General features: G+C 69.0%; 225 protein-coding genes and 4 pseudogenes (3 of these 229 only partly in view). 118 read left to right on the top strand and 111 right to left on the bottom strand.

Going from position 1 to position 227391, the window contains the following annotated elements; all coding sequences use genetic code 11:
- Positions 1–256: the end of an acyl-CoA thioesterase domain-containing protein gene (locus EL493_RS24520; RefSeq protein ID WP_019047808.1), read on the top strand. Its footprint begins 560 nt before the window's first position; the window shows 256 of its 816 coding nt (coding positions 561–816); the start codon falls outside the window, past its left edge; the stop codon is at positions 254–256.
- A gap of 90 nt (positions 257–346) precedes the next feature.
- Complete coding sequence (locus tag EL493_RS24515) at positions 347–982, top strand: maleylpyruvate isomerase family mycothiol-dependent enzyme (RefSeq protein WP_019047807.1); 636 nt, start codon at positions 347–349, stop codon at positions 980–982.
- Between the two features lie 15 nt (positions 983–997).
- On the opposite strand, the gene EL493_RS24510 is transcribed toward EL493_RS24515, so the two are convergent.
- Complete coding sequence (locus tag EL493_RS24510; protein ID WP_019047806.1) at positions 998–1843, bottom strand: SDR family oxidoreductase; 846 nt, start codon at positions 1841–1843, stop codon at positions 998–1000.
- A 74-nt stretch (positions 1844–1917) separates the two neighbouring features.
- Here EL493_RS24510 and EL493_RS24505 point away from each other — a divergent pair, with 74 nt between their 5' ends.
- Positions 1918–2508 (top strand): TetR/AcrR family transcriptional regulator, encoded by a 591-nt coding sequence (locus EL493_RS24505; protein ID WP_030203536.1) that lies wholly within the window; start codon positions 1918–1920, stop codon positions 2506–2508.
- On the opposite strand, the gene EL493_RS24500 is transcribed toward EL493_RS24505, so the two are convergent.
- Together EL493_RS24500 and EL493_RS24495 are read right to left on the bottom strand one after the other, a co-directional pair.
- A complete protein-coding gene (locus EL493_RS24500; RefSeq protein ID WP_019047804.1) occupies positions 2509–2910 on the bottom strand; it encodes a nuclear transport factor 2 family protein in 402 nt (133 codons plus the stop codon).
- Positions 2911–2952: 42 nt separating this feature from the next.
- Positions 2953–4527: an HD domain-containing phosphohydrolase gene (locus EL493_RS24495; protein ID WP_019047803.1), complete on the bottom strand. Its 1575-nt coding sequence runs from the start codon at positions 4525–4527 to the stop codon at positions 2953–2955.
- Positions 4528–4616: 89 nt separating this feature from the next.
- Between EL493_RS24495 and EL493_RS24490 the strand changes: the two genes are divergently transcribed.
- The 6 genes from EL493_RS24490 (at position 4617) to EL493_RS24465 (ending at position 10567) form a co-directional block, all read left to right on the top strand.
- Entirely contained in the window at positions 4617–5294 is a 678-nt protein-coding gene (locus EL493_RS24490; protein ID WP_019047802.1) for a PadR family transcriptional regulator, read from the top strand.
- A 193-nt stretch (positions 5295–5487) separates the two neighbouring features.
- Positions 5488–6471, top strand: coding sequence for an esterase/lipase family protein (locus tag EL493_RS24485; RefSeq protein ID WP_022566293.1), 984 nt, complete (start codon positions 5488–5490; stop codon positions 6469–6471).
- Positions 6472–6548: 77 nt separating this feature from the next.
- A complete protein-coding gene (gene def, locus EL493_RS24480) occupies positions 6549–7088 on the top strand; it encodes a peptide deformylase (protein ID WP_019047800.1) in 540 nt (179 codons plus the stop codon).
- Positions 7088–8011: a methionyl-tRNA formyltransferase gene (gene fmt / locus EL493_RS24475; protein ID WP_019047799.1), complete on the top strand. Its 924-nt coding sequence runs from the start codon at positions 7088–7090 to the stop codon at positions 8009–8011. Before def ends, fmt begins: the two co-directional genes overlap by 1 nt.
- A 722-nt stretch (positions 8012–8733) precedes the next feature.
- Positions 8734–10098, top strand: coding sequence for an RsmB/NOP family class I SAM-dependent RNA methyltransferase (locus EL493_RS24470; RefSeq protein ID WP_232017352.1), 1365 nt, complete (start codon positions 8734–8736; stop codon positions 10096–10098).
- 124 nt (positions 10099–10222) lie between these two features.
- Positions 10223–10567, top strand: a complete 345-nt coding sequence (locus EL493_RS24465) for an MmcQ/YjbR family DNA-binding protein (RefSeq protein WP_019047797.1) — start codon at positions 10223–10225, stop codon at positions 10565–10567.
- A gap of 29 nt (positions 10568–10596) precedes the next feature.
- Here EL493_RS24465 and EL493_RS24460 read toward each other — a convergent pair whose 3' ends face one another.
- Positions 10597–11481 (bottom strand): RNA polymerase sigma factor SigF, encoded by an 885-nt coding sequence (locus EL493_RS24460; RefSeq protein WP_019047796.1) that lies wholly within the window; start codon positions 11479–11481, stop codon positions 10597–10599.
- Positions 11481–11903 carry an ATP-binding protein gene (locus EL493_RS24455; RefSeq protein ID WP_022566294.1) on the bottom strand — a complete coding sequence of 141 codons (423 nt, stop codon included), beginning with the start codon at positions 11901–11903 and terminating at the stop codon, positions 11481–11483. Before EL493_RS24455 ends, EL493_RS24460 begins: the two co-directional genes overlap by 1 nt.
- Positions 11904–12001: 98 nt before the next feature.
- On the opposite strand from EL493_RS24455, the gene rpe reads away from it, so the two are divergent.
- Positions 12002–12658 (top strand): ribulose-phosphate 3-epimerase, encoded by a 657-nt coding sequence (rpe, locus tag EL493_RS24450; RefSeq protein ID WP_019047794.1) that lies wholly within the window; start codon positions 12002–12004, stop codon positions 12656–12658.
- A gap of 13 nt (positions 12659–12671) precedes the next feature.
- On the opposite strand, the gene EL493_RS24445 is transcribed toward rpe, so the two are convergent.
- Complete coding sequence (locus tag EL493_RS24445) at positions 12672–13133, bottom strand: hypothetical protein (RefSeq protein ID WP_019047793.1); 462 nt, start codon at positions 13131–13133, stop codon at positions 12672–12674.
- Between the two features lie 546 nt (positions 13134–13679).
- Between EL493_RS24445 and EL493_RS24440 the strand changes: the two genes are divergently transcribed.
- The 5 genes from EL493_RS24440 (at position 13680) to EL493_RS24420 (ending at position 17249) form a co-directional block, all read left to right on the top strand.
- Entirely contained in the window at positions 13680–14303 is a 624-nt protein-coding gene (locus tag EL493_RS24440) for a riboflavin synthase (RefSeq protein ID WP_019047792.1), read from the top strand.
- Positions 14304–14443: 140 nt separating this feature from the next.
- On the top strand, positions 14444–15688 hold the full coding sequence (locus EL493_RS24435; protein WP_022566296.1) for a bifunctional 3,4-dihydroxy-2-butanone-4-phosphate synthase/GTP cyclohydrolase II: 1245 nt from the start codon (positions 14444–14446) through the stop codon (positions 15686–15688).
- A 31-nt stretch (positions 15689–15719) separates the two neighbouring features.
- The gene (gene ribH, locus EL493_RS24430; protein ID WP_019047790.1) at positions 15720–16196 is read left to right on the top strand and encodes a 6,7-dimethyl-8-ribityllumazine synthase; all 477 of its coding nucleotides are present in this window, start codon (positions 15720–15722) and stop codon (positions 16194–16196) included.
- Positions 16197–16198: 2 nt separating this feature from the next.
- Positions 16199–16693 carry a PH domain-containing protein gene (locus EL493_RS24425; RefSeq protein ID WP_126406485.1) on the top strand — a complete coding sequence of 165 codons (495 nt, stop codon included), beginning with the start codon at positions 16199–16201 and terminating at the stop codon, positions 16691–16693.
- A gap of 22 nt (positions 16694–16715) precedes the next feature.
- Positions 16716–17249: a GNAT family N-acetyltransferase gene (locus EL493_RS24420; protein WP_019047788.1), complete on the top strand. Its 534-nt coding sequence runs from the start codon at positions 16716–16718 to the stop codon at positions 17247–17249.
- Here the strand turns inward: EL493_RS24420 and ggt are convergent.
- Entirely contained in the window at positions 17246–19192 is a 1947-nt protein-coding gene (ggt, locus tag EL493_RS24415; RefSeq protein WP_022566297.1) for a gamma-glutamyltransferase, read from the bottom strand. The genes EL493_RS24420 and ggt overlap by 4 nt on opposite strands.
- A 76-nt stretch (positions 19193–19268) precedes the next feature.
- On the opposite strand from ggt, the gene EL493_RS24410 reads away from it, so the two are divergent.
- Complete coding sequence (locus tag EL493_RS24410) at positions 19269–19958, top strand: HAD family hydrolase (RefSeq protein ID WP_019047786.1); 690 nt, start codon at positions 19269–19271, stop codon at positions 19956–19958.
- 6 nt (positions 19959–19964) lie between these two features.
- On the opposite strand, the gene EL493_RS24405 is transcribed toward EL493_RS24410, so the two are convergent.
- A complete protein-coding gene (locus EL493_RS24405) occupies positions 19965–20639 on the bottom strand; it encodes a hypothetical protein (RefSeq protein ID WP_126405878.1) in 675 nt (224 codons plus the stop codon).
- 113 nt (positions 20640–20752) lie between these two features.
- Positions 20753–21166 (bottom strand): hypothetical protein, encoded by a 414-nt coding sequence (locus tag EL493_RS24400; protein WP_019047784.1) that lies wholly within the window; start codon positions 21164–21166, stop codon positions 20753–20755.
- A 119-nt stretch (positions 21167–21285) separates the two neighbouring features.
- Here EL493_RS24400 and uvrC point away from each other — a divergent pair, with 119 nt between their 5' ends.
- The 7 genes from uvrC (at position 21286) to tpiA (ending at position 29596) form a co-directional block, all read left to right on the top strand.
- Positions 21286–23274, top strand: coding sequence for an excinuclease ABC subunit UvrC (uvrC, locus tag EL493_RS24395; protein WP_019047783.1), 1989 nt, complete (start codon positions 21286–21288; stop codon positions 23272–23274).
- 119 nt (positions 23275–23393) lie between these two features.
- The gene (gene rapZ / locus EL493_RS24390) at positions 23394–24350 is read left to right on the top strand and encodes an RNase adapter RapZ (RefSeq protein ID WP_022566298.1); all 957 of its coding nucleotides are present in this window, start codon (positions 23394–23396) and stop codon (positions 24348–24350) included.
- Positions 24347–25393, top strand: a complete 1047-nt coding sequence (locus EL493_RS24385) for a gluconeogenesis factor YvcK family protein (protein WP_019047781.1) — start codon at positions 24347–24349, stop codon at positions 25391–25393. The genes rapZ and EL493_RS24385 overlap by 4 nt, the downstream gene beginning before the upstream one ends.
- The gene (whiA, locus tag EL493_RS24380) at positions 25384–26367 is read left to right on the top strand and encodes a DNA-binding protein WhiA (protein ID WP_019047780.1); all 984 of its coding nucleotides are present in this window, start codon (positions 25384–25386) and stop codon (positions 26365–26367) included. The genes EL493_RS24385 and whiA overlap by 10 nt, the downstream gene beginning before the upstream one ends.
- A gap of 203 nt (positions 26368–26570) precedes the next feature.
- Positions 26571–27587, top strand: coding sequence for a type I glyceraldehyde-3-phosphate dehydrogenase (gap, locus tag EL493_RS24375; protein ID WP_022566299.1), 1017 nt, complete (start codon positions 26571–26573; stop codon positions 27585–27587).
- 5 nt (positions 27588–27592) lie between these two features.
- Positions 27593–28807 (top strand): phosphoglycerate kinase, encoded by a 1215-nt coding sequence (locus EL493_RS24370; protein WP_019047778.1) that lies wholly within the window; start codon positions 27593–27595, stop codon positions 28805–28807.
- 3 nt (positions 28808–28810) lie between these two features.
- Entirely contained in the window at positions 28811–29596 is a 786-nt protein-coding gene (gene tpiA / locus EL493_RS24365; RefSeq protein ID WP_019047777.1) for a triose-phosphate isomerase, read from the top strand.
- Between the two features lie 63 nt (positions 29597–29659).
- On the opposite strand, the gene EL493_RS24360 is transcribed toward tpiA, so the two are convergent.
- Complete coding sequence (locus tag EL493_RS24360) at positions 29660–30448, bottom strand: META domain-containing protein (protein ID WP_030203554.1); 789 nt, start codon at positions 30446–30448, stop codon at positions 29660–29662.
- Between the two features lie 228 nt (positions 30449–30676).
- Between EL493_RS24360 and EL493_RS24355 the strand changes: the two genes are divergently transcribed.
- From EL493_RS24355 to EL493_RS24345, 3 genes are all read left to right on the top strand, one after another.
- Complete coding sequence (locus EL493_RS24355; RefSeq protein WP_030203557.1) at positions 30677–32263, top strand: MFS transporter; 1587 nt, start codon at positions 30677–30679, stop codon at positions 32261–32263.
- Between the two features lie 34 nt (positions 32264–32297).
- Entirely contained in the window at positions 32298–32531 is a 234-nt protein-coding gene (gene secG, locus EL493_RS24350) for a preprotein translocase subunit SecG (RefSeq protein WP_022566301.1), read from the top strand.
- Between the two features lie 62 nt (positions 32532–32593).
- On the top strand, positions 32594–33166 hold the full coding sequence (locus EL493_RS24345) for a hypothetical protein (protein WP_022566302.1): 573 nt from the start codon (positions 32594–32596) through the stop codon (positions 33164–33166).
- A gap of 4 nt (positions 33167–33170) precedes the next feature.
- Here EL493_RS24345 and EL493_RS24340 read toward each other — a convergent pair whose 3' ends face one another.
- From EL493_RS24340 to tkt, 7 genes are all read right to left on the bottom strand, one after another.
- Complete coding sequence (locus EL493_RS24340; RefSeq protein ID WP_019047772.1) at positions 33171–35336, bottom strand: thiamine pyrophosphate-dependent enzyme; 2166 nt, start codon at positions 35334–35336, stop codon at positions 33171–33173.
- A 65-nt stretch (positions 35337–35401) separates the two neighbouring features.
- Positions 35402–36199, bottom strand: a complete 798-nt coding sequence (locus EL493_RS24335) for a PaaI family thioesterase (protein ID WP_019047771.1) — start codon at positions 36197–36199, stop codon at positions 35402–35404.
- Positions 36200–36341: 142 nt separating this feature from the next.
- The gene (gene pgl, locus EL493_RS24330; RefSeq protein WP_019047770.1) at positions 36342–37127 is read right to left on the bottom strand and encodes a 6-phosphogluconolactonase; all 786 of its coding nucleotides are present in this window, start codon (positions 37125–37127) and stop codon (positions 36342–36344) included.
- Entirely contained in the window at positions 37120–38028 is a 909-nt protein-coding gene (gene opcA / locus EL493_RS24325) for a glucose-6-phosphate dehydrogenase assembly protein OpcA (protein ID WP_022566303.1), read from the bottom strand. Before opcA ends, pgl begins: the two co-directional genes overlap by 8 nt.
- Entirely contained in the window at positions 38025–39599 is a 1575-nt protein-coding gene (gene zwf / locus EL493_RS24320) for a glucose-6-phosphate dehydrogenase (RefSeq protein WP_022566304.1), read from the bottom strand. The genes opcA and zwf overlap by 4 nt, the downstream gene beginning before the upstream one ends.
- A gap of 4 nt (positions 39600–39603) precedes the next feature.
- The gene (tal, locus tag EL493_RS24315) at positions 39604–40743 is read right to left on the bottom strand and encodes a transaldolase (protein ID WP_019047767.1); all 1140 of its coding nucleotides are present in this window, start codon (positions 40741–40743) and stop codon (positions 39604–39606) included.
- Between the two features lie 4 nt (positions 40744–40747).
- The gene (tkt, locus tag EL493_RS24310) at positions 40748–42889 is read right to left on the bottom strand and encodes a transketolase (RefSeq protein ID WP_019047766.1); all 2142 of its coding nucleotides are present in this window, start codon (positions 42887–42889) and stop codon (positions 40748–40750) included.
- Between the two features lie 430 nt (positions 42890–43319).
- Here tkt and EL493_RS24305 point away from each other — a divergent pair, with 430 nt between their 5' ends.
- Positions 43320–44309 carry a heme o synthase gene (locus EL493_RS24305; protein ID WP_019047764.1) on the top strand — a complete coding sequence of 330 codons (990 nt, stop codon included), beginning with the start codon at positions 43320–43322 and terminating at the stop codon, positions 44307–44309.
- Positions 44310–44422: 113 nt separating this feature from the next.
- On the opposite strand, the gene EL493_RS32505 is transcribed toward EL493_RS24305, so the two are convergent.
- Both EL493_RS32505 and EL493_RS24300 read right to left on the bottom strand, forming a co-directional pair.
- Positions 44423–44572, bottom strand: coding sequence for a hypothetical protein (locus EL493_RS32505; RefSeq protein WP_019047763.1), 150 nt, complete (start codon positions 44570–44572; stop codon positions 44423–44425).
- Complete coding sequence (locus EL493_RS24300; protein WP_019047762.1) at positions 44560–45912, bottom strand: FAD-dependent monooxygenase; 1353 nt, start codon at positions 45910–45912, stop codon at positions 44560–44562. Before EL493_RS24300 ends, EL493_RS32505 begins: the two co-directional genes overlap by 13 nt.
- A 95-nt stretch (positions 45913–46007) precedes the next feature.
- On the opposite strand from EL493_RS24300, the gene EL493_RS24295 reads away from it, so the two are divergent.
- A complete protein-coding gene (locus EL493_RS24295) occupies positions 46008–46610 on the top strand; it encodes a TetR/AcrR family transcriptional regulator (protein WP_019047761.1) in 603 nt (200 codons plus the stop codon).
- Between the two features lie 7 nt (positions 46611–46617).
- Here EL493_RS24295 and EL493_RS24290 read toward each other — a convergent pair whose 3' ends face one another.
- Positions 46618–47583 carry a quinone oxidoreductase family protein gene (locus EL493_RS24290; protein ID WP_019047760.1) on the bottom strand — a complete coding sequence of 322 codons (966 nt, stop codon included), beginning with the start codon at positions 47581–47583 and terminating at the stop codon, positions 46618–46620.
- A gap of 76 nt (positions 47584–47659) precedes the next feature.
- Here EL493_RS24290 and EL493_RS24285 point away from each other — a divergent pair, with 76 nt between their 5' ends.
- Positions 47660–48028, top strand: a complete 369-nt coding sequence (locus EL493_RS24285; RefSeq protein WP_019047759.1) for a hypothetical protein — start codon at positions 47660–47662, stop codon at positions 48026–48028.
- Between the two features lie 59 nt (positions 48029–48087).
- Here the strand turns inward: EL493_RS24285 and EL493_RS24280 are convergent, their stop codons facing one another.
- The 5 genes from EL493_RS24280 to EL493_RS24260 form a co-directional block, all read right to left on the bottom strand.
- On the bottom strand, positions 48088–49062 hold the full coding sequence (locus EL493_RS24280; RefSeq protein ID WP_019047758.1) for a COX15/CtaA family protein: 975 nt from the start codon (positions 49060–49062) through the stop codon (positions 48088–48090).
- A 66-nt stretch (positions 49063–49128) separates the two neighbouring features.
- Positions 49129–49911: an ABC transporter permease gene (locus EL493_RS24275; RefSeq protein ID WP_019047757.1), complete on the bottom strand. Its 783-nt coding sequence runs from the start codon at positions 49909–49911 to the stop codon at positions 49129–49131.
- Complete coding sequence (locus EL493_RS24270; RefSeq protein ID WP_036836588.1) at positions 49908–50840, bottom strand: ABC transporter ATP-binding protein; 933 nt, start codon at positions 50838–50840, stop codon at positions 49908–49910. Before EL493_RS24270 ends, EL493_RS24275 begins: the two co-directional genes overlap by 4 nt.
- Positions 50837–52555 (bottom strand): polyprenol phosphomannose-dependent alpha 1,6 mannosyltransferase MptB, encoded by a 1719-nt coding sequence (mptB, locus tag EL493_RS24265; RefSeq protein WP_019047755.1) that lies wholly within the window; start codon positions 52553–52555, stop codon positions 50837–50839. The genes EL493_RS24270 and mptB overlap by 4 nt, the downstream gene beginning before the upstream one ends.
- A gap of 70 nt (positions 52556–52625) precedes the next feature.
- Positions 52626–53423 carry a rhomboid family intramembrane serine protease gene (locus tag EL493_RS24260; protein WP_019047754.1) on the bottom strand — a complete coding sequence of 266 codons (798 nt, stop codon included), beginning with the start codon at positions 53421–53423 and terminating at the stop codon, positions 52626–52628.
- Between the two features lie 209 nt (positions 53424–53632).
- On the opposite strand from EL493_RS24260, the gene EL493_RS24255 reads away from it, so the two are divergent.
- The 10 genes from EL493_RS24255 (at position 53633) to EL493_RS24210 (ending at position 62684) form a co-directional block, all read left to right on the top strand.
- Positions 53633–55114, top strand: coding sequence for an FAD-dependent oxidoreductase (locus tag EL493_RS24255; protein WP_019047753.1), 1482 nt, complete (start codon positions 53633–53635; stop codon positions 55112–55114).
- A 203-nt stretch (positions 55115–55317) separates the two neighbouring features.
- A complete protein-coding gene (locus tag EL493_RS24250; protein WP_019047752.1) occupies positions 55318–56085 on the top strand; it encodes a helix-turn-helix transcriptional regulator in 768 nt (255 codons plus the stop codon).
- Complete coding sequence (sufB, locus tag EL493_RS24245) at positions 56082–57518, top strand: Fe-S cluster assembly protein SufB (RefSeq protein ID WP_019047751.1); 1437 nt, start codon at positions 56082–56084, stop codon at positions 57516–57518. The genes EL493_RS24250 and sufB overlap by 4 nt, the downstream gene beginning before the upstream one ends.
- Positions 57518–58696, top strand: coding sequence for a Fe-S cluster assembly protein SufD (sufD, locus tag EL493_RS24240; protein WP_019047750.1), 1179 nt, complete (start codon positions 57518–57520; stop codon positions 58694–58696). Before sufB ends, sufD begins: the two co-directional genes overlap by 1 nt.
- Positions 58697–58732: 36 nt before the next feature.
- On the top strand, positions 58733–59527 hold the full coding sequence (sufC, locus tag EL493_RS24235) for a Fe-S cluster assembly ATPase SufC (RefSeq protein WP_019047749.1): 795 nt from the start codon (positions 58733–58735) through the stop codon (positions 59525–59527).
- Position 59528: 1 nt separating this feature from the next.
- The gene (locus EL493_RS24230) at positions 59529–60782 is read left to right on the top strand and encodes a cysteine desulfurase (protein WP_019047748.1); all 1254 of its coding nucleotides are present in this window, start codon (positions 59529–59531) and stop codon (positions 60780–60782) included.
- Positions 60783–60785: 3 nt separating this feature from the next.
- Positions 60786–61262, top strand: coding sequence for a Fe-S cluster assembly sulfur transfer protein SufU (gene sufU, locus EL493_RS24225; protein ID WP_019047747.1), 477 nt, complete (start codon positions 60786–60788; stop codon positions 61260–61262).
- Positions 61262–61639, top strand: a complete 378-nt coding sequence (locus tag EL493_RS24220; RefSeq protein ID WP_022566307.1) for a metal-sulfur cluster assembly factor — start codon at positions 61262–61264, stop codon at positions 61637–61639. The genes sufU and EL493_RS24220 overlap by 1 nt, the downstream gene beginning before the upstream one ends.
- Before the next feature lie 176 nt (positions 61640–61815).
- Positions 61816–62244, top strand: coding sequence for a DUF4189 domain-containing protein (locus EL493_RS24215; protein ID WP_019047745.1), 429 nt, complete (start codon positions 61816–61818; stop codon positions 62242–62244).
- 14 nt (positions 62245–62258) lie between these two features.
- Positions 62259–62684: a DUF4189 domain-containing protein gene (locus EL493_RS24210; protein WP_019047744.1), complete on the top strand. Its 426-nt coding sequence runs from the start codon at positions 62259–62261 to the stop codon at positions 62682–62684.
- A 54-nt stretch (positions 62685–62738) separates the two neighbouring features.
- Here EL493_RS24210 and EL493_RS24205 read toward each other — a convergent pair whose 3' ends face one another.
- Positions 62739–63290: a TetR/AcrR family transcriptional regulator gene (locus EL493_RS24205; RefSeq protein ID WP_198041120.1), complete on the bottom strand. Its 552-nt coding sequence runs from the start codon at positions 63288–63290 to the stop codon at positions 62739–62741.
- A gap of 233 nt (positions 63291–63523) precedes the next feature.
- Between EL493_RS24205 and EL493_RS24200 the strand changes: the two genes are divergently transcribed.
- The 3 genes from EL493_RS24200 (at position 63524) to EL493_RS24190 (ending at position 66004) form a co-directional block, all read left to right on the top strand.
- Positions 63524–64747 carry a PucR family transcriptional regulator gene (locus tag EL493_RS24200; RefSeq protein WP_019047742.1) on the top strand — a complete coding sequence of 408 codons (1224 nt, stop codon included), beginning with the start codon at positions 63524–63526 and terminating at the stop codon, positions 64745–64747.
- A 78-nt stretch (positions 64748–64825) separates the two neighbouring features.
- Positions 64826–65383 carry an NADAR family protein gene (locus tag EL493_RS24195; RefSeq protein ID WP_019047741.1) on the top strand — a complete coding sequence of 186 codons (558 nt, stop codon included), beginning with the start codon at positions 64826–64828 and terminating at the stop codon, positions 65381–65383.
- Between the two features lie 120 nt (positions 65384–65503).
- Entirely contained in the window at positions 65504–66004 is a 501-nt protein-coding gene (locus EL493_RS24190) for a DUF4189 domain-containing protein (protein WP_022566308.1), read from the top strand.
- A 63-nt stretch (positions 66005–66067) separates the two neighbouring features.
- Here the strand turns inward: EL493_RS24190 and EL493_RS24185 are convergent, their stop codons facing one another.
- The 5 genes from EL493_RS24185 to ku form a co-directional block, all read right to left on the bottom strand.
- Positions 66068–66730, bottom strand: coding sequence for a methionine ABC transporter permease (locus EL493_RS24185; RefSeq protein ID WP_019047739.1), 663 nt, complete (start codon positions 66728–66730; stop codon positions 66068–66070).
- The gene (locus EL493_RS24180) at positions 66730–67743 is read right to left on the bottom strand and encodes a methionine ABC transporter ATP-binding protein (RefSeq protein ID WP_019047738.1); all 1014 of its coding nucleotides are present in this window, start codon (positions 67741–67743) and stop codon (positions 66730–66732) included. The genes EL493_RS24185 and EL493_RS24180 overlap by 1 nt, the downstream gene beginning before the upstream one ends.
- Positions 67740–68612 (bottom strand): MetQ/NlpA family ABC transporter substrate-binding protein, encoded by an 873-nt coding sequence (locus EL493_RS24175; RefSeq protein WP_019047737.1) that lies wholly within the window; start codon positions 68610–68612, stop codon positions 67740–67742. Before EL493_RS24175 ends, EL493_RS24180 begins: the two co-directional genes overlap by 4 nt.
- Before the next feature lie 207 nt (positions 68613–68819).
- Complete coding sequence (locus tag EL493_RS24170) at positions 68820–69368, bottom strand: GNAT family N-acetyltransferase (protein WP_019047736.1); 549 nt, start codon at positions 69366–69368, stop codon at positions 68820–68822.
- A 15-nt stretch (positions 69369–69383) separates the two neighbouring features.
- A complete protein-coding gene (gene ku, locus EL493_RS24165) occupies positions 69384–70295 on the bottom strand; it encodes a non-homologous end joining protein Ku (RefSeq protein ID WP_019047735.1) in 912 nt (303 codons plus the stop codon).
- A 110-nt stretch (positions 70296–70405) separates the two neighbouring features.
- Here ku and EL493_RS24160 point away from each other — a divergent pair, with 110 nt between their 5' ends.
- Together EL493_RS24160 and EL493_RS24155 are read left to right on the top strand one after the other, a co-directional pair.
- Positions 70406–71491, top strand: a complete 1086-nt coding sequence (locus EL493_RS24160; RefSeq protein ID WP_022566310.1) for a lycopene cyclase family protein — start codon at positions 70406–70408, stop codon at positions 71489–71491.
- A gap of 179 nt (positions 71492–71670) precedes the next feature.
- Positions 71671–74016: an MMPL family transporter gene (locus tag EL493_RS24155; protein ID WP_019047733.1), complete on the top strand. Its 2346-nt coding sequence runs from the start codon at positions 71671–71673 to the stop codon at positions 74014–74016.
- 59 nt (positions 74017–74075) lie between these two features.
- On the opposite strand, the gene EL493_RS24150 is transcribed toward EL493_RS24155, so the two are convergent.
- Entirely contained in the window at positions 74076–74840 is a 765-nt protein-coding gene (locus EL493_RS24150) for an SDR family oxidoreductase (protein ID WP_019047732.1), read from the bottom strand.
- Between the two features lie 147 nt (positions 74841–74987).
- On the opposite strand from EL493_RS24150, the gene EL493_RS24145 reads away from it, so the two are divergent.
- On the top strand, positions 74988–76619 hold the full coding sequence (locus EL493_RS24145; protein WP_019047731.1) for an ABC-F family ATP-binding cassette domain-containing protein: 1632 nt from the start codon (positions 74988–74990) through the stop codon (positions 76617–76619).
- 165 nt (positions 76620–76784) lie between these two features.
- Positions 76785–77057: a helix-turn-helix domain-containing protein gene (locus EL493_RS24140; RefSeq protein WP_019047730.1), complete on the top strand. Its 273-nt coding sequence runs from the start codon at positions 76785–76787 to the stop codon at positions 77055–77057.
- A 6-nt stretch (positions 77058–77063) separates the two neighbouring features.
- On the opposite strand, the gene EL493_RS24135 is transcribed toward EL493_RS24140, so the two are convergent.
- A complete protein-coding gene (locus EL493_RS24135; protein ID WP_019047729.1) occupies positions 77064–78023 on the bottom strand; it encodes a hypothetical protein in 960 nt (319 codons plus the stop codon).
- 13 nt (positions 78024–78036) lie between these two features.
- The gene (locus tag EL493_RS24130) at positions 78037–78456 is read right to left on the bottom strand and encodes a hypothetical protein (protein ID WP_019047728.1); all 420 of its coding nucleotides are present in this window, start codon (positions 78454–78456) and stop codon (positions 78037–78039) included.
- 709 nt (positions 78457–79165) lie between these two features.
- Between EL493_RS24130 and EL493_RS24125 the strand changes: the two genes are divergently transcribed.
- Together EL493_RS24125 and EL493_RS24120 are read left to right on the top strand one after the other, a co-directional pair.
- Positions 79166–81067: a thiamine pyrophosphate-binding protein gene (locus tag EL493_RS24125; protein WP_019047727.1), complete on the top strand. Its 1902-nt coding sequence runs from the start codon at positions 79166–79168 to the stop codon at positions 81065–81067.
- A gap of 139 nt (positions 81068–81206) precedes the next feature.
- Positions 81207–82028, top strand: a complete 822-nt coding sequence (locus EL493_RS24120; RefSeq protein WP_019047726.1) for an alpha/beta hydrolase — start codon at positions 81207–81209, stop codon at positions 82026–82028.
- A 68-nt stretch (positions 82029–82096) separates the two neighbouring features.
- On the opposite strand, the gene EL493_RS24115 is transcribed toward EL493_RS24120, so the two are convergent.
- Genes EL493_RS24115 through EL493_RS24105 form a run of 3 tightly spaced genes read right to left on the bottom strand, consistent with a single transcriptional unit; the run spans position 82097 to position 84934 of the window.
- The gene (locus EL493_RS24115; RefSeq protein ID WP_019047725.1) at positions 82097–82702 is read right to left on the bottom strand and encodes a response regulator transcription factor; all 606 of its coding nucleotides are present in this window, start codon (positions 82700–82702) and stop codon (positions 82097–82099) included.
- Positions 82699–83844, bottom strand: a complete 1146-nt coding sequence (locus EL493_RS24110) for a sensor histidine kinase (protein WP_019047724.1) — start codon at positions 83842–83844, stop codon at positions 82699–82701. Before EL493_RS24110 ends, EL493_RS24115 begins: the two co-directional genes overlap by 4 nt.
- Entirely contained in the window at positions 83837–84934 is a 1098-nt protein-coding gene (locus tag EL493_RS24105) for a hypothetical protein (RefSeq protein WP_126405876.1), read from the bottom strand. Before EL493_RS24105 ends, EL493_RS24110 begins: the two co-directional genes overlap by 8 nt.
- A 409-nt stretch (positions 84935–85343) precedes the next feature.
- Between EL493_RS24105 and dpgA the strand changes: the two genes are divergently transcribed.
- The 6 genes from dpgA to EL493_RS24075 are packed head-to-tail and all read left to right on the top strand — an operon-like array spanning position 85344 to position 94284.
- Positions 85344–86474 carry a 3,5-dihydroxyphenylacetyl-CoA synthase DpgA gene (dpgA, locus tag EL493_RS24100; protein WP_019047722.1) on the top strand — a complete coding sequence of 377 codons (1131 nt, stop codon included), beginning with the start codon at positions 85344–85346 and terminating at the stop codon, positions 86472–86474.
- A 35-nt stretch (positions 86475–86509) separates the two neighbouring features.
- Positions 86510–87214 carry an enoyl-CoA-hydratase DpgB gene (gene dpgB / locus EL493_RS24095; protein WP_019047721.1) on the top strand — a complete coding sequence of 235 codons (705 nt, stop codon included), beginning with the start codon at positions 86510–86512 and terminating at the stop codon, positions 87212–87214.
- A complete protein-coding gene (gene dpgC / locus EL493_RS24090) occupies positions 87211–88527 on the top strand; it encodes a (3,5-dihydroxyphenyl)acetyl-CoA 1,2-dioxygenase DpgC (RefSeq protein ID WP_019047720.1) in 1317 nt (438 codons plus the stop codon). Before dpgB ends, dpgC begins: the two co-directional genes overlap by 4 nt.
- The gene (gene dpgD / locus EL493_RS24085; protein WP_019047719.1) at positions 88524–89336 is read left to right on the top strand and encodes an enoyl-CoA-hydratase DpgD; all 813 of its coding nucleotides are present in this window, start codon (positions 88524–88526) and stop codon (positions 89334–89336) included. The genes dpgC and dpgD overlap by 4 nt, the downstream gene beginning before the upstream one ends.
- A 29-nt stretch (positions 89337–89365) precedes the next feature.
- Positions 89366–90412 (top strand): ketoacyl-ACP synthase III family protein, encoded by a 1047-nt coding sequence (locus tag EL493_RS24080; protein ID WP_019047718.1) that lies wholly within the window; start codon positions 89366–89368, stop codon positions 90410–90412.
- 47 nt (positions 90413–90459) lie between these two features.
- Positions 90460–94284 carry a type I polyketide synthase gene (locus tag EL493_RS24075; protein ID WP_019047717.1) on the top strand — a complete coding sequence of 1275 codons (3825 nt, stop codon included), beginning with the start codon at positions 90460–90462 and terminating at the stop codon, positions 94282–94284.
- Between the two features lie 54 nt (positions 94285–94338).
- On the opposite strand, the gene EL493_RS24070 is transcribed toward EL493_RS24075, so the two are convergent.
- Positions 94339–94755, bottom strand: a complete 417-nt coding sequence (locus EL493_RS24070) for an acyl-CoA thioesterase (protein ID WP_019047716.1) — start codon at positions 94753–94755, stop codon at positions 94339–94341.
- 83 nt (positions 94756–94838) lie between these two features.
- Positions 94839–95333, bottom strand: coding sequence for a cupin domain-containing protein (locus EL493_RS24065; protein WP_019047715.1), 495 nt, complete (start codon positions 95331–95333; stop codon positions 94839–94841).
- Between the two features lie 65 nt (positions 95334–95398).
- Here EL493_RS24065 and EL493_RS24060 point away from each other — a divergent pair, with 65 nt between their 5' ends.
- Entirely contained in the window at positions 95399–95893 is a 495-nt protein-coding gene (locus EL493_RS24060) for a MarR family winged helix-turn-helix transcriptional regulator (RefSeq protein WP_019047714.1), read from the top strand.
- 126 nt (positions 95894–96019) lie between these two features.
- Here the strand turns inward: EL493_RS24060 and EL493_RS24055 are convergent, their stop codons facing one another.
- Positions 96020–96586, bottom strand: a complete 567-nt coding sequence (locus tag EL493_RS24055; RefSeq protein ID WP_019047713.1) for a TetR/AcrR family transcriptional regulator — start codon at positions 96584–96586, stop codon at positions 96020–96022.
- A gap of 69 nt (positions 96587–96655) precedes the next feature.
- Complete coding sequence (gene acnA / locus EL493_RS24050; RefSeq protein ID WP_030203598.1) at positions 96656–99469, bottom strand: aconitate hydratase AcnA; 2814 nt, start codon at positions 99467–99469, stop codon at positions 96656–96658.
- Positions 99470–99750: 281 nt separating this feature from the next.
- Between acnA and EL493_RS24045 the strand changes: the two genes are divergently transcribed.
- Both EL493_RS24045 and EL493_RS24040 read left to right on the top strand, forming a co-directional pair.
- The gene (locus EL493_RS24045; protein WP_019047711.1) at positions 99751–100311 is read left to right on the top strand and encodes an Rv1476 family membrane protein; all 561 of its coding nucleotides are present in this window, start codon (positions 99751–99753) and stop codon (positions 100309–100311) included.
- Between the two features lie 318 nt (positions 100312–100629).
- Positions 100630–102000, top strand: a complete 1371-nt coding sequence (locus EL493_RS24040) for an NlpC/P60 family protein (protein ID WP_019047710.1) — start codon at positions 100630–100632, stop codon at positions 101998–102000.
- 23 nt (positions 102001–102023) lie between these two features.
- On the opposite strand, the gene EL493_RS24035 is transcribed toward EL493_RS24040, so the two are convergent.
- Both EL493_RS24035 and EL493_RS24030 read right to left on the bottom strand, forming a co-directional pair.
- Positions 102024–102653, bottom strand: coding sequence for a class F sortase (locus tag EL493_RS24035; protein WP_022566316.1), 630 nt, complete (start codon positions 102651–102653; stop codon positions 102024–102026).
- A 394-nt stretch (positions 102654–103047) separates the two neighbouring features.
- Positions 103048–105132 carry a beta strand repeat-containing protein gene (locus EL493_RS24030; RefSeq protein ID WP_126405874.1) on the bottom strand — a complete coding sequence of 695 codons (2085 nt, stop codon included), beginning with the start codon at positions 105130–105132 and terminating at the stop codon, positions 103048–103050.
- Positions 105133–105575: 443 nt separating this feature from the next.
- Between EL493_RS24030 and moxR1 the strand changes: the two genes are divergently transcribed.
- The 10 genes from moxR1 to EL493_RS32500 all read left to right on the top strand — a co-directional run bounded on the left by moxR1 (position 105576) and on the right by EL493_RS32500 (position 115189).
- On the top strand, positions 105576–106742 hold the full coding sequence (moxR1, locus tag EL493_RS24025) for a chaperone MoxR1 (protein ID WP_022566030.1): 1167 nt from the start codon (positions 105576–105578) through the stop codon (positions 106740–106742).
- A 23-nt stretch (positions 106743–106765) separates the two neighbouring features.
- Positions 106766–107722, top strand: coding sequence for a DUF58 domain-containing protein (locus EL493_RS24020; RefSeq protein ID WP_019050354.1), 957 nt, complete (start codon positions 106766–106768; stop codon positions 107720–107722).
- Positions 107719–108723 carry a VWA domain-containing protein gene (locus EL493_RS24015; RefSeq protein ID WP_019050353.1) on the top strand — a complete coding sequence of 335 codons (1005 nt, stop codon included), beginning with the start codon at positions 107719–107721 and terminating at the stop codon, positions 108721–108723. Before EL493_RS24020 ends, EL493_RS24015 begins: the two co-directional genes overlap by 4 nt.
- Before the next feature lie 83 nt (positions 108724–108806).
- Entirely contained in the window at positions 108807–109523 is a 717-nt protein-coding gene (gene fabG1 / locus EL493_RS24010) for a 3-oxoacyl-ACP reductase FabG1 (protein WP_019050352.1), read from the top strand.
- Between the two features lie 81 nt (positions 109524–109604).
- Entirely contained in the window at positions 109605–110438 is an 834-nt protein-coding gene (gene inhA, locus EL493_RS24005; RefSeq protein ID WP_019050351.1) for an NADH-dependent enoyl-ACP reductase InhA, read from the top strand.
- 25 nt (positions 110439–110463) lie between these two features.
- Entirely contained in the window at positions 110464–111522 is a 1059-nt protein-coding gene (locus EL493_RS24000; protein ID WP_019050350.1) for a ferrochelatase, read from the top strand.
- Between the two features lie 86 nt (positions 111523–111608).
- Positions 111609–112007, top strand: a complete 399-nt coding sequence (locus EL493_RS23995; RefSeq protein WP_022566031.1) for a hypothetical protein — start codon at positions 111609–111611, stop codon at positions 112005–112007.
- 259 nt (positions 112008–112266) lie between these two features.
- Complete coding sequence (locus EL493_RS32785; RefSeq protein WP_030203611.1) at positions 112267–113334, top strand: hypothetical protein; 1068 nt, start codon at positions 112267–112269, stop codon at positions 113332–113334.
- A 318-nt stretch (positions 113335–113652) separates the two neighbouring features.
- A complete protein-coding gene (locus tag EL493_RS23985; RefSeq protein ID WP_022566033.1) occupies positions 113653–114657 on the top strand; it encodes a hypothetical protein in 1005 nt (334 codons plus the stop codon).
- 103 nt (positions 114658–114760) lie between these two features.
- Positions 114761–115189, top strand: a complete 429-nt coding sequence (locus EL493_RS32500) for a hypothetical protein (RefSeq protein WP_019050347.1) — start codon at positions 114761–114763, stop codon at positions 115187–115189.
- Positions 115190–115193: 4 nt separating this feature from the next.
- On the opposite strand, the gene EL493_RS23975 is transcribed toward EL493_RS32500, so the two are convergent.
- Both EL493_RS23975 and EL493_RS23970 read right to left on the bottom strand, forming a co-directional pair.
- On the bottom strand, positions 115194–116009 hold the full coding sequence (locus EL493_RS23975; protein ID WP_019050346.1) for a hypothetical protein: 816 nt from the start codon (positions 116007–116009) through the stop codon (positions 115194–115196).
- A gap of 70 nt (positions 116010–116079) precedes the next feature.
- A pseudogene (locus EL493_RS23970) lies at positions 116080–116891 on the bottom strand (DUF3097 domain-containing protein).
- A gap of 142 nt (positions 116892–117033) precedes the next feature.
- Between EL493_RS23970 and EL493_RS23965 the strand changes: the two are divergent.
- The 4 genes from EL493_RS23965 to EL493_RS23950 all read left to right on the top strand — a co-directional run bounded on the left by EL493_RS23965 (position 117034) and on the right by EL493_RS23950 (position 122121).
- Positions 117034–117465: an NfeD family protein gene (locus tag EL493_RS23965; RefSeq protein WP_019050344.1), complete on the top strand. Its 432-nt coding sequence runs from the start codon at positions 117034–117036 to the stop codon at positions 117463–117465.
- A gap of 3 nt (positions 117466–117468) precedes the next feature.
- A complete protein-coding gene (locus EL493_RS23960) occupies positions 117469–118701 on the top strand; it encodes an SPFH domain-containing protein (RefSeq protein WP_022566034.1) in 1233 nt (410 codons plus the stop codon).
- Positions 118702–118816: 115 nt separating this feature from the next.
- A complete protein-coding gene (locus EL493_RS23955; RefSeq protein WP_051719578.1) occupies positions 118817–121066 on the top strand; it encodes an ATP-binding protein in 2250 nt (749 codons plus the stop codon).
- A gap of 242 nt (positions 121067–121308) precedes the next feature.
- Entirely contained in the window at positions 121309–122121 is an 813-nt protein-coding gene (locus tag EL493_RS23950) for an IclR family transcriptional regulator (protein ID WP_019050341.1), read from the top strand.
- A 5-nt stretch (positions 122122–122126) separates the two neighbouring features.
- Here the strand turns inward: EL493_RS23950 and EL493_RS23945 are convergent, their stop codons facing one another.
- The 3 genes from EL493_RS23945 to EL493_RS23935 all read right to left on the bottom strand — a co-directional run bounded on the left by EL493_RS23945 (position 122127) and on the right by EL493_RS23935 (position 125676).
- A complete protein-coding gene (locus EL493_RS23945) occupies positions 122127–123335 on the bottom strand; it encodes a molybdopterin-binding protein (protein WP_198041122.1) in 1209 nt (402 codons plus the stop codon).
- A 149-nt stretch (positions 123336–123484) separates the two neighbouring features.
- Complete coding sequence (locus tag EL493_RS23940) at positions 123485–124099, bottom strand: DUF305 domain-containing protein (RefSeq protein WP_019050339.1); 615 nt, start codon at positions 124097–124099, stop codon at positions 123485–123487.
- Between the two features lie 2 nt (positions 124100–124101).
- Complete coding sequence (locus EL493_RS23935) at positions 124102–125676, bottom strand: LVIVD repeat-containing protein (RefSeq protein WP_022566037.1); 1575 nt, start codon at positions 125674–125676, stop codon at positions 124102–124104.
- A 223-nt stretch (positions 125677–125899) separates the two neighbouring features.
- Here EL493_RS23935 and EL493_RS23930 point away from each other — a divergent pair, with 223 nt between their 5' ends.
- Positions 125900–127621 (top strand): BCCT family transporter, encoded by a 1722-nt coding sequence (locus EL493_RS23930; protein ID WP_019050337.1) that lies wholly within the window; start codon positions 125900–125902, stop codon positions 127619–127621.
- On the opposite strand, the gene EL493_RS23925 is transcribed toward EL493_RS23930, so the two are convergent.
- The 3 genes from EL493_RS23925 to EL493_RS33775 form a co-directional block, all read right to left on the bottom strand.
- On the bottom strand, positions 127618–128496 hold the full coding sequence (locus tag EL493_RS23925) for a hypothetical protein (protein WP_036836615.1): 879 nt from the start codon (positions 128494–128496) through the stop codon (positions 127618–127620). The two genes, EL493_RS23930 and EL493_RS23925, sit on opposite strands and share 4 nt — an antisense overlap.
- 158 nt (positions 128497–128654) lie before the next feature.
- Positions 128655–129926 carry a tyrosine-type recombinase/integrase gene (locus tag EL493_RS23920; protein ID WP_081723052.1) on the bottom strand — a complete coding sequence of 424 codons (1272 nt, stop codon included), beginning with the start codon at positions 129924–129926 and terminating at the stop codon, positions 128655–128657.
- Positions 129927–130176: 250 nt separating this feature from the next.
- Positions 130177–130437: a helix-turn-helix domain-containing protein gene (locus EL493_RS33775; protein ID WP_324615691.1), complete on the bottom strand. Its 261-nt coding sequence runs from the start codon at positions 130435–130437 to the stop codon at positions 130177–130179.
- A 1024-nt stretch (positions 130438–131461) separates the two neighbouring features.
- Between EL493_RS33775 and EL493_RS23910 the strand changes: the two genes are divergently transcribed.
- The 5 genes from EL493_RS23910 (at position 131462) to EL493_RS33290 (ending at position 137249) form a co-directional block, all read left to right on the top strand.
- Entirely contained in the window at positions 131462–133648 is a 2187-nt protein-coding gene (locus EL493_RS23910; RefSeq protein ID WP_019050334.1) for an MMPL family transporter, read from the top strand.
- 85 nt (positions 133649–133733) lie between these two features.
- Complete coding sequence (locus EL493_RS23905; protein ID WP_019050333.1) at positions 133734–134003, top strand: metal-sensitive transcriptional regulator; 270 nt, start codon at positions 133734–133736, stop codon at positions 134001–134003.
- An 81-nt stretch (positions 134004–134084) separates the two neighbouring features.
- Positions 134085–134285, top strand: coding sequence for a YgaP family membrane protein (locus EL493_RS23900; protein ID WP_051719579.1), 201 nt, complete (start codon positions 134085–134087; stop codon positions 134283–134285).
- Positions 134286–134318: 33 nt separating this feature from the next.
- The gene (locus EL493_RS23895; protein WP_019050331.1) at positions 134319–134723 is read left to right on the top strand and encodes a DUF302 domain-containing protein; all 405 of its coding nucleotides are present in this window, start codon (positions 134319–134321) and stop codon (positions 134721–134723) included.
- Between the two features lie 582 nt (positions 134724–135305).
- The gene (locus EL493_RS33290; protein WP_036836617.1) at positions 135306–137249 is read left to right on the top strand and encodes an N-acetylmuramoyl-L-alanine amidase; all 1944 of its coding nucleotides are present in this window, start codon (positions 135306–135308) and stop codon (positions 137247–137249) included.
- A gap of 137 nt (positions 137250–137386) precedes the next feature.
- On the opposite strand, the gene EL493_RS23885 is transcribed toward EL493_RS33290, so the two are convergent.
- Genes EL493_RS23885 through EL493_RS23870 form a run of 4 tightly spaced genes read right to left on the bottom strand, consistent with a single transcriptional unit; the run spans position 137387 to position 141783 of the window.
- Entirely contained in the window at positions 137387–138949 is a 1563-nt protein-coding gene (locus EL493_RS23885) for an MFS transporter (protein WP_022566042.1), read from the bottom strand.
- Positions 138918–139430, bottom strand: a complete 513-nt coding sequence (locus tag EL493_RS23880; protein ID WP_019050328.1) for a signal peptidase II — start codon at positions 139428–139430, stop codon at positions 138918–138920. Before EL493_RS23880 ends, EL493_RS23885 begins: the two co-directional genes overlap by 32 nt.
- Positions 139427–141388, bottom strand: a complete 1962-nt coding sequence (locus EL493_RS23875; protein ID WP_019050327.1) for a heavy metal translocating P-type ATPase — start codon at positions 141386–141388, stop codon at positions 139427–139429. The genes EL493_RS23880 and EL493_RS23875 overlap by 4 nt, the downstream gene beginning before the upstream one ends.
- Positions 141385–141783 carry an ArsR/SmtB family transcription factor gene (locus EL493_RS23870; RefSeq protein WP_019050326.1) on the bottom strand — a complete coding sequence of 133 codons (399 nt, stop codon included), beginning with the start codon at positions 141781–141783 and terminating at the stop codon, positions 141385–141387. The genes EL493_RS23875 and EL493_RS23870 overlap by 4 nt, the downstream gene beginning before the upstream one ends.
- An 82-nt stretch (positions 141784–141865) precedes the next feature.
- Here EL493_RS23870 and EL493_RS33640 point away from each other — a divergent pair, with 82 nt between their 5' ends.
- The 3 genes from EL493_RS33640 to EL493_RS23860 all read left to right on the top strand — a co-directional run bounded on the left by EL493_RS33640 (position 141866) and on the right by EL493_RS23860 (position 144841).
- On the top strand, positions 141866–142465 hold the full coding sequence (locus EL493_RS33640) for an MMPL family transporter (RefSeq protein ID WP_022566044.1): 600 nt from the start codon (positions 141866–141868) through the stop codon (positions 142463–142465).
- Positions 142466–142479: 14 nt separating this feature from the next.
- Complete coding sequence (locus EL493_RS33635) at positions 142480–144153, top strand: MMPL family transporter (RefSeq protein WP_022566045.1); 1674 nt, start codon at positions 142480–142482, stop codon at positions 144151–144153.
- 88 nt (positions 144154–144241) lie between these two features.
- Positions 144242–144841, top strand: a complete 600-nt coding sequence (locus tag EL493_RS23860) for a cadmium resistance transporter (RefSeq protein ID WP_019050325.1) — start codon at positions 144242–144244, stop codon at positions 144839–144841.
- 213 nt (positions 144842–145054) lie between these two features.
- Here the strand turns inward: EL493_RS23860 and EL493_RS23855 are convergent, their stop codons facing one another.
- The 14 genes from EL493_RS23855 to EL493_RS23790 all read right to left on the bottom strand — a co-directional run bounded on the left by EL493_RS23855 (position 145055) and on the right by EL493_RS23790 (position 156024).
- Positions 145055–145612, bottom strand: coding sequence for a DinB family protein (locus EL493_RS23855; RefSeq protein WP_019050324.1), 558 nt, complete (start codon positions 145610–145612; stop codon positions 145055–145057).
- Between the two features lie 395 nt (positions 145613–146007).
- On the bottom strand, positions 146008–146220 hold the full coding sequence (locus EL493_RS23850; RefSeq protein ID WP_019050322.1) for a heavy-metal-associated domain-containing protein: 213 nt from the start codon (positions 146218–146220) through the stop codon (positions 146008–146010).
- A gap of 19 nt (positions 146221–146239) precedes the next feature.
- On the bottom strand, positions 146240–147301 hold the full coding sequence (locus tag EL493_RS23845; protein WP_022566046.1) for an urease accessory protein UreH domain-containing protein: 1062 nt from the start codon (positions 147299–147301) through the stop codon (positions 146240–146242).
- A gap of 119 nt (positions 147302–147420) precedes the next feature.
- Positions 147421–147888, bottom strand: coding sequence for a hypothetical protein (locus EL493_RS23840; protein ID WP_126405868.1), 468 nt, complete (start codon positions 147886–147888; stop codon positions 147421–147423).
- A gap of 147 nt (positions 147889–148035) precedes the next feature.
- Positions 148036–148356: a DUF2752 domain-containing protein gene (locus EL493_RS32495; RefSeq protein ID WP_162178108.1), complete on the bottom strand. Its 321-nt coding sequence runs from the start codon at positions 148354–148356 to the stop codon at positions 148036–148038.
- Between the two features lie 134 nt (positions 148357–148490).
- Positions 148491–149495 (bottom strand): organomercurial lyase, encoded by a 1005-nt coding sequence (gene merB, locus EL493_RS23830; protein ID WP_022566049.1) that lies wholly within the window; start codon positions 149493–149495, stop codon positions 148491–148493.
- The gene (locus EL493_RS23825; RefSeq protein ID WP_019050318.1) at positions 149492–149893 is read right to left on the bottom strand and encodes a MerR family transcriptional regulator; all 402 of its coding nucleotides are present in this window, start codon (positions 149891–149893) and stop codon (positions 149492–149494) included. The genes merB and EL493_RS23825 overlap by 4 nt, the downstream gene beginning before the upstream one ends.
- Before the next feature lie 304 nt (positions 149894–150197).
- The gene (gene arsA / locus EL493_RS23820; protein WP_019050316.1) at positions 150198–151997 is read right to left on the bottom strand and encodes an arsenical pump-driving ATPase; all 1800 of its coding nucleotides are present in this window, start codon (positions 151995–151997) and stop codon (positions 150198–150200) included.
- On the bottom strand, positions 151973–152353 hold the full coding sequence (gene arsD, locus EL493_RS23815; RefSeq protein WP_022566050.1) for an arsenite efflux transporter metallochaperone ArsD: 381 nt from the start codon (positions 152351–152353) through the stop codon (positions 151973–151975). The genes arsA and arsD overlap by 25 nt, the downstream gene beginning before the upstream one ends.
- Before the next feature lie 29 nt (positions 152354–152382).
- A complete protein-coding gene (locus tag EL493_RS23810) occupies positions 152383–152793 on the bottom strand; it encodes an arsenate reductase ArsC (RefSeq protein WP_019050314.1) in 411 nt (136 codons plus the stop codon).
- Positions 152794–152825: 32 nt separating this feature from the next.
- Positions 152826–153497, bottom strand: a complete 672-nt coding sequence (locus tag EL493_RS23805; protein ID WP_019050313.1) for an arsenate reductase ArsC — start codon at positions 153495–153497, stop codon at positions 152826–152828.
- Between the two features lie 96 nt (positions 153498–153593).
- The gene (gene arsB / locus EL493_RS23800) at positions 153594–154706 is read right to left on the bottom strand and encodes an ACR3 family arsenite efflux transporter (protein WP_019050312.1); all 1113 of its coding nucleotides are present in this window, start codon (positions 154704–154706) and stop codon (positions 153594–153596) included.
- A complete protein-coding gene (locus EL493_RS23795; protein WP_019050311.1) occupies positions 154703–155071 on the bottom strand; it encodes an ArsR/SmtB family transcription factor in 369 nt (122 codons plus the stop codon). Before EL493_RS23795 ends, arsB begins: the two co-directional genes overlap by 4 nt.
- An 83-nt stretch (positions 155072–155154) precedes the next feature.
- A complete protein-coding gene (locus EL493_RS23790) occupies positions 155155–156024 on the bottom strand; it encodes a helix-turn-helix domain-containing GNAT family N-acetyltransferase (RefSeq protein WP_030203632.1) in 870 nt (289 codons plus the stop codon).
- A gap of 101 nt (positions 156025–156125) precedes the next feature.
- Between EL493_RS23790 and EL493_RS23785 the strand changes: the two genes are divergently transcribed.
- The 3 genes from EL493_RS23785 to EL493_RS23775 are packed head-to-tail and all read left to right on the top strand — an operon-like array spanning position 156126 to position 159773.
- A complete protein-coding gene (locus tag EL493_RS23785; RefSeq protein WP_019050309.1) occupies positions 156126–157454 on the top strand; it encodes an NAD(P)-binding domain-containing protein in 1329 nt (442 codons plus the stop codon).
- A gap of 3 nt (positions 157455–157457) precedes the next feature.
- Complete coding sequence (locus EL493_RS23780; RefSeq protein WP_019050308.1) at positions 157458–158681, top strand: MFS transporter; 1224 nt, start codon at positions 157458–157460, stop codon at positions 158679–158681.
- A 9-nt stretch (positions 158682–158690) separates the two neighbouring features.
- Positions 158691–159773 carry a flavin-containing monooxygenase gene (locus EL493_RS23775; protein WP_019050307.1) on the top strand — a complete coding sequence of 361 codons (1083 nt, stop codon included), beginning with the start codon at positions 158691–158693 and terminating at the stop codon, positions 159771–159773.
- A 34-nt stretch (positions 159774–159807) separates the two neighbouring features.
- Here the strand turns inward: EL493_RS23775 and EL493_RS23770 are convergent, their stop codons facing one another.
- Positions 159808–160485: an arsenate reductase/protein-tyrosine-phosphatase family protein gene (locus tag EL493_RS23770; RefSeq protein ID WP_030203634.1), complete on the bottom strand. Its 678-nt coding sequence runs from the start codon at positions 160483–160485 to the stop codon at positions 159808–159810.
- A gap of 188 nt (positions 160486–160673) precedes the next feature.
- On the opposite strand from EL493_RS23770, the pseudogene trxB reads away from it, so the two are divergent.
- The 3 genes and pseudogenes from trxB to EL493_RS33630 all read left to right on the top strand — a co-directional run.
- Positions 160674–161624, top strand: a pseudogene (gene trxB / locus EL493_RS33270) (thioredoxin-disulfide reductase); the annotation flags it as partial.
- A 51-nt stretch (positions 161625–161675) separates the two neighbouring features.
- The gene (locus tag EL493_RS33265; protein WP_331252055.1) at positions 161676–162047 is read left to right on the top strand and encodes an arsenate-mycothiol transferase ArsC; all 372 of its coding nucleotides are present in this window, start codon (positions 161676–161678) and stop codon (positions 162045–162047) included.
- A 531-nt stretch (positions 162048–162578) separates the two neighbouring features.
- Entirely contained in the window at positions 162579–162701 is a 123-nt protein-coding gene (locus tag EL493_RS33630) for a hypothetical protein (protein WP_019050302.1), read from the top strand.
- Between the two features lie 696 nt (positions 162702–163397).
- Here EL493_RS33630 and EL493_RS23750 read toward each other — a convergent pair.
- The 4 genes from EL493_RS23750 to EL493_RS23735 form a co-directional block, all read right to left on the bottom strand.
- Positions 163398–165575, bottom strand: a complete 2178-nt coding sequence (locus tag EL493_RS23750) for a heavy metal translocating P-type ATPase (RefSeq protein ID WP_022566053.1) — start codon at positions 165573–165575, stop codon at positions 163398–163400.
- A 76-nt stretch (positions 165576–165651) separates the two neighbouring features.
- Positions 165652–165987, bottom strand: a complete 336-nt coding sequence (locus EL493_RS23745; protein ID WP_051719585.1) for a BlaI/MecI/CopY family transcriptional regulator — start codon at positions 165985–165987, stop codon at positions 165652–165654.
- A gap of 179 nt (positions 165988–166166) precedes the next feature.
- On the bottom strand, positions 166167–166439 hold the full coding sequence (locus EL493_RS23740; RefSeq protein ID WP_019050298.1) for a hypothetical protein: 273 nt from the start codon (positions 166437–166439) through the stop codon (positions 166167–166169).
- Positions 166440–166747: 308 nt separating this feature from the next.
- Positions 166748–168310: a multicopper oxidase family protein gene (locus tag EL493_RS23735; protein ID WP_019050297.1), complete on the bottom strand. Its 1563-nt coding sequence runs from the start codon at positions 168308–168310 to the stop codon at positions 166748–166750.
- A gap of 264 nt (positions 168311–168574) precedes the next feature.
- Here EL493_RS23735 and EL493_RS33255 point away from each other — a divergent pair, with 264 nt between their 5' ends.
- Positions 168575–168964, top strand: a complete 390-nt coding sequence (locus tag EL493_RS33255) for a BlaI/MecI/CopY family transcriptional regulator (RefSeq protein WP_019050296.1) — start codon at positions 168575–168577, stop codon at positions 168962–168964.
- On the opposite strand, the gene EL493_RS23725 is transcribed toward EL493_RS33255, so the two are convergent.
- Positions 168961–169275, bottom strand: a complete 315-nt coding sequence (locus EL493_RS23725) for a hypothetical protein (protein ID WP_019050295.1) — start codon at positions 169273–169275, stop codon at positions 168961–168963. The two genes, EL493_RS33255 and EL493_RS23725, sit on opposite strands and share 4 nt — an antisense overlap.
- A gap of 299 nt (positions 169276–169574) precedes the next feature.
- Here EL493_RS23725 and lpqS point away from each other — a divergent pair, with 299 nt between their 5' ends.
- The 7 genes and pseudogenes from lpqS (at position 169575) to EL493_RS23690 (ending at position 175924) form a co-directional block, all read left to right on the top strand.
- Positions 169575–170165: a putative copper homeostasis (lipo)protein LpqS gene (gene lpqS, locus EL493_RS23720; RefSeq protein WP_022566055.1), complete on the top strand. Its 591-nt coding sequence runs from the start codon at positions 169575–169577 to the stop codon at positions 170163–170165.
- Between the two features lie 147 nt (positions 170166–170312).
- Complete coding sequence (locus EL493_RS23715; RefSeq protein WP_019050293.1) at positions 170313–171392, top strand: PLP-dependent cysteine synthase family protein; 1080 nt, start codon at positions 170313–170315, stop codon at positions 171390–171392.
- A pseudogene (locus tag EL493_RS23710) lies at positions 171389–172630 on the top strand (MFS transporter); the annotation flags it as partial. The gene EL493_RS23715 and the pseudogene EL493_RS23710, both read left to right, overlap by 4 nt.
- 496 nt (positions 172631–173126) lie before the next feature.
- Positions 173127–173795 carry a YcnI family copper-binding membrane protein gene (locus EL493_RS23705; RefSeq protein ID WP_019050291.1) on the top strand — a complete coding sequence of 223 codons (669 nt, stop codon included), beginning with the start codon at positions 173127–173129 and terminating at the stop codon, positions 173793–173795.
- Positions 173796–174029: 234 nt separating this feature from the next.
- Positions 174030–174497 (top strand): hypothetical protein, encoded by a 468-nt coding sequence (locus EL493_RS23700; RefSeq protein ID WP_022566057.1) that lies wholly within the window; start codon positions 174030–174032, stop codon positions 174495–174497.
- Between the two features lie 78 nt (positions 174498–174575).
- Positions 174576–175694, top strand: coding sequence for an urease accessory protein UreH domain-containing protein (locus tag EL493_RS23695; protein WP_022566058.1), 1119 nt, complete (start codon positions 174576–174578; stop codon positions 175692–175694).
- A gap of 14 nt (positions 175695–175708) precedes the next feature.
- A complete protein-coding gene (locus EL493_RS23690) occupies positions 175709–175924 on the top strand; it encodes a heavy-metal-associated domain-containing protein (RefSeq protein WP_022566059.1) in 216 nt (71 codons plus the stop codon).
- On the opposite strand, the gene EL493_RS32490 is transcribed toward EL493_RS23690, so the two are convergent.
- Together EL493_RS32490 and EL493_RS23680 are read right to left on the bottom strand one after the other, a co-directional pair.
- Entirely contained in the window at positions 175925–176209 is a 285-nt protein-coding gene (locus EL493_RS32490; RefSeq protein ID WP_019050287.1) for a DUF2752 domain-containing protein, read from the bottom strand. It abuts the gene before it with no gap.
- Between the two features lie 283 nt (positions 176210–176492).
- The gene (locus EL493_RS23680) at positions 176493–177440 is read right to left on the bottom strand and encodes a M56 family metallopeptidase (protein ID WP_019050286.1); all 948 of its coding nucleotides are present in this window, start codon (positions 177438–177440) and stop codon (positions 176493–176495) included.
- Between the two features lie 521 nt (positions 177441–177961).
- Between EL493_RS23680 and EL493_RS23675 the strand changes: the two genes are divergently transcribed.
- Both EL493_RS23675 and EL493_RS23670 read left to right on the top strand, forming a co-directional pair.
- Positions 177962–178168: a heavy-metal-associated domain-containing protein gene (locus EL493_RS23675; protein WP_022566061.1), complete on the top strand. Its 207-nt coding sequence runs from the start codon at positions 177962–177964 to the stop codon at positions 178166–178168.
- 112 nt (positions 178169–178280) lie between these two features.
- Positions 178281–180485, top strand: coding sequence for a heavy metal translocating P-type ATPase (locus EL493_RS23670; protein ID WP_126406466.1), 2205 nt, complete (start codon positions 178281–178283; stop codon positions 180483–180485).
- Positions 180486–180597: 112 nt separating this feature from the next.
- Here the strand turns inward: EL493_RS23670 and EL493_RS23665 are convergent, their stop codons facing one another.
- Together EL493_RS23665 and serA are read right to left on the bottom strand one after the other, a co-directional pair.
- Positions 180598–181077 (bottom strand): hypothetical protein, encoded by a 480-nt coding sequence (locus EL493_RS23665; protein ID WP_022566062.1) that lies wholly within the window; start codon positions 181075–181077, stop codon positions 180598–180600.
- A gap of 249 nt (positions 181078–181326) precedes the next feature.
- Entirely contained in the window at positions 181327–182925 is a 1599-nt protein-coding gene (serA, locus tag EL493_RS23660; RefSeq protein WP_019050282.1) for a phosphoglycerate dehydrogenase, read from the bottom strand.
- 304 nt (positions 182926–183229) lie between these two features.
- On the opposite strand from serA, the gene EL493_RS23655 reads away from it, so the two are divergent.
- The 4 genes from EL493_RS23655 to EL493_RS23640 all read left to right on the top strand — a co-directional run bounded on the left by EL493_RS23655 (position 183230) and on the right by EL493_RS23640 (position 186711).
- On the top strand, positions 183230–183634 hold the full coding sequence (locus EL493_RS23655) for a four-helix bundle copper-binding protein (RefSeq protein ID WP_022566063.1): 405 nt from the start codon (positions 183230–183232) through the stop codon (positions 183632–183634).
- 651 nt (positions 183635–184285) lie between these two features.
- A complete protein-coding gene (locus EL493_RS23650) occupies positions 184286–184654 on the top strand; it encodes a hypothetical protein (protein WP_022566064.1) in 369 nt (122 codons plus the stop codon).
- Positions 184655–184981: 327 nt separating this feature from the next.
- Positions 184982–185203: a heavy-metal-associated domain-containing protein gene (locus EL493_RS23645; RefSeq protein WP_019050281.1), complete on the top strand. Its 222-nt coding sequence runs from the start codon at positions 184982–184984 to the stop codon at positions 185201–185203.
- Between the two features lie 140 nt (positions 185204–185343).
- A complete protein-coding gene (locus EL493_RS23640; RefSeq protein WP_019050280.1) occupies positions 185344–186711 on the top strand; it encodes an MFS transporter in 1368 nt (455 codons plus the stop codon).
- A 320-nt stretch (positions 186712–187031) separates the two neighbouring features.
- Here EL493_RS23640 and EL493_RS23635 read toward each other — a convergent pair whose 3' ends face one another.
- The gene (locus EL493_RS23635) at positions 187032–187655 is read right to left on the bottom strand and encodes a DUF305 domain-containing protein (protein ID WP_232017251.1); all 624 of its coding nucleotides are present in this window, start codon (positions 187653–187655) and stop codon (positions 187032–187034) included.
- Positions 187656–187970: 315 nt separating this feature from the next.
- The gene (locus EL493_RS23630) at positions 187971–188549 is read right to left on the bottom strand and encodes a TetR/AcrR family transcriptional regulator (protein WP_019050277.1); all 579 of its coding nucleotides are present in this window, start codon (positions 188547–188549) and stop codon (positions 187971–187973) included.
- A gap of 97 nt (positions 188550–188646) precedes the next feature.
- Here EL493_RS23630 and EL493_RS23625 point away from each other — a divergent pair, with 97 nt between their 5' ends.
- A complete protein-coding gene (locus tag EL493_RS23625) occupies positions 188647–188835 on the top strand; it encodes a hypothetical protein (protein ID WP_019050276.1) in 189 nt (62 codons plus the stop codon).
- Positions 188835–189353, top strand: coding sequence for a hypothetical protein (locus tag EL493_RS23620; RefSeq protein ID WP_022566066.1), 519 nt, complete (start codon positions 188835–188837; stop codon positions 189351–189353). The genes EL493_RS23625 and EL493_RS23620 overlap by 1 nt, the downstream gene beginning before the upstream one ends.
- A 395-nt stretch (positions 189354–189748) precedes the next feature.
- Here the strand turns inward: EL493_RS23620 and EL493_RS33920 are convergent, their stop codons facing one another.
- The 7 genes and pseudogenes from EL493_RS33920 to EL493_RS23580 form a co-directional block, all read right to left on the bottom strand.
- Positions 189749–189940 (bottom strand): hypothetical protein, encoded by a 192-nt coding sequence (locus EL493_RS33920; protein ID WP_022566068.1) that lies wholly within the window; start codon positions 189938–189940, stop codon positions 189749–189751.
- 139 nt (positions 189941–190079) lie between these two features.
- Positions 190080–190994, bottom strand: a pseudogene (locus EL493_RS23610) (MFS transporter); the annotation flags it as partial.
- Positions 190995–191865: 871 nt separating this feature from the next.
- Positions 191866–192687 carry a helix-turn-helix domain-containing protein gene (locus EL493_RS23600; protein WP_022566072.1) on the bottom strand — a complete coding sequence of 274 codons (822 nt, stop codon included), beginning with the start codon at positions 192685–192687 and terminating at the stop codon, positions 191866–191868.
- A gap of 426 nt (positions 192688–193113) precedes the next feature.
- Positions 193114–193860, bottom strand: a complete 747-nt coding sequence (locus EL493_RS23595) for a pentapeptide repeat-containing protein (protein WP_022566073.1) — start codon at positions 193858–193860, stop codon at positions 193114–193116.
- 486 nt (positions 193861–194346) lie between these two features.
- A complete protein-coding gene (locus EL493_RS23590) occupies positions 194347–195912 on the bottom strand; it encodes a hypothetical protein (RefSeq protein WP_022566074.1) in 1566 nt (521 codons plus the stop codon).
- A 458-nt stretch (positions 195913–196370) separates the two neighbouring features.
- Complete coding sequence (locus EL493_RS23585; protein WP_019050268.1) at positions 196371–196934, bottom strand: single-stranded DNA-binding protein; 564 nt, start codon at positions 196932–196934, stop codon at positions 196371–196373.
- Positions 196935–197008: 74 nt separating this feature from the next.
- Positions 197009–197557 (bottom strand): hypothetical protein, encoded by a 549-nt coding sequence (locus EL493_RS23580; protein ID WP_019050267.1) that lies wholly within the window; start codon positions 197555–197557, stop codon positions 197009–197011.
- A gap of 178 nt (positions 197558–197735) precedes the next feature.
- Between EL493_RS23580 and EL493_RS23575 the strand changes: the two genes are divergently transcribed.
- On the top strand, positions 197736–198434 hold the full coding sequence (locus tag EL493_RS23575; protein WP_019050266.1) for a cysteine hydrolase family protein: 699 nt from the start codon (positions 197736–197738) through the stop codon (positions 198432–198434).
- Positions 198435–198542: 108 nt separating this feature from the next.
- Here the strand turns inward: EL493_RS23575 and EL493_RS23570 are convergent, their stop codons facing one another.
- The 6 genes from EL493_RS23570 to EL493_RS23545 form a co-directional block, all read right to left on the bottom strand.
- Positions 198543–199679 carry a hypothetical protein gene (locus EL493_RS23570; RefSeq protein WP_019050265.1) on the bottom strand — a complete coding sequence of 379 codons (1137 nt, stop codon included), beginning with the start codon at positions 199677–199679 and terminating at the stop codon, positions 198543–198545.
- A gap of 142 nt (positions 199680–199821) precedes the next feature.
- Positions 199822–200901, bottom strand: a complete 1080-nt coding sequence (locus tag EL493_RS23565) for a DUF4192 domain-containing protein (protein WP_162178109.1) — start codon at positions 200899–200901, stop codon at positions 199822–199824.
- A gap of 172 nt (positions 200902–201073) precedes the next feature.
- Positions 201074–202879: a ParB/Srx family N-terminal domain-containing protein gene (locus EL493_RS32485; protein ID WP_019050263.1), complete on the bottom strand. Its 1806-nt coding sequence runs from the start codon at positions 202877–202879 to the stop codon at positions 201074–201076.
- Between the two features lie 170 nt (positions 202880–203049).
- Positions 203050–203229: a hypothetical protein gene (locus tag EL493_RS23555; protein ID WP_019050262.1), complete on the bottom strand. Its 180-nt coding sequence runs from the start codon at positions 203227–203229 to the stop codon at positions 203050–203052.
- A 797-nt stretch (positions 203230–204026) separates the two neighbouring features.
- On the bottom strand, positions 204027–204497 hold the full coding sequence (locus EL493_RS23550) for an NUDIX hydrolase (RefSeq protein ID WP_019050259.1): 471 nt from the start codon (positions 204495–204497) through the stop codon (positions 204027–204029).
- The gene (locus tag EL493_RS23545; protein ID WP_019050258.1) at positions 204475–205242 is read right to left on the bottom strand and encodes a helix-turn-helix domain-containing protein; all 768 of its coding nucleotides are present in this window, start codon (positions 205240–205242) and stop codon (positions 204475–204477) included. The genes EL493_RS23550 and EL493_RS23545 overlap by 23 nt, the downstream gene beginning before the upstream one ends.
- A 151-nt stretch (positions 205243–205393) precedes the next feature.
- Between EL493_RS23545 and EL493_RS32100 the strand changes: the two genes are divergently transcribed.
- From EL493_RS32100 to EL493_RS23530, 4 genes are all read left to right on the top strand, one after another.
- The gene (locus tag EL493_RS32100) at positions 205394–205684 is read left to right on the top strand and encodes a hypothetical protein (RefSeq protein ID WP_019050257.1); all 291 of its coding nucleotides are present in this window, start codon (positions 205394–205396) and stop codon (positions 205682–205684) included.
- Complete coding sequence (locus EL493_RS23540; protein WP_019050256.1) at positions 205671–206078, top strand: hypothetical protein; 408 nt, start codon at positions 205671–205673, stop codon at positions 206076–206078. The genes EL493_RS32100 and EL493_RS23540 overlap by 14 nt, the downstream gene beginning before the upstream one ends.
- Positions 206079–206273: 195 nt before the next feature.
- On the top strand, positions 206274–206705 hold the full coding sequence (locus tag EL493_RS23535; RefSeq protein ID WP_022566079.1) for a hypothetical protein: 432 nt from the start codon (positions 206274–206276) through the stop codon (positions 206703–206705).
- Between the two features lie 13 nt (positions 206706–206718).
- Positions 206719–206970 carry a hypothetical protein gene (locus tag EL493_RS23530; RefSeq protein ID WP_022566080.1) on the top strand — a complete coding sequence of 84 codons (252 nt, stop codon included), beginning with the start codon at positions 206719–206721 and terminating at the stop codon, positions 206968–206970.
- A 51-nt stretch (positions 206971–207021) separates the two neighbouring features.
- Here EL493_RS23530 and EL493_RS33625 read toward each other — a convergent pair whose 3' ends face one another.
- Together EL493_RS33625 and EL493_RS23525 are read right to left on the bottom strand one after the other, a co-directional pair.
- Positions 207022–207153 (bottom strand): hypothetical protein, encoded by a 132-nt coding sequence (locus tag EL493_RS33625; RefSeq protein ID WP_019050253.1) that lies wholly within the window; start codon positions 207151–207153, stop codon positions 207022–207024.
- A gap of 346 nt (positions 207154–207499) precedes the next feature.
- Positions 207500–208219, bottom strand: a complete 720-nt coding sequence (locus tag EL493_RS23525; RefSeq protein ID WP_019050251.1) for a TRADD-N-associated membrane domain-containing protein — start codon at positions 208217–208219, stop codon at positions 207500–207502.
- Positions 208220–208388: 169 nt separating this feature from the next.
- On the opposite strand from EL493_RS23525, the gene EL493_RS23520 reads away from it, so the two are divergent.
- From EL493_RS23520 to EL493_RS32480, 3 genes are all read left to right on the top strand, one after another.
- Positions 208389–208805 (top strand): hypothetical protein, encoded by a 417-nt coding sequence (locus EL493_RS23520; RefSeq protein ID WP_022566081.1) that lies wholly within the window; start codon positions 208389–208391, stop codon positions 208803–208805.
- Positions 208806–208982: 177 nt separating this feature from the next.
- Positions 208983–209117: a hypothetical protein gene (locus tag EL493_RS33620; protein ID WP_019050249.1), complete on the top strand. Its 135-nt coding sequence runs from the start codon at positions 208983–208985 to the stop codon at positions 209115–209117.
- An 86-nt stretch (positions 209118–209203) separates the two neighbouring features.
- Positions 209204–209371 carry a hypothetical protein gene (locus tag EL493_RS32480; RefSeq protein ID WP_022566082.1) on the top strand — a complete coding sequence of 56 codons (168 nt, stop codon included), beginning with the start codon at positions 209204–209206 and terminating at the stop codon, positions 209369–209371.
- On the opposite strand, the gene EL493_RS23515 is transcribed toward EL493_RS32480, so the two are convergent.
- Positions 209353–209670, bottom strand: a complete 318-nt coding sequence (locus EL493_RS23515) for a hypothetical protein (RefSeq protein WP_022566083.1) — start codon at positions 209668–209670, stop codon at positions 209353–209355. The two genes, EL493_RS32480 and EL493_RS23515, sit on opposite strands and share 19 nt — an antisense overlap.
- A gap of 170 nt (positions 209671–209840) precedes the next feature.
- Here EL493_RS23515 and EL493_RS23510 point away from each other — a divergent pair, with 170 nt between their 5' ends.
- On the top strand, positions 209841–210254 hold the full coding sequence (locus EL493_RS23510) for an Imm10 family immunity protein (protein WP_019050246.1): 414 nt from the start codon (positions 209841–209843) through the stop codon (positions 210252–210254).
- 234 nt (positions 210255–210488) lie between these two features.
- Here the strand turns inward: EL493_RS23510 and EL493_RS23505 are convergent, their stop codons facing one another.
- Entirely contained in the window at positions 210489–210605 is a 117-nt protein-coding gene (locus tag EL493_RS23505; RefSeq protein WP_019050245.1) for an ATP dependent DNA ligase, read from the bottom strand.
- A gap of 302 nt (positions 210606–210907) precedes the next feature.
- On the opposite strand from EL493_RS23505, the gene EL493_RS23500 reads away from it, so the two are divergent.
- From EL493_RS23500 to EL493_RS23485, 4 genes are all read left to right on the top strand, one after another.
- Entirely contained in the window at positions 210908–211159 is a 252-nt protein-coding gene (locus tag EL493_RS23500; RefSeq protein ID WP_019050244.1) for a hypothetical protein, read from the top strand.
- Between the two features lie 71 nt (positions 211160–211230).
- Positions 211231–211824 carry a hypothetical protein gene (locus EL493_RS23495; RefSeq protein ID WP_022566085.1) on the top strand — a complete coding sequence of 198 codons (594 nt, stop codon included), beginning with the start codon at positions 211231–211233 and terminating at the stop codon, positions 211822–211824.
- Between the two features lie 203 nt (positions 211825–212027).
- Positions 212028–212318 (top strand): hypothetical protein, encoded by a 291-nt coding sequence (locus tag EL493_RS23490; protein WP_126405866.1) that lies wholly within the window; start codon positions 212028–212030, stop codon positions 212316–212318.
- Between the two features lie 1322 nt (positions 212319–213640).
- On the top strand, positions 213641–214081 hold the full coding sequence (locus tag EL493_RS23485; protein ID WP_022566088.1) for a pentapeptide repeat-containing protein: 441 nt from the start codon (positions 213641–213643) through the stop codon (positions 214079–214081).
- Positions 214082–214160: 79 nt separating this feature from the next.
- Here the strand turns inward: EL493_RS23485 and EL493_RS23480 are convergent, their stop codons facing one another.
- Positions 214161–214523, bottom strand: coding sequence for a VOC family protein (locus EL493_RS23480; protein ID WP_022566089.1), 363 nt, complete (start codon positions 214521–214523; stop codon positions 214161–214163).
- Positions 214524–214714: 191 nt separating this feature from the next.
- Positions 214715–214987 carry a DUF6374 family protein gene (locus EL493_RS23475; protein WP_019050240.1) on the bottom strand — a complete coding sequence of 91 codons (273 nt, stop codon included), beginning with the start codon at positions 214985–214987 and terminating at the stop codon, positions 214715–214717.
- A gap of 73 nt (positions 214988–215060) precedes the next feature.
- Here EL493_RS23475 and EL493_RS23470 point away from each other — a divergent pair, with 73 nt between their 5' ends.
- Together EL493_RS23470 and EL493_RS23465 are read left to right on the top strand one after the other, a co-directional pair.
- Positions 215061–215363 carry a hypothetical protein gene (locus EL493_RS23470; RefSeq protein WP_198041200.1) on the top strand — a complete coding sequence of 101 codons (303 nt, stop codon included), beginning with the start codon at positions 215061–215063 and terminating at the stop codon, positions 215361–215363.
- 78 nt (positions 215364–215441) lie between these two features.
- Entirely contained in the window at positions 215442–215867 is a 426-nt protein-coding gene (locus tag EL493_RS23465; RefSeq protein ID WP_126405864.1) for a GNAT family protein, read from the top strand.
- A 222-nt stretch (positions 215868–216089) separates the two neighbouring features.
- Here EL493_RS23465 and EL493_RS23460 read toward each other — a convergent pair whose 3' ends face one another.
- The 3 genes from EL493_RS23460 to EL493_RS23450 form a co-directional block, all read right to left on the bottom strand.
- Entirely contained in the window at positions 216090–216548 is a 459-nt protein-coding gene (locus tag EL493_RS23460; protein WP_022566091.1) for a DUF3085 domain-containing protein, read from the bottom strand.
- Positions 216549–216577: 29 nt separating this feature from the next.
- Entirely contained in the window at positions 216578–217225 is a 648-nt protein-coding gene (locus EL493_RS23455) for a DNA-processing protein DprA (RefSeq protein ID WP_019050236.1), read from the bottom strand.
- Positions 217226–217656: 431 nt separating this feature from the next.
- Positions 217657–218280, bottom strand: a complete 624-nt coding sequence (locus EL493_RS23450; RefSeq protein ID WP_022566093.1) for a hypothetical protein — start codon at positions 218278–218280, stop codon at positions 217657–217659.
- A gap of 433 nt (positions 218281–218713) precedes the next feature.
- Between EL493_RS23450 and EL493_RS23445 the strand changes: the two genes are divergently transcribed.
- The gene (locus tag EL493_RS23445; RefSeq protein WP_022566094.1) at positions 218714–221506 is read left to right on the top strand and encodes a DUF4365 domain-containing protein; all 2793 of its coding nucleotides are present in this window, start codon (positions 218714–218716) and stop codon (positions 221504–221506) included.
- Between the two features lie 83 nt (positions 221507–221589).
- Here the strand turns inward: EL493_RS23445 and EL493_RS23440 are convergent, their stop codons facing one another.
- Positions 221590–222831: an IS110 family RNA-guided transposase gene (locus EL493_RS23440; protein WP_019050233.1), complete on the bottom strand. Its 1242-nt coding sequence runs from the start codon at positions 222829–222831 to the stop codon at positions 221590–221592.
- Between the two features lie 492 nt (positions 222832–223323).
- A complete protein-coding gene (locus tag EL493_RS23435; RefSeq protein WP_019050232.1) occupies positions 223324–223659 on the bottom strand; it encodes a hypothetical protein in 336 nt (111 codons plus the stop codon).
- Positions 223656–224135 carry a hypothetical protein gene (locus EL493_RS23430; RefSeq protein WP_019050231.1) on the bottom strand — a complete coding sequence of 160 codons (480 nt, stop codon included), beginning with the start codon at positions 224133–224135 and terminating at the stop codon, positions 223656–223658. Before EL493_RS23430 ends, EL493_RS23435 begins: the two co-directional genes overlap by 4 nt.
- Positions 224132–224464, bottom strand: coding sequence for a hypothetical protein (locus EL493_RS23425; RefSeq protein ID WP_019050230.1), 333 nt, complete (start codon positions 224462–224464; stop codon positions 224132–224134). Before EL493_RS23425 ends, EL493_RS23430 begins: the two co-directional genes overlap by 4 nt.
- A 52-nt stretch (positions 224465–224516) precedes the next feature.
- Positions 224517–225275 carry a class II glutamine amidotransferase gene (locus tag EL493_RS23420; protein WP_019050229.1) on the bottom strand — a complete coding sequence of 253 codons (759 nt, stop codon included), beginning with the start codon at positions 225273–225275 and terminating at the stop codon, positions 224517–224519.
- Positions 225263–226297, bottom strand: coding sequence for an amidoligase family protein (locus EL493_RS23415; RefSeq protein WP_019050228.1), 1035 nt, complete (start codon positions 226295–226297; stop codon positions 225263–225265). Before EL493_RS23415 ends, EL493_RS23420 begins: the two co-directional genes overlap by 13 nt.
- 305 nt (positions 226298–226602) lie before the next feature.
- Positions 226603–227391 carry the 3' portion of a class II glutamine amidotransferase gene (locus tag EL493_RS23410; RefSeq protein ID WP_022566096.1) on the bottom strand. It continues 3 nt past the right edge of the window, so only the last 789 of its 792 coding nucleotides appear in the window; the start codon falls outside the window, past its right edge — the gene reads right to left on this strand; its stop codon occupies positions 226603–226605.
- Positions 227382–227391, bottom strand: the 3' end of a protein-coding gene (locus EL493_RS23405; protein WP_232017250.1) for a hypothetical protein. Its footprint extends 1082 nt past the window's final position; the window shows 10 of its 1092 coding nt (coding positions 1083–1092); its start codon lies off the right edge, out of view — the gene reads right to left on this strand; its stop codon occupies positions 227382–227384. The genes EL493_RS23410 and EL493_RS23405 overlap by 13 nt, the downstream gene beginning before the upstream one ends.

Below are 227391 nucleotides of genomic sequence, written 5' to 3'. Positions count from 1 at the left end.
CCACTGGGGTTCGCGGGGCGTCGGCTACATCAACGCCGATATGACGCTCACGCTGTCGCGGCTGCCGGTGGGCCCGGAACTGGGCTTGCAGGCCCTCGGCCACGTGCCGCACGCGGGAGTCGCGGTGAGTACCGCCACCATGTACGACCGGCAGGGCCCGCTCGGTACCTGCGTGATCACCGCGCTCGCCAACGACCGTCGCCGCTCGATCCCCGCGCACCGCGGCGAGCCGGTGCCCGCGACCGCCGACCGCTGACCGCGGTTCGGCGATGATTTCGCGGACCGGCCGTCGTCATCAATAGCGACGACCGCGCGCGGCGAATCGCGCGCCGACCGAGAGGGAGCCATGGCCGACCGCGACACACTCTGGGCGCTGGCACATGCCGAACGGGCCGCACTGGCCGAGGACCTGGCCGGCCTGGACGCCGGCGACTGGGCCACGCCCTCGCTGTGCGGGGACTGGACGGTCGAGGATGTCGTCGCCCACCTCACCGCCGCGGCCAGTACCGGCAGGCTGCGCTGGATCGCCAGCGTCCTCGGCGCCCGTTTCGACTTCGACCGGCACAACGCGCGACGCCTGGCCGAGCATCGCGGCGCCACCCCGGCCGAGACCCTCGATCGCTTCCGGGCCGTCGTCACCAGCACCACCGGCGCGTCCGGCCACACGGCGGCGTGGCTGGGCGAAGTGGTGGTGCACAGCCAGGACATCCGTCGCCCACTCGGCCTGACCGCCACGCCCTCGCCCGCGGCGGCCACCGCCGTCGCCGAGTTCTACGCGAGCCGTGACTTCGCCGTCGCGAGCAAGACCATGATCGAGGGCCTGCGCGTCCAGGCCACCGACGGCACCTTCGCCGCCGGTGCGGGCCCGGTGGTGAGCGGGCCGACGATCGCCCTCGTCATGGTGATGGCGGGCAGGCCCACGTTCTGCGACGACCTCACCGGCCCCGGCCTCACCACTTTGCGGACCCGCCTCGGATCCTGAATCCGGCAACGGCGCTCAGCGGAACAGCGCGCTGTTGGCCGTGGCCCACTCCGCGTACGCGGTCGCCGGGCGCCCGAGCACCGTCGCGATGTCGCCGGAGACCTCCTGTTCCGCCGCCGTGGGTGTGCCGAGGATGGTCAACGTGTGGTCGGCGACCGCCTCCGGCATGAACCGCAGCAGATTCGCCTTCGCCTGCGCGGGCGTGAGCTCGACGAAGCTGATCGGCTCGCCGACCGCGGCGGCCAGCGCGGCCGCCTGCTCCCGCGGTGTCACCAGGGCGGGACCGGTCAGGGTGTAGGCCCGCCCGGCGTGCTCGTCCGTTCGCAGCGCGACCGCGGCGACCGCGGCGATGTCAGCGGGATCGACCGCGGGCAGGCCGACGCCGCCGAACGGCGCGGCGACGGTCCGCGCCGAGCGCACCGACTCGATCCAGGCGTAGGTGTTGGAGAAGAACCCGCCGGGCCGCAACACCGTCCAGGCGAGATCGGAATCCGCCAGCGCCCGCTCGAACTCCAGGGACCGCGCGTAGCCGTCGGAATCGGGCCGGGTCACCGCGCCCTGCGAGGACACGAACACCACCCGGCGAACCCCGGCGGCCGCCGCGGCCTTCAGCAGTCGCTGCGGCTCGGGACCGGTCATCAGCTGCGCGCCGGTGATCAGCAGGAACAGCGCGTCGGCACCCTCGAACGCGGGGGCGAGGCTGTCGATGTCGCCCAGATCGGCGACCACATGCTCCACCTTCGCGGGCAGATCCACCGGTGTGGTGCCCCGGGACACGGCGCGCACCGGCTCGCCCGCCGCGGCGAGCAGGCCGACCAGGTGGCGGCCGATGTTTCCGGTGGCTCCGGTGACGACGATCATGAGAACTCCTTGAGTTAGTTGGCTGACTAACTCACCGTAGCCGCTCGACGCCCCGCTTGTCTATAGTTAGTTGTGTGACTGACTCAGCGACGCGGGTGCCACCGAGGGCGGGGAAGCGGGAACGCCTGGTCGAGGCGGCCGCGCGGGTGTTCTACGAGCAGGGCGTCGAGAAGACGACCATCGCCGACATCGCCGCCGCGGCCGACGTCCCGGTCGGCAATGTGTACTACTACTTCAAGACCAAGGACCAGTTCGTCCAGGCCGTGATCGACACGCACGCGGGCGTGCTGGCCGAGATCGTCGCCCGCCTCGCGGAACTGCCCGGCCCCGCCGAACGGTTGAAGGGCATGGTCCGGGGCTGGGTCGCGGACCGGGAGCTGATGGCGCGCTACGGCTGCCCGTCCGGCTCGCTGGCCGCCGAACTCGACAAGCGCGAGGACGCCTTCGACGGCGAGCCGGCCCGGCTGCTGCGCTTGCTCGTCGACTGGGCGCGCACCCAGTTCACCGAACTGGGCAGGCCCGACGCCGACGAACTCGCCATCGCGTTCGTCGCCGCCTACCAGGGAATCTCGTTGCTCACCAACACCTTCCGCGACCCCGACCTGATGGTGGCCGAGGGCGCGCGGCTGGAGCGCTGGATCGACACCCTCACCGGACCCGCCTGATCAGACGGCCGGCTGCCAACCCGAGCACAGCAGGTCGATGCTGGTGATCCGGTCGTGGTCGACGGTGAGGAACACCCGCTGCTCGGCGATCCTGGCGGCGCCGGGATCGTGCGCGGGCACCATCCGGACGAGCCAGTGCAGGGCCAGCTTGCCGCCGCGGTGCTCGCGCCCGGAATCGACGACGGCGAAGGTGTCGGGTCCGCCGAACCAGCCGCGGAACCGGTCGATCACCGGTTCGGCGCCGGTCGCGTCGAACGGGCCGGGCGGGATGAGGCCACGCAGGCGCACGTCGGGGGACAGGCAGGCGGTCATCGCGGGGAAGTCGCGCCGGGTCAGCGCGGCCAGAAAAGCCTGGTCGACCGGAGAGTCGGTCGTCTGCTGGGGGAGTGTGGAAGTGGTCATAGGGGAAGTGTCGGCCGCCGCGACCGGCACGGCATCGGGTGATCACCCGATCTTCGCGGGCTGATCCTCGTCCGGCAGCAGACCGTGCCGCATCGCGAACACCGCGGCCGAGCCGCGGCTGTGCACCCCGATCTTGGTGTAGATGTGCTCGACATGGCTGCCCGCGGTGCGCGGACTGATGCCGAGGGTCTGCGCGATCGCCCTGGTCGACCGGCCGCGTACCAGCAGGGCCAGCACGTCGAGTTCGCGGGCGGTGAGCCCGGCGACCTGCGCGCGGCGGCGCGGCCTCCGCCCCTCGGCGGCGGCCAGCACCGCGGCCACCGCGTCACCGTCGAGGCGGCCCGCGGTCACCTCCGCGCGCAGGATCCGGGCACGCTCGTCCGGATCGAAGGCCGGCCGGTGGGGGCGGTCCTCGCCGAGCGCGCGCGACAGCTGCGCGGCCGCCAGGATCCGCGCCTGCGGCGGCAGCATCGAGCCCGTGAGCCCGCGCGGATAGCCGGAGCCGTCCATCCGCTCGTACACCATCGAGGCGGGTCCGGCGAGCGCGGCCAGCCGCGGGCTGCGTGCCAGCACCCGTTCGGTGAGGTAGGGGACCATCCGCACCCGCTCGCGTTCGGCCGCGGTCAACGGTCCCGGCTTGTTCCAGATGCCGGTGGACACACCGATGGTGCCGAGCCGGCACACCAGCGCGGCCCGGCGCACCGCCGTCGCCTGCTCGGCGGGCAGTCCGTATTCGCGCGCGGCCGCGGCCGCGAGCTCGGCCACCGCCCGCGAATGACCGAGGAACCAGGTGGCTTTCGCGTCCGCGTAGTCGGCGAACACCGCCAGCACGTCGGTCAGCGCTGCTTCGGGAATCGGCCGGTCCAGCGTGGCGCAGCCGTCGACGACGTGGTGCCAGGCGTCGACCCGGTCGAGGCCGTCGAGCAGCGCGCCATCGTCGCGCACGCACAATGCGACCAGTGCGGGATCGAACTCGGTGCCGCTGCGCGAGCGCAACATCGCCACGGCGGCGGCCACTCCGCCCACCCGCGCGTGCACCTCCGCGTCGTCGGCGATGTGGACCACCCGCATCACCGGCAGGATCGCGTCGCCGCGCAGTCCGGCCGGCACGCCGTGACCGTCCCAGCGTTCGAAGGCCTGCGGGAGCGCGGCCCGCACCGCGACGGGGAGATCGAGGCGCTCGGCGATATCGGCCGCGGTGCGGCAGTGGGTGAGGAAGGAATCCATGGTGTCGCGTACGCCGCCGGCCAGGAACCGGCCGGTCACGGTCAGCCGCCGCAGGGGTGAGCCACCGGTGGCGAGATGGCCGAGCAGGAAACTCATCATCGGCAGGCCGGTCTTGTCGACGTCGTAGCTGTCGGCCCGGATCCGCAGGTCGTCGCCGTACCAGTGCGCCATCTCGGGGGAATCGGCGACGCAACCCACCCAGGCCAGCAGCGAAATGTAGTACACCGCAGCGCGATCGGCGTCGGACAGGCCCACGGCCGCGGCGAGCCGGGTGGCCAGCACGGTCTGGCGCAGGACGTGCTCCTGCGGCTGGCCCAGGCCGAGGTCGGTGGCCAGCGACAGGGAGGCGACCAGCTCGGCGAGCCGCATCGGCCGGGACGGGTCCGTCATGGTGCATTCAGAATACCCCTTGCATTCGATGCATTGCCGATATATCGTCGATAGTGTCAAGAACAACGACAGAGCCTGAGGAGGCTGTTATGCGCAACGCAGAGAATCGAGAATTCGGACACTTCGGCCGCGGTCACGGACCCGGCCACGCGGAATTCGGTCCCGATCGGCGGCAGTTCCGCCGGGGTGGACGGCACGGGCACGGCCCCGATTTCGGACCGGGCTTCGGCCCCGGGTTCGGACCGGGTTTCGGTCCCGGCTTCGGTCGCGGACGCGGCCGCGGCGGCCGGGGCAGGCGCGGTGACGTGCGTGCCGCGGTGCTGCTGCTGCTCGTCGAGCGACCCATGCACGGCTATGAGCTGATCCAGCAGATCCGGGAACGCAGCGACGACGTCTGGCGCCCGAGCCCGGGGTCGATCTACCCCGCGCTGGCCCAGCTCGAGGACGAGGGTCTGGTGCTCATCGAGAAGGTGGCGGGCCGCAAGACCGCCCAGCTCACCGACGAGGGCAAGGCCTACGTCGAGGCGAATCGCGAGGAACTCGGGGACCCGTGGGCCGAGGTCAAACAGGACATCGGCGCCCAGGCGCTGGACCTGCGCGGCCTGGTCGGACAGGTGATGGGCGCGGTCGGGCAGGTCGCCCAGGTCGGCACGCCCGAGCAGGCGGCCAAGGCGGCCGAGGTGCTCGCCGAGACCCGCCGGGCCCTGTACCGCATCCTCGCCGAGGACGACATCGCGCCCGGGGGCGACACCGCCACCGAGAAGTGAGCGCTCGGTCCGGGGGACAGCGGCGAGCGTGCCCTGCCGCGCCACGGCAGGGCACGCTCAGCGCCGAAAATGGGACATCTCGGACCCCCGGGAACTTGGGGCATCTCTACCCCCTCCGTGGGGGTGCGAAACCTGCGCCGACGGTGTATTTCTTTGGGATATGGGACAGCTGCGGCGCAGGTGGGTTTGGGGAATGGCACAACAGCGACGGGCGGGCGCGATCGCGTTGGCCGTCACAGCGATGATCGGGGCCGCGGTGACATCGCCCGCCGCCGCCGAACCTGCCGGCTACCGGCCCGCGGTCGTGCCGAGCGCGACCGGTCCGCGGCAGAGCGACCACCTCGCCGCCGCCCGCTACCTGGACACCCATGCCGACTCGGTTCCGGTGGGAGTCAACAACTTCGGCTGTCGGCCGACCGCCGACCATCCGCGTCCGGTGGTGCTCGTCCACGGTACCGACTCCAGTGCCTACTCCGATTGGGCGGGCATCGGTCCGCAACTGGTGGACGCGGGCATGTGCGTGTTCGCCCTCAACTACGGCGGCGCGCCGGGCGCCGACACCTACGGCACCGAGGACATGCGGGTCAGCTTCGCCCAGCTGGCCGCCTTCGTCGACGACGTGCTCGCCGCGACGGGGGCGGCGAAGGTCGACCTGGTCGGCTTCTCGCAAGGCGCCAACGTGAGCCGCTTCTATGTGAACAAGCTGGGCGGCGCCCCGAAGGTCGGCACCTGGGTCGGGCTCGCCTCGCCCAGCTACGGCGGGGTCATGTACGGCCTCGTCCCGGTGGGGCAGGCGATTCCCGGCATGATGGACGTGTACGCCAAGGTCACCTCGACCGCGGCGGTGCAGCAGGCACAGGGCGAACCGATCATGGTCGAACTCAACGCCGGTGGCGACACCGTGCCGGGCGTCCGCTACGTCACCGTCGGCAGCCGGGTCGACGAGATGATCCAGCCCTTCGAGAACATCGCCCTGCACGGGGCGGGCGCGGAGAACCTCGTCCTGCAGGACCTGTGCGCCGACGATCTGACCGGCCACTTCCACCTGGTGTACGACCCGTTCGTGCAACAGTTGCTGCTGCGGGTGCTCGACCCGGCGCACGCGCCCGCTCCGGTGTGTCAGCCGGTCGCGTTCGGCACCGGCATCCCCCAGGTGATCATCGCGGGCAACTCCTGACGGCCGGGGCGGGCGGAGGCACCCGCGGCGGTCACTAGAATGGGACGACCGCACTTCGTCCAGCCGGGAGCCGCCGCGTGACCATTCAGCCCGTTCGCCTCTTCGGCGATCCGATTCTGCGTTCCCGTGCGGATGCGGTCACCGAGTTCGGGGCCGAGCTCGCTCAGCTCGTCGCCGATCTCACCGAGACCATGCACGACGACGGCGGGGTCGGGATGGCCGCGCCGCAGATCGGTGTCGGGCTGCGGGTGTTCGTCTACGACACCGGCGATGCCGCGGGCCACGTGGTGAACCCGGAATGGTCGGCGATCGGGGAGGACGAGCAGGTCGGGCCGGAAGGCTGCCTGTCGATCCCCGGCGTGCGCTACGACGTGCGCCGGGCGCTGCGCGTGCGGGTCACCGGTGTCGACAGTGCCGGTGCGCCGGTCGACTTCGAGGCCGAGGGACTGCTGGCGCGCTGCGTGCAGCACGAGAGCGACCACCTCGACGGCGTGCTGTTCGTGAGCAAGCTCGAGCCCGACGATCGCAAGGCCGCGATGCGCACCATTCGCGAATCCGACTGGTTCCGTGCGGGTGTCACCGTGCGCGAGTCCAGCGGTGTCGGCGGTGGCCGCTGATGCGCCTCGTCTTCGCCGGCACCCCCGACCCGGCCGTCCCCTCGCTGCGCAGGCTGATCGAGAGCGAACGGCACGAGGTGGTCGCCGTGGTCACCCGGCCCGACGCCGTCGCCGGGCGTGGCCGCAAACTGCTGCGTTCGCCGGTGGGTCAGCTCGCCGACGAGCACGGCATCCCGGTGTTCACCCCGGGCAAGCCGTCGGAGCCGGAGTTCGTCGACGCGCTGACCGAGCTGGCGCCGGACTGCTGCCCGGTCGTCGCCTACGGCGCGCTGCTGCCCCAGCGGGTGCTCGACATCCCCGCGCACGGATGGATCAACCTGCACTTCTCGCTGCTGCCCGCCTGGCGTGGCGCGGCGCCGGTGCAGGCCGCCATCGACGCGGGCGACGACATGACCGGCGCGTCGACCTTCCTCATCGAGGCCGGGCTCGACACCGGCCCGGTCTACGGCGTGATGACCGAGCCGGTCGGCGTCACCGACACCGCCGGTGAGCTGCTCGCGCGGCTCGCCGAGGCGGGCGCGGTGCTGCTGGAGAAGACCATGGACGGCGTGGAAGACGGGACGCTGCAGGCGATTCCGCAGTCCACCGACGGCGTGTCCTACGCGCCCAAGGTCACCGTGGAAGCCGGCCGGATCCGCTTCGACGACACCGCACTGGCCATCCACCGCCGCATCAGGGCCGTCACCCCGGCACCCGGCGCGTGGACCGAGATGAACGGGCTGCGTCTCAAACTCGGCCCGGTGGAGATGGTGGAGGAAACCTTGCCCGAAGGCGAGATCGAGGTGCGCAAGTCCGGCGTCTTCGTCGGCACGTCGACCACGGCGATCCGGCTCGGCCAGGTCCAGCCACCCGGCAAGAAGATGATGAACGCCCTCGACTGGGCCCGCGGTGCCCGCCTGGCTCCCGGCACGGTGATCGGATGAGCGCCTCCGACCGCAGGCGCCGCCGCGAAGCCGACCAGCGCAGCGGCGCGGCCCCGCGTGACGACCGCAAGGTCACCGGCAAGAACGTCGACGGCGGCTGGGCCGCCCGCGCCGCCAAGAGCGGTGGCACCGTCCGCGCCGGCTCCGACCGCGACACAGCCGACCGCCGTCGCACCGACGAGGGTCGCGGCACCGGCGACCGGCGCCGCACCACCGACCGCGGAACCGACGCCACCGGCCGGAACGAGCGCCCACGCGGCGATGACCGTGCCCGCGGCCGGGCACCTGCGGGTGGCTCGCAGCGTGGCGACGGCCGGGACTGGCGTGGCGGCGGCCGGGCACCGGCGGGTGAACAGCGGCGAGGCGAGGACCACGCGAGTTCCCGTCGTGGCGACGACCGCGGTGGCGACCGTCGCGCGGACGCGGTCGGCCGGCGCACCGGTGACGACCGCGGGCGTGGTGCGGGCGAGCGCAGTGCGGTCGGCGATGGCCGGGGTCGCCGGGACGATGGTGGCAACCGTGCGTCCGGTGGCGGGCGTGGTGTGGATGAGCGGTCCGGGCGTGGATCTCAGCGTGATCGTGTCGGTCGGGCCGGGGGTGGTTCGGCCGCAGGCCGGGGCGGATCGGGACGTGGTGTGCGCGACGGTGATTCGGCCGGGCGTGGGGGACGGGACCGGGGGGCGGGGGAGACCGCCCGGCGTTCGGACCGGCCGGATCCGAGTGTGCCGAGTCCGCGGAAGCGGCGGGGTGAGCCCGTCGACGCCGCGCGGGAAGTGGCGCTCGATGTGCTGCGGGCGGTGCGGGAGCGCGACGCCTACGCGAACCTGGTGCTGCCGAAGCTGTTGCGGGAGCGCAAGATCAGCGGGCGCGACGCGGCGTTCGCCACCGAGCTCACCTATGGTGCGAGCCGCTCGCAGGGACAGCTCGACGCGGTGATCGCCGCGTGCGCGGGCAGGCCGGTCGAGGAGATCGACGGCCCGATCCTCGACATCCTGCGGCTCGGCGTCTACCAGCTGCTGCGCACCCGCACCGGCGCCCACGCCGCGGTCGACACCTCGGTGGACCTGGCGCGCGCCGAATTCGGCCAGGGCCGTGCCGGTTTCGTCAACGCGGTGCTGCGCCGCGCGGGAGAGAAGACGGCCGAGCAGTGGGTGGCCGAGCTGGCGCCCGCCGACCCGATCGGCGGCCTCGCCTTCGAATACGCCCACCCCACCTGGATCGCGCAGTCCTTCGCCGATGCCCTCGGCGCGCAGGCCGGTGAACTGGCCGCCCTGCTGGCCGCCGACGACGAACGCCCGGTCGTGCACCTGGTGGCGCGACCCGGCGAGATCACCGCCGAGGAACTCGCGCTGGTCACCGGTGGTGAGGAAGGCCGCTGGTCGCCGTACGCGGTGTACCTCGACGGCGGCGACCCGGGCCAGCTCGAACCCGTTCGCGAGGGCATCGCCGCGGTGCAGGACGAAGGCAGCCAGCTGGTCGCCCTCGCTCTCACCCGGGCGCCGCTGGCAGGCCCCGACCAGGGCCGCTGGCTGGACCTGTGCGCGGGCCCGGGCGGCAAGGCGGCCCTGCTGGGCGCGCTCGCGGCGATCGACCTGTTCACCGTGGACGCGGTGGAACCGGCCGAACACCGCGCCGAACTGGTCCGCACCTCGACCCGCGGCCTGCCGGTCACCGTGCACGTCGCCGACGGCCGCGACACCGGCCTGACGCCGGGCTACGACCGCGTCCTCGTGGACGCGCCGTGCACCGGTCTCGGCGCGCTGCGCCGCCGCCCCGAGGCGCGCTGGCGCCGCACCCCGGCCGACGTCCCGGAACTGGTCACCCTGCAGCGCGAACTGCTGGCCGCCGCCTGGGATCTGCTGCGCCCCGGCGGTGTCGTCGTGTACTCGACCTGCTCTCCGCACCTGGCCGAAACCGTCGGCGTCGTCGGCGATTTCGTCCGCCGCTCCGGTGCCGAACAGCTCGACACCCGCGACTACCTGCCGGGCGTCACCGACCTCGGCGACGGCCCGTCGGCCCAGTTGTGGCCGCACCGCCACGGCACCGACGCCATGTTCCTGGCGGCCCTGCGCAAGCCGCTCGACTGACCGGCCGCGGTGGTGCGAGGTCGGCCGCGACCGGCTTCGCACCACCGGTAGAGCCGAGGGGTGAGCCGTCGGCACGCGACATTCGTCCAATCGGCGCGTGCGTCCGGGGGAGCAGAATCGGTGCATGGCGATGACGTGGGAACAGGTGGTGGCGGTGGCCACGAGACTGCCCGGGGTGGAAGAAGGCACCTGGTGGCGGACGCCCGGGCTGAAAGTGGGTGGGAAGGGGTTCGCGCGGTTGCGGGTCGAGGCCGAAGGCGGCCTGGCCCTGCTGTGCGAACCGGCCGAGAAACAAGCCCTGCTGGCCTCCGGCGACGCGGCGTTCTACACGACACCGCACTACGACGGGCATCCGTTCATCCTGATCGACCTCGCGGCCGTCGACCCGGACCAGCTCGCCGAACTCGTCGACAGCGCGTGGTGGCTGCGGGCGCCCGCCCGGATGCGGCGCGAGCGGCAGGGCGCGTAGCGGGACGTCGTTGTCCCGGCGCCGGGAGATCAGTCCCGTTCGGACAATTCGCGCAGGCGCGCAAGGGTTTTGGCGAGGATGCGGGAGACGTGCATCTGCGAGATCCCCAGCTGGGCGGCGATCTGCGTCTGGGTCATCGACTCGAAGAAACGCATCGTGAGGATCCGGCGCTCGCGTTCGGGCAGACCCGCCAGCAGCGGCCGCACCGCGATGTACTCCTCCACCCGGTCGAACTGGGCTTCCTCCTCACCGAGCGTGTCGAGCAGGGACGCGTCGCTGTCCCGGCCGACCGAGGCCGCGTCGATGGAGGTGGGCTGATAGGCATTGCCCGCGATGACCGCCTGGGTCACCTCGTCGGGGTCGACGTCGAGTTCGGCCGCGATCTCCTTGGCGGTGGGGGAGCGCCCCAGCCGCTGGGACAGCTGGTCGACCGCGGCGCCGATTCGTAGGTGAGTCTCCTTGACCCGCCGCGGAACCCGCATCGCCCAGGTGTTGTCCCGGAAATAGCGCCGCACCTCGCCCATGATCGTGGGCACCGCGAACGACAGGAAGTTCGAGCCACGGCTCAGATCGAACCGGTCCACCGCGTGCACGAGGCCGACGCGGGCCACCTGCGACAGATCGTCGAACGGCTCACCGCGCCCGCTGAACTTCCTGGCGATGTGGTCGGCCAGCGGGATGCACCGGTTGATCAGCGCATCACGGGCGATGACGTGCTCGACACTGCCGGGCACCGTCGCGGCCAGGCGCTCGAACAGCGCGCTGACGTCGTCGTAGCCCGAGACCGAGGCGGTGGCCTCGGTGTCGTCGTCGGAGTCGGTGTCCTCGGGCTGGTCGGGCTCGGTGGCGTGCGCGTCCGGCTGAGCGGTGTCCTGGTCGGGCTTGTGGTCTTCGGTGGTGTCCTCGCCGTGCACTACGCCTTCCCCCGGACCCGGCGGAATCGGACCGACGTGGGGTATCCGGACACGGCCGCGTCGAAGCCCTGTTGGTCGGCGCTCACCTCGTCGCTGAGCGTGCGCAGCACATGCCAGCCGAAGCTACGCTGATCGGGCAGTCCCTCGGTGCCCGCGACACCGTCCACGCGCACCTGCAGCTCGGTGTCACCGACGACGAACTCGCAGGTGAGCGCGGATTCCGGGGCCGCGATGGCGATGAGCGTCGAGCACACCTCGTCCACGGCCAGCCGCACGTCGGCGACCTCGTCGAGGGTGAAATCGCTGAGCAGGACCAGGGTTTCGGCCAGCCCGCGCAGGATGGGCAGCTGGGTCAGCGAGGCTGCTACGCGAATCTCCACCGGGGCACTGAACAGCCCTTGTTCCGCCGAAAAATTGGTCACCCTATGCAGGCTACCCACATCCCGGCAGGGCAATCACCATTTGGTCGCTACACTTGCGCGCTGTGTCCACACCGACGTTCACCCGCCCGGCCGTACCGATGATCGCCCCGTCCATCCTGTCTGCGGACTTCGCGAACCTGGCCGCCGAGGCGGCCGCTGTCGAAGGATCCGACTGGCTCCACGTCGATGTGATGGACGGCCATTTCGTGCCGAACCTCACACTCGGCCTGCCGGTCGTGCAGAGCCTGCTGAAGGCCACCGACATCCCGTTCGACTGCCACCTGATGATCGACGACCCGGGCCGCTGGGCGCCGGGCTACGCCGAGGCCGGCGCCTACAACGTCACCTTCCACGCCGAGGCGACCGACGACCCGATCGCGGTGGCCCGCGACATCCGCGCCGCGGGCGCGAAGGCGGGTCTGTCGGTGAAGCCGAACACCCCGATCGAGCCGTACCTGGAGATCCTGAAGGAATTCGACACGCTGCTGGTGATGAGCGTGGAACCCGGATTCGGCGGGCAGTCGTTCATCGCGTCCGTGCTGGAGAAGGCGCGGATCGTGCGCAATCTGGTCGACGCGGGCGAACTGCGCCTGGTCGTGGAAATCGACGGCGGCATCAATACCGACACCATCGAACAGGCCGCCGCGGCGGGCATCGATTGTTTCGTGGCCGGATCGGCGGTCTACAACACCGCCGATCCGGGTGCCGCGGTGCAGACATTGCGCAACATGGCGACCGCGGCCTGGCTGTCGTAAACGCCGAATTCGGTTACAGGGAGCGGAGTTTGCGGGTGCCCAGCGCCCGCGCCGCCTCGATCACCGCGTGCAGCGGCGGCCGGTTGTCCGCGGCGTCGGGTGCCTGCACCCACGTGCGGTACCCGGTGCGCTCGTCGTCGGGCGAGGGCAGCACGATCTGGCTGCCCGCGCAGGCGACGGTGGCGTAGAGCCGGAACAGTTCGGCCGCCGCGGTGGGCGTCAGCGTCTCGGGGCGGCACGGACCGGTGAGGAACGTCCAGCGCCGCGCCCGCGGGTGATCGACCACCGGGCCCGCGATGGCGGCGCCGCGCAACCGGGCCTGGACCCGCTCGCCGAGATCACCCGGCATGGTGACCGCGCCGTAGTGGGCGCCGATCTGCAGCAGAATGCGACGGGAATCGGGATCGATGGTCGCGGGCAGATGCAGTTCCCGCCGATAACGCACGCACCGGATTTCCAGCGTGGAATCGACCATTGTGCTCACGCGGCACCCCCACATGTTCCGAACTTGTTGTGACCCACGATGTTGTCTGACTTCCTGGAGTGGTGGACTATCTCTGGGTCGAACACCCGGTGGCTCTGTGCACCGGGGCGAATGCGCCGCCGACCTGCCGAAAAGTTGAACAACAAGAATCGGTGACGTAACAATATTGCGTCAGTGGCGCGGCCGGCGCAAGCATTCGAATCACCGTGTTTCGAGTTCGCAATTCTCGGGTAATGCCAGGGTAGAGCCGTCGGCTGAATGTCCGCGGGCGGTTCGCCGAAAATTCGATTGAACGATTACCACCGGAATGACTAACGGTGGGGTTGCGTCATGTCGATCTCCGTTCGCCGCCGGTTCGATGCGGCGGCGTCTGTTTCCCGTCCGGCAGCGGGGCCCGGGTCCGATTCGACCCCGGCCCGGCGGGCCTCACCCTGCTCGCCACTAGGCTGTGCGGCGAAGCGGGTACCGCCGGGAATAGCGGCCACGCACTCGCTGTTGGGCCCAACGGGTACGGACGACGCGACAAGGGAGTCAGGCATGTTCACAGGGATCGTCGAAGAGCTGGGCGAGATCGTCGCCACCGAACAGCTGGCCGACGCCGCCCGGCTGACGATCCGCGGCAAGCTGGTGACTTCCGATGCAGGCCATGGCGATTCGATCGCCGTCAACGGCGTCTGCCTGACCGTCGTCGACGTGATCGACGGCGACAGCTTCACCGTGGACGTGATGGCCGAGACGCTGAACCGGTCGAGCATCGGCGGCCTCGTCGCCGGCTCCCGGGTCAACCTGGAGCGCGCGGCCGCGCTGAACAGCCGCCTGGGCGGGCACCTCGTGCAGGGCCACGTCGACGGCACCGGCACCGTGCTGTCGCGGACCCCGTCGGAGAACTGGGAGGTCGTGCGGATCTCGCTGCCCGACGCCATCGCGCGCTATGTCGTGGAGAAGGGCTCCATCACCGTCGACGGCGTCTCGCTCACGGTCTCGGGTCTCGGCATCGCCGACGAACCCGCCGTCGACGGCAACCGCGACTGGTTCGAGGTGTCGCTGATCCCGACCACGCTGGCGCTGACCGTGCTGGGCACCGCCCCGGTCGGCACCACCGTGAATCTCGAGGTCGATGTGATCGCCAAGTACGTGGAGCGACTCGCGCAACGCGGGTGACCACCAGGCGGGCAGGGGTCGGCGGAACCCCCGATCGCACGCCGTAATGTAGGAGACACTGCCGCCCCCACGGCAGTAGTCGAGGCCTCACGGCCGAGAACACGCGGCCCCGGCCGCCGAAAATGACGGAGCAAGCAGACGTGACCAGGTTGGACAGCATCGAGCGCGCGGTCGCCGACATCGCGGCCGGTAAGGCTGTCGTCGTCGTCGACGACGAGGACCGTGAGAACGAAGGCGATCTCATCTTCGCGGCCGAGAAGGCCACCCCGGAGCTGGTCGCGTTCATGATCCGCTACACCTCCGGCTACATCTGCGTGCCGTTGACCGGCGACGACTGCGACCGGCTCGGCCTGCCGCCCGCCTACGCGATGAACCAGGACAAGCACGGCACCGCCTACACCGTCTCGGTCGACGCGCGCGAGGGCATCACCACCGGCATCTCCGGCGCCGACCGGGCCGTCACCATGCGGTTGCTGGCCAGCGCCGAGGCCAAGGCCGACGAATTCACCCGGCCGGGTCACGTGGTGCCGCTGCGCGCCAAGGACGGCGGCGTGCTGCGCCGCCCCGGCCACACCGAGGCCGCGGTCGACCTGGCCCGGATGGCGGGTTTGCGCCCGGCGGGCGTGATCTGCGAGATCGTCAGCCAGAAGGACGACGGCCACATGGCCCGCACCGACGAGCTGCGGGTCTTCGCCGACGAGCACGACCTGGCGATGATCTCGATCGCCGACATGATCGCCTGGCGGCGCAAGCACGAGAAGCACGTCGTCCGGGTGGCCGAGGCCCGCATCCCCACCGCGCACGGCGACTTCAAGGCCGTCGGCTACCAGAGCATCTTCGACGAGGCCGAGCACGTGGCGCTGGTGCGCGGCGACATCGGCGACGGTGAGGACGTGCTGGTGCGCGTCCACTCCGAATGCCTGACCGGCGACGTCTTCGGCTCACTGCGCTGCGACTGCGGTCCGCAGCTGGACGCGGCGCTGGAGATGGTCGACCAGGAGGGCCGCGGTGTCGTGCTCTACATGCGTGGCCACGAGGGCCGCGGCATCGGCCTGATGCACAAGCTGCAGGCCTATCAGCTGCAGGACACCGGCCGCGACACCGTCGACGCCAACCTCGACCTCGGCCTGCCCGCCGACGCCCGCGACTACGGCACCGGCGCGCAGATCCTGGTCGACCTGGGCATCCGGTCGATGCGGCTGCTCACCAACAACCCGGCCAAGCGGGTCGGCCTCGACGGCTACGGTCTGCGGATCACCGACCGGGTGCCGATGCCGCTGCGCGCCAACGCCGAGAACCTGCACTACCTGCGCACCAAGCGGGACCGGATGGGCCACGACCTGATCGGCCTCGACGACCTGGACCTGGGCGAAACCGCGCAGTGACCACCGCACACCTTCCCGAAAGGCGGCAACGATGAGCGGCACGGGTGTCCCGTCCTTCGCGCTGACCCAGGCCAAAGACGTCAAGCTCGGCATCGTCGCCTCGCGCTGGCACACCGAGATCTGCGACACCCTCGTCGCCAACGCCCAGCGGGTGGCGAAGGAGGCCGGCGTCGAGCAGGTCACCGTGGTGCGCTGCGCCGGTGCGATGGAGCTGCCCGTCGTCGCCCAGGAGCTGGCCCGCACGCACGACGCGGTCGTCGCGCTGGGCGTCGTGATCCGGGGTGGCACACCGCATTTCGAGTACGTGTGCGACGCGGTCACCGCGGGCCTGACCCGGGTGTCGCTGGACGCGGCCACCCCGGTCACCAACGGCGTGCTGACCACCAACGACGAGCAGCAGGCGCGCGACCGCGCGGGGCTGCCCGGCTCGTCCGAGGACAAGGGCGAGCAGGCCTGCGCCGCCGCCCTGGACGCCGCGCTCACCCTGCGCGCGCTGCGATCGGCGTGACCGTGCCGGTGGTGCGCACCTGGCGGCGGGGCCCGCAGTCCTCCGATCCCGGATCGACCTGGGAGTTCGAGGTGCGCCCGCGCCGGGCGATCCGCACCGCCGTCGTGGTGGCCGTGCTCATCCTGGTCTTCTTCACCGCGGGCGGCGTCCTGCTGCGCACGGGCTCGACCGGGGTCAACTTCCGGGTGGCCGATCAGGTCGCGATGATCCTGATCGGCGTCCTCGGCGCCGCCGCGGTGCTGCTGCTCACCCGGCCCCGGGTGCGCGCGGGCGCCGCGGGCGTCGCGGTCCGCAACATCCTCGGCGAACACGAGTATCCGTGGGCCTACATCCGCGGCGCCTCCTTCCCCGACCGCAAGTCCTGGGCCCGGCTCGAGCTGGCCGACGACGACTACGTCCCCATGCTCGCCATCCGCTCCAACGACAAGGCCCACGCCGCCGACGCCATCGAACGCCTCCGCGACCTCGGCGCCCGCTACGCCCCCACCGACACCTGACCGACTCGGTAACCTCACGGCCATGACACCCGCGCAGGTTCTGGCCGCGGCCTTCGCCGACGATCCCTTGATGAGCTACGTCTGGCCCGAGCCTGCGCGGCGCCGAAAAGCCTTGCCGCTGCTGTGGGAATCGCGCATCGCTTCCCGGCAGCGCCACGGCACGGTCGACCTCGCCTACGCCGAGGACGGCACCGTCGCCGCGGTCGCGATGTGGGAGGTGCCCGGTGTCGAAGCCGGACTGGCCAAGCGGCTCACCCTGCTACGCGCGCTCGGCCGCAGCCTGCCGAAGGCGCTGCCTGCGATCCGCGGCATCGAGGCCACCCGGCCATCCGAACCGCACCTGTACCTTGCGACCATCGGCACCCGGCCGGATCTCCAAGGGCGTGGATACGCGGCGGAACTGATCCGGCGCAGGCTTGCCGACGGCGCCGAGCCCGGATTCCTGGTGGCGACCAGGGCGTCGAATGTGGCTTTCTACGAGCGGTTCGGCTTTCGGGTGACGGCGCCGGTGCGGGTGGCCGAAGTGGCACTGTATCCGATGGCGCTCACGCGCTAGCGGGTGTCGCCCAGGACCGCGCCTTCGCGGCGTGGGTCGGCGCCGCCGATCCAGCCGTCCTTGCCGTCGCGTTGCAGCGCGCTCAGGCCGCTGGACTGCGGGGCCACCGAGACCTGGTGGCCCATCGCGCGCAGGCGCTGCACGAGGGGATCGTGGTCGCCGTTGTCGGTCGCGTCGATAGCCGGGTGCTCGCCGCCGACGCCGGTGACCGGGGTGTTGCCGGCGCCGAAGGAGACACCGGAGACCGCCTGCTGCGGATCGACGCCCCAGTCCAGGACGTTGACCAGGGTCTTCACCACGAACTGGATGATCACCGAGCCGCCGGGCGAACCCGTCACCAACGCCAGCTCGCCGCGGTTGCCCGCGTCGTCGCGGTCGAACACCAGGGTCGGCGCCATCGAGCTGCGCGGGCGCTTACCGGGCTGCAGCCGGTTGGCGACCGGGGTGCCGTCCGGGTCCAGCGGGTCGGCGGCGAAGTCGGTGAGCTGGTTGTTGAGCACGAAACCGTCGACGAAGTGGAACGACCCGAACGCCGACTCGACCGTGGTGGTCATCGCCGCGGCATTGCCGTACTTGTCGACCACGGAGATGTGGCTGGTGCCGTGTTCGGGCGGCTGCGGGCCGTTGCCCAGCGGGACCGGGCCGAGGTCGCCCGGCTTGGCGGTGCCCATGCTGCGCTGCGGGTCGATGAGGGTGGAGCGCTGCTTCAGGTACTGCGGGTGCACCAGCGAGAGCACCGAATTGCCCGGCAGCGGAACGAAATCCGGATCGGCCACGTACTTGTTGCGGTCGGCGTAGGCCAGCCGCTCGGCCTCGGAGATGAGGTGCACGGCCTGCGCGTCGGGCCGTCCGCCGTTCTTGTCGAGTTCCTGCGGGCGCAGTGCCGGGAGGTCGAAATTGGCCAGGATGCCCAGCGTCGCGGCAACCGTGCTGCCACCCGAGGACGGCGCGGGCATGCCGCACAGCTCGAACTTGCGGTAGCCGGTGCACAGCGCGGTGCGCTTCTTGGCCTGGTAGTCGGCCAGATCGGTGGTGGTGAGCAGGCTCGGCGTGCGGCCACCCGCGGTGCTGCCTGCGGCCTCCACGATGTCCTGGGCGATGGCGCCGCTGTAGAAGGCCTGCGCGCCGTCACCGGCGATCGCGGCGAGCGTCTTGGACAGGGCCGGGTTGGTGAGGACGGTCCCGGACTTCTTCGGGGAGCCGTCGGCCTCGAGGAAGTAGCCGCGGGCGCCCTCGTCGGCGGCCAGATCCTTGGCCGACTCCGCGATCTGGCCCGCCAGCCGCGGACTGATCTCGAAACCGCTGTCGGCCAGTTCGATCGCGGGATCGAACAGTTCCTTCCACGCGGTCATCCCGTGCTCGCGGTGCGCCAGCTCGAGCATCCGCAGGACACCGGGCACCCCGATCGAGCGCCCGCTGGCGCGGGTGTTCGGGGCAGGCTCGGTGCGCTCGGTGTCGCTGACCCAGCGCAGGTAGTTCTCGGTGGCCGCCGCGGGCGCCGTCTCGCGGCCGTCGTAGGCCTCGACGGAACGCGACTTGGCGTCGTAGTGCACCAGGAACGCGCCGCCGCCGATGCCCGAGGCCTGCGGCTCGACCAGCCCGAGCACCGCCTGCGCGGTGACCAGCGCGTCGGCCGCGGTGCCGCCGGCACGCAGCACCCGGCACGCGGCCTCGGTGGCGAGCGGGTTGGCGGTGGAGACCGCGTAGGTGCTGGTGCGCACCGCGGTCATGTCCGCGCGATAGCCCGACGCGATCTCCGGGTTGGTGCTGAGATTCTGCGAGGTCGGGGCGTTCGTCGCCGGAGCGGCCGAGACGGGCGTACCGTTCGGCGTGCTCGTGCACTCGGCCACCGCGGCGTCGTCGGACGTGCAGCCCGTCAGCAGACCCACCGTGAGGACTCCGGCCGCCGCGGCCCCGATCCACGTCTGTCGCCTTGGCGTCATCCTGGCAGCGTAACCCCGCGCGCCCCGGCCCGGCCGACTTTTCTTGCCGGGGCCGCGTTCTCGCTACCCTGGCGACATGGATATCGACGCGGTGCTGTTCGACTTCTCCGGCACGGTCTTCCGGCTCGAGGACGACCGGACCTGGGCCGACGAACTGATCGACGACGACGGCGCCCCGTTCGACGTCGCCGCGAAAGCCGAAGTGCTGCGCCGGATGACGGCCCCGGTCGAACAGTTCATGACCTTCGACGCGGCGGGCCAGCACGCCTGGGACCACCGCGACCTCGACCCGGCGCTGCACCGCCATGCCTACCTCGAGGTCCTGCGTGGTTCCGGCGTCCCCGATGCCCAGGCCGCGCGGCTCTACGAGCGCCTGATCGACCCGCTGGCCTGGACGCCGTACCCCGACACCGGCACGGTGCTGGAAGCACTGTCCGCACAGGGCATTCCGATCGGCATCGTCAGCAATATCGCCTTCGACATCCGGCCCGCCTTCGTCAAGCATCGCTGGGACGGCCTGCTCGGATCGATGACCCTGTCCTACGAGATCGGCGCCGTCAAACCCAGCGCGGAGATCTTCCGCGACGCCATCGACCGCCTCGGCGTGGACCCCACCCGGGTGCTGATGGTCGGTGACAGCGCCGAGGCCGACGGCGGCGCGACCGCCCTCGGCGCCCACTTCGCGCTGGTCGAGGCGCTGCCGACCGCCGCGCGTCCCCGTGCCCTGATCGACGCCGTCGCCGCGCACGGGATCGTCATCGGCTGAGCGCGGCTACCGGCCGCCGGGCAGTCGTGGCCGATGGAACCAGGCCTGGGCGGCCCGCTGCGCGAGCAGGATGACCACCGCGCCGCCGATCAGCATCCCGAGCAGGCTCGGCGGGAGTCCGCTCGCCGCCGAACCCAGGCCGCACAGCGCGGTCAGCGCGCCGAGGACGATGGCCGCCGTCCGGACGCCGGGACCGCCGGTGGGGAAGGAGAAGGCGAAGCCGCCCAGGATCAGGAACAGCAGCGAACCGGCCGTGGCCCGCCCCGCCGCCTCCGCGCCCGCCACCACACCGGTCGCCACGATCAACACCACGCCGAGTCCCGCCGCGACGAACGAGAGCACCTGCGCCGCCCGGACGCTGCCGGGCATCCGGATCGGGGCCTGCGGGTATCCGGCGAATCCCGGCTGGCCCGGGTACCCGGTGTACCCGGGTGGTGGAGCCGCCGGGTAGCCGGGGTGCGGGGCCGCCGGGTGTTCCATGCCGCCCAGTGGAGGTGCCGCTGCCTCACCGGCGCCGGTCGGGTAGCCCGGGTCACCGGGATAGGTGACGTAGCTGCCGTCGTATCGGCGGGTCGGGCCGGTCGGTGCCGGGAAATGCGGCGGGTGCTGCGGAGGCGGCGCCGCGGCGGACGGGATGGCGGAATCGCCCGGTGCGGCGGGGTGGTGTTCGGGGCCGGTCAACGGCTGTCCTTCCGAGTGGAGCATCGGGGGACGGCCATCGGCCGAAACTCTGTGCCCCCCGGGATCATTGAAGATCACCGGGACGCACTTGTCACCGCGAGCGCGGCGCTCGCTCAGTGTTCGCGCGTGAACCAGGCGCGGGCGGAGGGGCGCAGCAGCAGCGCGACGACGGCGCCGTTGGCGACGATGCCGACCGCGCCCGGCGGCAGCCCGGTGAGGATCCCGGTGCACGACACCAGACCCGCGACGGCGGCGACGCCGATCGCGGCCCGGCGGACCAGCTCGCCACCGCGCCCGAACAGCAGGGTGACCGGGGCCAGCGCGAAGGTCGGCAGATAGTTGGCCAGCAGCGCGCCCAGGGAGCCGTCGGTGCCGAGCGCGATCGTGATCACCAGCAGCACGAGGCCGACCGCCGTCGCGACGCAGGCGATCAGGCGGGCCCCGCGCACGGTGCCCGGCATCATCCCGGCCGGGGTCGCCTCGTCGTCGAACAGGTCGGCGGCGGGGGCGGTGGGCGCGTTGGTCATCGAAGGTCCTTTCCGGCACGGAGTCCGGCCACCCACGCTACACAGCCGGGTTCACCCGCCCGGTCCGCCGCCCGCCTCGGCGGTGCGGAGCTGTCGGGGGCGCTCGCTAGGCTGAATGGGTGGCAGATCCCGCGACGTACCGGCCGGCGCCGGGCACCATTCCCGTCGAACCCGGTGTGTACAAGTTCCGGGACACGCACGGGCGGGTCGTGTACGTCGGCAAGGCCAAGAGCCTGCGCAGCCGGCTGAACTCCTACTTCGCCGACGTGTACTCGCTGCATCCGCGCACCAAGCAGATGGTCACCACGGCGGCCAGCGTGGAGTGGACCGTGGTGTCCACCGAGGTGGAGGCGCTGCAGCTCGAATACAACTGGATCAAGGAATTCGATCCGCGGTTCAACGTCCGCTACCGCGACGACAAGACCTACCCCGTCCTGGCGGTGACGCTGAACGAGGAATACCCGCGGCTGTTCGTCTATCGCGGCGCCCGCAAGAAGGGCGTGCGCTACTTCGGCCCCTACGCCCACGCCTGGGCGATCCGCGAGACCCTGGACCTGCTGCTGCGGGTGTTCCCCGCGCGCACCTGCTCCAACGGAGTCTTCAAGCGGCACAGCCAGATCGGGCGCCCCTGCCTGCTCGGCTACATCGACAAGTGCTCGGCGCCGTGCGTCGGCCGGGTCACCGCGGGCGAGCACCGCCAGATCGTCGACGACTTCTGCGACTTCCTCTCCGGCCGGACCGACAAGATGGTGCGCGCCCTGGAACGTCGGATGCACGAGGCCGCCGACGACCTCGACTTCGAGACCGCCGCCCGCCTGCGCGACGACGTGCAGGCGCTGCGGCGCGCGCTGGAGAAGCAGGCCGTGGTCCTCGGCAGCGGCACCGACGCCGACGTCATCGCCTTCGCCACCGACGAGCTCGAGGCCGCGGTGCAGATCTTCCACGTCCGCGACGGCCGGGTGCGCGGCCAGCGCGGCTGGGTGGTCGACAAGTCCGGCGACGCGCTCGACGTCGCCGAATCCGGCAGCGAACTGGCGGCGCTGGTCGAACAGTTCCTCACCCAGTTCTACGGCGAGCAGGCCGCCCAGGCCGAGCAGAACGCCGACCGCGACGTGATCGTGGTCCCGCGCGAGGTGCTGGTCCCCGAACTGCCCGCCGACGCCGCCGAGATCCAGGACTGGCTGAGCGAGCTGCGCGGTTCCGCGGTCTCGCTGCGGGTGCCGCAACGCGGCGACAAGAAGGCGCTGGCCGAGACCGTGCAGCGCAACGCGGGCGAGGCGCTGGCCCAGCACAAGCTCAAGCGCGCGGGCGACCTCACCTCCAGATCCCAAGCGCTACAGGATATCCAGGACTTCCTCGACCTGGACAGCGCGCCGCTGCGGATCGAATGCGTCGACATCAGCCATGTGCAGGGCACCGACGTGGTCGCCTCGCTGGTGGTGTTCGAGGACGGGCTCGCGCGCAAATCCGACTACCGCCACTACGCGATCAAGGAGGCCGCCGGCGACGGCCGCTCCGACGACGTCGGCAGCATCGCCGAGGTGACCCGGCGACGCTTCGCCCGGCTGGCACGGGACCGGCAGCAGGTCGCCGACGTCGAGGTCGACGAGACCGACGAGCCCACCTCGCGGCCCGGCGTCGACCCCACCACCGGCAAGCCGCGCCGCTTCGCGTACCCGCCGAACCTCTACGTCGTCGACGGCGGCGCGCCCCAGGTCGCCGCGGCGGCCGAGGTGCTCGACGAACTCGGCATCACCGACGTCGCCGTGATCGGCCTGGCCAAGCGCCTGGAGGAGGTGTGGGTGCCCGGCGAGGCCGACCCGGTGATCCTGCCGCGCAACAGCGAGGCGCTCTATCTGCTGCAGCGCGTGCGCGACGAGGCGCACCGCTTCGCCATCACCTTCCACCGCAGCAAGCGCTCCCGCCGGATGACGGCATCGGCGCTGGACTCGGTGCGCGGGCTCGGCGAGGCGCGGCGCACGGCGCTGGTCCTGCATTTCGGCTCGGTCGCCCGGATAAAGGACGCGACTGTCGAAGAGATCACATCGGTGCCCGGTATCGGTGTCTCCACGGCGAAAGCAGTGCTGGAAGCGCTCAACAGCCCGTAGCGGGGGACGGGTGGATCGCAGGACGCAACATTGCGAGTGCCGTACGTTGTGTGTCTGCGCCCGATACCCGAACCGGTGCGGGATGATCGAAAGGCACCCAGAAACGGATCCGGTAGGACATGACACGCGTCGAATCGAACAACAATGCGGGGGCGGCACCCGGACAGACCGGGTCGGCCACCGATACACAGCAACCAGTAGAAGTGGTCATCGTGACCGGCTTGTCCGGCGCGGGCCGCGGCACCGCCGCGCGCGTGCTGGAGGACCTCGGCTGGTACGTCACCGACAACCTGCCGCCCGAGCTGATCGGGCGGATGATCGAGCTCGGCGCCGCGGCCGACCCGCCGATCCGGCGGCTCGCGCTGGTGATGGACGTGCGCAGCCGGTTCTTCACCGGTGACCTCTCGGGCGTGACCGAGCAGCTGCGCGCGGCGGGCATCCGCACGCGGGTGCTGTTCCTCGAGGCCTCCGACGACGTGCTGATCCGGCGCTTCGGCTTCGCCCGGCGCAGGCACCCGCTGCAGAGCGACAGCCCCGACGGCACCCTGTCGGCCGGCCTGACCGCCGAGCGGGTGCGGCTGGCCGCGGTGAAGGCGGCCGCCGATGTCGTCATCGACACCACCGAGCTGTCCATCCACCAGCTGCACCGCAAGCTGGAGGAGGTCTACGGTGCTGGCGCGCCCGCCGCACTGCAACTGACCGTGCAATCGTTCGGGTTCAAGTACGGTGTTCCCCTCGACGCCGACATGGTGTTGGACGTGCGATTTCTGCCCAACCCGCATTGGATTCCCGAACTGCGGGAACACACCGGGCAGGAATCGGTGGTCAGCGAGTACGTGTTGTCGAGGGCGGGTGCGCAGGACTACCTGCAGACCTGCCACCATCTCGTCGACCTGACCACGACCGGATACCGCCAAGAGGGGAAGCGATACATGACGGTGGCAGTGGGGTGCACCGGCGGCAAACATCGCAGCGTCGCCATCGCCGAGGCGCTCGGTGAGCGCATCGGCGGCGACACCGGACACGCCGCGGTGGACGTCGTCCGCGTCGTGCACCGGGATCTGGGGCGCGAATGAGTGGATGGGAGGCCGATCCAGCCGTCGTCGCGCTGGGTGGCGGCCACGGGCTCTACGCGACCCTGACCGCGGTCCGCAGGCTGACCAGGCGGATCACCGCCGTGGTCACCGTCGCCGACGACGGCGGGTCGTCGGGGAGATTGCGCGCCGAGCTCGGCATGCTGCCGCCCGGTGATCTGCGGATGGCGCTGGCCGCGCTGTCCGAGGACGCCGACGGGGTGTGGACGACGACGGTGCAGCACCGGTTCGGCGGCAGCGGCGCGCTGGCCGGTCACTCGGTGGGCAACCTGCTGCTGGCCGGGCTCACCGACATCCTCGGCGACCCGGTGGCCGCGCTCGACGAGGTGGGCAGGCTGCTGCGGATCACCGGCCGGGTGCTGCCGATGGCGCCGATCCCGCTCGACATCGAGGCCGAAGTGTCGGGCCTGGAATCGGATCCGCGGATCGGCCGCTGTGTGCGCGGTCAGGTTGCGGTGGCGACCACGCCGGGTAAGGTCCGGCGGGTGCGGCTGATTCCGTCCGATCCGCCCGCCAGTCCCGAGGCCACCGCGGCCATCGAACACGCGGATGTCGTTGTGCTCGGGCCCGGTTCGTGGTTCACCAGCGTCATTCCGCACGTCCTGGTGCCGCAGCTGCACGACGCGCTGGTACACACCAGGGCGCGCAAGGTGCTGGTCTTGAACCTGGCCGCCGAGCCGGGCGAGACGGCCGGCTTTTCCGCGGAACGTCATCTGCATGTATTGTCCCAGCACGCACCGGATTTCGCGGTCGACGACGTGGTCGTCGATTCGGCGTCGGTGCCCGAGGGCCGGCAACGGGAACATGTGGCAAGAGCCGCCGAACAGTTGCGCGCACGGGTAACGTTCTGCGATGTGGCCGAACCGGGAACGGATCGGCATCATCCCGGAAAACTTGCCGCCGCACTGGATCAGCTGATCCGGGCGCCGCGGCCGCAACTGGCAGGGCTTCGAGTCGAGGGACGGCACACGGGATCGGATGTGCGTTCCGGGTCGGTGGGAAAGGAGCGCGTCTCGTGGCGATGACAGCCGAGGTGAAGGACGAGCTGAGCAGGCTCGTGGTGTCGCAGGTCAGCTCGCGCAAGGCGGAATTGTCGGCCCTGCTGCGGTTCGCGGGCGGTCTGCACATCGTCGGGGGCCGGGTGATCGTCGAGGCCGAGGTGGACATGGGTTCCATCGCGCGGCGGTTGCGCCGGGAGATCTTCGAGCTCTACGGATACGGCTCCGACGTGCATGTGCTCGGCGCCGGTGGGTTGCGCAAGACCTCCCGCTATGTGGTGCGGGTGTCCAAGGAAGGCGAGGCGCTGGCGCGCCAGACCGGTTTGCTCGACGTGCGCGGCCGTCCGGTTCGCGGGCTGCCCGCGCAGGTCGTCGGCGGCAGCATCGGTGACGCCGAAGCGGCCTGGCGTGGCGCGTTTCTCGCGCACGGCTCGCTGACCGAGCCGGGCCGGTCCTCGGCGCTCGAGGTGAGCTGCCCCGGGCCGGAGGCCGCGCTGGCGCTGGTCGGCGCGGCGCGGCGGCTCGGCATCACCGCCAAGGCGCGCGAGGTGCGCGGCACCGACCGGGTCGTCGTCCGCGACGGCGAGGCGATCGGCGCGCTGCTCACCAGGATGGGTGCCCAGGACACCCGGCTGACCTGGGAGGAACGCCGGATGCGCCGCGAGGTGCGGGCCACCGCGAACCGGCTGGCCAACTTCGACGACGCCAACCTGCGCCGCTCGGCGCGCGCGGCCGTCGCGGCCGCGGCCAGGGTGGAGCGCGCGCTGGAGATCCTCGCCGACGACGTGCCCGACCATCTCGCCGCGGCGGGCAGGCTGCGGGTCCAGCACCGGCAGGCCTCGCTGGAGGAACTGGGTCAGCTGGCCGAGCCGCCGATGACCAAGGACGCGGTGGCGGGCCGCATCCGCCGGTTGCTGTCGATGGCCGATCGGCGGGCCAAGGACCTCGGCATTCCCGACACCGAGTCGGCGGTGACGGCGGAGCTGCTCGACGACGCGTAAACCCGGTATTCGCCGAGGTTGTGGCGAATCCGACGTTTAGGGCAGAGCGGTCATGCATGATCGCTCTGCCCTTTATTCTGTGGTTCCCGCAGGCAGGGGAATCGGGAACCTCACAAATCGCAGGTGACTGTCGTGAAGCAGGTGACGGCTACTACTGTGGTTCCCGTCGGAATGAATCCGCTTGAAAGCTGAGGAGCGATAACGTGACTGTCCGGGTAGGTATCAACGGCTTCGGTCGTATCGGACGTAACTTCTTCCGTGCGGTGGAGGCGCTGAAGGCTGTCGGCAAGACCGATATCGAGATCGTCGCGGTCAACGACCTCACCGACATCAACACCCTGGCGACCCTGCTGAAGTACGACTCGATCCTGGGTCGGCTGCCGCAGGAGGTCTCCGTCGACGGTGACACCATCGTCGTGGGTGAGCAGCGCATCAAGGCGCTGGCCATCAAGGAGGGCCCGTCGGCGCTGCCGTGGGGCGAGCTGGGTGTCGACATCGTCGTGGAGTCCACCGGCATCTTCACCGACGCCGCCAAGGCCAAGGGCCACCTGTCCGCCGGCGCCAAGAAGGTCATCATCTCCGCCCCCGCCTCCGGCGAGGACATCACCATCGTGATGGGTGTCAACGACGACAAGTACGACGGCAGCCAGAACATCATCTCCAACGCTTCCTGCACCACCAACTGCCTCGGCCCGATCGCCAAGGTCCTCAACGACGAGTTCGGCATCGTCCAGGGTCTGATGACCACCATCCACGCCTACACCCAGGACCAGAACCTGCAGGACGCGCCGCACAAGGACCTGCGCCGCGCCCGCGCCGCCGCCCTCAACATCGTGCCCACCGGCACCGGCGCCGCCAAGGCCATCGGCCTGGTGCTCCCCGAGCTGCAGGGCAAGCTGGACGGTTACGCGCTGCGCGTTCCGGTTCCGACCGGCTCGGTCACCGACCTGACCGCCACCTTGGCCAAGCCCGCCACCATCGACGAGATCAACGCCGCGATGAAGGCCGCCGCCGAGGGCCCGCTGCAGGGCATCCTCAAGTACAACGTGGACCCGATCGTGTCCAGCGACATCGTCACCGACCCGCACTCCTCGATCTACGACGCCCCGCTGACCAAGGTCATCGGCAACGAGGTCAAGGTCGTGTCGTGGTACGACAACGAGTGGGGCTACTCCAACCGCCTCGCCGACCTCATCGGTCTCGTCGGCAAGTCGCTGTAATCGCCATGACAGTCAAGACTCTTCAGGATCTGCTGGCCGACGGTGTCGAAGGCCGGGGCGTGCTCGTGCGCTCCGACCTCAACGTCCCCCTGGACGACAACGGCCAGATCACCGACCCGGGCCGCATCATCGCCTCGGTCCCGACCATCTCCGCGCTGGTCGAGGCCGGCGCCAAGGTCGTCGTCATGGCCCACCTCGGCCGCCCCAAGGGCGAGCCGGACGCCAAGTACTCGCTGGCCCCGGTGGCCGTGAAGCTGGCCGAACTGCTGGGCCGCAACGTCCAGCTGGCCGGTGACGTGGTCGGCTACGACGCGCTCTCGCGCTCGGAGGGCCTCACCGACGGCGACGTGCTGCTGCTCGAGAACGTGCGCTTCGATCCGCGCGAGACCAGCAAGGACGACGGCGAGCGGGCCAAGCTGGCCGCCGCCTACGTCGAGCTGGTGGGCGACGACGGCGCGTTCGTCTCCGACGGTTTCGGTGTGGTGCACCGCAAGCAGGCCTCGGTCTACGACGTCGCCGAGCAGCTGCCGCACTACGCGGGCACGCTGGTGGCGGCCGAGGTCGAGGTGCTGCAGAAGCTCACCCAGGACCCGGCCCGCCCGTACGCGGTGGTGCTCGGCGGCTCCAAGGTCTCCGACAAGCTCGCCGTCATCGAGGCGCTGGCCCCCAAGGTCGACACCCTGGTGATCGGCGGCGGCATGTGCTTCACCTTCCTTGCCGCCCAGGGCCTTTCGGTGGGCTCCTCGCTGCTGCAGGAGGAGATGATCGACACCTGCAAGTCGCTGCTCGAGCGCTTCGGTGACGTGCTGCACCTGCCGGTCGACATCGTGGCCGCCGACAAGTTCGCGGCCGACGCCGAATCGAAGACCGTCGCGTCGACCGAGATCCCCGAGGGCTGGATGGGTCTGGACATCGGCCCCGAGTCGGTGTCGCGCTTCGCCGCGCTGCTGACCGAGGCCAAGACGGTGTTCTGGAACGGCCCGATGGGCGTGTTCGAATTCGAGAAGTTCGCCGCGGGCACCCGTGGCGTCGCCGAGGCCATCGTGACCGCCACCGGCAAGGGTGCGTTCACGGTCGTCGGTGGTGGTGACTCGGCCGCGGCCGTGCGCACCCTCGGCTTGCCCGACGACGGTTTCTCGCACATCTCCACCGGTGGTGGTGCGTCCCTGGAATACCTGGAAGGCAAAGAGTTGCCCGGTATTTCGGTGCTGGAGGGCTGAGGCATGGCACGGAAGCCGCTCATCGCGGGCAACTGGAAGATGAACCTCAACCACCTCGAATCCATCGCGCTGGTGCAGAAGGTGGCCTACGCGCTGCCGGAGAAGTACTTCGCCAAGGTCGACGTGTCGGTGATCCCGCCGTTCACCGACCTGCGCAGCGTGCAGTCGGTGGTGGAGGGCGACAAGCTCCTGCTCACCTACGGCGCGCAGGACGTGTCGGTGCACGACTCGGGCGCCTACACCGGCGAGGTCAGCGGGTCCATGCTGGCCAAGCTGGGCTGCACCTTCGCGGTGGTCGGGCACTCGGAGCGTCGTCAGTACCACAACGAGGACGACGCCACCGTGCTGGCCAAGGCCAAGCAGGCGCTGAAGAACGAGATCACCCCGATCGTCTGCATCGGTGAGGGTCTGGGCATCCGCGAGGCGGGCACGCACGTCGAGTACAACCTCGAGCAGCTGCGTGGTTCGCTCAAAGGCCTGACGGCCGAGCAGATCTCGCAGGTCGTCATCGCCTACGAGCCGGTCTGGGCCATCGGCACCGGCAAGGTCGCCTCGGCGGCCGACGCGCAGGAAGTCTGCGGCGCGATCCGGGCCGAGCTGGCCGAGCTGGCCTCGCCGGAGGTCGCCGCGGGTGTCCGCGTGCTCTACGGCGGGTCGGTCAACGCGAAGAACGTCGGTGAGCTGGTCGGTCGGCCCGACATCGACGGCGCGCTGGTCGGCGGTGCCTCGCTGAAGGCGGACGAGTTCGCCACCCTCTCGGCGATCGCCGCGGGTGGTCCGCTGCCCTGATCGGGTACAGCTACCGCACAGGGCCGGACACCGTCGAGGTGTCCGGCCCTGTGTCGTTCACGGCTACTGCGCGTGCAGGACCAGGCCGTTGCCGTTGTCGTTCTTCAGCGTCAGGGTGTCGCCGTCGACGGTGGCGGTGGTGCGGCCGTCGAGGGCGGTCAGCACGGCGTTCTCCACCTCCATGACGTCGGGGCCGCACATCATCTTGGTGGTGGCGACGGCGAAGGTCACCGCGTCGCCGGGGCCGACGCCGGCGGTGCCGGTCATCCGGTTGCAGCCCGCCATGCCGTTGACGGTGCCGCCCGCGCCGATCGTGAGGTTCGGGCTCACCTCGTCGAGGGTGGTCGAGCGGACCTGGCCCTCCGGGGTGAGCAGCGTGGTGACGATCCAGGTGGTGCCGGTGAGCGGCTTGTCGGGGGTGACGATCTTCTTGTCGGTGAGGTGGACGGTGACGGTCTCGCCGGTCAGCGTGAGCTTGTCGCCGTCGAGCCGCCAGGTGGGGTCGGATTCGAGGAAGGCGCTCTGCCAGGCGTCGGCGCGACCGCGATCACCCGCGCAGGCCATCAGGGTGCCGGCCAGGGGAGAGGTGTGCAGGATGTGGTTGCTCAGGTCGACGGTGCCACCGGCGGTGTTGCAGCCGGAGTTGGCCGAGATGCGGCCGTCGGCGAAGGTGAGGGTCATCGGGCCGCCGCCGGGAATGGCGTCGCCGTCGACCTCGGTGGAGATGTAGGTGTGACCCATCGGGGTCGCCGTGTCGTCCGGCGCCTCCCCGGAATCGGAGGACGAGCAGGCCGTGGCCGCGGCGGTGGCGAGGACACAGAGCGCGGCGAGACGGAGCAGGGTTGCCGACATGTAGCCCATCGTACGTGCCGATCGGCCCGATTCCGGTGATCGCCGAACCGGGGCCGCGATCTCGGAAAACCGCTTGCCGTCCAAGGTGATTCGCGCGGGCGGCGGGTGGCGGGCGCCATCGATTCCGCTCGCGCCGCGCCGAATCCGTCGGGCGTGCACCGCGGGGCGCCCGCCGTTGCGCAGCCGGGGGCGGCCGGTCGCCGGGGATATGCTCAGCGGGTGAACAGCGTGGCGGCCGCACCGGTATCGACGTGGGCGCCGTTGCGGTCGCCGGTGTACCGGGCCCTGTGGATCGCGCAGCTGGTGTCGAATCTGGGCACGTGGATGCAGACGGTCGGCGCGCAGTGGATCCTGGTCGACCAGCCCAACGCGGCGGCGCTGGTGTCGTTCGTGCAGACCTCGCTGGCGTTGCCGGTGATGTTGCTGTCCATCCCGTCCGGGGTGCTCGCCGACCTGGTCGACCGGCGCAGGCTGCTGATCGGCGCGCAGACCGGCATGGCGGTGGCCTCGCTCACCCTCACCGTGTTCACCGCCACCGGGCACACCACGCCCGCGGTGCTGCTGACCCTGCTGTTCCTGCTCGGCTGCGGGCAGGCGCTCACCGCCCCGGCCTGGCAGGCCATCCAGCCGGAACTGGTGCCGCGCGACCAGATCACCTCGGCGGCGGCGCTGGGCAGCATGAGCATCAATATCGGCCGGGCGGTGGGGCCCGCGGTGGCGGGCGTGATCGTCTCGATCGCCGGGCCGACGGTGGTGTTCGGATTCAACACGCTCTCGTTCGTCGGGATCGTCGCGGTGCTGGTGGTGTCGCGCTGGCAGACCCGGCCGCGCACGCTGCCCAGCGAACGGCCGCTCGCGGCGCTCCAGGCCGGGACCCGGTTCATTCGCGCCGCGCCCGCGATCCGGCGAGTACTGTTCCGCGCCATCCTGTTCATCGCGCCCGCCAGCGCGGAGTGGTCGCTGCTGCCGGTGATCGCGCACGACCGGCTCGGGCTGGCGTCCGACGGGTACGGCCTGTTGCTCGGCGCGCTCGGGGTCGGCGCGGTGCTCGGCGCCCTGGGGTTGTCGCGGTTGCGCGTGCTGTTCACCCCGACGCAGCGGCTCGCCCTGGCCGCGGTGCTGTTCGGGCTGGGCGCGGTGGCGACCGCGCTGGTACCGAGCGTGCCGGTGGTGCTGATCCTGCTGGTCGGGGCCGGGCTGGCGTGGCTGCTGGCCATGTCGACGCTGAACTCGACCATGCAGCTGCTGCTGCCCGCCTGGGTGCGGGCCCGCGGGCTGTCGGTGTACATGCTGGTCTTCATGGGCGGGCAGGCCATCGGCTCGCTGCTGTGGGGCCTGGTCGCCGGGGCCTACGGGGCGCAGACGGCATTGCTGGTCGCGGCGGGCATGCTCGCGATCTGCGCGGTGAGCACACTGTGGTGGCCGATCCGGCACAACGTCGAGGACATCGACCTCTCACCCGCGGCGTTCTGGCCGGAGCCGCAGCTCGTCGTGGAACCCGACCCGGAGGACGGGCCGGTGCTGGTGATGCGTGGCTACGACGTGCCCGCCGCCGACGTGGCGGTGTTCACCGAGTCGATGGCGCTGGTCGGGCGGTCGCGGCAGCGGACCGGGGCGATGGAATGGCGGCTGTATCGCGATGTCGGGGTGGTCGACCGGTTCGTCGAGGCGTTCGTCGTGCGGTCCTGGGCCGAGCACATGCATCAGCACCAGGTGCGGTTGACCGCGCGCGACCAGGAGATCGAGCAGACCGTGGCGCAATGGTCGGCGGGTCCGGAGACCGTCTCCCATCTGGTCGCGGTCGAGCCTGGTTAGACCCGCCGCCCGCCGACCCCATAGGATGGTCGCCATGTCGCTGTTCCTCGATATCCTCCTTGTGATCACCAGCGTGCTGTTGGTGCTGCTGGTGCTGCTGCACCGCGCCAAGGGTGGCGGCCTCTCCAGCCTGTTCGGCGGCGGCGTCCAGTCGAGCCTGTCCGGCTCCACCGTGGTGGAGAAGAACCTCGACCGCATCACCATCTTCGTCGGCCTGGTCTGGCTGATCTCGATCCTGGGCATCGGCCTGGAGATCAAGTTCAACTGAGTTCGGCCGAACTCCGCCGCTCGACCCTGCCACCGCACCCGGTGCGGCGGTAGGGTTTTCGCATGAGCACAGGGGGGACGGTGGCCGAGGCGCGGGTGGATCGCGTGCCGCCGCGCTGGTGGACGATGACGGCACGCTGGATCGTCGGCGTCGCCACGCTGTGCTGCCTGGGGCTGCTCTGGTCGAGCATGGCCAGGGAAGACCTCGCGGTGCCGCTGCTGCTGACGCTCGCGCTGGCGGTGACCGGTGTCGTCTGGCTGGTGTGGGCGCTGCTCGGTGCGTTCGTGCACCGGTCGGGCTGGATCAGCCTGGCGGCGCCCGGCGTGGTGCTGGTGACCGCGGCACTGCTGTGGAGCGAGGCGCCGCGCGCGCTGGGCTGGTGGCTGTCGGAATCGGCCATGGAACGGGCCGCGCTGGCCTGCGACAGCGCCGACGAAGGCCGGATCGGGGTCTACCCCGTGACCAACCTGCGCCGCGCCGACAACGGCTGCCTGCTCACCGTGCCGGGCATGGACCTGCTCGGTCCCGCCGGGTACGCGTACCTGCCGCAGGGGGCGCCGCCCGCCCAGGGCGACTACGACGAGGAATACGAGCACGTCGAGGGCCACTGGTACACGTTCACGGTCCGCTTCTGACCGGTCAGCGCACCAGGCGCAGCGCCGCCGCCTCGATCGCCTGCTCGCTCAGCAGGACCGTGTCGGCGGCCGGGCCGAGCGGGACGAAACTGTCCGCGCTGGTGACTCGGGCCAGCGGACCGCGGTAGCCCGCGTCGACCAGCGCCGCGAACACCGACTCCGACACCCCGCCGCCGCGGCGGGTCTCGTCGGCGACCAGGACCCGGCCGGTCGCCTCGGCGTGCCCGAGCAGACCGGCCACCGGCAGCGGATTCAGCCATCGCAGATCGAGCACCCGGGCCCGGATGCCCCGGGCCGCCAGCCGATCCGCGACCCGCAGGCTCATCGGCACACCGTTGCCGAAGGTGACCACGGTGAGATCGGTGCCGTCGCCGTGGCAGCGGGCCGCGCCGATCGGCACATGCGCCGAAGCCGGTGCGGCGAGCCAGGATTCGTCGCCCGGATGCAGATCCCTGGTGTGGTACAGGGCGATCGGTTCCACGAACAGGCAGACCCGGCCGTCCACCCTGGCCGCGGCGACACAGGTGCGCAGCATGGCCGCCGCGTCGTCGGCGCGGGCCGGGACCGCCACCACGACACCGGGGATGTCGCGCAGCGCGGCCACGGAATCGTCGTTGTGGAAGTGGCCGCCGAAACCCTTCTGGTAGGCCAGCCCGGCGATCCGCACCACCATCGGATTGCGGTACTGCCCGGCCGAGAAGAACGACAGCGTCGCCGCCTCACCCCGGATCTGGTCGGCGGCATTGTGGACATAGGCGAGGTACTGGATCTCCGGGATCGGCACGAAACCCGCGAGCGCCGTGCCGAGCGCCGTGCCGAGGACGGTCTGCTCGTCGAGCAGCGTGTCGAACACCCGCCGGGCGCCGAACCGCTTGCGCAGTCCCTTCGTGACGCCGTAGACGCCACCCTTGCGGCCGACGTCCTCCCCGAAGACGAGGACGTCCGGGTCGCGGGCCAGCAGCTCGCCGAGGGTGTGGTTGATCGCCTGCGCGAGTGTCATCCGCCGGTCGGCGCCCAGCGCGGCGGGCTCCGCCGCGCGCAGGACATCCGCGCGGACCGCGTCGGGACGCGCGGGCGCGAGGGTGGCGGTCACCGCGGCCGCGGAATCGAGGCGGGCCTCGGTGACGACCTGCTCCGCCGTCTCGGCGACCCGGGCGCCGATGCGCTCGTACCGGTCGAGCAGGTCGACCGCGTCGGCGATGCCGGTGCCGACGAGATAGCGGGCGGTGCCGAGGACCGGATCGCGGGCCAGACCCGCGGCGAGCTCGGCCGGGCCGCGGTAGGCGGCCTCTACGTCGGAACCCGCGTGCCCACCCAGGCGCACCGTGCGCAGGTGCAGGAACACCGGCGCCCGCCACGCGCGGGCCAGCGAGACCGCGTCCTCGGCGGTGGCGAGCGCGTCGGGCAGATCGCTGCCGTCGGCGGCGAGGTAGGTGAGGCCGGGGCGTGGGCCGTAGGCGCGTTCGATCCAGTCCGGCGGGGTCGGCACACTGATGCCGATCCCGTTGTCCTCGCAGACGAACACGATCGGCATCGGCACACCCTGATGGGAGGCGTGCACCGCCGCGTTGATCGCGCCCGCCGCCGTGGAGTGATTGGCCGAGGCGTCGCCGAAACTGCACACCACCACCGCGTCGGCGGGCCACGGGCACGCCACGCCCTGCCGGGCGGCCCGGTCCAGCGCGAACGCCACGCCGACCGCGCGCGGTAGCTGCGAGGCGATGGTCGAGGTCTGCGGGATGATCGCGGCGGCCTTGCTGCCGAACACCTTGTGCCTGCCGCCCGAGATCGGGTCGGCCGCCGCCGCGACCACGCCGAGCAGGACGTCCCGGATCGGGTCGGCGCCGGGAATCCGGCGGCACCGCTGCACGAAGAACGCGCCCGACCGGTAGTGCAGCAGGGCCGGATCGTCGACCCGGGTCGCGGCCGCCAGCACGGCGTTGCCCTCGTGCCCGGACGAGCCGATGCTGTAGAACCCCTGCCCGGCCGCGCCGAGCCGGCGCGCCGCCAGGTCGAGATGCCTACTGGTGACCTGGGATTCGAACAGCTCCAGTGCCTCGGCGGCGTCGATCTCCGGGACGCTGTCGGAACGGGCGAAGACGGCGAGCCCGGTCAGCGCGGTGCGGAAGGCCGAGTCCAGATCGAGCGAGCTCCTGCGCACTTCGGCCACCGCACTCACTCCTCGCGCCTGTCGAGTCGACGGCCGATGCCGCCGGCATGCCCTGGAGTCCGATGCTAGGCGGTGCCGCTCCGCGATCCGACGATATCGGCCGCCGGATGCCGGCGCGGAGTCTCCGACGGCGCCGCGGCCGCGTCGCGGGGGACCACCCACAGCGCCTCCGCGAGCGCGCACAGCTCACCGCCGCGGGTGGAAATCGCCACGCCGACGGTGTGTTTGCGGCCCTCGCCGCGAATCGCCCACCCGTGCACCACATGTTCGGCGCCCGCGGTGACCGGCCGGCGCTGACGCGCGGTGAGCGCCGCGGTCACCGCGCCCAGGGCCATGTCCTGGAACATCCAGGCGGCGAACCCGCCGGGGCAGTCCAGGGCCGACCAGACGATCTCCGGCGGCAGGTCCCCGTCGTCACCGGCCAGACCCGCGTCGGGGATCCAGGCGCCCGCGACGACGGGCCGGTTCGGCACCGGCCAGGTGAACAGGCGCAGACCGTGGCCGGGCGCGCACTCGACACCGCACCCGTAGCAGTCGGTGACCTGCCGCTTGGGGCTCGCCAGGGCGGCGGCGGTGGCCCGCTCGGCCGCCGACCAGGACGGCGCGGGTGGCGCGGTGAGCTCGAGGGTGGCGGGCAGGGCCCGCGCGAGCAGGGTCTCGTCCGCGTCGGTCAGCGTCGCGTGGCCCGGCTCGGCGGCGGGCAGCAGCAGCGGCGTGGCGACCGGAACGGCACGGCGGAAATCGACGCGCACCGTCTCGGCACCGGAACGCCGGGCCAGCAGGCCCGCCACATAGCCGCCGAAGGCCACCTGCGGATAGCCGTGCACGGGGTCCGGGATCGTCACGGTCTCGGTCTGGATCATGCTGGTGGTTCACCCTTTCGCCCGTCGAACACCCTCGACGATATCGGCGTGCCGCCCGCACCCGGGGCACGGGGCACGGGCCGGGGCCCCTCGGCAACGCGGAAGGGCCGGACCCGTGCGGTCCGGCCCTGTCCGTATCGGGCTATTCCTCGTCGGTGAGCAGATCCGAGGCGGCGGCCTCGTCGACCACCCAGGTGGTGGATTCGATGCCGACCGCGCCGGCCGACGGGACGTCGTCGGGGGAGGCGCCGTTGACGGCGGCCGCCACCGCGGCGGCCTTGCCCACCCCGCTGACCACCAGCATCACATGCCGGGAGCGATGCACCGCGGGCAGCGTGAGCGAGACCCGGGTGGGCGGCGGCTTCGGGCAGTCGTGCACGGCGACAACGTAATCCGTGGTCTCCCTGATCGCCGGAGAGTGCGGGAACAGCGAATTGACGTGCCCCTCCGGGCCCATGCCGAGCACGGTCAGGTCGAACTCGCCGCGCTCGTCCAGTTCGGTGTGCACGAGCTGGGCGTACGCGGCCGCCGCGGCCTCCGGCGAACCGTAGGTGCCGTCGGACGCCGCGATCGGGAACACGTGCGCCGGGTTCAGCGGGACGAAGTCCAGCAGCGCCTGCCTGGCCTGCAGTTCATTGCGATCGGGGTCGCCGTCGGGGACGAAACGCTCGTCGCCCCAGTAGACGTACAGGTTCGGCCAGTCGATCGCGCCCGGGTTCTGCCGCACCCGCTCCAGCAGCCGGATGCCGTCGCTGCCGCCGGTCAGCGACACCGAGGCGTGGCCGCGTTCGGCCTGGGCGGCGACGATCACCGCGACGAAGCGCTCGGCGGCCGCGTCGGCGAGCAGGTCGGGGTCGTCGTGCACCTCGATCGTGTCGGCGGGGAACTCGGCGCCCAGCTCGTCGGGCACATCGATGTGCTCACTCATAGGTCACCTTCTCGATTCCGGCGAGTGCCTCGGCGTAGATCTCGTCGGCGTCGAGCCGGCGCAGTTCCTCGGCGAGGCAGTCGCGAGTTTCCCGGCGCGCCAGCGCGATGCGCTGGTCGGGTTCACCGGTGCGGGTCAGCGTCGCTGTCCTTCCTAGTTGGGGCCGGCTGATGGCGATCGAATCCGTGCCGCGGCGCACTTCCACCCGCAGCTCACCCGTCTTGCGGACCACGGGACAGGTCAGGCGCGAGGCCAGCCAGCCCGCCAGGGTGTCGAGCGCGGGTTCGCTCGCCAGGCCCGACACGGTCACCGAGGTGACCGGCTCGAACGGCGGCTCGTCCAGCGCCGCGGCCAGCAGCGCGCGCCAGTAGGTGATCCGGCTCCACGCCAGATCGGTGTCGCCGGCCGCGTAGGAGTAGCGGCGCTTCTTGATCGCGGACTGCGGATCGCGCGCGAAGGTGGCGTCGGTGATCCGGCGCTTGGCCAGTCTGCCCACCGAGTCCAGCGACGGGAACTCCGGCGCGCCCCGCGGCCACCACGCCACCACGGGGGTGTCGGGCAGCAGGAACGGGGTGACCACGCTGCTCTCGTGGTTCACCAGCGGACCCTGCAACCGCAGCACGATCACCTCGGCCGCCCCGGCGTCGCCGCCGACGCGGATCTGGGCGTCGAGGCGGGTGTCGGCGTCGCGGTCGCCGCGGGCCAGCACGATCACCCGGCAGGGGTGTTCGCGGCTGGCGTCGTTGGCCGCGTCGATCGCGTCCTCGGCCTCGGAGGAGTCCAGCGTGCACACCACCAGGGTGAGCACCCGGCCCTGGGTGATCACGCCGTTGGTCTCGCGCAGCTGGACCATGCGTTTCGCGACGTCGGCGGTGGTGGTGTCCGGCATGTCGACGATCACGGGCGCCGCCATTCCCGCCCGCTGCGCGCGAGCATCTCGTCGGCCGAGCTCGGGCCCCAGGTGCCCGCCTCGTACGGTTCGGGCTTGCCCTCGGCGGCCCAGTGCGCGAGCACGGGATCGAGGATGCGCCAGGACAATTCGACCTCCGCGTTCACCGGGAACAGGGACGGCACGCCCAGCAGCACGTCCAGGATCAGTCGCTCGTAGGCCTCGGGGGAGGACTCGGTGAACGCCTCGCCGTAGCTGAAGTCCATGTTCACATCGCGCACCTCCATCCCCGAGCCGGGCACCTTGGAGCCGAAGCGCAGCGTGATGCCCTCGTCCGGCTGCACCCGGATGACCAGCGCGTTCTGGCCGAGTTCCTCGGTCATGGTCTGGTCGAACGGCAGGTGCGGCGCGCGTTTGAAGATCACCGCGATCTCGGTGACCCTGCGGCCCAGGCGTTTTCCGGTGCGCAGATAGAACGGGACACCGGCCCAGCGGCGGTTCTCCACGTGCACGGTGATCGCGGCGTAGGTCTCGGTCCGCGACTGCGGGTCGAAACCCTCCTCCTCGTGCAGGCCGACGACGTGCTCGCTGCCCTGCCAGCCCTCGGTGTACTGGCCGCGCGCGGTGGTCTCGTCCAGCGGCTCGACCAGCTTGGTGGCCGAGAGCGCCTTGATCTTCTCGGTGGTCAGCTGCACCGGCTCGAAGGAGGTGGGCTCCTCCATCGCGGTCAGCGCCAGCAGCTGCAGCAGATGGTTCTGGATGACGTCGCGGGCCGCGCCGATGCCGTCGTAGTAGCCGGCCCGGCCACCCAGGCCGATGTCCTCGGCCATGGTGATCTGCACGCTGTCGACGTAGTTGGCGTTCCAGATCGGCTCGTACAGCTCGTTGGCGAAGCGCAGTGCCAGGATGTTCTGCACCGTCTCCTTGCCGAGGTAGTGGTCGATCCGGAAGACCTGCTCCTCCGGGAAGACCCGGTTGACCAGCGCGTTGAGTTCCTTGGCGCTGGCCAGGTCGTGCCCGAAGGGCTTCTCGATGACCACCCGCCGCCACGGCAGGTAGCCGTCGGCGTCGGTGTCGGTGGGCTGGGCCAGCTTGTGTTCGGAGAGCTGGTCGAGCACCACCGGGAACATGTTCGGCGGGATCGACAGGTAGAAGGCGTAGTTCCCGCGGGTGCCGCGGTTCGCGTCGAGATCCCGCAGCGTGTCGGCCAGGGTCGCGAAGGCGGCGTCGTCGTCGAAACTGCCCTGCACGAACCGCAGCCCCTCCGCCAGGTGGTCCCAGACCTCCTGGCGGAAGGGGGTGCGCGCGTGCTGTTTCACCGCGTCGAGCACGACGGCGGCGAAGTCCTCGTCGGCGTAGTTGCGCCGGGCGAACCCGACCAGGGCGAACCCGGGCGGCAACAGCCCCTGGTTCGCCAGGTCGTAGATGGCCGGCATCAGCTTCTTACGGGACAGATCTCCGGTGACACCGAAGATCACCATGCAGCAGGGACCCGCGATGAAGGGGACCCGTTTGTCTCGTTCGTCGCGGAGCGGGTTATGCCACAGCCCCGTCGCCCGATCGGTCGATGCTGTGCCGGCCATCGGGTCAGTTGCCTCCCGCCGCCGCGGCGTTGCCCAGCTCGGCGGTGGTGGCGTCGAGCAGCTCGTTCCACGCCTGCTCGAACTTGTCGACGCCCTCGCGCTCGAGCAGCGCGAACACGTCGTCGAGGTCGATGCCCACCGCGGCCAGGTCGGCGAAGACCTGCCCGGCCTCGACGGCCTGCCCGCCGAGGGTGTCGCCACGCACCTCGCCGTGATCGGCGAAGGCCTGCAAGGTCTTCTCCGGCAACGTGTTCACGGTGTTCGGGCCGACCAGCTCGGTGACGTAGAGGGTGTCGGAGTAGTCCGGGTTCTTCACCCCGGTCGACGCCCACAGCGGCCGCTGCCGGTTGGCGCCCTGCGCGGCCAGGTGGTTGTAGGTGGAGGTGTGCGCCCCACCGTCGAACACGTCCTGGTACTCCGCGTAGGCCAGGCGGGCGTTGGCCACGCCGGCCTTGCCGCGCAGCGCGAGCGCCTCCGGGGTGCCGATCGCCTCCAGCCGCTTGTCGATCTCGGTGTCCACGCGGGAGACGAAGAACGAGGCGACCGAATGGATCCGGGCCAGGTCGTGGCCGCCGATCTGGGCGTTGCGCAGGCCGTCGAGGTAGGCGCCCATCACCGCGCGGTAGCGCGGCACCGAGAAGATCAGCGTCACGTTGACGCTGATGCCCTCGCCGATCACCGAGGTGATGGCGGGCAGGCCCGCCTCGGTGGCCGGGATCTTGATGAACAGGTTCTTGCGGTCGACGATCTTCCACAGCTCGATCGCCTGGGCGACCGTCTTGTCGGCGTCGAAGGCGAACCGCGGGTCGACCTCGATCGAGACGCGGCCGTCGACGCCGTTGCTGGCCTCGAACACCGGCGCGAGCACGTCGCAGGCGGCGCGCACGTCGTCGGTGGTCATGGTGCGGATCGCGGCGTCGGCGTCGGCGCCCTGCGCGGCCAGCTCTTTCAGCTGCCCGTCGTAGTCGTGGCCCTTGCTCAGCGCGGCCTGGAAGATGCTCGGGTTGGTGGTGACACCGACGACGCTGCGGGTGGCGATCAGGTCGGCGAGGTTGCCGGACTCGATCCGCTCACGGGACAGGTCGTCGAGCCACACCGAGACGCCCGCGGCCGAGAGCGCGGCGAGATTCTCGTTCTGTGCCATGGTTTTACCCCTTCACCTTGTCGGTCGACCGCAGCGCGGCGGCGACGACGGCATCGGCGGTGATACCGAACTCGGAGTACAGCTTCTTGAAGTTGGCCGAGGCACCGAAGTGCTCGATCCCGACGACCTCGCCGGCGTCACCGACGAAGCGGTGCCACGGCATCGCGATGCCGGCTTCCACGGCGACCCTGGCGCGCACCGACGGCGGCAGCACCTCGTCGCGGTAACCCTGCTCCTGCGCGTCGAACCACTCCACACACGGCATCGAGACCACGCGGGTCGGGATGCCCTGCTCCTCCAGGGTAGTGCGCGCGGCCACCGCGAGCTGCAGCTCGGAACCGGTGCCGATGAGGATCACCTGCGGCGTCCCGGTGGACGCCTCGGCGAGGACGTAGCCGCCCTTCTTGACACCCTCGTAGCTGGTGCCCGCCAGGGTCGGGATGTCCTGCCGGGTCAGCGCCAGCGCGGACGGGCCGTCCTGGTGCGGGGCGTCGTAGGTGTGGAAGTGCGAGGTGTGCTCGTCGGAGTCGCGCTCGAGGATGGTGCGCCAGGCGTGCACGGTCTCGTTGGCGTCGCCGGGGCGCACCACGTTCAGGCCCGGGATCGCGCGCAGCGCGGCCAGGTGCTCGATCGGCTGGTGGGTCGGGCCGTCCTCGCCCAGACCGATGGAGTCGTGGGTCCAGACGTAGATGGCGGGCACCCGCATCAGCGCGGCCAAGCGCACGGCCGGGCGCATGTAGTCGGAGAACACCAGGAAGGTGCCGCCGTACGGGCGGGTCGGGCCGTGCAGCGCGATGCCGTTGAGGATGGAGCCCATCGCGTGCTCACGGATACCGAAGTGCAGGGTGCGGCCGTAGGGCTGCGCCTTCCACATGCCGGTGGAGATCGTCTCCGGGCCGAAGCTCGGCTGGTTCGGCATGGTGGTGTTGTTGGACTCGGCCAGGTCGGCCGAACCGCCCCACAGCTCCGGCAGTTCGTCGGCGACGGCGGCCAGGAACTTGCCGGAGGCCTTGCGGGTGGCCATGCCCTTCGGATCGGTCTCGAAGGTGGGCAGCGACTCGGTCCAGCCCTGCGGCAGCGAGCGGGCCTGCAGGCGGTCGAACAGCGCCTTGTTCGACGGGTTGGCCTCGGCCCACGCGTCGAAGCCCTGCTGCCACTTGGCCTTGGCCTCCGCGCCGCGGCCCAGCGCGCCCCGGGTGTGCTCGATGACGGCCGGGTCCACGTCGAAGGACTTCTCCGGGTCGAAGCCCAGCGCCTGCTTCACCGCGGCGACCTCGTCGGCGCCCAGCGCCGCGCCGTGCACGCCGCCGGTGTTCATCTTGTTCGGGGCCGGGAAGCCGATGATGGTGCGCAGGATGATGATCGAGGGCTTGTCGGTCTCGGCCTTGGCCGCGGCGATGGCGTTCTCGATCGCCACCACGTCCTCGCCGCCCTCGACGATCTGCACGTGCCAGCCGTAGGCCTCGTAGCGCTGGGCGACGTCCTCGGTGAAGGCGATGTCGGTGTCGTCCTCGATGGAGATCTCGTTGTCGTCGTAGATCACCACGAGGTTGCCCAGCTGCTGGGTGCCCGCGATCGAGGAGGCCTCGGCGGTGACGCCCTCCTGCAGGTCGCCGTCGGAGGCGATGGTGAAGACGAAGTGGTCGAACGGGCTGGTGCCCGGGGCGGCGTCCGGATCGAACAGGCCGCGCTCACGACGGGCTGCCATCGCCATGCCGACCGCGGAGGCCAGGCCCTGGCCCAGCGGGCCGGTGGTGATCTCGACACCGTCGGTGTGCCGGAACTCGGGGTGGCCCGGGGTGAGCGAACCCCACTGGCGCAGGTCCTCGAGGTCGGTCAGCTCCAGGCCGAAACCGGCCAGGTACAGCTGGACGTAGAGGGTGAGGCTGGAGTGTCCACAGGAGAGCACGAAGCGGTCGCGGCCGACCCAGCGCGGCTCCGCCGGGTCGTGGCGCATCGTGCGCTGGAATAGGGTGTAGGCGACCGGCGCGAGGCTCATCGCGGTGCCGGGGTGCCCGTTGCCCGCCTTCTGCACCGCGTCGGCGGCGAGGACGCGGGCGGTATCGACGGCCTTGGTGTCGAGGTCCGTCCAGTCGCTGGGGTAGTTCCGCTGAGTGAGGGCGCGAATGTCGTCTGTGACTGACACGACCGTGGTTCTCCTGACCTAGGTTTCGTCGACGGCGATACATGGCAGCGGCGATGGTGGCGGATGCGGATCGCACGCGGCCGGGGGTGCGTACCGATGTACAGCCATACCCTAGTGGTGGTGCTACACCGGATCGGCGCGAACCCTGGTTGTGAGTGTAGTGCCGATCACGGCGCGGTTCGCGGGTGTGCGCCGCCGTGACCGCCGGGCCCGGCGGCGATACGGTCGCGATGCCGTTCACCTGCATGTCGATGCCGGTTCACCGGACGACCGGCGGACGGACGGCGCGGTGACGGTCCCCACGGTGGGTGGGGCCTGGCGTGGAGCGGCACCGGCGTGGGTCTACCATCGTCTGTAGTAGTGGCCGCGCCGCAGCCGCGCGCTGCTCGTTCCAATGCCGGATGCGAAGCACAGCGTGCGAGGAGAAACAGTGCGGATCGATCCCCAGCCGGGTAGTAGCGGTGCGCACAATTCCTCCACCGCGCTCGCCGACCGGCTAGCCGGTGACGGCCTGGTCTCCAGGGTACTGCGCAAGCCGCTGGCCTACATCGCGCTCACCAAGCCGCGGGTCATCGAGCTGCTGCTCGTCGCCACCATCCCCACGATGTTGCTGGCCGACCGCGGCACGATCGACATCCGGCTGATCCTGGTGACCCTGTTCGGCGGCTGGATGGGCGCGGCCAGCGCCAACACCCTCAACTGTGTCGCCGACGCCGACATCGACAAGGTGATGAAGCGGACCGCGCGCCGCCCGCTGGCCCGCGACGCGGTGCCCACCCGGCACGCGCTGATCTTCGGCGTCACCCTCGGCGCGATCTCGTTCGCGTGGCTGTGGTGGCAGGCGAACCTGCTCAGCGGCGCGCTGGTGGTCGCGACGATCCTGTTCTACGTCTTCGTCTACACCAAGGGCCTCAAGCGCCGCACCTCGCAGAACGTGGTCTGGGGCGGCGCCGCGGGCTGCATGCCCGCCCTGGTCGGCTGGTCCGCGGTCACCGGGACCATCGGCTGGCCCGCGATCGTGCTGTTCCTGGTGATCTTCTTCTGGACGCCGCCGCACACCTGGGCGCTGGCCATGCGCTACAAGGAGGACTACCGCGCGGCCGGCGTGCCGATGCTGCCGGTGGTGGCCACCGAGCGGGCCGTCACCAAGCAGATCGTCATCTACACCTGGCTGACCGTGCTGGCCACGCTCGCCCTGGTCCCGGCGACCGGTGTCATCTACGCGGCCGTCGCCCTGGTGGCGGGTGCCTGGTTCCTGCTGATGGCGCACCAGCTCTACGCCGGTGTCCGGCGTGGTGAGTCGGTGAAGCCGCTGCGCCTGTTCCTGCAGTCGAACAACTACCTGGCCGTGGTGTTCTGCGGTCTGGCGGTCGACTCGGTGCTGGGCTGGGACACCGTGGGTAGTTTCCTCGGACTCTGATTCCTCGCGAACGACAGCGGCCGGGTGCGTAGGCACCCGGCCGCTGTCGTGTTCCGGCGGTCGTGCTGATCTGGCCCGATCCGTCGCGGTATTCCGCTGCCGGCGCGCGGGTCTCAGCGGCTCGCCGGTGCGTCGTCCCAGCGGCGTGCCAGGTGGCCGTCGGGACGGATCAGGATATGGGTGCCGGGGGTGGCGGCGTAGGCGGTGAAGGCGTGTCCGTGGGTGTCGACGGCGTGGACATCGTCGTTCGCTACCGCGAGCACGGGGCCTGCGCGGCATGGATGTCGACGGTGCGCAGACCGGACCGGTCGACTCCCGCATGGTGGGTCGGCGCGATGCCCGACGTCGCGGGCGCGAAACGCAACAGGGTCGCGTGCGGGCCGCGGAAGAAGTCGAAGAGCCGGACCGGCTCGCCCGTGGCGTCGGTGAGCGGTGCGTCGGGCGCGCGGTCACCGGCGACGAGTACACCCCGCGCACCGGGGGAGCGGTAGCTGATGTCGAGCTGACGGGTCTCGGGCCCGCGCCGCATCGCGTCCTCGTCGCCGTCGACGAGTTTGTCCAGGAGCTCGGTGCTCAGCCCGAGAACCCGGGCCGCGACGGTGCGGCGTTCGGGCTCGTAGGTGTCCAGCGGCGCCGGGTCGCCGTCGAGTGCGGCGGCGAGCTTCCAGCCGAGGTTGTAGGCGTCCTGGACGCCGGTATTGAGGCCCTGGCCGCCGGTCGGCGGGTGGACGTGGGCGGCGTCGCCCGCGAGCAGTACCCGGCCGTCCCGGAACCGGTCGGCGAGGCGGATGTTGGGGCGCCACACCGTGACCCAGGACAGTGCGCTCAGCGTCAGGCCGAGTCGCGGGGCATGCCGGTCGGCCAGTTCCTGGAGGGTGGCCAAGTCGGGCGACTGGTCCGCGGACAGCGGCGCGGCGAACTGGAAGCGGCGCCCGCCGGGCAGCGGTGACAGGGCGAAACCGGTCATCGGCTGATCGGCCGCGGCGGCGAACCAGTACCCGTACGCGTGGTCGAGCGCGTCGACGCGGACGTCACCGAGCAGCATCCGGATCGACTCGTCGGTGCGGCCGGTGAACGCGATCCCGAGCCGTTTGCGCACCGTGCTCGCGCCGCCGTCGGCGCCGACGAGATAGCGCGCGCGGACCGTCTCGGCGACCCCGTCGCGCACCAGGGACACGGTGACGCCGTCGGTGTCCTGCGTGAAATCGGCCACCGCCGTACCGAATTCGACCCGGCCGCCCAGTGCGCTGAGCCGGTCCCGCAGGATCGCCTCGGTCTCGGACTGGCCGAGCACCCAGCCGTTCGGGTACGGCACATCCGGCGTCGGGTCGACCGGCTCCGCCATCCGCCGCTCGCCCACGAACTCGCCGCCGAACCAGGCCCGCATGACGGGCAGGTCGCGGCCGGCGGCCAGCACCGCGTCGAGCACGCCGAGATCGTCGAACACCTCCAGCGTGCGCGGCTGGATGCCGTCGCCGCGTGACCCCTGGAAGGGCGAGTCGGCCCGGTCCACCACCCGCACCGCGATGCCGCGGCGGGCGAGGTCGACGGCCAGGGTGAGGCCGGTCGGACCGGCGCCTGCGACGAGTACCTGTTCGGACATGAGAACTGCCTCCTGACAAAGACTGAATTCAGATTCAGCGAATCTGAATTCAGTTTCAGTGTTGGTACCGTGTCCTGTCAAGGAGGTGCGGCGCGATGGCGGGCAGCAGACGCGAGAAATCCGCGGAGACCGAGCAGGCGCTCAAGGACGCCGCGCGGCAGGTCTTCGCCGAATACGGCTATCTGAACGCGAAGATCACCGACATCACCGCGGCCGCGGGCCGGGCGGCGGGCTCGTTCTACAACCACTTCGCCAGCAAGGAGGAACTGCTGCAGGCGCTGCTGGCCGATATCGCCGTGGCGAGCGACGAGCGCGCGGCCGACCCCGAACACAGCGGCGATTTCACCGACCCGGCGGCCATCCGCTATCACGTACGCGGCTACTGGACCTTCGCGCGCGAGCACGCCGCGGTCCTACGCGCGATCGGGCAGGCGGCCCAGGTCAACCCCGAATTCGCCCGCATCGTCGCGGAATTCGGATCGGCGCAGCGCGCGGACATCGCCGACCACGTGGCGGAATTCCCGGAGCGCGGATTACGGCTGCCGGGCACCGTCGACGCCAGCCTGGCGATGATGTTCGCGGCCGCCGACGGAATGCTGCGCATGGTCGAGGACGGGTCGGTGACCATCGCCGACGACGAGGCGATCGAGTCGATCACCCGCTTCGTCTACCGCGGAATCACCGGCCGCGACTACTGACCGCGCGCTAGGGCAGCAGGACGAGGGATCCGGTGGTCTCGCGGGCGGCGAGATCCCGGTGGGCCTCGGCGGCGTCGGCGAGCGGGTAGGTGGCGCCGATCCGCAGGGTCAGCGTGCCCGCCGCGATCGCGTCGAAGACATCCGCCGCGCGCCACAGGAACTCGGTGCGGGTGCGGGTGTAGGCGCCCAGGGAGGGACGGGTCAGCCACAGCGAACCGGCCGGGTTGAGCCGCTGCGGATCGAAGGGCGGCACCGGGCCGCTGGCGGCGCCGAACAGGGCCAGGGTGCCGCGCACGCGCAGCGCCGCCAGGCTCGCCTCGAAGGTGCTCGCGCCGACGCCGTCGTACACCGCGGCGACCCCCTCGCCGTCGGTGAGGTCGCGGACCCGGGCGGCCAGGTCGTCGCCGTAACGCAGGACCTCGGCGGCGCCCGCCTCGCGCGACAGCGTCTCCTTGTCGTCGGTGGACACCGTGGTGATCACCCGCGCGCCCTTGGCAGCGGCCATCTGGGTGAGCAGCAGGCCCACACCGCCCGCGCCCGCGTGGATCAGTACCGGGTCGCCCGGTTCGGGCCGGAACACCGATTCGATCAGATAGTGCGCGGTCATGCCCTGCAGCAGCGCGGCCGCCGCGACGGTCTGGTCCACGCCGTCGGGCACCTTGACGGCCACCTCCGCGTCGACGGCGACACGGTCGGCGTAGCTGCCCGGCGCCGCGGCCCAGGCCACCCGGTCGCCGACGGCGAACTCGGTGACCTCCGCGCCCACCGCCGCCACCACGCCGGTGCCCTCGGAACCCGGAATGTAGGGCGTGGCCTGCGGATACTGTCCGGTGCGGAAGTAGATGTCGATGTAGTTCACGCCGACGGCCCTGGTGTCGACCAGCAGCTGACCGGGCCCGATCCGCGGATCCGGCACCTCGACGTACCGCAGAACCTCGGGACCACCGTGCTCGGAAACCTGAATCGCGCGCATGAGTCTCCTTTGTACACCCCGTGTTCGACGCCACTCGACGGTGGACTCGCGAGTACCGGCCGGTAAACTCTGGCCCATGAGTGCAACCACCGTCGCCCCCGCCGCCGTGAAGGTGCCTGCCGAGGTCGAGAAGTCCGTCGTGAAGTTCGTCGCCGAGCACGGTGGTTCGGGCACGGCCGTCCTGCAGTACCTCGGTAAGCAGGGCGTGCGCATCACCCTGGTCGGCGCCGACGGCATCCTCGGCGACCGCGTGGTGGCCGACCTGGCGACCGCCAAGGCCCTGGTCGAGCGCGTCCACGGCCTCACCGAGGCCGACGAGTGGAACCGCGAGCTGGTTTCCGTGGTCACCCCGACCGCGTCGCACTGGAAGAAGATGGCGGGGTGGGTCGCCAACCAGACCCGCTTCCCGAAGGCGCGCAACTGGAAGCTCTTCGCCGGCGCCTGAGCCCGGTACACCGACACAGCCCGCGATCAGCGTGATCGCGGGCTGTCGTCGTTCGTGGGTCAGTGCGCGGCGGGCGCGGCGACCGGTGCGGGGGCGTCCACGGTTTCGCGGATCCGCAGGGAGGCCCACAGCGCGGCGGTGGCCGCCGTGGACGCCGCGGCGCCACCGACATGGATGGCGACCAGCGCGGCGGGGACGTCGGTGAAGTACTGGATCACTCCGACCAGCGACTGCGACACCACCACGCCCAGCAGGACGAACAGGCGGGTCCGGATGGCCGGGGTGATCCCGACGGCGAACAGGCCGAAGGCCAGGCCGATCAGCAGCGCGAGATAGCCGACCAGCAGCTGCGAATGCAGGTGCACCAGCGTCACGATCTCGACTTCGAGCCGCGCGACCGGCCGTTCGATGCTCTTGTCACCGGCATGCGGTCCGGCCGCGGTGACCAGCGTGCCCGCGATCAGCACGCCGGCGAGGGCGACCCCGCTCAGCGCGGTCAGCCAGCGCAGGGGAGCGGGCACCTGCACGGTGTCGATGCCGTCGTCGGGTTCGCCGATCTTGGCGAACAGCACCACCGCGAGCCACACCATCACCATCGAGGCCAGCAGGTGCACGGCCACCGTCCACCACAGCAGGCCGGTCCGCACGGTGATGCCGCCGATGATCGCCTGCACGACTGTGCCGCCGGGCATCAGCCACGCGTAGACCAGCACCTCGCGCCGCCGCCGCGCGCGCACCACGGCGAGCACGATCAGCGCCGCGCACAGCGTCACCGCGAAGGTGAGCAGGCGGTTGCCGAACTCGACGGTCTGATGGATGACCGGCACCTCCGAGACCCCCACGGGGGTGAAGCTGCCGGGGAAGCACTGCGGCCAGGTGGGGCAGCCCAGGCCCGACGCGGTGACGCGCACGACGGCACCGGTCACCGAAATACCGGCCTGGCTGAGGATCACCGCGAACGCGATGATCCGCTGCACCCGCAGCGAGGGGAGCGGCAGCCGGTCGACGAGTCCCAAGAAGGCGCGATACAGCACGTCACGATGGTACTGGCCGGAAATTCTCGGCCGATACCAGGGCTACTACATTGCGTCGTTGATCACTCAGGCGAAGCGGAACAGCCGGGTCGCGAGCCAGCCGCAGACCAGGCCCCAGACCGCGAGCACGGCCACCGCGAACCAGTCGACCGTGCCCGACAGCGCCGATTCCAGCCCGAACGCCAGCGCGCCGGACGGGATCAACCGGACCAGCACGGTGAGCGCGGTGTGCAGCGAATCGCCCACGAGCACCAGGCTGGCGATGCCGAGCATGACGAACCACAGGATGTTGGCCAGCGCCAGCACCACCTCGGCCTTGAGCGTGCCGCCCAGCAGCAGGCCCATCGCGGCGAAGGTCGCCGTGCCCAGTGCGATCATCAGCGCGCCCAGCGCGAGCCCGGTGACTCCGGGACGCCAGCCCAGCGCCAGCCCGATCGCGCCGAGCAGGATCGCCTGCAACACCACGACGATCAGGACCGCGGCGCACTTGCCCGCGATCACGCCCCACCGCGGCAGCGGCGTGGCGCCGAGCCGTTTGAGCGCGCCGTAGCGGCGGTCGAAACCGACCGCGATGGCCTGGCCGGTGAACGCCGTCGACATCACCGCGGTCATCATCACCATGGGGACCACCTTGTCCACCCGGTGCTCGCCCAGCTCGCCGAACGGCAGCAGGGTGAGCCCGATCAGCAGGGTGATCGGGATAAACATGGTGAGCAGCAGCTGTTCGCCGTTGCGCAGCAGCAGTTTGAGCTCGAGCGCGGTCTGCGCCAGCAGCATCGCGTGCCGGGCGGCCGGGCGCGGGGCCGGGGCGAAGGTGCCGGGCAGGAACCGGCTGGTGGTCTCGGTCATCCGCGCAGGTCCCGTCCGGTCAGTTCGAGGAAGACGTCTTCGAGGCGGCGCTGGTCGATGCGGATGTCGGTGGCGAGCACGTCCATCCTGGCGCACCAGGCGGTGACCGTCGCCAGCACCTGCGGGGTGATCTCGCCCTCGACGAGATAGGTTCCCGGCGCGGTCTCGCGGGGTGAGAACCCTTCCGGCAGTGCCGATCTCAGCAGCGCGATATCGAGTTTGGCCGGCGCGCAGAAGCGCAGCTGGCCCGCGGCGCCGTGCGCGGTGACCTCGGCCGGGGTGCCCTGCGCGACGATCTGTCCGTGATCGATGATCACCAGCTGGTCGGCGAGCTGTTCGGCCTCGTCCATCATGTGGGTGGTGAGCACGACGCTCACGCCGTCGCGGCGCAGCGCGTCGATGAGTTCCCACACGATCAGCCGGGCCTGGGCGTCCAGGCCCGCGGTCGGCTCGTCGAGGAACACGATCTCCGGCCTGCCGACCAGGGCGCAGGCCAGCGCGAGCCGCTGCTGCTGGCCGCCGGACAGGCGCCGGTACGGGGTGCGGCGGTTGTCCTGCAGGCCGAGGGTCGACAGCAGCCAGTCGGGGTCGATCGGATCGGCCGAATAGGCCGCGACCAGGTCGAGCATCTCCCCGGCCCGCGCGCCCGGATAGGCGCCGCCGCCCTGCAGCATGACGCCGATGCGCGGGCGCAGCTGTTCGGAATCGGCGATCGGGTCCAGACCCAGCACCCGGACCGTGCCCGCGTCGGGCTTCACGAAGCCCTCGCACATCTCGACCGTGGTGGTCTTGCCCGCGCCGTTGGGGCCGAGCAGCGCGAACACCTGGGCCTGCTCGACCTCGAAGATCAAGCCGTCCACCGCGGTGGTCTCGCCGTAGCGCTTGACCACACCGTCGATGCTGACGGCGGGTCCAGGGCGTTTCGTCACGATGTCACACGGTAAGCCGTGCCCTCGTGTGACGGAGCCGACACCCCCGGCTGGGCCCGCCAGGGCAGGCTGTGCCGGGTCAGCGCGAAGAACAGGGCGAAGCAGACCGCGGCCGCCAGTGCGGCGCCGATGATCTGGAAGACCTGGAACTCCGCACCGCGCGGCATCACCAGCATCGAGACCACCGCCGAGAACGCGACGGCGGGCACGCGGAACACCGGCTGGGTCGCCCACGCGGCCAGCGGCACGATGGCCCACAGCAGGTACCAGGGCTGGACCACCGGGAACAGCAGCACGATCGCGCCGAGCGAGACACCGAGGGCGCCGACCGGATGCAGGCGCCCGGTCCCGGTCGCCACCAGCATCCGCACGGTGATGAAGGCCGCGACCGCCGCCGCGATGGGCCGGGTGATCGACAGCAGCGCGGTGGTGTGGTCGCCGAGGCCGAGCAGCACCCCGCCGAATCCGGTGATGATGCCGATGACCGTCGGCAGCGACATCCAGCTGCGCACCGCGTTCGCCACGCTCAGGGTGAAGACCCAGCCGAATCCGAGCCCGCTCGCCGCGCTCACGAAAAGGGTTGTCGCCCCGGCGATCGCGCCGAGCAGCACGGCGGCCTTGACCACCGCCTTCAGGCTGCCGCCCCAGCGCCGGGCCAGCGCCATGCCGACGAAGCCGAGCGCGATGATCGAGGTGAGCTTCACCGACGACGACAGCGTGATCACCACCGCGCCGCCGATCAGCAAGGCGTAGGCGCGCGCGTCGAAGGGCGTGAGGTCGGTGCCGATGAGCCGGTCGGGCTTTCCGCCGTTGCCGTAGATCGCCCGCAGCATCAGTTCCGTGCCCGCGAGCATCAGCCCGAGCATCAGCGCGTCGTTGTGCACGCCGCCGACCAGGTGGAACAGCACCAGCGGGTTGGCCGCGCCCAGCCACAGCGCGCTCACCGGGGCCACTCCGCAACGCACCGACAGCCGCGGCAGCGCCCACACGATGAGCGCGACACCGGCCAGCGCCAGCAGCCGGTGCACCCAGACCCCGGCGATGATGTTGTCGCCGGTCAGCCCCGCGATGCCGCGCCCGATCCACAGGAACAGCGGACCGTAGGGCGCCGGGGTGTCGCGCCAGATGGTGGGCACGTTGTTGGTGAGGACGTTGTCGATGCCCAGGCCCGCGACCGGACCCTCCGCGTACGGGTCGATGCCGCGCGCGGCGATCTCGCTCTGCGCCAGATAGGAATAGACGTCGTTGCTGAACATCGGCGGGGCCACGCTGAGCGGGATGATCCACAGCAGCAGCGTCCGGTCCAGCTGCGAGCGGGTCAGCCGGTGCACGGGCGAGCCGGCCAGCCCGCCGATGGCGAACCGGCCCAGCAGCAGCCAGGCGCCGATCACCAGGACGGTGCCGAACATGCACATGGCCAGCGAGCCGGTGTGCGCCCGCGCGAAGATGCCGAGCACCCGCACGCCCGACACCGGGTTCTGGTGGACCGGCTGGGCGCCGATGCCCAGGGCCGCGATCGCCATCAGGACCGCGCCGGTGGCGCCCATCAGCCGGATCCGGTCCAGTTGCGCGCGTTCGCGCCGATCCAGACCGGGCACTTCGCTCTCGTCGCGGTGCAGCACCGCGACGGTGTGATCGGGCGTCGGCACGTCGAACCCGAGGGCCCGTCGCCCGAACGCCAGTGTCTTGCGCGCCGCGCCCTCCAGTACCGCCACGAAGAGGGAGCCTAGTGCGATCGGTCACCGCGGGTGGCCGGGCCCGCTCGACCGGCGCGGATCGGCGCCGCTACCGGGGCAGGGGCGCCTCGCTGACGGTGGGCGCGGGCCCGAACGTCACCATGGGCCGGTTGCCGTCCAGCACCAGCGCCGCCGCCACCGCGACACCGAGGCAGACCGCCGCGATCACCCCGAGCGAGGCCCAGCCGAGGGTGCGCGCCGCCTCCGGGGTGCGCGCGTGCAGCCAGGTGGGCACGAACAGGATGCCGAGCGCGGCGAGGGTGCCCGCGGCCAGACCGCCCAGGTGACCCCACAGCGAGATCCCGGGTAGCGAGAAGCTGATCAGCACGTTCACGCCGATGACGACCAGCATCGGCGTCGGGCTCTGCCGCAGCCGGATCAGCGTCACGGTGACCGCGCCGAACAGGCCGTACACCGCGCCGGACGCGCCCGCGGTCGCGCTCAGCGAGTCGGCCAGCGCCATCACCGCCGCCGAACCGCCGAGCAGCGAGACGAAATACACCGCGGCGAACCGCACCCGGCCCAGCACCCGTTCGAGGTCGCGTCCCACGACGTAGAGCGCGAACATGTTGACCAGCAGGTGGATCGCGCCGTAGTGCAGGAAGCCGGAACCGAGCAACCGCCACCATTCGCCGTCGGCCACCAGCAGCGGCACCAGCACGAACTCCCGGAAGAGCGCCGAGCCGCGATAGTTGTCCATCGGGCTGCCCGCCTGCGCGGCGGTGACGAGATAGACGAGCACGTTGATCGCGATGAGCGCGTAGGTGACATACGGCACCGCGGCAGCGCCGGCGGGCGCGCCGCCGACGGTGCGGACCTGCCGCACGTCGCGCTGCCCCTGCCGCATGCAGTCGACACAGTGCTGGCCCACCGACGCGGGCCGCAGGCAGTCGGGGCAGGCGGGCCTGCCACACCGCGTGCACGCGAGTCCGGTGGGTCGATCGGGATGGCGGACACAGGTGGCTGCGGGCGGGGTGGACACCCTGCCATCGTGCCACGGTCGGCCCGGCCCCCGCGCGGCCGTTTCGGTTGCCGCAACGGGGCTATGACCGGGGCATGACGTCCTTCTGGTTGCACGACGCCGAGGTCCCCGCCCGATTGCGGCTGACCCCCGGCTCCCGGTACGAGACCGTCGTCCTCGGCGGCGGCCTGGTGGGCCTGGCCACCGCGTTGCTGCTCGCCGAGGCGGGCCGCGAGGTGGCGGTGGTCGAGGCGAGACGGGTCGGGGCGGGCACCACGGCCGCCTCCACCGCCAAGATCTCGCTGCTGCAGGGCACGCGGGGGCAGCGGATCGCGAGCAGGCACGGCAGCGCGATCCTGTCGCGGTACCTCGCGGCGAACATCGACGGCCTGGACTGGCTGCTGAACTTCTGCGCGGGCCACGACATCGACACCCAGCGGGTGTCCGCGCTCACCTACGCGCAGGACACGTCCGAGATCGCCGCCGTACGAGCGGAATTCGAGGCCACCCGGGCGGCGGGGCTGCCCACCGAATTCGTCGACGATCTCGACGTCCCCTTCCCCGCGTACGGCGCGGTGCGGCTGCGCGAGCAGGCCCAGGTGGATCCGATGGCGCTGCTGGCCGCCCTCGCCGCCGACGTCGAGGCGCACGGCGCGCCGATCTTCGAATCCACCCGCGCGCAGAGCCTGCGCCATCGCGACGGCGAGGTGGTGATCGGCACCGAACACGGCGAGGTGCGGGCCGCCGACGTCGTCGTGGCCACCGGCACCCCGATCTTCGACCGCGGCGGCTTCTTCGCCCGCCTCACCGCGCAACGCTCCTATCTGGCGGCCTTCCGCGTGCCGGGCCCGGTGCCGCAGGAGATGTACCTGAGCGCCGGGCAGCCCACCCGTTCCCTGCGGGTGTTCCCCGACACCGACGGTGACGTGCTGTTCGTCGGCGGCAGCGGCCACGAGGTGGGCCGGGCGGACTCCGCGAACGCCCACGCCCGGGAGGTGCTGGACTGGACCCGGCGCTGGTTCCCCGGCGCCGAACCGCTCAGCCGCTGGTCGGCGCAGGACTACCACCCCGTCGGCGAACTGCCCTACGTCGGCCCGCTGGTGCCCGGCCGCGACGAGGTCCTGGTCGCCACCGGTTTGGCGAAGTGGGGGCTGACCAACGGCGCCGCCGCGGCGCTGGCCCTGGCCGGGCGGATCACCGGCAAGCGGCCGCCGTGGACCAGGACGCTGTCGACCTGGCGGCCCGACGAGGTGACCTCGATCGTGGCGGGCACGAAGGCCAACGCCGCGGTGGCCAGGTACCTGTCGACCGGGTGGCTGGGCTTGCTCGGCCCGGGGGAGCACGGCGTGCCGCGGGAAGGCTGCGGCCGGATCGAACGGCGCGGACTGCACCCCACCGCCGTGTCCACCGTCGACGGCGTGACCACCGCGGTGTCGGCGGTGTGCCCGCACCTGCACGGCATCGTCCGCTGGAACGACGCCGAACGGACCTGGGACTGCCCGCTGCACGGATCCCGGTTCGGGCCGGACGGCGCGGTCCTGGAGGGTCCGGCGACCGAACCGCTACCCCCGCGGTAGGTTCACGCGCTGTGCGATGGGTCACCCCGCCGCCCCGAACGGATCCGGCGCCGCGGGCGGTACCTGGGGTTTTACCCGGCGTGCCGGTGACCGACACGGCGACAGCCCAGGTCAGGGCACCCTTGCCAAGGTGACCCTTATTAGATTTAGGGAAGTAATTCCGCCACACTGGTGTTGTGAAAACCGTGGGTTTGCGGACAGGCGTGGACGGGACCGGTCGTAAGACGACCGGCGCCCTGACCTCGGCCGCGCCCGGACACGAGGGGCAGACCCGGGCGGCCATCGTCCAGCTGCTGCTCGAAGACGGGCCGATCACCGCGACCGCCATCGGCACCGCGCTCGGGCTCGCGCCCGCGGGCGTGCGCAGGCACCTCGACGCGCTCATCGATGCGGGTCAGGCGCGGGCGAGCCGGTCGGCGCCGTGGCAGCAGAAGGGCCGCGGCCGTCCGGCCAAGCAGTACCAGCTCACCGCGGCGGGCCGCGGCAATCTCGGTCACGCCTACGACGACCTGGCCGGGGCGGCGATCCGTCAGCTCGGCGAGATCGGTGGCGACGCCGCGATCACCGAGTTCGCCCGCAGGCGGGTGCGCACCATCGTCGACGGCATCGAGCCGGTCGCCGAGCACACCGCCCCCCGGATCGAGGCCAAGGTGGAGGAGATCGCCGAGGCGTTCGCCGACGCCGGCTTCGCCGCCACCACCCGCCAGGTCGGTGCCGGTGTGCAGATCTGCCAGCACCACTGCCCGGTGGCCCACGTGGCCGAGGAATTCCCGCAGCTGTGCGAGGCCGAACTGGACGCTTTCCGGGACCTGCTCGGCACCCACGTCCAACGACTTGCGACCATCGCCAACGGCGATTGCGCCTGTACCACCCACGTACCGCTGGTCGCGCTGCCCAAGGCAGCGTCCACCCCATCCGCCGCACAGCCCGCGACGGAACGAACGAACGACTCCGGAAGGAGTGCCGAATGACGACGACCACCGACCAGGTGCAACCGCTGACCCAGGACGAGACCATCGCCTCGCTGGGCAACTACGGTTACGGCTGGGCCGATTCGGATGTGGCCGGTGCCAGCGCGCAACGCGGCCTGTCGGAAGCTGTCGTTCGCGACATCTCGGCCAAGAAGAACGAGCCGGAGTGGATGCTCGACATCCGCCTCAAGGCGCTGCGCATCTTCGATCGCAAGCCCATGCCGAACTGGGGTTCCAACCTCGACGGCATCGACTTCGACAACATCAAGTACTTCGTGCGCTCGTCCGAGAAGCAGGCCGAGAGCTGGGAAGACCTGCCCGAGGACATCAAGAACACCTACGACAAGCTGGGCATCCCCGAGGCCGAGAAGCAGCGCCTCGTCTCCGGTGTCGCCGCGCAGTACGAGTCCGAGGTCGTCTACCACTCCATCCGTGAGGACCTGGAGAAGCAGGGCGTCATCTTCCTCGACACCGACACCGCGCTCAAGGAGCACCCGGAGATCTTCCAGGAGTACTTCGGCTCGGTGATCCCCGCCGGCGACAACAAGTTCTCCGCGCTCAACACCGCCGTGTGGTCGGGCGGTTCGTTCATCTACGTGCCGCCGGGCGTGCACGTCGACATCCCGCTGCAGGCCTACTTCCGGATCAACACCGAGAACATGGGCCAGTTCGAGCGGACGCTGATCATCGTCGACGAGGACGCCTACGTCCACTACGTCGAGGGCTGCACCGCGCCGATCTACAAGTCCGACTCGCTGCACTCCGCGGTCGTCGAGATCATCGTGAAGAAGGGCGGCCGCTGCCGCTACACGACCATCCAGAACTGGTCGAACAACGTCTACAACCTGGTCACCAAGCGGGCCAAGGCCGAGGCGGGCGCCACCATGGAGTGGGTCGACGGCAACATCGGCTCCAAGGTCACCATGAAGTACCCGGCGGTCTGGATGACCGGTGAGCACGCGCACGGCGAGGTGCTCTCGGTCGCGTTCGCCGGCGTCGGCCAGCACCAGGACACCGGCGCCAAGATGCTGCACCTGGCCCCGCACACCTCCTCGACCATCGTGTCGAAGTCGGTGGCGCGCGGCGGCGGGCGCGCGTCGTACCGCGGTCTGGTGCAGGTGAACAAGGGCGCCCACGGCTCCAAGTCGACCGTGAAGTGTGACGCGCTGCTGGTCGACACGATCAGCCGCTCCGACACCTACCCCTACGTCGACATCCGCGAGGACGACGTCACCATGGGCCACGAGGCCACCGTCTCCAAGGTGTCCGAGGACCAGCTGTTCTACCTGATGAGCCGCGGTCTCACCGAGGACGAGGCGATGGCGATGGTGGTGCGCGGCTTCGTCGAGCCCATCGCCAAGGAACTGCCGATGGAATACGCCCTCGAGCTGAACCGCCTGATCGAACTGCAGATGGAAGGAGCCGTCGGCTGATGGCCGTGGACAACGTTGCCGAGGCCGCCGAGGCTCGCATTCCCGCGATCAATAAGGGCGAGGTCTTCACCTCGTTCGACGTGAACGCGTTCGAGGTCCCGTCGGGCCGCGACGAGGAGTGGCGGTTCACCCCGCTGCGCCGTCTGCGCGGCCTGCACGACGGCACCGCCGTGCGTGACGGTGTGCCGACCGTCGAGGTCACCCCGGTCGAGGGCGTCACCGTCGAGACCGTCGACCGCGCCGACGCGCGTCTCGGTCAGGCGGGCACCCCCGCCGATCGGGTTGCCGCCCAGGCCTATTCGGGCTTCGAGTCGGCGACCGTCGTGTCGGTCGGCGCGGAGACCGAGGTCGCCGAGCCCGTGACGATCACCGTCACCGGTCCCGGCGAGGGCAGGACCGCCTACGGCCACCTGCAGATCCGGCTGGGCAACTTCGCCGCCGCCACCGTGGTCCTGGACCAGCGCGGCAGCGGCACCTACGCCGAGAACGTCGAATTCGTGCTCGGAGACAGCGCCAAGCTGACCGTCGTCGCCGTCCAGGAATGGAACGAAGACGCCGTGCACGCCACCGCGCATCACCTGAAGCTGGGCCGCGACGCCACCGTGCGCCACTTCTCGGCCACTCTCGGCGGTGATCTGGTCCGGCTCACCGGCACCGTGCGCTACGCCGGTCCGGGTGGCGAGGCCGAGCTGTTCGGCCTGTACTTCGCCGACGCGGGCGAGCACTTCGAGCAGCGCCTGCTGGTCGATCACTCCGAGCCCAACTGCAAGTCCAACGTGCTGTACAAGGGTGCGCTGCAGGGTGATCCGGCCTCGGCCAAGGGCGATGCCCGCACCGTGTGGGTCGGCGACGTGCTGATCCGCGCGGCCGCCGAGGGCACCGACACCTACGAGGCCAACCGCAACCTGGTGCTCACCGACGGCGCGCGCGCCGACTCGGTGCCGAACCTGGAGATCGAGACCGGCGAGATCGCCGGCGCCGGCCACGCCAGCGCCACCGGCCGGTTCGACGACGAGCAGCTGTTCTACCTGCGCGCTCGTGGCATTCCGGAAGACGTCGCCCGCCGCCTGGTGGTGCGTGGCTTCTTCCACGAGATCATCCAGAAGATCGCGGTCCCCGAGGTCCGGGAGCGGCTGGAGGCGGCCATCGAGGCCGAGCTCGCCACTGTCGGTATCTGACACCCCTCTCACTTCCCACGAAGGAATTCGAATTCGATGACCACCTTGGAAATCAAGGACCTGCACGCCGAGATCACCACCCCCGAGGGTGAGTCCAAGAAGATCCTCAACGGCGTGAACCTGATCGTGAAGTCCGGCGAGACGCACGCCATCATGGGCCCCAACGGCTCGGGCAAGTCCACGCTGTCCTACGTGATCGCCGGTCACCCGAAGTACACCGTCACCCAGGGCACCATCACCCTCGACGGTGAGGACGTGCTGGAGATGTCGGTCGACGAGCGCGCCCGCGCCGGCCTGTTCCTGGCCATGCAGTACCCGGTCGAGGTCCCCGGTGTCTCGATGTCGAACTTCCTGCGCACCGCCGCCACCGCGGTCCGTGGCGAGGCCCCCAAGCTGCGCACCTGGGTCAAGGAGGTGAAGGAGTCGATGAGCGAGCTCGAGATCGACGCCGCCTTCGCCGACCGCAGCGTCAACGAGGGCTTCTCCGGTGGCGAGAAGAAGCGCCACGAGGTGCTGCAGCTGGGTCTGCTCAAGCCGAAGATCGCGATCCTCGACGAGACCGACTCCGGCCTCGACGTCGACGCGCTGCGCATCGTCTCTGAGGGCGTCAACCGCTACAAGGAGCGCGGCTGGGTCGATGGCTCCGGCGAGCCTACGCGTGGCGGCGTCCTGCTGATCACGCACTACACCCGCATCCTGCGCTACATCAAGCCCGACTTCGTGCACGTGTTCGTCAACGGCAAGATCGTCGCCGAGGGTGGTTCCGAGCTGGCCGAGGAACTCGACGCGAACGGCTACGTGCGCTTCACCTCCGCGACCGCTGGAGCCTGACATGACCGCTACGGTGCCCGCCCTCGACGTCGCCCGGATCCGGGCCGACTTCCCGATCCTGAACCGCACGGTCCGGGACGGGAAACCGTTGGTGTACCTGGATTCCGGTGCGACCTCGCAGCGTCCGCTGCAGGTGCTGGACGCCGAGCGTGACTTCCTGCTCACCCGCAACTCGGCGGTGCACCGCGGTGCCCACCAGCTGGCGGAGGAGGCGACCGACTCCTACGAGGACGCCCGCGTCGCCATCGCGAAGTTCGTCGGCGCCGACGCCGGCGAGATCGTGTTCACCAAGAACGCGACCGAGTCGCTGAACCTGGTGGCCAACGCCTTCGGTGACGACCGGTTCCCGTACCACGTGGGACCGGGCGACGAGATCGTCATCACCGAGCTCGAGCATCACGCGAATCTGGTGCCGTGGCAGGAGCTCGCGCGCCGCACCGGTGCCACGCTCAAGTGGTACGGCATCACCGACGACGGCCGCATCGACCTGGACTCGCTGGAGCTGTCGCCGGCCACCAAGGTGGTCGCGTTCACCCACCAGTCGAACGTGACCGGTGCGGTCGCACCGGTGGACGAATTGGTCCGCCGCGCCAAGGAAGTCGGCGCGCTCGTGGTGCTCGACGCCTGCCAGTCGGTGCCGCACATGGCAGTGGACTTCCGTGCGCTCGGCGTGGACTTCGCCGCGTTCTCCGGGCACAAGATGCTCGGCCCGATGGGCGTCGGTGGGCTGTACGGGCGGCGGGCGCTGCTCGAGGAGACCCCGCCGTACATCACCGGTGGGTCGATGATCGAGACCGTCACCATGGAGCAGACCACCTACGCGCCGCCGCCGCAGCGCTTCGAGGCGGGCACGCCGATGACCTCGCAGGTCGTCGGGCTGGCCGCCGCGGTGCGCTACCTGGAAGACCTCGGCATGGACGCGATCGCCGCGCACGAGCACGCACTCACCGGCGCCGCGCTCGAGGGGCTGCGCGGGATCGAGGGCGTGCGGATCATCGGGCCCACCGAGAACGTGGACCGCGGTGGCGCGGTGGCGTTCGTGGTCGACGGCATCCACGCCCACGACGTGGGCCAGATCCTCGACGACCAGGGTGTCGCCATCCGGGTCGGGCACCACTGCGCCTGGCCGCTGCACCGCAAGTTCGGTGTCGCGGCGACGGCGCGCGCGTCGTTCGCCGTGTACAACACCCTCGACGAGGTGGACGCGCTGGTGCAGGCCGTGCGGAAGGCTCAGACGTTCTTCGGAGTTGCATAGACCATGCGCATGGAGCAGATGTACCAGGAAGTGATCCTGGACCACTACAAGCACCCGCATCACCGCGGGCTGCGGGAGCCGTTCGGTGCCGAAGTGCACCACGTGAACCCGACCTGCGGTGACGAGGTGACCCTGCGGGTGAACATCGACGACGCGGGCGAGATCGCCGATGTGTCCTACGACGGACAGGGCTGCTCGATCAGCCAGGCCGCCACCTCGATCCTCACCGATCAGGTGATCGGGCTGCCGGTGCAGCAGGCGCTGAAGGTGGTCGACTCCTACAGCGAGATGATCTCCAGCCGCGGCACCGTCGACGGCGACGAGGACATGATCGGCGACGGCATCGCCCTGGCCGGCGTCGCGAAGTACCCGGCGCGCGTGAAGTGCGCGCTGCTGGGCTGGATGGCGTTCAAGGACGCCGTCGTGCAGATCGCCTCGGCCGAGGAGGCCAAGCCCGCCATGGGAAATGGGGAAGCGTGATGAGTGAGACACCCGAAGCCACCGAGACCGCCGCTCCCGAGGTGGAGCTGACGCCCGAGCAGATCGAGCATCTCGAGAACCTCGAGGAGGCCATGCGCGACGTGGTCGACCCCGAGCTCGGCATCAACGTGGTCGACCTCGGCCTGGTCTACGGCATGTCGGTCGACGCGGAGAACATCGCCACCCTCGACATGACGCTGACCTCGGCGGCCTGTCCGCTGACCGACGTCATCGAGGACCAGTCCCGCAACGCCCTGGTGCGCAGCGGCCTGGTCGAGGACCTGAAGATCAACTGGGTCTGGATGCCCCCGTGGGGCCCGGACAAGATCACCGAGGACGGCCGCGAACAGCTGCGCGCCCTCGGCTTCACGGTCTAGCCACCGAACCCGCACCGCAGGCCCGGATCCGCACGGATCCGGGCCTGCGGTGTTTCCCGGTGATGCGCGGGTAGGGCCCGGTGTGATTCCCTCCATTCGAGTTGCGGCGAGGCGACATTCGGTGGTCCCCTTAGCGGTTCCGGAATTCCGGAGCTGGTTTCAGAGGAGATTTTCGAATGAGTTTCACAGGTAAGGCCGGCGTCGCCGTCGCGGCGCTCGGTCTTGCGGCGGGGTCGATCTTCGGCGCCGGTACGGCGAACGCGCAGAGCCTGCACGGCGCGATCGCGTTCAGCGAGGAGAACTGGACCTACGAGTCCAGCTTCGACTGGCCGAGCTTCGAGGAGGCCAAGGACCGGGCGCTGACCCGGTGCGGCTATGACGACTGCGAAGTGATGGTGTCGTGGGCCAACGGCTGCGGCGCGCTGGTCTGGAATGACCAGGGCTGGGTCGCCGCCGCGTCGGGCCCCAACCGCAGCGAGGCCGTGCGCAAGGCCATCGACAAGCTGTCCCAGGGTGTTCCGGTCGCTCAGCTGGCGAACTTCGGTTCGTCCGATCTCAGCGGTACCAAGGTCGTCGAGGTCGTTTGCACCTCGAACGCGAACTGAGAGCGGAGAATTCGATGAGTCTGCTGGGTAAGGCCGCCTTCGCGGTGGCCGCGCTGGGTCTGACGGCCGGTTCGGTGTTCGGCGCCGGTGCGGCCAAGGCCGACGGCCTGTACGCGGCGTTCGCGGTGAGCGACGCCGAATGGGTGTACGGCGTCGGTGTGAACGAGGCGAGCTACGCCGACGCCGAGGCCGTCGCGCTGGACCGCTGCGGTGTGTCCGACTGTCAGGTCATGCTGTCGTGGGCCAACGGCTGCGGCGTGCTGGTCGAGAGCGAGGACGGGATCGCGGTCGCGAGCCGCCCGACCCGCGCCGAGGCCGAGCAGGCGGCGTACGAGAAGCTGTCGGAGATCACCCCGACCGCGCGCCTGGCCAACTTCGGATCGTCCAACTTCAGTGGCGCCGAGACCGTCCGGGTGGTGTGCACCGCCAACGCGGGCTGAGCGCACCGGAAGACAAGGGCCCGGATCCGGCAGGATCCGGGCCCTTGTGCGTGGTCAGACCGTTTCGGGTTCGGTGAGCGAGGCGATCCAGGCGCCGATCATGTCGGCGGTGTGCTCGACGACCACATCGCGGTCCATGCCCTGGTCCTCCATCTCGACCGAGCGCAGCGCGGTCGCGAAACCGGCGTTGAGCACCACGAAGGCCATGGTGTCGATATCGATGTCGGTGGTGGGTCCGATCAGGTGCAGCAGGTACAGCTTCATGATCATGCGCAGTCGGGGCTCGAATTCCGGGATGCCGCTGCCGTAGAAGTGCAGATCGGCGACCAGGGCGCGCACCAGTGGCCCGTTGGCCACCAGGATCTCCACCGCGATCCGGATGATCTCGGCGACGGCGTCGCGCGGCGGTTTGTCGGCGGCGCCCGTGAGCAGTCTGCTGTAGCTGTCCTCGACCTGCAAGAACAGTCCGTCGGTCAGCTCCTTGACGATCTCGTCCCGATCGCTGAAATAGCGGTACAGGGTGCCGATGCTCATGCCCGCCTCGGCGGCGATCCGATTGGTCGAGGTGTTGCCGATGCCGCGACTGCCGAAAAGCTGAGCGGACACGGCGAGAATGCGGGTTCGGGTTTCCTTCGCCCGATCCTGCTTGGGACGTTTGCGCTGCTTATCGGCTTGCGGTGGCATTCGATGACCTCGGTCGAAAGAGGAGTAGAAGGTGAGTAGTTGCTCATCCTAGAGTCATGATCACAGAAGATCCGGAGTGTAGGCCATCACTGGGGCAGACACTGCGGAAGCAGAACCGCCGCCGGTGCCGCCGGCCGGTGTGGAAGGAGCCGACGATGATGACCCTCCCCGTGGACGACACCACGATGTGGCAGCCGCTGCGCGATGTCCGGACGTTGACCGGCAGGCTGGTCGCCCACTTCGTCGACACCGTGGCGACCTGCCGGACGCTACCCGGCGACGCCATCTCCGGCGACGTCACCGCCGTCACCCGGCTGTGCCTGGAGATCGTCGGCGGCACGCTCGACGGGCGCGAGGAGACCGAGCGGCTGAACCGGCTCTCGGTCGCCGCGGCGGGCTGGGCCCGCGAGGGTGTCCCGATCGACGCCATCCTGCACGCCTTCCACGAGGGTTTCCGGCTCGGCTACGACGCGGTGTTCGACACCGCCGCGGCGGGCTCGCACGCCGACCTCGTGGACGGGTTCCGCCGGGCCGTGGCCATCTCGGACCTGCTGTGTACGACCGTCACCCGCGCCTACATCCAGGAACACCGCGACATCGCCGGCGAGCACCACACCGCCGTGCACACGCTGACCTCGGCGCTGCTGGCCGGGCAGCCGACCGTCACCATGGCGCGCGAATGCGGCATCGCCGTCGCCGACGCGTATTCGGTGCTGGCGCTGGCGATCCGGCGGCGGCGTGGCACCGGTCCCGTCCGCGGCAACGCCGCGGTGGCGGCGCGGCGCGCGTTGCGCCGGGTGCAGGCGGCGCTGGCCCAGCACGGCGGGGACCAGGTGCTGTCGCTGCTCTCGGTCGACGGCGGCACCCTGCTGATCCCGGCGGGCCTGCTCGACGCCGACGGGCTCGACGCGCTGGTGGCGCAGCTGTCCCGGGCCGCGGACGTGGCGGTCACGGCCGCGCTCGTGCCCGCGTCCACCGAGGAGATCCCGTCGGCGGCCGAGCGCGCGCACGAACTGCTCGACATGGTCGAACGGCTCGACTGCGCCCCCGGCCTCTACCGGTTCGGCGACCTGGCGCTGGAATACCAGCTCACCCGCCCCGGCCCCGGCCGGGCCCGGCTCGGCGAACTGCTGGCGCCGCTGGACGGCCACCCCGAGCTGTTCCAGACCCTGCGGGTGCACATCGCCAACAACATGAACCGCAGGCGCACCGCCCGCCTGCTGCACATCCACACCAATACCGTCGACTACCGCCTGCGCCGCATCGCCCAGCTCACCGGTCTCGACCCCACCCAGGGCTCGGGCCTGTGGCAACTCCGGTCGGCCATGATCGCCCGCAGCTTCCACACCGGCCCCACCCCGGAGGCCCGCCTGGCCTAGCGGACCACACCCGCGAATCCCGCTGGCGCACAGCCTGCATCCGGTATATGGTTCTGGTGACCAAAACGGGGAGGGATCATGGTGGTGGAATCTGTCGAGCAGCTGCGCCGGGCGATCGCCGAGGGGCTCGCGCCGAAGTATCTGGCTTTCTGGGGGCATGCGCCGCGACGGGACGGGGCGATCGGCAGCAGTTGCCTGAGTCAGTGGTGGCCCGCGGAATTCGTGGTCGACGGGATCGGGTTCGGCAGTGCCGAGCACTACATGATGTGGCGCAAGGCGCTGCTGTTCGGAGACGAGCGGATCGCGGCTCGGGTACTGGACGCGGCGCATCCGAGCCAGGCCAAGAAGCTCGGCAGGCAGATCCGGGATTTCGACGACGACGCCTGGGAGCGGGCCCGATTCGAGATCGTGGTCGCGGGCAATGTGGCCAAGTTCGGGCAGGACCCGGCACTGCGGACCTATCTGCTCGGAACCGGCTCGCGGGTGCTGGTCGAGGCCAGTCCCGTCGACGCGATCTGGGGGATCGGGCTGGCGGCCGACGATCCCAGGACGGCGGATCCGGCGCGGTGGCGGGGCGCCAATCTGCTCGGCTTCGCGTTGATGCGGGCCCGGGAAGTACTCGCCGGTCCGGACTAGGCCGGGAATTCCCACGCGGGGTGGGCAATTCGCTCCGGCTATTTCCCGACCGCACGCCGCACGGTTCATGATGGAACCGGCTTCGACCACGAAGTCATATTTCGATGGGGAGAATCACTGATGTCTGTTGTGGGCAAATATGCCCTGGGTGTGGCCGCCATGTCCGCGGTGGCCGCGTTCACCGTCGTGAACGCCGGTTCGGCCGCCGCGGCCGAGAGCGGCGTGGCCATCGCCGAGGCGCCCGGCTACACCGCCGTCTCGCGCGACGGTGGCTTCCAGGCCACCTCGGGTGATCTGTACGGTGCGCTGGCTCTGTCGTCGGAGGAAGCCGTGGTCGCCTCGGCGGTCAACTACGGCAGCTGGGCGGCGGCGAGTCAGGCCGCGCTCGCGGAGTGCGGCGTGTGGGATTGCCAGATCGTCGTCGAGTTCCGCAATGCCTGCGGTGCCGTCGCGCAGGGCGCGGACTACCGCTTCGGCTGGGCCTGGGACCACAACCAGGCCGCCGCCGAGCGGGCCGCGGTGGACGTGCTCGGCTTCAGCGCCCCGCCGTTCCCGGACCCGGGTTCGGCCTCGCCGCGTGCCGCGAGCGTCATCCTGTCAGCCTGCACGTCGAACATCTGACGCGGGTCCACGAGAAAACGGGGCACGGACCGATCCGTGCCCCGTTTTCGCGTCCGGTGACATTCAGCGGCGCAATACTTTCCGCGCCAGCCAATTACCGAGGAACTGCACGCCCTGCACGCCGGCGATGATGATCAGCACCGCCACGATGGTCACTTCCCACTGGAATTGCTGATAGCCGTACACGATCGCGAAATCGCCGAGCCCGCCACCGCCCACCGTGCCCGCCATCGCGGAGATGTCGACGATCGAGATCACCACGAAGGTGTAGCCGAGGATCAGTGGTCCCAGCGCCTCCGGGATCAGCAGCGTGAGAATGATCCGCAGCGGCGTCGCGCCGACCGCGCGGGCGGCCTCGATCACGCCGGGATCGACCGTCACCAGATTCTGTTCCACGATCCGGGCGATCCCGAAGGAGGCGGCCACGATCATCACGAACAGCGCGGCCTCGGACCCGATGGTCGTCCCGACCACCTCCAGGGTGACCGGTCCCAACGCGGCCAGCAGGATGATGAACGGAATCGGCCGCACCACGTTCACCAGCACATTGAGCACCAGGTAGACCGGCGCGTTCGCCAGCAGCCCGCCCTTACGGGTGGTGTAGAGCGCGGTGCCGAGCACCAGTCCGATCGCCCCGGCCACCACGAACGTCACGCCGACCAGATAGACGGTGGTCCCGATCGCCTCGAACAGCGTGGGCCGCAGCTTCTCCCAGTTGGTCTCCATCAGTCCGCCTTTCCGGTCAGGCCGGCGGCGACCCGGTCCACCGCGTCGTCCGGGCCGTGCAGCGCCACGGTGATGCTGCCGAAGGTGCGGTCCTGCAGGGTGCTCACGCCGCCGTAGACGATCTCGAAGCGCACGCCCGCCGTGGTCGCGGCGGCCAGCGCCGCCCCGATCCCGCCGTCGTCGTCGATGTCGACGGTGACCAGCCTGCCGCCGTGCACCGTGCGCAACCGGTCCAGCTCGGCCGGATCGGGGCGGTTGTGCAGGACGGTCGCCACGAAGGACCGGGTGGGCGCGGCCCGCGGCGCCGCGAAAACGTCGAAGGTGCGCGCCAATTCGACGACCCGCCCCTCGGCCAGCACCGCCACCCGGTCGGCGACCGCGCGGATCACATCCATCTCGTGGGTGATCACCACGATGGTCACGCCGAGTTCGGCGTTGATCTTCTTCAGCAACCGCAGCACTTCGCCGGTGGTCTCCGGGTCCAGCGCGGAGGTGGCCTCGTCGGCGAGCAGCAGCGACGGCGAGGTCGCCAGGGCCCGCGCGATCCCGACCCGCTGTTTCTGCCCGCCGGAGAGCTGGTCGGGGTAGGCGCGGGCCTTGTCGGCCAGCCCGACGAAGTCGAGCAGCTCGGCGACTCTGGCCTTGCGTTCGGCGCGTTTCCAGCCCGCCACCTTCAGTGGATATTCCACATTGCCCGCCGCCGTGCGCGAGCGGAACAGGTTGAACTGCTGGAACACCATGCCGATATCGCGGCGCAGCGCCCGCACCGCCGACTCGGGCACCCCGGTGATGGGGGTTCCCGCGATCGTGATCGTCCCGGAGCTGGGCTTCTCCAGTGCGTTGATCAACCGCACCAGGGTGGACTTGCCAGCCCCGGAATAGCCGATCACGCCGAAGATCTCGCCCCGCTCGATCCGCAGATCGAGCGCGTCGAGCGCGACGTGGCGGTCCTTGCCGTCGCCGAAGACCTTGGTGACGGAACGGAACTCGACCGCGGCGGTCGCGGAACTCACTTGTTCGCGCGGATGCCCTGCTGCACCCGGTCGAGGATCTGTTCGAGCTCGGGGCCGGGACGGGTCACGGCGACCGCGGTGTTCTTGGTGACCTCGGCGTGCGCGGCGGCCACGGCCGGGTCCTTCCAGATCTCGACCAGCTTCAGGTAGGTCGGATTGGTCTTGTCCTCGGCGCGGGTGACGATCACGTTGATGTACGGCTCGGCGGCCGGGTTCTTCGGGTCGTCCTTGTACAGCGCCGAATGCGGGTCGATGCCGGATCGTTCGAGGAAGGTGTTGTTGACCACCGAACCGTCGACCGAGGCCAGCGACAGCGCGGTCTGCGCGGCGTCGACCGGTGTCACCCGCACCTTGGACGCGCCCTTGTCGACGTCGGCGGGGGTGGGCTGGGCGGAGGTGCCGGTGAGCTTCAGCAGCCCGGCGGCCTGCAGTACGAACAGGGCGCGGGCCTGGTTGGTCGGATCGTTGGGGATCGCGATCTCGCCGCCGGCCGGGATGTCGGCGAGCGCCTTGTGCTTCTTGGAGTACAGGCCCAGCGGCACGATGTAGGTCGCGCCGATCGGGGTCAGCGTGTCCGAGCTCGCCACGTTGTACTGCCCGAGGAACTGCAGGTGCTGGAACAGGTTGACGTCGATCTGCTTCTGCGACAGCGCCGCGTTGGGCTGCTTGTAGTCGGAGAAGTTGGTGATCTTCAGCGTGATGCCCTGTTCCTTGGCCTTCTGCTCGAAGACGTCCCAGGCCTTGTCCTTGTCGGTGGTGCCGATCCGCACCACGGTGCCGGACTCCGCGTCGTCCGAACCGCACGCCGTGAGAGTGAGGGCCGCGGTCGCTACCAGGACCGGGATCGCCAGTACCCGACGGAATTTCACTTGATACTCCCGAATTGCTCGCTGAGGGTGAACCCGGTCATCCAAGCCGCGCGCGCCGACCTCCGGCAATGGTTTGATTTGGCGCGAGCGAAACCCTCGCAAACTCTTGGACGCCCGTCTAACTTGCGGACATCGGTGTAGCCGAGCCCACCTGGACCGCAACGGCTGCGGATGTGCGAGCGGGTGGTGCCGAGCTGGGCCCGGTGGTCAGCGTCGGGGGTCCACCGAGAGCCTGCCGCGGCGGACCAGGTCGTGGCGGGCGGTGGCCGACAGGGGCGGCAGCGGCTGCTCACCCTCGGTGCCCGCTTCGTCGGGGTTCGGGCGCACCAGCAGCGTCACCGTCGCGGCGGGCACGAAACCGGTGCTGGTCATCAGCGCGGCCGAGGCGCTGTTGCGGTCCTCGACGTCGGTGACGATGTGGCGGGCGCCGCGCGCGAACAGCGCCTCCGAGCACACGTTCACCAGCCTGCGCGCGATGCCGTGGCCCTGCATGTCCGGTGCGACCGCGATCCACTCCAGGTAGGCCCAGTCGTCGCGGTGCTCGAACTCCATCGAGCCGAGCACGAACCCGACCACCCGGTCGGAGTCCAGCGCCACCCAGCACGCGTTGTCGGGACTGTCGAGGTGTTCGGCGACCGCGGTGAGCGACCACGACGTGTAGGGCTTGGTGGTCGTGTCGAACACCTGGTGACCGAGGTCGAGGACTTGACGCAGATGTCCCAGGCCCATCGGCACGACAGCGATCGCGGAGTCCATGGCCGCCAGTGTGCCCTACGCGCCCTTGCGGGCCGCGGACTTGCGCTCGGTGGTTTTGCTCGCCGTCGACTTGCGCGCCGCGGCCTTCTTGGCCGGCGCCTTCTTCGCGGCCTTCTTCTTCGGGGCGGGCTCGGCCTCGCGGCGTCCGCTGGCCTCGAGGCTGCGCTGCAGGGCCGCGACCAGGTCGACGACCTCGGCGTCGGGCTGTTCGGCGGGTTCGGCCGCGGCGGCGGTGTCGACCTTGCCCGACCCGCTCGCGATCGCCTCGTCCAGCAGCTTCTGCAGTTCGATCTGGTATTCGTCGGTGTACTCGCCGGGGTCGAAGTCGCCCGACATCGACTCCACCAGGGTCTCGGCCATCTTCAGTTCCTGCGGGCGCGGCGTGGGCGCGTCGTCGAGCGCGGGGAAGTCCACCGACCTGACCTCGTCCGGCCACAGCAGCGTCTGCAGGACCAGCACGCCCTCGCGCACCCGTAACGCCGCCAGCCGCGTCTTCTGCCGCAGGGTGAAGTGCACCAGCGCGGTCTTGTCGATGCGTTCCAGCGTGGCGGCCAGCAACTGGTAGGCCTTGGGCGTCGAGGAATCCGGTTCGAGGTAGTAACTCTTGTCGAACAGGACCGGGTCGATCTGTTCGGACGGCACGAACTCGAGCACCGGGATCTCGTGCTTCTCCGCGGCGGGGAGTTTCGCGAAGTCGGCATCGGTGAGCACCACCTGGTCGCCGTCGGGCGAGACGTAGGCCTTGTCGATGTCGGCGTACTGGATGGATTTGCCGCACACCTGGCAGACCCGGTCGTACTTGATCCGGCCCCCGTCCTCGGCGTGGACCTGGTGGAACCGGATGTCGTGGTCCTCGGTCGCGGTGTACACCTTGACCGGGACGTTGACCAGCCCGAATGCGATCGAGCCCTTCCAGATCGATCTCATAACTGCCAGCATGCCCGAAGTGTGCCCGGGGGGCGAGCGAGTGGCACCGAACCGGTGCCCGTCCGTGATGCGGCGGTGCTGGTAATCGGCGGGTCTGATCCAATCGACGGGTGCGTGCCCCGGTGATCGTCTGCGGACTAGGCCCGGCCGGGCGGGCCGTTGCCCATCGGGCGCTGGCCCACGGCCTGGCCGTCACGGTGATCGACCCGCACCCCGACCGGGTGTGGACGCCGACCTACGCGGCCTGGGCCGACGAACTCCCGGAGTGGCTCGACCCGGCCGTGGTGGCCGCGACCGTCCCCGCGCCGACGGCGTGGGCGCTGCGCGAGCATCGGATCGATCGTCCGTATCAGGTACTCGACACCGCCGCCCTGCAACGCTCGCTGCGCGTCGATGGTGCCGAAGTGCTCGCCGACCGCGTACTCGCGCTGGACGCGCGCGCGGGCACGGTCCGCACGGCGACTGGACTCGTCCGCACGGGCCGGGTGATCGACGCGCGCGGGCTGGCCCGGTCACCGCGCCGGGCCGAGCAGACCGCCTACGGCGTGATCCTGCCCCGTGCCGGCACCGACGGCCCACCGCTGTTCATGGACTGGCGGCGCGACAACGGCACCGGGCCGGATGACCCGCCGTCGTTCCTCTACGCCGTGCCCCTCGGCCCGGACACCATGCTCTACGAGGAGACCTGCCTGGCCGGCCGTCCCGCCCTCGGCCCCGATGTCCTGCGGCAGCGCCTGGAACATCGCCTGCGGGCCCGCGGCATCGCCGTCTCCGGCACGGAACCCGTCGAGCGCGTGCGCTTTCCCGTGCAGGGCGGTACTCCGGGCGGCGGCCGCTTCGGTGCGGCGGGCGGACTGACCCACCCCGCCACCGGCTACAGCGTCGCCGCCTCGTTGCGTGCCGCCGACGCCGTCGCCACCGGATCGGCGCCGCGGCCGCCCCAGGCGCGCGCCGTGGCCGCCCTGCGCCGTGCGGGACTGCGTGCGCTGCTGGCCATCCCGCCGCGCGACACCGCGGTCTTCTTCGACGCCTTCTTCGCGCTGCCCGTGCCGAAGCAGCGCGCGTACCTGTCCGGCGACGACGATCTGCGCGGCACCGTGGCCGCGATGGGCGCCCTGTTCGCCGCGCTCCCGCCGCGGTCGCGCCGCACTCTGGTGACCGCGGTCGCCGGGGCGAGCGGGCGGCCGATCCGCTAGCGGCGTCGACGTCGCCCCGAGGCCCGGCGGCCGAGCCACGAAGTTGCTACCATCGCCGAGCGAACGCGCCGACCCGCCAACAGGATCGGGCCGACGAGGCGGACCGGCCCGGCAGCTCCGGACCCCCGCCCGGCGAGATACGCGGCGCCCAGTTGCGTGACGAGTTAGGGGAATATCCGGTGTTCGAATTCACCAAGCGGCGCAGCCGCTGGGTGCTCGGCGTGTTCGCGGTGCTCGCAGTGGTGCTCGGTGCACTCGGCGCGATGCTGTTCGAGCGGGTGGAGGGCGGCGGGTACTCCGACCCGGGTGGGGAATCCAGCAGAGCGCTCGCGGTGCTGCGCGACGACTTCGGGCAGTCGCCACCGAATCTGTTGCTGCTGGTGGAGACCGAATCCTCGGTCGACGACCCCGAGGCCACCGCCGCCGCCACCGCGCTGGTCGCGAATCTGCAGGAGCGCGAGGGCATCACCGATGTCCAGTCGTACTGGACCACCCATCTGCCCGCGCTGCGCAGCGTCGACGGCAAGCAGGGCATGATCGTCGCGACCGTGCTCGGGTCCGAGCGCGAGATCGACGAGCGCGTGGCCGCCGTCGCCGACGAGCTGACGGGAACCCAAGGCGCGCTGCAGGTCAGGGCAGGCGGCTACGCCATGCTCATGCACGAGACGGTGCAACAGGGCAAGGTCGACGTCGCCAAGGGCGAGGCGATCGCGTTCCCGTTCACGCTGATCGCGCTGCTGTTCGTCTTCGGCGGCCTGGTGGCGGCGAGCCTGCCGCTGCTGGTCTCCTTCGCCACCGTGCTCGCCACCATGGGCGTGCTGACCCTGTTCACGGTGATCACCCCGCTCGCGGTGACCGCCACCAATGTGGCGACCCTGCTGGGCCTGGGCCTGGCGATCGATTACAGCCTGCTGGTGGTCAACCGGTTCCGGGACGAGCTGGGCGCGGGCCGGTCGCCCGAGAGCGCGGTGGCGGTCACCCTGCGCACCGCCGGTCGCACCGTGGCGTTCTCGGCGCTGACCGTCGCGGTCGCGCTCGCCGGTCTGCTGTTCTTCCCGCTGCTGGCCATCCGCTCGATGGGCTACGCGGGCATCATCGTCGCGGCGCTGGCGGCGGCGGTCTCGCTGACCCTGCTGCCCGCGATCCTGCTGCTGCTCGGCTCGCGGATCGACAAGGGCCAGATCGGCTGGTGGTTCCTGCGGGCGCCGCGCCCGGCCCAGGGTGAAGGTGCCTGGCATCGCCTGGCCACCGCCGTGATGCGCAAGCCGATCCCGATCGGCCTGGCCGTCACCGCGCTGCTGCTGCTCCTGGGCGCGCCGTTCCTCGGTATCAAACTCGGTTTCCCCGACGAACGCTCGCTGCCGGAATCGATGAGCTCGCGCCAGGTGACCGACATCGTGCACCGCGACTTCGGCGAGAGCGACCAGGACACCCTCGTGGCCGTCCTGCCCGACAGCTCCTACAGCGCCGAAGGCCTGGACGCCATCGCGCGCGACCTGTCCGACCTGGACAACGTCCGCCGCGTGGACACCGCCACCGGCAGTTACGCCCAGGGCGGGCTGCTCGCCGCGCCGACCGCCGTCAACGAGCGGTTCCGGGCCGACCGTGCGGTGTATCTGACGATCGTGCCCTCCACCGCCGACAACGCGGCCCAGGCGGCGCTGGTTCAGGACGTCCGCGCCATCGAGACACCGAGTGAGCTGCTCGTCGGCGGCGTCGCGGCGGGCCACGCCGACTCCATCGCCGCCATCGAGGACGCGCTGCCGTGGGCGCTGGCCTTCGTCGTGATCCTGATGCTGATCGTGCTGTTCGCGCTCACCGGCAGCGTGGTGTTGCCCGTGCTGGCCGTGATCCTCAGCGCGCTCAGCCTCACCGCGACCTTCGGCGCCCTGGTCTGGGTCTTCCAGGACGGGCACCTGTCCGGGCTGCTCGGCTTCACCGTCACCGGTGATCTGTCGGCGACCGTGCCGGTCATGCTGTTCGCCGCCGCGTTCGGTCTGGCCATGGACTACCAGGTGTTCCTGCTCTCGCGCATCCGCGAGGAGTACGACCGCACCGGCAAGAACGAGACCGCCGTCGCGGTGGGCCTGGAACGGATCGGGCGCATCGTCACCGCCGCCGCGATCCTCATCTCGGTGGTGTTCCTCGGCTTCCTGGCCTCCGACATCACCTTCATGAAGGCCTTCGGCATCGGTCTGCCGCTGGCGGTCATCGTCGACGCCACCCTGGTGCGCGGCTTCCTGCTGCCCGCCGCGATGAAGCTGCTCGGCGACGCCAACTGGTACGCGCCGGAGTTCCTGCGCCGCCTGCACGACCGCTGGGGCCTGGACGAGAGCGGCGCGGGCCGGTCGGTGGGACGCGATGTGCCGGTGCGTGATCCGCTGGGCGTCACCACGGCCCGCACGGCGAGCGAGCCCGAGATCGTCGTGAACGATCCGCTCGCGCGGGCCGAGGCGGCACGGGCCGAAGCGGCCAGGGCCGAGGAAGAACTGGCGGCCGCGGGACGCGGCGACAGCAAGGACTGAGCGCGATCGACGCGCACCGGGCAGGGACCGCACGGTCCCTGCCCGGTCGTCGTCTCGCCTCAGATACCGCCCGTGGACAGCAGGCCGCCGTCGACACGCACGCAGTCGCCGGTGATCCAGGCGGCCTCGTCGGAGACCAGGAACGCGATCAGCCGCGCCACGTCCTCGGGCACGCCGAGCCGCTTCATCGGGTACACGCTCGCCGCGCGCTCCTCGTCGGCCGAGTACAGCGCGTCGGCGAACTTGGTCTTCACCACGCCCGGCGCCACCGCGTTGACCCGGATCTTCGGACCCAGCTGCCAGGCCAGTTCCTCGGTCAGCCGGATCAGCGCCGACTTGGAGGCGCCGTAGGCGGAGATCACGCCCGAGGAGCGGATCCCGGCCACACTGGCGACATTGACCACGGCGCCGCCGTGCTCGGCCATCCAGGCCCGGTACGCCTGCTGGATATAGCCGAGCGAGGCGACCACGTTCACGTCGAAGATCTTGCTCACCGCGCCCAGATCGGCGTCCATCAGCGCGCCGTAGACCGGGTTGATGCCGGTGTTGTTGACCAGGATGTCGAGCGAACCGAACTCGGCGACGGCCCTGGCCACCGCCTCCGCGCGCGCGTCGGCGTCACCCGCGTTGCCCGCCAGCGCGCTCACCTGTCCCTTGTGCCCGAGGGCGCGCAATTCCTCGGCCGCGGCCTCGAGCGGCTCGGGTTTGCGGGCGGTGATCAGCACGTTCGCCCCACGGCGCAGCAGTTCGGCGGCGGTGGCCAGGCCGATGCCCCGGCTCGCGCCGGTGACGAGGGCGGTCCGGCCCAGTAGATCGGTAGTCATGCGACGAGAGTAACCACGCTCACACCGGACGGCGCCGGTTCGGCCGCCGAGTTGGCGGACGGTAAAATAAGTGGTTCTTGCCGAACGCGACGGTGCACGATGGGTCGGTTCGGCGGCCATCGACAGTTCTGACACGAGGAGAAGCCTGTGATCACGGCGACCGACCTGGAGGTCCGGGCCGGAGTCCGCACCCTGCTCTCGGCCCCCGGGCCGGCGTTGCGGGTGCAGTCCGGCGACCGGATCGGACTGGTCGGCCGTAACGGCGCGGGCAAGACCACCACGCTGCGGATCCTGGCGGGCGAGGGGGAGCCCTACGCCGGAAAGATCGTGCGCTCCACCGACATCGGTTACCTGCCGCAGGACCCGAAGGAGGGCGATCTCGACGTGATCGCCCGCGACCGGGTGCTGTCCGCGCGCGGCCTCGACGCCCTGATCCGGGACATGGAGAAGGCCCAGGCCGAGATGGCCGAGGTCGCCGACGACAAGGAACGCGAGAAGGCGATCCGCCGCTACGGCCGCCTCGAGGACCAGTTCTCCTCGCTCGGCGGGTACGTCGCCGAGAGCGAAGCCGCCCGCATCTGCCACAGCCTCGGCCTGCCCGACCGCGTGCTCGGCCAGCAGCTGCGCACCCTGTCCGGTGGTCAGCGCCGCCGCATCGAGCTGGCCCGCATCCTGTTCTCCGCCTCCGACGGCTCGGGCGGCCGGTCCGACCGCATCCTGCTGCTCGACGAGCCCACCAACCACCTCGACGCCGACTCCATCACCTGGCTGCGCGGCTTCCTGCAGAACCACGACGGCGGTCTGATCGTGATCAGCCACGATGTGGAACTGCTCGAGGCCGTGGTGAACAAGGTGTGGTTCCTCGACGCGGTGCGCGGTGAGCCCGACGTCTACAACATGGGCTGGAAGAAGTACCTCGACGCCCGCGCCACCGACGAGCAGCGCCGGGTCCGCGAGCGCGCCAACGCCGAGAAGAAGGCGAGCGCGCTGCGCCAGCAGGCCGCCAAGCTCGGCGCGAAGGCGACCAAAGCCGCTGCGGCACACCAGATGGTGCGCCGCGCCGAGCGGTTGATGTCGGAGCTCGACGACGTGCGCGTGGCCGACAAGGTGGCCCGCATCCGGTTCCCCGAGCCCGCACCGTGCAGCAAGACCCCGCTCATGGTGAACAACCTGACCAAGCTCTACGGATCGCTGGAGATCTTCACCGGCGTCAACTTCGCCGTCGACAAGGGCAGCCGTGTGGTGGTGCTCGGCCTCAACGGTGCGGGTAAGACCACCATGCTCAAGCTGCTGGCCGGGGTCGAGACCCCGACCTCGGGCGGTGTGGAGCAGGGCCGCGGCCTCAAGGTGGGGTACTTCGCGCAGGAGCACGACACCCTCGACGACCAGGCCACGGTGTGGGAGAACATCCGGCACGCGTCTCCGGACGCGGGAGAGCAGGAGCTGCGCAGCCTGCTGGGCGCGTTCATGTTCACCGGACCACAGCTCGAGCAGCCCGCGGGCACCCTGTCCGGCGGTGAGAAGACCCGGCTCGCGCTGGCGGGCCTGGTGTCCTCGGCCGCCAATGTGCTGCTGCTCGACGAGCCGACCAACAACCTGGACCCGGTCTCGCGCGAGCAGGTGCTCGAGGCGCTGCGCACCTACGCCGGCGCCGTCGTGCTGGTGACCCACGACCCGGGCGCCGCCGAGGCGCTGAACCCGGAGCGGGTCATCCTGCTGCCCGACGGCACCGAGGACCACTGGTCGGCCGAATACGCCGAGCTGATCGACCTCGCCTGAGCCGGTCGGGCCCGGTCCGGGCCCGCATCGGCGGTGTGTCGCGCGTGAAACGCTGTGTCGCGAGGGAACTCGCGGCGCTCAGGTGAGTTTCATCACTGTTTTCGTTGATCACCGACTCCGGAGTGTCTAGCCTGGAATCAGCTGCTCGGCGACTCGGAGGAAGCCATGAGCGACAGTGCGAGACAGGCCGCTAGGTCGGCCAAGGGCAAAACGACGATCGGCAAGGCCGCGCTGGGAAAGGGCACCCGGGTCACGGGCAAGTCCCGCGACCGGCTGCAATCCCAGCTGAAGAAGCAGTACGAGGCGGGAGCCAGCATCCGCTCCCTGGCCAGGGCCACCGGCCGGTCGTACGGCTTCATCCACAATGTGCTGGTCGAATCGCATGTGGAGTTGCGCGGCCGTGGCGGCGCCAACCGGCGCAAGAATCCGGCCGACTGAGGCGGCTCACCAGCCGGGGACGGCACCGTCCCCGTGCACGAGCAGATTCGCCAGGCTGCTGAACAGCGGCAGCCCGGTCTTGATCTCCAGGTAGGCGAACTGGCCCTGCGGGTTCACCTCGAGGAAGTAGTACTCGCCGTCGGTGCCCAGGCGCAGGTCGACGACGCCGAAGCTCAGCCCGAGGGCGCCCATCAGGGTGGCCAGCGACTTGCTGACCGAGGCGGGCAGGCGCTCGTGCGTGAACGCCACCGAGGTGTCCAGGCGGGAATCGACCCGCCCGACGCCGGCCTGGGAGTCGATGCGCACCGCCCACTCGATGCCGTCGACCCACACCACCCGCAGGTCGCACCCCGCCTCGATGTAGTCCTGGAACGTGGTGGGGGTGGACCGGATCGAGCCGAGCCGGGCCAGCTCCGGCTTGGTAACGATCCTGGTCTCGGAGAATTCGCCACGCCCGGTCCCGGTGCGCTTGTACACCACTGGGCCGGAACGGGATTCGACGAAACTGCGGGCCTCGTCGGGATCGTTGGTGATCAGCGTCTCCGGAATGGTGAAGCCGGCCCGCTGGGCGGTCTCCAGCTGCACGATCTTGCGGCTGGCGGTGCGTTCGGCGGCCGGATCGTTGACCCAGTACGCCGGGATCGACCAGAGCATGCCCTGCAGGAACCCGTCGCATTCGGCCTGGCGGAACTCGTCGTCGGCGGCGCGCACCCCGTGCGGTACGAGGCAAGGATGGGCCCGGCGCCACCAGACCGCGCGCACGTCGTCGAGACCGTGGACGTGCGCGAGCGCGCGGTTGGTGCCGGCCTTGTCGAGGCGGAAACTGCCTGTCTGCGTGGGGAAGTCGCGCAGATCCAGCCGGATCGGGTCGAGCCGGTGGAGTTCCCGCAGGGTGGCGGCCAGCGCATCGGCGTGCAGGTCGTCGGTCTCGGAGACGATGAGCACCGCGTCGGTCGCGCGTTCCATGGTCGGTGCCGCTTCAGTCGAGGCTGTCGCAGTTGATGCCGTCGCGGAAGGTGAACGTGGCACCCGTGACACCGCCGCGCTCGGCGATGCGCAGCTTGCCGGCCCACCGGCGGGTGGCGGCGGCGAGCTGGTCGTCACCGAGCGCCTCGGACGGATCCGGCGCCAGGGTGATCGGGCGCTCGACCAGTTCCACGCGCATCCGGCGGGTGAAATCGGCGGTCGCGCCGGGCCTGATGTCGACGCGCACCTGCCGTTCGCCCGCGTCGGCGCGGTCCTCGGTGAGCCGCAGGACATCACGCCGGTCGAAGGTCCAGGTTCCACCCTCGACGCGCACCGAGATGTCGCGATCGGACTCGGCCACCAGCAATCCCCGCAGGGCCGGGCCCCGATCTCGGGACGACGCGGTAGCGGGGAGGTGGATGGCGTCGGTCATGGGCACTCACTCCGATCTTCTCGTCTGCTCGCGATTTGCCAGAACCCCCGAAGGTGCTTCGGATCATAGCGCGCGCGAGCGCCCCGCCGAGTGGGTTCGCGAGATTTGCGAGGCCCCGGGCAAACCGCCGAGCGGCGCGTGATCGCCTAGCGGGGACAGAATTTCGGGCAACCGGAGGACGGATCGCCCCGTCGCACCGGCAATCGATCAGCTAACGATGCCGACCGGGCCGGGCCGGGGCATCGCCGGGAAATTGCGGGTCGTCGCGGATCGGCTCGGCGTAGCCGGTCCGCGGTGAGGCGCGCCGCGGCGGCCGCGTCCGGCGCCACGGCGGGGTGAAACGCTTACGCCGAACCGTGCCGGTGTCCGCGCGGCGCCACACTTTTCCGGCCCGCGCCCGTTCTGCCAGCGGATTCGACGGAATCCGGCGCTGCTGTTGACGGACTCCCGCCACTGCGTCATGCTGGGAACAGCGGGCGGTCGCATGCTCAAAGTGATTGCGACACAACGGAGTTCCTTTCCCGGACGAGCCCTTTCCGGCGCCGTAGCCGGTGCCCCTCCCGCTTCTCGGACAGTTCGCAGCTCCCTCGCCACGCGTTACCGGCCCGGCCGTCAGGTCAGGGCCCTTTTTCATGCGGACCGGGGCTGTCGACGCGCGCGCTTTCCCCCCGAGACGGTCCACGACCTCGAATCGCTCGACAGGAGCACAATGACTTCACCCAAACTGGGTCGCGATGTCATCTTCGACTACATTCGCGACGCCGGCATCGAATACATCTTCGGTGTTCCCGGCACCCAGGAAATCCCGTTGATCGACGCCACCACCATTCCGGAGAACGGCGTCGAATACATTCCGACACTGCACGAGAACATCGCCATGGGCGCCGCGATGGGTTATGCCCGCGCGGCGGGCAGGCCCGGTGTCGCGCTCGTGCACATCACCCCCGGCGCCGCCAACATCGTCGGCAACCTGTTCGACGCCTACACCTCGAATGTGCCCGTGTTGATCCTGTGCGGTCAGCAGCACAGCGACCTGCTGGTCCAGGAACCGCTGCTCGGCTCGGACCTGGTCCGCACGGCGGGTCAATACACGAAATGGGCGCACGAGATCCGCAGCGCCGACGAGATTCCGCTGGTCATGCAGCGGGCGTTCAAGGAGCTGTTCACCCCGCCGTTCAAGCCGGTCTTCCTGTCGGTGCCGTGGGACTTCCTCATCGAGGCGCCGACGCTGCAGGAACCGGCGCGCTCGACCCGCATCGCGCACGCCGCCACCGGTGACGAGGCGGGCGTCGCGGCGGCCGTCGAGACGCTGGCCGCGGCGAACAGCCCGGTGCTGCTCGTCGGCGACGGTGTCGGCGAGGCGGGCGCCTGGCCGGAGATCGAGAGCCTGGCAAATCTGCTCGGCGCCGCGGTGTACTCCGAATTCCAGGCGAGCCGGATGAACTATCCGAACGATCTGCCGCATTGGCAGGGCGAATTGGCGCCCATCCAGGACGGCATCCACATGCAGCTGCGTGGCTACGACACCATTTTCCTGATCGGGGTCAATTCACACGCGCAGATCTCGATCTTCCGGTGGGACAAGGGCCCGATCATTCCGGCCGACCTGGTGCAGGTGGCACTGCACAACGACCCGTGGCAGATCGGTAAGAACTATTTCACCGAGGTCGGCATTCTCGGCGACATCAAGAAGACCCTGCCGCTGATCATCTCCGGGATCGCCGCGCGCGCCGATTTCGACGGGGCCACCGCCACGGCGCGCAACGACGAGATCCTCCGGCTGGCGGCGCAGCGCGACGCCGCGTTCGCCGCCGACGCCCAGCAGTTCCAGCTGCTCGACGCGGTCGCCACCACGGAGACCGACCTCGCGGCCGGGGAAACCCCGGGCACCGAGGTCGTGCTCGAGGACGCGCTGGTGCTCGACGGCGCCCCGGTGCCCATCCCGGGCGCGCAGGTCGCGCACGTGCTGGCCGAGGTGCAGAAGACGCTCGACCGGCCGATCACCGTGCTCAACGAGGCGTTCTCGATCGCCAGCACCCTGCAGAAGGTGGTCGACTACGACTCGCCGGACGCGTACTTCTGCACCTCGGGCGGTTCGCTGGGGTTCTCGCTGCCCGCCTCGATCGGCTTCGCGCTGGCCGCGGGCCAGGAGCGCTACATCGTCAACGTCATCGGGGACGGTTCGGCGCTGTTCCACACCAATTCCTGGTGGACCAGCAGCAAGTTCGAGCTGCCGGTGCTCTACGTCGTGGTCAACGACGCGCAGTACTCGTCGCTGGTGATCGGGCTCGGGCTGATCGAGCGGGTCTACGGCTGGCGCCCGACCAACCCGGCCACCTATCTGAGCCTGGGCGAACCCGAGCAGGACTTCGTGTCGATCGCCGAGACCTTCGGCATCGAGGGCGACGTGGTCGACGATGCCCGCCGGTTGCGCCGGGCCTTCGAGCGCGGCTTCCGGGCCGTCGCCAACGGCAAGCCGTACGTGCTCGACGTCCGCACCACCCCGGCCGTGCCGCCGACGCCGCCGCCGACGGTGGACGTGCTGCTCGCCGAACGCTCGGCGGCCGACGCCGAATACGTCGAGAAGCTGCGCGACATCGGTCCGCCGTGATCATGACCCGTCCGCGGTGAGAAGCGGACGGTGACCGGTGACATTTGCCATCGGTCACCGTCCACATCGGCATCTACCTGCGGCGGAGCCGCGTTGGGATGCTCGGTCGTGACATCGACGACTACGAGAATGGAATGCCATGCACAAGCTCGTCCGGCTCCGATCCGTCACGACCGCACTCGCCGCCCTCGCGGTGTTCGCGACCGCGGCCTGCGGCAGCGACACCGACACCGCATCGTCACCGGCCTCGACGACCAGCGCCGCCGCGGCGGCCAAGCCGACGATCGTGCTGGTGCACGGCTCGTTCTCCGACAGCTCCAGCTGGGACTCGGTCGCGGGCAAGTTGCGCGCCCAGGGCTACCAGGTGGTGCAGCCGGACAATCCGCTGCGCGGGCCGAGTTCCGACGCGGCCGCCGTCACCGCGGCCATCGCGAACGTCACCGGCCCCGTCGTGCTGGTCGGGCACTCCTACGGCGGTGCGGTGATCAGCAACATGCACCGGCCCGACGTCAAGTCTGCGGTGTTCATCGCCGGCTTCGCGCCCGTGAAAGGTGAACCGGTACAGGCGCTCTCGGATCCGGAGAAGTACCCCGGCAGCAAGATCGGCACCGCGTTGCAGGTCAAGCCGGCCGAGACCGGCCCGCCCGAGGTGACGCTGGCGCCGGACAAGTACGGCGAGGTCTTCGCCCAGGACGTCAGCCCCGAGGTCGCCTCGACGCTGGCCGCCCGGCAGAAGCCGACCTCGGCGGCCGCGCAGGCCGAGCCGAGCGGTGACCCGTCGTGGGCGTCACTGCCGACCTGGTACCTGATCTCGACCGAGGATCAGACCCTGCCGCCCGCCTCGCAGCGGTTCCAGGCCGACCGGGTGAAGGCGAAGATCACCGAGGTCAAGTCCTCGCACGCCTCGCCGGTGTCACACCCCGACGAGGTCGTCGCGACGATCACCGCGGCCGCGCGCTGAGTGATCCGCACCCGACAGGGCCCGACGGCATCCGTGCCGTCGGGCCTTGTCGTCGTTCGTGGACCGGTTCAGAGCCAGCCGGCGTTGCGGGCGATGCGGATCGCGTCGATGCGGTTGCGGCCACCGATCTTGGTGATGGCGTTGGACAGGTAGTTGCGCACGGTCGCCGGCGAGAGGAACAGTGTGGTCGCGATCTCGTCGGTGCTGATCCCGGTCTCGGCGGCCCGGATGACGTCGGCCTCGCGCGTGGTGAGCGGGCTGGTCCCGGTCTCCAGCGCGGCGGCCACGAGATCGGTGTCGATCACCCGTTCCCCGGCGACGACCTTGCGGATGCTGTCGGCCAGGGTCTGGGCGGGCGCGTCCTTGACCACGAACCCGCGCACATGGGCCTGCAGGGCGCGCAGCAGGTAGCCGGGCTGGCTGAGCCCGGTGAGGATGAGCACCCGGCATCCGGGCATCTGCTCGTGCACGCGCTGGGCGACGCTGAGCCCGTCCAGGCCGGGCATATCGATGTCGAGCAGCGCGACATCCGGTGCGGTGCGGGTGATCTCGTCGAGCACGAGGTCACCGCGGTCGAGTTCGGCCACCACGTCCATGTCGGCCTCGCGCGAGAGCAGCGCCACCAGCGCGCCCCGGATCATGTGCATGTCCTCGGCGACCAGAACGCGAATCATACTTTCCCCCCTGGGATTTCGACACGCAGATGGAATCGGTCCCCGCTGCCGTGCCGCGCCGACACGGTACCGGAGACCGCCGCGGTGCGCTCGGTGAGCCCGGCCAGGCCGTTGCCGCCACCGGTCTTGCGGTGCGCGCCGTCGTTGACGATCTCCAGGAACAGGATGCCGCCGCGCCTGCCCGCGACGATCGAGCAGGTGCCCGCGCTGCTGTGCCGCAGCACATTGGTGACGCCTTCGCGGGTGGCCCAGGCGAAGGCGTCGTCGACCTCGGGCGCCAGCGGCGGCAGGTCGACGCGGTGCCGGGTATCGATGCCCGCGGCCGACAGCAGCGCGGTGGCGCCGGCGATCTCGGTGCGCAGCGAGATGGTGTGCTCACCGAGGGTGACCCGCCGCATCGCCTGCAGGGTCTCCCGGGCGAGGGTGGCGATGCCGTCGATCTCGGACCAGGCGGCGGCCGGGTCGCTCGGCAGCAGGGCCGCGGCGAGATCGCCCTTGAGCGACACCGCCGACAGGCTCTGCCCGAGCAGATCGTGCAGGTCACGGGAGACGCGCAGCCGCTCCTGCCCGGCGGCCTGCTCGGCCAGGTCGGTGCGGGTGCGGTCGAGCTGGTGCACGGCCCGCACGAGATGGGTCACCCCGACGAGGCACCCGGCCAGCGCGGTGAAGACCACCACCACCTCGATGGCGTCGGCCCCCAGGTGCCCCGAGCCGCCGGGGCCGGGGGCGAGCAGGGTGCCCAGCGCGGTGCCCGCGATCGGCGCGACCACCAGGACGGCCCGCGCCACGCCCCCGAACAGCAGCGCGGCCGAGGCCACGAAGAACACCTGGCTGATGCCCCACGCCACCGGCGCCCAGACCAGCGGCAGATACACCAGGGTGGTCAGCAGGGCGAACGAGGCGGGCCACCAGCGCGGCCGCCCGCCGTCGACCGCGCTGAACGCGTGATACAGGTGGACCAGCACCACCGCGACGCCCAGCGCCCACCAGCCGAGCGTGGGACCGACCTGGCCGGTGCCCGCCACCGTGGCTCTGGCCGGGGCCAGCGCGCCGGTGGTGCAGGTGGCGCCGATGAGCAGGACGCGCGCGGTCCGGGCCGTCGCGAGCCAGGGGCCGACGAGCGGCCGGGTCGCCTCAGCCATCCGCGACTCCCGACGTGGCGGCGGTACTCGCGGTGGCGGGATCGGCCCGGCACTCCAGCAGCCACCGGCCCTCGACCCGGCGCACCGTGATCGCGACCGCGGGACCCGGCCCCGCGCGCAGCAGCCGGGCCAGCAGCAGCCGCAGCTCGGCGCGCAAGCGTTCCTCCTCGCCGGGCGGCGGGCCGTCGGTGGGGACGTCGACCCGGGCGTCGATGCCCGCCGCGGTCAGCAGGGTGACGGTGGCGGCGATCTCGCGCCGCAGGTCGGGCTGGGCGAAGCTGCGGATGAGCTGGCGGGCCTGGGCCAGGCCGCTGCGGGAGGTGTCGACGAGGTCGCCGAGTTCGGCGCGCGCCGCGCCCGCGTCACCGCGGGCGACCAGATCGTCGGCCCGGTCCGCGGCGTCGGTGATCGTCACCAGCGCCGTCCGCACCGTCCGGGTGATCACCCCGTCGATCCGCAACCGCTCCCTGGCGACGGCCCGCGCCGCCAGCGCGGCGCCCGCGCTGCGCAGCCTGCGCAACGCGACGACCATCCACACCAGCGTGTACACCGCGACCACCCGCATCGCGGTGGTGACCAGCAGCCACAGCGCTTCCTGCTCGGTGGCGCCGAGCAGGGCCGCGGCCGGCGCGACGGCGGCGATCAGCACCACGGCCAGCGGCAGCGCCACGACCGGGCGCAGCGTCAGCACCACCACCACGGCGACGATGTGCGCGCTGTTGAGCCAGGCCGCGCCGAGCAGGGGCGCCGCGCCCACGACGAGAACCGCCAGCAGTCCGGCGGTGAGGTGCGCGGCGGGCGGGATGGCGTCGCGGACGGCGAAGACGAGATGCCGGACGTAGATCGCCAGGCAGACGACCAGCAACGCGGCCGTCGCGGGCACGTCGGCCCGGGGATCGGCGCCGGTGATCGTCGTGATCAGGGTCAGGGTGCCGAGGGCGAGCGCGGCCACCACCGTGCCCGCCGCCGCGACATCGGCGACATCGCGCGGGATCCGCGCCGTCCAGCCCCGTAGCGCGCCGAGGGCCGCGCCGGTCGGTACCGGCCTGACCACGTTCGACGCGGGCGCATGTTCCAAGAAGACCGCCACCACCCCATGACTGTTCCGCGAACCGGAATTGCCCACCAGAAACCAATGTAGACCGATTCCGATGACATTCGTCATGACCGACCGTCCACATCCTGCTCTGGTCCCCGCCCGCAGGCCGTTGACAGGCTGGGCCATGGCCGTGAGCTGGGCATCGGCGACCAGGACGCGAGACCGGCCCCGAATTCTTGGGGTGGCGAAAGTTGTTGTGCGACAGTAGGTTTGGGTTTCGAACCGGCCGGGCGCACACGTCGCTACCGCCGGATCACGGGGGGATGAGTTCGGGCGATCACCGCCCGGTACGCCGCATCATCGGCGATGCGTGCCAGCACTCGTCTTTCGCTTGTTGCACCGCGGCGTACCGCGATTCGCGGATCGCGCGGTGCCGATCGCTAGAGATTGGACCTCGATCATGACGACCATCGAGCATCCGTACGCCCGACCGGCCCACACCACCGACCGCCCGTCGACCGCGGCGCGACCGCGACTGCTCGGCGTGGCCTCGGCGACCCCGCCCACCCGCTACAGCCAGCGCGAGCTGGTCGACCTGCTGGCGATCGAGGATCCGAAGATCCGCGGCGTCTTCCTCAACGGCGGCATCGAGCACCGGTACCTCACGCTGCCGCCGGTCGACGGCGCGGGCGGGTTCCGGATCGAGACCCAGGGCGAACTCCTGCGCAAACACCGCCGCTACGGCGTCGACACCGGCGCGACCGCGATCCGCCGATGTCTGGACACGATCGGCGCGAGCCCGCGCGACATCGACTATCTCGTCGCCGTCACCACCACCGGCTTCCTGACCCCGGGCTTCAGCGCGCTGCTGATCAACGAACTGGGCCTGGCGCCGACCACCGCGCGGCTCGACGTGGTCGGGATGGGGTGCAACGCCGGTCTCAACGGGCTCACCGCGGTCGCGTCCTGGTCGGCGGCCAACCCGGGCAAACTCGCGGTACTGGCCTGCTCGGAGGCGTGTTCGGCCGCCTACGTCTTCGACGGGACCATGCGCACCGCCGTGGTGAACAGCCTGTTCGGTGACGGCGCCGCCGCGCTGGCGATGAGCACCGAACCCCGGCCCGGCGCCGGCTCCGACCCCGCGACCCGGGTGCCCCAGCTCATCGGGCGCACCAGCTACATGATCACCCACGCGGTCGACGCGATGCGCTACGACTGGGACGAGCAGGCCGGGAAATTCAGCTTCTACCTCGACAAAGAGGTGCCCTACGAGGTCGGCGCGCATGCCGAGCGCGTCGTCGACGCGCTGCTCGGCGAGGCCGGGCTGCGACGCAAGGACATCGCCCAGTGGATCGTGCACTCCGGCGGCAAGAAGGTGATCGACGCGGTGAAGATCAATCTCGGTCTCACCACCCACGACCTGCGCCACACCGTGAGCGTCATGCGCGACTACGGGAACCTGTCGAGCGGGTCGTTCCTGTTCTCCTACGAGCGTCTGCTGGCCGAGGGGCGCGTGCGGCACGGCGACTACGCGGTGCTGATGACGATGGGCCCCGGATCGCAGATCGAAACCGCCCTCGTGCGGTTCTGACACCGAAATCAACCATGTCGAAAGGGGAGGAATCGGTGACTGCCGATCCGTACGAAGACCAGCCGGGGCCGATCACCGCGGAGGTGGCGGCCGACGGCGCCCTCACGCCGGAGCTCGTCGCGAGCGTGCTCGCGGCCTCGGTGCGCACCGAAGACGCCGCGGCGGCGGGGACCGCGACGGGGGTCGTGCTGCGCATCGGCGGCGCGCCGCCGGCCGCGCGCGTGGCCTGGCCGGGCGCGGTGCGCATCGGCGAGGTGAACAAGTGGGAGGCGGCGCTGCGCCGCCTGGAACAGGTCCCCGCGCCGGTCGTGGCCGTCGTCGACGGCGACGCCTACGGCCCGGCCGCCGAACTGCTGCTGGTGGCCGACTACCGGATCATGGCCGTGGGCACGGTGTTCGAGCTGGCCGCCGTCGACGGCGCGGTGTGGCCGGCGATGGCGATGTACCGGCTGGCCGCCCAGCTCGGCGCGGGCCCGGCCCGCAGGCTGGCCGTGCTCGGCAGGCCGCGCACGGCCGAACAGGCGCACGCCGACGGCCTGATCGACGCCGTCGTCGCACCCGGCGCGGAGACCGAGGCCGTCGGGGCGGGTCTGGCCCTGTTCGGGCGCAGCGCGGGCACCGAGATCGCCATCCGGCGCAGGCTGTTGCTCGACGCGCCCGGTACCCGTTTCGAGGACGCGCTCGGCGCGCACCTCGCCGCGGGCGATCGCGCGCTGCGCCGGGAGCGGGCCGCCTCGTGACCACCGGAATCACCGCCCGCTCGATCGTCGGGCAACTCGACCACGACATGGTCGAACTGCGTGCGGCCGCCGACGAACACGCCGCGATCCTGGCCGCGCTGGGCCCGGTCCGGGAGCGCGACGAGGCCGAGGCCGCGACCGCCACCGCCGCGCACCGGGTGCTGCGCCGCCTGCGCCGGGAGTTCCTGCGCAGGCACCTGCCCACCGTGTACCGCTCGGCCACCGACGATCTGGGCCGCGCGCTGCGGCTGACCCGGCTGGCGGCCACGGTCACCGCGCTGTTCCCCGGCCTGCTGCCGACCGCCGAGCAGCTGGCCGCCGACGCCGCGGTTCCGCAACCGGCCAAAGAGGGCTGGGAGATCGATCAGGGCATCTTCTTCCAGGCGGTCTTCGCCGATCCCGAACTGGGCAACCACCTGCTCGACGCGATGCGCGCGCCCACCGGCGCCGCCCTGGACCTGCTCGCGGAGTTCCGCGACAGCGGGGTGGTCACCCTGCCCGCCGTACGGCTCGTGCGCACCGGCACGACGGCCACACTCACCATCACCAACACCGCCTGTCTCAACGCCGAGGACAACCAGCACGTCACCGACATGGAGATCGCGGTCGACCTGATCCTGCTCGACCCGGCCACCCGGGTGGGCGTGGTGCGCGGCGGCGTGATGGACCATCCGCGCTATCGCGGGCGCCGCGTGTTCAGCGCGGGCATCAATCTCGCGCACCTGCACCAGGGCAAGATCTCCTTCCTGGACTTCCTGCTCGGCCGCGAGACCGGCTACATCGCCAAGATCCTGCGCGGGCTCACCACCGAGGACCACACCTGGCCCGCCGTCCCGGCGACCAAGCCGTTCGTCGCGGCGGTCGACGCGTTCGCGATCGGCGGGGGCGCGCAGCTGCTGATGGTGTTCGACCGGGTGATCGCCGCCGCCGACAGCTTCGTCAGCCTGCCCGCCGCGCAGGAGGGGATCATCCCCGGCGCGGCCAACCTGCGGCTGGGCCGGTCGGCGGACCACCGGCTCTCCCGCGACGTCATTTTGTGGGGCCGGCGCATCTGGGCGACCGAACCCGAGGCGCGTGCGATCGTCGACACCGTCGTCGATCCGGCTGAGATGGACGCCGAGATCGACCGCGCGGCAGCCCGATTGGCCGCACCGGCGGTGGTCGCCAACAAGCACATGCTGGTCGTGGCGGAGGAGCCCCAGGACGTATTCCGGCGCTATCTGGCCGAATTCGCGCTGCACCAGGCGCTGCGGCTGTATTCGCCCGACGTGCTGGCCAAGACCGAACGCTTCGGGCGCAAGGCGGACCGATGACCACCACCACCGCCGCGCGCACCGTCGACTACCGCAAGCAGGGCCGCGTCGCGACCGTGGAACTGAACCGGCCGCACGTGCTCAACGCGATGAACCGGGCCATGCACGCCGAGCTCGCCGAGATCTGGGACGACATCGAGGCCGACGAGAACGTCTGGGTCGTGGTCCTGAGCGGTGCGGGCGACAGGGCCTTCTCGGTGGGCCAGGACCTCAAGGAACTGGCCGGGCGGATCGGGGACGGCGAGCCCACCCGGTCCTCGTTCGGCAGCGCGGGCAAGCCCGGCTATCCGCGCCTGACCGAACGGTTCTCCTTCGCCAAGCCGATCGTGGCGAAGGTGTCGGGCTACGCCCTGGGCGGTGGCTGCGAACTCGCCCTCGCCTGCGACATCGTCGTCGCCGCCACCGATACCCGATTCGGGCTGCCCGAGGCGAAACTGGGCCTGATCCCCGGCGCGGGCGGTGTCTTCCGGCTGCCGCGCCAGATCCCGCACCGGGTCGCCATGGGGCATCTGCTGACCGGACGGCCCCTCCCGGCGGCCCGGGCCTACGAGCTCGGCCTGATCAACGAGGTGGTCGACGCGGCCGAGCTGGACGCGTGCGTGGACGGCTGGGTCGCGGACCTGCTCGCCTGCGCCCCGCTGTCGGTGCGCGCGATCAAGGAGGCGGCGGCGCGCTCGGCGACCCTGCCGCTGCCCGCGGCCTTCGCCGCCGACTACCCGTGGGAACGCCTGCGCGCCGACTCGGCCGACGCCACCGAGGGCCCGCTCGCCTTCGCCGAGAAACGCCGCCCGAACTGGACCGGCCGCTAGCCGCTCGAACCGATCGACCGAGGACACCCATGCGTACCCCCGATACCTACATCGCCGCCGTCGGCTCCTTCCTGCCCGCGACGGTCCGCACCGAAGAGGCTGTCGCCCAGGGGCTCTACCCCGCCGAGACCGCCGAGATCCACGAACTCGGCGGCGCCGCCGTCGCCGGGCCCGTCCCCGCGCCGGAGATGGCGCTGCGCGCCGCCGAAGTCGCCGTGAAACGCTCCGGCCTGGCCGCCGAGGACCTGGACCTGCTGCTGTACGCCAGCACCTGGCTCCAGGGCCCCGAGGGCTGGCTGCCGCACTCCTATCTGCAACGCCACCTGGTCGGGCCGATCCCGGCGCTCGAGATCCGGCAGGGCTGCAACGGCATGTTCTCCGGACTGTCGATGGCCTTCGAATACCTGCGCGCCGACCCCGCCCGCACCAGCGCGCTGCTGGTCGCCGCCGACAACTTCGGCACCCCGCTGATGGACCGGTGGCGGATGTCGGCGCTGTTCGTCGCCGGCGACGCCGCCGCGGCGGTCGTGCTGAACCGCGAAGACGGGTTCGCCCAGCTGCTTTCGGTGTGCCACACCGCCATTCCGGAGGCCGAGGAGATCCACCGGGCCAGCGAACCGATGTTCCCGCCGGGGGTGACCCAGGGGAAGGCGCCCGACTTCTCCGCCCGGATGCGGGAGATCACCGCCAAGGTCGCCGCCGCCCCGGACTCGCCGCTGGGCGCGGCCCTGGCCCAGGTACGCGACCAGATTCCCGTGGTGGTGGGGCAGGCGCTGGCCGAGGCAGGCATCGAACTGGCCGACATCGCCCGCGTCGCGTTCCTGAACTGCTCGCGCGAGGCCACCGAACAGCGCTGCATGGTGCCGCTCGGGCTGCCGATGGAGCTGTCGACCTGGGAGTTCGGGCGCGAGATCGGCCACTGCTCGGCCAGCGACCAGATCCTGTCGTTCGAGCACCTGGTCACCACGGGGCAGCTCGGCCCCGGTCAGTACATGCTGCTGTTCGGCTCGGCGCCCGGGGTGCTGCTGTCGGCCGCGGTCGTCAAGGTTCTGCGTGATCCGGGCTGGACGGCATGACCGCCCCGGCCGGCTCCGCACCGCTCACCCCCAGGAATGAGAAGGCTATGTCCCACCCCGAACACGACAACGCAGGCACCGCGGTCGATCCCGTCGCGGTGATCGGCATCGGCTGTCGCTTCCCCGGCGATGTCGGCTCGCCCGCCGACTTCTGGGACCTGCTCGCCGCCGGTCGCGACACCTACGGCGAGATCCCGCCGGAGCGCTGGTCCCGATACCGGCACCGCACACCGCAATTCGCGACCGCCGTGCGGAACACCGTGACCCGCGGCAGTTTCCTGCGCGAGATCGACCGGTTCGACGCGGAGTTCTTCGGCATCTCCCCGCGCGAGGCCGCGCTGATGGACCCGCAGCAGCGCCTGCTGCTCGAAGTCACCTGGGACGCACTGGAACAGGCCGGCATCGCGCCGCGCACCCTGGCCGGCAGCGATACCGGCGTGTTCGTCGGCGTCTGCACCGGCGACTACGGCGCCCTGATGCTGGAGGACCTGGCCGGCATCGAGGCCTGGACCGGCATCGGCGCCGCCACCTGCGCGGTGGCCAACCGCCTGTCGCACTCGTTCGACCTGCGCGGCCCCAGCGTCGCGGTCGACACCGCGTGCTCGGCCTCGCTGGTGGCCCTGCACCTGGCGTCGCAGAGCCTGCGCAACGGCGAATGCGACCTGGCCATCGTCGGCGGGGTGAACCTGGTGGTCACTCCCGGGCAGACGATCACCCTGGACGCGGCGGGCGCGCTGGCCCCGGACGGGCGCAGCAAGGCCTTCGACGCCACCGCCGACGGCTACGGCCGCGGCGAAGGCTGCGGCGTGGTGGTGCTGCGCCGCCTCGACAGCGCCCAGCGCGACGGCGACCAGGTGCTCGCGCTGGTGCGCGGCAGTTCGGTCAACCAGGACGGCCGCACCAACGGCATCATGGCGCCGTCGGGCCAGGCTCAGGCGCACGTCATGCAGCGCGCCTGCAAGCACGCCGGAATCGACCCGGCCACCGTCGATTTCGTCGAGGCGCACGGCACCGGCACCCGGCTGGGCGATCCGATGGAAGCCGAGGCGCTGGCCGCGGTCTACGGGTCGGCGCGGCCCGCGGGCGAGCCGCTGCTGATCGGTTCGGTGAAGGCCAACATCGGCCACCTCGAGGGCGCCGCGGGCGTGGCCAGCGTGATCAAGACCGTGCTGGCGCTGGCCAACGGCGAGATCCCGCGCACCCCGCTGGTCAGCGAACCCAACCCCGAGATCCCCTGGGACACCGCGGGTCTGCGGCTCACCACCGAGCACACCCCGTGGCCCACCGGCCACGGCCCGCGCCGGGCTGGAGTGTCCGGGTTCGGCTACGGCGGCACCGTCGCCCACCTCGTGCTCGAGGAGGCACCCGCCGCGCCCGCGCGTCCCGCCGCCGCACCGCGCGCCGACCTCGACGGCCACCGCCTGTTCCCGCTGTCGGCGGCCGCCGAGCCCGCCCTGCGCGCCTACGCCGACCGGCTGGCCGACTGGGTCGAGCGCCGGGCGGGCGCGGTCTCGCTCGACGCGGTCGGGCACACCCTGACCCATCGCCGTTCGCAGCTGGCCCACAACGCCGTCGTCGTGGCCCGCGACGAGTCCGAGCTGGTCGCCCGGCTGCGGGCGCTGGCCGCCGACCGCCGCGACCCCGGCGTCGCCACCGGACCCACCGCCGGCGAGTTCGGCAAGGGACTGGTGTGGGTGTTCTCCGGGCACGGCTCGCAGTGGCGTGGCATGGGCCGCGATCTGCTCGCCGTCCCGGAATTCGCCGCCGTGGTCGACGAGATCGAGCCGGTCTTCCTGGCCGAGATCGGTTTCTCGCCCCGACAGGTCCTGCTCGACGACGAGGTCGACGGTGTCGACCGGATCCAGACCATGATCTTCGTGATGCAGGTCGGCCTGGCGGCGATGTGGCGCGCCTACGGCGTCACCCCGGACGCGGTGATCGGACACTCGGTCGGGGAGATCGCCGCCGCCGTCGCCGCGGGCGCGCTGTCGGTCACCGACGGCGCCACGCTGATCTGCCGCCGCTCCCTGCTGCTGCGCCGGGTCGCCGGTGCGGGCGCCATGGCCATGGTGACGATCCCGCTCGGCGCGGCCCAGGAAAAGCTCGGCGACAGAACCGATCTCGTCGCCGCCATCGCGTCCTCGACGGTGTCGAGCGTGCTCTCCGGTGACCCGGCGGCCGTCGACGAGGTCCTGGCGAGCTGGCCGGAGGAGGGGATCGGGGTGCGCCGGGTCGCCTCCGACGTGGCCTTCCACAGCCCGCACATGGACCCGCTGCTCGACGAACTCGCGCTCGCGGGCGCCGATCTGACCTACCGCCCGCACACGGTCCGGATGTACTCGACCGCGCTGCTGGACGCGCGGTCCGCGCCGGCCACCGACGCCGGGTACTGGGTCGCCAACCTGCGCAACCCCGTCCGGCTGGCCGGCGCGGTCGAGGCCGCGCTGGCCGACGGGTTCCGCGACTTCCTCGAGATCTCCCCGCACCCGGTGGTCGCGCACTCCGTCCGGGAAACGCTGGGGGAGAGCGGTTTCGACGACGCGTTCGTCGGCACCACGCTGCGCCGCGACCTGCCCGAACAGCTCACCTTCCTGGCCGCGCTGGGCGCGGTGCACTGCCGCGGCCTGCTCGTCGACCTGGACCGGCTGCACCCGGCGGCCGAGCCCGCCGAACTGCCCGGCTACGCCTGGCAGGGACGACAGCTCTGGTACGCGCCGTCGGTGGCCGGTCGCGTGCCGGGGCAGGGCCACGACGCGAGCTCGCACACCCTGCTGGGCACCGCGAGCACGGTCGCGGGCAGCGACCTGCGGATCTGGAACACCGTGCTCGTCGACGAGAACCGGCCCTACCCGGGCAGTCATGCCCTCAACGGGGCCGAGATCGTCCCCGCCGCGGTCCTCGTCGAGACCTTCCGGCAGGCGGGCGCGGGCGCCGACGGCCCGCTCGCCCTCGCGACGGTCGCGATGCGGCACCCCCTGCTCACCGAGGGCGAGCGCGAGGTCCAGATCGTGCACGACCCCGAGCGCGGCGTCCTGCGTATCGCCTCCCGCACCCCCGGCGAGGACCCCGAGCAGGAAGCGGCCTGGCTGATCCACGCCGAGGCGGCCACCGTCGCGCCCGCTCCGCTGCCCGCCGCCCTCGGCGATCCGGCGCAGCGCCGGATGTTCCCGGTCGATCCGGGGGTGATCCATCAGCGTCTCGCCACGGTGGGCGTGCCCGAGACCGGGTTCGACTGGCGGGTCGAGGATCTGCTGATGGGCGCCGACGTGGTGCGTGCGCGGGTCCGCGTCGCGCCCGGCGGCAGTTCCACCTGGGCGCCGCTACTGGACGCGGTCATGTCGATCGCGCCCGCCGCGTTCGGCGGTGATCCGTTGCTGCGCATGGTCGTCCAGATCGACGACGTCACCTGCGCCGGGGCGCCGCCGGAGGAGGCGGTGATCGAGGTGGCCCTCGACCCGGCCCGAACCGACGTGGTCGACGGCCTGGTCGCCGGCACCGACGGCACCGTGATCGCACGGGTGACCGGCATGGTCTACCCGGTCATCGACCGGCCCGTCGAGGACGACGCGACCGCGGGCACGGGCGCGCTCGGACCGGTGCTCTCGCTGGAGAACCTCACCGCCGAGCAACTGCACGCACTGGTCGTCACCGAGGTGACCGGCACGATCGCCGGCGAGATGCGCCTGCCCGACACCGCCGACCTGCATCCGCGCAGGCCGCTGCTGGAACAGGGCCTCGACTCGGTCATGACGGTGACGATCCGCAAGAAGCTGGAGAAGCGCTTCGGCCACAAGCTGCAGGCCACCGTCTTCTGGCAGCAGCCCACGGTCGTCGCCATCGCCGACCACCTCACCGAGCTGCTCACGGCCTGACCCCGAGACGACGACGGCCCGCGGCGGGTACGCCGCGGGCCGTCGTCGGGTCCGTCAGAGGCCGAGCAGCTCGGGACGTTCGGCCAGGCTGCGGAAGTGCTCGGCGGGGTTGGGGACGAGCTTGCGCTCGGTCAGATCCATCGCTCCGGCCACCACGGTGATCTCCGCGGAGACCGTGCCGTCGAGCTTCACGATCTGGTGGTGGAACTTGAAGACCTTGCCGCCGTCCCAGTCGAATTCGCAGGTCACGGTGACCTCGTCGCCGCCGCGCAGTTCCCGCTTGTACTTGATCGTCGACTCGAGCACCACCGCTCCGATACCGCTGGCCAGGAACTTGTCCTGCGGGATACCCGCCGCCCGCATCAGCTCCCAGCGGGCATGCTCGCCGTACTGGTGGTACACGGCGTGATTCAGGTGGCCCTGGGTGTCGAGTTCGTAGCCACGGACGAGGACCGGCACGGAGAACGTCATACGGCGTATAACCGAGGTCTCCGGCGCCGATGTTCCCGATCGGGCTGCAATCTGCGCCACAAACCACCCGGTTGGGTCATGACTCAGCGGCGGTGGGCGGTGCGCTCGGCCCACCAGGCCGGCGCGTCGACGAAGTGGTTGTCGAACTCCTCCTGGGCGGCCAGGAATTCCTCGTGGGTGGCGTCGCCGTGGATGAGCCGGTCGAGCAACCGGAAGTACTCGAACCGCTGCACGCCGGGCATCAGGGCGATGAGGATGCGCGCGCCGCTGTCGGGCGTGGCGCCGAAGGCGTGCGGCATGTGCCGCGGCACCACCAGGGAGCCGCCCGCCCCGACGGTGAGGATGCGATCGCCCGCCATGACCTGGAGCTCGCCGTCGGCGACATAGAACAGCTCGTCGGAGCGGGTGTGGAAATGCGGGGCCGCGCCGTCGGCGCCCTGGGCCATGGTGACCTCCAGCGTGCTGACGGTCCCGTCGCTGGCGTTCGCGTCGGTGAGCAGGCGCATGCGCACCGTGTCGGTGCCCAGGGTCTCCGCGTCCTCGGGCAGGCAGAGGGCGATGTCGCGCGGGTTCGTCATGACTTTTCCATTCGCCGGTTGATAATTCGCTACCGAACTATATCGCGGCGAATAGAATCGTGTCCATGGATGAACCGGACGCCGTCGACGCCATCGCCGCGCAGTGGCGGCGCGAACGACCCGACCTCGATCTCGCGGCGATGGCCGTGTTCGGCAGGCTCGGCAGGCTGACGGCCGTCGCCACGGCCCGGATCGAAGCGGTCTTCACCGCGCACGGACTCCAGCGCGGCGAGTTCGATGTGCTGGCGGCACTGCGCCGTTCGGGTGATCCCTGCGAACTCAACCCGTCGGTCCTGGCCGACACCCTGATGCTGTCGCGGGCGGGTATGACCGGCCGGATCGACCGGCTGGAGAGCGCCGGGCTGGTCCGCCGGATCGCCGACCCGGGCGATCGCCGGGCGGTGCGCGTCGCGCTCACCCCGGCGGGGCGCGAACTCGTCGACGTGGTGGTCGCCGCGCACACCGAGAACGAGACGCGCATGCTGTCGGTGCTCGAACCGGCCGACCGGGAGGCGCTGGACCGCATCGCCCGCATCATGCTGCGGAGTCTGGAGGGCTAGCCGATCCCGCCGCGGGAAACTATGGATCGGCGGAATCCCGTGCGCCGCAATCGAGGAGCGGCCCCGAATGCGCGAAAACCGCCGCGCGGCCCGAAAGGTCGTGCGGCGGTGTGGGTTTCGCTGTGCTCAGTCGCGGCGGCGCACCGACGCCTCGACCAGGTCGAGCACGGCGGACAGGTTGTCGTCGGTGTGACCCGAGGCGATCCGCGCGATCAAGCCGTCGAGGACCAGGTCGAGGTAACCGAGCAACACGTCGGTGGGGACGTCGTCGCGCAGCGCGCCCGCGGCCTTGCGCCGTTCCAGGCGGGCCAGGGTGGCCGCGGTCAGTTCGGCCGAGCGCTGGGTCCAGCCCGCCCGGAACTCCGGATCGGTGCGGACCCGGCGGGCGATCTCGAGCCGGGTGCCCAGCCAGTTGAATTCCTCAGGGCGGGCGAGCATGTCCCGCATCACCTGCACGATGCCCTGATTGGCCGCGACCTCGGCCATGCGCTCGGCGTCGTCCTTGGCCAGGGCGAAGAACAGCGCGTCCTTGTCGCGGAAGTGATGGAAGATCGCGCCGCGCGAGAGGCCGATGGCCTCCTCCAGACGGCGCACCGTGGCGCCGTCGTAGCCGTATTCGGCGAAGCAGCGCCGTGCACCGTCGAGGATCTGGCTGCGGCGGGCGGCGAGGTGGTCGTCGCTGACCTTGGGCATGAGTCCTCCAGCGGGGATACACGGACCCCCGCCCCGGCGAACCGAGACGGGGGTTGTCGTACGCGGTGATTAACCGCGGATCATGTTGCGCAGCACGTACTGCAGGATGCCGCCGTTGCGGTAGTAGTCGGCCTCACCGGGGGTGTCGATGCGCACGACCGCGTCGAACTCCACCTTCGAGCCGTCTTCCTTGGTGGCGGTGACCTTCAGGGTCTCCGGGGTGACACCCTCGTTCAGCGCGGTGATGCCCGCGATGTCGAAGGTCTCGGTGCCGTCGAGGCCCAGCGAGGCCGCCGACTGACCGGCCGGGAACTGCAGCGGGATGACGCCCATGCCGATGAGGTTGGAGCGGTGGATGCGCTCGAACGACTCCGTGATGACGGCCTTCACGCCCAGCAGGCTGGTGCCCTTGGCAGCCCAGTCGCGCGAGGAGCCCGAACCGTACTCCTTGCCGCCCAGCACGACCAGCGGGATGCCCGCGGCCTGGTAGTTCTGCGAGGCGTCGTAGATGAACGCCTGCGGGCCACCGTCCTGGGTGAAGTCGCGGGTGTAGCCACCCGAGACGTCGTCGAGCAGCTGGTTGCGCAGCCGGATGTTGGCGAAGGTGCCGCGGATCATCACCTCGTGGTTACCACGACGCGAGCCCAGCGAGTTGTAGTCCTTGCGGGCCACACCGTTGGCGTCGAGGTACTGCGCGGCGGGGGTGCCGGGCTTGATCGGGCCGGCCGGGGAGATGTGGTCGGTGGTGACCGAGTCGCCCAGCAGCGCCAGCACGCGCGCGCCGGTGATGTCGGTGACCGGGGACGGCTCCATCTGCATGCCGTCGAAGTACGGCGCCTTGCGGACGTAGGTCGACTTGTCGTCCCACGCGAAGGTGTCGCCCTCCGGGGTGGCCAGGTTCTGCCAGCGCTCGTCACCGTCGAACACGGTGGCGTAGGACTTCTTGAACATCTCCTGGTTGATCGCCGACTTGATGGTGTCGTCGATCTCCTGCGGGGACGGCCAGATGTCCTTCAGGAACACGTCGTTGCCGTCGGAGTCCTGGCCCAGGGCGTCGGTCTCGAAGTCGAAGTCCATGGTGCCCGCGAGCGCGTAGGCGATGACCAGCGGCGGGGAGGCCAGGTAGTTCATCTTCACGTCGGGGGAGATGCGGCCCTCGAAGTTGCGGTTACCGGACAGCACGGCGGTCACCGACAGGTCGTTGTCGTTGATCGCGGCCGAGATCTCCTCGGGCAGCGGGCCGGTGTTGCCGATGCAGGTGGTGCAGCCGTAGCCACCCACGTAGAAGCCCAGCTTCTCCAGGTACGGCCACAGGCCGGCCTTCTCGTAGTAGTCCGAGACGACCTGCGAGCCCGGCGCCATGTTGGTCTTGACCCACGGCTTGGTGGACAGGCCCTTCTCCACCGCGTTGCGGGCCAGCAGGGCGGCGCCCAGCATGACCGACGGGTTGGAGGTATTGGTGCAGGAGGTGATGCCCGCGACCACGACGGCGCCGTGGTCGAGCACGAAGTCACCACGCTCGGCGGAGCGAACCGTGACCGGCTTGGACGGACGACCCTCGGCGCCGTTGGCGGCCGAGTGGGCGGGAACGTAGGTGTCGTCGGCGGCACCGGCCGAGACCGAGACCGGATCCGAGGCCGGGAAGGTCTCCTCGACGCCCTCGTCCAGCGCGGTCAGGTCGGCCGAGTCGACGTAGTTCACGATGTCGGAACGGAACGCGGACTTCGACTCGCTCAGCAGGATGCGGTCCTGCGGGCGCTTCGGACCGGCGATGGACGGCACCACGGTGCCCAGGTCCAGCTCCAGGTACTCGGAGTAGGCCGGCTCGTGGTCGGGGTCGTGCCACAGGCCCTGTTCCTTGGCGTAGGCCTCGACCAGCGCGAGCTGCTCGTCGGACCGGCCGGTCAGGCGCAGGTAGTTCACGGTCTCGGCGTCGATCGGGAAGATCGCGGCGGTGGAACCGAACTCGGGGCTCATGTTGCCCAGGGTGGCGCGGTTGGCCAGCGGGACCTCGGCCACACCCTTGCCGTAGAACTCGACGAACTTGCCGACCACACCGTGCTTGCGCAGCATGTCGGTGACGGTGAGCACCACGTCGGTGGCGGTGACGCCCGGCTTGATCTCACCGGTCAGCTTGAAGCCGACGACGCGCGGGATCAGCATGGAGACCGGCTGGCCCAGCATCGCGGCCTCGGCCTCGATGCCACCCACGCCCCAGCCCAGCACGCCCAGGCCGTTGACCATGGTGGTGTGCGAGTCGGTGCCGACACAGGTGTCGGGGTAGGCCTGGCCGTTGCGGACCATGACCGTGGGGGCCAGGTACTCGATGTTGACCTGGTGCACGATGCCCATGCCCGGGGGTACGACCTTGAAGTCGTCGAAGGCGCCCTGGCCCCAGCGCAGGAACTGGTACCGCTCGCCGTTGCGCTCGTACTCGAGCTCGACGTTGCGCTCCAGCGCGTCCGCGCGGCCGAAGACGTCCAGGATCACCGAGTGGTCGATGACCATGTCGGCGGGGGAGAGCGGGTTGACCTTGTTCGGGTCGCCGCCGAGGGTGGCCACGGCCTCGCGCATGGTGGCGAGGTCGACGACACAGGGCACGCCGGTGAAGTCCTGCATGATCACACGCGCCGGGGTGAACTGGATCTCGACGTTCGGCTGCGCCGACGGGTCCCAGTTGGCGATCGCGCGGATGTGATCGGCGGTGATGTTGGCGCCGTCCTCGGTGCGCAGCAGGTTCTCCGCCAGCACCTTCAGGGCGTAGGGCAGCTTCTCGGTGCCGGGAACGGCCGAGAGACGGAAGATCTCGTAGGAGTTGCTTCCGGCCTCGAGCGTGCCCTTGGCGCCGAAGGTATCAATCTTCGTCACGTCAGCTCCACTCATCTGTGAGGGTGTGCCGCCGGCGGGGCTGTGCCGGCGACTCGCGTCTTCGGAGGGGGTTCCGGCGCCGTGAGATGCCGGATTCCTCGCCGTACGAGCCTAACAGTACGCTTGTCCTATGAAATGCGCGGGGGCGGTTGAGCGTGCCGTGCGGGCATGTTCGCGCGCGGCGTCGCGTACTGTGCCTGTCGAGCGAGTCGGGGAATGACGCGTTGACGCTCACCCTGCAGTGTTGGATGCCCGTCGCAACGCAGGCGACCGTGGCTCGACAGACCGGATGGAAGATGACCGTCTTGCACACCTTTGCGCCGATGGCCGCGGAACTGCCGCCCAATATTGTGCTGAGCAGTGTCCGGTCCGATCTCGCCGACAATCACGTCGCCGCCCCGAAGGGTGTGAACCAGGAGAAGCTGGCGGCGATCGTCGCCCAGGCGCGATCCGAGGGGATCCCGCTGAGCGTCGTCGTCGTTCCCGGCAACCCCGGCCACGACTCGAGCCTACGTGACCTGGCCACCGAGGTGGGCAAAAGCACGGAGGGCACCGTCGCGGTGTTCAGCGACGACTGGATCGGCACCCACAGCGACAGCATCAGCCGGGTCCGGCTGGAATGGGCCGAGGACGCGGCCAAGTACAAGGGCAACCACCCCGAGGAGGCCGTGCAGGCCTTCGTGGGCCGGCTCGAGCAGCCCGAGGGCGTGTCCTGGGGTGCGATCACCGGCGTGCTGCTGACGCTCACCGTGCTGGCCATCGCCGGGCTCTATGTCGTGAAGGCGCGGCGCGGTCCCGACGACGATGCGCGGGATCCGGCCGCCGTGTCGGGGCGCGACACGGGTTCTCTCCAGTAACTGGTTTCCCTTACGCCACATTTCCAGACCTGCGGTCTGTTTTTGTGCTGCAAACCTGTCGCTCGTCAGGCTAATTTCGGGCAATCGTCAAATTACACGCCTGTCATCCTGTGGCTGATGTTTCCTTTGTGAACTATGTGTCGTACGGTTGCGGTGATCGCGATCGTGAAGGCAGTGGTAAAGGGGGCATTGGTCGACTCCTGTGGTCGATGGGTGGGCTGATGCGCCGGTGACGTATGTCGAGTCGAGTCACTCGGAGGTGCCGTGCGCGCAGCGGGCAGGCAGGACGAACCAGGTCTATTACGGGTAGCGGCAGGATTGCTGCTGGCGCTGGCCCTCCTCGCGAGCGCGGGACCGGTCGCGGCGGTGCCACCGCCGCCGCCCAACCCGTCCGACGGGGAGATCGCGGGCGCCGGCGCCCAGGTCGACGCCCGCGTCGGCGAGATCGGCGTCCTGATCAACCGCGTCGCCGCGGCCGATCAGCAGCTGCGCGCCCTCGACGACGTGCTCGCCGCGAAACGCGAAGCGGTCAACCAGGCGCTCGTCGACCTGCAGAGCGCCAGGGACGCCGCCGATGCGGCCGCGGCCGCCGTCGCCGATTCACAGAATCTGCTGGCCGACGCGGGCGCGAAAGTCGCGGGCGCGCGCCAGGAGTTCGACCAGCTCGCGACCCAGGCCTACGTGCGCCCGGTCAACAGCTCGGTCGTCACCTACCTCGCCTCCGCCACCCCCGACACCGCGATGGACCGCGCCCAGGTGCTGAGCATGGTCTCCAAGAACCAGCGTCAGGTGCTCGACGACCTGCGCCGCACCCAGATCGCCCAGGCCAACCAGAATGCCGCGGCCCGGCAGGCCAAGACCGACGCCGACGCCGCCGCGGGCGCGGCCGAACAGAAGAAGAACGCCGCCCAAACCGCGATGTCGGTGGCCAAGAACGAATTCGACGCCCAGTCCGTCGCCCGCGACAACCTCCAGCGTGACCGCGCCGCCGCCCAGGCGGCCCTCGATGTCGCCCGCGCGACGGTGTCGGGGCTGCAGAGCCAGCGTGAGGTGTTCCTGGCCTGGGACGACCAGCGCAAGGCCGAGGTCACCGCACTGCTGGCCGCCGCCAATGCCGCCGCCCAGCGCGCCGCCGCCGACCAGGCCGCCCGCGACCGCGCCGCCCGCCTCGGGGAAGGGCAGCGCCCGCACACCGAACTCGAATCCACCCCGGCCTCGCCGCGCAAGACCAAACCCCGCCCGACGCGCCCACAGGTCACCGGCTCGGCGGCGATCGAGACGGTGATCGACCGGGCCATGTCGCAGCTCGGCGTCACCTATGCCTGGGGCGGTGGCGACGAGGACGGGCCCACCCTCGGGATCCGCGACGGCGGCACCGCCGACGCCCACGGCGACTACAACAAGATCGGCTTCGACTGCTCCGGCCTGATGCTCTACGCCTTCGCCGGCATCGGGGTGTCCCTGCCGCACTACAGCGGCTATCAGTACAACGCGGGCACCCGCGTCGACGTCGACGACCGCGAACGCGGCGACATGCTGTTCTGGGGCCCCGGCGGCAGCGCGCACGTCGCCCTGTACCTGGGCGACGGCACCATGATCGAAGCCCCCGAATCCGGTGACGTCGTGAAGATCTCGCCGGTCCGCGAGGACGGGATCATGCCGTACGCGGTCCGCATCGTCACCGAGTAGGCGCCGCGCGGTCGCCGCGCCGGTCAGGTGGTGGCGACCAGGGTCGCGTAGACGATGACATTGGCCAGGTAGCGGCCTCGGTCCGGGTCGAAGGTGCCGCCGCAGGTGATGAGGCGCAGGCGGGCGGTGCCGTCGTCGGCGAAGACCCGGTCGGTGGGGAACTCGGTCTTGTCGACCGACTCGGTGCGGTCGACGACGAAGTGCGCCGTGCGGCCGTCGGCCCTGGTCACCAGGACCTCGTCACCGGCGGCGAGTTCGCCCAGCCGGAAGAACACGGCGGGTCCGCTCGTCGAGTCGACGTGTCCGAGAATCACCGCCGGGCCCGCCTCGCCGGGGCTGGCACCCGGCTCGAACCACGTCGTGTGCGCGAAATCCGCAGGCGCGGCGAGTGCTCCGCTCGTGGTCGTGCCGCTGCGTCCCGGGCTGGTGTCGAGTCCGATCCGCGGAATCTCCAGCCGGACCGGCGCCGAGCGGTCCAGCGGCGCGGCCGCCGCGACGGTGCCCGGCAATGCGGTGTCGACGTGGGCAGGCGGCGGTTCGGCTTGTCCGGGCACCCGCGTGGCGGCGGTGACGAAGAATCCCGCCGCCACGCCGACCAGGACCGACGCCACCACCACGGTCCGGACGGTCCGTGCCCGCGACCTGCCGATCACCACCCAATCCTTCCCGCGCAGTGCCGGTTTCGCCTGCCGACCGGCCCGGTTGCCCTCGGGCCTGCAGGTCGACGGTGCCGAGTACCCGTGTGCGTGGCGCGCCGGTGAGCAGCCGGCTCCGTGCGGCGATCGCGGGCCGTCCGGCAGTTCGATCGGCGGATCGGCCCCCAGCCGGACCACGCCGGCGAGATCGGCGTCGGCGCGTTCGACTGCGTCACCCGGGACGGGATCGGCTGGTCACCGCACAGGCGGCGCCGACCGGCGCCGGCAGCGGAGCATTGCGCGCTCGGGCCGCCGTTGCGCCGTCGACGGTGTCGTCCGCGCGGCAGCGCGGCACCGGGTTCTTCCCTGGCGGTGCGGCCGCGCAGCCGCCACACTGTCTCCGGTTGTCGGGTCATGCCCGGTTCCGCCGGGCGGGGTGCCGGTCGCGGGTCACGGCGACAGCGGCGCCGAGCAGTGCCAGCACGCCGAACCCCGCCAGCATCAACCGATCGTCGGTGAACCGTCCGCCCGCGCCGGTCTCGGGTGCGCCGGAGGGTGCTCCGTACCCCTGCGCGGTGGACGTGGTGGCTCCGCCACCGGTGAGAGTCGCCCCGCTGGACCGGCCGGACTCGTGCGTGTCGCCGGAGTTGGTCGAGTCGCCGGAATCGGTCTCCGGGGCGGTGGATCCACCCGGACCGTTGCCGTCCGCAGCCGGCGGGGTGGGCGACGGTTCGCTGTGCTCACCGGACGTGCCGGGCCCCTGGGAAGACCCCGCCCCCGCCAATGCACCGCCGAGCGCTGCGCCACCCAACGCGGCGCTGCCGACTGCCGCACTGCCGACTCCTGCGCTGCCGACTGCCGCACTGCCGACTCCTGCGCTGCCGACTGCCGCACTGCCGACACCTGCGCTGCCGACTGCCGCACTGCCGACACCTGCGCTGCCGAGTGCGGCGCTGCCGAGTGCGGCACTGCCGACTGCCGCGCTGCCGAGTGCGGCGCTGCCGAGTGCCGCGCTGCCGACTCCTGCGCTGCCGGTGCCGAGCAGTAGCGCCAACGTCCCGATGCTGCTGCCGAGTCCGAGTGCGCCGGCCCCCGCACTACCGGTGGCGAGGGCTCCCGCACTGCCGGTGCCCAGTGCCGCCGCGCTTCCGGTGCCGAGCACTCCCGCGAGACCAGTGCCGAGGGTCCCTGCGCTGCCGGTGCCGAGGGCTCCCGCGAGACCAGTGCCGAGGGTCCCTGCGCTGCCGGTGCCGAGGGCTCCCGCGAGACCGGTGCCAAGGGCCCCTGCGCTGCCGGTGCCGAGCACCCCCGCGAGGCTGGTGCCTAGGGCCCCCGCGCTTCCGGTACCGAGCAGCGCGCTCAGACCTGTCGCCGCACCGGCCCCGCCGACTGCGCTGCCCGTATCGAGCAGGGCGGCGAGGACGCCCAGGCCGGCGGAACTTCCATTGGCGGCACTGCCCGACCCTAGAAGTGTCGTGCCGCTGCCCGAGGCCGCCGCGCTACCGCTGCCGAGTGCGCCCCCGGCGCCGAGCGCTTCAGAGCTCCCGGCTGCCAAAGCGCTACCCGCGCCGAGCGCATCCGCGCTGCCGGTTGCGAGGGCGCTGCCGGTGCCGAGCGTGTCGGTGCTGCCGGTTGCGAGGGCGCTGCCGGTGCCGAGCGTGTCGGTGCTGCCGGTTGCGAGGGCGCTGCCGGTGCCGAGCGTGTCGGTGCTGCCGGTTGCGAGGGCGCTGCCGGTGCCGAGCGTGTCGGTGCTGCCGGTCGCGAGGGCGCTTCCGGTGCCGAGCGTGTCGGCGCTGCCGGTCGCGAGGGCGCTTCCGGTGCCGAGCGCGTCGGCGCTGCCGGTCGCGAGGGCGCTGCCGGTGCCGAGCGCGTCGGCGCTGCCGCTCGTCACTGCGCCTCCGGTGCCGAGTGCTTCGGAGCTGCCGGAGGCCGACGCGCTGCCGGTGCCACCGGCCGACGCGCTGCCGGGTCCCAGCGCGCTGCCGGTGCCGACGGCGCCGGGACCGCCCGATCCGGTCGCGCTGCCGGTGCCCAGGGCTTCCGCGCCGTTGAGAAGGCCGGTCCCCGAGCCTGTTCCTGATGATCCGGCACCGGGTCCCAGCCCGAGTTCGGTGCCCGCGCCCGACGTGCTTCCGGTGCCCGGCGCGCCCGTGGATCCGGATCCGGAGCCGAGCCCGAGTTCGGTTCCAGCGCCGCCGCCGGATCCGGTGCCGAGGCCGAGTTCGGTGCCTACGGCGCCGCTGCCGGTGTCGAGTGCACCGCCGGTGCTCGCCCCGGAACTGCCGGTACCCAGGCCGAGCGTGGTGCCTGCCGTACTGGATCCGGTGCCGAGATCGAGGCCGGCCGAACCGGTGTCGACGCCGATCCCGATCCCGGGCGGGGAGAGGGGGTTCGCCAGCGCGGTGGGGGCGGCGGCGAGGCCGACGGCCGCCACGGTGACGACCACGGCCGACGGCAGCAAACCGCGAGAGAATCGCGAGGAGTGGGAAAACCGCATGAAGATCACCTTCTATGGATCGAAACAATCCGACAGGCCGGTATGGATTCATAAAACGGATCGGCGTGTGGAGATGGTCCATAGAACCGCAACGAGGTCGGCAGAAGTACCGCTGAACTGTGTGTCCAAGGCCACGAACGCACCGACCGGGGCGCCGACCTGGGCGGGTGGCCGCCGGTGAATCCGGATCGTTACCGCCGGTAACCGATGCGAGCCAGATCATGTTGCTGAAAATTTGCCGCTGTGCTCCGGCCGGTCCGGCGCGACCCGCGGGTGTCCGCGTCGCGCGGGCGACCGGCACGCGACATGCGTAGGGTGACGGGCATACCGAGCTGGGCTGGGTAAGACGACGAATTCGCGTCCACTCCTGGCCGGTTGCGGCGCGCCGGGCTATTACCTGGAATAGTTGGGGCGGCACGCACAGGACCAAAGCGAAAGCGGGGATGTTGGTGACTTCGACGGAAGGTGTGAGCGGGCCGAAGCTGGCGAAGGACGCCGGTACGGCAACGCCGAGCACCCTGGAGCGTGACGTCCAGACTCTCGAGAAGGCGATCTACGAGGTCAAACGGGTCATCGTCGGTCAGGATCGCCTCGTCGAGCGGCTGCTCGTGGGCGTGTTGTCGCGCGGTCACGTCCTGCTCGAGGGCGTGCCCGGTGTCGCGAAGACCCTCGCGGTGGAAACCTTCGCCAAGGTCGTCGGCGGCTCGTTCTCGCGCGTGCAGTTCACCCCCGACCTGGTGCCCACCGACCTCATCGGTACCCGCATCTACCGTCAGGGCCGCGAGGAGTTCGACACCGAACTCGGCCCGGTCGTCGCGAACTTCGTGCTCGCCGACGAGATCAACCGCGCCCCCGCCAAGGTGCAGTCGGCCCTGCTCGAGGTGATGGCCGAGCGCAAGCTGTCGATCGGTGGCAAGACCTACCCGATGCCCGATCCGTTCCTGGTCATGGCGACCCAGAACCCGATCGAGAGCGAGGGCGTGTACCCGCTGCCCGAGGCCCAGCGCGACCGCTTCCTGTTCAAGGTCGTCGTCGACTACCCCTCGGTCGAGGAAGAGCGCGAGATCATCTACCGGATGGGCGTCACCCCGCCGGAGCCCAAGCAGATCCTGGCGCCCGAGGACATCATCCGCCTGCAGAAGCTGGCCGCCAACGTCTTCGTCCACCACGCCCTGGTCGACTACGTCGTCCGGGTGATCACCGCGACCCGCACGCCCGCCGAGTTCGGCATGCCCGATGTCGCCAACTGGATCTCCTACGGCGCCTCGCCGCGCGCCAGCCTCGGCATCATCGCGGCCGCGCGCGCCGTGGCGCTGATCCGCGGCCGCGACTACGTGGTGCCGCAGGACGTCGTCGAGGTGATCCCGGACGTGCTGCGTCACCGCCTGGTGCTGTCCTACGACGCGCTCGCCGACGAGGTCACCCCCGAGGAAGTCATCAAGCGGGTCCTGCAGACCGTCGGTCTGCCGCAGGTCGCGCCCCAGGCCGTCGGCGGCCAGGCCGCCCCGCAGCAGCAGCCCGCGGTCCCGCAGCCGCCTCAGCAACAGCCCGTGCCGCAGCCGGCGAACGGGCAGCAGTCCCAGCCCGCCGGCCACGTCGCGCCCCAGTGAGTGCGCCGGAACCCGTTGTCCGCGTGCCCGTGTCGTCGCACGCACCGCCGTCGTTCCGCGCCGGGGAACTGACCGACCCGAAGCTGTCCGCCGCGCTCAAGACGCTCGAGCTGACGGTGCGGCGCCGCCTCGACGGCGTGCTGCACGGCGACCACCAGGGCCTCATCCCCGGACCGGGCTCGGAACCGGGCGAGGCGCGGCTGTATCAGCCGGGTGACGATGTGCGGCAGATGGATTGGTCGGTCACCGCCCGCACCACCCATCCGCACGTGCGGCAGATGATCGCCGACCGCGAGCTCGAGACCTGGCTGGTGGTCGACCTGTCGTCGAGCCTGGACTTCGGCACCGGCCGGGTGCAGAAGCGCGACCTGGCGATCGCCGCCGCGGCCGCGGTCACCCACCTCACCTCCGGCGGCGGCAACCGGATCGGCGCGGTCGTCGCCACCGGTCAGGACCTGGTGCGCATCCCCGCGCGCAGCGGCCGCCTGCACGCGCAGACCATGCTGCGCGGCATCGCGACCACCCCGCACGCCCGCGACGGTGTGCGCGGTGACCTCAAGGCAGGCATCGAGTCGCTGCGCCGTCCGCAGCGCAAGCGCGGACTCGCCGTCGTCATCAGCGACTTCCTCGGCGACGTCGACTGGCAGCGTTCGCTGCGCGCGATCTCGGCCCGGCACGATCTGCTCGCGGTGGAGGTGCTCGACCCGCTCGACGTCGCCCTGCCCGACGGCGGCGACGTGGTGCTGCACGATCCGGAATCGGGCCGCACCCGCGAATTCAGCGTCACCCCCACGCTGCGCGCCGACTTCGCCGCGGCGGCCAAGGCCCAGCGTGAGCAGGTGCAGCAGGCGCTGCGCAGCTGTGGCGCGCCGGTGCTGTCGCTGCAGACCGATCGGGACTGGATCGCCGACGTGGTCCGGTTCGTGTCCACCCGGCGCCACAGCCTCGGCGCCCCGAGCGGGCGGGTGCCTCGCCAGTGAGTATTTCGCATTTCACCGCCGTCGTCTGGCTCGGCTTCCTGCTCGTCGTGGCGCTGCTGGTGCTCGGCTATGTGCTGGTGCAGCGCGCCCGGCACAAGCGGATGCTGCAGTTCGGCAACATGACCGTGCTCGAGCGGGTCGCCCCGTCGCGGCCGAGCCCGATGCGGCACGTGCCGATCGCGCTCATCCTGGCCGGCCTGGTGCTGCTGACCATCGCCGCCGCGGGCCCCACCGCCGTGCAGAAGGTGCCGCGCAACCGGGCCACCGTCGTGCTGGTGATGGACGTGTCGCTGTCGATGGAGGCGACCGACGTCGAACCCAACCGGCTGCAGGTCGCGCAGAAGGCCGGTAAGGAATTCGTCGACGGGCTGACCCCCGGCATCAACCTCGGTTTCGTCACCTTCGCCGGTACCGCCTCGGTGATGGTGTCGCCCACGACCAACCGCGAAGCCGTCAAGCACTCGATCGACAACATCAAGCTGGCCGAACGCACCGCCACGGGCGAGGGCATCCTCACCGCGCTGCAGTCGATCGACACCCTGGCCGCGGTGCTGGGCGGCGCGGAGACCCCGCCGCCCGCGCGCATCGTGCTCATGTCCGACGGCAAGCAGACCGTGCCCGACGACAAGGACGTCGACAACCCGAGGCACGGTTTCACCGCCGCCCGGCTGGCCAAGAACAAGAACATCCCGGTCTCCACGATCTCCTTCGGCACCGAATGGGGCACGGTCGAGATCCCCGATTCCGACGGCAAGGGGTCGCAGCGGGTCAAGGTGCCCGTCGACAACGCCTCGCTGCAGGAGATCGCCAAGCTGTCCGGCGGCGAGTTCTACACCGCGTCCTCGCTGGCCGAGCTGCGTGCCGTCTACGACACGCTCGAGGAGCAGATCGGCTACGAGACCACCAGGGGCGACGCGAGCAGACCGTGGCTGCTGCTGGGCATGTTGTTCGTCGCCGCGGGCGTCGTGGTCAGTCTGCTCTATCGTCAACGCCTGCCCTAGCACTGCAACCCCGCGTTGTGAGTAGTCGCAACGGCGCGACCCTGGCGCGGGGCACACGAACCGGAACAGATAGGTTGGACCCTATGTCGAACGTCACATCCCGCTCGGTCCTGGTGACCGGTGGCAACCGCGGTATCGGTCTCGCGGTCGCCCAGCGTCTGCTCGCCGACGGCCACAAGGTCGCCGTCACGCACCGCGGATCGGGGGTGCCCGAAGGTCTGTTCGGCGTGAAATGCGATGTCACCGACAGTGAGTCGGTCGACCGGGCGTTCACCGAGGTCGAGGAGCACCAGGGACCGGTCGAGGTGCTGGTGGCGAATGCGGGTATCACCGACGACACGCTGCTGATGCGCATGACCGAGGACCAGTTCGAGCGCGTCATCGACGCCAACCTGACCGGCGCCTTCCGCTGTGCCAAGCGCGCCAACCGCGCCATGCTGCGGGCGCGCTGGGGCCGGATGATCTTCCTCGGCTCCGTCGTCGGCCTCGGCGGTGGCCCCGGCCAGATCAACTACGCCTCGTCCAAGGCCGGTGTGATCGGCATGGCGCGCTCCATCACTCGTGAGCTGGGCTCGCGCTCGATCACCGCGAACGTGGTGGCGCCCGGTTTCATCGAGACCGACATGACGGCCGAGCTGCCCGAGGACCTGAAGGAAACCGCCAAGAAGTTCATCCCGCTGGGCCGCCTGGGCCAGGCCGAGGACGTCGCCGCGGTGGTCAGCTTCCTGGCGTCGGAGGACTCGCGTTACGTCACCGGTGCCGTCATCCCGGTCGACGGCGGCATGGGCATGGGTCACTGACCCGCTAACGGATCGCACCGCGCCGCCGACAATCCGGTGGCGTACGAAACGACCACCAGATTTCAGGAGAACCGAAAACTCATGGGCGGACTGCTCGAAGGCAAGACCATTCTGGTCACCGGCATCATCACCGATTCGTCGATCGCGTTCAGCGCGGCCGCGGTCGCGCAGGAGCAGGGCGCGAAGGTGATCATCACCGGCATCCCGGAGCGGCTGCGGCTGATCGACCGCATCGCCAAGCGCCTGCCGCAGGAGGTGCCGCCGGCGATTCCGCTCGACGTCACCAACGAGGAGAACCTGGGCGCGCTGGCCGACGCCATCCGCGCGCTGGCGCCCGAGGGCGTCGACGGCGTGCTGCACTCGATCGCCTTCGCGCCCAAGACCCTGATGGGCCCGGACGCGGTGCCGTTCCTGGAGGGCCCCGGCCCCGATGTGGCGAAGTCCTTCGAGATCTCCGCGTGGAGCTACGCCTCGCTGGCCCGCGCCGTGCTGCCCGTGATGAACGAGGGCGGCTCCATCGTCGGCATGGACTTCGATCCGCGCGTGGCGATGCCGTACTACAACTGGATGGGCGTCTCCAAGGCGGCGCTGGAATCGGTGAACCGGTACGTGGCCCGGGAAGTGGGTTACGCCAAGAAGATCCGGTCCAACCTGATCGCCGCGGGTCCGGTGAAGACCCTCGCGGCCAAGGCCATCGCGGGCACCGCCACCGACGACGCCAAGCAGCTGCGTCAGCTCGACGAGTACTGGGACGGCGCCTCCCCGATCGGCTGGGACGGTGCCGACGCGCGCGCCGTGGGCAAGTCCATCGTGGCGCTGCTCTCGGATTGGCTGCCCGCCACCACCGGCTCGATCATCTACGTCGACGGCGGTGCCAGCCACAACATGTGGTTCCCGGAGAACTTCACCAACTGATCCCGAGACGAAGGAGGCGCGGACCGTGTCCGGCTCCGCCGACGCACTGCTGCTGCTGTCCTTCGGTGGCCCCGAGGGCCCCGAGGACGTCATTCCTTTCCTGGAGAACGTCACTCGGGGTCGCGGGATCCCCCGCGCGCGCCTCGACGAGGTCGCCCAGCACTACCTGCATTTCGGCGGGGTCTCGCCGATCAACGCGCTGAACCGGCAGATCATCGCCGCGCTCGAGGCCGATCTGGCCGACGCCGGACTCGACCTGCCGGTGTATTTCGGCAACCGCAACTGGCATCCGATGGTGGAGGACACCGTCGCCACGATGACCGCCGACGGTGTGCGCTCGGCGCTGGTGTTCCCCACCTCGGCCTGGGGTGGTTACTCCGGCTGCCGCCAGTACGACGAGGACATCGCCCGCGCCCGCACCGCCGTCGGCGCCGACGCGCCCCAGCTGACGAAACTGCGCCAGTACTACGATCATCCGCTGCTGATCGCCTCGTTCGCCGACGCCGTCACCGCCGCGCTCGGCCGTCTCCCTGCCGACCGGCGCGATGGTGCGCGCCTGGTGTTCACCGCGCACTCGATCCCCGTCTCGGCCGACATCGCCGCGGGCCCGCCGGCCGACGGCGGCAGGCTCTACAGCAGGCAGGTCGCCGAAGCGGCCCGATTGTGTGCCGCCGCAACCGGTTTCGCCGACTACGACGTGGTCTGGCAGTCCCGGTCCGGGCCACCGCAGGTGCCGTGGCTGGAACCCGACATCGTGGACCACCTGGAAGTGTTGCACGGCAAGGGGATCGACGCCGTCGTGGTGTGCCCGGTCGGTTTCGTCTCCGACCATCTCGAGGTGATCTGGGACCTGGACAACGAGGCGGCCGACAAGGCGGCCGAACTCGGGATGGCCTTCGCGCGCGCGGGGACGCCCGGCACCGATGCCCGCTTCTCCCGGATGATCGTCGAGCTGGTCCAGGAGCAGCTCGCCGGTGGCGCGGTCCGGGAACTCGGCGAGGTCCCCGGCTACGGCTGCACCGTCGACGGTGCGCTCTGTGCGCCCGGATGCTGCGCCCCGGCAGCGCGTCCGGCGCGGTCCTGAACACAACCGGATAAACATTCGCCGGGCCGGTGTGGTGCGGGGAGTAGGCTTTGCGGTGTTGTGCTCGACAGATCGGAGGACTTCCGATGCGTTCGATGACCCGCCGTGCCAGGTCCACGGGCCTGCTGCTCGTCCTGGCCGCGACCGCCCTCGGGATCAGCGGCTGTGGCAACGACTCCGGCTACGACGACGCGGGCCCCACCCCGACAGAACCCACCATCTCGCAACCCTCGGTCGACGAACTGTGCGGGATCCTCGACGGACAGAAGGGCACCTGGCACGCGCTGGGTCCCCGCGTGGCGCGGGTGGCGTTCACCGGGGCGATGAAGCTGTGGACGGTCCAGGACACCGTCGCCAATTCCGCCATCTCCTGGAACCGGAACATCGTCGACACCGTCACCACCCAGACGTGCCCGGTGGTCCGTGACGAGACCCTGGTCGTCCTCGACGTCCCCGACCTGAAAACGGCACTCGGCGGATTCTGAACCGTCCTCGGCGGTGCCCTCCGGATGTCGGTAGGCCCGCGTACCTCGGACGCCCGTGCCCCTCGCGCGGAACAGTCGAGTAGTCGCTTACGCGCGCGCACCGGAACCTTCGGGGCGCATTCTCGTCCCACCTGCACGACAGGAGAGGACGATGCGATGCGAACCGGTTCGACCTGATCCGACGTCGGCCCCGCGCCGGGTTTCCGGGCCGAGTGCCCGGCACCGGGCGAGCGACCCTGCCGGGACCCGTCTGCGCCGAGTGGCGGCGCTCGCCGCGCTGGCTGCCGCGGCCACGCTGACGATCAGCTGTGTGCGGCCCGCGGCCGACCCGATCTCCACCGATGCCGCCGGCCCCGGCCACTCGGCCTCCGCGGATCAGGACCCGGGCGGGGGATCGCCCACCGGTCGGGATTCCGGAGGAGGCGAATCGTCCGGTGGGCAGGACTTCGGTGGCGGGGCGTCATCCGGCGGTCAGAATGCCGGTGGCGGACAGGCACCTGGCGGCCCGATCGGACAGTCCGGTGGCGGAAACGGCGCCCCGGGCGCCCCGGTCGGCCCGGGCTCACGCCCGCCCGCCGGTGGTGCTCCACCGCCCGCACCGAAGCCGCCCGGCGGAAACCAGGCGAAAGGTTCCCCGGTCAAGATCCCCTCGTTCCAGGAAGTGGGCAGCACCTTCACTCCGGAACTACAGGGCCGCATCGAAGCCGCCGCCGCCGCAGCCTGCACCGAAGCCGGCCACGACGCGAACTGCCTCCCCCTGTCCTACGTCATCACGAATCCCGACGAACGGGAATGCACTTTCGGCGGCCTGTCACCCAGCGGCGGAACAGTCGCCGCCGGCACCGCGGTGACGGTGCAACTCTCCGGCAGCGAACCATGCCCGGCCACCGGCGACGGCACCAGCGGGACTGGCGGGACTGGCGGCACTGGCGAGACCGGCGGCACCGGTGGCACGGGCGGGACTGGCGGCACTGGCGAGACCGGCGGCACCGGTGGCACCGGTGGCACCGGTGGCAACGGTGGCACCGGTGGCAACGGCGAGACTGGCAGCACGGGCGACACCGGCGGCACCGGCGGGACCGGTGGCACGGGCGGCACCGGCGGGACCGGGGACACGGGCGGGATCGGTGGAACCGGGGGCGGTGGCGAGACCGGAGGCGTCGGCGGGATCAGCGGCGCCTCGGGCGGTGACGGAACCGGTGGCGCGGGGTCGACTGGCGGTGGCACAGGCACCGGAGGCGGAACGGCTGGTGGCGTGGGCGAGACCAGCGGCGGAGGAGGCACCACTGGGGGTACCACGGGGTGGCGGCAGCAGTGGCGAGAGTAGCGGGACGACCGCAATCAGCGCTGGCGAGACGACCCATGGCATGGCGACCAGCGGATCGACGGGCGGTGTCTTCGACCCGTCCGGCTCCGGCACCGGCGACCCCGAGACGCCCCCGTGGCAGTCCGGTGGTTGACGGGATGGACACGGAGACCGTCATGAACAGCTGGACCGGAGCAACCGCCTTGCCTGCGGTCGTCACAGGACCCGACCGGCGGTGGCACGGGCACTGGCGGCGGCACAACCGGGCGGGCGCATCGGCGATGCCGGGACACACTGGCTGCGGTCCGGCGGTGGCACCGTGATGGAAAGGACGACGAGATGAGCACCGAAACGCACTCCTCCGGCGCGGCGCATTCCGGGAACGGCGCGCACCGTTCGACGGGCGCGGCGACGCCGGGTCCGACCCGGGAACCATCGGCCGGAACTGCGGCGGCGGCCCCGCCCACGGAGTCCGGTCTGACCCGGCTCGGGGTGATGATCCGGAATATTGCCGCGCCGATGACGCTGATCACCGCGCTGCTGTTCTTCTTCGGGTGGTCGCACGCGTACTGGTTCTTCGACTACTTCGGGGTGAACTCGACGACGATCGGGCTGACCACGCAGGACTATCTGATGCGGAGTCAGGATCCGCTGTTCCTCCCGCTCGCGGCGGGGGCGTGCCTGTTCCTGGGGTATCTGTTGTGCCGGAGGGTGATCCGGGAGTTCGTGGTGCCGCGAATGAGTGGGGTGCAGCGGCGGGTGCTGGTGCGGGTGACCATCGTCGCCGGGGTCGTGCTCGTCGCCGCGGGGCTGCTCAATATGGTCGTGGCGACGCCGTTGCGGACGGTGGTCGGCGCGCCGGGACTGTGCCTGGTGGGTGGGATCGTGCTGGTGGTGTCGGCCGTACGGTGGCGCCGGGCCGAGCCGGGGAACGAACCCGCCGGTGACGTGCTCACGGCGGGGGAGTGGGGTGCGGTGTTCGTGTTGATCGGTGTCGGGCTGTTCTGGGCGGTCGCCGACTACTCCGCGGCGGTCGGTACGGGCCGGGCGGTCGAGCAGGTCGCGGAGTTCGCCGAGCAGCCGAGTGTATCGGTCTATTCGGACAAGCGGCTGGGGCTGGCGGCGCCGGGGGTCGTCGAACTCCGTTGTCCCGCCGATGATTCCGCCTACCACTTCCGCTACGACGGGCTGAAACTCGTGCTGCAGTCGGGCAACCAGTACCTGCTGCTGCCTGCCTCGTGGAACAAGGACAACGGCGTGGCCTTCCTGCTCCCGCGCTCGGACGCCAATCGCATCGACTTCTTTCCCACGGGTGCGGTACCGCCACCTCATGACTGCCGGTGAATCCGGAACGCCAACCGGCACTTGCCGCTTCGCGCGCACACTGCGCTAGCATCTGCGCGCAGACCTTCGAGGGAAGGTGGACAGTCGTTACGGGGGAGGCCCGATGAATCATGCCGAATTGCCGGTGACCACACTGGCACTCACCGAGGCCGTGCAGGCCCGGCGCGGTGGTGGCGGTGGAACGAGCGTCGGCATCGGCCTGCCGGATTGGCTGTGGATCACCATCCTGGTGGTGGTCGTGCTGATCGTGCTCATCGTCGTGATCCGCAAGTACAGCTCGAACAATGACGCGCCGCGGCAGCTGCCGCCCCAGCAGTACCGGCAGCCCTATCCGCAGCCGGTCGCGCAGCAGCCGTATCCGCCGCAGTACCAGCAGGGTTACCCGCAGCAGCCGCAGGGCCACTATCCGCCGCCGTACCCGCAGCAGGGGCAGTACCCGCAGCCGTATCCGCCGCAGCAGCCGATGCCGTACCCGCAGCAGTACGCGCCCTACCCGGGTCAGCCGCAGTACCAGCAGCCGTACCGGCGCTGAGGACCTACCGGCCGGGTCCGGCGGCGGCGTGCACCGCCACCAGCCGGGCCTGCCGGATCGTGTTCCACAGCGGTCGCAGCAGCGACTCGTGCGCGCCGAGCGCGCTGGCCGAGGTCGGCGACGACGCGGGCTCGTGCTGGGCGACGGTGAGGATCGCCGCCACGTGATCGGCGGTGTCGAGAATGCGCTTGGCGCGCAACGGGATCGAGTCGGGGTAGGCGTGCCGGGAGTAGGCGGCCAGTTGCGCTTCGATCTGCTCGCGCGGATCGGCGTCGCCGGAACCGACTGCGGTGGTGTGCAGTCGCATGAGCGCGTCGGCGGCGTCGCGCACCGATTCGCGCATGGTGTATTCCGCTTCGCCCAGTGACATGTCGGGCCCGCTGGTCCGCGGGATCTCGACGCTGTAGACGGTCCACTGCAGGGTCTCGTCGTCGTCCCACTGCGGGATCAGACCGGCGCCCTGCTCGCCGGGCACTCCCAGCAGCAGCCCTTCCTCGGCGTCCACCGCGTCGGCCGCGAAGGCCGTGCCGATGGGCAGCCCACGCACGTCACCGGCGGCGGGCAGGACCAGCCGCAGCTGGGCGCCCGCGGGGGCCATGGCCTCGCGGATCACCTTGAGCAGGGGCATGACCCCGGTTCCCGCGGCCTCGCCGCGCGAGGTCCACGGCAGGTCGGTGCGGCCGCCGGTCACGGGATCGCCGGCGGCGAGGGTGTGCCGCGGTGCCCAGGCGTGCAGTGCCTCCAACAGGTCGTCGGGCGCGCTGGTACCGGCCAGCCAGGAGCCGGCCCACAGCGTCAGCGTGGCACTGGGAGAGCACATAATCATCGAGCATAAAGGTTTGCCCGGCTTCGTGTGCGGGCACTGAGTACCTGTCTGACCTGCGCCTGGACTACTCGGGTTCGGTGACGAAGTCGATGAGCCGTTCCACGGCCCCGATCAGGGGCGCCTCCAGATCCCGGAACGAGCCGACCGCGTCGTAGACCCGCCGCCAGCCCTCCTGCGGGGTACCCCAGCCCAGCCGCGCGCAGATCCCGGTCTTCCAGTCCTCGCCGCGCGCACCACCGGCCACGCGTCGATCCCGACCGCGGCGGGCCGCACCGCCTGCCACACGTCGATGAACGGATGCCCGGTCACCAGCACGTGCGGGCCGAGCCCGGTGGTCAGCTGGGTCTCCTTGGAGCCGGTCACCAGGTGGTCGACCAGCACGCCCACCCTGGCGCCGGGACCGGGCCCGAACTCGGTCAGCCGGGCGCCGAGGTTGTCCAGACCCTCGAGGTGCTCGACCACGACGCCCTCCACCCGCAGATCGTGGCCCCAGACCCGCTCCACGAGGGCGGCGTCGTGCACACCCTCCACCCAGATCCGGCTGGTCCTGGCCACCCGGGCCCGCAGGCCCTCGACCCGGGTCGACCCGGACGCCGACCGTGTGGGCTGCTTCGGCGCCGCCGCGGTGGGCCGGACCAGGGTCACCGGCCTGCCGTCGATCAGGAACGCCGCCTCGCGCAGCGCGAACAGCCGGACCGCGCCGCGGCCGTCCTCGAGTTTGACGAAGTCGCCGTCGTAGCTGCGGTCGAAACCGACTACGGCGCCACAGAATCCGCTCGCCGCGTCCTCCACCACCAGATCGCGGTCCGCGCTCACCTTCGGCACCGGGGTCTTCTTGGTGCGCTGGTGCCCGGAATAGATGTCGCCGCCGTACATGTCACGCCCACTCACCCGGCCGAGCTTAGAGGCGCGGCGCCCGAACCGGCGGCAGCGGCACGCGAAACCGGTTGGAGCGCACGATCGCGGCCGGGGGTGGCGAGCCCGCCCGGAAACCGGTTTTCACGGCTAGGGTGGAGGTGTGGCCGCAATAGTCTGGCTGATCGCGGGCATCGTCCTGGCGGCGGCGGAAATGCTCACCGGGGATCTCACGCTGCTCATGCTCGGTGTCGCCGCTCTGGGCACCGCGGGCATCAGCGCCGCGGCGGATCTCCCGCTGTGGGGCGACGCCCTGGTGTTCGCCGGTGTCTCGGCCGTGTTGTTCCTCGGTGTGCGGCCGGTGCTGCGCCGCAAATTCGGCACCCCGCCGCCGGTGCCGACGAATGTCGATGCGCTGCCGGGGAAGTCGGCGCTCGTCCTCGAACAGGTGGCGGCACATTCGGGTCAGGTCAAGCTCGGTGGCGAGGTGTGGACGGCGCGGCCGCTCGACCCCACCGAGGTGTACGAGGCCGGTGTGACCGTCTACGTGATGAAGATCGACGGCGCCACCGCCGTCGTCTGGAAGGGTCCCTGAGCAATGGTTGCCTTGATCGTTGCCGCCGTCCTCGTCCTGCTGGTCGTGGTGGTGGTCTTCAAATCGATCGCACTCGTCCCGCAGGCCGAGGCGGCGGTGATCGAACGGCTCGGGCGCTACTCGCGCACCGTGTCCGGTCAGCTGACGTTCCTCGTCCCGTTCGCCGATCGCGTCCGCGCGAAGGTCGACCTGCGCGAGCGGGTGGTGTCCTTCCCGCCGCAGCCGGTGATCACCCAGGACAACCTCACCCTGCAGATCGACTCGGTGGTGTACTTCCAGGTCACCAGCCCGCAGGCCGCGGTGTACGAGATCAGCAACTACATCGCCGCCGTCGAGCAGCTCACCGTCACCACGCTGCGCAACGTGGTCGGCGGCATGACCCTCGAGGAGACGCTGACCTCCCGCGACCAGATCAACAACCAGCTGCGCGGCGTCCTCGACGAGGCCACCGGCCGCTGGGGCCTGCGGGTGGCCCGCGTCGAGCTCAAGTCCATCGATCCGCCGCCGTCGATCCAGGAATCGATGGAGAAGCAGATGAAGGCCGACCGCGAGAAGCGCGCGATGATCCTCACCGCCGAGGGCACCCGCGAATCGCAGATCAAGACGGCCGAGGGCGCCAAGCAGGCGCAGATCCTGTCCGCCGAGGGCGCCAAGCAGTCGGCGATCCTGTCGGCCGAGGGTGAACGGCAGAGCCGGATCCTGCGCGCCCAGGGTGAGCGGGCCGCCTCCTACCTGCAGGCCCAGGGTCAGGCCAAGGCCATCGAGAAGGTGTTCGCCGCCATCAAGAACGGCAAGCCCACCCCGGAACTGCTTGCCTACCAATACATGCAGACGCTGCCGATGGTCGCGCGCGGCGACGCCAACAAGGTGTGGCTGGTGCCCAGCGATTTCGGCAAGGCGCTGGAAGGGTTCGCGCAGAACTTCGCCACCAAGGGCGAGGACGGCGTGTTCCGCTACGAGCCCTCGCCCGAGCCGGAACAGCCGGTGAAGATCGAGGACGACTCCGACGTCGCCGACTGGTTCGAAACCGCCTCGGACCCGAAGATCGAGCAGGCGGTGCGCGCCGCCGAGGCGACCGCCCGTACGCCGGTCGAGGGCTTCGAGCCGCCGCGCCCGAAAACCCCGCCGGCGCCGAACCCTTCGCTGCCGTCGCCGCCGCCGGTGGCGCCGCAGCCGGAGACCGCGCACCCGGACGATCAGCTCGGCCGTCCCTGGCAGCCGCCCCAGCACGGCTGACCCGTCGCCGCCGGGAACCCGCCGCGGTTCCCGGCTCGTGGGCAAAGCGGCCGCCCGGCCTCGCCACGCGTGCGAGAGTAGGGACGTGGGCAGGCGTGTGCCGGGGAACCTCCCGGTGGAAGTGACCAGCTTCGTCGGACGCGACGACGACGTCGCGGCGGCCAGGAAACTGCTCGGCGGCACCCGGTTGCTCACGCTGACCGGGGTGGGCGGGGTCGGCAAGACCCGGCTGAGCAGGCGGGTCGGCGAGGCCGTGCAGCGGGCGTTCCCCGACGGGGTGTGGCTGGTCGAGCTGGCCCACGTGAGCGATCCGAACCTGGTGGCCTCGACGGTGGCGCGCGAGCTGGGCCTGCGCGACGACACCAGCGCCCCGCTGACCGTGCTCACCGACTTCCTGGGCGACCGCGATCTGCTGCTGATCCTGGACAACTGCGAACACGTGATCGGCGCCTGCGCGGCGCTCGTCGACCGGATCGTCCCCGCGACCACCGGGCTGCGGATCCTGGCGACCAGCCGCGAGCCGCTCGCGGTACCCGGCGAACAGGTGCTGCCGGTGCTGCCGCTCACGGTGCCCGACCCCGGCTCGGGCGATCTGGACAGCGCGGCGGCGCGGCTGCTCGTCGACCGGGCGAGCGCCGCGGATCCCGCCTTCCGGCGGACCCCGGCCAACGCGGCCACCCTCGCCGCGATCTGCGTGCGCCTCGACGGCATCCCGCTCGCGCTGGAACTGGCCGCCCTGCGGATGCGGATGTTCACCCCCGAACAGGTCCTGGCCCGCCTCGACGACGCCATGGGCCTGCTCACCACCGGCCCGCGCACCGCACCGCACCGGCAGCAGACCCTGGCCTCGGCCATCCGCTGGAGCTACGACCTGTGCACGCCCGACGAGCAGCGGCTCTGGGAGCAGCTGTCGGTCTTCGCGGGCGGTCTCGACGTGGACGCCGCCGAGGCGGTCTGCCTGATCGGTCCGCCGCAGGCGCTGCTGGCCGCGCTGACCGGGCTGGTGGAGAAATCGGTGCTGGTCTACGGGCCCGGCGCCGACGGCACCGGCCGGTACACGATGCTCGAGCCGCTGCGGCAGTTCGGCCGCGATCGGTTGCGGGCGCGGGGCGAGGAGGACGCGGTCCGGGTCGCGCACCGGGAGTACTACTACCGGCTCGCGCGGCGTGGACGCACCGACTACTGGAGCGGCGCCGACGTCGACTGGTTCCGCGCCGTCACCCGTGAGCACGCCAATTTCCGTGCGGCGCTGCAATTCTCACTCCACGATCCCGCCGGGGGCAGGCGTGCGCTCGGCCTGGCGACCGAGCTGTGGCCGTTCTGGGAGCACTGCCACTTCCTGCTGGAGGGGTACCGCTGGCTGTCGGAGGCACTGGCCCGGGACACCGAACGCAGCGTCGACCGGGCCAGGGCGCTGGCGGCGTCCTCGGTGATCGCGGCCATGCTCTCCGACACCGCGACGGCCGGGGAGTTCGCCGCGGCCAGCGTGGAGATCGCCGTCGAATCCGGCTCGGTGGAGGTGCTGGCCGAGGCCGACATGGCCCGGGCGGTGCTGGCCTTCGGTGCCGGTGAGCTGCGCACGGCGCTCGACATCGCCGTGGCGGCCTCGAGCGTGGCCCGCGACTGCGCCCACCTGCGGGTGGAGATGGAGAGCCTGGCGTTCGGCGCGGTGTGCGCGCTGGCGCTGGAGGACCCGCTGGCCGGCGTCATGGCCGAGCGTCTGCTCACCTTGACCACCGAGCACGGTTCGCATCTGCTCGGCGGGCTCGCGTATTGGGCGGTCGGCACCCAGCGGTGGCGCGACGGCGATCAGCAGGCCGCGATCCGCGCGCTGCGCCACTCGATCGAGCTGTTCCGGCTCTTCGACCGGTGCGCCTGGCTGGCGACCAGCGTGGACGGGCTGGCCTGGGCCGCGGCCGCGGACGGTGACCCGGTGCGCGCGGCGCGGCTGATGGGCGCGGCCTCCACTGTCCGCCAAGGCAGTTCGCAGCGGCTGGCGCACGCGATGACCCATCTCATCGGTCACCGGGTCCGCGACCAGGTCGAGGACGCGCTGGGCGAGCAGGAGTTCGCGGCCTGCTTCGACGCGGGCGCCGCGCTGCCGCTCGACGACGCCGTCGACTACGCCATGGACACGACACCGCCGCCGCCCGCCGTCGCCGCACCGGCGGGCCCGGACGTGCTGACGCGCCGGGAACGCGATGTGGCCCGGCTGCTCGCGCGCGGGTACGGCAACCGCCGCATCGCACAGGAACTGGTGATCTCCATCCGCACCGCCGAGAGCCACGTCGACCACATCCTCACCAAACTCGGCTTCACCTCCCGCACCCAGGTCGCCGCCTGGGCCAGCCGCAACACCCTCTGACTGTGCCGCGTCCCCGGCGCTCGGGGACCGGCAGATCCCGCTGGACGGAGTCCGGCCGCCGCTGAGTGAGACCGGATCCGCCGCCGGGATCGCGCTGTGCCGAAGGTGGACGGAGCCGCCGGTGTACCGAGCCGGCGAAGATCCGTAGTCCGGGGCCGATCTCCGTAGTTTCCGGGATTTCCCGGCGGTGTCGTGACGGCACTGTGAGGGGGAACACCAGCGAGAAGTGATGAGGTGACCCCATGACGGTCGACGTGCCCGTCCAGCCCCGGCAGGCCCAGCGCGGCGGCGTGCCGCCGGTCTCGATGATCGAGCGGATGACGCTGATCCTGGACGCCTTCGACGGGACGATCCCGGTCCGCACCCTGCTCGATGTCGCCGAACGGACCGGGCTACCGCGGTCGAGCGTGCACCGCATCATCGATCAGATGGTCCGGTTGCGGTGGCTCGCGCACGCTCCCGGCGGTTACCGGCTCGGCACCAGGGCACTCGAACTCGGCGGTCTCGCCGTCGAACACAACGAGATCAGGGAGGCGGTGAGCCCGCTGCTGCAGGAGGTGTGCCAGCGCACGGGAATGGTCGGGCATCTCGGGGTCCTCGACGGGCCCGAGGTGCTCTATCTGGACAAGGCGGCGGGCCGCTGTGGCGACGCCATTCCCACCCGCCTGGGCGGTCGGATGCCCGCGCACAGCACCGCGATCGGGAAGGCCCTGCTGGCGACGCTGGAACCGAGCGTGGTCGAGCTGGCGTTCCGGGAGCGGCTGCCGCGGCTCACCGCACGCACCATCGGACAGCGGGCCGAGCTGCATCGCGAACTGGACCGGGTGCGCGAGCATCAGGGGGTCGCGGTCGACCGGGAGGAGTCGGTCGCCGGCGTGGTGTGCGTGGCGGTGCCGATCCGCGGCCGGGTGCCGGGCGCCGTCGGCGCGCTGTCGCTGTCGGGCAGGCTCGGTGGCGCGCGGGCGCCGGGGACGAGCAGGCTGGCCCGGGTCCTCGTCGAGGTCGCCGACGAGGCCGCCCGCGCGGTCTTCCCGCGCTACGGGCGGTGGCACTGAGGAGCTCAGTGCGGCAGCGGCAGCAGTTCGACGAGCGTGCCGCGGCCGGTGCCGGGCGGCAGGACGGCCAGCGCCTGGCAGCCGATGAGCCCGGCCAGGTGCGGGGTGTGCGCGGGACCGGTGCTGCGCCACACCCCGCCGGTCTGCTGCTGGATGGGCACGATCCGGGTCGACTCGCCTTCCATCACCCCGGCGTCGGAGAGCCTGCCCCACATGGCGGGCGCGGGCAGGCGCAGGGTGAGCGCGTCGACCACGGCGGGACCGATCGCCAGCAGCGCCGCGACCGCCGCGAACGGGTTGCCGGGCAGGCCGAGCAGCACCCGCCCGTCGGGTAGCTGGGCCACCAGGGTGGACCCGCCGGGCCGCAGGGCGACCCGTTCCACGACGATGCGGGCGCCGAGTTCGGCCAGCAGCGCGCGCAGGTGATCGGCGGCGCCGCGACCGGTGGCCCCGACCATGACGACCAGGTCGGCGTGGGATTTGAGCGTCAGCCAGGAGCGCAGCAGGTCATGGCCGTCGGACAGATGCCACAGCCCGGTGCTCTCGATATCGCAGCAGCGCAGGAACTGCGGCAGCACCGGACCCAGCGAATCCCTGGTCTCCCCGGCGCCCAGCGGGCCCACGGCCCGGATCTCGTCGCCGGTCATCACGACATCGGCGCGCAACGGCCCGCGCACGGTGACGGTCTCGGCCTCCGCGCTCAGCGCCGCCGAGACCAGCGCGGCCGACACCCGGGTGCCCGCCCCCGCGAGTTCGACGCCGCTGTGCCAGTGCTCGCCCTGGCGCCGGGTGTCGTCGCGCACCGGGGCGCCGGGGGCGCGCATGACCACCGGCTGCCCGGAGACCGAGGTCGTCACCACATGTTCGTCGCGCAGGGTGGCGGTGGTGCCCAGCGGGGTGGCGGCGCCGGTCGCGATGCGGACCGCCTCACCGGGCGCGAGCACCACCGAGCAGGCCCGGCCCGCGTACCTGATCTGTTCGTGCAACCGCCACCAGGGACCCGGCCCGGCGACGGCGTACCCGTCCATCGCGGCACTGTCGACCCGGGGCAGGGGCCCACCCGTGGTGAGCGCGGCGGCCAGCGTGGCCCCGATCGCGTCGGCCACGGGGATCTCCCGCACGCCGATCGGCGCCAGCCCTTCGGCGATCTGGGCGCGTACCCTGGCCAGCCCGCATTCCACGGCCGGAACCATCACGCCCGCTCGTGCGCTCACCACCACGTCCAGCCTCCGACCACAGTTCACCGACAATCCCGCCCATCGTCCGCAGTGGCCGTTGCCTGTGATTTTCTGGCCAGTTGCCCCGCGATGACGTTGTGCTCACCCGGCAGGCGCCGGACCGGTGCGTATTCGGACACATCGGCTCAGGGGCGGCTGCCCCTGGCCTCGAGCAGCATGCCGAGATAGCCGAGTTCCTGACTCTGTGACTGCGCCATGGCGCGCGCGGCCTGTTTGACCGGCCCGGTGGTCAAGAGGGCGTCGGCGGCCCTGGCCATGGTGACGCCGCCGGCGTGGTGACGGTACATCAGCTGCAGGAACAGTGTTTCGGCCGCGACGCCGCGGGCGGCCGACAGGGCGTCCAGCTCGGCGGTGGTCGCCATGCCCGGCATCGCGGCCGCCGCCTCGTGATGGTGACCCGCCGAGGCGGCCATCCACGTCATGGGTTGCGCCGAGGTCGGCGCCGCCCCCGCCAGCTGGGTCCAGCCCAGCAGGGTGCCGATCTCCACCCGCTGGGTGTCGCCGATCTGCTCGGCCAGCCTGCGCACGGTGGGGTCGGCGGCCGGATCGAGCCGCTCGGCGAGGATCAGCGCCTGCTGGTGATGGGCGGTCATGTCCTGGGCGAAACCGAGTTCGATCGCGGTGAGCACCGGTGCGGGCGTGGCCTTTTCGGTGATCAGCAGCGGGCGCAGCGCGGCGCCGAGAACGAGCAGGAACACCGCGAGACCGACTGCCGCGGCTACGCGGAGCGCACGGGCCATCCTCACGACCCCACGGTCGACTGCTGGTCGGCCGGCGGGGCGTACACCTGGTTGTCGAGTTGCAGCACCATGAAGCCGTTGTCGGAGCAGGAGACGTACAGCTGGTCGCCGCGCCATTCCGGCGGCGAGAAGCACCAGTCGGTCGACATGTCGCCGAACGCCACGTCACCGGCCCGGGAGGTGAGCGCCTGGGCGGGGTCGAACTGGCCCTCCGCCATCGCCCGCAGCGCGGCGGGCGCGCTCATCACCGGGATGCCGATGATCGAGGCCAGCGCGTGCGGCGAATTCCAGACCTCCAGGTTGCGGCCGGTCCGTGCCGGCGGATTGAAGTAGGCGATCTCCCGGATGGCCGCGGGATCGCGGACGTCGAAGACCCGGATGCCGGAGGAGATCCAGCCGCAGGCCAGCGCGGTCGGATCGGCCGGGCGGTCGGCCGCGCAGTAGTGCGATTCGTAGGAGAACGCCGAACCACCCATGGACGAACCGACATTGGCGTCGATATTGCCCGGCAAGTTGATCTCGAGCTTGATCTTCGCGGTGATGTTCGGGTCACCGTCGACGGAGACGTCGATGAGCTTGACCCCGCCGGAACCGCCTTCGTCGACGGTGAAGACGTGCGGTACGCCGTCGTAGGTCACCGGCACGCTGTGCTGGGTGGCCCACCCGTCGGTCCAGAACGTCCGGCCCAGGTGCGGTACCTGCGGATTCGGGTCGCGGCGCTGCACCGCGCTCACATCGAGCACGGTGAATCCGCCGAGCGCGGAGATGTAGAGCCGGTTGCCGTCCGGGCTCACGCCGAGGCCGTGCGCCTCGATCCCGGTGAGGCCCTGCCAGACGACGCGCGGTTGTGCGGGATCGGTGAGGTCGATCGCGCTCAGGAAGCCCGGCGCGATCCCGGAGGCCCAGTACGTCCGCCCGTCCGGGGAGAAGCCGCCCTCGTGCGTCGTGATCGGCAGTGGCATGAGCAGATTCGAGCCGGTGCCGGGGTTGAGCAGTCGCGGATGCGCGCAATCGGAGATGTCGTACACCGAGAGGTAGCCGGCACCGATCCCCACCGGGACGCCGGTGCCGACCAGCAGTTTGCGGGTGGTGTTGACCTTCAGCGTCTCCCAGGTCCCGGCCAGCATGGCCGGTTCGGTGAGGGTGGCGGTGACCCGCGGGTTCGCCGGATCGGACACATCGAGCACCTGCACACCCTGGTGCTCGCTGATCATGTTCCCGGGGAAGAACGTGCCCATGTAGGCGCAGTGCTCGAAACTGGTCGAGGTGATGCCCGCGCCGCGCCCGGCGTAGTTGCCCACCATCGACATGTTGCAGCGGTAACCCAGTGTGCTGCGGCCGCTGTCTCGGTCAGCCGCGGGCACGTCGCCCTGCAGGCCGGATTCCGGCAGCGAGCCGGGTCCGCAGTCGGCGCGCGGCACCGCCGTGCGCCCGACATCCAGGAACTCCCGCACCGCACCGGTGAGGTCGGCGAACGGATCCGCCGCCGAACCGGACGGCAGCCCGAGTACCACGAGCGCGGTCACCGCGGCCAGAGCCGTGGACCGCAGGAGTGATCTCCCCGAACGTGTACGCATCTGTCGCCTCCATTGCCGACTTCCCCGGACTGACTCAGACAGTCGTCCCCCTGCTGGGATGGTAGATCGAGTGCCGGGTCCGCGCGGGCGATTTCGCCGAACCGGACGCTTGACCGGCGGCTCGGTTACCCCGTCCCGGTGGCGAAACGCTGTACGGTTGCCTGAGTTACGTCGGGGTGTGTCTGTGAGGGTCGTCGGCGCGACCGGAGAGGACTCGGGTGCCATGTCCAGCGATGTCGTAGGCAGATCCGACGAGAAGGACGCGACGGTGGCGCCGGTAGCCGGTCGATCGCCGGGCGGGCCCCGGCTGGATCGATTCGTCTTCAGCGCCACCGCGATCGGCGCACTGGCCTTCGTCGCCTGGGGCGTGCTCGACCACGAGAGTCTCGCGTCCGCGGCCGGGACGGCCCAGAAATGGGTCATCACCAACACGGGCTGGCTGTTCGTCCTGGTGGCCACGGCGTTCGTGGTCTTCGTGATCTGGGTGGCGGCCAGCCGCTACGGGCGCATCCCGCTCGGCGCCGACGACGAGAAACCCGAGTTCCGGACGGTGTCCTGGATCGCGATGATGTTCAGCGCGGGCATGGGCATCGGGCTCATGTTCTGGGGTGTGGCCGAACCGCTCTCGCACTATGTGAACCCGCCGCCGCACACCGCCGAGCCCGGCACCCCGGCCGCCGCCGAGGTGGCCATGGCGACCACGCTGTTCCACTGGACCCTGCACCCGTGGGCGATCTACGCCGTCGCCGGCCTGGCCATCGCCTACGGCACCTTCCGGAAAGGCCGCTCGCAGTTGATCTCCGCGGTGTTCCGCCCGCTGCTGGGTCGCCACGCCGAAGGACTGGGCGGGCGCGCCATCGACATGATGGCGATCTTCGCGACCTTGTTCGGGTCGGCGGCCTCGCTGGGCCTGGGCGCGTTGCAGATCGGCGCGGGCATGGAGTTCAACGGCTGGATCGACGGCATCGGCAAGGTCGGGCTGGTCGCCGTCATCTCCGGGCTGACCGTCGCGTTCGTGCTGTCGGCGGTGTCGGGGGTGGAGCGCGGCATCCAGTGGCTGTCCAACATCAACATGGTGCTGGCGCTGGCGATCGCGGCGTTCGTCTTCGTCGCCGGCCCGACGCTGCTGGTGCTCAACCTGATCCCGACCTCCATCGGCGACTACGTCGAGATGCTGCCGACCATGGCCTCGCGCACCGGCGCGGGCGACGAGGCGATGCAGACGTGGCTGTCGCAGTGGACCATCTTCTACTGGGCCTGGTGGATCTCGTGGACCCCGTTCGTCGGGATGTTCATCGCCCGGATCAGCCGGGGGCGCACCATCCGCCAGTTCGTCACCGGGGTCCTGCTGGTCCCCAGTGCGGTGAGCCTGCTCTGGTTCGCGGTCTTCGGCGGGGCAGGCATCGCCGAGCAGGCCGAGGACGGCGCGCTCACCGAGGCCGACGGCTCGGTCGATTCCGACTTCGCGCTGTTCCACCTGCTCGACCAGTACCCGATCACCTCGGTGACCACGGTGGTGGTGATGATCCTGGTCGGCATCTTCTTCGTCTCCGGCGCCGACGCGGCCTCGATCGTGATGGGCACGCTGTCCGAACGCGGCAGCATCGAACCGTCGCGGCTGATCGTCATCTTCTGGGGTGCCGCGACCGGCGCGGTCGCCGCGATCATGCTGGTGATCGCCGACTCCGACGACCTCGGCGGCGCGCTCACCGGCCTGCAGGCGCTGACCACGGTGGTGTCGCTGCCGTTCCTGGTGGTGATGGCGGCGATGTGCGTGTCGCTGTACAAGGACCTGCGCACCGACCCGCTGATCCTGCGCGCCGATCGTGGCATCGAGCTGGTCGAGATCGCCGTGGACAAGGGCACCGAACTGCACGAGGGCGATTTCACGCTGGTCACCGAACCCGCGGAGGACGAGCCGGACCAGCCGCCCGCGCGGGCCTAGTCCGTCGCCTCGAGCCGTGCCAGCGCCGCGGTGAGATCGGTGCAGGCGCGGCCGAGCCGTGCGCGCAGCACGTCGGCCGACTCGGCGACGGCGGCCTGGGCGCGCACGTACTCGGCGCGGCCCGCGGGTGTCTCGATCCGCACCGGCTCGTAGCCGAACTCGCGCAGGTCGTACGGGCTGGCCCGCATGTCGAGTTCGCGTGCGGTGCAGGCCAGTTCGAAGCAGTCCAGCAGCAGATCCGACGAGATCAGCGGGGCGAGTTTGAAACCCCACTTGTAGAGGTCCATGTTGGCGTGCAGGCAGCCCGGCTGTTCCCGCCGCAGCTGATCGGCGCGGGTGAGCGGCTCGGCATTGCGGCCGACGGCGTCGGGGGTGAAGAACCGGAACGCGTCGAAGTGGGTGCAGCGCAACGACATCGACTCCACCACGGCGTCGGTGCCCGCGGACCCCAGCCGCAGCGGCACCTGCTGATGGCGGACCTCGTCGGTGCGATACACCATCGCCCACTCGTGCAGCCCGAAACACGACAGCTGCGCGGGCCGGCGCGCGGTGGCGCCCAGCAGTTCGGCGACGAAACCGATCGTGTCCCGGCGCTTGGCCAGATACGCCGGGTCGGCGGTGAACACCGCGTCCCGCACCCGGTGATAGCCGCGCGCACCGGCGTAGTCGTGCGCCTCGCGCAACCCGATGCCGAAGCCGGGATGCCACCGCCGCAGCTGCGAGGGCTTGTTGCCGTAGTAGGTGAACAGAAAATCGATGACCGGATGCGTGGTACCCGCCGCCCGCCGCTCCAGATACGGCCCGACCAGCCGATCGAGCCGCTCCCTGTGTGCGGACGCGGCGGCCTGCCACTCGACCTCGGGCAATACCCGCAGGTCGAGAGCGTGGTCCAGGTCGGCGTGCTCGCTCACCCCACCATTCTCTCGCACCGATTCCGCACGATGGATCCACCCCGAATCCGGGGTCGGGGCGGCTGGTCAGGCTGGACTGAGGAGGCCTGATATTCGACGTCTGACACGCTTTCGACACGAGTTCAGCGCGAGGACTTGCCAAGGAGGGCTCGGAAGTCCTCGACCTCGTGTGGGGTGTCGATGTAGTGACGCTGAGCGATGGTGCCGTCGTCGGCATGGCCGAGTTGGCGTGCCGCACGACTTGCCCCGTATTCGTTGGCGATGAGCGTTGCCACCGACTTCCGGAAGGTTTTAGGCGTGACCCAATTGAACCTTTCGCCTCGGGCTGCGCGCCAGCTCCGGCGGAAGTTGTGCGGGTCGTAGATAGCCCCGCCGCGGCCGGTGAACACCAAGTCCAGCGGGTTGGAGATGGCAGTGGTCGCCCGGCGCCGCAGTGTCTCCACGACGAACTGGGGTAGAGCTACCGACCGATATCCGGCTTGAGTCTTGGTCCATTCCTGCCGGACAGCTCTCAGTACGCCGTCTTCTTGGGTTACTCGGACGATGGTCCCGCAGATCGTCAGTCGGGGAACCTCTGCATCCAGATCGAGGTCCTGCCACCGAATCGCCAAGGCTTCGCCGATTCGTGCGCCCGTGCCCAGCAGCACATCTGCGACATCGAGAACGATGCGCGATCGGCGGGGACCGCGTTGGTGGGCGGGGGTGCCCGGTATGGCGCTGCCGGTCAACCATGTCTCGAGTTGATCGCGTAGTGCGTGGAGAGTCGGGAGGTCGGCAGCTCGGGGTCGTTGGGCGTTCCGGGGGATGCGAGCGACGTTCAGCATCGGGTTGTGAATGATGACGTCGCGGCGAACGGCGAAGCCCATCATGCCTTTGAGAACTACCTTGTGCGCCCGCGCCTTCGACGGCGATGTGCGGGCCACCTCCCTGAGGTAGGTGTCCAGCCGCGTGGTGGTGGCTTCGCGGATGCGCAGTCCGCCCAGGGATGTGTTGATCTTGACGGTGTCCTTCCGGCCACGTTTTTTGGCGACATAGATGTGGGAGCGGTATTCGTCGATCGTTTGCGACGTAATGCGGTTTTCGAACTCGAGTTCGGCAAGCCAGAAGGCGGCCAGGTCGCAAAGCTTGGTATCCAGGGTCAGTTCCGCGCTTGAGCTGGAAGCCCGCCGCCGCTCTTTCAGACGGTCCTTCAACGCGGCGACGGCGCGCGCCCTTGTTGGGCCGTACGCCTGAACAGGTCGTGTGGTCCCGTCATCGTCACGAAAGCGAGCGCTCGCTCGCCAGCTGCCGTTGGGCTGTCGTTTGGTGTTGATCGCTCCGTAGGTGCCGATGGCAAGTGGCGGATTTGGCATCAGTTCTCCCAGTAGGCGGGCGATATCCGTTCGATCGGGCATCGTCGGACGTTGGCCGCGCAGTCATGGCCCACAGACCGTTGGCGTCGCATGGGGCGTGGGTCTGCAGGCTTGATCACGACGAGTGGGTCGCAGTTGGGGTCGTGGAATGTGGCCGCATGGTGGCGCAGAGGGCGGGGGAGCCGATCGAACTCGACTCGATCTGCTGTAGGTCCGCATCGTCATAGCGGCTCAAAAGAGGGGCTGTTCATAGAGGTTCAGCCGCGAACCACATGGCGATCGTGGTCAGCGACTAGCCGCCAGATGGTCGTAGACGCTGAGCTTCCCAGTCACGGATGTCTCCGAGCCTGTACCGGCGGTAGCGGCCCATGCGGGCGAAGCGAGGTCCGGTTCCGGCGGACGCCCAAGCCGCGAGTGTCTTTATCGGGATATTCAGACGGGCTGCCAATTCAGCTGTGCTCAACCAGGTTTCATCGTCTGGTTGGGGTTGTCGTTGCGAACCGGACCCGAAATGTGAACGTGGAGACGCCGAGTGGGATTCATGGGAAGGCATAGGGAACCAGGGCTTTCTCTCCTGGTCGGTGGCTCTTCCAACTTCGAGTGTAGATGAGAACGTCGCCGTGCCGCTGGTGATGCTGTGGCCGTTCAAGGTGACGGTGGATGTCAGCAGTGCTTCGCTGCAGCACCGGAATCTCTGGCGTGGGGGGCGAGACTTGCATCCCTGCGAGCACATCCGCGGAGATGAGGCAGGTAATCCGATGAGCGTCAAACCGACTGGACTCGAAGGAGTGGGTCGCAACGGGTTCGGCAGCCTTCGTCACACGGAGGGGTCGCGGACCGAGCTCAGCGGGCGAGGACTCGCGGTTTGCGGAGGCTGCTCGGGTAGCGAGCTGTTCCCCGTGGTTACCGATAAAGAGGGGGGCTGCTGCAGGGGTAGGTGACACTGTCACCCGATCCTGCAGCAGCCCCAACTTGTCTCGGGGGTCTGGCGCTCGAGATGGCGCTGATCAGGCCGACGGCGGCGCGCACGCCAACCAGCCAGATGTCCCTCGGCCTATGGGGGAGGCGTTCGCAGCTGACGCCGGGAGTCTGTACCGGGTTTGCACGGATCGAGGATTTCGGCGCGCTGGGCTCGAAACGCCATGACCGCGAGACGGCGGGCATAGGGCGAACCCTGAGATTGGAACTCCCAGGAGCGTGCGATCCCTCATGGGCCTCACGCGATCGAAACAACTGCAGACCTGTACGCCTCTCCCCGTACGCGCTGCGGCTCCCATGGGGCGTAGGGCGGGGCAACCGTCTCGACAGTGGGGCCGCGCAACTGGCCCGGTTGGCCCCGTCGGCAGCACCGGCGGCGCCATCTGCTGGCTGTCGTTCCTCGCCCTCATGTTGAGAACCATGGCCTTCGCTCCGCCCGGCCGCTAGGTACCCCCAGGGGTATGCAAATTACCCCCAGGGGTATACCGTGGCGAGCGGTAGTCCGCAGTTTCGGCCGCCCGAGGGGCGGCTCCGCATTAGTTCCCAGTGGCGCACTACGCCCGTTCGTATACCCCCACCCGTATAAGGAGAGCTCCGAAATGAGCAGCAAGAACGCTGTCACCGACGACCTGTCGTCGGTGACGACACAGCCGAAGCCGGGAGACGCCGCCCTTTCGGCGGTGGGCGGCGTACTGGCGCGCATGGGCGCAACCATGGCCACGCATGCGAAGTGGGTTTTCGGGGTGTGGCTGATTGCGTTGGTCGCGCTCGGGACCGCGGCCCCGAGCGTGTTCACTTCGTTGGCGGGCGCCGGCTGGCAGGCCAACGGCTCGGAATCGGTGCAGGTCCGCGAGTTGGCCCAGCAACATTTCGGCGGGAACTCCTCCGCCGCGGTGCAGGTCGTCGTGCATTCGGACACCCTCGCCGTCACGGATCCGCAGGTCCGGGAAGTGCTCACCGACGTCACCGCGGTGTTCGCCGCCGACCCGCGGTTCGGCGAGGTCATCGCACCTCAACCCGGCATGTCGATCAGCCCTGACGGACACACCGGCATCCTGATCGCCGGGGCGAACGCGAGCACCGACGACATGGTCAAGGCCGTCGACGAACTCAAGGGCGAACTGGGCGCACTGTCGACCGCCGACATCGAGATCTATCCCACCGGTGCGTCGGCGCTGTGGAGTGACTTCAACAAGGCCAACCACGACGCGATGATCCAGGCCGAGATGCTGTCCTGGCCGGTCACCCTCGCGATCATGGTGCTGGCGTTCGGCTCCCTCGTCGCCGCGGGACTGCCGTTGCTGCTCACCCTCGCAGGTCTGGTCGCGTCGGCAGGTGGCCTGGTGCTGCTCAACTCTGTGACGCCGATCTCGGTGTGGGCCATGAACTTCGCGATGATGTTCGCCCTCGCCCTCGGCATCGACTACGCCCTGTTCATCGTCGCGCGGTTCCGGGACGCGCTGGGCAGGACCGGCGACGCCCGCGCCGCCGTCGCCGAGACCATGGACACCGCAGGTAAGGCTGTCGTCCTCTCGGGGCTGACCGTGCTCGTGTCCCTGTCCGCCGTCCTGCTGGTTCCCGCCCCCGCCGTGCGGACCATGGCTGTCGGCATCATGCTCGCGGTCACGTTCGTTCTCGCCGCCACCTTGACCCTGCTGCCTGCCGTGCTCGGCAAGCTCGGACGGAAGGTCAACGCCGGCGCGCTGCCGATCGCCAAGAGGCAACAGCACCGGTCCCCGTTGTTCGAGGCATGGGGCCACCTGCTGCACAAGCACCCGTGGCCGTTCGCCATCGGATCGTTGCTGGTGCTGATCGCGCTGTCGATCCCCGTGCTGGGGCTCAAGGTCGCGATGCCCTCGATCGAGGTGGTTCCCGGCGGCGCCCCGGTCCGTCAGGGCTACGAGCTGGTTCAGGCGCAGATGGGCGAGGGTGCGCCGGGCATGCTCCAGATCGTCGCCCCCGCCGCCCAGGCCGAGGCGACCGCGGTGGCAGCCTCGGCGGCCGACGGCATCGCCATGGTCACCCCGCCGCAGCCTGCCATGGATGGCTCGGACTATGTGATGCTGCAAGCGATCCCGAATGTCGATCCCTCCGACGAGGCGATGGTCTCGATCCTGACCCAACTGCGTTCGGACCTACCCGAACAGGCGCTCGTCGGCGGTGCTCCGGCGGAGAACCTCGACCTACAGCAAGCGCTGAACGATTACCTGCCGCTGATCGTCGGCATCATCCTGGTCCTCGGATTCGTGCTGCTGCTGGTCGCACTGCAAGCACCGCTGATCGCCCTCCTGGGCACCGTGGTGAGCCTGCTCTCCACCGCGGCTGCGTTCGGGGTCGCCAAGCTGATCTTCCAGGACGGACACGGGGCGAGCCTGCTCGGCTTCACACCGCAAGGCTTCCTCGACGGCTGGGGCCCGGTGTTCTTCTTCGCGATGATCTTCGCCATCGCGATGGACTACACGGTGTTCTTGCTCTCGACCGCCAAGGAACACTACGAGGAGTCGGGTGACCCGAAGGTCGCCCACGTCATGGGCCTCGCGCACTCCGGCCGCGTCATCGCCGCGGCGGCGGCGGTAATGGTGGCGGTGTTCTTCACCTTCGCCCTGGCCGAACCGCTGCCGCCGAAGGAAATGGGCATCATCCTCGGTGTCGCCGTCCTGCTCGACGCGGTCCTCATCCGCCTCGTGCTGCTGCCGGTTCTGCTACGCCTGACCGGCCATGCCGCCTGGTGGTCTCCGGTCTGGCTGCGCAGGATCCTGCCGAACATCAGCTTCTCGCACGGCTGACGCGACGGGGTATGCATGAGGCGGATCACGGCCTCCTGCATACCCCCTGGGGTATAGTGGGTCAGGATCGCTGAAAGGAATCGCCATGGTCGGAAACGAAGAGAGCATCGCGCTGGTTCTCAACCGGTTGCGTCGCGCGCACGGGCAGCTCGCCGGGGTTATCTCGATGATCGAGGACGGACGTGACTGCAAGGACGTGGTGACACAGCTTGCCGCGGTCTCACGCGCGCTGGACCGGGCCGGATTCAAGATCGTGGCCAGCGGCCTGCGCGAGTGCCTGACCGGGGAGTCCGAGGACGGCAAGGAACCGATGAGCGAAGCCGAGCTCGAGAAGCTCTTCCTCGCCCTCGCCTGACAGATCTACACGAAAGGGGAGTCGCCCGTGAAAAGCCTTCCTCGTCACCAGGGCTGGACCGTCGAACGAGTTGTGCCGCTCATGGCAGGGGTGATGGTTCTGCTGAGTGTGGCACTGACACTGGCGTTCTCGCCGTGGTGGCTGCTCCTCACCGGCTTCGTTGGCGCCAACCTGGTCTTCTACTCCGCGGTCGGATGGTGTCCCGCCAGTCTGATCATGGAGAAGGTCGGTCTGCAACGGGCGAGCTGCCGCATCCCGCAGACCATCGCACAAGCTTCCTGAACCACTTCCTCGAGGCGAACGGAGTCCGAACCGATGAAAATCGCACTGTCCACCACGCTGGAGACGTCGTTCACCGATGCCGTCACCCGGACCCGAGCGGCGTTGCAGGAACAAGGATTCGGTGTGCTCACCGAGATCGACATGCAGGCCACTCTCAAAGCCAAGCTCGGCGAAGACATGGAGCGCTACCTCATCCTCGGCGCCTGTAACCCACCGCTGGCGCACCGAGCCGTCGAGGTGAACCGTCAGATCGGACTACTCCTGCCCTGCAACGTAATCGTGCGCGAGCACCCGACCGCGGAAGGCGCAGTCCTGGTGGAGGCGATGAACCCGCAACTGATGGTGCAGGTCACCGGCGAACCTGAACTCGCCGAGGTCGCAGCCGATGCCGGACGGCGTCTGCAGTCCGCGATCGACACGCTTGCCACCAGCGGCTGAACTCCAGCAATCCAGCCGACGCAACGATATGGCATCAACAGCACCCCTACCGAGCACAACCACGGCGAATCGGATTGTCCCCCGGCGCTCTTCCTCGACGGCTCTTACCTGTGAAAATGACGACGCAAGCCTGGATGCTGTCGAGCGGCGACGTTGCCGGACCGCCTGCCGTACTCAGGCACCCACCGGCACCTGATGGCGGGTCGCACGAAACGCAGTCGTCGTGGACAACGCTGACGCTGACCGAGGTGCTCGGCGATCTGCTGAGTCACTGGCGGGGGTGGACCACCCTCGCAGGCGTAGAAGGAGACGACTTCGCCTCGGAAGTCGTCGATGGCGGTCGGCCTGTGTGCTGATCGACGAGCGTGCGATCGGCGTGCTTTTGCCGTCTCTGGTGAGTGAAGGCGTCGAGAGTGCGTTCAACGGGTACCGAGTGTCGCGCCGAAAACTGGCTACGGTCTGGCTACAGTCTCAACTAGTACTTCATGCTTGGGGTGATTGTGGTTGGCGTGATCGGTGGTACTGGTTCGGCTCGTTGGTTCGGACCCGCCATCGCGGTCTTTTCCGAACGAGGAGTTGCTGGTGCCGAACTACGCTCGCAAACGGTCCTATGTGCTCCCTATCGTGGCGTCCGCGGTGGTGATGGTGCCGGTCGCCGCCGGGTTCCTCGGTGACGGGTGGCAGTACAGATTCTCCAATGACAGCGATCCCAGTGCTGTGACGCCGATTCGATCAACCGAGGTCGGATTGTCGGGTATGCCGTCGGTGGTGTTGCCGTTGCGCGAGCTGGCAGGCATGGCACTGCCAGACCTACGAGTATCCGATCTTCGCGTGGTGCCCGGCGGCCCGCCTCTTCCCGCAGGTTCCGGGGTCGGTCCGATCGGATTCATCGCCGCCGACGGAAGCGCTCCGATTTCGGGTCGGACCCCGGCACTGGATCCCGGTGCCGTGCCCGACCAGCTGACCGACCGGGTCGGCGCTCAGGTCAAAGAACTCACCCGCGACAGTCGCTTCAGCATGATCGGGTTGACTGCCCCGAGGCTCGACGGCACGACGACGATGGTGCGAGCCCGCCAATCCGACGGCACCTGGGGACCGTGGTTCGAAGCCGGCACCGACGACAGCATCGCCGCCCGACGCCCTGGGGAGGGCCGCATGCAGGGCACTGAACCGGTCTATGTCGGCGACACGAACGCGGTGCAGATCCTGTCCACTCACCGACCCGACGAGGATCAGCCCGCAGTGCAAGGTCCGCACCCGATCTCGGGTCCGGACCATCTCGGATCCGGCGTGCCGGAGCTGACGGCGGTGTTGCTCGATCCCGGGCGCGGTGATGAGAATCTGTCCGCTATCGCCGCGCCGCTGGCCGGGGGCGGTCCACGGGTGATCAGCAGGGCCCAGTGGGGTGCTGACGAGTCGATTCGGTGTGAGGATCCGACCTACGACGACGGCCTCGGCGGAATAGTCGTGCATCACACCGCGGGCCGCAATGACTACAGCAGGGCCGAGTCCGCGGCGATCGTGCGTGGCATCTACGCCTACCACGCCGAGACCTTGGGGTGGTGCGACATCGGCTACCACGCCCTCGTCGACAAATACGGTCAGATCTTCGAAGGGCACTTCGGCGGGCTGGAGCGGCCCGTGCAGGGCGCACACACCGGCGGTTTCAACGAGAACACCGCCGGGGTGGCGTTCATGGGCAATCACGAGTCCGAGGAGCCGAGCCAGGCCGCGGTCACGGCGATGGGGCAGTTCATCGGATGGCGGGCCCGCATCGCTGGATTGGATCCACGCGGGACAACCACGATGATCTCCGAGGGCACCGAGTTCACGCCCTACAGTGAGGGCGAGCAGGTGCAGTTGCCGGTGGTGTTTTCTCACCGCGACGTCGGTAACACCGACTGTGCCGGGGATGCCGCCTACGCACTCATGGACCGTATCCGCGCGATCGCCGCGGGCGTGAACTCGGGTGCACCGCCCAGACGCGCACCGGCGGACCCGGATTCGGCGCCATCGACGCCATCGCAGGCCCAGCCTGATCAGGACGCAGATATGTCGGCGTTGGTGGCACTGACGGGCAGACTGCTCGATCTCGTGGACCGAAATGTGCTGGCCCGACACTGGGTCGATGCGGGCGGGCCGCAGGGACGCCTGGGGTTGGCGGCTTCGGAGCCGGTGGCCAGTGTCGAGGGCGGACAGTACGCCAGGTTCGTCAACGGCTATCTCTTCCAAGCCCCCGACGGTCAGATCTTCGAAGTAGCGGGGCGCATCGGGCAACGGTTCGCTCAGCTCGGCGGTGACACCGGCGTGATGGGTGCGCCTCACAGCAACGAGTACCCGGTCCCGGGTGGTGCGCGGGTCGATTTCGGCCATGGATCGCTGGTGTTCAACCAGGCGACAGGGATCGTGACCACACTCGGGCTGCCCCAGCCCACACCCAGCCACCCGATACCACCTGCACCTGTGTCCGCCGAGGCCGCCCCGCCCGAACCGACGCATGCAGCCGATCCTGACAGCGGGCAATGACGCGTTGGCCACGGCGGGATGTGTCGCGATCGGGCTTTCTCCCGCGTCGGTCCCATCAGTCCGAGAGCAAGGAGAGCGTCGATCGGACAATTGCGAGCCGATCGCGGTAGGTGCGGCTCGCCGTACTCGGCCGCCGGCTACTGGGCGTTGTGGGTCCTCTGATCGGCTGAGACCTCGGGTGCGGGCCGGTTCGGGAGTTTGAGAGCAATGGCACAGGCCAGGATTGCGCTGACGGCCGCGCTGGCGAGGAACACCGCGGTCATGGCTTCGGTGAAGGCGTGAGCGCTGGTGGCGACCAGCTCGGCCCCGGCAGGTCGGGGCAGTTCCGTCGCTGCCTGCCATGTCGAGGCAATGCCCTCACGCGCCGCGCTGACCGCTGGGCCGGGCAGGCCGTGCAAGTGCGGGTCGAGGTCTCGGAGATAGGTGAGGTTGAGCAGCGTGCCCAGGATGGCGACGCTGAACGCGGCGCCGATCTGGCGGATGGCCATCAGCAGACCGGAGCCTGCCGCGCTGCGGTCTTCGGGCAGCGTGGCCATAACCGCGTCGACTGCCGGTGCCAACGCCAGCCCGGCACCGAAACCCACGACCGCGAGGCAGGCAGCGACGAACCCGTATCCGGAGCCGAGGGTGATTCGGGAAGACAGCACGAATCCCGCTGCGGCAATGAGCATTCCGGCAACGATCGGGACTTTCGCGCCGAGGCGGGTGACGATCTTGTCGACGGCGGAGGCAGCGACGATGATCGCCAGCACCAGGGGGACCAGACGCAATCCGGTGCCGAGGGCGTCGTAGTGGCGCAGGATCTGGAGATACTGCGGCAGAACGAACAATATCCCAACGAGGGTGAAGGTGGCTGCGGTGGCCGCCAGTGTGGGCCAGGTGAAGCTGGGATCGGCGAAAAGCCGTAGGTCGAGCAGCGGATGGCCGGTGCGCCGTTCCCACGCCACGAATACCGCGATCAGCACCACACCGACCGCGAGGGTGGTCAGCACGACAGGATCGGTCCAGCCGTCCTCGGGAGCTTCGATGATGGCGAACACCAGCGCCCCTGTGCCGGTGACGGCGGCGATGATGCCGGGCCAGTCCAACGGCGGCGCGTGGGGGTCGCGGGATTCGGGCAGCAGAGCGAAGCAGGCGGCCAGGGCGGCGAGGCCGACCGGGACGTTGATGAGAAAGACCGAACCCCACCAGAAGTGCTGGAGCAGCCAGCCGCCGACAATCGGACCCAGCGGGAGACCGACGCCGAGGGCACCGACCCAGACCGCGATCGCGCGACGACGCTGCTCCGGTGGGAACAGGATCGGCAGGAGGCCCAGCGACAGTGGGACGATGATCGCGGCACCGATGCCCATCACCGCGCGGGCGGCGATCAGCGAACCGGTGGTGCCGCTGTAGGCCGCCCACGCCGAGGCGGCGACGAACGCGACCAGCCCTGCCAAAAGGAGCTTCTTGCGGCCGTAGTGATCGCCGAAGCCGCCTGCGGGCAGCATGAGGGCGGCGAAAACGAGCGTGTAGGCGTTGACAATCCATTGCAGCTGTGTAGTGCTCGCGCCCAGGTCTTGGGCCAGGGTGGGCAACGCGACATTGAGGACCATCATGTCCAGGCCGACGGTGAGCAGGGCCACGACCAAGGCCGCGAGCCCTGCCCAGCGCCGGATCGCCGGCAGGTCAGTCCGCAGGGGAGAGTTGGTCTCGCTCATGGGAACTCCCGAACATGGTCAGCGCGACCAGCGTGGTGGCGCCTACGACGATGAAGGTGTCGGCGAGGTTGAACGTCGGCCACCAGCCGGTGTGCAGGTAATCGGTCACCACCGCGTCGGGGATCCGATCGATGAGATTGGCACTGGCCCCGCCCAGGATCGCGGCCAACCCCAACCGCCAGGCGAGGCCGGTACCGGGGGCGGTCCGCCATCCGTAGACCGCCACCGCGAGGGTGATGGCGCCGGTCACGGCCAGCAGCACCCAGCCCGGGGCGTCGGCGGCGATCGAGAACGCCGCACCGGGATTGAACGCCAGCCGCAAATCCAACGGCCCGGCCTCGATGGGCGCACCGGCAAGCGCTCCCGTTGCCCACGCTTTGATCGCCAGGTCGGTGGCCGCGAATCCGGCGGCTACGGCCAGCAGCCCGATCCGGCGGCCCAGTCGCGGCCGGTCGGTTCGCACCGGATTCGTGGTGGTCATTTCCCGGCCCCCACAGTGACCGGTTCGGGCCGGGTGGTTGTTTCCGGTGCCGCGGCGAGGGCCTTCGCGCGCCCGGCCCGCACACCATTGGCGATGACGACGATCTCGGCGAGCTCGTGCACTGCCACCACCGCCGCCAACCCGAGCACACCGAACAGAGCTAGCGGAATCAGCACCGTGATCAGCCCGAGGGACAGGCCGACGTTCTGCAGCATGATCGAACGGGCGCGGCGGGCATGGTCGAGCGCTTGGGGCAGATGGCGCAGGTCTTCACCCATGAGAGCGACGTCGGCTGTTTCGATGGCCACATCGGTGCCCATCGCTCCCATCGCGATGCCCACGTCGGCGGTGGCCAGGGCGGGGGCGTCGTTGACGCCGTCGCCGACCATGGCGGTGAACCGCTGCGCGCGCAGGTCGGTGATGATGCGCGCCTTGTCCTCGGGGCGCAGATCGGCATGGACACTGTCGATTCCGGCTTCGGTGGCCAGCGCCTTGGCGGTGAGGGTGTTGTCGCCGGTGAGCATCGCGACCTGGCAGCCGGAGGCGTGCAGGCGCGCGATCACTTCGCGGGCTTCCGGGCGCAGTTCGTCGCGCACCGCGATCGCGCCGATCACTCGGCCGTCGTCCTCGACGAGCACCGCGGTCGACCCGGCGGCCTGCATTCGCTGCACGTCGGCGGCCAGCGCGCCCGACTCCAGCCATCCAGGACGGCCCAGCCGAACCACACGGTCCTCGACACGGCCGGTGAGACCGGCGCCGGTGACCGCTTCGACATCGGTGGCCGCGTGCGGGGTGTCGACGGCGGCGAGGATGGCGCGGGCGAGTGGGTGCTCGCTGCGGGCCTCGAGCGCGGCGGCCAGGGCGAGGACCTGCTCGCGGCTGGTCCCCTGCGCGGTGGCGACCTCGACGACCATGGGCTTGTTCGCGGTCAGGGTGCCGGTCTTGTCGAGGGCCACCGTGCGGACTTTGCCGAGAGCTTCCAAGGCGGCACCGCCCTTGACCAGGACGCCGAGCTTGCTGGCCGCGCCGATCGCGGCGACGACGGTGACCGGCACCGAGATCGCCAGCGCGCACGGCGAGGCCGCCACCAGCACGACCAGGGCGCGTTCGATCCAGGTCGCCGGATCGCCGAAGAGGGCGCCGAGCACCGCGATCGCGGCGGCGGTGATCATGATGCCGGGCACCAGCGGTTTGGCGATCTTGTCGGCCAACCGCTGCGCTTCACCCTTGCGGGCCTGTTCGGCCTCCACGATTCGCACGATCCGGGCCAGGGAGTTGTCCTGCGCATCGGCGGTAACCCGGACTTCCAGGACGCCGTTGCCGTTGATGGATCCGGCGAACACCTCATCGCCGGGACCGGCCTCGACCGGCACCGATTCGCCGGTGATCGCCGAGACGTCGAGTGCGGTGTGGCCTTCGGTGATCACCCCGTCGGTGGCCAGGCGTTCGCCGGGTTTGACCAGCATGCGGTCGCCGACGCGCAGTTCGGCAGGGGCGACGACGATTTCGGAGCCCTCACGTACGACGGTGGCCTGCTCGGGCACCAGGTTCAGCAGGGCGCGCAGACCCCGGCGGGTGCGCGCGACGGCGTATTCCTCGAGACCTTCACTGATGGAGAACAGGAACGCCAGCATGGCGGCTTCGCCGACCTCGCCGAGGATCACCGCGCCGATCGCGGCGATCGTCATCAGCGTGCCGACACCGATCTTGCCCTTGGCGAGGCGTTTGAGCGTCGACGGCACGAAGGTGTAGCCGCCCACCACCAGCGCGGCAGCCTCGAGGGTGAGTTCCACCGGGCGTGGTGCACCGGCCCATCCGGCGAGCAAACCCGCGAGCAGCAGCACACCGGCGATGGCGGCCGCGCGCAGTTCGGTGACCTGCCACAGCTTTTCGGGTTCGCGTTCCTCGGCCTCGCCGCTGGTGGGTTCGTCGTGTCCGCATCCGCAGGCGTCGCTCATGCCGGCATCTCCTCGGTGGTCTCAGGGGTTGTGGTGGGGGCGGCGTCGGTGCCGTAGTTCGGGCACAACGCGACCGCGTTGCCTGTGGCGGCGAGAAGGGTTTCGGCGGCGGCGAGCATGTCCATCAACTCGGGGCGGGCCAGGCTGTAGAACACCTGGCGGCCCTGCGGGCGACCGACGACAAGGCCGCAGTCGCGCAGGCAGGCGACGTGGGCCGACACCGTCGATTGGGCCAAACCCAGCTCGCCCATCAGGTCCACGACTCGCGCCTCCCCGCCCGCCAACCGGTGCACGATCGACAACCGGGTGCTGTCGGAGAGGCTGTGGAACAACGCCACCGCCGGGTCCAGGCCGGTGGTCCCGCCCGGGCAGTCGTCCACTTGATTCATCGTCATACGACGATGATAGCCATGTATGGCATTGATATCCATCGCTCCCGGCCTTAATCTCATCTCATATCACCGATTACATCGGAATATGGCGATCAATATGGGTCTGTACGAGGACTCCCGGGATGAGGAGGAGCTTGTGACCACAAGCAAATCGGCCGCGACGATCACGCCCGCAGCCGAGGGCAAACCGCCAGGTCAACGCCGGTCGCTGTTATATCGGTGGGGCGCGGTGATGGCGCGACATCACCGGGCGGTATTGACGGTGTGGGTGTTGCTATTAGCACTGTGTGCGCTGGCCTATCCACGGCTCGAGGAGCGGCTCGGGGCGATGGACTTCGGTGTCGAAGGTTCCGGCTCGGCCGAGGTGGACCGGCTGGTCGCGGCACACTTCCCGCAGTTGGGGGCCGAACAGTCGGTCATCGTGGTGGCCTCACCGACCTCGACGGCCGACGACCCCGACTTCCGCCAGGCTGTCGAGGCGGCCGTTGCTGCCGCCCGCCAGGTTCCAGGTGTGCGGAACGTGGTCAGTCCCTACACCGGGATGCCTGCCGCCCAGATCTCACCGGATCGGCATGTGGCCCTCGCGCTGGTCGGGCTCGACGGCGATATGGCCGAACGAGCGGCGGTGGCCCGCGAGGTACAGGATGCGATCCCCGACCAGCAGAGCGGAATCGACTCGCGCTGACCGGCTATTCCGCAGTGCAGAACGCCTCGACCGACATGCAGAACACCGACCTGGCTCGGGCGGAGGCGATCGGTATCCCGGTCGCACTGGTGCTGCTCGTGCTCGCCCTGGGCGCGCTCGCCGCCGCGGCCGTGCCGATCGGGGTGGCGGTCGCGGGCCTGCTGCTCGCGACCGGCGCGCTGTTCGCGATGACGACGGTGACCGCGTTCGATTCCCTGGTGATGGCGATGGCGACCATGATCGGGCTCGGTGTCGGCATCGACTACGCGATGTTCGTCGTCAGCCGCTTCCGCGAAGAGCTCGTGCGTGCGCGGGTCGCCGATCGCCGCGACCGCGACCGGATCGCCGATGCTGTCGCAGCCTCGCTGGCCACTGCCGGCAAGACCATCCTGGTGTCCGGGCTGGTGGTCATGGTGTCGCTGTGCGCGCTGGTCGTCATAGCCGCACCCATCTTCCGCGGCATCGCACTCGGCGTCGCCACCGCCGTCACCGCCATGCTCATTGTCGCCACCACCCTGCTTCCGGCCTTGCTCGCTGCCCTCGGCCCCTCCATCAACCGTGGCGCGCTACCGAAACGGTGGCAACCGGCCGAGGCCACCACCGTCGACGGGGACCGCCCCAGCCGGTGGATGGGCTGGGCCTACACCGTGATGCGGCGGCCGATCCTCTTCGGCTCGGTCGCCGTCGCGGTCCTGGCGGTCGCGGCCCTGCCGCTGTTCGGGATCCGCTACGGCCTCGACATGGGTGTCTCCGCACTCGACGACACACCCGCCGGGCGCGCCGCCGCCACACTGACCACGAATTTCCCCGCCGGGGCACTGTCTCCCATTGAGATCGTCGCAACCGGCCCCACCGACCAGCCGCTGACTGCCCAGCAGCGAGCACGCGTGGACGACTTCTTGACCGAAATAGCGCACGACCCTCGCATCGAGACGCTGCTGCCACCACAGGCCGGCGACGGGCGTGTCCTGGCGTTGGCCCTGCCTGCGGTGGCGTTCGACTCGGCCGAGGCCATCGACCTCGTACGCCACCTGCGCAGCACCGCCACCGACATCGGACACGACGGTGGACCGACAGTGCTGGTCGGCGGCAGCACCGCCGAATTCGTCGACCTGTCCGACGAAATGACCTCTAAACTGCCCCTCGTCATCGGCCTCGTGCTCACCGCCTCACTGATCTTCCTCGCCGCCGCGTTCCGCAGCATCGCCCTGCCACTGAAGGCCATCGCGATGAACCTGCTCGCCACCGCCGCCGCTCTCGGCATCACCGTGGCCGTGTTCCAATGGGGCATCGGCGAATCCGTGCTCGACTTCACCAGCGTCGGATTCCTGCAGGTCTACCTACCCACCGTCGTCTTCGCAGTCCTGTTCGGCCTGTCGATGGACTACGAGGTATTCCTCATCCGCCGCATCCGCGAATATTGGGAAACCCACGGCGACAACCGGTTCGCCGTCGCCTCCGGCCTCACCCACACCGCGCGGCCCATCACCGCAGCCGCCGCCATCATGGTCGTCATCTTCGGCAGCTTCATCACCGCCAGCACACTGGAACTCAAACAGCTCGGCCTGGCCCTGGGCATCGCGGTCGCCATCGATGCGATCCTCGTTCGGCTGGTACTCGTCCCCGCCCTGATGCAGCTGATGGGCCGATGGAACTGGTGGTTGCCCAGATCACCGGCAGCGGACTGATCCGGCACTACACTGCCCGAGCCGATCACAGCCTCGCCGATCTCCGGCGCGCAAACGACATCCGCAGTCACAGACAGGAAGGCCCTTCATGAACCTGGTGACCTCCGCCGTGCAGGCGACGGGCCTGTTCATGGTGACCAACATCGACGACATCATCGTGTTGTCGTTGTTCTTCGCCCAGGGAGCCGGACAGCGAGGCACGACCAGGGCGATCCTGGTGGGCCAGTATCTCGGATTCGGCGCGATCCTGGGCACCTCGGTCCTTGTCGCTGTCGGGGCGACGGTCTTCCTGCCGGAAGCAGCGATCGCGTACTTCGGTCTCGTTCCCCTGCTACTGGGCATCCTCGCCGCGTGGCGGTCATGGCGAGACGCCGATGACGACGATGAGGGGAAAACCGCGGGCAAGAAAGTCGCTGTGTGGACGGTGGCCGTAGTGACCTTTGCCAACGGTGGCGACAACATCGGTGTCTATGTCCCGGTGTTCGTCACCATCGGCACATCCGCGGTGGTGGCCTACTCGATCGTCTTCCTCGTCCTGGTTGCCGTGCTGGTGGTAGTGGCGCGCTACCTGGCGACCCGCAAACCGGTCGCGGCGGTCCTCGAACGCTGGGAACACGTCTTGTTCCCAGCGGTTCTGATCGGCCTCGGAATCGTCATCCTCGTCGAAGGAGGTGCATTCGGGCTCTGAATCGAGCCTCGTGCGAGCAGGTAGACGACGCTGGCCGTGCTGACCGGGCTTGTATCGCCGGTCGCGTGCAGGACCCTTCGCTCCACATCCCTCGCCCACCGGCCTGTTCGCCGACGGTGTGTCCTGTTCGGCCGTCCAAGCCGGTCTGTTCGCGGTCACCAGACAACGCCTCGCGTCCGCGGACCCGAACAGCAGTCTCCCCAGGGCTGCTTGTTATGCGGGCCCGCGCGGCCGATCCGGGCAGCCGATAGTCAGCTGTTCGCGATGAAAGTCGAAATGCTTTGCCGGATAACGGTATACGTCCTCAAGTGTCATGTAGTCGGTGAAGAAGGGATCCCACCGGGTCGGGAAATGCATACCCCGGGCCAGGCTCGCCTCGGACTCGGACGCCAGGCGTGCACGGAGCGAACCGATCACACGGTCGAGCTTGCGGCCCATCCGGTGCCGGTCGTACACCCGCGCAGCCGCACACGAGCCTCGGTAGTTGATCCAATCGAACGGCCGCGTCCCCGCGTCGAGCACTCGCGCGAACGCGCGGCTCACCCCGTTTGGCAACCGGCTCAGCAGCCACACCAGCACCAGCAGCCGCTGCACAACCATGTAACCGAACACCATGTGGAACAACAACTGCTCATTTGTCCATCGCGTACCCCGCGAGCGGCGATCGAAGTCGTCCACATCCGCGGAGTCCAACAACTTGTGGAACTCCCGGCGGACACGCTCGAACTCGGCATCGATTTCGACCCGGTCGACGATGTGATCGTCGCCCATCTCACGCCTCCCTCCACATCGCCCTATCTCTCGATTGTCCTCGCACGACTACCTCACCGCCGCGTGTCGTCGAGTCGGGAAGCAACGATCGAAGTCACCTCCGAACAAGTCGTGACGGCGCCTTCATCATGGGTGCGTGTCAGAACCAGGTCTTGAGGACCCGCGGCGGCCGGAAGCCGGTTGGGCTGAGCTGTACGAGTTCGGCGGCGATGCCGACCTCGATCTGCCGAAGAAATCCGACCGCCACCGAACTCCGGATTCAGCAACGAATTGGACAGGCTGAAGGACTGTGCCACAGCCGATTAGGCCGGGGCACAGCCCTTCAGCGACCGATCCCGTCGCCGTGCTTCTGGACAACCCGTTCCATACCTGACCCACGGCGCCTGGACGGCAGGTTACGAGTCGACAGTGGCGGTGTAACCTAGTTCGGCGATGGCCGCAATGACGTCGCCGGTGGTCGTCGTGGGGTCCAGGTCGACGATGGTGCGGTGGTTCTTTCTGGAGGTTTGGGTGCTGCGCACGCCGGGGAGGTCTTCCAGGGTGTCGTCGATGAGTAGCGCGCAGCTGCCGCAGTGCATGCCCTCGACTGTGAAAGTGTGTGTGGCCATTGGTTTTCGGTCCTTTTTGTCAGGCGACGGTGAGCATGCCGGAGTACATGCCCATACCGCAGGTGTAGTCCAGGCGGCCGGGTTGCAGGACTCCCAGGTCGATGCGGGTCTCCCCGGTAGTCGGCAGGATTTTCTGGATGCCGAGGCTGGGGATGACCATCGACCGGATGCAGCCCTGGACGCCGTTGGTTTTGACCACCAGGGTGGTCGGGACACCGGATTTCGCTTCGACGTTGCCCGGGGTGTAGGCGCCGGTGCGGGCGGTAATCGTCACGACCTGCACGCCCGTGGCGACCATCGCGGCGGAGGCATCGGCGACAGGAGGTTCGCCGGCGCCGAATGACTCGGCGATGCGTCCGGCGGCCAGCGGGGAGCCGGCCAGTTCGAGTCCGCCGTTGAGGGTGTAGAAGCCCATGCCGAGCACTACCAGCCCGGTCGCAACCGCCAATCGACCGCGCCATGCGGTGGCAGCGACGCGGGCCGCGTACCCGAGTACAGCGAACAATGGCCCGGTGCCGAGCACGAATACCGCCATCGCCGCCGCACCCCACAGCGGTGACCCGGACGCCAGCGCGAGGGCTTCGACCGACAGCGTGATTCCGCAGGGGATCAGGATGGTCAGCACCCCGAGTACCGCGGGGGCGAACGCGGTGTGCAGGCGGGCGCCGTTGCGCACGATCCGCATCCAGGAGGTGGGTGGTTCGACGACGATGCCGCGGAAGCCCGGGACACCGAGCTGGGCGAGGCCGAAGAGGATGATCAGCAGTCCGGTACCGATCTGCAACCAGGTCCGGATGCCGATCGAGAGCTGCACTACACCGCCAAGAGCTCCGAGAGCGGCACCGAGCAGGGTGTGTGAGAGGAGCTTTCCGGCGAGGAAACCACCGACCGGTGTCAGATCGTCACCAAGGCGGGTCCAGATCCGGGGTGGGGATTCGACGGCGACCGACTTCCCGGCTGTGGCGGTTGCGGAGCTGGTGCGTTGGCGGGTGATGACACCGGTCAACAGGCCGCCTTGAACGGCGGCGCACGAGATGCCCCCGGCGAACAGGCCGGTGGCGAGAACAGGGACGAGGTTCACGATAGGAACTCCTGCGTGAGGGAGGTGGCGGACTTGCGCAGACGCGCCCGCGGCGTTTGGTCGAACGCACGACGGGACGGGTCGGTCGCGGGATGCGACGGACCCGTGGCATCTGCGGCTTATGTCCGCAGCACGCAGAGTTCGGCGAGGCTGGGCGGGCGCGGCAGCACCGAGGCAGGCTCTGGCCCGTCCAGCGGAAGAGGAGTGCGAATCGAGTAGACGCGCCCGAGGTGGCGCGGCAATGCCATACCAGCCAGCAGCGCCAGGAAGACCGCCAAGCAGGCCATCACGATCGCGGCCGGGACGGCGGGTTGGGCGTGCTCTGATCCAGCCGTCACGGATGCGGACTCGACCTGGACCATCTCCGCGCCCTGATCGTGACCGGGGTGGATCGCATTCTGGTCGGTGCCGGTGTGTGCCGGTCCGCAGGGGCCAACCGTCGTGAAGCTGCTTGCCATGGACATGTCCATCGACGCGGCGGCCTGGCAATGTCCGCTCTGGATGAGCGCGATTCCGACCATCGCCGCCAACACGACGACGAGCCGGAGAAGTCCGGTTCGGTGCGTTGCGGGCGGAGCGCTGGTCACGATGAGGATCGTACTGCTGTCATTCGTCGGCAGCTGGGTGCGGCCATCCACAGGTCGGGTTTGCCGGCCGCCGCGGGGCATAGCTGGCCCCGGCAACGCGAGCACGATCGCGAGCGGTGCGGGCATCTCATCCCGGCCATGGGCTGGTCAGCAGGTCGGCATTGGCCTGCTGGTTGAGTTCCAGCACCAACAATCCGATGGCCGCGACCAGTAATGCCGCACGGCGCGGCACTGCCACGGCGATCCAGCGCCGGTGAGCCACCCGGCGCCAGTCCGCAGGACGATCAGCGCGGCGGCGAGCACGACAATCGGTCCGGCCGGGTTGTAGTGCAGCGCTCGGGTGAGGTCGCCGTGCAAGAACAGAAACACCGAGCGGGTACCGCCGCAGGCGGGGTCCATGATTCCGATCCGGTGCAGCGGGCCGTGCAGGTCCGTCGACGGCACCCCGACCACCGCCAGCGCCAACAACCTGCCGACCGCGAGATCCGGAAGTCTAGGCCGCCTAATGCCTCCAGAGAACCCAGTGCCTCCACGCCGCACGCGACCGTCCGGTCTCGGGAGAGGCTGCCGTAAATTTGCTCTTGTGGCGGATTCGCCCCGTGTCAGCTGACCCCGTGAAGCATGTTCGCGAAGATCTGGTTGCCGAGATCGTGTGCCTGGGGCAGGTCCAGGACCAAGCCGGAGACCTCGGGGTGGTCGGCAGCCCATGCCTCGGCGGCTGGCCGGTCGGTGAAGAAGTTCAGGTAGTTGCAGCAGGCGTCAGCCGTTGTTTCCTGGTTCGCTTGCCCTCCGACGAACACCACGGCAGTCGCGGGATCGGCGGTCAGGTGCTGGCTGTGGATGACGACGGTGATCGGTGCGTGGGTGACCGGGTCGGCGGAGCTGACTTCGACATCGGTATCGAGCATGGCCGCCAAGCCCAGGGCATCGACAGCGCACATGGCGTACACGATCGGTCCGTCGATGATCTGGACGCGGTGCGGTGTCGGTGTGCCCGAGAACGGATAGGCCGACGCGATCTCACCATCTCCGTTGAGGCGAATGACATCGGTCTCGTGCAACCGTCGCAACACAGAAGCGATGGAAACATATTGTCCTGCAACCACTTCGGAAATTTCCATGGCGGTAGGTGGACGTCCTCGTTCCGCGAAGCCTCGCAGGATAGCGTGGTGGACCGCACGCTCGACAGGATTCGCTGGGCGCGCATCGTCACGCTGAGAACTCAACTCGTCCAACGCAGATGCTGCCCCTGACTCCGACGGGCAGCACGCTGTGATTTCGTCGCCGTCGCTCACCCCCTCGGCCTCGTCGAGCCCCAAAGCTGTACGCAGCGCGGAGACCGAAGGGGCGCCGTCGAGCCCATTCGCCGAGGGGTACAACCGACACGACACGCTCGTCACCGAACCGTCCACCGCGAAGGGATCCCGGCCGTCGACCAGCAAAGTAGGTGAGCCGGTCATTCCCGCGGATGCGGCTTGTTCGGCGTTGTCGATGACGCGATGCACGATCTCGACGTCGACCGGTCGATCGGCGACCGCGCGTCGGATACGTTCTTCGAGCACCGGCACATTCGGGCAGTCGGCGACCTGCAGGATCTCGAGTCTCATGGGCGTTGTTCCTCGTTCAGTGAAGTCAAGATCGGGCAACGGCGTTGGTCGCGCGGAAGTTCGCAGGTCGTGATCAACTCGGCCAGCGACCGCTGCATGCGTTGTAGGTCGGCGATCCGTTGCGCGAGCTGCGTGGCCCGGTCTTGCGCCAGTGCGCGCGCCGCATCGCAGTCCGCTGGTCCGCCATCGGCCAGCTGAAGCAGTTCCTCGATCTCGTCGAGCGTGAAGCCCAGGTCTTGGGCGCGCTTGACGAACCGCACTGTCACGACCGCTTCGACGGGATAGCTGCGGTAACCGGCTGCTGACCGGGGCGGGCGTGCCAGCAGGCCGCGTCGCTCGTAGTAGCGCAGGGTCTGCGCGTTCACTCCCGCCTGCGCGGCCAGCTCACCGGTTCGCATAGACCCATTCTTGACCCTGTACCCAGGTACAAGGTCAAGACCGTGGCCCAGTTTCTAGTCAGGTTTGCCGGCGCGGACTTGAAAGACGACACCCGATCGCCGAGCCCGCGCCGGGGTGCGGGCTGTCGCGTTGATGCAGTGCTACGCGGGCCCAGGCCGACGATCCAGGGGGCCGATCGTCAGTTGCTCGCGATGGAAGTCGAAATGCCGTGCCGGGTAACGGTATACGTCCTTGAGCGTCATGTAGTCGCTGAAGAAGCGATCCCAATGGGTCGGGAAGTGCATGCCCCTGGACCGGTTCACTTCACCAGCTCGACACCACAGCTTCTCCGGACAGCTCGGTCAACCGGCGGGTGCCCGTCGGCTCGGCGCTGGACATCGGCACGATCGCGTATCGGTGGCTGTATCGCGTTGCCACCGCCTCGATATGGGGCACTTCGGCCGCAGCCCGTGCGCGCAGCAAACCGTCGGCGGGGTGGGCGGCAGCGAGCGAGTTGTTCAATACCCAGGCCCAGGCGGTGATGCCCGCGCGTTCCAGATCCACGCACAGTTCGACCGATTCGAGGATCGGCGTCGACTCCGGTGCCGTCACGACGATGATCTTCGTCTGATCAGGATCCTGCAACCGCATCAGCGGCGTAGTGAAATTCCGGTCCGTGCCGAGGTTGCGGCTGATCTCGCGGTGATAGGCGCCGGTGGCATCGAGCAGCAGCAGGGTATGCCCGGTCGGGGCGGTGTCGACCACGACATAGCGTCGGCGGGATTCATGAACCAGGCGCGAAAAGGCCTGGAACACTGCGACTTCTTCGGTGCACGGCGAAAGCAGATCCTCCGCGAGCGCGGCACGTCCCTGCTCGTCGAGGTCGGCCCCGCGGGTGCGCAACACTCGCCGGCGGTAGTCCTCGGTCGCCTCGACGGGGTCGATGCGCGAGAGCTGCACCGTGGTCGGGGTGTCGCCGACGGTGTCGATCAGATGCGCGGCGGGATCGGTCGTGGTCAGGTGGACATCGTGGCCGCGCGCTGCCAGCGCGGTCGCGATCGCCGCGGCGATGGTCGTCTTGCCGACACCGCCCTTGCCCATGCACATGATCAAACCGTGCCCGTCCAGGGCCAATTCGTCGATCAGCGCCGCCAGCGGAGCCGAGTCGACCACCGGAGCCTCGGCAGGCACGGTCGCGGCCGCGGACGGGCCGAACAAGGTGTCCAACGCTGCGACGCCGACCATCTCGACCGGCTTGAGGGTGATCCGGTCGCATGGCAATCGGGCTAAGGAGCGCGGCATCGCCTCGATCGCCGCTGCTTCGCGTCGAGCGATCGCGGCTGCCAATTCGTCGGCCGTATCAACCTGTGGCAGTACGGCATTCAGGATCAAGTGACCGGCGGTGACACCGATGGCGGTGAGCTCGTCGAAGGTGCGAGCCACCTCGCGCAGCGCCGCGTCCTGGGCCCGGGCGACCAGAACCAGTCGCGTCAGGGCGGGGTCGGTCAGCGCGCGCACGGCGGCCGCGTAGGTTTGCCGTTGGTCGTCCAATCCCGACAGCGGACCCAAACACGATGCGTCGCCGCTGCCCTGCAGGTAGTCGGTCCACGCGCCCGGTAGTTGCAGCAACCGGATCGTGTGCCCGGTCGGGGCGGTGTCGAAGACGATGTGGTCGAACTCCGCGAGTTCGCTTGCGGCCGGATCGAGCAGCGCGGTGAACTCGTTGAACGAGGCGATCTCGGTGGTGCACGAACCCGACAACTGCTCGGTGATGGTGTCGATCTCGGCGGCGGGCAGCAGCCCTCGTACCGGGCCGATGATTCGCTCGCGGTACGCGGCCGCCACCTGGTGCGGATCGATCTCCAACGCCGACAGGCCGGTCACCGCGGGGATCGCGGTGACCGACGCGCCGACGGTCGTCTCGAAGACGTGCCCGATGTTGGACGCCGGATCCGTGCTGACCAGCAGCACCCGGGCACCGTTGCGGGCGAGCGCGATCGCCGAGGCGCATGCGACCGAGGTCTTGCCGACCCCGCCCTTCCCGGTGAAGAAGACGAAGCGCGGGGCATCGGTCAAGAAGGCAGGAATGTCCACGGTGATCAGCAGCACCCGGGTCCGCTGCACCCGTCCTCGGCGATATCGAGCAACGCCACACCCTGCGGCCGCGGGCTCACCTGGGTGATGCGCGCCCACGAGGTGATCTCCGCACGAGTCGGATAGCGGCCGGTCAGCGCGGTCACCCCGTCGACGAGCACCAGCGGAAGCCCTTGCGAGCCAGCGACTTCGAGAAAGCTCCGCACGGCGTCGTTGCTCGCGAACGCCATCGGCTCCGAGGCCATGTTGAACCGGGTGATGTCGCCGCCCTCGCCGCGCAACCAGTCCAGGTCCGCGGTGAAGTTCACCAGGGCCTGGTCGACGTCGGGGCCGCAGACACCGGTGTTGCAGCACAACGCGGGCTCGAATACCTCGATCTTGCTCATCGACATGTCGCTTTCTCGGGTCGGGCGGATCAGGCGCGGGCGGGCAGCAGTTCGGCGATCAGTTCCTCGATGCGCTTCTTGATCTCGTCGCGGATCGGCCGCACCGATTCCACGCCCTTGCCCGCGGGATCTTCGAGCTTCCAGTCGCGGTAGTCGACACCGGGGAAGTACGGGCACGCGTCACCGCAGCCCATGGTGATCACCACCGAGGAGGTCTCGACGGCGTCGGGGGTGAGGATTTTCGGCGCCTGGGCGGTGATGTCGATGCCCAGTTCGGCCATGGCTTCGACGGCGGCGGGGTTGAGGGCGTCCCCGGGGGCGCTCCCGGCGGAGCGGACCTCGATGTCGTCACCGGCGAGGTGGCTGAGGAAGCCTTGTGCCATCTGGGAACGTCCGGCGTTGTGGACGCAGACGAAGAGCACGCTGGGCTTGGTCGACATGGGGTGCAATACCTTTCGGTGGGGGAGAGGTCTCAGTGGGTGGGGATGTCGAGCTCGGCGAGCAGATGCCGCACCCGGGTCTCGATGTCGTCGCGGATCGGGCGCACCGCGGCGACATCGTGGCCGGCCGGATCCTCGAGCTGCCACTCCTCGTAGCGGTGACCCGGGTACAGCGGGCAGGCATCGCCACAGCCCATCGTGATGATCACGTCCGCGGCCTGCAGGATCTCCTCGGTCCACGGCTTGGGGAACTCGCCGGTGATGTCGATGCCGACCTCGGCCATCGCCGCGACCGCGGCCGGGTTGATCTCGTCGCCGGGTTCGGAACCACCCGACCAGGCCACCGCGTTGTCACCGGCCAGATGAGTGAAGAACCCGAGCGCCATCTGCGAACGTCCGGCGTTGTGGGTACACAGGAACAGCACCGTCGGCTTGCCGGTGTGGGCCTTGCCTTCGACGCGGGCCAACGCGGTCAGCCGCTGACGCGCGAAGCGCTCGGCGAGCAACGGCAGGAAGTTCACCACCGTGGCGCGACCGGCGAACTGGTCGTAGGACGCGTGCAGGAAACGGTCGATCGTCTCGATGCCGAACGTTCCCTCGAACTCGCGCTGTAGCCGCGTCGCGGCGGTCTTGAGCGCGTGGCGCTGATCGAGGGTCAGGTCGTCACGGTGGTAGTGGGCATGGGTAACCGGGCTGTCGGTCATAGCACTGTCCCTTTGTCGGGTCCGCTGTTGATCAGGTGTCGGATTCGGAAAGCAGGTGATGCACGTGATCGCCGTCGCGTACCGGCGGTGCGTGGCTCAGGTGGCGTCCTCAGTGGCAACCGGCGCAGGCGCGGTCGCGACAGTGTTGTCGGGGAAGCGTTTACGCAGCGCGAGCGAGACGTAGACCAGCGCGACCAGCACCGGCACCTCGATGAGCGGGCCGACGACTCCGGCCAGCGCTTCACCGGAAGTGGCGCCGTAGGTGGCGATCGCGACGGCGATGGCGAGCTCGAAGTTGTTGCCCGCGGCGGTGAACGCCAACGTGGTGGTGCGCGCGTAACCCAGGCCCATCAGCGCGCCGAGCAGGTAGCCCCCGCCCCACATCACGGCGAAGTACACCAGCAGCGGCAGCGCGATGCGCGCGACATCCCACGGGTTGGAGGTGATCTGCTTGCCTTGGAGGGCGAACAGGATCACGATCGTGAACAGCAGCCCGTACAGCGCCCACGGCCCGATCTTGGGCAGGAACTTCGACTCGTACCAGGCGCGGCCCTTGGTCCGCTCGCCGATACGCCTGCTCAGGTACCCGGCAACCAGCGGGATACCGAGGAAGATCAGCACCGACTTGGCGATCTGCCACGGCGAGGTGTCGATGTGGGTTTGCTCGAGCCCCAGCCAGCCCGGCAGCACCGACAGGTAGAACCAGCCCAGCACGGCGAACATGAACACCTGGAACACCGAGTTCAACGCGACCAGCACAGCGGCGGCCTCGCGGTCACCGCAGGCCAGGTCGTTCCAGATGATCACCATCGCGATGCAGCGCGCCAACCCGACGATGATCAGGCCGGTGCGGTACTCGGGCAGATCCGGCAGGAACAGCCAGGCCAGCGCGAACATCAGCGCCGGGCCCAGGATCCAGTTCAGCGCGAGCGAGGCCGCCATCAGCTTGCGGTCACCGGTGACGGTATCGAGGCGGTCATAGCGGACCTTCGCCAGCACCGGGTACATCATGATCAGCAACCCGATCGCGATCGGCAGCGAAACCCCGTCGATCTCGACGGCGCCGAGGGTGTCACCGAGCCCGGGGATCAGGCGACCCAACAGGATTCCGGCCAGCATGGCCGCGCCGATCCACAGCGGCAGGAACCGATCCAGCGTGGACAGCTTCCCGACGACGGGCGGGTGATCGGTGGTCGTGGTCGCGCTCATGCCCCGACCGCCGAGGTCTCGGCGATCAGCGCGCTCGACACGCGGGCGAACGCTTCGGGAACGACGCGGTAGTACACCCACGACGCACGCCGCTCACTGGTCAGCAGCCCGGCCTCGCGCAGCACCTTGAGGTGATGGGAAATCGTCGGCTGGCTCACCTCGACACCGTCGGAGATATCGCATACACACGCCTCGCCGCCGGCGCGGCTGGCGACCAGTGACAGCAGTCGCAGGCGCACCGGGTCCGACAGCGCCTTGAACACCGCGGCGAGTTCGACGGCCTCGGCCGCGGTCAAGGGATCGCGCACGACCGGCTCGGTCGCGCACGCCGCGACCGGCGTGAGGTTCAGCTCCGACTTAGACATTCTTCGATATTGACGGATATCGATTCAGTGCGCAAGCAAACGCCTGGTGAACAAGCGGGTGGTGCGACGGGTTACCGCTGGACTCAGGACTCGGTGTCGCTTCGCCGTTCGAGCAAGACGGTGTCGCGCCAGACGCCGTCCAGTCGCGCGATGCGTTCCCGCACGCCGACCGTCCGGAACCCGGCCGAGTGGTGCAGCGCGATGCTGGCGCGATTCTCTGGGAAGATGGCACTCTGCAACGTCCACAGACCGGCATTGTCGGCGGCGATGACCTGGGCGTGCAGGAGCGACTTGCCCACGCCGCGCCCGCGCATGCCCTCGGCGACATAGACGGAGTTCTCGGCCACGCCCGCGTAGCAGTCCCGACCCGACACCGGGCTCAAGGTGGCCCAGCCCGCGACGACGCCGTCGGCCTCGGCGACCCAACGATGCTCGGGCAGCCACTGGGCATCGAGGGCGGCGCGGTCCGGGACCTCGGTGGCGAACGTCGCCAGCCGGGTGGCGATACCTTCACCGTAGATGCGCAGGACCGCGGCCCAGTCGTCCTCGCGCATCGCGCGCACCGACACGTCGGCGGGCAGGTCCTCCGGGCAGCACGGGCGCGGAGTGAGGACCCCCATCACGGCGTCGGCCGCGTGAGGCAGGCCCGTGCAGCAACTCGGGTTGACCGCCACGATCGTCGAGGTCCCGCTCTTGTGGGTCGTGACGAACCCGACATCGGCGAGCTTGCGCACGTGATGCGACACCGTCGGCTGGGTGATGCCCAGCGCCTCGGTCAGTTCGCGCACCGTGATTCCGGCCGGTCGGGTGGCCACCAGGTGCAGGAGCCGGACCCGGGTCGGGTCGGCCAGGCAAGCGAACCACTCGGAGTAGGTCGTGGCGTCGTCGACGGGCAACGCGTCGACGCGCACGGCGGCGGCGTCGCGTACGACGGGCATGTCCAGAGACCTCATGCTCGCTATTGTATCGACGATGATCGATGATTGCGTTCATCGACGTCGGTCGATACAGTCATCCGTGTTAGATCGATGTCTGTCGATGAATGGAGTCTGTGATGACCGATCTGCCTGTCGTCGCCGTAGGAGCCGGCCCCGTGGGCCTGGCAGCAGCCGCGGAATTGCGAGAACGCGGCATCGATGTGGTGGTCCTGGAACGCGGCGCACACGCCGGTGCCGCGATCGCACAGTGGAACCACGTGCGGCTGTTCTCCCGCTGGGCCGAACTGATCGCCCCGGCGGCCCGCCGACTGCTCGACCACGGCGACTGGAACGCTCCGGCCGACGAGGACTACCCGACCGGACAGGACTGGGTGCGCGACTACCTGCTCCCACTGTCGGAAGCACTCGGCGACACCGTCCGCTACGACACCGAAGTCGTCGGTCTCGCCCGCCGCGGACGCGACCGCGTCGTCGACGCCGGACGCGACAGCGAACCGCTCTCGATCCACCTGCGCCGCACCGACGGATCCGAGGACCGGATCACCGCACGCGCGGTGATCGACGCCTCCGGCACCTGGGGCGCCCCGAATCCACTGGGCGGAGAAGGACTTCCCGCGCTCGGCGAACGCGGCACCGACGCGGTGACCTACCGCGTCCCCGACGTCGACGCCGAACACACCGGCCGCTACGCCGGAACCCACACCGTCATCGCGGGCAGCGGACACTCGGCCCTCACCGCGATCGTCGCCCTGTCCCAGGTGGCCGACAAGCAACAGGGAACACGACTGACCTGGGTACTGCGCCGCGGGAACACCGAGGCCACCTTCGGCGGCGGCGAAGCCGACGAACTGCCCGCCCGCGGGGCCCTGGGGCTGCGCGCCCGCAAAGCGGTCGAGGACGGACTGCTCGAGGTGGTCACCGGATTCCGCACCGCGGCAATCGAACCCGGAACCGTCGGGCGGGTCACGCTGATCGCCGACGACGGCCGCCGCATCGACAACGTCGACAATGTCGTGGCACTGACCGGATTCCGGCCCGAGCTCGGCTGGCTCTCCGAAGTGCGCCTGGAACTGGACCCGGTCCTGCAGGCCCCGGTCCGGCTCGCGCCGCTGATCGACCCCAACGTCCACTCCTGCGGCACCGTCTACCCGCACGGCGTCGCCGAACTGACCCACCCCGAACCCAGCGTCTACCTGGTCGGCATGAAGAGCTACGGCCGCGCACCCACCTTCCTGGCCATGACCGGCTACGAACAGGTCCGCTCCATCGCCGCCGAACTCGCCGGTGACCACGAATCCGCCGCCCGAGTCGAACTCACCCTGCCCGAGACCGGAGTCTGCGGCGGCGCAGGCGTTTTCGACGACCCCGACGCAGGATCCTCGGGCGGCTGCTGCAGCCCCGCACCCGAAGTGCTCACCCTGACCGTGCCCGCGGTCAGCCGCTGAGCAATGACGACGACCACCATCACCGCGCAGACCGAGTCCACCGGACCCGGTCTGCGCCGGCGAGTGCTGATCGCACTGTGCCTCACCGAGATCACCAGCTGGGGCATCCTCTACTACGCCTTCCCCGTCCTGTCCGTCTCGATCTCGGCCGACACCGGCTGGTCAATGCCGATGCTCACCGCGGCGTTCTCCCTCGGCCAGCTCGCCGCCGCCCTCACCGGAATCCCGGTCGGGCGCGTCCTCGATCGCATCGGTCCACGCACCGTCATGACCGCAGGATCGGTCCTCGCGATCCCCGCTCTGATCGTCGTGGCTCTCGCCCCGAACCCGGTGGTGTTCTTCCTGGGCTGGCTCGTTGCCGGGGTCGCCATGGGTGCGGTGCTGTACCCGCCCGCCTTTGCGGCACTGACCCGCTGGTACGGCACCGACCACGTCAAAGCCCTGATGATCCTGACCCTGGCCGCCGGTCTGGCCAGCACCGTCTTCGCGCCCCTGACCGCAGCCCTGGTCCAGCACACCGACTGGCGCGCAACCTATCTCGTCCTCACCCTCGTGCTCGCGATCATCACCGTGCCCGGACATCTGTTCGGTCTCCGAGGACCGTGGCCACCCGCGCCACCACCGACCACCCCGCACAACGACAACCACCGGGCCATCGCCCGCAGCCCCGCGTTCCTGGCCCTGGTGATCGCCCTGAGCCTCGGCGCGTTCGCGGCGTTCGCCGGAGTGTTCAACCTCGTCCCGCTCCTCATCGAACGCGGATTCTCGCCCTCGCTGGCCGCACTGACACTCGGCCTCGGCGGCGCGGGACAAGTCCTGGGTCGCCTCGGCTACATCCCGCTGATGACCCGCACCACCCCCGCCGCACGCATCGTCGGCGCCTTCGCCACCACCGCCGTCGCCACCGCGCTACTGGGCTGGGTCACCACGGTCTTCGCGCTGATCGCGGTGTCGATCGGCGCCGGTCTGATCCGCGGAATCATGACCCTGGTCCAAGCGACCGCGATCACCGACCGTTGGGGCGCAACCCATTACGGCCGACTCAACGGCCTCATGTCGGCACCCGTGGTCGTGGTGATGGCGGCCGCACCGTTCGCCGGCACCGCGCTGATGAGCTGGACCGGCACCTGGGCGCGCACCTACCTCGTCCTCGCCGTCATCGCGGCCGTCGCCGCAGCCATCGCCCTCGCGACCATCCCACGCACACCACAACATCTCGATTCGTAAGGACCTCGCATGACCGCCTATGACGCGGTGATCATCGGCGCGGGCCAGTCCGGCCTGGCCGCCGCCCACCACCTACGTCGCAGAGGGCTCTCGACGGCCGTCGTGGAAGCCGGACCCGAACCCGTCGGATCCTGGCCGTACTACTACGACAGCCTCACCCTGTTCTCACCCGCGAAATACAGCTCCCTACCCGGCCTGGCCTTCCCCGCACAGCCCGACCACTACCCGCGCCGCGACGAAGTCGTCGACTACCTCCGCCGCTACGCGGCCGGTCTCGACGTCGACTTCCACACCAACCAGCGCATCACCACCGTCGACCACGACGGCCACCAGTTCAGCGCCCACACCGACACCGGCACGACGTTCACCGCACCGCGATTGATCGCCGCCACCGGAGGATTCGCCACACCGAACTACCCGGAACTTCCCGGACGCGACTCCTTCACCGGGACCGTGCTGCACGCCGGCGCCTATCGCTCACCCGCCGACTACGCCGGACGACAGGTGATCGTGGTCGGAGCGGGAAACTCCGCGGTCCAGATCGCCACCGAACTCGCCACCACCGCGACCGTCACCCTCGCCAGCCGCACCCCGGTGAAATTCGTACCGCAACGACCCCTCGGCCGCGACATGCACTTCTGGTTCACCATCAGCGGTCTCGACACCCTGCCCATCGGCCACCTGGTCACCGACCCGCCGACCGCGCCGGTCTTCGACACCGGCCGCTACCGCGCGGCCCTGGCCGCCGATCAGCCCAGAACGCGGCCGATGTTCACCCACCTCGACCAAGCCACCGCCGTCTGGCCCGATGACACGACCAGCGCCGTCGACACCATCATCCTCGCCACCGGCTACCGTCCGAACCTGACCTACCTGTCCGACCTCGGCGCGCTCGACGCCGACGGCCGCCCACACCACCGCAAAGGCATCTCCACCACCCACCCCGGACTCGGCTACCTCGGACTCGAGTGGCAACGCAGCCTGTCCTCGGCCTCGCTGCGCGGTGTCGGACGCGACGCGGCCTGGCTCGTCGACCGCCTCACCGCACAACCACGCAGTGCCAATTCGATAGCCGGACGACGGCAACGGTGACTGCACCAGGTCGGTTCCAACGGGCCGACCGGGGTCAAGCGCAGCGGACGCGCCGGGCCAAGGCGTCGACTCGCGTAGCCAGATCGTCGAACGCGAGATCGAACGCAGTGCCGTTCTCGGCACCGACCGGGTCGGGGACCGACCAGTGCAGCATCGGAACGTCGGGCAATTCCTCGTGCGCGCGGTCGCATACCGAGACCACCAGATCGCCGTCGCGCAGAACATCATCGAGACGCTGCGGCGACGCCGAAGCCAGCGTCAGCCCGTGCCGTTGAGCGACGCCGACCGCGCCCGGATTGATCCGCTCGGCGGGATGGGTGCCCGCCGAGGTCGCCGGGAGCTCACTGGCCCGGCGCCACAGCGCCGCCGCCAGCTGGGAGCGGGCCGAGTTCGCGGTGCACACGAACAACACCCGCTGCGCGGCCATCACCGTCGTCGACGACACCGGCGCCAGAGCGTCGGGCAAAAGCCGAACGTAGGTGCGGCGACGATCACCCTCGGAACGTCGCCGCGTCACGACACCGGCGTCGGTCAGGGTTTGCAGATGATGGGCGACGAGATTCGACCGCATACCCAGCATCGTCGCCAGATCGGTGGGGGAGGCGTCACCCAGCGTCAGCACGTCCACGATCCGCAAACGCGCGGGATCGGCCAACGCCGCGTGCACCGCGACCCGGCGCGCCAAGACATCATCATTCCACTCAGCGTTCATTGACTCAATCATCGCTGACTAATACTGTGGAATCAAGGACGGACCGCCTCGAGCCGCCCGACACCTTCACCGACTGCCCCGCGGCGACCACCGCGATCGACTCGTTTCAGGAGCGTTGACCCATGCCCGCCGACTTCGGGATCACCCTGACCACTGCCATCACCACCGCCGAACCAGTGGTGCCGACGGTGGTCGACGACGACCGCGTCCACGACGTCGTCATCGTCGGATCCGGGCCGGCCGGATACACCGCCGCCATCTACACCGCCCGCGCCGAACTCTCACCCCTGGTCTTCGAAGGCGCACAATTCGGCGGTGCGCTCATGACCACCACCGAGGTCGAGAACTTCCCCGGCTTCCGCACCGGCATCACCGGCCCCGAACTGATGACCGAGATGCGCGAACAAGCCCAACGCTTCGGCGCCGACCTGCGCACCGAAGACGTCGAAAAACTCCACCTGGACACCCCCATCAAAACCATCGTCGTCGCAGGCGGCCGCTACCGGGCCAAAGCGGTGATCCTCGCCATGGGCGCCGCGGCCCGCTACCTCGGCATCCCCGGCGAACAAGAACTCCTCGGCCGCGGCGTCAGCTCCTGCGCGACCTGCGACGGGTTCTTCTTCCGCGACCACGACATCGCCGTCATCGGCGGCGGCGACTCCGCGATGGAAGAAGCCATCTTCCTCACCAAGTTCGCCCGCAGCGTCACCGTCATCCACCGCAGCGAGACCTTCCGCGCCTCCCGCATCATGCTCGACCGGGCCCGCCACAACAACAAGATCACCTTCCTCACCGACACCACCGTCGAGCGCGTCAACGGCGAGACCGCCGTCACCAGCCTGACCATCGCCGACGTCACCACCGGTCAGACCCGCGACCTGCCCGTCGCCGGAGTCTTCGTCGCCATCGGCCACCAACCACGCAGCAGCCTCGTCGCCAACCAGGTCGACCTCGACGACAACGGCTACGTCACCGTCGCACCCTCGTCGACCGCCACCTCACTGCCCGGCGTCTTCGCCGCCGGAGACCTCGTCGATCACCGCTACCGCCAAGCCATCACCGCCGCCGGATCCGGCTGCGCCGCAGCGATCGACACCGAACGCTGGCTCGCCCACCACGCCACCGACCCGGCCACCACGAAACGGCCCACCGTGCTGTTCGTCTGCGTCCGCAACAGCGGCAAATCGCAGATGGCCGCCGCCCTGATGCGCCAGAGCGCCGGAACCGACATCGACGTCCACTCCGCCGGAACCGATCCCGGCTCCGGCCTCAACGCGCTGTCGGTGCAGGTCCTCGACGAAGTCGGCGCCAGCACCGACGGCGAGCACCCCAAACCGATCGACCCGACCCTCTACTCCGGCATCGACCTCGTCGTCGTCCTCGGCGCGGAGGCGAAAGTCGAAGCACCCGAAGGGGTTCCCGTCCAGACCTGGATCACCGACGAGCCCTCCGAACGCGGCATCGACGGCATCGAACGCATGCGGCTCGTCCGCGACGACATCGCCACCCGCATCACTCGACTCGCCGAGCAGATGCGAACCGACCTGGCCGTATCGGCGTAGACGCTCCTCCGGATCTCCGGGACTATTGATTCCGCACGTCCGGCTTGCCGCTTCGCCCCTGTGCCGGGAGTTCCCGGCGCCGTATTTCTTTTGGAGAGGGCCAGTGATGACAGACATGATCCAGTGCCGACCCCGGGCGACATCGCACGAAATGCCATGGTCGAGCCTGAAGGCCAGGCCGATCTGTGGCCGCGGTGATATAGCAAGTCAGTCAGCGGATTCCGGTGGTTGTGGGTGCTGTGTGGCATGCCATCGCAGGACGTTGTGGAGAGCTTCGGCCTGCTGCAGTGCCAGAAGTTCGCTGTCCTGGTCTTCGGCAATCAGGATCTTGCAGAACGCATTTGATCGGCAGGCGCAGGCGTCCGGTGCCGATCGAAGTGTTCTCATCAGGTCGCGCAGCGTTGTCGATCATTCTCCTGTTGTGCCACCCGTCGGTTCCGACGGAAGGCAACTTGGTCGACCGGCGCGTCAGTGCATTTCGCGGGCGTCTCTTTAGCTACAGCTAGCACCCCAGGGCGCCAACCTCGATTCGTGTTCGTCATGGCCGCTGAGTCGATCGGCGGATCCGTCGCCGGTTGGCTGTTGCTCGGCGTCGCGCTCGCTGCTGCCCTCATTCCGACGGCGCTGTTGACCGACTCCGCGGTCAAGGTCTAGTGCTGGCTATGGTCGAGAGCGGAGGCGAAGGCTGGCCGTCTCGTGCGCACTGTCATCGAGGTCGGCGGCCGATTCGCGGGGCAATGTGACCTGTGGACACAGCCTTACGACGAGCGTGGCGAACCCAGTATCTGGGTCGACTCGAGACTGGCCGGGCGCGGCGTCGGGGCGTCTTATCGTCGGGTATGCCTTCGATGGACTGAACCTCGCGCGCGTCACTGCGCCGATAGATGTGGACAATGTCAGCTCGAGTCGATTGGTCCGCCGGATCGGGTTGGTGCATGAAGGCCGATGGTCAGCTATCTCAGCGTCGGCGGTAGGCGACGCGATCACGATCTCTGGGCTGTCTCCGCTCGGTCTTGGGAGCAGCATCCGTCGGCCGAGCTGTGAGACGCGCAGTCCAGGGCGACCGCTAATACGTAGAGACATAGTATGTGCACCTTGCGAACTGCCGGTCCGTGTGCCGTTCCGACACCGCTGCGGCACGGGGGAGCGGAGAACAAGAGAGCGAAGATGGGGCATCGTTCGGAGACCTGCAAGCGGTTGTCGACCGTGACTGGTCAGACCGACGACACCATCACGGTGCGGGAGGAATACGGCGACTTGCTTCATGATCGAGATATCGCCTACATGACCGTAATGACGACGATGGACAATCGGCACCGCAAGGGATGGCTCGAGCGGGAGCGACTCGGCTTAGTCGGCGAGCACCGCGTCGGGGCTCAGGTCCAGGCGGCGGAGCAGTTGGGCGTTGACCGCGACGACGACGGTGGAAGCCGACATCAGCAGAGCACCGACTTCCATCGGCAGTGTGATGCCCCAGCGTGAGAGCACTCCTGCTGCCAGTGGTACGGCGATGATGTTGTACCCGGCTGCCCACACCAGGTTCTGGATCATCTTGCGGTAGGTGGCGTGGGACAGCTTGATGACAGACAGGACCGAGCGGGGATCGTCGGAGGCGAGGACGACTCCGGCAGAGGCGATCGCGACATCGGTGCCGGCACCGATCGCGATCCCGACGTCGGCTCGGGCGAGCGCGGGAGCGTCGTTGACGCCGTCGCCGACCATCGCGACCGTGTGTCCGGCGTCCTGGAGGGCTTGGACTTTGGCGCCTTTGTCCTGGGGCAGGACTCCGGCGAAGACTTCGTCGATGCCGAGCTGGGCGGCGACGGTGCGGGCGACGGGTTCGGCGTCGCCGGTGATCATGGCGACGTGGATGCCACGGGCGTGTAGGGCTTTGATGGTCTGGGCGGATTCCGGGCGGATCTCGTCGGCCAGGGCTAGTGCGCCGAGGAGTTCACCGTCGCGGAGCACATGAAGCACGGTCGATCCCTGTGCGGACCATTCGGCCGCGGCGGGGGCTGGGTCGAGGTGGTGCTGGGCGAGCATCGCCGGGCCGCCGACGCTGACCTTCTCGCCGTTGATCGTGGCGGTAACACCGACACCGTTCTGAGCGGTGAAGTCGGTCGCCGTGGGGATGCTGATGCCACGTTCGGTGGCCGTGTGGACGATGGCGCGACCCAGCGGGTGTTCGCTGTCGGATTCCGCCGCCGCGGCCAACGCCAATACTTCGTCGTCACCGATACCCGACGTGGAAGTGGTGGCGACGACTGCGGGTTCACCCCGGGTAAGAGTGCCGGTCTTGTCGAACAGGATCGCATCGACGGTGCGCATGGTTTCCAGGGCGCGGCGATCGGTGATCAACACGCCGGCCTTGGCGGCGCGTTCGGTCGCGATCGAGACCACCAGTGGGATGGCCAGCCCCAGGGCATGGGGGCAGGCGATGACGAGCACGGTGATAGTGCGGGTGACCGCGGATTCGGGCTGCCCGAGCAGCAACCAGGTGATCGCGGTGATGACCGCCGAGCCGGAGGCGAACCAGAACAGCCACGCCGCCGCGCGGTCGGCGAGGACCTGCGCGCGGGAGGTCGAGTTCTGTGCTTCGGCGACCAGGCGTTGGATTCCGGCGAGCGCGGTGTCGGAGCCGACGGCGGTGATCCGTACTCGCAGTGCGGAGTCGGTGGTGACGGTGCCCGCTACGACGCGATCACCGGGGCCGCGTCGCACCGGCCGGGATTCGCCGGTGATCATGGATTCGTCGACGTCGGCGCTGCCGGTCTCGACGCTGCCGTCGGCGGGCACTCGTCCGCCCGGACGGACGACGACCAGATCACCAGTACGCAGGTCACCGACCGGCACGGTGCTGGTGGTCCCGTCGTCGCCGAGGCGCTCGGCCTCGTCGGGCAGCAGCGCGGCCAGTGACTCCAGTGCGCTGGAGGCCTGGCCGAGGGAACGCATCTCGATCCAATGGCCGAGCAGCATGATCACGATCAGCAGTGCCAGTTCCCACCAGTAGTCGAGCTCGTGGGCCAGCAGGCCCAGTGTCGAGCCCCAGGAAGCGGCGAAGGCCACGGTGATCGCCAGTGCGATCAGCAGCATCATTCCGGGCTGGCGGGCACGGATCTCGCTGACGGCGCCGGTCAGGAAGGGGCGCCCGCCCCAGAAGAACATCACGGTGCCCAGCACAGGGGACACCCACTGCAACCCGGCGGGCACGGTGTAACCGATAAGGTCGGCGAACATCATGTCCGCGGCGACGACCGGCACGGCCAGCCCGAGCATCACCCAGAACAGGCGCCGGAACATCGCGACGTGATCGCCGTGGCCCGCGTGCCCGCCGTGGCCCGTGTGCTCGGCGTGACCCTGGTGGGTGCTGTGCTCATGTGCCGGCTCACCGTGATCGTGGCCGGCGGTGTGCTCGTGGTGTTCGGGTCGCGGGTGCGTGGCCTCGCTGTGGTCGGTGCCGTGGCCGCCGTGTTCGGCAGTGTGGGCGGTGGATGGTTCGGTGCCGGGGCGTAGGTGATCGCTGGTCATGCGCTGACAGTCCTTTGGTCGGCGACAGGGGCGCAGCCACGGCCGCAATCTTCGCGACCATGGCGAACGGGAGGGCTCAGCTCTGGGATCGGGGAGGTTTGACGCGGCGGAGCAGGGCGCGCAGGGCCTCGGATTCGTCCTCGCTGATCTGCTTGACGAAATGTGCCAGCACCAGATCGGAGCGGGTGCCTTCCAGGGCGTCGCGCATGAGCTGTGCGCTGTATTCCTCGCGGGTCAGGGTGGGCCAGTACAGGTAGGCCTTGCCATGGCGTTCGCGGTCGAGCCAGCCCTTGCGGTGCAGGTTGTCCATGGTGGACATCACTGTGGTGTAGGCGATTTCGCGTTCGAGCAGCAAACTTTCGTAGACGTCGCGGACGGTGAGGTCGTCTTCGGCCGCCCATACGCGGTCCATCACGACGGCTTCGAGATCGCCGAATCGGTGTGCCACGACCAACCTCCTGACAGGAACCTTAAATCTACGTAGCAATATCGTAGGTTGTTCGGTGATGTTCTGTCACATCGACCTGGTCGAAGTGCGCGTGTGGGGTCGACCGGCGGCACGTCGATCGACCCCACACGTGAAGAGGCGTGCTACCAGCTGCCGGTCCGCGGCAGCGGGAACGTGGGCCGATAATTGTTGAGCAACGGAGCCTGGTGGTTGCGGTGGTTGCCGTGACGGCTGCCCGGGTGATGGTCGCGGTGGCGGTTGTCGTGTGCGGCGGAGATCTCGTCGGCCTGCGCGGGGGTGCCGGTATCGGCGAAGGCCGGAGCAGCCAGCGCGGCAGTGGCGGCGACGGCCGAGATCGCGAGGACGACTCGGGCAGCGATCCGGCGCGTGTTCTGCAGGGAGGATTCAGAACTCATGATGTCCTATCTCGTCAAATCATTACTATCTACGTACGGAGATAGTAGCTGGAGGGATGTGTCGCCTGTGTGGGACTTCACGGGTCGGCCGACCGGCGACTTCGTCGGCCGACCCCCACGTGACCGGCGCGGGTCACATCTGACAGCACGAGGCCATCATCGAGCACATCCAGTCGCACAGCATCTTCATCGGGTTCATCGGTCGGTCACCTCCTTACACATGGGCGGCGGGCATCAGGTATCGGTGCGGTGTGCGCACTCGCCGCAGTGAACGCTGCAGGCTGTGTGGGCAGCACGCGGGCATGGGGTTATTGCTCGTAGGAGACGACGGTCATCATCCCGGCTTCGCCGTGGTAGACGTTGTGGCAGTGCAGCATCCACTGGCCGGGGTTGTCGGTGTCGAAGTCGACTTCGACGGTCTGCATCGGCACCACGATCGAGGTGTCCTTGCGCGGTCCCGCGCTGGAGCCTGTGACGACTTGGAATGTGTGGCCGTGCAGGTGCATCGGGTGCCACATCATCGTCTTGTTGTTGAACCGCAGCCGGACCCGTTGTCCGGCAGTCACATCCAGCGGCGCGTGGTCGGGGAAGGCTTTGCCGTTGATCGTCCAGATGTATTTGTTCGCGTCGGCTTCGAGTGCCACATCGAGGGTCTGATCAGGCTTTCGGTCGGGCAACTGGACAGCCTCGGTCGCGGTCAGGCTCGCCGCCGACAGCGGGATCGCAGCCAGTTCGGTGGGGCGAGCATCCGGCGGTGGCGGTGTGCCGGACCCGGTGCGGATGAGCGCGAAGCCTTGACCTGTCTTGCCTTCGGCGGAGGCGACCAGCGGGAACACTCCGTCGCCGAGTTCGACCACGGCGTCGTAGCGTTCGCCCATCCCGATGAGGATGTTGGCGGTGGAGACCGGATCGACAGGGAATCCATCGGTGTGGGTGACGCGCAGCTGGTGACCACCGAGGGCGACGCGGAAGGCGGTGTCGGAGGCGGCGTTGATGATGCGCAACCGCATCCGCTGTCCCGGGCGGCCCTGGAGGACTACGGGGTCGGTGCCCAGGCGCCCGTTGATCAGGTAGTAGGGGTATTGCACGTCACCGGTGTCGGCGCCCAACGGCATCGCCGGGTCGCTGGGTGCCGACATTGGCGCCGAGCCGCCCATCGACATCCCGCCGTGGTCCATGCCACCGGATTGCCCACCCATGTCCATCCCGGCCATGCCCTGCTCGCGCAGCCGCGCCAGTTCGGAGTCCGGGTCGCGGCCGGCGACACCGTCGAGCCAGTCGTCGAGCACGATGACGGCCTCGGAGTCGTAGTCGGACCCCTCGTCGGGATCCTCGATGATCAGCGGAGCGTACAGGCCACGATCGAGCTGGACACCGACGTGCGGATGGAAGAAGTAGGTGCCCGCGTCGGGGACGGTGAATTCGTAGCGGAAGTTCGCGCCCGCGGCGATCGGAGCCTGGGTGATCTCAGGAACGCCGTCCATATCGTTGCGCAAGGCGATGCCGTGCCAATGCACCGTCGTCGGCGCGGGCAAGGCATTGCTCAGTTCGGCACGCAGCACCTCGCCGCGGCGCAGCCGGATCTCGCGGCCGGGCAGGGTGTTGCCGTAGGTCCAGGTCTGGACCTGGACGCCGCCGAGGTCGACCGTGCTCGGTGCAGGACGCAGCGATACCTCGCGCACCGTGGCTGTGGCAGATCGCCGGGCGTCCTCGGCGGATCGGACCGCGTCGGAATCGGGGCCGATCGGAGCGCGGTGTGGGGTGGTGGAATTCCCGCATGCCGCCAGCAGCGCGGCCGCGCCCGCACCGGCGCCCAGCGCGAGAAAGCTACGCCGGGATCTGAGGGTGCCGAGGTTGTGTGGTGACGACATGGGCGTCTCCTTCGTCGTGTCGATGTCCGCGACCAGCCGTGAATGACAGGGTTTGTGCAGTTGAAGTGGGTTTCGGCTCGCATGCTAGGGAGATCTTGTATCCCCGGAGCGCACGCGATCGGGCGTGTTCGTGGTTCACCTCGTTGCCGCGCGATCGAAACGAATTCGTCCTACGATCGCGGCCAGGCTGTCGCGCGCGAGCCTCATCGCCGAGATCTGCGCGGCCCGCTCGGCGCGGGCAAGCCGAAAGGTGAGGAGGTTCGAGTGGCAAGCGGCGGGTTCGGCGAGCTGGAATCGGTGGTGATGGACACGGTGTGGTCGGCCGCCGAGCCGGTCAGCGTTCGCCAGGTGCGCGAGGTGATCGCCGCCGAGCGCCAGATCGCCTACACCACGGTGATGACCACCATGGACAACCTGCACCGCAAGGGCTGGCTCGACCGCGAACGCCAAGGCAAGGCCTACCTGTACTGGCCCACCTTGACCCGCGAGCAGTACAGCGCCGGACAGATGCGCGCCGCGCTCGATGCGGGCGGCCGGGCCGAAGACGTGCTGGCCCGGTTCATCGAAACGATGACCCCGGCCCAATCGCAGCGGTTGCGCGAGGCACTGCGGCAGCGGCCGCGAGGAATCGACCACCCCGACCCCCACAGCTAGCGGGGGCCGGAGCACACGCGAGGTGTGCAGTGGCCGCCGTCGTCGGATGGGTCGTGTCGGCCGTTGTCGGCGCGGTCGTGGCCGTGCCCGCGTGGACCACCGTCGGTGCTGTGCCCGTTGTCGACGCGGCTGTTGCCGTGCCAGGCGGTGCCTCGGCCGTCGTCGGCGCCCGCGGGTCGGCCGCTGGTCCCCGAGGCCGACGGTGCGGCGGTCGCGGGGACGGCGGCCAGGAAGGTCGCCGCGGCGGCGATCGAGGCCGCTGCGAGGAGTCGAGCGGGAAGGTGATGTCGCTGAGGTCGGGCAGTGGTCATGGTGGTCCCTTTCATCGTTGCCGGCGCGGTTACCGCCGGTGGGCGGCGGGTTAGCCATGTTCCGGCGAACGGGCGGTGTTCGTCACGTGCTCGTCACCGGGGCATGTCGTCGAGGTGACGTACTGAAGGTCTGGTGATCCGACACGCCGAGGCGTGCGCCTGATCACACAACACAAACTATTTACGTACCGAGATAGTAGATTGATCGCTGTGGTTGTCAACCAACCTGCCGAATGCGGCTAGGGTGGGTACCGCCAAAACTATTGGTGTACAGCATGTTCGAGTTCAGGAGGTGGAGGTTGCGCAGCACGCCGGTGTGGGACCTCCCCGCGCGGATCTACGGCACGAAGACGAGCATGCGATCGCGCCACGGCCTCATGGCCGCAGCGAAGGCGCCATTGCGCACTCCGTTATATGTTCGTTACCCTCGCGGCATCGTGAATTCTCTCGGTCGGATGCGCAGAGGTAGCTGGCTGGCAGTGCTGCTGCTGGCCGCCCTGGTGATCGTTCCTACCGCTGATTGCCTGCTCTTCAACGACCAGTCTGGCTCGCGCGGTCATCACTCGGTCACTGCGGCCGCGCCCGTCGACGCGACAGGCCACCAGCATCTCGCCGCAGAACCGACCGCCGCGACTGACCACGACCACGCCACCGCTGCCGACGTGTCGCAGCAATGCTTCGCGCACGACGTGCACTGCCCGGACAAGGCGCTTCCTCCGGGGATCGTGTCGCTGACGCTGGCCGCGCTGGTGCTCGCCGCGTTCACCGCGGTCTGGACGCCGACGTCGACACAGGACTCCCGCGGTGGTGGTATCCGGGGTCCGCCCTCTGTGCCGCACTCGCCTGATGGGCGCACAGTTCTGACTATGTTCTGCATTTCCCGACGCTGATCAGTCAGCGCCAGGCCGACCTGCCGTGTCGGCCGGTGCTCGCTGCCCACCGTCGTGGCGTACCGCGCAAGCGTGCGCCTGTGCAGAAAAGAGACAGCAATCGTGAACACCACCCTCCCCGCCGCTGAATTCGGTCACACCCGTCGCATGCTCGGCGCACCCGATGCCGCCGACGCTCCCCGAGGCCTGGTCGGCAACACCCCGGTGCTGTGGATCGGGGAACCGCTGGCCGCCGCCGATCGTGGATTCTGGGCCAAGCTGGAAGGATTCAACCCTGGCGGGATGAAGGACCGGCCCGCTCTGCACATGGTGCAGAAGGCGCACGAACGCGGCGATCTGGTGCCCGGCGCCCGCATCGTCGAATCGACCAGCGGCACCCTCGGCCTGGGACTGGCGCTGGCCGGGATGGTCTACCAGCACCCGGTGACCGTGGTCACCGACCCGGGGCTGGAACCGATCGTTGCGCAGATGCTGGCCGCCTACGGCGCCACCGTCGACCTGGTCACCGAACCGCACCCGGTCGGCGGCTGGCAGCAGGCCCGCCGCGAGCGCGTAGCCCAGCTCCTGGCCGCCGAACCCGACGCCTGGTGCCCGGATCAGTACAGCAACCCCGACAACGTCGAGGGCTACGAATCCCTGGCCTTGGAGCTGCTCGAACAGCTCGGCACCGTCGATGTCCTGGTGTGCGCGGTCGGCACCGGAGGACATTCCGCTGGTGTGGCGCGGGTCCTGCGCCGCTACAACCCGGACATGAAACTCGTCGGTGTCGATACGATCTCCTCGACGATTTTCGGCCAGCCGGCCGGGCCGCGCCTGATGCGAGGGCTGGGTTCGAGCATCTTCCCGGCCAACGTCGAATACGACGCGTTCGACGAAGTCCACTGGGTCGCCCCGGCGGAATCGGTGTGGGCCTGCCGCAGACTAGCGGCTACCCATCACGCGACCGGCGGGTGGAGTGTGGGCGCGGTCGCGCTGGTCGCAGGGTGGGCCGCCCGCGTCGCCGCGCCGTCCACTCGGATCGCCGCGGTATTCCCCGACGGTCCGCACCGCTACTTCGACACCATCTACAACGACTCCTACTGCGCTGAGCACGGGCTGCTCGACATCGACCCACCGCTGGCCCCCGAGGCAATCGACCACCCGGGCGAACGGGTCGTGCAACGGTGGACCCGCTGCACCACGGTGGTCTCGCCCAGGGCTGTGGCCGAAGGGCAGCTCGCCTCATGACAGTGGTCGCAAAATTCCGCAGCTTCGACCTGCCCGCACGGCTGCTGATGATCAACCAGTTCGGCATCAACCTCGGCTTCTACATGCTGATGCCCTATCTGGCCGGCTACCTGGCAGGTCCCCTGGGGCTGGCCGCGTGGGCGGTCGGCCTGGTGTTGGGTGTGCGAAACTTCTCCCAGCAAGGCATGTTCCTCATCGGCGGCACCCTGGCCGACCGGCTCGGATACAAACCGTTGATCGTGGCCGGATGCCTGCTGCGCACGGGTGGCTTCGCCCTGCTGGTCTTCGCCGAGTCCCTGCCCGCGGTGCTGATCGCCTCGGCGGCGACCGGCTTCGCGGGAGCGTTGTTCAACCCGGCCGTGCGCGCCTATCTGGCCGCTGACACCGGTGAGCGCCGGGTCGAAGCGTTCGCGGTGTTCAACATGTTCTATCAAGCGGGCATCCTCGCCGGACCGCTCGTCGGACTGGCTCTGATGGCGGTCGACTTCCGCGTGACCGCCGGTGTGGCGGCGGCCGTGTTCGCCGCGCTGACCATTGCTCAACTGTTCGCCCTGCCCGCCCGGCGTGGCGAGGCCCCGGCCGAGAAGACCTCGGTCCTCGACGACTGGCGCCGGGTCATCTCCAACAGGCGATTCCTGGCGTTCTCGGTGGCGATGATCGGCTCCTACGTCCTGTCGTTCCAGGTTTATCTGGCGCTGCCGCTGCAAGCGGAATTCATCGCCGGGGCACGCTCGCAGACCTTGGTCTCGGCACTGTTCGTGGTCTCCGGCGTGGTGGCCGTCGCTGGTCAGCTCCGCATCACCGCCTGGTTGCGTGCCCGCTGGGGGCCGGGAAAGAGCCTGGTCGCCGGCATGGCAGTGCTCGCGGCGGCGTTCATTCCGTTGATCATCGTGCCCACACCGGGACTCTTCGGCACCGTGGCCGCAGTCACCGCCCTGCTGATGACGACCACGCTGTTGGCCATAGGAACCGCGGCGGTATTCCCGTTCGAGATGGACACCGTGGTTTCCCTATCGGGAAACAAGCTGGTCGCAACCCACTACGGCTTCTACAACACCGTCGTCGGTGTGGGCATCCTCGTCGGCAACCTGGCCACCGGCACCCTGGTCGGCGCTGCGCGCGAGGCAGGACTGGATTGGGTCGTCTGGGCGGGCTTGACCGCGATCGGCGTCCTCGCCGCCTACGCCCTGGCCCGGCTGGAACGCACCGACCGCACCACCACGCCCGAGCACGTCACCGGTCGCCATCGTCTGCCCAGCGGACGTCACCGGCTCACCGAACCAGCCGTCAACGGCTCTGATCCGGTGACCACCCCACTGCGACGTCGACCCGTCCACGGCGTCGAGCCGGTGAATCGATTCGGTGCAGAGACCCGGCCGACGGCGCAGTCCGACCAGCGCACCTACCGCCGACAGCCGGTACCACCACGGCTACGGCCAGCAGCCGGTGAAGACCGACTCGGTCCAGCACCTCGTGTCCCGAGTGGCGCGCCACGCCCATGGCCGACCTCGGAGCCCGAGCGGCGCGGACACCGCCGGGTCGCACCGCCCGCACCCCGCCCGCACCCTTCCGCCGAAGACCGGCGCTCGCGCTACCCCGCCGCCGGACCGGAAACCAGGCGGTGAGGCTCGCCTGGTTTCACAGCCAGGCTGGTGACGGCATCGAGCGCCGGGGCCCTCCCACAGGGTCCCGGCTTTGCGACCGTTCGACACCATCCACTGAAGGACACATGACATGACAACAGTTCTGCGGCGCCTCGCCATCACCCTCGGCGCCGCTGCGGCCGCCACCGTGCTGGCCGGCGGCATCGCCTCGGCGCATCTGGGAGTCGAAGCCCCGGGCGCCAAGCAAAACGCCTCGGCGGTGCTGACCTTCCGCATCTCCAACGAATCCGAGCAGGCCTCGACCACCGCGTTGACCGTCGAACTGCCCGGCCTCAAAACCGCGCGCACCGAACCGATGCCTGGATGGACGGCCACAGTGAACCGGGATGCGGCCAAGATGGCGACCTCGGTCACCTGGACCGCGGAACCGGGATCCGGGGTCGGCCCGGGACAGTTCCAGCGGTTCGATCTCTACGCCGGTCCGCTGCCGAGCAAGGACAAAGTCGCCTTCCGTGCCGTGCAGACCTACAGCGACGGCAAGGTCGTCACCTGGGATCAGCCCAGTACCGACGGCGCACCCGAACCGGAGTTCCCGTTGCCTGTCCTGGCTCTGGCGGCCGCTCCTGCCGGTGACGGACACTCCCACAACACCACCGAGGCCGCCCAGGGCGAGCACGAATCCGCGACCGGCACCGATTCGACGACCCGCTGGATGGCGGTCGGCGGGCTGGGCCTGGGCGTGATCGCCGCGGCCACCGCGGCGGCCGCACTGGCACGTGGCCGCCGCACATCTCGATAGTCCCTGAGCGACCAGCGGGTGCGGTGCGGACAAACAACCGCACTATCACTCGCTGGTTGTTCGGTGCCCGCACGGCTGCGCTCGCCACGGTAAGGGAGCCTCGAATACCAGATCGCGCAATCCGCGCCTGTTGGTGGCGGCAACGAGGGCGTGCATTGGAACAGTGGAATCCGCCGATTTCGTGATTCGCGGGTCGCCTGTGCGATCTACGGGATCGCTTAGTAGGATCGCCGCGTGATCTTCGCACCGATGACCCCACGACGAGTCGCGCTGCTGCGGCTCGCGGTGGTGCTGTCGGCATTTGTCGGGATCGCCCTCGCGCACGGGACACAGTGCCAGACCGGCATGCCGATGGGGATGACACACTCGGCCGCCGTGCTCAGCGGCGTGACCGGTCACTGCGGTGCACAGGTCGATGATTCCGATATTCACCAGCATGACAACGGCCTCGATTCCGAGGTGGCCGCAGAGGCAACCAATACGTCGCTAACGCCGGTCGATGATGCCGAACATGCCCCGACGGTGGGTCTGGCAATGGCATGTTTGGCGGCATTCCTGGCGTTGCTGGCGACATTCGCCTTTCCACGTAAGGAAATCGTCGCCATTGTGCTTCGGCGGACTCAGGATATGGGGATGACAGGGGTGCGGTCGGCCCTGCCGCGTGCACCGACTTTGGCTGAACTCTGCGTGTCGCGGACATAGGAGCGGGCACCGGGATGTGTCCGATCTTGTGATCGTCTCGGGTTTCGCGCCGACGCTCCGTCGTCGGTGTGAGCTGTCATGCCCGTCTCTTTTCTCTTCTCGCAGGAGTCTTTTGTGAATCTTTTTCCTGTTCTGGTGACCGGCTTGTTCGCCGGCGGTGTGTCCTGTGCTGCCGTGCAAGGTGGCCTGCTCACCGGTCTGATCACCCGCCAGCGCGCCGTCGCGGCGGTGGGTACCAGGGCGCCGTCGGCCACGCCCGCCGCCAACGGTGTACGTGTGACAAGGACGCAGCCGCGTTGGGGCCAACGCGTCGTTGACGATCTCGTCCCGGTCGGCGGGTTTCTCGCCGGGAAACTGTTGTCGCACAGCGTGCTCGGTGCGGTTCTGGGGGTGGTCGGTGGTGCCGTGCAGTTGTCGACCGGTGCCCGGACCTGGCTGCAGATCGGCGCCGGGCTGCTGATTATCGTCTTCGGTCTCGCGCAACTGGGCGTACCGGGGTTCCGGGGTATCGTGATCGAACCACCCGCGTCGTGGATGCGGGTACTGCGTAAGCGGGCGCGTTCGCAGGCCGCGGTAGCACCCGCGGTCCTGGGCTTCTCGACGGTCCTGATTCCGTGCGGGGTGACACTGTCGGTGGAAGCGCTGGCCTTGGCATCAGGGTCCGCGTGGTGGGGTGCGGCGATCATGGCGGTCTTCGTGTTGGGTACGAGCCCGCTGTTCGCGATACTCGGATACGCCGCCCGGGTCGCGGCCACCGTGTGGCGGGGCCGGCTGGCCCTGGCCACCGGTGTCGTGGTTCTCGCGATGGGCTTCTACACCCTCAACGCAGGCTTGGAACTCGCCGGTTCGCCGCTGGCGGCCAGCCGGATCGGGGAGTCGATCGGATTCGAACCTCCAGCGGCAGATGCCTCGGCCGCCGTCGTCGCCGACGGTGTGCAGACCCTGACGATCACCGCGAAGACCGGCTCCTACGGTCCGCAGAACATCGAAGCTGTCTCGGGCGTCCCAACCATGCTTGTCGTCAAGACCAACGGGACACACGGATGCGTCCGGTCAATGGTTTTCCCGAGTCTCGGCATCACCACGACACTGCCCACCAGTGGCGAAACCCGCATCGAACTGGGCACTTTGCAGCCCGGCCGCATGGACTACACCTGCGGTATGGGCATGTACTCGGGCATGATCACCATTCTCTGAAGGGACAACTCCGCATGACAACCCACCTTTTTCGGATCGAAGGCATGCACTGTGGCAGTTGCGCACTGCTCATCGACGACACCCTCGAGGACCTGCCCGGCGTCGGCGGTGCGCAAACCTCGATGAAAAAGGGGCTCAGCACAGTGGAGCTCGATGTCGCGGTCACCACCGCCGAGGACGTGATCGCCGCGATCACCGAGCTCGGCTACACCGCGGTAGTCACCCGATAGTTATGGGACCGGCCAGGGTTGCGTCAGCAGGTCGGCGTTGATCTGCTGACGCACCCACAACCCCAGCACCGCAACCACGGCGACGATCCGCAACGCCCGTCTCAGTCCAGGGCGCACCGCGATCTGTAACCAGCGGCCGGTGAGCACTCCGACCGCGCCGCGGGCCAAGGCAAGGACGACAACGACAGCGAGTACGAGGATGCCGGGGTTGTAGCGCAGGGACTCGGACAGATCGCCCGCCAGCAATAGGTAGGTGGCCCGGGTCCCGCCGCAGAAAGGGTCCATGAGCCCGAGGAAATGCGTTGGTCCGTGCAGATCAACCGATGGCACACCGACAACCCTCAGCGCCGTGGCGCCGACTACGAATGCGAGAGCGGACAGTGTCAGCCACTGTAAGTGGTCACCACCGGGCCGATTGTCCGTGGCGGGGACTATGGACCGGCCTGCCATCATCGACTCCTACACCTTGACGTGGATACGGAAAAAGTAATTCACCGGACGCCGACTACCGCGCGATCGCCGACCGAGGGCCGATTTTCCTCCCCGCGATCGGCGGCCCTGGGCGCGTTCAGCTGCCCAGCGCGCAGACACCGATCCCACCCGCCGCGGCCAACGTCGCGATCATCGGGCCCAGCACGACCGCGGCGATAGCGGCTGAGGCGGTGACACGACTCATCTGGGTGGGTGCGGGGGGCTCCGCGAGGCGGTGGACCCGATCGACGAGACCTACTTCGGTCGCCGCGACCGAAGCCGTGCCGTGAGAGTCGGCCAGTGTCACCAGCGCCTCACAGACTGTGATGGGTCCATAGATGTCGGCGGCCGCGTCATCGGCGATCATCTCGATAAGCCGTGCCACCTGCGCGGCACCGGTGGCGAACAACTCGATCCGGGGGAACACCGAGGCGAGTGCGCGCGTGAAGGCAAGCAGAACGTGGTGGCGTCCACGCAGGTGGGCGCGTTCGTGAGCCATGACGGCGCCCAGTTGCTCCTCGTCGAGAGTTGCCACGATGCCCTGGGTCAACACGATCGTGTGCGGGTTCCCCGCCACCGAATATGCCGCCGGTTCGGGATGATCGAGCACCACCGCGTCGTGACGGTGATGACGGCGACCGACCATCCGTGCCGCCTGCGCGTGCTGGTGTGTCACCGATCGAGCCCGGACCAGCGAACGGCTCAGCCGCCACACCGCGACCACAGCCGCGAGCACCGCAAGCCCCGTCAGCGTCCACAAGCCGACCTGGACTGCGGCTCCGTACGAGCCTGCCGCGGCGTCGTGTAGCTGTCTGAAACAACGTCCGAGATCCAGATGCTGATCGGCGAGCAGATCCCGAACGATATCGACGCCGAGGAAAACCACCGCGACCACCCAGGACAGCAGTACCGAGACGATAGCGCTCAGCCAGGCCACGAGGCCCAAGCGTGGATGTTGCCCGTCGCCAGCTGTGCGCAGCAAAAGCGGCGGTGCCAACACCGCCACGACCACGGTGTAGGCCAGTAGACACAGCGCCACACTCATGACATTCCCCGCAGTGCCTGAGCATCGAAGACCACGACCGTACGCACAGACATCGTTGGCACCGATTGGCTCCTCTGCCGGATCGAGATACAGGCGTTGCACCACAGAATTTGCGGCTTGCGAACATACTATCGGCACCCGAAGGCACCGAATGATCGCGCTGCCGCGGCGCCGGCGCTGATCATCTGCCGGGCAGTTGCATTCCACCAACCTCTTATCTACTATCTACTGACGTAGATAGTACTTGCGCCGTTCACGGCGCGGGCGCCCCTAAGAGCCAGGGGTGTTGGCCACGTCCCTCGGCGCGCGATTCCCTCATCTCGCGCGCTCGGGCCGGCCTGCGGGAGTGGGGGCGACGACTCGTGGCGTCGCCCTCGCTTCTGTTTCCTGGGGATCTGGTGCGCGGTGGCAAGCATCGGCGTTCCGGCCGAGTAGTCACCAGCGGCATCGCGAGATACCCTTGGGGGGTATTATTGGAACTGGGCGGTCGGAGACACCGCAGTGCTAGGAGATGATCAGCCATGACCACCACAACCGTGTCCGTGACTGGAATGACCTGCAGTTGCTGCGCGAATGCAGTGCAGAAAGAAGTCGGCAAGATCCCGGGTGTCACTGCAGTGGAGGCCGACTTCGCCAGTGGGCACGTGACCATCGACGCGACGGGTGCGGTCGAACGAAGTGACATCGCCGCGGCTGTCAACGAGGCCGGCTATCAGCTTGCCGACTGACCGGGCCCGTCGATTTCATTACCTGTAGCCAGATTCATCGCAGTACGGATCGGAGTCAGCGGTGGGCACCACGACGCAACCATCCACGCGGATCGAGTTGGCGATCGGTGGCATGACCTGCGCGTCGTGCGCCAATCGCATCGAGAAGAAACTGAACAAGCTCGACGGGGTCACCGCCACGGTCAACTACGCCACCGAGAAAGCGCGCGTGGAATACTCCAGCGACCTCACGCCCGAGGACCTGGTCGCGACGGTCGAGGAAGCCGGCTATACCGCCGAGCTTCCGGTCTCGAAGGTCGGCAATGGAAACGCCTCAGCACCTGATCGCGAAGGCGACGACCCGACGGCCTCGCTGCGCCAGCGTCTGCTCATCTCGCTGGTCCTGACCGTGCCGGTGATCGCTATGGCGATGATTGCGGCACTGCAGTTCACCAACTGGCAGTGGCTGTCGCTGACACTGGCCGCGCCGGTAGTGATCTGGGGCGCCTTGCCCTTCCATAGGGCGGCCTGGACCAACTTGCGCCATGCCACCGCAACGATGGATACCCTCATCTCCATCGGCACGCTCGCTGCGCTCGGCTGGTCGGTGTACGCACTGTTCTGGGGCACCGCCGGTACACCGGGAATGACGCACCCATTCGAGCTGACCATCGCTCGTGAAGGCGGAGCCGGCAACATCTATCTGGAGGTGGCAGCCGGGGTCACCACCTTCATCCTCGCCGGACGCTACTTCGAGGCCCGCTCCAAGCGGCAGGCCGGCGCCGCGCTGCGAGCATTGTTGGAGCTCGGCGCCAAAGAAGTATCGGTGTTGCGCGAAGGCAAGGAGGAGCACATACCCGCCGATCAGCTCGCCGTCGGTGATCTGTTCGTCGTGCGCCCCGGCGAAAAGGTCGCCTCCGACGGTGTCGTCGTGGAAGGTTCGTCGGCGGTTGACGCCTCGATGCTGACCGGTGAGTCGGTGCCGGTAGAAGTCGGCGTCGATGACGCGGTGGTCGGCGCCACTGTCAATGTCGGCGGCCGGATCGTGGTGCGAACGAGCCGGGTCGGCTCCGACACCCAGCTAGCCCAGATGGCCAGGTTGGTGGAGGAGGCCCAGAACGGCAAGGCCCAGGCGCAGCGGCTGGCCGACAAGATCTCCGGGATCTTCGTACCCGTCGTGATCGCGCTGTCGGTGGCGGCTCTGGGATTCTGGCTGGGTACCGGGGGTTCGGTCGCCGCGGCCTTCACCGCCGCGGTCGCCGTGCTGATCATCGCCTGCCCCTGCGCGCTCGGCCTGGCTACCCCTACGGCGTTGATGGTCGGTACCGGCCGCGGTGCGCAGATGGGCGTGCTGATCAAGGGGCCGGAGGTGCTGGAATCGACCCGGCGGGTGGACACCGTGGTGCTGGACAAGACCGGGACCGTCACCACCGGCAAGATGAGTCTGCTGAAGGTGTATGCCGCCGACGGCGAGGATGAGCTGCGGATCCTGGAACTGGCAGGAGCACTGGAGGATTCCTCCGAGCACCCGATCGCGCAGGCGATCGCCAAGGGTGCCCGTGACAAGGTCGGCGTACTCGAACCGGTGCAGGGCTTCGCCAACGTCGAGGGCCTCGGTGTGCACGGTGTCGTCGGAGGCCATGCGGTCGTCGTCGGGCGTCGCCGACTGCTGGCAGAGCACGCGCAAGACCTCGACGCGGACTTGGCGCGAGCCATGGCCACTGCCGAATCCGAGGGGAAGACCGCGGTCGCGGTCGCCTGGGATGGGACGGCGCGTGGTGTCCTGGTAGTGGCCGATACGGTGAAACCAACCTCCGCCGAAGCGATTACACAACTGCGTGCGCTGGGACTGACACCGATGTTGCTGACCGGAGACAATGCTGCCGCGGCGCGGGCCATCGGCGACGAGGTCGGCATCGAACAGGTGATCGCTGAGGTGCTGCCCCAGGACAAGGTCGATGTCATCAAGAATCTGCAGGCCCAGGGACGGGTCGTGGCCATGGTCGGTGACGGCGTCAACGACGCGGCGGCACTGGCCCAGGCCGACCTCGGCCTGGCCATGGGCACCGGCACCGATGTGGCGATCGAGGCCAGTGACCTGACCTTGGTCCGGGGCGACTTGAGGGCCGCGGCGGATGCGATCCGGTTGTCCCGCAAGACGCTCGGCACCATCAAAGGCAACCTGTTCTGGGCATTCGCCTACAACGTCGCCGCCTTGCCGCTGGCCATGGCAGGTCTGCTGAACCCCATGCTGGCGGGTGCAGCGATGGCGTTTTCCTCGGTGTTCGTGGTGAGCAACAGCCTGCGTCTGCGCCGTTTCCGCTCCAACAACAGCTGACCACGATCACCGCCGTGCTGTCGTCCCTCGGCGGGACCTCTTATGCTGAACCGCCCCAATTCGGGGGCACCAAGCACGTGTGGTCAGGTGGCTGTCTGCTAGCGGCGGCAGGTCAGTTGATGTCGATGGTCCCGTCGAAGATCAGCGGTGTCGCACCCGGTTGGCATCCACGGAAGCTGGTAGTCGGCATCGGGACTCCGTAGCCGATCCGGTTCGGTTCCCCGCTGACACCCTTGGTGACGGTGATCTGGATGGCCATCGAGTCGGGTGCGAACACCATGACCGGTTCGGCAGTCGTGATCGGATAGATCAACGAGACGGTGTTTCCGTTGATCGTCAGACAGGTCACCGGGCCGGTGACGCGCACCGGTAGCGGCATATTCCCCATCCGCCCGCTCGCAACGTAAGTGCCTGAGGCTGGGCCGTCACCGGTGCCGTGGGCATCGATGCGTAGCACGTTGATGCCCAGCACCTGCATGTTGCCGCTAATCGAGACCGAGCCAGGATCAGCGGCGGCGTGTCCAGCACTCGCGGCTATCGCCGCGGACGCCAGAGCAGCGGATACGGCGAGTCGAGTGAGCCGAATAATCATCGATGTGCCTCCTCAGTGGATCCTCCTGCGAAGCACATACCCTGCATGACAGTGTTGAAGCTGACCGGTATTCCCGGGACACATCGCGGCCGATGGCGACAGGATCTGACTCCGCTGTGGACACCGGGACAGACCGCTTGCCAGTGCGCAGCCTGCGCCCAACGCTGCGCTCATTCTTCGACAATTGCGGCGAAGGCTTCGTCGCAGGAGTTACCTTCCTCGCTGGTGCTGGAGGATCTATCAGTGAGATCAGGCCAAATCGACCGAGACGACCTTGGCAGCGCCGACTGCCTTCTCGATCCACGCTTTCGTTTCCGCGGACACCTCTTTGTCGACCCGGAGAATAACGGTGGCACCTCCGGGATCGACATCCTGGGCCAATTGGGCAGCCTTGATGTCGACTCCGGCCCGGCCGAGAACCGTTCCGATGTAACCCAATTGGCCCGGGCGGTCCTCGTAGTTGAGCACGGCCAGGTTCAGGCCCTCGGCGCGCATGTCGTAGTTGCGGCCGTTGATGTTGACGATCTTCTCGACCAGGTTCGGCTCGGTCAGCGTGCCGGCCACGTTCAGGGTCGAGCCGTCGCCGAACACCGCGCGCAGGTCGACGACGCTGCGGTGGTTCGGGCTCTCGGTGGCGGTGGTGACCTCGGCGGTGATGCCGCGCTCCTTGGCCAGCGCCGGGGCGTTGACGAAGGTGACCTGGTCCTCGACCAGCGCCGAGAACACCCCGCGCAGCGCGGACAGCTCCAGCACGGCCACGTCCTGCGAGGCCAGCTCGCCGCGGACCTGCACCTCGACGCTGACGGGCAGCTCGTTGGCGATGGCGCCCAGCAGCGCGCCCTGCTTGCGGACCACGTCCAGCCACGGCGCGACGACGTCGTTGACGGCGCCACCGGTGACGTTCACCGCACCCGGCACGAACTCACCGGCCAGCGCCAGCAGCACCGACTTGGCGACATCGGTGCCCGCGCGGTCCTGGGCCTCGGCGGTGGAGGCGCCCAGGTGCGGGGTCACGACGACCTCGGGCAGCTCGAACAGCGGGCTGTCGGTGCACGGCTCGGTCTCGAACACGTCCAGGCCGGCGGCACGCACGTGGCCGGACTTGATCGCGTCGGCCAGCGCCTGCTCGTCGATCAGGCCACCGCGCGCGGCGTTGACGATGATGACGCCCGGCTTGGTCTTGGCCAGGGTCTCGGCGTTGAGCATGCCCTTGGTCTCGGGCGTCTTGGGCAGGTGGATGGAGATGAAGTCGGCGCGCTCGAGCACCTCTTCCAGGCTCAGCAGCTCGATGCCCAGCTGGGCGGCGCGCGCGGGCGAGGTGTAGGGGTCGTAGGCGACGATCTTGGTCTCGAACGCGGCGAGACGCTGCGCGAACAGCTGGCCGATGCGGCCGAGGCCGATGACGCCGACGGTCTTGCCGAGGATCTCGACACCGTTGAACTTGCTGCGCTTCCAGGTCTTCTCGCGCAGGGTGGCGTCGGCGGCCGGGATCTGGCGCGCGGCGGCGAGCAGCAGGGTGACGGCGTGCTCGGCGGCGGTGTGGATGTTGGAGGTCGGGGCGTTGACGACCATCACGCCACGCTCGGTGGCGGCGGGCACGTCGACGTTGTCGAGGCCGACGCCGGCACGGGCGACGATCTGGAGCTTCTTGCCCGCCTCGAGCACCTCGGCGTCGACGGTGGTCGCGGAACGCACGAGCAGCGCGTCGGCCTCGGGCACCGCGGCGAGCAGGGCCGGGCGGTCGGGGCCGTCGACCCAGCGAACCTCGACACCGTCACCGAGCGCGTCGACGGTCGACTGGGCGAGCTTGTCGGCGATCAGAACTACAGGACGGCCTGCTTGGCTCACTGTGGGGTACTCCTCTTGGCTGGGTTCGACGGCGAGTACATGTCGAACGAACGACAGTATCTACGTAGTTAGACAGTAGATACGGGCGAAGGGTACAGCAACCGATCCGAGGTGTGGCGCCCGCCATGCACTGCCGGGCAACCGCCCTGAGCCTGCATGGGGAGGACCGGTCTGCATGACCGGCTGACTCCGCCGATCCGCCGATCCGCCGCGGCGCCGCGGCGCCGCGGCGCCGCGGTTTCACGCTCCGGCAGCCGGGTAATGCACCGACGACCAACTGGACTTGTCGTCGAGGAGGAAATTCTTGGGTACCGTCGCTGAACTGCTCGACTCGTATCCGGCCGATCTGGGACAGGTCGACCGGAAGGTGCTTGCCACGTGCATCGAGCGATGTTTCGAATGCGCACAGGCCTGTACCGCCTGCGCGGATGCCTGCTTGAGCGAGCCGGGCGTGGCCGAAATGGTCAAATGCATCAGGTCCGATCTCGACTGCGCCGACATCTGCGACGCCACAGGAAGAGTGGTGTCGCGCCACACCGGCTACGACGCGAACGTGACCCGGGCCGTCCTCGAAGCGTGTGCCGCCGCGTGCGCGAGCTGCGCCGATGAATGCGAACGCCACACCGCCCACGAACACTGCCGGGTCTGCGCGCAGGCATGCCGACGCTGTGAAGTGGCGTGCCGGGAGTTGATAGCAGCACTCGGCTGAGGCGAGACTCGGTGCACCCCGGTCAGTCGATCCCACATATCCGGCGCAGACGCCTCAGCCCCATCCCTGCCGATGACGAGCGCCCGAGAGCAAGGACTACGGAGGAGCAGCGTAGATCCGGCGGCGGTGGCCAGTGGTTTCCGCCATGCCTTTCTGGCTTCGAGCGCAGAGACGAGCGCCGCGGATATCAAGGCCGACAGCATGACCGTCCCGGTGGCCAGCTCTGCCGACCGGGCCGAGCTGCCAGGCCACGAACTGCGCCGACCACAATATCGCCGGTAGCGAGACGGCAGCCACCGTAGCTGTCGACACCCGGGGCGCCCAGGCTGCGAACGCCGCGACGGGGCTTGGACGACCAGCCCGGCAACGGCGGCCACCACGGCCGAGGGGCGGGTGAAGTTCTGCACCGTTTGCGCGAGAATGGCCAACCCTGTGGCGAAGGCGGTGATCGCATTGACGGACAGTCGCCGTCGCATCAGCAGCAGCGAAATCGGCAGCACAATCAGCGCGGTAGCGACCAGATAGGCGCCGAGTCCAGCCTGGGCTGGGATCTGGGTGGCGTAGTGCTCGGGGTGCCTTCGGGGAAGTCGCGGACCGCGTGCAGTCGCGCGTCGGCGGTTGAACGCGGAGGCGTAGCTGAGGGCGAAGCCGATGATCGTGGTGATCGTGATGGCGGCGATGACCGCGGGCGCTGCCCATGTCGGTGCTGACGGCTGTTTGATCTGGGTCGCGCTGCGGGCCGGAGAACAGCAGGGCCGCTCCAGTGAACAGGAGAAGGTGGGTCGGGCTGAACAATGCGTCGAGCCCGGACTCGACTCCGAATCTGATGTGCCACCCCATGTCTGCGACTCCGGCGGCGGAGAAGACACCGACCCCGGCCAGGGGTCAGCCGTATCCTGGGCATCGACGCCGCCGCCGAGTTCAGAGATCGACCTTGCGTTGCGTCGCCGCACGCCCATCGCCAACAGTAAGGCAGCCGCGGAGGCGACGCCGGAATACAGCAGCAGATGCACCAGGTGAAGAACGAGTCGGCCAAGTCCAGGTAGTGCGCCCGTCCAGATGCACCGCCACCACGATCCAAACGCTGGTAGCGGCCATGGCGAGGTCTTCACTCCGGGTGCTGTGGGCGGTTCGCGACCCGATGCCGACGCGGCTACTCCATCGCGTTTTCACCACGGTCAGGCCTCTTTCCGATGCGATGCGGGCCTAGTGACCCACGTCGCCCGCTATGCCCCTAAGGAGTATGAACTTGAGCACCATACCCCTACCCCCTAGGGGTTTACCTTCGATAGTCGAGGTCGTATCGTCTTCCCTCGGAAAGCAACGCCACCACAAGGAGACTCGGCCATGAGCACCACTACCACCGCGAGCACCTACGTCGCTTCGGGCATGTCCTGTGGCAGCTGCGTCGGCAATGTCACCGCCGCACTCGGCAAGCTCTCCGGCATCGACGACGTCGACATCGATCTCACCACCGGTGCGGTAACCGTCACCGGCGCCAGCGCCGCAGACGCCGCACAGATCCAGGCCGCCGTCGAACGCCTCGGCTTCGAACTCGTCCAGAGCTGACCCCCGACCGGTCGTCGTGTCATCGACCCGCTCCGACGACACGACGACCGAGAATCGGGGGCCTCGCAGCGTCCCGGGACGGCCGCCATCCTCAGCTACATCCGGTGCCCCGCACCGACACAGGACCAGAAGGACCCCCGATGAACTCGCTATTTGCCCACCGCGACTACCTGCGGTTGTTCACCGCGCAGATGACCGCGTTGTTCGGCGCCGGCCTGACCACCGTCGCCCTCGGACTGCTCGCCTACGAACTCGCCGGCGCTGATGCCGGCGCGGTCCTGGGCACCGCGCTGACCATCAAGATGCTCGTCTACGTCACCGTCGCCCCGATCGTTGCCGCGTATGCCGATCGGTTCCCGCGCAGGCTGTTCCTGGTCACACTCAACATGATTCGCGGCGGCGTCGTGCTCGCATTGCCCTTCATCGATCACATCTGGCAGATCTATGTCCTGATCGCGATCCTGCAAACCGCCTCAGCCGCGTTCACTCCGACCTACCAGGCCGTGATTCCCGACATCCTGCCCGACGAACGCGACTACACCCGAGCGCTGTCGGCCGCTCAGCTCGCCGCGACCATGGAAACGCTGCTGAGCCCGATGCTGGCCGCGGCCGCGTTAACCCTGATCAGCTTCCACTGGCTGTTCGTCGGCACCGCCATCGGTTTCGTTGTCTCGGCGGCCCTGGTGGTCTTGACGCGCATTCCCGACGCCGGTGCAACGACCCAGGGCAGCTTCGCGGACCGGATCGCTGTGGGCATGCGAATCTTCGCCGCCACGCCACGGCTGCGCGGGTTGCTGGGGCTGAACCTGGTCGTCGCCGCGGCAGGCTCGGTGATCATGGTCAACACCGTCAACTACGTCCGCGACACCTTGGGCGGATCGCAGACCGGTGTGGCGATGCTGTTGGCCGCCAACGGCTTCGGAACGATGATCGTCGCGTTGTCGCTGCCGCGAGTGCTAGACCGCACCGGAGCCCGCCCGGTGATGCTGGTCGGCGCGGCGACTCTGATTCTCGGCCTGGGCGCGGCCATCGCCCTCTCGACCGCCGATACCGGTCAGTGGCGGTGGGCTGCCGCGAGCGCGGTATGGGCGCTCGTCGGTGCCGGCACCGCTGGCGTGCTCACACCGACTGGTGCGATCCTGCGGCGCTCGTCGCAGCCGGCTGATCGTGCGGCACTGTTCGCCGCGCAGTTCTCGCTCTCGCACCTGGCCTGGCTGCTGACCTACCCGATCGCGGGATGGCTGACCAGCGCCACCGGATTCACTACCACCTGGGTGGTGCTGGTGGCAATGGCCGGGCTCGGCGCCGCGGTCGCGGTGCGGAACTGGCCACGCAACGAACCCGCCGAGATCACCCATCTGCATGAGGTTGGCACTATTGATCCCGCCCGGCTGGTCGGCGCGGTCCGCATCAGCGACCGTATCTATCAGCACACCCACCCATTCGTCATCGACGACGCCCACCGACGCTGGCCCCGCGAAGCACGCGAACCAGTCCTCGTCGGATAGGCGAAAAGTGACATCCAGGATCAGCACCAGGGCTCTGAGCATGTGATCGAGAAGGACAGTGGGGCCGCACAACCGAGTGCGGCCCCACCCTCTCGAAAAAGACGAGATAACAATGCACACTTTCGCTGCGGCGATCCTGCGGGTCGCCCGCCATCCAGCCACCCGAACCGCCGCTGCCTGCGTCCTGGCTTGCGGCGCCGAAGCCCTCCGCGTCGCGCTCACAGCCCGGCCGGTCACGCCTCAGCGGCGCTCCGACTCCGCAAGCCCGTAAGTCCGGTAGGGCACGGGAGGCCACGGGGCCTCCAGGGTGCCGGACGCGCTCACTTTTGTCCCAGCAGTGTCTCCATCTGGGCGATCTCTTCCTGCTGTGATGCCACGATGGTCTCTGCCATTTGTTTTGCCTGTGGGTTGGTTCCAGAGGTGATCTCGGTTTGGGCCATCTCCAACGCTCCGCGGTGATGATCGATCATCATCTGCAACCACATCTTGTCGAACTCCGGCCCCGCCATCGTCTCGAGCGAGGACATCTGCTCCGGTGACATCATGCCGGGCATATCGTGGTTCATCGCGCCGTCGGCGGGGTCCGGCTTCCCCGCGCTCGCCAGGAGGGATTGAATCTGGGTCATCTCAGGCTGCTGGGCTGCCTTGATACCGGCCGCGAGGTCGATAACCTGCTGGTCCTGGGACCGTGAGGGCACCAGCTCTGCCATCTGCACGGCCTGCTCGTGGTGCGGGTACATCATCTGCAAGAACGTCACGTCGGCATCGTTGAAGGCTCCCGCCGGGGCGGTGGTGTTGGTGGCTGCACTCGTCGAGACGGCGGGAGTCGTAGAAGAATGATGGACCGGTGCGGAGTCGTCGTCGTTCCCGCAGCCGGCGACGACCAGGGCGACCAACCCAATACACGGAATAAGCCTTCGAGCAATGATGGAACGTCGAGACATGTGAACTCCTCGGAGTCGGGACATGACCTTCACGTCGAAACACAGACCGGCGGGCCCCCACGGCCCAAGACCTGGCCTGCGGGAGAACATCGGCGGCACCCGGCGGACAGCGCAGCACAGCCTATCGCTTCGGGCTCGTTCACATCGGCATGGACGGGAACATCATGTTCCACATGTCGCGGAGCATATTCATCATCTGCATGCACATCCCTGGCATCACACTCACCTCCTCGCGCACACCCCCACATGGCCACGACTACCCCCGACCACTGGAAATATGCTCTCCACGCCTCCTGCTCCAGCCTCGACGACTGGTCAGGCCGGTTCCAAACCGGCACGGATCACTGTGACCAGGCGGGCTACCGCGGCGACGGACGATGCCGCTACCGCAGCATCCAACGCATGCAAGCAGTAGGCGGCCAGCTCGCCCGCGGGTGCATCTGTCCTCACCGCACCGGCCGCGGCAGCCGCGGCCACCGCATCGGTCATCAACTGACGCAGCCGTTGTTCAGCATGGTCGACGTGCGGGCCACTGTGGGGCACCATCGCGCCGAGATCGCTGTCGTGCCGGTGCCTGGATTCGCGAAGAATCCGCGCATAAGTGCCCAACACAACATCCAGTCGTCGCGACGGGTCGTTCTCGGCCTCGCTCGCCGCTACCAATTGCTCCAGGTGGTGGCCGATCTGGCGCTCATGCCAGGCGGCGAGGATGGCGCCTACGTCGGGGAAGTACTTGTACAGCGTTGCCCGCCCGATCCCGGCCTGCTCGGCGATCCGGGACATCGTCACCGACGCGACCCCGTGCTCTATTGCCAACCGCGCGGCAGCGTCGAGGATCGACTCCCGCACCGTGCGGCGGTGCGTGTCGATCGTCTCGGTCCACAACTTCGGCACCCGCCCAGGATACATACTGCCGTTAGTGTAGACAGATTGTTCTTAACAGAGACATACTGTCTTTAAAAATTGTTGCGCTCCAACCGAAGGACTCTTGATGACCAGCAGCTCCCTGCAACGCCCCCACGGCCCGAGAACGCCCCGCTGGGTGAAAGTGGTCGGTGTCGTCGTCGCGCTCACAGTGGCGCTGCTCGTCGTCGGGCTGCTCGTCAGCGGCGGCCAGCACGGGCCGGGGCGACACGGCCAGTCGGCCGCGGTGTCAACCAGCGAGGAGCTTGTGCGGTGATGAGCCCGCACGGGCGCAAACTCGCCCTCACCGTGCACGTCAGCGTCTCGGTCGGTTGGCTCGGCGCGGTCCTCGCCTTCCTTGCCTTGGCCGTCGTCGGGGTCACCAGTTCCGACGTGCAGCTGGTGCGTGCGATCGACCTCGTCGCCCGACCGCTGGCGTGGTGGGTGCTTGTGCCGCTGTCGGTGGGCTCACTGGTGACGGGCATTGTTCAATCCCTGGGCACATCATGGGGCCTGATCCGGCACTACTGGGTGCTGTTCAAACTCGTGCTCAACGTGGTCGCAACGGCGATCTTGATCCTTTACACCCGCACGGTCGACCACTATGCCGCCGTCGCCGCGCGACCAGACTCGACTTTGCTTGAGTTGCGGCCGCCGACTTTCGTTGTCCATGGTGCGGCCGCTGCCATGGTCCTGGCTGGTGCGATGATTCTGGCGGTCTTCAAGCCTCGTGGTCTCACGCCGTATTGGCTACGCACACGACAGGCCGCAACAGAAGGGCGAGTCGTGCGGTGATTCTGCGCGCAGTAGGGGACCGGCCCCCGCCCAGCGCCGACACAGCCGCTGGTCGGTCGGTGTGTCGTTAGCTGTGGCTAGCGCCCCAGGGCACGAACCTGCGACACGTGACCTGGGGATCTCGGGCGGCGGTTGCGCCGGTGTTCCGGCGCGGGCGTTCGTAATCCGCATGGCTTCGGCAGTCACGTTGGGCTGCAATAGCCATGCCCGACCGCGCGGCCTGTGGAGAACCTGTGCGGTCGCGGCGTAGGCGGTGTCGAAATCGATGGCCAGCACTGCTTCGACCGGCCCCACGACGGCGCGTTGTTCCCATGTCCGGCCGGTGCGGCTGCGCCAAACGGTGCCTGTGGTGTCGATGACCCACAGTCCCAGAGGATTGGTGCCGAGTTCGACGGTCAGGGGTGGCCGGAGGCGAACAGGTGATCGGCGGCCGGGACGCCGGTCAGTCCCATGAAGTCGTCGTCGGAGGCGCCGATCCGGGTGGTGCGCCTGTCGGAGCCGAGAGCGAATAGGCCGGTGTGGGTGCCGGCCAACAATGTTGAGTCCACGGCCAGGTGCAGTCCGTGCAGGTGATCGAGTGCGGGCATCAACGACACACGGCGAGCGGAACGGCGGGGATGCGGTCGACCTCCAGCAACCTCACGCCCTCATTTTGAGGACCCACTTTCCATGACCCGGTCGCACCGATCGAACACTGCCGTCACCATTCTGGTGGCCGGGTTCGGTTCAGCGCCGCATGGTCCTCGCCGGTCCGCGATCCGTTTGATCGACGCCGACGGGCGGTTGGTGAGTGGCTGCCATGTCCGGCTGTGTGGCGCGCGGGCCGAGAACGTGGGTCTCGGTGGTGGGGTGTGCGTCACGGCCGTCGCGCGTGGCTTGTTGCTGGGATTGTGATCGGTCGAGTCGGTGTAGCGTGAAGGCCGACAGTGCGCCGATAAGGCCGAGTCCCGCCCAGACCGCCCAGTCCGCGCCAGCAGCGCGGGCGGCGCCCACGACAGCGCCGGTCGCGAGATTGCCGGCCAGGATGCCGACACCGACGATCGTGTTGTAGAAGCCGTAGTGGGTGGCGACCAGGTTTCCCGCCCGCCAGCGAGACGACGGTGTCCATTTCGAAGGGGAACACCGCGGCGGTGCCCACCGCGAGCACTGCCGTGGACAACAGCAGCGCGGCCACGGCGGCCGCGACGCCGAACCGTCCGGGCCCGGGCACGGCCAGTAGTGGCAGGAACGCTGCAGACAGGATCGCCATACCCACCGCGAGGCTGCGCCCGGTTCCCCAGCGCGCCTCGAACCATTCGGTGATCCGCAGCTGCCCGGCCACGGCGACGATTCCGGAGACCACGAACAGCGCCGAGACCAACACCTGGGCGTTGGCGCCGGCGAGGTACTCGGCCTGCAGCGGCAGGGCCAGGTACACCTGGAACGACAGCACATAGGAGCCGATCATCGTCAGCGAAAACCACAGAAGCGGCGGTTGGCCGCCACCGCACGCCAATCCTGCATTATCGATGTCAGTTCCCCGGTCGTCCGGTCGCGGCGGGCCGGGAGGGCGAACAGTTGTGCCACGGTCAGGACGGCGAACACGACCGCTGCGGCCGCAGCGGTGACACCGAAGTCGAGGAACATCAGGGCTGGGCCCACGGGGAGAAGCGGGTGACATCGCGGCGGCGGCCGGAGGTGTCACGGATGTAGATGCGCGCCTTCCAGTGCCCCGGCGATCTCGGTGAGCATCGGCTTGCCGGGCACTCCGAGGGGACGGGGTGGTCTACCCCGTCCCACTGTCGTGCTCGGGTGACAAGTCGCCCGAGGTGGCTAGGGCTGATTCGAGTTCGTCTATGTCCCAACGGAATTCCTTCCCCACCCGGATGGGTTTGGGTAGCCAGGCGTGCTTGCCGGGTTGGCGGGCCCAGCGTCGCAGCACTTCTGGGTGGACGCCGAGGTGCTCGGCGGCGGTTCTGGTGTTGACCCATCGACGCAGCGGCACCGGGGCCGGGGTCGTAGGATCGTCACGCATCGGCGCGTCGCTGGCCGTAGTGGACATCGATCACCGATGCGCGGTGCTGGCCGCCGTACCTCAGAGGTGAAGGGCAATCGAGGAGAAAACTCGCGTTCTTCTTCGGGAGGCGGTGGAACGCGCAGTCCCGAAGGCTGTGTGAAACGGAAGGGAGAGTGCTCGAATCGCAGTCATGTGCGCTCATATTCGTGGGCCAGAACTGCCCACGGTGATGGGCTGCGATGACTCCCGATAGCGCTGCTAGAAAATGCACGTGCAGAGGGAGATGGGTAATGCTTGCGTGAAACTGCATCGGGCACCTTTCGGCCCGATCAATGACTCTTCCCGCCTCCAGGAAACCTGAAATTGTGAGAGTTCGCCACCAATTTTCTGCTAGGGCTGAAAAATTGGTGACAACTCGTGCACAGACCGGCGGCTACCGCCTCTGTGACCGATCACAAGATCCGCCTGGTACAGCAGTGGTGGTGCCGCCGCTGCGCAGGCGGATGTCGCTGGTGGCTAGTTGAGTTCGGGCCGCGGACACGCAACTTCAGGCGTGACTGTGATGAGCTGGACGTGGTGGGCGAACAGCCCGTCGGTCATTGACAGCAGGTAGGACGCCGGCTTGCGGTCGGCATCGTAGGCGTGCAGCAGGCATCGTGAGTCTCGCCCATAGGAGACGCTCACGCTGTCTGCCCACAGTCGCCGGGCGTCGCTGATCGGTGTCAGAGCGGAAACGAGCTCTGCTGCCTGTGCTGAGCTTCGGTGACGTCCCAGGGCGGATTTCAGCATCGCAACCGTCCAGGAGCCTTCGGCTTCGGAGTCGACGAGCACACTCTTGCCCTGCTCGCTCAACATCCACACTGCGATCGAGCTGGTGTCGTCGATACGTGGAAAGGCCTCGGCGAATAAGTCATTGCGCGCCAGTACATTCCAGAACGGGTCGATGAAGGCGGCTGGTATGGCGCGGGATTGGAACCGTTCGAGGTTGAGCATGAGCGACTTCTCGGCTCGGACGTACCTGCGCAAGGCGTCGGGTGGTGCCAGCATGACCGCAGGTCCTGCGAGCTCGCGAAGGTGTGAAGCCATGGCTCTGTCCAGGCGGTAGCCGCTGATGATCTTCTCGAGCGTGTCGGGGGGCGGCTTGGAATCGCCGCGTTCGAAACGCCCCAGGTGAACGGCGCTGAGGTTGAGCTCTGCGGCTGCTTGGGTCTGGGTGAGTCCGAGGTCGTCTCGAATCCATCCGATGGTGGTACCGAGGTCGGGGATCGAGACCTGTGGTCGGTTGGGGGCGCGTCGACGTTGGCGTCCCTTGTGGGGTCGTGAAATTCGGTCGTTCATTGCATCTCCCCCCCGGGAGGTGGTGACGGAAGTCACAGATTGAGTGGTTTGAACGGAATATTTCGACTTCGTGACGAGATCGGTCTGCTCGTTGTAGGGACGTTGAGGAGGGATTGGGAGGTGTGTGGGGCAAGTGACTAGCGCAGTTGTGGTCGGCGAAGTTCTGGTGTGTCTGGCGGGTGAGCGGCGAAATATGGATGTTGGTGGCGAAGGGGGTGCGGCGGTGCTCAGTTGGCAGAGGAAGTCGGCCAGTTGTCGATGGTCCCCAGTCGCCGCAGCGACCGATGTCGTTGGTTGGCGAGGCAGGTGACTGCGTTCGGTCCTAGGGGCTGGCACGTTCGTGCACGGCGTGCGGTGGGTGAGCGCTGGCAAAGGGATGTGTTAGGTGCCGTGGTCTCCGTGTAGTCGATGGCTTGTGTCTCCGGGCTACGGGTTGGGGCGGCTCTTTGGTGGTGTGTAGTTGTCTGGCCAGCGGGTGGCCTCGTTGTAGTAGACGTTTGTGAGGTTGGCTCCGGTGAGGTTGGTTCCGGTGAGGTTGGTTCCGGCGAGATTGGCCTCGATCAAGTCTGCGTTGGTGAGGTCCGCGTCGGTGATGAGGGCGTCGGTGAGATTCGCCGTGGCCATCCGGGCGTCGGTGAGGTTCGTGCTGTCAAGAAATGCTCCGGTGAGGTTTGCGGCGCCGAATTCGGCACCAGTGAGGTTGGCGAAGGAGAAGCCCGAGTTGGTCAGGGTTGCGCCATGGAACCATGCCTTGGTGAGGTCGCCGGAGTAGAACGTCGACTCGTTGAGGTTCGCGAAGTCGAACGAGGTCCCGGTGAGCTTGGCGTTGTTCAGTTTCGTTCCGGCCAAGCATGTCCGTGCGAGGTCCAGCGGGCTGTGACCATCCCGCCTCCTTATCACGGACACCACCGCTGCCACATCAGAAGGAGCAGGCATAGTTCGGGTCGGTATGTCGCAGGTGGTTGCTGAGGTGTGGGTGCGCAGGAAGGCCGAGAGCACCGCGAACACCGTCTCGTGATCGGCAGGTGAGTCCTTTGCAAGGCGTTCGAGGAGGTATATGCCGCCCAGCCGGATATCGACCTCGTCGGAAGTCAATGCTTCGACCGCCTTCTGAAAGCGGTCGGTGACCGCCACTTGCTGCGACAGCCCGTATTGGTTGTTGGTGGCCTGCAACGATTGGCTGGTAAACCAGAGCGCGGCGATCGCCGCGACGGTCGTTGTGATTGCGGCGACTTTCGTCCATCCCGGCCACAGGACTAGCCCGTGCAGTGCGCGCTTGATCGGGGATGGCTGTGCTGGCGGTGGGGTCGGCGGTCTCCGTGATTGGTTGCGGCCGGCGACCGAAGTTCGGCGCCTGGGCGATGGTGTGCTTCGCATCGACATGGTTCTCCCCTCGACAGCACAGCTCGTCACGCGGGACTCAAACGTGGAAGGTACACCGCGACAGCTACGGCAACAGTTGCTTTGCTGCAGGTGACACGCCCGGTTGTGGAGTCGGTGAGGAGATGGACGCGCCGGTCGTGTGACCAGTGAGCGCCTGGAATGTCGTAAGTAGGTGTCTCACGCCGAACTTCTGGATGCGGTGGTCGCGCGAGAGTGCAGCGCAGCGGCTGGGGCACCAGTAGACGGATGCCCCAGCCCAGGACTGGGTCCGAACAGTCAGGCGGCTACCAGGCGCCGCTCGCGCGGTGTCGGCACGTGCAGCCCGAGGTAGACCCGGCAGGTCGTGCAGAACCCGTCATCATGCACGGGCACGTATTGGGTGCAGCCCTCGCACTTGCCGGGTCGCTGTCCTGGCGGCAGGACCTGCTGGCGCCTGGGTCGCGTCGGTGCGGGGACCGGTACCTGTTCGTCGTCGACGTCGGGCAACATCGGTGCGCCGGGCAGATCGGGGTGGTTGGCGAGGAACCGGTCGATCACCGCGGTCAGCCACTGCGGGGCGCGGCGGCAGACCTCGGCGAGCAGCGCGCATGCCGAGTCTCGGTAGTGCTGGGCGAAGTACACGCAGTAGGCGGCGGCGAGATCGGCGCCGGTGAACCCGGGCGCGAGTTCGGGCAGCCCGGTGCGGCCGTCGCTGCGGCAGTAGTCGCACAATCCGTCGTCGCTGCGCAGCACACCACCGCGGGCGTGGACAGGGCGCTGGTCGGCACTGGGGCGTTCGACGAAGCACGAAACGCACCGCCACCCGGCGATCGGGGTCATGGCGGTGCGGAAGTCGTCGAGTCCGTTGCCCTGGAACAGATACGCTTCGCGCCGGTCACCGCGCGAGCGCAGTCCGGTGCGTTCGGCCGCCCACGCGTGGGAATGCTCCGGGGATTTCACTGATTCACCGGCGAGCGCGCGTTCGTGGTCGCGTTGGTCGGCGACGTGGGCGCAGTACTGGTGATCCCAGATCGCCCCGGACAGATCGGCCGGCAGCGGCGGACGTTCACCGGGACGCCGCGGCGTCCACCCGCGCGGCGCCGACGCGGTGGGAGTGATTCCCCGCGCGGCCAACTCGGCCCAGCGTTGCCGCAGGCGGGCTTGGTCGGCGACTTCGGTGTCGACGAACAAGCTTTCCCGCACGTAGGTCGTCACGACCGACGGTTCGACCGCGGCCGGCCGGCGGCGTCCACGGGCAGCGACACGGGCACGGATCTGGTCGGGGCGCAGGCGGGAGGCGTCGATGCGTTTGGTCGGCGCCAGCGACAGCCGCGGCAACGGGTTGTACCAAGTGCGGATCGACTGACGCGGCATCTCCGCAGCGACGAGCTGGACTTCGAGCTTGGCCTGCTCGTCGGCGATGGTCGTGCCGTTGCGCCGCGCGCGGTTTTCCAGAATGTGGTTCAGGTCGTGGTCGGAGCGGGAGTGCAGGCCGGGATCGGTGTCGGGCACCAACGCCAGCATCCGCTCACGGCCGAGGTCGTCGGCGTGGCGCCACAACGCGTCCAGACGCCGGAGCGCGGCTTCGCGCGGGTGCAGGGTGAACTGTTCGACCATGAAGTCCAGCAGCCACCAGTCGGCCTCGGTCGCCAACGCGAGCGCGGCGGGAAACGCCTCGAGCGCCGCGCGGCGGTCGAGGTCGAGTTGGAGCTCGATCTCGAAGATCGCGTCGAGGAACGCCCGAGTGCCCGCGACCTGTTCCGAATCGGTACCGACGGACTCGACGACGGTGGACTCGATGATGGCGGGTTCGACGGCCGGGGCTTCGAGGAACACCGGGGAGGGGTGAGCGATAGCAGACACAGCTGATCTCCTGACATAGGGCGAGAGATACGGCGGCACCCGGGGCGCGCTGGAACGCGACGCTCTTCCCGAAAGGGAGGGTGCCGGGCTGGGGTGGGCCCAGCCGAGGGCGACCGACCAGGACAGCGGGCGACACGGCGGAGGGAACGCGCCATTGCGTGCGGGGGCGAATTCCCCACGCCCATCTGGGCCGGACGGGTGGGCGCGGCTGGTGGTGGCGTGGGGAATTCGTTTCCGCCGGGCGCGGGCCCGTAGCCGTGGCGCACGATGGCCTGGTAGCCCTCGAAGGGCTGGGTCCACCCCAGACCGTCACCCGGACCCACCACCGATGGACTCGCTCACCGGCGCGACCGCTGATCGGAATTGAATGGGGATCCGCGCATGCCGGTGTCAAGGTCCGCCGGTCCGGGAGCGGAAAGCTGCCTGAGCATTGCTGCTCGGTCAGGAGACCGCCGCGCTCAGAACGGCGGCTCGCCGAAACCTGCACCGGCCCCAGCCAGTACCGGCGTCTCCCACGGCTCACCTCCGCTGGCGGTTACCTCGGTGTCACCGGGCCACGAATCGCTGCCCGAGCTCGCCGGCGCGGGTATGTTGTTCGCGCGGGTGGTGCGGGTCGCGGTGTCGGGCTGGGCGAACCCACCGCCACTGCTACCGGTTCGGCTGGTGCGGGTGACTTTGGCCGTGGCGAAACGCAAGCTGGGGCCGAGTTCGTCGACCTCGACCTCGTAGACGGTGCGCTTGTCGCCGTCGCGGGTTTGGTAGCTACGCTGTTTGAGCCTGCCCATCACCATGATCCGCGCGCCTTTCGACAGCGACTCCGCTGCGTTCTCGGCTGGCTCTCGCCACAGGTTGCAGCGCAGGAACAACGGGTCACCGTCGCGCCACTGCCCGGTGGTACGGTCGAAGACCCGCGGTGTGGAGGCGACGGTGAAATGCGCCACCGCGACACCGGCAGGAGTGAAAGAGAGCTCGATATCGGAGGCCAAGTTGCCCACCAAGGGCAGTGTCGGTTCGCCGGGCATAGTCGGACCTTTCTGTCATCAGGACGGGTGGAGATGTGCTGGCGTTGGCGCGGGGAAGCGGCGTTGGGCTCGTGTCACCAAGAGACGAAGGTGGTCTCGGTGAATCCGTCGGGAACGGTGTCGGTGACGCTGATGCGTGCGCGGGCCCAGGTCCCGATCAGCGGATGCGCGGGCAGATCCCCTGAGCCTCGCCCGTTGCCTTCGGCGGTGAGCGCCGGCAGCAGATGCAAGGTCTCCGACGCCTCATCCGGGTTCGGAGGACTGCGGTGTTTGTCGATGAAGGCGCGCTGGTCGTGGTTGAGCAAGAACCGCCTGATCGGAATGGCACGGTCGACGACGATGTCGGGGTAGGCCTCCGACAACGCGTGCAGGGTCGGCGGGTACTCGCGCACCGTGCCTTGATCGTCGACCTCGGTGACCGGGTCGGTGTCGGGTTCAGGGTCGGCGTACTGCCCCGCCCACACCAGCCGGGTCGGCGAGGTCAGGGCGCGTTCGACGTCGAGGACGAACGAGTCGCCGATCCACACCACCTCGGCGAGCTTGTAGGCCCACATCTGCGGCTGGATCCGGCCGATGATGGCGAAGTCGTCATCGAGGAAGACCGGGTGGAAGTGCTGTCCCAATGTTCTGGTCCCTTCGATTTCGGGTCGTCACGGTGGATCGGGGCGAGGGCGTGAACACGTGGCTGGCTGGGCTCGTTAGACCGTGCCGCGTCCTGTGCTTGCCGCGCTCGGTATCAGCGCGGGAACGGCGGCCATAATCGAGAGGTAGGTCAGGGCGGGAGAACTTCGAGGAGGGGCTGTGGTGGCGCGACCGGGTGCGGTGTTGATGATCGATATGCAGAACGCCTACCTGCGCGAGGACGTACGGTCCGCGCTCGGGTGGCCACCGATCTGGCGGCTGAACGAGACGATCACCGCGTGCTCGGAGCTGCTGGCCGCGGCCCGTGATGCTGGCTGGTCGGTGATCTATTCACGGCAGATGCTGAGCCAGGCGATGAACCCGCGTGCCGAGCGGCATCGACGTTCACGTCGCGCTGTGCCGGTGCTGTCGGTCCAAGAGCAGCAGTGGCGCAGCGAGATCATCGACGCTGTCGCGCCGCAGCCAGGCGATGTGGTGTTGGACAAGACCCGCCCGAACTTCTTCGCCTACACCGAGCTGGCGTTGGTGCTGAAAAACCTCGGTGTCGAGCGGGTGCTGGTCGCCGGTCTGCAAACCAACATCTGTGTCGAGGCGACCGTGCGGGCAGCGCTCGAGCACAACTTCGAAGTCGCTGTGGCGGCGGATGCAGTCAGCACCGACGGGCCCGCGCTGCATTACGCATCACTGAACTCGATGCGGGTGATGTATGTCGAAGTCGACTCCTGGCGTGAGCTGATGGCACCGGATGCGGCGTGGGACAAAGCCTTCACCACACCGAACTACGGGCGCGACACCGGCTACTGGTCAGAACCGGTCCGCCGAACCGCTGTCGCAGAGTTCACCCGAGGAACACGGTAAGACAGACAGAGGTCTGACAACTGTGGTGATCATGACATGGCCTGATCCGTGCTCTGGCCCGTTCGGTCAAGCCGGGGGAGGATGTCGTCGACCGTGCGTGCCGATCGGTTATGGCCGTGAATCTCGATGCGCGGTGGGGAGTATGGGCAAGGTGCTGGTGTGGAGCAGGTCGCGTAGGAACGCGATCCGCGCGGTGAGGTCCGCCTGCAGGTCGGTGAGTTCGCCGGCATGAGCGGCGACGGCGTCGGTGTCGAAGGTTGAGGCGGTTGCGTCGCGCAGCAGCTGGCGGGCGATGTCGTCGAGGCTGAGCTCGCGCAGCGGTGGGGTGTTGTCGAGTTCGGCGGCCGTGGTCAGCAACTGTTCGATCGTGACCAGCTCGCGGTGGTAGTGGTCGAGTTGCTCGATCAACTCCATGAGCGCGACCCAGGCTGTCTCGACAGCCTCACCGACTAGCCCGGTGGTGTCGGTGGTGGTCGTGACCGCCAGTTGGGTGCGGGCTTTGAGGATGCGGTAGGCGCGCAGGTCGATCTCGGTGACGAGCCGATCCACGTCCACGCGCAACGTGTCAAGGGCTTGCGTGGAATAGGCGGGGCTGGCGCGGATCCGGCGGGCCAACACTCGGGCGATGCCGACCGCGTGTGCTTCCGGCCACGCCTCGGTCGCGTCCGGCCGGGACCGATCCGACAGGGTATCGCGCAAGTGTTCGACTTCGGCGCGGCGAAGAGGGTCAGCGAGCAGAGGTGGCGCCCACGGTCCCTCGGTCGTGCGCGGCCAGATCACCAGCGACTTCTCAACCAGTTCGATCTCGGTCGCGTCCAGGTTCAGCGGGTGGGTGCGGCGGCCTCGTCCGATCGTGGCGATCCGGATCCCGGCGGGCAGCATCGCGAGCCCGACCACCATCACGACCGCGGCGAGCAGGGCCACCCGCCCGCCCGACGGTGACGAGGCGCCGATCAGATTGTCGGCCAGGTCTGCACCCGCGGTCAGCAGCCCGAAGATCGTCGCAACCACGCCGATCGCCTGCAACGAGCCGGACAACCAGTACCACGATCGTGGGGTGATCGTCGTGGTGTAGGCAGTGGAGGAGACCACCTTCGCACGCTGGGTCAGCTTCTCGATCAGTTCCGGGTCGAGCAGGCTGTTGTCATAGACGGGAAATTCGGCATGGCGGAACGCCAGTTTCACCTCGAGGGCCGGCAATCCAGCCGCCAGGACGGCGAGCCTGTGCTCCCGTGCGTCGGTCACGCGGTTCCCCCTGCATTGCATACCTGTCCACCGATCCGGTTGCGGGATGCGATGGCGATGTCCGCTGCGATCCTATCCGCAGAAACGACAACACGGCCGGGGCGATCAGATCCCCGCGTGATCAGTGGCGACGAGCATATAGTCAGGTCGTCGTGGTGAGGTCGATTCTGAGACCGGTCGCGATGTCGCGTCCGGCGTCCGCGATCATCGCGATTCTCGCGGGAGGTTCGCCGCCGTCGAGCGCCGCCTTGAGCAGCACAGCTATCGAGTGTTCGGAGTCTGCCTGCAAGGCCGCTTCCAGACAGATTCGTGCGTAGACGCCGTCGCCGCGGTGGTAGGCGTCGTAGCCACACAGCATCGCGGCCTCAGCCCGATCCCGGCCGGTGCTCGCCCGCGCCACCGACTGCCACAGGATCTGCGCGTCCGCCGCCCAGCTGGTGCCGGTCAACGCGAGCATGACGTCACGGATCACCACATCACGCAGCGCCGCCACGACCGTGGCCAGACCCTCGGGGGTGCAGCCGGATTCAGCGACGGCCGAGATGCGCTCAAGTACCGCGCAGGCGGTGTCACGGTGAAAGGTGGCGCCGTGATCGGCGGTGGCCGCGTCGGCGCGTTCGCCGCGGTAGTGCTCGACGGCCGTAGCGATGAGTGGTGACAGTGCTGCGCTCGCCTGCGGGTCGACCGCGATGAGATCACGCAACTGGCTGCGGCTGTGGTGGATCGCGACACCGTCGAGAGCCAGGGCCAGGGCCAGCGGTGAGGTGGCGGGGTCGTTCACAGTGCCGTCGCTGTCACCGTCGAGTAGGCCGCGGTAGGTCGCGCCGGCGCTGATCGTGGGGACCAGCCAGGCGTGTGCCAGGTTCACCGCCATCGACTGCAGCAGGGCCACGACCAGGTGCGCGGTCGCCGTGGCGTGGGGTCGGTCATCGACGACGATCGCGAATGTTGCGGTAGCGTTCTCACGCCGAAAGACCGTGTCCAGCAACTCCAGTGGCTCCTGCGCGCGGGCAGGGTCGGTGACCGCGTCGAGGTCGACCCGGACTACCACAGGAATTGCCCGCGCGGACGCGGCGGAGTCGGCGGCGGCCGACACCAGCGCCACGACCAGCGACCGGGTGGGGATGAATCGCAGTATCGCCGGGACCGCCGCGATCAACTGCCCGGCGTCGTCGACGCGCACACAGGCGGCATCGCCGCTCCCGGCACGATGAGCGAACAAGCGCGATCCCCCCTGGCAATCGGCATCCACAACAGAGCACTCCTTCTGAATCGATTGGCGAACTGCACTTCCGCTGCCGAATTGGTTGCGCCGTCGGGCTCGGCTACTCGTTTCCTGCGGGTGGGGCCCGGTCGTTGTCTGCGCGACCGGGCCACCGAGCGCAGTGGTGGGGTTAGGCCGCGGTTACGAGTTGCGTCGGCGCGGTCTCGGTTTCGTCGGTCGCCTTGTCTGTTTCCTCGGTGAGGTTTCCGGGCGAGGTGTCGGCGACGGTGCCGGGACCGGGTTCGAGGTCGATGGCGTCGGGATCGAGGTCGCCGGCGGTGGCGAGTTCGACATCGACCAGCGCGAACCCCTTCGCTTCGCCGACCTGGGCCAGGTAGTGCAGGTAGTGGGCCGTGTTGGCGCCCAGCCACCGGTGCTGGCGCCAGGAGTCCTTGCCGAGCGCTGATTCGTGGGCGGCCAGCACCAACCCGAGCACGAACCGCCACCCCTCGGTGGTGGTCCCGCCGCTGGCACGTTCGATCACCTCGGCGTTCGAGTCGAGTCCGAGCTGTTGCATCGCGAACGCACGCGCTCGTGATCCGGACAGCAGCGCGGAGTCACGCGCCAGCGATTCGGCGACGAACTGTGCCGCACCGGCGGGCAAGGTCCGACCCGACATCAACCGGGCCAGGAACTCGATCCGGCGACCCTTGGCCGCAGCGCCGCGCTTGTTGAGCTCGATCACCCTGCGCCGCTCCTCACGCCGAGCCTGGGCGGCGGCCCGTTCCTGCGCGGCCCGCGCGCTTGTCTCGGCCACGTCGACGCTGTTGTCGGTGGCGAGGTCCGGGTCAGCGGCGGGGTCGATGTTGGCGGTGCGCCGCAGGAGGCCGGCGGGCTCGAGCTGGTCGGCGGCCAGGAAGTAGGACGCCAGCCAGAGGTCCCGATGGATCAAACCGTCGGTTGTGCGCAGACCCTCCGCGGGCGGTGTGTCGGGGTCGGCGTCGAAGTCGACGGTGTCGGGATCGATCACCTCCCCGGTGGTCTCGTCGACGAGTTCGGCGTCCTCGATCCGCTCGAGCGCGACCAGCCACCGCGCTGAGTTGGCCCAGATCTCGGACTCGGGTACCGGGGTCTGGTCGATGGTGACGAGGTCCTCGGCGGGAACGAACAGGTCGTGGTCGAGGTAGGCGGGATCGGTGGTCGCGATCGCGAACCCGGCCGCAGCGTAGTGCAGGGCCGCGGCCAGGCGCTGACGCGCTTCGGCACGGTCGCCGGCGACGCGTCTGGCGCGCAGGTCGAAGTTGCCGCGGCCGCCGTTGGTGAGTTGTTCGATCGCGTCGTGGTCGTCGAGGGCTTCGTAGTCGGCGATGACCTGGAGCTGGTCGAGGCTGTACTGGTGTTCGTCGAGCAACGCGCGAGCCGCCGTGGATCGGCCGATCTTGCCGGCCTTGCGCACCCTGATAGTGCTGGTCTGCAACCCTTCGGCGACGCGGGAGGCGGTGGCGCCGAGGTCGAGCATGTAAGCGACCCCGGCCGCGCGGGCGGAGTCGGTGAGCTCGATGCGCCGATCGTTGAGGTTGATCTGGGTCAGCGCGCGGTCGATCAACCGTTCCGGGTCGGTGATAGCCCGATCGGTGTGCTGGATGTAGACCGGGACCTGCAGGCCCAGGGTTCGGGCGATCAGGGCACGCACTTGGCCGTCGACCACGACGATCTGCCCGTCGGGGCCGCGTTCGGCCAGGATCGGGTCACGGACCCCGAACAGCCGGATCGAGGCGACTTCCTTGGCGTGGGCCTCGAGGTCGATCTGATCCTCGGGGCGCACGTTGTGCCCGATCACCAACTCGGCTGGATCCATGTACCGGGCCTCGGCGCGGGGCGGGACGGGCGCTCCTTTGTCTCCGTCGTTCACCACACCGGTTGCGGTGTCTGCGGTTTCGGCGGTGGGCTGGTCGAGTTCGACCGGGTCGACGGGTTCGATCGTGCTGGTGGGCAAGGCAACTCCTCTTCGATTGGCACGGCGGGAGCGGGTTCTCCGGCTGTCGAATCCGGGTGAGCGCATCGTCGCCGTGGGCGGGCTGTAGCAGCAGGTCAACGGGTGCGGCGGTGGCGGGTGACGTTGAGCGGGTGCAGCCGCAGCGTGTCGGCGTTGTCGGCGCGGTAGATTCAGTGCTTGCCGCGCCAGCTGGGGAACTGCGCACGCCAGCGCTCGATCACCGGGTCCTCGCCGAGGGCGGTGACGGGTCCGGCGGTGCCGAGATGGACACGGTGGGCGAGATCGCTGGTCGTGATCGACTCGATCGGGTCGGTCGTCGGCGCAGCGGGGTCGGTGGCGGTCGCGGTCATGGGTGTCCTCCGGTTGCTGATGGTCGGGGCAGGGCTGGCGATGTTCGAATGGGGCGGCTACCACGGCTGAACACCAGCTGGAGATGGCAGAGAGCTCTCCGAACGGCGGCACGCTGAATATTTGCTGGATGGTTCGGCGGGAATCGCCCAAGGGGCCGACTTCGGTTCGGGCAGGCGGTGAGGGCGAGCAGCGGGTGAGTGAGTTGCCGCGTTATGTGCCGGTGCTGGCGGTCGCGGGTGAGTTTTCTCCCGATGATCGGCCAATGGGGTTTCGAAGTGAACCACGACAGGTTGCGGGCGATCGGCTACGTCGAGGAGACATTGCGACTTGAATCGCGCAACGGAAACGGCATCACCATCGCCTGACCTGAACTCGCTGAACTCGCTGAACTCGCACTAGCGGAGCGCGGGTTCGTCGTCGACGGCGAGACCGTGATCCAGCAGGACAGACTGTGGTCGTTTCCAAGCGCTGGCGCCGGGGATGCATCAGAGCGGTACGGGCACCGTCCGCGCGATCGCACCCGTGGTCGCCGCCGGTGTCACGATCGCAGGCGTACAGGCCGTGGCGACCGCGGTCGTTCCAGAGCCTGCCGTGCGCACGCTAATTCAACTGGTCGACGCCGTTCAACCGGGCCGACGGTGCGATCGGGTCGGACTGGACCGGCGCGATCACCACACCGGTCGACGCGACCAACCGCGCCCAGTCCGCGACCCCGGCGACAAACAACCACCACGGTCTACGGTGCGAATGCTGCGCCGCGTCCGGTGACTGCGTCGAGGCCGCCGCGCCGAAATGTTCACCCCAGGTACGGCGTAGGTCGCTCCTCCAGGTAGTGGCTCAGCCGGAGTCGTTGCGTGTGGTGCATATCGAGGCTGTCCAGTTCGGCCGGTGCTACGAATCGTAGTTCGGTGGACTCATCGGAGATGGCGAGCTTTCCACCGATGACCCGGGCCAGGAAGCAGACGTTGAACTGGCGTCGGACCTCACCGTCGCTGTAGGCGATGATGTGGAGTGGATCGGTGTAGGTGCCGACGAGGCCGGTTATCTCGATGTCGAGGCCGGTTTCTTCCTTGACTTCCCGGACTGCGCAGCCGGGGAGGCTGTCGGTCATCTCCATGCCGCCGCCGGGCAGCGCCCATAGGCCGCTGTCGGTGCGTCGCTGGAGCAGGATGCGGCCGCGGTCGTCGCACACGACCGCGGACGCGGCGACGACGAGACTGTTCGGCTCTGGTGCGGCGGGGTCGTCATAGAACTCGGTGCGCGCCATCGGCTTCGCCTTTCACCGGTCGGCCGGTGTGCCAGACCGCGTTGAAACTGTCGCTGTAGGTGTCGAACAGGCCACCGTCGAGAGTACGGCGCAGGTGCCACACGGGGGCGCCGTAGGCGTTGACGCCCCAGACGTGCGCGTTGACATACATCTCGTCGTCGGCGCGGAAGATGCTGTTGTAGAGCGTCGTGGTGTGGGTCCGCAGCTCGATGCCCGGCGTGTCTTCCAGCGCCCGGTAGTGCATCAGGGCCAACCGGCAGCGGGATTCGATGCCGTGCCCGAATCGTTCCTCCCGTCCTCGCTGTTGGACGTTGGCGCTGTCGGGATCGCCCACGGCTATCCGGATCGTGCAGCCTGCCCCGGCACGTTCGATCAGCAGGTCGTTGAGCCGTGGGTATGCCTCGTGGAGGAAGACGGCGGCGTAGACCAGGATGTCGATGCGGTCACTCGCCGGCGTCAGCAGGTTGATGAACATCGAGGCGGAGACGTCGGCTCTCCGGTCGTAGAGGGCAACGAGTTCGGGACTGACGGCCCGGGCTGTGCGTGCCTGTTGGAGGGCGGGCCAGAGGGCATGGACGTCCTCGCCCAAGCATTCGGCGGCTTGGATCGCGGTGCGCCGCCGGGGGACTCGGCCGAGGTTCACCCAGCGTTCGACGGATTTCGGGTCCACGTTCGCCGCCTCGGCCAGCCTCGCGTGTGTCCAACCTCGCGCGGCTATCGCGGCGCGCAACCGCTCGTTCGACATAGGGACGTTGTACACCCTGCGGGACGTCCCGAAGTGGGAAACGTAGGAGGTTCCGTCGTCCCGACGATCGGCGAGAGGCTGGTTGCCAAGCCCCGCCGCCGGGTGAGAGTTCCCCGGCGGCGGGCGCGGTCACCGACGAGGGGAGCCCACGGTGTGGAGACGAGCCAAGGCCGCGACCAGCGCGTTCACCGTTGATGCGATACGGGCGCGGGTCGCACGAGAGGCGGCCCGTGCTGCGATCGCCCAGGACGACGAGCAGACCGGCTGCAGCACGGTGATCGTGCACTCGGCGCCGGTGCGCCGGTTCTCGATCGACCAGGCCCGCAGGACGGTTCAGGCGCACCGCTGCTGTGACCGCACGATCTGCCCTCGCAAGATGGCCGCGATCAACGTCCTGGTCGGTGCTGGTCTGATGAGGCTGGATCGTCGTGTCGGGTACTGAGCAGGAGCCGGGCACGCTGGCCGCCGCGCGGTCTGCGGTCGTCGACACGATGCGCGAGTTCACCGAAGCCGACCGGCCGCGTGTCGCGGGCTGGCTCAACACGTGGGCACCGGTCGACGAGACCGGCCACGTCGGGCCGGTGTTCGCGGTCGGACCGCACCCGGACGACGACCTGTACTCCGACCTGGCGGGCGCGTTGGCCGCGATCGCTGACCCGGATCCGGTGGCCCTCGACGTCATCGACGTCGAGGCACTGTATTCGCCTGCGCTGCAGCGCCTGCTGGAGGTCGCCGAGCGCATCGCCCGCCAAAGCGGTGCGGCGACCGTCGATGTCGACCATGTCGAGCTGGCGTTGCGTCGCCAGCTCGAGCAGAGCCGCCCTCTCGGGGGATGAGCGTGGCCGCCCGGGGGTGCACACCCGGGCGGCCACGGATAGAAGCCTGCGCGTGTCGGCTGCTGGGCCCGGCCAGGGAGAAGGCAGTCGGCGCGCGCGGGTCCGTTTCACAGCGTGCAGCTCGCGCGCCACAACTGTCGACGTCGCACACGTCGAGATCGCACTCGACCGGCGTCGCGATGAAGGGGAGAACCGATGAAGCTCGTTACCACTGTTGTGCCGATCGCCGCGGTCTTGACCACGACCATGTCGGGCGGCGTCGCGGGCGCGGCCCCGGCGATCAAGCCGATCGCGGCCGGGCGGTGCGAATTCAACTTCCACCAAGGTGCACCGTATCTGAAAGAGCCGGCCGCGATGGTCGCCGGTGGCTATGTCGACTGCAAGATCGCGGGCACGCCGGACGTGTTCAGCACCGTGCTGCGCTTGAAGTTCAAGCCGAAGGGTGGGGACTGGTCGACCCGCGCCATCGAACCGTCTGAGCAGGTGCCAGCGCCGATACTGAACATTGCGACCTGGGCATCGTGTGAGCCTGGAGCATGGGTCGCGACGGTCGAGATGTGGGACACTCGGGCGAACACGACGACCCATTACGGCGACGAATCGGCGCCGATCATCACCAGCTGCTGAGGACGGGGCGACCATGATGAACCAGGCGGCACTGCGCTGGCGGCTGACTCGTACCGTCATCGATTTTCGTGCGCGGCACGAGCATCGCAGTGAGCCTGGCGTGTTCCCCGTACGCCGAGAGTGGGGTGGCTGGGCAGTGCGGCCGATACATGGCTGGCGGTCGGTGCGCGTCGTTACTCCGCCGCTCGCTTTCACCCGCCAGATCCCGGCCGATGACCGCGACGCGGCGTTGGACTGGGCGATGGAACGGCTCGGCATCGGCTGACCGGTAGAGCGAAGTGGCCCGGCAGGCCTGCCTGCCGGGCCACTTCTGTGCTCACGGCATGGTGTCGGGGGTGGAAGTGTCGTCGTCTGCGCACTCGGCGAAGTAGTTGACGAAGGCGATGTCGGTGCGTGGCGGCTCAGTCGTGGGGGCGGGCTCGTACGGCGTGATGAGTGTGAGTTTCATGCCTACTCTGACGCGGCCGGCGGCCGAGTGGTTCCTGTTGGGCGCTCGTCAAAATCGCGGTGGTCGCAGTCCGGGCCGGGCAGTGGCAGCAGCACGGTGTCGCCGCAGGTCCTGCAGAGGAACGATCGGTGGCCGCCGTCGACGTGGGATGCGCGGCAGTGTCGAAATCCGACGACGGTCTGACTCGGGGTTAAGCGGTGGCCGTTGTGGCAGAACACCGGTGTCGGGTGCGCCCAGCCCCGCGAGGTGCGGGTCAATCCGGTGCCCGCAGGGACGACGACGCCGTCGATCTCGAGGATCGGTTTCCAGCCCCCGCCGCTCGAACGCATGTTCTAACGGTAGCTGGTTACTCCTTGCCAGCGTCGCGCGACGACTCCCCGCCATCGGAGGGCGGGCCTTCCGCTGGATCCGGCTCGCGCTCGGGTTCCGGCGGAGCCGCTGCGGCATCACGAAGTTGATGTACCAGGCCAGCCTGCTGCAGCGCTGCATCCACGATCAGTTCGTACTGCGCGCCCCGCGCACTTTCCGGAAGCCGATCGGCAATCCGTTCCGCAGTGAGCAGATACGACTGCACCAACGGCTGCTCAAAGTAGTAGCGGACGTGATGCTGGGCAGAGGTGTTCACACTGATAAACGTGTGAGCGATGTAGCCGCCCGTAGCGGTTCCCACGGCTGCGACGATCGCGGCGGCGTACTTCGTCGCTGAGTTCTCGGCGCTCACTGCTATCCACAGGCCTGCGCCCACAATCGCCAACCCAGCGGTCATCGCGAACAAGCTGCTGCGATGAGATGACCGACCCTGCGCGCGAGCCTGAACATCATAGGCCTCCATCTGGCGACGGTTGACCTCCATCAGCTTGAGAAGGTCGTTCGGGCCGGCGACCTTCTCGACAGCGCGATCGACGTTCTCGGTGGCATCAAGAAACTCAGCCGAGAAGTGAGAGCGAGGGCCACCAAAGTACAGCCGTGTAATGAATGTCGTCGCCGTGGTAGCCATAACTAACCCGATGGCGATGGTGACGGCCGTCCCAGCGTCGTTATCGCCAGACACCCCGAGATACAGCATGAAAGAGAAACGGTCATCAAGATCTTCGCCAATGCCATGGCGAAGCGAATCCGATCTACCCTTCGCTTCTGACGCTCAACCCGGGCTACCCGCCCATGCAGTTTCGGTTAGACGCCCTAGAGCGCTAACTCCATCGCCAAAGTTCGCTACGTTGGCTACCTTCAGCTACATGATCTATCCAAGCGGGGAATCGGCGACGCGCGCGGCGAAGCTGGCCAACGTCCCGCACGAAGGCTGGATGCAGGACTGGCCTATCGAGGTATCCGATCCGGCGCGGCTCGATGAATTCGTTCGTCTGCTGCTCGCAAACAAGGCCGACTGGGAGCTGAGTTTCTGGTTGCTGGACCTGGTCCTTGAGTCGGCCGAGGACGATCTTGTCATCACGTCGGCACCGGAAGATCTGCCGGAGCGAACCGAACAGTTGATCGACACCCTGGTTGCGGTTTGGGAAGCCACGCAAGCTCTAGGAATCGCGCAGCGGCTTGAGTACTGGGCGTGTGTGGAAGCCGTCCATCCCGATGAGATGTTCCGCGTGAGCCCATCGGCGCGGGTAGCCCGTCGGCGGATCGGCCACAGCGCTGGATGAGACCGCTTATCGGGGCGTAGTCCTACGCGGGCAACCCGCCTAAAACCGGGGCATGCACGCGATCGGTGACAAGCATGATGGAGATTAGGCGACAGATAGCTTGATCAACGCACCGCGTCACTCAGCTCAGGCGGCCCGGGCGGTGACAGATATGGCGGTCAGCCACGATCAGACCCGATGGGACCTCGCCAGTTCCGGATTCTCGAGATCGACGACGACCGCGCCCTCATTCGATCCACGCTGCAGGAGGCGCCCGGCGCGCACCCGCGGTCGATGCGGCTGACCGACCTGATCCCCGCCGCATCCGACTGAGGTCCGGCACCGCCTCGGTAGGCGAAGCGCCGGACAGTCACATCGCCTACCGGAACCGGCCCACTGCGGGAACCGTCGAACCGGGCATGGGAATGGACTCTGTCGACCGGCAGTCGCTGCTCGACGCCGGCCTGGACCCCGACGATCCACAGGTCTGGGCAGTGCAGGGCAGGATCAGTGACCTGCTCGTCTGCTACGGCATCACACGGGCGACGCTGCATCACTGCGGGGAGGATCAGAGTCCTCGCTTGTAGTCTTGGTGCCACTGCTTGAGAACCGACAATGGTCGGTAGGGGCGATACAAGATGCGGTCCTGGGCCGGAAGGGTGCCTTCGGCCCGCTGCCCGCCATCCATGCTGTGATGGTGTGCGGCAAGTACCTCTGCGACCGTGACGTCTGCACCGACACCGGCCTGGCTCGGCTGACCGGGTGCGGGGTTCTCACAGATCTTCGCCAGGCCGGTGCCGGTCGGCGGGTCGAAGTCCGATCGCGGATCACCGCCATTCCATACCAGCGTGCCGTGTTCGAAGTCCTGGGCGCGGCCACGGCCCATGTTGAACTCGTCGCTGGTCGGTAACCCGAATCGACCAGCTTCCCCACCGCATCACCCCCATTGCTGGCAATCGCGCCGGCTGGACGTCGAGAAGTCATTCGGTGCCCGCCGCCGACCGGTGGAGAGGCAGCACCACGACAACCGGGCCGTGAGGTGCTAGAACTCCCGGCATGGCATTCAGATTCACGGCGTTGGTGGCAAGTGGCCAGGATGATCCCGACGTAGACGATGCCGTGGTGGCAGGCGTGGCTGAGTCCCCGGATGGCGAAGGGTTCTTCCTGCTGTTCATGTGCGATTTCGAGGAGCCCGACGTACAGGAAGTCGCACTGGGAATGGACACCCATTGCCTGGTCATACCGGATCAAGGCACAGCCTACGGTTGCGTGCGTGAAGTGGAACTGACCGGCGATCTTCTGCGCGTGACGCTCGACCCGGACGCCCTCGACGATCTGGGGCTGACCGATTCGGTCATCGAGGCACAACTGCGCGTGCCGTCCGCGCAACTGGCACGACTGCGCGAGGTTCTGCCTCGAATTGTGGCCTTCGGCCGCCCGGAGGCTCGGCCGCGATTGGTCTTGGACTAGCTGCTGAAGAAGGCGGGTTCGCCGAGCGCGGCCGCGATCAGCGGAGCAATACCGGGAACGGCCAGTTCCGTGTGCTCAGGGTAAGTCCTGATTCCGTCCGGGGCCGCTGCTACGGCGCCGCCCCGAGCCGGGAGTCGCGATGTCTCCCTAGCCGGGCGGCCTACCCGGGCCGTTACCGACCTGGGAGTGTGCCGTAGCTACACCTGTGCGGAAACGACGGTGACCGAACGAGGGTCAGCTGGGCAGGCCGACCTCATCGGGGGTCTTGTCGGTGCGGATCCCGCGGAAGCTGGGATGCCGCAGCAGACCGTCGCCGCTGACCTCCCGATACTCGATATCGGCGACCAGCACCGGCTCGACCCACCACGCCGCCGCCGCACCGCCGCCAGCGCCGGATCGTCGAGCGGGCTGGTGTTGCGGCGGATCTCCTCAAGCGCGGCGCGCAGGGTGTGCCGGGACTCGGTGGAGAACCCGGTCCCGACCCCGCCGATACAGCGCAACCGCCCTTGGGAGTGTGCCCGGCCAGGACCAGGCCGCCGAAGGTGGCCGCGGTTCGGCCCGGAGCCGGGCATCGCGCCGACGATGACGGCCTCGGTGGAGGCGCGCAGCACCGTCTTGCTCCACGCCGGTGGAAAGGCGACACCGAGGCGTTGATGAACGCCATGGACGCCTACATCCAAGAGGCCGCCCCCGACCGCGTTATCCACAAAACCACGTCGAGCCTGTCTGATGACGGGTTCGAGGCGCTCGCAGGGCGGGCGGGCCGTCGTGGTTGGACGGTTGCGGGAGTGATCTGCATCACCGAGCATGGATACGACAGTCGACTGGCCGAGATCACGGCGATGCCGATGGAAGTGGATCAGTTGTTCTTCGAACGTCGGCGGTCGCAGCGCCATCGGGGGTGAGCTCGAGGCGTGGCACGACAATTGGGCGGGTATGGGTCAGAGTGGTTGCAGCCGAATCTTGGAGGACCCTGATGCATCCCGACCCAGTACGACGACCGCCGAGCGGGGGAACAGCGATTATCGCCGGGGTTTCGGCGCTGGTCGGCGGCCTCATCGAGTTGGTCTCCGCGGTCGTGTGGATGGCAACTTCGGACTACCCGCTGTTCGCGTGGGGGTTCGCGCCCGCGTGGGCTTCCTTTGTGTCCGCGGTGCTGATGGTTGTCGATGTCATCGCCTCCGTGCTGCTCCTGATCGGCGCGATCATGCTGTTTCGGCGCGGCAGACCAGGGCCGACCGTAGCGGCGCTGGGCTGCGCGGGAGTCGTCGGCGCCTACGTGTTCGGGGTGATTTCGAATGTCGCGCAGTTCGGCCGATTCGATCCCGGCAGCAAGATCTTCCTCGAGTTGACGTTCGGGCAGTCGGCGGTGAGATCTCTGCTCGGAACATATGTCGATCTGCCGTGGTTTCTGCCGATCCTGCTGCTCGTATTCCCCGCAGCCACATTCCTGCTCGCGCTTCTGCCGTCGTCCCGACTGTGGTGCACAGGAAATCATGGGCCGGCTCGTGGCCCCAACTATCCTGCGTCCGGAATGGCCGCCCCCGTCCAGCCTTCTAGCTGGAGATGATTCGGGCGGGCCGCTGTCGGTGTTCGCCGATTCCGCGGGCTGGTTACCTTCATGCTCAGCCCGATCTGCAGCTCTGCCTGTTCGAGATACCAGCTTGGAGCACTATCGTCATCTCGGAACGGCCCGCCGGCCAACCAGTTCGACGGGTCGGCGCGGTCCGAGCCCGGTGCGTGCACCACGACTATCTGGCGGGAGTGGAACCAATGAGTGTCGAGGACTACCCGATCTACTTCGACGCACCCAGCACCGGTCACGACTACCAGGTCCTCCCTGATGGCCGGGTGCCATTGTGGGTGATGCTCACCGTCGGCGACGACGCGCACTGCGTCACGCCATGGCACTCCTACACGGCTCCGCTGGTGCTCTCGGCCACCGTGATGGGCCGCGACTGCGACATACCAGCGGGGGAAGTCATCGGCCGCGAGTTCACCGCATCCGGCGGGCTGGATGAGGCATTGCACGACTTCCGGCTCGTGCACGATCCGCGCTTGTAGTACGGCAGGTCGGGATACGCGGGTCGGCGCCGACTCTGCTGACCTCAAGTGGGTTCGATCAGTGCGGTCTGGTCAGCGCTGAAGGGCGTGGAGTGTCGTTCGCGCGGGCTGGTAGCCGGTGGTGACTTCGTTCAGGTGATTTCGGCGCACCACACCCGCAGCTGCGTCACTGCGACCTCGGAAGCTTCGTCGGTGGGCACCCGCACCGATCCCGCCGCGCGGCCGCCGATCGTCGCGTCGATGCGGAAGTTCAGAGCCCGGCCAGACTCGAGGTCCCGGCCAATGGCGGCGATCGGGCCTTGCAGGTCGATGAAGATGCCTCCACTCGCGGCCGTCGATCCCGCAGTGCTGGGTGGTCCAGCCGATTTCGCACTCCGAGGGCGAATTGCGGCACAGCCACACACCGTAGAACCACAACGCCACGATGCGATGGCATCGGCGCCCGACGCGGCCGTCGAGTTGCCTGTCGGTCAGGTCGGGGAGCGGCGATGCAGGGCGTCGATGAATCCGCGCACCTTGCGCAGGTTCGACAGATGCGCGCTCTTGAGTGGGCGCCGCCCCAGAACTGAGTACCCCGTTACGCGCGTACGAGCAGACGCGGCGAGCGATGCTATTGCAACCAGCGGTTTTGTGGGGCTCCGGCGGATGTTGGGAGACAGCATTGAGCACTGACGACGGCAGCTCCGGTAGCGTCTCAGCGGAATCCGACGCTGACTCGACACCGCCCTCGGCCTCCACGGCTGGATCAACACCGCAACCTCAACAGCCCGTGATAAGCCGAATCCTGTCGCCACTACTGAAGTGGGACGGATGGACCAAGGTTGCTGCGATCGCGACTGCTCTGACCGCGGTAGCGGCCCTGTGGTTCAGTGCTCAATCACTGCAGTCCACGCGCGACCAGTACGGGCTGTCCGCGCAAGGCCAGGTGACAGAGCGGTTCACCAACGCCGTCGAGAGCCTCGGCTCAGAGAAGGTCAACGTCCGACTCGGCGGTATCTACTCGCTCGAGCGCCTGGCCAAGGACTCGGCCGAAGACCAGCCGACGATTATCGAAATCCTCAGTGGATTCATCCGGACACAAGCCCCGGCCGACACGCCGGCCTGCACCTTGCCGGAACTGGTTCGAGATGACAGCGCGCCGAGAGGTTGGAGGTACGCAGGTCCGCTTCCACAGACGGCCATCGATGTTCAAGCAGCACTCACAGTGCTCGGCCGCCGCAACGTCAATCACGACGCGGGTGCATTGCCCGACCTCAGTGGAACGTGCCTGGCCGAAGCACACCTGACGGGTTCCTTCGCCGGCCGATTTCGACGGAGCCAAGATGCCGGAAGCTCACTTCGACGGGACCGACTTGAGGTGCGCGACATTCGGGCGAACCGAACTCGCGACAGCGACCTTCTGGGCTCGCGATCTGCGGTGGGCCGACTTCTCCTCTGCGCACGCGACCGGCGTCGAGTTCAACAGCAGCGACCACAGGGGCGCGAACATGCGAGGCGCGAACCTCACCTCCGCCGTCTTGAACAAAGCCAACCTGATGCTCGCCGACCTGACCGGAGCCGACCTCAGTGATGCGGACCTGACCGATGCCTGGCTTCGAATCAGGCAGCCGACGGGCGTAGAACTCGGTCGCCCCAATCTGTCCGGGGCTTACCACACACCCCAAACACGGTGGCCAGCGGGTTTCAATCCACCGACAAGCGCCGACGGCGTTGTGAGCCACTTTCTCGACGCTGCACAATGCCTTCGAGAGCGGCCGCGCTAGAGGTCGGCAGGCAGAGTTCTGCGCTACTGGTGAATTTCGACACCACCAGAAGGGTTGCAATGGCCAGATCTCCCTGCTGTCAGCCAGTGACCAGGCAGAAAGGGTGACCGGCCGGGTCCAGCAGCACACGCCACCTGTCGCCGCCCGGCTGGTGGTCCGGCCTGACCGCGCCGCACCCCAGCGCCGACTTCTCCGCCGCGTCGAGGTCGGCGACCCTGAGGTCCAGGTGCATCTGCTGCGGCACGTCCTGACCGGGCCACTGCGGGGCCCGGTATCCGTCGACTCGTTGGAAGCCCAGGTCGCAACCCGAACCATCGGTCAGGGCGACGAACTCGTCACTGTCATAGCCGAGCTGCATGCCTGTCAGCTCTTGGTAGAACCGGGCGAGAGCCCGAGGATCGGCGCAGTCCAGGGTCACGCCGCGTAGCGTCGCGATCGACATCGTGCACTCCCTTGGTCATCCGGGTTCGCGGCCCGCGCCGCGCCCGCAGGTCGCTATCCAACCGCACCCTCGCGGCTCGGCTCCACTCCTTTTCGGGCGGCCGACAGCGCTCGCCTCGGGCACAGCGGCAGCGGTGCTCCGCAACCGCTTGTCTGCCCGGGCGAAGGTCCTCCTGGCGACGGGCGCGTCGGCTATGAGAACGGGTGTTCGGGATCGCTGGGCGTGTGGTCGATCCGCCAAGGGTGCACGGTCCGTGCGGATCGCGGCCGCAGCGGACGCCGTAGTCCCGGATACCTGCGGGTGTCAGCTACGGCGTAGCCACGCAGCACCTCGGTCAGGCGCTCCGCGATCTCGTCAAGCTGCTCGGGGGCAGCCACGGCGCCGAACGCGGCGCAGACGCCAAGCTGACGGCGGACGGTGGCCAGCGCCGCTGCCGTTGGCGCGGGGGCAGGCATCTCGGACATGGCCAGCACTCTACCCGTTATCGAACATACATTCGAGACATGTAAGTTCGGCGGCGTGTTCGAGAAGTGGCCGGTGCAGTTCAAACCAGAGCCGTGGCGCGTCGTCGATCCGCCGCAGAAGGTGATCGTCGCCGCCCACCTGGCCATCGGGACCAAGCCGAAACACTTCCGCCAGGACCGGCCGGCGATGCGCGTGAAACTGGGTGGCCTGCGCCTGGCCGGGAACGTCCCCGGCTGGCTCCATGCCTGGGTGCTGCTCGATGACGGAACCTGGATGGGCCTGGTCGCCTTCACCCTGGTCACCGGCAACGGGCACGGGCAACTCCAGCTCCACCAATGGTGCCCCGCGCACGCGCTCACCCCGGCCGACCGGTAGCCGAGAAGTCGTTGTCGACGGGGCCTCGGCTCGCCGGAATTTTCTGTACGAACGTACCGGTATGGCAGCGTGGACAGTGTGGACGGGATCGAAGTCGAGCAGCTCCACGGTGAGCACACACTGCTCCCGCAGCTACTCGCCTCCCTCGACCGCATCCACCAGCTGCGCGACAGCGTCTTCGCCGCACCGTCACGGTTGACCGGGATCGGTGACCCTGATGCGGTCCGGCTCCTCGCCCTCCGCGACGGCACGGCCGAAGGATTCCTGACCGGCAAACCGCACACGGGCCATCTCGCACTGGTCGGCGTCGTACAACCGCGCCGCGGGGTCGGATCGGCGCTGGTACGCACGTTCATCCAACGAGTCCAACAGGTAGGCGTGGAGAAGGTGACGGTGGTCCTCGACACCGACCCGCATGGCCGGTGGGGGCGCCGGCAGTTCTTCGAAGCGCTCGACTTCACCGCGGTACCCGGCAGCGCGTTGCACCTCCACCGTCGGGTGTGAGGTGGTCCCGGTCGGCCGGGCCCTGACGGGGTGAGGGTTCGGCCGACCGGGACGGGGTGCTGAGCATGTATCCCGCCAGAGACTGCACCGCACCTGATGTCGAATCCCACCCTCACCGGCTCTTTGGGATCCGACGAGACGGGAATCTACTCCGCTGCCCTCGGGCTGGCGGTCCGACAGGCGTCCGAGGGTCGATATCGATTCGGCATCCGAATCGGGTCGCTATCGGTCGAATGGTGCAGCGGCCGTACTGAACTCGATTTCGTAGCGGCCGCCGGGATGCACGGTGAAGATCATGATGCCGCCACTGGCGGCGTGGTGACGGATCATCTCGATCAGCGAGGTCCTGTTCTGTTGTTCGGTGAGGGAGATGTATTCGGCGAAGTCGTCGCCACCGACCGCGGTGTAGGAGAAGTCGAAGTACCGCTCGTAACCGACCGCGTAGACCACCTTCGAGGAGCTCTCGGGGTTGTCGGGGTCTGCCAGCAGGCGGGGTCGGCCGTTGGACAGCAGGTAGGTGCCCTGGTCCTTGGCCCACACCAACGCCGGTGGGACGGGGTCGGGTTTGTCGCTGTCGTAGTCTGGCCAGGAATGCTCGGTCGCGGCCATCGCGTGCTCGGCGATCGCCGCGACCTGCCTCAGCGGGAACCACAGTTCGAACTTGCTCATCCGCACGGTCATCGATGATTTCCTTTCTGTCGGTGAATGATTCAGCCCGCGGTCGCGAGAGCGGCCAGCAGCTGGCCGGTGTCGGTGGCCAGCTGCGCGTGGCCGTTGTCGACCATGGCCGCGCACCCGGCCCACGCGGGAGCGGTCGGTGTCGGGGTGGGCAGCGCGGACACGGGCCGGTTGAGCCGGTTTGCCCAGTCGACGGCGTTGAGGGTGCCGCTGCGGATCCCGGCCTCGGGCACCACCATCCCGGCGCCGAGGGCGGCGACGATCCGGTTGCGGTGCAGGAACCGGTCACGGGTGGGCCGGTCGGACGGCGGATACTCCGACACCAGCAGTCCCCGTCGGGTGATCTGTTCGAATATGTCACCGTTGGTGGCGGGGTAGGCGTGGCGCAGCCCGCCGGCAGTGACCACGACAGCCGAACCGTCCACGGCGAGCGCGCCTTCGACGGCGGCGGTGTCGATGCCGTAGGCGCCGCCGGTCACGATCGTCCACCCCTGCCCGGCGGCCGTCTCGGCGAGGTCGCGGGTGGCGGTGTATCCGTGCTCGGTGCACGCCCGCGCCCCGACCACGGCCACGCCGCGGTGCGCGAGGGTGTCGAGGGGTCCGGCACCGCGAGCCCACAACGCGACCGGACCGAACCGGTTGGTGCCGGGGTCCTCGAACTCGGTGAGCCGGCGAGCCACTCGGGGTCCTCGGGGATGATCAGCCGGGCACCGATGCGGTCGGCGTCGGCGAGGTCGGCTTCGGCGCGCACCGCTAAGCCGGGAATGGCGCGGGCGAGGATGTCGGCGGCCCCGTCGGGGCCCTGAGCGGCGAGCAGGATAGCGACCGCACCGCGAAAGTAGAGGGCGGCGCGGGCCAGGATCGCCCATGCCAACTGCTGGGCGAATGCGGCGGAAATGGTCAGGTCCACGGTCGATGAAGTCCTCTCGCAGGGGCGGGACCGCGCTGCGGCTGCGGCCGGGCGGGTCGGATGGTGGCTCCTGTTGTGGTTGTCCACAGGGGTATCCACAACATGTGGATACGGTGAGCGCCGGTCACTGCCCGGCACAGATACGCGTATGGGGCTGGCGGCGAGGAAACGCGGCATGCGGGAACGCGCCGGGGCGACCCGCTATCGGGGAGCGTCGGGATCTTCGGTGAGGTCGAGGGTTTCCCAGAGCGTGCGGGCGGCGATGACCGCGGCGAGCAAGTCCATCGGCTGGGAATCCTCAGTGTTCGGTGCCGGGTCGCGGACCTTACGCAACCGTAGGAACGGCACCCCACGTAGCGCGATGCCGGTGGCTTCGGGCCCGGACTCGTCGGCCGGGACCGTGAACACGTCGTAGTCCTCGCGCCGGATCCAGGCCTCGTACCAGGCCTCAGCCGGTTTACCCTCCCGGCCCGGAGTGGTGGTCTCGGCGGGCGCCCAGTACCGACAGCGACATAGCGGGTCGCCGCACAGGTTGAGTGGGGTGTTGCCGACGGGGTTGTAGCGGTCGACGTGCCCGGCCAGCATCACGCAAGCCCGGCGGCTATACCAGCCACACTCGGGGTGCAAACCAGGTTCGACTGCTACGCCACGCAGATAGTCCGACGGGCGGATCATCAGCACGAGGGTGTCGTAGAGGTCTTCCCCGCAGACCTGGCATCGTTTGTGGTGCAGGACCTCTGCGAGGCGGTGGGGGTCGATGTTTCCCCACACCGGGCGGGTCCGGTCGCGGTGGGCGAGGGTGATGTAGACCTCCGATACTCGCAATAGTCAAATTGAGAGGCTGCAGGTTGTGTCTAGGCACAGACTTGCCGCCGACACACAACGACCTCGCAGTCTTCGGTGTACAGCCGTCTGCCGCTTCGTCGGGCTGGCTGCGTTCGCAGGGGGTTCCGGTTCTAGTTCGGACACCGCGTTGGGAGCTCGTCGGCCGCGGCCATCAAGACGTGGATACCTCCGACCAGTGAGGGGACAGTAACGGCCCTGTACCTCGGGCCGACCTCCCACCACGGGCACGAGCGTCATCAGTGTCGACGGCGACACGGGACCCGTGCTCCGGAAGGTTTCACCACGTTGCGGAAGAAACCAGCAGCCCCCGAAACCGTCTCTGGTCCAACACATCTTGGCCCGGACAAGGCGCTGAGTGCAACACGTAGCTGCCTGATCACAACAACTGCCCGGTTGCAGGCACAATACGGATGTGAGCAAACCGCGTCAGCCGAAGACGGTCCAGTTGGGCGAGATAGGTGAGAGCTTCTGCACGTTATTCTTCAACCAACTCGGGTGGGGCCCTGTACCGACAGGGAGGCACGACGTCGGTACCGACCTGTTCGTACAGATGCGCGGACACGATCTCACTGACCTTGGTCTTATGCTGGGGGTTCAAGCTAAACATGGCGACTCGTTCTTTAGCCGACCAGGCCACGTTGACGGTCGCCGCGGCTGGTGGTTTACCGAAGGCGCCGACCACCACGGCGAGTACTGGACCGACCACCATGTGCCACACATCGTCATCCTGATCAGCGACGACACCACAACCGCAGTATGGGCCTACCTCGACACCGAACACATCCAATCCACCGGGGTCGGCATCAAAGTCTTTGTTCCCGATGACCAACGCCTCACCAAGGACCATCGCGACCAATGGATCAACTGGGTTATGCGATCCCGACGACGCATGACCCACGAAGGTGCACGCTGGCGGTTCAACGCCTCACATCTGCCCGCCGACCAGCGGGCCCGATACTGCCTGCTTGTGCCCCGCATCGTCAGCCCACATCCCAGCCGGGGAACCGACGTCGCGTTTTCCTGGCCCGAAGCCATTTCGGTCATCATCGAAGGCACACCCGAGCGATGGAGTCACTTCACCGGCAAGCACCCTGATGTCCCGTCCCCTGAGGACGCTCACGCCCACAATGATCACGGCTGGCGCCTGGCGGCCGCGATCTATTCGTGGCTCACCGGTGGCATCCATGAGCCACTGCAGACGCTCCTTACCGCAGAATCCACACCGCCGCATCTCAGGTCCGCAGCCGCGGTGTGCCTTGCCCTGGCACTGGAAGATCAGAGCCGTATCTCTGACGCAGTGGCTGCACTCACCAGCCAGCACAGTGAAACCCTCTCGAACAGTGACAAAGGATGGCTTGACATCCACCAGGCCCGCCTCCTGGCTGAAATCGGTGATCACGCAGGCGCGATTGAGGCGGTCAACTCCGCCAATATCCATCTCGGCACCGGGCCACGCGACGACGTTGCAGTCGAGGCGCTCCGTTCCGCCGCAATCTGGCTGCTGTTCACCCTCACGGACCGCACCGATCGAACCGACCAGAGCATGACGGACGTCGTCACCGCCCTCGATACCACCGCCTCTTGGTGGCGCCGCTACCCCATGTCCACCGGTCTGTCGCGCGCGCTCGACCGCGTCTTCAAACAGTGGAGCCAGGATCCAGCGGTTCAGATCTTCGAAGCCGACACCGTGCACAACGATCTGTACTCTGCCGGACTGATCGCCCGCCTGTCAGGACTCTCGGCCGAATGGAACGCTGCTGCAGGAACACTTGCGAAAGCAGACTTGTCCACCGGGCGTACCAGTGATGAGCGACTCGTCGAATCGATTGACTTGCTCCGCCGATCCGGCCGACACAAGGACCTGCAAAACACCGTGCGCAAAGTCAAGCGTCACGGGCCCGCCGCAGTGCTGCCACGACTAGTTCGCGACGTCACGCCTGACACGATGACTAGAACCTCCTCCCGAGCCGACCTGACCCTGGTGAGTCAGCTGGGCCCCTATTTCCCTCCTGACATTGCCAGTACTTGGCTTGGCGAGCTGATCGCCTCGCTACAGCCCGGAGGGTCGCTGGTCAACAAGGTCAGTACCGACGGCGGTTTTCCGACCGCAAGGCTCCACGCGATCGCAGGACTTGTCGATTTCGCTGACGACGACCATGTCGAGGCGATCGTGCACCACATTGCGACCCTACCGGCGCAACACGCAGAGGTAATCGCGCCAGCGGTCGACCGGCTTCTCAGGGTCCTTCGCCTCACCTCTGCGCAGCGCACAGCGTTGGGCGGGCGGGCAGTGGAAATCAACGACGACAACAACCGGGTTCAGTGGGTGCTCGCTGGAACCTGTGGACGGAACTCGACCACCGAAGCCCTCTTCCGCAACGCGCTCCTGCAAGGAGATATCTCTGCCGCGGCAGAGATACCACTCAGCGCCATACAACTCGATGAAGCCACCGCGATCGGCGACCGATGCCGGCAAAAGCTGGCGGACATCGAAACCGAGACCCGACGCGGGAGCTTCTCCGGCTACATCCATGACTACCCCGCCTGGTACGCAAGACTAGTCACTACCTTCGAGGGATCCGCTGACCTGGACTATTTGCTGTCGTTTCTGAGAAGCCCGCAAGTGCTGGGATCGCGCAAACGCCACGCACTCAAGATTCTGTCAGAAGAATTCGCAGACCTTGATGCCGGTACACAAGGCAAGATCCGTGACGTCGCCGAGACCATCGTAGACGTATCGAACGGTGCCCGCGATACGGCGGACCCGCTAGAGGGACCGCTCGGCGGCGCAGCACTCGAGTTGCTGTTCCACACATACCCGGCCGCGTCATCGGGTGCGGCCACAGCGCTTGCTCGCATGCTCAGCGGCACCAAGTTGCACCGAGCCGACGCTGCTGATGCCTGCGCACGTGTTAACGGATATGAGAACCTTCTGGTCACATTACTTGCCGACCATGACCAGGACGTACGCGAGCGCGCGATCACCGGCATAACCCGCCGCCTCGTCACGGATCCTGAACTGTGGTCGATCTATGGGCCAATCCTGACGACCGCAGTCGCCACCGGCGGTGAACTCGCAGTCGCCGCTGTACTTCGCAACACCCAAACCGATAACTCGGTATTTACCGGAATCCTCGAAGAACTCACCCAGCATCCGTCGATCTCTGTTCGTGCAACAGCCATGAAGCGACTGCATAGCAACTAGGCGCACCGCTTCTCGATCTGCCATGACAGATCCGACCCCCGTTGCGAAGGTGTGGGGGTCGGGCTGTGGTTGGTCGGCGAGGCTCAGGCCGCTAGGGGCTCCCGAACCTTCGGGCCGGGGAACGCCTTGACAGGATCGAAGGTTTGATCTGTGCGGAGGCAGTAGTGCAACTGGCCGAGCATCTTGTTGAACAGATGTCGCAACGCTGCACTGTGCCTGTCTCCGTGTGCCCTCCGACGAAGGTAGTGCTCGCGGGCCGGGCCCCTATTGATCGCTGCTGCGAAGGCCCACACCCAACCGGTAGCAGCAAGACGATCGTTCTTGATGCGGCGGTGGGTAATTGAGATCGAACGCCCAGAGGCTCTGGTGACAGGAGCCGATCCGGCGTAGGCCTTCAGCGACCGAGCGGTGGCGAACCGGTTGCGGTCGTCGCCGATCTCGGCAAGAACGCGGGCGCCGGCAAGATCGGCGAGGCCGGGAAAGCTGGTGATGATCGCGTGGTCGGGGTGCTTGCGGAACTCTTCGGCTGCAGCCTCTTCCAGCTCGTCTGCACCGACGCAAGCGGCGTTCAGAGCCGCGAGGAGGACAAGCACGTGGCGGCCCATCGCGGTTTCGACGGGTGTTGGTTGGCGAAGGCCGGGACGACGCAGCTGCTTGACGATCTCAGCAGCCCGTTCGTCGATGCCGCGTTTGCGCCCCGCGCGACGCAGTGCAGCCGCGACGCGAGTTTTGGTGAGCTTTGCGGCGGATGTCGGTGTCGGCGCGATCGCTAGCACCGCGCGGACCTCTGGTTTGGCGAGGTTTGTTGAGGACCGGTCCGCGAACGTCGCCAGGAATACCGGGTAGAACTCGCGCAGTAGCGAACGCAGTTCATTGCTTGCTTTGGTGCGTCGCCATACCGCGTCCTGTTGCGCGCGGGCCAGGACTGCGATGGCTTGAGCGAGCTCGCTGTCGGCCGGCATCGTGCGATGGACATGTGCGTCGACGCGAAGGATGTTTGCCAACGTCATCGCGTCGGCGTGATCAGACTTGGTACGGGCCAGCGTGTGCCGTTCGCGGTAGCGTGCCACTGCCATGGGGTTGATCGCATAGACGGGTCTGCCGGTGGCTCGCAGCGCAGCGACCATCAAACCGCGGGTGGTCTCAATCGCGACGGGGATCGGTTCCTCCGCGGTGTCGCCCGCTGCGGTCAACATTTCGGTAAGTGCGGCAAAGCCTGCCGGGTCGTCTCCGATCCGCTTCTTCGAAACCAGAGCACCGTCTTGATCGACGATGGCGATGTCGTGATGGCCCTCGGCCCAGTCGATCCCGCAGTAGCGGTTCATCTGTCCTCCCGTCGTTCGGCTGGTCACATGGGTCCGAAAACCCTGGCAGGAACGCGCGACGCCCTACTTACGAGCCTCGATGGGCTGGCCTCCGATGAGTTGTTCGCGCTCCCAGCGCACCCGCACGACACCGGTCTGCCTCAGAGCTCGAAGCTCGCAACTAACGAGGTGTTCGGTCGTGCGGGAGGGCTCGGACCACGATCAATGAAACGCTGGTAGCGCGCGCACTGGGCTGAAATTGATTGTCCGACCACCCCGCTGCTGTCGATGCCTACCGTATGCACGAGGGCTTGGTCGGCCCAGGCGGTGTGTAGAGGTCATCGTTAGCAAGCTGAGGCGGTTCATCCACGAGGGCGCTCACCGCCTACATCGAGAACTCTGGGTTCTGGGGACTACCCGGAGTCACCCATCATGGATGAACCTTGTGCGGGCAATGCTGAGATCGGTTCTCACCGAGTCGCGTTCACCACCCGATACGAGATAAGTAGGGGACTACGAGTCCTGACGAGAGCGGTGCCGTCGCCAGGCGCGCGGGGATCGGAACACGCTCGGCCGCCGGCGGTCGGGATCCGGGGGTTGCGGGCATGGGTGCCTCGAATCTGGTGGTTCGGTGTCGGGTGCGGTGTCCTCGGCGGGACAGCGGTAGGCGACGAGGACGACAGTGACGGTCCGGTCGGGGGCGAAGGGTGTCTGGACTCGGAGGTGGATCAGCGACACCAGGCTGGTGGTGGTCGGGGTGCCGGTGTTCCACGGCTCGTAGAGGTTGTCGTCGGGGTCGGGGATCTGGGCTTGCAGCCAGGCGGTGAGTTCTCCGACGTGGGTGATCACGATGTCCAGCGTTTCCCGGTGTGTGGGTCGTGGTCGTAGACGGGCACCACGGTGGGTGCGCCGAGGGCGTGTGAGGTGATCGAGGTCGGCAGCACGGCTTCCTCGCCGCCGGCGGCCCACCACCCGGGCGCGATCACCCACCGGTCCTCGGCGAGGTGTGCGGGCACCAGCCGCCAACTGATCCCGGTCTTCGCGATACCGAACGGGTCGGCACCCCAGCGGGTTTCGCGTGTGCCGTCAGCTGTGATGGTGTCGATCGCGGTGGCGTGTTCGATGCGCACCAACGCCATCACCGGCAAGTGATCGGCGATGATCTCGGTGTGGGGGAACACCGCGATCGGGGTTCCCGCAGCGGGGGTGTCGGCGAATGCGGCGTGCCAGCCGATGACCAACACCTCACGCGCGGGCCGGGGGATGGGGTGCAGGCGGGCGGTCCAGCGCGACGGCTCAGCCGCCCCGACCACGGTGGTGTTCACAGCAGCCCCTGGTCACCGTTGCTGGGTGCCAGGTACTGCACAGTCTCGATGAACCGCAACGGCACGATCACCTGCTCACCGGCATCAGTGGTCAGGTTGGCGTGGCGGGCGCCGACAGTGTCCACGGTCATCCGAAAATGCAAGTGCCCGCCGCGGGTGCGGACGGTGACGGTCAGGTTGTTGTGGCGGGCCTCGTGGAGTGCGGCCACCACCATCGTCGATTCGGTCGAACCGGTCACCGGGTCAGCGACAGGGCTGACGCCACGCAACTGGTTCAGGGCGGCGCGCACCCTGTGGCGCAAGGGCGGTACGGTCAGCGGATAGGTCATCGAGGGTGTCCTCTCCAAGAGGGCTCCAGACGGAGCACGAAAGACATGGGTGTCAGGCGGTTTCGAGTGCCAGGAGGTCGGAGTAGCGGTCGGCCTCATCGGGGCAGGTGCAGCGGCAGCGCGGGTAGGGATTCAGGCACGCTTCGCAGAAGCCGCAGTACGGGCAGTGCGGGCCGTCGGGGTTGTCGTACTCTGCCCCGCAGTTGTCACAGAACTCGTAGTCGACGAAGGCACCGGCCGGGTATCGGCCCAGCTCGTAGTTGTGATTTGAGTACCACGACCCGTCGCGCCAGTGCCCGCGGTGTTCGTTGAAGATGTAGGCGGGATGTTTGTAGGCGGGGTCGACGGTGAGGATGGCGGCCTTGTCGGTACCCAACCAGAGTTCGAACCGTTCCCGTCCGGCCCAGGAATCCAATGACCCGAACGGGTTCTGCGGCAAGAAGTCCTCGGCCGCGATCCGGGTATCGGAACGGTCGTCACCGGTGAGGGGGTGGACGTGCTCGGGCAGGATCCCGTTGTGGGCCAGCACGCTTCGCTTGTCCCCGCCGATGGCGAAGGGGTGACAGTTGGCGGTGGTGTGGTCACCGTGGGTGGCGAAGCGGGAATGAAACAACGCCGGCCCGTCCGGGAATGATGCTCGGGCGTGGGCGAATTCGGTGATGGTGGTCTCTGGGTCCATGCCGTGGCCGACGATGAGCCGGTCCCCGGCGTGCACAGCCCACCCGTGCCCGTGCGGGTTCGCGACCGCACCGGCGGCGAGAGCATGGAAATCGGGGGCGATGCCGGGTTTGATGACGGTCAAGATGCACATGCGAAGTCCTCCAGGTTCCGGCTGGGCACACCGATTGAGGCCGGTGCCAGCGCGGCGAGTTCAGCGGTCAAAGCGGCGTATTCCGGTCGCGCTGCCACCCAGCTGGTGAAGGTGGCCCAGTCCCAGCCCTGGCCGGCGACGACGTCGTGGGCGCGCAGGGCGCGGGTGTATTCGACGGAGGCATGGGCGAAACCGAGCGCGGCTTGCACCTCGCGGCGATCGAGCGAGCTGGCGAAGACCCGCAGCTCGAAGGTGTGGGCGGGTCGGGCGTTGATGGCGTGATAGCGGCCCCACCCGTGTCCGCCGTGGGCGAGGTGTTTGGCCATGTCGCGGGTGTCGGGGTCGAAGCTGGCCCATTGCGAGTCGCGGCGCCGCGCCAGCGCGGTGACGTGGGTTTCGTTGCGGTAGACGAGTTTGAGCCACCGGTAGATATGGGCAGGGGAGTCGAACCCGGCCCGCGACACATGCACGTGGATGCCGACCTCGTCATCGGTGTGACAACCCAGCAACCGCAGCCGCGTCAACAGCGCCCAGGGGAACTCGCTCATCGCGTAGTCGAAACTCATCGGGTGGGTGACCAGTTCGAACCCGCAACTGATCGACCCGTCGTATTTGAGGTAGCCGACCCCGTCGAGGTGGTTGTTCGCGGTCGCGACCGAGTCCTCATAGCCGTGCACGGTGGTGCGGAGTTCGAGTTCCATGCCCAGAAACAGCGGCCCGTGCCCGTGAAAGACCGGGCGCGGGCTGTAGTCGGAGTCGTGGACACGGGAATCGTCGGGCCGGGCGCAGTCGTCGCAGTAGTACTCACGTCCCCGGACGAGGGTGCGGCACCTGTGGCATCGGGTGTAGTCGTCGCGGCAGTCCTCGCACACCGCCCGATCACCGTCGACGGTGTAGGAGTCGGCGGTGCGCAGATCGCAGTCGTCGCAGGCGGTGTAGGACTCGGCACACGATTCGCACACGTCACCGCCGGAGAGGACCGCCACGACGTAGGGCGCGTAGCGCTCGCAGTCCTCACACACGGTGCAGGGGGCTCGGCAACCAGCACACCAGTAGTCGTCCGCAGTGGTCAGTGCGGTATCGCGGGCGGGGAAATCACACCTCTCACACAGGTCGAGGCCAGCGACACAGTCCGAGCAGAGTTGTTGGTTCTCGGCCGTCTCGACCAAGTCCGCGGCAGGGTGTCGGGCTGAACAGGCATCGCATTCGGCGAGGACGACCAGGACAGCGGTGGGCATGGAATTCCTTCCCTGGAAACGACGAAAGCCCGCACGACGGGTGCAGGCTCAGGGGAAAAGCGTTGGTGACTTGCGGTGCGACCGACGCGTCAGGGACTCGGGGCGGTCGGTGGTTTCACCGCCGACAACGGCAGGGGTCGGTTGAGAGCGCGGTGGCGCGGGCTGCGGGTGCGCGGTCGGCGGCATTCGCAGTGCGGGAACCGGTTCTCGCAGGCGAAGCACCACCCGCACGTGGTGCAGTAGCGGCTGACCCGGTTCTCGTCGACGGTCTCACAGCTACGGCATGCCAATCGGCGTTGCGTGGCGTACCGCTGCGACCAGGGCAGGTAGCTGCGGTTGGAGTACCAGATCCCGCTGTCCCACAAGCCTTTCGACTCGTTGAGCAGATACACCTGCTGGTCGAAGGCGGGGTCGACAGTGAGGATCAGCAACTTGGATGACCCCAGCCAGGACTCGAGTCCCCGAAACCCCTTGTGGGTGTCGATCGACCCGAACGGCTGGCGTGGGAGGTAGTCCTCGGCGGCGATGCGGGTGTCCGATCGCCAGTCATACGGGCCCGGATGCACACGTTTGGGCAGGACACCGTTGTGCGCCAACACGGTTCGTTTGTCACCACCGAGGCGGAAGGGGTGACAGTTGTCGACGGTGCGGATGCCGTGGGTTGCGTAGCGGGAATGAAACAACGCCGGACCCCGCGGATGCTGGGCACGAACCCGGGCGAACAGGTCGATCACTTCCTCGGCGTTCATGCCGTGCCCGGTCACAATCACGGGGCCGGCGATAACAGCGAACCCATGCCCGTGCGGATTCGCCTCGGCGCCATGCCGCAACGCGGTCGGGTCCGGTGCGACGGAGGCGGGGATGAAGGTCAAGAGGCA

This window comes from Nocardia asteroides, assembly GCF_900637185.1.
Taxonomy (GTDB): Bacteria; Actinomycetota; Actinomycetes; order Mycobacteriales; family Mycobacteriaceae; genus Nocardia; species Nocardia asteroides.
The sequence above is the reverse complement of the archived record's forward strand: the minus strand, read 5'-3'. Positions and strand labels throughout refer to the sequence as shown.

Excerpts from the sequence above, each read along its gene's own strand:
- EL493_RS24515 (WP_019047807.1), top strand. The coding sequence starts at position 347 with ATGGCCGACCGCGACACACTCTGGGCGCTGGCACATGCCGAACGGGCC.
- EL493_RS24510 (WP_019047806.1), bottom strand. The coding sequence starts at position 1,843 with ATGATCGTCGTCACCGGAGCCACCGGAAACATCGGCCGCCACCTGGTC.
- EL493_RS24500 (WP_019047804.1), bottom strand. The coding sequence starts at position 2,910 with ATGACCACTTCCACACTCCCCCAGCAGACGACCGACTCTCCGGTCGAC.
- EL493_RS24495 (WP_019047803.1), bottom strand. The coding sequence starts at position 4,527 with ATGACGGACCCGTCCCGGCCGATGCGGCTCGCCGAGCTGGTCGCCTCC.
- EL493_RS24490 (WP_019047802.1), top strand. The coding sequence starts at position 4,617 with ATGCGCAACGCAGAGAATCGAGAATTCGGACACTTCGGCCGCGGTCAC.
- EL493_RS24485 (WP_022566293.1), top strand. The coding sequence starts at position 5,488 with ATGGCACAACAGCGACGGGCGGGCGCGATCGCGTTGGCCGTCACAGCG.
- fmt (WP_019047799.1), top strand. The coding sequence starts at position 7,088 with ATGCGCCTCGTCTTCGCCGGCACCCCCGACCCGGCCGTCCCCTCGCTG.
- EL493_RS24465 (WP_019047797.1), top strand. The coding sequence starts at position 10,223 with ATGGCGATGACGTGGGAACAGGTGGTGGCGGTGGCCACGAGACTGCCC.
- rpe (WP_019047794.1), top strand. The coding sequence starts at position 12,002 with ATGATCGCCCCGTCCATCCTGTCTGCGGACTTCGCGAACCTGGCCGCC.
- EL493_RS24445 (WP_019047793.1), bottom strand. The coding sequence starts at position 13,133 with ATGGTCGATTCCACGCTGGAAATCCGGTGCGTGCGTTATCGGCGGGAA.
- EL493_RS24440 (WP_019047792.1), top strand. The coding sequence starts at position 13,680 with ATGTTCACAGGGATCGTCGAAGAGCTGGGCGAGATCGTCGCCACCGAA.
- ribH (WP_019047790.1), top strand. The coding sequence starts at position 15,720 with ATGAGCGGCACGGGTGTCCCGTCCTTCGCGCTGACCCAGGCCAAAGAC.
- EL493_RS24420 (WP_019047788.1), top strand. The coding sequence starts at position 16,716 with ATGACACCCGCGCAGGTTCTGGCCGCGGCCTTCGCCGACGATCCCTTG.
- ggt (WP_022566297.1), bottom strand. The coding sequence starts at position 19,192 with ATGACGCCAAGGCGACAGACGTGGATCGGGGCCGCGGCGGCCGGAGTC.
- EL493_RS24410 (WP_019047786.1), top strand. The coding sequence starts at position 19,269 with ATGGATATCGACGCGGTGCTGTTCGACTTCTCCGGCACGGTCTTCCGG.
- EL493_RS24400 (WP_019047784.1), bottom strand. The coding sequence starts at position 21,166 with ATGACCAACGCGCCCACCGCCCCCGCCGCCGACCTGTTCGACGACGAG.
- rapZ (WP_022566298.1), top strand. The coding sequence starts at position 23,394 with ATGACACGCGTCGAATCGAACAACAATGCGGGGGCGGCACCCGGACAG.
- EL493_RS24385 (WP_019047781.1), top strand. The coding sequence starts at position 24,347 with ATGAGTGGATGGGAGGCCGATCCAGCCGTCGTCGCGCTGGGTGGCGGC.
- EL493_RS24370 (WP_019047778.1), top strand. The coding sequence starts at position 27,593 with ATGACAGTCAAGACTCTTCAGGATCTGCTGGCCGACGGTGTCGAAGGC.
- tpiA (WP_019047777.1), top strand. The coding sequence starts at position 28,811 with ATGGCACGGAAGCCGCTCATCGCGGGCAACTGGAAGATGAACCTCAAC.
- EL493_RS24360 (WP_030203554.1), bottom strand. The coding sequence starts at position 30,448 with ATGTCGGCAACCCTGCTCCGTCTCGCCGCGCTCTGTGTCCTCGCCACC.
- secG (WP_022566301.1), top strand. The coding sequence starts at position 32,298 with ATGTCGCTGTTCCTCGATATCCTCCTTGTGATCACCAGCGTGCTGTTG.
- EL493_RS24345 (WP_022566302.1), top strand. The coding sequence starts at position 32,594 with ATGAGCACAGGGGGGACGGTGGCCGAGGCGCGGGTGGATCGCGTGCCG.
- EL493_RS24335 (WP_019047771.1), bottom strand. The coding sequence starts at position 36,199 with ATGATCCAGACCGAGACCGTGACGATCCCGGACCCCGTGCACGGCTAT.
- pgl (WP_019047770.1), bottom strand. The coding sequence starts at position 37,127 with ATGAGTGAGCACATCGATGTGCCCGACGAGCTGGGCGCCGAGTTCCCC.
- zwf (WP_022566304.1), bottom strand. The coding sequence starts at position 39,599 with ATGGCCGGCACAGCATCGACCGATCGGGCGACGGGGCTGTGGCATAAC.
- tal (WP_019047767.1), bottom strand. The coding sequence starts at position 40,743 with ATGGCACAGAACGAGAATCTCGCCGCGCTCTCGGCCGCGGGCGTCTCG.
- EL493_RS24300 (WP_019047762.1), bottom strand. The coding sequence starts at position 45,912 with ATGTCCGAACAGGTACTCGTCGCAGGCGCCGGTCCGACCGGCCTCACC.
- EL493_RS24295 (WP_019047761.1), top strand. The coding sequence starts at position 46,008 with ATGGCGGGCAGCAGACGCGAGAAATCCGCGGAGACCGAGCAGGCGCTC.
- EL493_RS24290 (WP_019047760.1), bottom strand. The coding sequence starts at position 47,583 with ATGCGCGCGATTCAGGTTTCCGAGCACGGTGGTCCCGAGGTTCTGCGG.
- EL493_RS24285 (WP_019047759.1), top strand. The coding sequence starts at position 47,660 with ATGAGTGCAACCACCGTCGCCCCCGCCGCCGTGAAGGTGCCTGCCGAG.
- EL493_RS24275 (WP_019047757.1), bottom strand. The coding sequence starts at position 49,911 with ATGACCGAGACCACCAGCCGGTTCCTGCCCGGCACCTTCGCCCCGGCC.
- EL493_RS24260 (WP_019047754.1), bottom strand. The coding sequence starts at position 53,423 with ATGCGGCAGGGGCAGCGCGACGTGCGGCAGGTCCGCACCGTCGGCGGC.
- EL493_RS24255 (WP_019047753.1), top strand. The coding sequence starts at position 53,633 with ATGACGTCCTTCTGGTTGCACGACGCCGAGGTCCCCGCCCGATTGCGG.
- sufB (WP_019047751.1), top strand. The coding sequence starts at position 56,082 with ATGACGACGACCACCGACCAGGTGCAACCGCTGACCCAGGACGAGACC.
- sufD (WP_019047750.1), top strand. The coding sequence starts at position 57,518 with ATGGCCGTGGACAACGTTGCCGAGGCCGCCGAGGCTCGCATTCCCGCG.
- sufC (WP_019047749.1), top strand. The coding sequence starts at position 58,733 with ATGACCACCTTGGAAATCAAGGACCTGCACGCCGAGATCACCACCCCC.
- EL493_RS24230 (WP_019047748.1), top strand. The coding sequence starts at position 59,529 with ATGACCGCTACGGTGCCCGCCCTCGACGTCGCCCGGATCCGGGCCGAC.
- sufU (WP_019047747.1), top strand. The coding sequence starts at position 60,786 with ATGCGCATGGAGCAGATGTACCAGGAAGTGATCCTGGACCACTACAAG.
- EL493_RS24220 (WP_022566307.1), top strand. The coding sequence starts at position 61,262 with ATGAGTGAGACACCCGAAGCCACCGAGACCGCCGCTCCCGAGGTGGAG.
- EL493_RS24215 (WP_019047745.1), top strand. The coding sequence starts at position 61,816 with ATGAGTTTCACAGGTAAGGCCGGCGTCGCCGTCGCGGCGCTCGGTCTT.
- EL493_RS24210 (WP_019047744.1), top strand. The coding sequence starts at position 62,259 with ATGAGTCTGCTGGGTAAGGCCGCCTTCGCGGTGGCCGCGCTGGGTCTG.
- EL493_RS24200 (WP_019047742.1), top strand. The coding sequence starts at position 63,524 with ATGATGACCCTCCCCGTGGACGACACCACGATGTGGCAGCCGCTGCGC.
- EL493_RS24195 (WP_019047741.1), top strand. The coding sequence starts at position 64,826 with ATGGTGGTGGAATCTGTCGAGCAGCTGCGCCGGGCGATCGCCGAGGGG.
- EL493_RS24190 (WP_022566308.1), top strand. The coding sequence starts at position 65,504 with ATGTCTGTTGTGGGCAAATATGCCCTGGGTGTGGCCGCCATGTCCGCG.
- EL493_RS24185 (WP_019047739.1), bottom strand. The coding sequence starts at position 66,730 with ATGGAGACCAACTGGGAGAAGCTGCGGCCCACGCTGTTCGAGGCGATC.
- EL493_RS24170 (WP_019047736.1), bottom strand. The coding sequence starts at position 69,368 with ATGGACTCCGCGATCGCTGTCGTGCCGATGGGCCTGGGACATCTGCGT.
- ku (WP_019047735.1), bottom strand. The coding sequence starts at position 70,295 with ATGAGATCGATCTGGAAGGGCTCGATCGCATTCGGGCTGGTCAACGTC.
- EL493_RS24150 (WP_019047732.1), bottom strand. The coding sequence starts at position 74,840 with ATGACTACCGATCTACTGGGCCGGACCGCCCTCGTCACCGGCGCGAGC.
- EL493_RS24140 (WP_019047730.1), top strand. The coding sequence starts at position 76,785 with ATGAGCGACAGTGCGAGACAGGCCGCTAGGTCGGCCAAGGGCAAAACG.
- EL493_RS24135 (WP_019047729.1), bottom strand. The coding sequence starts at position 78,023 with ATGGAACGCGCGACCGACGCGGTGCTCATCGTCTCCGAGACCGACGAC.
- EL493_RS24130 (WP_019047728.1), bottom strand. The coding sequence starts at position 78,456 with ATGACCGACGCCATCCACCTCCCCGCTACCGCGTCGTCCCGAGATCGG.
- EL493_RS24125 (WP_019047727.1), top strand. The coding sequence starts at position 79,166 with ATGACTTCACCCAAACTGGGTCGCGATGTCATCTTCGACTACATTCGC.
- EL493_RS24120 (WP_019047726.1), top strand. The coding sequence starts at position 81,207 with ATGCACAAGCTCGTCCGGCTCCGATCCGTCACGACCGCACTCGCCGCC.
- EL493_RS24115 (WP_019047725.1), bottom strand. The coding sequence starts at position 82,702 with ATGATTCGCGTTCTGGTCGCCGAGGACATGCACATGATCCGGGGCGCG.
- EL493_RS24110 (WP_019047724.1), bottom strand. The coding sequence starts at position 83,844 with ATGGCTGAGGCGACCCGGCCGCTCGTCGGCCCCTGGCTCGCGACGGCC.
- dpgA (WP_019047722.1), top strand. The coding sequence starts at position 85,344 with ATGACGACCATCGAGCATCCGTACGCCCGACCGGCCCACACCACCGAC.
- dpgD (WP_019047719.1), top strand. The coding sequence starts at position 88,524 with ATGACCACCACCACCGCCGCGCGCACCGTCGACTACCGCAAGCAGGGC.
- EL493_RS24080 (WP_019047718.1), top strand. The coding sequence starts at position 89,366 with ATGCGTACCCCCGATACCTACATCGCCGCCGTCGGCTCCTTCCTGCCC.
- EL493_RS24075 (WP_019047717.1), top strand. The coding sequence starts at position 90,460 with ATGTCCCACCCCGAACACGACAACGCAGGCACCGCGGTCGATCCCGTC.
- EL493_RS24070 (WP_019047716.1), bottom strand. The coding sequence starts at position 94,755 with ATGACGTTCTCCGTGCCGGTCCTCGTCCGTGGCTACGAACTCGACACC.
- EL493_RS24065 (WP_019047715.1), bottom strand. The coding sequence starts at position 95,333 with ATGACGAACCCGCGCGACATCGCCCTCTGCCTGCCCGAGGACGCGGAG.
- EL493_RS24060 (WP_019047714.1), top strand. The coding sequence starts at position 95,399 with ATGGATGAACCGGACGCCGTCGACGCCATCGCCGCGCAGTGGCGGCGC.
- EL493_RS24055 (WP_019047713.1), bottom strand. The coding sequence starts at position 96,586 with ATGCCCAAGGTCAGCGACGACCACCTCGCCGCCCGCCGCAGCCAGATC.
- acnA (WP_030203598.1), bottom strand. The coding sequence starts at position 99,469 with ATGAGTGGAGCTGACGTGACGAAGATTGATACCTTCGGCGCCAAGGGC.
- EL493_RS24045 (WP_019047711.1), top strand. The coding sequence starts at position 99,751 with ATGACCGTCTTGCACACCTTTGCGCCGATGGCCGCGGAACTGCCGCCC.
- EL493_RS24030 (WP_126405874.1), bottom strand. The coding sequence starts at position 105,132 with ATGCGGTTTTCCCACTCCTCGCGATTCTCTCGCGGTTTGCTGCCGTCG.
- moxR1 (WP_022566030.1), top strand. The coding sequence starts at position 105,576 with ATGTTGGTGACTTCGACGGAAGGTGTGAGCGGGCCGAAGCTGGCGAAG.
- fabG1 (WP_019050352.1), top strand. The coding sequence starts at position 108,807 with ATGTCGAACGTCACATCCCGCTCGGTCCTGGTGACCGGTGGCAACCGC.
- inhA (WP_019050351.1), top strand. The coding sequence starts at position 109,605 with ATGGGCGGACTGCTCGAAGGCAAGACCATTCTGGTCACCGGCATCATC.
- EL493_RS23995 (WP_022566031.1), top strand. The coding sequence starts at position 111,609 with ATGCGTTCGATGACCCGCCGTGCCAGGTCCACGGGCCTGCTGCTCGTC.
- EL493_RS23985 (WP_022566033.1), top strand. The coding sequence starts at position 113,653 with ATGAGCACCGAAACGCACTCCTCCGGCGCGGCGCATTCCGGGAACGGC.
- EL493_RS32500 (WP_019050347.1), top strand. The coding sequence starts at position 114,761 with ATGAATCATGCCGAATTGCCGGTGACCACACTGGCACTCACCGAGGCC.
- EL493_RS23975 (WP_019050346.1), bottom strand. The coding sequence starts at position 116,009 with ATGTGCTCTCCCAGTGCCACGCTGACGCTGTGGGCCGGCTCCTGGCTG.
- EL493_RS23960 (WP_022566034.1), top strand. The coding sequence starts at position 117,469 with ATGGTTGCCTTGATCGTTGCCGCCGTCCTCGTCCTGCTGGTCGTGGTG.
- EL493_RS23950 (WP_019050341.1), top strand. The coding sequence starts at position 121,309 with ATGACGGTCGACGTGCCCGTCCAGCCCCGGCAGGCCCAGCGCGGCGGC.
- EL493_RS23940 (WP_019050339.1), bottom strand. The coding sequence starts at position 124,099 with ATGGCCCGTGCGCTCCGCGTAGCCGCGGCAGTCGGTCTCGCGGTGTTC.
- EL493_RS23935 (WP_022566037.1), bottom strand. The coding sequence starts at position 125,676 with ATGCGTACACGTTCGGGGAGATCACTCCTGCGGTCCACGGCTCTGGCC.
- EL493_RS23930 (WP_019050337.1), top strand. The coding sequence starts at position 125,900 with ATGTCCAGCGATGTCGTAGGCAGATCCGACGAGAAGGACGCGACGGTG.
- EL493_RS23920 (WP_081723052.1), bottom strand. The coding sequence starts at position 129,926 with ATGCCCGATCGAACGGATATCGCCCGCCTACTGGGAGAACTGATGCCA.
- EL493_RS33775 (WP_324615691.1), bottom strand. The coding sequence starts at position 130,437 with ATGCCTTCCCATGAATCCCACTCGGCGTCTCCACGTTCACATTTCGGG.
- EL493_RS23910 (WP_019050334.1), top strand. The coding sequence starts at position 131,462 with ATGAGCAGCAAGAACGCTGTCACCGACGACCTGTCGTCGGTGACGACA.
- EL493_RS23905 (WP_019050333.1), top strand. The coding sequence starts at position 133,734 with ATGGTCGGAAACGAAGAGAGCATCGCGCTGGTTCTCAACCGGTTGCGT.
- EL493_RS23900 (WP_051719579.1), top strand. The coding sequence starts at position 134,085 with ATGGCAGGGGTGATGGTTCTGCTGAGTGTGGCACTGACACTGGCGTTC.
- EL493_RS23895 (WP_019050331.1), top strand. The coding sequence starts at position 134,319 with ATGAAAATCGCACTGTCCACCACGCTGGAGACGTCGTTCACCGATGCC.
- EL493_RS23885 (WP_022566042.1), bottom strand. The coding sequence starts at position 138,949 with ATGAGCGAGACCAACTCTCCCCTGCGGACTGACCTGCCGGCGATCCGG.
- EL493_RS23880 (WP_019050328.1), bottom strand. The coding sequence starts at position 139,430 with ATGACCACCACGAATCCGGTGCGAACCGACCGGCCGCGACTGGGCCGC.
- EL493_RS23875 (WP_019050327.1), bottom strand. The coding sequence starts at position 141,388 with ATGAGCGACGCCTGCGGATGCGGACACGACGAACCCACCAGCGGCGAG.
- EL493_RS23870 (WP_019050326.1), bottom strand. The coding sequence starts at position 141,783 with ATGACGATGAATCAAGTGGACGACTGCCCGGGCGGGACCACCGGCCTG.
- EL493_RS33640 (WP_022566044.1), top strand. The coding sequence starts at position 141,866 with ATGGCGATCAATATGGGTCTGTACGAGGACTCCCGGGATGAGGAGGAG.
- EL493_RS23860 (WP_019050325.1), top strand. The coding sequence starts at position 144,242 with ATGAACCTGGTGACCTCCGCCGTGCAGGCGACGGGCCTGTTCATGGTG.
- EL493_RS23855 (WP_019050324.1), bottom strand. The coding sequence starts at position 145,612 with ATGGGCGACGATCACATCGTCGACCGGGTCGAAATCGATGCCGAGTTC.
- EL493_RS23850 (WP_019050322.1), bottom strand. The coding sequence starts at position 146,220 with ATGGCCACACACACTTTCACAGTCGAGGGCATGCACTGCGGCAGCTGC.
- merB (WP_022566049.1), bottom strand. The coding sequence starts at position 149,495 with ATGAGACTCGAGATCCTGCAGGTCGCCGACTGCCCGAATGTGCCGGTG.
- EL493_RS23825 (WP_019050318.1), bottom strand. The coding sequence starts at position 149,893 with ATGCGAACCGGTGAGCTGGCCGCGCAGGCGGGAGTGAACGCGCAGACC.
- arsD (WP_022566050.1), bottom strand. The coding sequence starts at position 152,353 with ATGAGCAAGATCGAGGTATTCGAGCCCGCGTTGTGCTGCAACACCGGT.
- EL493_RS23810 (WP_019050314.1), bottom strand. The coding sequence starts at position 152,793 with ATGTCGACCAAGCCCAGCGTGCTCTTCGTCTGCGTCCACAACGCCGGA.
- EL493_RS23805 (WP_019050313.1), bottom strand. The coding sequence starts at position 153,497 with ATGACCGACAGCCCGGTTACCCATGCCCACTACCACCGTGACGACCTG.
- arsB (WP_019050312.1), bottom strand. The coding sequence starts at position 154,706 with ATGAGCGCGACCACGACCACCGATCACCCGCCCGTCGTCGGGAAGCTG.
- EL493_RS23795 (WP_019050311.1), bottom strand. The coding sequence starts at position 155,071 with ATGTCTAAGTCGGAGCTGAACCTCACGCCGGTCGCGGCGTGCGCGACC.
- EL493_RS23790 (WP_030203632.1), bottom strand. The coding sequence starts at position 156,024 with ATGAGGTCTCTGGACATGCCCGTCGTACGCGACGCCGCCGCCGTGCGC.
- EL493_RS23785 (WP_019050309.1), top strand. The coding sequence starts at position 156,126 with ATGACCGATCTGCCTGTCGTCGCCGTAGGAGCCGGCCCCGTGGGCCTG.
- EL493_RS23780 (WP_019050308.1), top strand. The coding sequence starts at position 157,458 with ATGACGACGACCACCATCACCGCGCAGACCGAGTCCACCGGACCCGGT.
- EL493_RS23775 (WP_019050307.1), top strand. The coding sequence starts at position 158,691 with ATGACCGCCTATGACGCGGTGATCATCGGCGCGGGCCAGTCCGGCCTG.
- EL493_RS23770 (WP_030203634.1), bottom strand. The coding sequence starts at position 160,485 with ATGAACGCTGAGTGGAATGATGATGTCTTGGCGCGCCGGGTCGCGGTG.
- EL493_RS33265 (WP_331252055.1), top strand. The coding sequence starts at position 161,676 with ATGGCCGCCGCCCTGATGCGCCAGAGCGCCGGAACCGACATCGACGTC.
- EL493_RS23750 (WP_022566053.1), bottom strand. The coding sequence starts at position 165,575 with ATGACCAGCGATCACCTACGCCCCGGCACCGAACCATCCACCGCCCAC.
- EL493_RS23745 (WP_051719585.1), bottom strand. The coding sequence starts at position 165,987 with ATGGACCGCGTATGGGCGGCCGAAGACGACCTCACCGTCCGCGACGTC.
- EL493_RS23740 (WP_019050298.1), bottom strand. The coding sequence starts at position 166,439 with ATGAGTTCTGAATCCTCCCTGCAGAACACGCGCCGGATCGCTGCCCGA.
- EL493_RS23735 (WP_019050297.1), bottom strand. The coding sequence starts at position 168,310 with ATGTCGTCACCACACAACCTCGGCACCCTCAGATCCCGGCGTAGCTTT.
- EL493_RS23725 (WP_019050295.1), bottom strand. The coding sequence starts at position 169,275 with ATGACCACTGCCCGACCTCAGCGACATCACCTTCCCGCTCGACTCCTC.
- EL493_RS23715 (WP_019050293.1), top strand. The coding sequence starts at position 170,313 with ATGCTCGGCGCACCCGATGCCGCCGACGCTCCCCGAGGCCTGGTCGGC.
- EL493_RS23705 (WP_019050291.1), top strand. The coding sequence starts at position 173,127 with ATGACAACAGTTCTGCGGCGCCTCGCCATCACCCTCGGCGCCGCTGCG.
- EL493_RS23695 (WP_022566058.1), top strand. The coding sequence starts at position 174,576 with ATGCCCGTCTCTTTTCTCTTCTCGCAGGAGTCTTTTGTGAATCTTTTT.
- EL493_RS23690 (WP_022566059.1), top strand. The coding sequence starts at position 175,709 with ATGACAACCCACCTTTTTCGGATCGAAGGCATGCACTGTGGCAGTTGC.
- EL493_RS32490 (WP_019050287.1), bottom strand. The coding sequence starts at position 176,209 with ATGGACCCTTTCTGCGGCGGGACCCGGGCCACCTACCTATTGCTGGCG.
- EL493_RS23680 (WP_019050286.1), bottom strand. The coding sequence starts at position 177,440 with ATGAGTGTGGCGCTGTGTCTACTGGCCTACACCGTGGTCGTGGCGGTG.
- EL493_RS23675 (WP_022566061.1), top strand. The coding sequence starts at position 177,962 with ATGACCACCACAACCGTGTCCGTGACTGGAATGACCTGCAGTTGCTGC.
- EL493_RS23670 (WP_126406466.1), top strand. The coding sequence starts at position 178,281 with ATGACCTGCGCGTCGTGCGCCAATCGCATCGAGAAGAAACTGAACAAG.
- EL493_RS23665 (WP_022566062.1), bottom strand. The coding sequence starts at position 181,077 with ATGATTATTCGGCTCACTCGACTCGCCGTATCCGCTGCTCTGGCGTCC.
- EL493_RS23650 (WP_022566064.1), top strand. The coding sequence starts at position 184,286 with ATGATCGTGGTGATCGTGATGGCGGCGATGACCGCGGGCGCTGCCCAT.
- EL493_RS23645 (WP_019050281.1), top strand. The coding sequence starts at position 184,982 with ATGAGCACCACTACCACCGCGAGCACCTACGTCGCTTCGGGCATGTCC.
- EL493_RS23640 (WP_019050280.1), top strand. The coding sequence starts at position 185,344 with ATGAACTCGCTATTTGCCCACCGCGACTACCTGCGGTTGTTCACCGCG.
- EL493_RS23635 (WP_232017251.1), bottom strand. The coding sequence starts at position 187,655 with ATGTCTCGACGTTCCATCATTGCTCGAAGGCTTATTCCGTGTATTGGG.
- EL493_RS23625 (WP_019050276.1), top strand. The coding sequence starts at position 188,647 with ATGACCAGCAGCTCCCTGCAACGCCCCCACGGCCCGAGAACGCCCCGC.
- EL493_RS23620 (WP_022566066.1), top strand. The coding sequence starts at position 188,835 with ATGAGCCCGCACGGGCGCAAACTCGCCCTCACCGTGCACGTCAGCGTC.
- EL493_RS33920 (WP_022566068.1), bottom strand. The coding sequence starts at position 189,940 with ATGCCCGCACTCGATCACCTGCACGGACTGCACCTGGCCGTGGACTCA.
- EL493_RS23600 (WP_022566072.1), bottom strand. The coding sequence starts at position 192,687 with ATGAACGACCGAATTTCACGACCCCACAAGGGACGCCAACGTCGACGC.
- EL493_RS23585 (WP_019050268.1), bottom strand. The coding sequence starts at position 196,934 with ATGCCCGGCGAACCGACACTGCCCTTGGTGGGCAACTTGGCCTCCGAT.
- EL493_RS23555 (WP_019050262.1), bottom strand. The coding sequence starts at position 203,229 with ATGACCGCGACCGCCACCGACCCCGCTGCGCCGACGACCGACCCGATC.
- EL493_RS23550 (WP_019050259.1), bottom strand. The coding sequence starts at position 204,497 with ATGGCGCGCACCGAGTTCTATGACGACCCCGCCGCACCAGAGCCGAAC.
- EL493_RS23545 (WP_019050258.1), bottom strand. The coding sequence starts at position 205,242 with ATGTCGAACGAGCGGTTGCGCGCCGCGATAGCCGCGCGAGGTTGGACA.
- EL493_RS23535 (WP_022566079.1), top strand. The coding sequence starts at position 206,274 with ATGAAGCTCGTTACCACTGTTGTGCCGATCGCCGCGGTCTTGACCACG.
- EL493_RS23530 (WP_022566080.1), top strand. The coding sequence starts at position 206,719 with ATGATGAACCAGGCGGCACTGCGCTGGCGGCTGACTCGTACCGTCATC.
- EL493_RS33625 (WP_019050253.1), bottom strand. The coding sequence starts at position 207,153 with ATGAAACTCACACTCATCACGCCGTACGAGCCCGCCCCCACGACTGAG.
- EL493_RS23525 (WP_019050251.1), bottom strand. The coding sequence starts at position 208,219 with ATGCTGTATCTCGGGGTGTCTGGCGATAACGACGCTGGGACGGCCGTC.
- EL493_RS23520 (WP_022566081.1), top strand. The coding sequence starts at position 208,389 with ATGATCTATCCAAGCGGGGAATCGGCGACGCGCGCGGCGAAGCTGGCC.
- EL493_RS33620 (WP_019050249.1), top strand. The coding sequence starts at position 208,983 with ATGGGACCTCGCCAGTTCCGGATTCTCGAGATCGACGACGACCGCGCC.
- EL493_RS32480 (WP_022566082.1), top strand. The coding sequence starts at position 209,204 with ATGGGAATGGACTCTGTCGACCGGCAGTCGCTGCTCGACGCCGGCCTG.
- EL493_RS23515 (WP_022566083.1), bottom strand. The coding sequence starts at position 209,670 with ATGGGCCGTGGCCGCGCCCAGGACTTCGAACACGGCACGCTGGTATGG.
- EL493_RS23510 (WP_019050246.1), top strand. The coding sequence starts at position 209,841 with ATGGCATTCAGATTCACGGCGTTGGTGGCAAGTGGCCAGGATGATCCC.
- EL493_RS23500 (WP_019050244.1), top strand. The coding sequence starts at position 210,908 with ATGAACGCCATGGACGCCTACATCCAAGAGGCCGCCCCCGACCGCGTT.
- EL493_RS23495 (WP_022566085.1), top strand. The coding sequence starts at position 211,231 with ATGCATCCCGACCCAGTACGACGACCGCCGAGCGGGGGAACAGCGATT.
- EL493_RS23490 (WP_126405866.1), top strand. The coding sequence starts at position 212,028 with ATGAGTGTCGAGGACTACCCGATCTACTTCGACGCACCCAGCACCGGT.
- EL493_RS23485 (WP_022566088.1), top strand. The coding sequence starts at position 213,641 with ATGCCGGAAGCTCACTTCGACGGGACCGACTTGAGGTGCGCGACATTC.
- EL493_RS23480 (WP_022566089.1), bottom strand. The coding sequence starts at position 214,523 with ATGTCGATCGCGACGCTACGCGGCGTGACCCTGGACTGCGCCGATCCT.
- EL493_RS23475 (WP_019050240.1), bottom strand. The coding sequence starts at position 214,987 with ATGTCCGAGATGCCTGCCCCCGCGCCAACGGCAGCGGCGCTGGCCACC.
- EL493_RS23460 (WP_022566091.1), bottom strand. The coding sequence starts at position 216,548 with ATGACCGTGCGGATGAGCAAGTTCGAACTGTGGTTCCCGCTGAGGCAG.
- EL493_RS23440 (WP_019050233.1), bottom strand. The coding sequence starts at position 222,831 with ATGAACCGCTACTGCGGGATCGACTGGGCCGAGGGCCATCACGACATC.
- EL493_RS23425 (WP_019050230.1), bottom strand. The coding sequence starts at position 224,464 with ATGACCTATCCGCTGACCGTACCGCCCTTGCGCCACAGGGTGCGCGCC.
- EL493_RS23420 (WP_019050229.1), bottom strand. The coding sequence starts at position 225,275 with ATGTGCATCTTGACCGTCATCAAACCCGGCATCGCCCCCGATTTCCAT.